Source organism: Mesorhizobium sp. ES1-6 (genome assembly GCF_020164775.1).
GTDB lineage: Bacteria > Pseudomonadota > Alphaproteobacteria > Rhizobiales > Rhizobiaceae > Mesorhizobium.
Genome location: NZ_JAIUGU010000001.1, coordinates 1 through 218,535, shown reverse-complemented (window position 1 = coordinate 218,535; position 218,535 = coordinate 1). Strand labels below are relative to the sequence as shown.

Sequence of the window (218,535 nt, the reverse complement as noted above, 5' to 3'; positions counted from 1 at the left end):
GGCCATATTAACCCTCCATTTACCATGAAATCGCACTGTCGTTTCAGGAAGGCTGCAAGAGCCGTGCCGTGCGAGGTGTGCCGCCGAGGGACAGCGGACGGTGGGACGAGGACCGAGATGAAGCAGGCAGCGACCGCCGACGGCCCGGAACTGACCGTGGTCGATTCCAAGTTGATGAAGCGGGTGTTCTACGCGTTCGCCGCACTTGCCTTGCTGTCGATAGCGATCAGCCTTGGCGGCAAATGGTTCGGCCGTTCCATTGCCATGGCCGGATATACCGACGACGCGACCACACGCGCGGTGGTGATCGGCAAAAACGTCGTCACCGTGCCGGCCAATTTCATTCGCTTCGAGCAGGCCCGGCGCGACGGCATCGCCTCGCGTCTCGACCTTTATCTGCGCTATCCCCAGATGGACGGCTACAGCGAGGCGTCGCGCGACGATTTCAATCACGCCGGGGCCAACAGGAACATCATCTTCCTGTCCTTCGAGCAGCAGATGATGTCGCGCGACATGAGCGGCCGGTTCGGGCCGATCTACAGCGCACTGATCGTCCAGCCCGGCAATCCCGGCCCCGGCGGCACGACGGTCTACGCGTTCAATGAGAAATCAGGCTACCTGAACGAGGTGCTGGTCGTCGGCAAACGCGCGGGCAAGGACCCTTTCGTGGCCCGCTGCCTCAGCGGGCCGAGCGCCGACGAATCGCTGGCTCCTTGCGAGCGGGACATCCATGTCGGGAATGATCTCAGCCTTACCTATCGCTTCCCAAGGGAATTCCTTGGCGACTGGCAGACGCTCGACGCCGCCATCACGGCCGAGGCGGGGCGTATCCTCAAGACAGGACATTGACAGGCCGCTCGACGCGGCCTGCCTTTGAGACCGTGGCTCAGGCCAGATCGATGTCGAGGATCGCCATCGAGAAGTTGTAGTCGCCGTCGTCCTCGTCCTTGAAGACGATGCCGAGGAACTCGTCGCCGACATAGACTTCGGCCGAATCTTCCTTGCGCGGCCGTGCCTTGACCTCAAGCTTCGGGTTCTGGAAGACGCGCTTGAAATAGGCGTCCAGCTTTCTGATTTCGTCCGGCTTCAACAGTCTTCTCCGATCATCGGGCTTGCTCGTTTGAACGGCGCTTCTGGCACGTTGACAATGGCGATGTAAAGGCAAGCCGGCCTTATTGCACCGGAAGCGGCGGTGCTGCCCGGCAAATCGCGATCATGCCGTGCGATTGCAAATCAGATATCGAAACTGATCACCTGGTCCATCGTCTGCGACGGCAGAAGCTGGTCCATCTGGCGCGAAGGCTGGTCGCAGCCGGTCTCGCCGACCACGCGGGCCGGCACGCCGGCAACCGTCTTGTTGTGCGGCACGGGCGACAGAACCACGGATCCCGCGGCAACCTTGGAGCAATGGCCGATCTCGATGTTGCCGAGAATCTTGGCGCCGGCGCCGATCAGCACGCCACGGCGGATCTTGGGGTGGCGGTCGCCGCCGGCCTTGCCGGTGCCGCCCAGCGTTACGCCGTGCAGGATCGACACGTCGTCCTCGATGACCGCCGTCTCGCCGACGACGAGGCCGGTGGCATGATCGATGAAGATTCCCTTGCCGATGCGCGCGGCCGGGTTGATGTCGGTCTGGAAGACCGAGGACGAGCGGCTCTGCAGGTACAGAGCGAAATCCTTGCGGCCGTGGTTCCACAGCCAATGCGCCAGCCTATGGGTCTGGATGGCGTGAAAGCCCTTGAAATAGAGCACCGGCATGATGAACCGGTCGCAGGCCGGGTCGCGGTCATAATAGGCCTGGATGTCGACGCGTACCGTGGTCGGCCAGTCCTTGTCGTCGGCCAACATCGACTTGAAGGTCTGGCGGATGAGATCGGAACCGATATCCTGGTGCGCCAGCCGCTCCGCGATCCGGTGGATGACCGCCTCTTCCAAGCTCTCCTGGTTGAGGATCGTCGAATAGAGGAAGGCGGCCAGCAGGGGATCGCGGTTGACCGCTTCCATCGCTTCGTCGCGGATCGAACGCCAGATCGGATCGACCGGCTGCAACGCGCTATGGCGGGAAATGCTGATGCTGTTCATCGACGTCTCGTCCTGCGTCCTGCTAGTCTGCCTGTTGTGCGGCCGCACATATAGGCCAGATCATAGCATGTTTGAACTCAATTTTCCTTAGTGCTGTGTCAAATGGACTTGGTTCGCGGGAATTCAAGCAGCCATGGAAAACGAACCCTTGATCGACGACGCCCTGAAAACCGAGCTTTCGGCACTCTATGCCGCCGGGGACCGCCACTATCACGGCCTTGCGCATATCGAGGCAATGCTGGCGCTTGCCAGCGACTATCGGGGGGAACTCGGCGACCCCGAGGCCGTCGAGGCGGCTATCTGGTTCCACGACGCCATCTATGACAGCCGCGCCAAGGACAATGAGGCGCGAAGTGCCGACCTTGCCGAAGAGAAGCTCGCGGGCCGCGTCGATGCCGAACGTCTCAAGCGCATCGGCGCGATGATCCTCGCCACCGCCGCGCACCAGGTGCCGCCGTTCGATGACGCAGCGGCGGCGCGCGACGCCAGTCTGTTCCTCGACATGGATCTTTCGATCCTGGGCGCCGCGCCGGACGCGTTCGACGCTTATGAACGCGCGGTTCGCCGCGAATATGACTGGGTGGAGGAACCGATGTGGCGAGCCGGCCGCGGCGCGGTGCTGAAGACCTTCCTTGCGCGACCGCATCTCTTCCACACACAGGAATTCCGCCAGCGCTTCGAGCCGCAGGCAAGGCTGAACATTGCACGGTCGCTGGAGGCGCTCACCGTGGATAGAGGATAATCAGGTAAAGGCGCCGATGGTCGACGCCATGGCCATCAGAATACCGAACCTATCCTTGCCGCCCGCTCAGAGCGGGTTTTCGGTATAAAACTCCAGAACCCGCTGCTTGAAGGTCTTGTCCCCGACGGCAAGCATATGATCGCGGCCTTCGATATGAAAGGCCCTGGCATTAGGCATCAAGGCCGCGAGCTCGTCGGGCGAGCCGCCGATGTCGTCGGTGGTGCCGACCGCGATCAGCGTCGGCTGGGCGATGCGCGCGACGTCGTCCTCGCTGAGCAATTCGCGCGACGTGGCGATGCAGGCGGCCAGCGCCTGGCGATCGCTGCGGGTCTGGTCGGCGAAGGCGCGGAAAGAGCGGCCGCGCGCATGGGTGGTCGCGGCCGGGTCGTCGGAAAGCAGAGCGGCGGCGATCGGATCCCAATCGCCGACGCCATCGATCATGCCGATGCCGAGGCCGCCGAAGACCAGCGTCGCCACCTTGTACGGGTCGGACAGCGCCAGGAACGCGGCGATGCGCGCGCCCATCGAATAGCCCATGACATGGGCCCGCTCGATGCCGAGGTGATCGAGCAGGGCTGCTGCGTCCGAAGCCATCTTCGCGGGCGTATAGTCGGCCTCGTCATAGCTCTTGGATGACGCGCCGTGGCCGCGATTGTCAAAGGCGATGGCCCGATAACCGGCATCGTTGAGCGTCTTGAACCAGCCAGGCGACACCCAGTTGACGTAGTGGCTCGAGGCGAAGCCGTGGATCATGAGCACCGGGTCGCCCTCGCCCGACGCCGGCTGGCGGTCGAGAAAGGCGAGATCGAACCCGTCATGGGGAAAAAACTGCATTGGAAGGCGATCCCCGCGCTTAATCGGAACCGACGTTCGGAGAATCGCCCTTGTCGGCCGGCGGCGTGCCAGGACCCGACGCCGTCCCGATCGCCGGATGACGCAGCAGATCGCCATCCGCTATGCCCTCCCTGGCGGCGGTGCCGGCCTTGAGTTCGAGCACGAAGCGGACCGGCTCGCCGGGCGAGACGATCGCCTCGGACTGCGGCTCGCCCTGTTTGATGGCGCGGATCCTGCCATCCTGGCCGACAAAGATCAGGTCGAGCGGCATCGGCGTGTTCTTCATCCAGAAACTGACATCGCGCGTCTCGTCGAAGACGAACAGCATGCCATGATCGGCGGCCATCTCCTCGCGAAACATCAGGCCTGCTTCACGCTCCGCCTCGGTATCGGCGACTTCGATGGAGAAGGAGCGCTCGCCGCCTTTCGTGACCGCGATGAGCGGCGCAGCGTCGACGGGAAGGATCATCGCCCGGCCATCGGCCACGCTGGGTACCTGGAAATAGAAGAATGCGGCCGCGGCGACCATGACGGCGGCCACAGCGCACATCACGCCCGCTGTCAGCACGTTCCTGTGTGTCATAAGAAATCCTCGGCCGGGCTCGCCCTAGTGCGAGACCGGCAAGGTGCCCATATCGGGGTGAATTTCGGCGGCCATAAGGCCTTTGTCACCGCGGCCGAAACGGACAAGCACGACCTGCCCCGGCCGAAGCTCGGTAATGCCGTAGCGGCGCAAGGTCTCCATATGGACGAAAATGTCCTCGGTGCCCTCGCCGCGCGTCAGGAAGCCAAACCCCTTGGTGCGGTTGAACCATTTGACCAAAGCGCGTTCGAGCCCGCTCTCCGGCGTCACCGAGACATGGGTGCGCTGTTCCTGCATTTCCGCGGGATGGACCGCTGTGGTGACATCCATGGAGAGAACGCGGAAAGCCTGCAGCCCGCGCTCGCCCTGCTTCACAAGGCAGACCACGCGCGCGCCTTCCAAGGCAGTCTGGAAGCCGTCCCGTCGAAGGCAAGTCACATGGAGGAGGATATCGCCCGAAACACCGTCGTCGGGAAGGATGAAGCCATAGCCCTTGGCCACATCGAACCACTTGATGGCGCCGGCAATCTCGGCCAGGTCGGCATCGCCGCCTTCGTCGCGCGTCAAGGCGTCGGCAAGGGTCCCGGCCCGTCCGGTCAAAGAGGCCTTTTCCCCCATAAGAATGCCCCCTTTTTTCAAGAAACACCGCAACTGATTCTTGACACCAGATTAACACCGCGGCTTCCGGTGTGTGCAAGACCTGACGTGCCTTTTTTCACGGTTCATTGCGGGAATACCGGATTTGTTCTTTGCCGGCACGGCTTGCCGCCTCACGATTGCCCTTTGACCGGGCCGACCCTATGTTGCGCCGCAACCCAACAGATCGAGGAAAACACATGCGCTATCTGCACACCATGGTCCGCGTCGCCGATGTCGATGCCTCGCTCGATTTCTACTGCAACAAGCTCGGGCTCAAGGAAGTTCGCCGCTATGAAAACGAACAAGGCCGCTTCACGCTGATCTTCCTGGCGGCGTCCGAAGACGAGCAGAGCGGCATCGCCGACAAGGCGCCGCTGGTCGAACTCACCTACAATTGGGATCCGGAAGACTACAAGGGCGGGCGCAATTTCGGTCACCTCGCCTATGAGGTCGACGACATCTACGCCACTTGCCAGCATCTGATGGACAACGGCGTCACCATCAACCGGCCGCCGCGCGACGGCAACATGGCCTTCATCCGGTCGCCGGACGGTATTTCCATCGAGCTCCTGCAGAAGGGCCCGGCCAAGGCCAAGGCCGAGCCCTGGGCATCGATGGCGAACACCGGAAGCTGGTAAGGTTCTGCCCCGGGACCGGGCGGAAGCGCCCGGTCCGCTTTGGCGTTCGGCCGGGCAATGCCTATCTGCCTGAAGTCGCGCCGGCGCCGTAGCACCGGCGCATTGTCATGCGAATGGGTTCGCGCCCATGGAGAATTCAATCATGCCTTCCAGCCACGCCGACGTCGCCACCGAACATGCCAGCCGCTACCTGCAGCAGTTGTGCAAGCATTGGGCGCACAAGTTCCCGGTCGAGTTCGACCCGAACCATGGCGCCATCGATCTCTCGCTTGGCCGCACGGTCATGGACGCAGATGCGGCGGCGCTGCACATCACGGTGTCGACAGACGAAGCAGGATCGCTCGAGCGCCTGGAAAGCGTCGTCGCCGACCACATCAAGCGCTTTGCCTTTCGCGAGGAGCTGTCCTTCGATTGGAAGCCCGCTCCGGCCTAGAGCGGTTCACCATTTGGATAGAATCGCCGACCCGCTCTAACTCTTTGTTTTTACGCAATTCCCAAGGGGAAGCGCTACGCGCTTCTCCCGGGAAAACCGTCACACACTTTTCTTGGAATTGCTCTAGCTCTTGCCGGCTTGACGAGCTATCTCCAGCAGCGCCAGCACCGAGCGCCAATTGCGCGCGGTGCCCGGCACCTTCAGAACACGCGGGATGAGGTTGGCGAACACCGATTTGCCGAGCCCGTCCGGTGCGCTGAGGTAAAGCACGTCGCCCTTGATCTCGAAACGCTCGGGACCTGTACACTTCTCGGCCAGCCGCGCCGCCTCGTCGGCGGTCGGCTCACGCTCCAGCGCGTAGGCGTGGAGCTTTGTGTGGTCGGCGGCGGCTTCCGGATAGGGATTTTCGCGCACCAGCCGTTCGAACCACGAGAGGTCGCGCACCAAGATGCGCGAATGAAAGCCCCATTTCGCCTCGAAGGCCGCCTCGATCTGTTTCGTCAGCGCGGCCGCGTCGCCCTTGTCGGCCCGGAACACGGCATTGCCGCTCTGCACGTAGGTGGCGACATCGCAAAAGCCGAGCCCCTCGAAGAAGGTCCGCAACTCCGCCATCTTGACGATACGGTTGCCGCCGACATTGATGCCGGAAAACAAGGCGATGAAGACCTTTCCGCTCATATGATGAACCCGGCCAATGTTTCGTTGTCGGTGATGTCCTGATACTGGACGCCCTCGGCCTCGAAATTCGCCCTCAGCAGGTCGAAATTGCGGCGATCCCTGGTTTCGATGCCGATCAGCACCGAGCCGAAATTGCGCGCCGACTTCTTCAGATATTCGAAGCGCGCGATGTCGTCGTCAGGACCCAGCATTTCGAGGAAGTCGCGCAACGCGCCCGGCCGCTGCGGAAAGCGGATGATGAAGTACTTCTTCAGGCCCTCGAAGCGCAGCGCCCGTTCCTTGACGTCCGGCAGGCGCTCGAAGTCGAAATTGCCGCCCGAGACCACGGCAACGATGGTCTTGCCCCTGATTTCCTTCCTGGAAAAATCCTTCAGCGCATCGATCGCCAACGCGCCGGCCGGCTCCAGCACCACGCCTTCGATGTTGAGCATTTCGATCATGGTCGCGCAGAGCCGGTTTTCCGGGACCAGCCGCACGCTGTCGGCGGCAAACTCCCTGAGATAGCGCAAGGGTTCGCGGCCGATCTCGGCAACCGCGGCGCCGTCGACGAAATTGTCGACCTTGGCGAGCTTCAGCCGCTTTCCCGCCGCGAGGCTGTCGCGCAGGCTCGGCGCGCCGGCCGGTTCGCAGAAGACGAACCGCGCCTCGCGGCCCTGGTCGGCGAAATAGTGCGTCACCCCCGCAGCCAGACCGCCGCCACCCACCGGCAGCATGACGATGTCGGGCATGCGCGCGCCCGGCATCTGTTCCGCGATCTCATAGGCGACCGTCGCCTGCCCCTCGATGATGTCCTTGTGGTCGAAGGGCGGCACCATGTGGGCGCCAGAGCTTTCGGTGAATTCGAAGGCGGCGCGATAGCAGTCGTCGAAGAAATCGCCGACCAGCTTGATCTCGACGAAGTCGCCGCCAAACAGCCTGGTCTTGTCGATCTTCTGCTGCGGCGTCGTCACCGGCATGAACACCACGCCTCGTTTGCCGAAATGGCGGCAGACGAAGGCGAAACCCTGCGCATGGTTGCCGGCGGAGGCACACACAAAGAGCTCGGCCTGGTTGCCTTCGCCAAGCGCCTTTCGGAAGAAGTTGAAGGCGCCGCGGATCTTGTAGGATCGCACCGGGCTCAAATCCTCGCGCTTCAACAGCACCCGCGCGCCGGTCTTTCTGGACAGATAGTCATTTTCCTGCAGCGGGGTTTCGGGAAAGATCTGACGGATCGCGGCGGCGGCGGTGGCGACGCGCGAGGAAAAGCTGGTCATGGCAAATTCATCCCGGATCGCCCGCGGGCGCGTTAGAAGACAACCCTATTACACATCCGCCTATTACACATCCGGCCCCGCAAAAACCATTGCCCGGCTGGGTCAGCGCTCGCGGCGACGCCTTCGCGAAATGTTTGCAGGCGCTTGGGGCCGTTTGTTCATGCTTCCTGCACCGGGCCGGCGGACACTTTCGTGAACGCTTTCCGCGATGTGGCGGCCTTGCCGCCAAGGCTTTGGCTTTCGCGCAACAGTGGATAGCCATCGGCGGAAGCCGCCCAGATTTTGCCCGGAGATGACTTACTTCCGCCGCACTTCGCCTGCTGGGGAGGTATCGCGGAGGGTGGACGAGCCCTTACTGGGCTTGAGTGGAATTTTTTGACGTGCATTTGAAGACGATTTGCATTCTAGCGCTTGCCTTGCTGGTGGCGGGTTGTGGCGGCCGTAAAACCGAGGAACTGCTCGGCAGCGCGGTCATGTCCGCGCCGGTTACGGAAATCGCGGGCAACCATTCGATCTTCATCGCCACGACGCGCAAGAAATCCGACGATCCCAACAAGGTTTTCGACGGCGAACGCTCGGCCACGCTGAACTACGCTCGCGTCAACGTCACCGTTCCGGGGATCCACACGACCGGCCAGATCGAACGGCGCTCGCGCGGCAAGTCGAATGATCCGGCCAAATACTTCATGGCTTCCGAGGTCGTCGGCTACGATACCCAACCAAAATTCTCCAGCGCTCTCAACGCCGACATAGCGGCGCGCGGCGGCCGCGTGATGGTCTTCGTCCATGGCTACAACACCGGCTTCGACGACGCTGTCTACCGCTTGACCCAGCTCGTGCATGATTCCGGCTATCCCGGGACGCCGGTGCTGTTCTCCTGGGCCTCGGGCGCGAAGACCACCGACTATGTCTATGACAAGGAAAGTGCCAGTGCCGCCCGTGACCAGCTCGAAGTGACCTTGCGAATGCTGCAGCAGTCCGGCGCGCGGCGCATCGACATTGTCGCCCATTCGATGGGAACCTGGGTGACAATGGAAACGCTGCGCCAGATGGCCATCAGCGGCGACCGCGATCTTGGCGGCAAGCTCGGCGATGTGGTGCTGGCCTCTCCCGACATCGACGTCGATGTGTTCAAGAGCCAGATGCGCCGTTATGGCAAGCCCGACAAGCCGTTCATCCTCTTGTTGTCGGATGACGATCGCGCATTGCGGTTATCAGGCCTGATCGCCGGCTCGCGGCCGCGTGTCGGCGATTACAAGGATGCCGCCGACCTTGCCTCCTACGGCGTGACGGTCGTCGATCTCTCCAAGGTCAAGGGAAGCGACAGCTTCAACCACACCAAATTCGCCGACAATCCGGCACTGGTGAAGATGATCGGCCAGCGGCTGCGCGAGGATGATGGTTTCGCCAGCGACCGGGACGTGACCGATCGCATCAGCCTGCTCGGGCAGTAGATGCCGCGCCACGGGTTTGGCCGTGCCTGTTCGCCCTTACCACGCTGTCGGCGCACTTTGAACTGGACCGCGCCCGTCTCTGGCCTTATCGGAGTATCGAGCGACGTCATGCGTTTGACGTCCCCCGTTACGGGAGCCGACGCGTGGCCTTGCGCTTGAAGAGTTTCGGTGTCGTCGCCTTCGCGTTGCTGGTCGCCGGCTGCGCTGGAAATACGCATGACCTGCTCAACAAGACGACGGTCAGCGTGCCGGCATCCGATATCGCTGCCACCCATGAAATATTTGTCGCCACCACCCGCCAGAAGGCGACAAAGGACCCAAGGCAGGTCTTCGACGGCGACCGTTCGCTCACCACCAGCTTCGCGCGGGTCGACGTCACGGTTCCCAAGAGCCATCAGGTCGGCAACATCGAGCGCGCCAAGGGTTCGGCCAACAGCAATCCAGCCAAGGATTTCACGGCCAAGGATGTCACCTATTACGAAAGCGCGCCGCAATTCGCCAAGGCGGTCGGCGCCGACATCGCCATGCGCGGCGACCGTGCGCTGGTTTTCGTGCATGGCTTCAACAATGGTTTCGATGACGGCATCTACCGGCTGACGCAGATCGCCCACGACACCAAATATCCGGGCACGCCCGTGCTGTTCTCCTGGGCATCGAGCGCCAAGACGACCGGCTATATCTACGACAAGGACAGTTCCACAGCCGCCCGCGACGATCTCGAGGCGGCGCTTCGGATGCTCGCCAAGACGCGGGTCAAGAGCATCGACATCATCGCCCATTCGATGGGGACCTGGCTGACGATGGAGGCGCTGCGCCAGCTCGCCATCACCGGCGACCGCGATCTCGGCGGCAAGCTCGGCTATGTCATCCTGGCTTCGCCGGACATCGATGTCGACGTGTTCAAGAAACAGATGATCCGTTATGGCAAACCCGACAAGCCGTTTGCCGTCCTGCTTTCGGGCGATGACCGGGCGCTCAAATTGTCCTCGTTCATCTCCGGCGACAAACCGCGTGTCGGCGACTATGGCAACGCCGCCGATCTCGCCTCCTATGGCGTGTCGGTGGTCGATCTGACCAAGACGAAAGGCGGCGACGGCGGCCTCAACCACGCAAAATTCGCCGACAACCCGTTCCTGGTGCAATTGCTGGGCGACCGGCTGCGCACGCCGGCGGGCCTCGCCGCGGACGAGAACCCGGCACAGCTCGCCAATATCGGTCAGGGCTTGGGAAAGGTCGTCGGCTCCGCCGCTGAAGTCATCATCACGACGCCGTTCAAGGTGCTGACCATCGCCACCGGCGGGTAGGCAGCCAAGAGCGGACGGCCGGCCTCAGACGAACAGGTCGACCTTCTGGAAGGTCGTCACGTCAACGAGGCCGACGTCGGAAATCCTGAGCTCCGGAATGACCACCAGCGCCAGCAGCGAGTGCTGCATGTAGGCGTTGTTGAGCGAACAGCCCATCTTGCGCATCGCCTCGGTCAGTTTCTCCGCCTTGGCGGCGACGATCTCGGCGCGTTCGTCCGACATCAGGCCGGCGATCGGCATTTCGACAAGCGCCAGTTCCTTGCCCCTGGAGAACAGCACCACCCCGCCACCGACTTCCCCCAGCCGGTTCACGGCCAGCGCCATGTCCTGCTTGTTGGTGCCGACGCAGATGATGTGATGGGCGTCATGGGCCACGCTGGACGCCATGGCGCAGTCGTCCATGTAACCGAAACCGGAGACGAAGGCGTTGGTGACGCCGCCGGTGCCCCTGTGCCGCTCGACCAGCGCGATCTGGCAGACATCGTTGCGGCGGTCCATGGCAACCAGCCCATCCTCGACTGGAAGATCCGCCTCCAGCGCCCGCGTCGGCGCCTGGTTCTCGATGACGCCGATCACCCGCACCCGCACCTCGTTGGCGCCCTTGGGGGCCACGATGTCGAAATCCGCCGCCTTGAGTTTCTTGCCCAGCTTGACGGTGTTCTTCGCCGTCTCCGGATAGTCATAGGCCGGAATGTCGATGTCGAGCTTGCCCCCCTTGGCCAGCCTGACGCCGCGCGCATAGACCTCGTCGATGGTCATTGCGGCGAGATCGGAGACGATCAGCAGGTCGCCCAGGCGCCCCGGTGCGATCGAACCGATCTCGCGTTCCAGCCTGAAATGCTGGGCGGTATTGATCGTCGCCATCTGGATCGCCGTCACCGGCTTCAGCCCCTGGCTGATGGCGTGGCGCACCACCCGGTCCATGTGGCCTTCATGGACAAGGGTGCCGGAATGGCTGTCGTCGGTGCACAGGATGAAGTTGCGCGGATCGATGCCGCCTTCGGTCACCGCCTTGATCTGCGAGGCAACGTCGTACCAGGCGGAGCCCAGCCGCAGCATGGCCTTCATGCCCTGGCGCACGCGGGCAATCGCATCCTCGGCGCGTGTGCCTTCATGGTCGTCCTCGGGTCCGCCGGCGACATAGCCGTGGAACGGCAGGCCGAGATCGCGCGAGGCATAGTGGCCGCCCACCGTCTTGCCTGCCTTCACAGTGGCGGCGATCTCGCCCGACATCACCGGATCGTTGGCCGCGACACCGGGGAAATTCATCACCTCGCCAAGTCCGATGATGTTTTCCCAGGTCATCGCCTCCGTGACATCGGCGACCGTCAGTTCGGCGCCGGCATGTTCGAGCCCGGGCGCCGAAGGCACGCAGGATGGCATCTGCACATGCACGTTGATGGGCATCGCCACCGCCTCGTCATGCATCAGGCGAACGCCCGGCAAGCCCAGCACATTGGCGATCTCGTGCGGGTCGATGAACATCGAGGTGGTGCCGTGCGGAATGACGGCGCGGCAGAATTCGGTCACCGTCACCATGCCGCTCTCGACATGCATGTGCGCGTCGCAGAGACCGGGCACGAGGTAGCGCCCGCCCGCGTCGACCACCTTGGTGCCCTGTCCGATTGTGTGGCCGGCATTCGGTCCGCAATAGGCGAAGCGGCCGCCTGATATGGCGATGTCGGTGCCGGCGATGATCTCGCCCGAATGGACGTTGACCCAGCGCCCGTTGCGGATGACGAGATCGGCGGGTTTGCGGCCCATGGCGACGTCGACCAGATCGGTCGCCATTTCGGTCCAGGGTTTGGGTTTCGTTGCGCTCGCGGGCGGCTTTCTGGCCATCGAAGACTCCTGTTTGCCCGACTGTGCCAAGCCGGCGGCGCTTTGGCCAGCGAGGAAGCGTGGATTTGCCTTGGGATGGCCTGGCTATTCGGGTTTCACGTCCACTTCGACCCTGGAACCGCCGGCTGAAATCCGCTCCGCGACGCGCTCGACTTCGCCCGGTTTGAACGCGCCACTGACCATGATTTCACCGCCCAGTATCGGTTCCACGATGCGCGGCGACGTCACTATGGCGCCGTCGATGCTGAAATCGACGATCTTGCCGACATTTGCCCCGGTGAACATGGCAAAGGCCTTGCCGCTGTCGGGAGTGAGTTTGAGGCTGAGCATGTCCTGGCCCGAAGCAGGATCGGGGCCACGGCCTTGACGATGATGAGCGTCAGCGGGTCGGCCACCGCTATCTGTGCGACCACCAGCACCGCCGTGACGGTCGTGATAAAGCGGAACGGGATGCGCAAGAAGGATCCTCCCATGGGCGGCGGCTGTTTCGCACAAGGCGCGCGCCGCCGCCATCGGAAGGACACCGAGAACCAAGAGGCGCCTGGCCCCTTCAACGACCGCGATCGGATCGAAACCGAACACGGTTGGCGTCAATCTCAGCCACGGTTTCCGAGCGTCGCCACCAACGCGGTTGCCGAGCTAGCAGCCGACCAGTCTCGCGGGATGCGGGGGCGGCCGACGCTCCCCAGTGGGCGGGGGGAATGGGTTGGGCCTGAGAGGCGCCGGCCATGGCGGATCGATCCGCCGCGCAGATATCTACCGATGCCAGCAGTGCGGATAAATTCCGCGATCGCGCCAGTATCATCCCGCCTCCTCCTCTGGGTTGAGCGCTCGGGCGCCTCAGAACACGACTTGACGGGCTGTGTCTGGCGTCTGAAAAGGGCTGGCCTCGCGGACGTGGCGGAATTGGTAGACGCAAGGGACTTAAAATCCCTCGATCTCTGATCGTACGGGTTCGATTCCCGTCGTCCGCACCATCCCTTCGCTCTTCGAGCTTCGGGTGGTGGACCACCAGGCTCAATCCTTCATCGGGTTAAGCTTCAAATGCTGGATCAGGATAATCGTCTTGGCGTCCACAATCCGACCATCGGCAATCCCCGCCAGCGCCTCATCCAGTGGCATTTCCAGGACCTCGATGTCCTCGCCCTCCCCTGGGGCGCCGCCGCCGGCCGAGATGCGGTCGGCGGGTGAGTAGCGGGCGATGAAGAACCAGAGCCGCTCGGTGACGCTGCCGGGGCTCATGTAAGGCGAGAACAACCGCTCGATCTCGTTCAGCCGGTAGCCCAGCTCTTCCTCGGCTTCCTTGCGGATGGCGGTTTCCGGGTCGTTTTCGTCGAGCAGTCCGGCGCAGGCCTCGATCAGCGGTTCGCGGTGGCCGGTGACATAGGCGGGATAGCGGAACTGGCGCACCAGGAGCACGGTCGAGCGCTGGGGGTCATAGGGTAGGATCACCGCGCCGTCGCCGCGGTCATATGTCTGGCGGATCTGCGTTTCCCATTGGCCATCGCGCCGGCGGTAGTCGAGCACGGTCTTCTTCAGGATCGCCCAGTCATCGGAGAGAACCTCTTCCGAGCGTATACGAATGCGGTCTTCCATGGACACCTCGATGCTTGCTGTCGGGCGCAGGCGTAGCCGCCAACCGGCCTCTCCGCAACCGGGGCAGCGATTGGTCCAGCACGCGTTTCACCGTCTCGTGTGTGGTACGGAAGAGGTCCGTTGCCTAAATAGCGGGTTTCCCTCCGGAGTTGGTTTCATGACGACATCGCTATTCCAGCCCATCACGCTCGATGGGCTCACCTTTCCCAACCGCATCGCGGTGGCGCCGATGTGCCAGTATTCCGCCGATGACGGCTCGGCCAGCGACTGGCATCTCTATCACTGGATGAATCTCGCCATGTCCGGCGCCGGCATGGTCACGGTCGAGATGACCGATGTCGAGCGGCGCGGGCGCATCAGCCATGGCTGCCTCGGCCTCTATTCCGAAGACAATGAGGCGGCCGCGCGCCGCGCGCTGGACGCTGCCCGGCGCGTGGCGGCGCCCGGCACGAAGTTCGGGACGCAGCTGGCGCATGCCGGCCGCAAGGCCTCGAACCGCAAGCCGTGGGAAGGCGGTGGCCCGCTGCAGCCGAATGAAGACCCCTGGCAGACCGTCTCGGCCTCGGCGATCGCCTACGATACGGGCTGGAACGTGCCGCACGCGCTGGAGGACGAAGAAATCCTGCAGCTCATCGAACGCTTCGCCGAGTCTGCCAGGCGGGCCGAACGCGCCGGCTTCGACTTCATCGAGCTGCACGCCGCGCACGGCTATCTGATCTTCCAGTTCCTGTCGCCTCTGTCCAACCAGCGCACGGACCGCTGGGGCGGCTCGCTGGAAAACCGGATGCGCCTTGTCGTCGAGATCGCCCGCGCGGTGAAGAAAGCGGTGCCGAAGCTGATGCTCGGCGCCAGGCTGTCGGTGACGGACTGGGTCGATGGCGGCTTCGACGTCGCCGACGCGGTCGAGGTGGCGAAAGCGCTGAAGGCCGAAGGCATCGCCTATCTCTGCTGTTCGAGCGGCGGCAATTCGCCGTTGCAGAAATTGCCCACCGGCCCCGGCTACCAGGTGCATCTGGCGGAAGCCGTGCGCAAGGGCGCCGGAATTCCGACCCGTGCGGTCGGCCTGATCGACGACCCGAAACAGGCCGAGGCCGTTATCGCCGAGGGCCGCGCCGACATGGTGGCGCTGGCACGTGCCTTCCTCGCCGATCCGCGCTGGGGATGGCGTGCGGCCGCCACATTCAGCGAAAAAATCCATCCCGCGCCGCAGCTCGCCCGCTCGGTGACAACGATGCAACATTGGATGAAGGCCGCCGGCTGACCTGCCCCAATCCGATGCGGCTGGACAGCTTGCGATGGCTCCGCTTTAATCGGTCCGTCACTTGTTCCGGCGGGTAAGGCCGCCTTCGGCGCGGCCGGATTTGGGAGGGGCATCATGTCGTTCAGGGCATTTTTGCCGGCCGCAGTCGTTATGGTTGTGGCGGGGTCATGGCTTGGCGCGTCCACGCCAAGTGTTGCGCAATACTGCGAGGGTACGGTGCACGGCCTGTCAGGCCGCTACAATGTGGCGACGGGCAGCGGTTTTCTGGCCGTGCGCACACGGCCCAACTCGTCGTCCCGGATGATCGGACAGCTGTTCAACGGCGACCATGTCGAGATCTTCGACCGGCGCGGCAACTGGTATCAGGTCGAAATCGGCGGCGGAACCGGCTGGGCGAATGCGCGCTGGCTGCGCAATGACTGCGGCTACTGAGACCGTCTATGCATGCCGCCCAAACCATGCTCACGGCTTGATCCGAGGGCGGATCCGGTTGGCCGACCCTATGCCCACCCAGCGCGGCGAGTAAACGCGACGCGACCTTTGGGCGCAGGCCGAGGGCCATTTTTGCAACCAAATTGGCTGCTTTGCGTTGCGGCCATGATGGACAACAAGCCTTTTGAAACGCCCGTCGTGGTCGAACTTGGCCATGTCGGCAAATATCGCCATATCCGCTCGACCCAGGAGGCGGCGGAGTGCCTGATGACGGTGTGGCCGCTCAATCGCGGGCCTCGTCATCGTGATGCCCTCGACACTTGCCTCAAAGTGCTGGAAGGTTATCGTTCGACAGCGGAAGCGCGCAGGGCACTGATCGAGGCCGCCAGGGAATCGGAAGTGCTGGTGCCCGACGACCGGCTGCCAGACGACCGACTGCATTGAGCAGACGGACCTTTAACCGGAGGTTTTGAATGGCGAAGCTGACTTACAAGATCGTCGAGCATGACGGTGGATGGGCCTACAAGGTCGGCGCGACCTTCTCGGAGACATTTCCCACCCATCAGGATGCGTTGCGCGCCGCCGAAATCGCTTCGGCGGAACAACAGGTGGCCGGCGCCACCGACGGCATCCAGTATGAGGACGCCGACGGAAAATGGCACGAGGAACTGGCTGACGGCCGTGATCGGCCCCAGACTGAAATTTCCGATTGATAGTCATGTGCCAGCCGGACGCCAGGAGAGATGGCGTCCGGGGCAAGCCCGCGGCTCGCTACTTGCCGCAGTACTGATCGTTGACGTTGCCTTGGGCATTCGCGTCGGGGCCTGCCGTGTTCGAGGCACAAGGCCCGGCCGGGCCAGGATTGCCAAGGGTGTTCAATCCGGACCCGTCCGCGTTGATGCTGCCGGTGGTGCTCTGGTCGACGGCGGAAGAATCCCCGTTGCCGAACAGCCACCAATTGTGATGGTTGGAATAGGTTGCGTCGGACGATTGGGCCATCGCCGATGTGGCGAGACCGATCGTCAGGACGGATGCAGCGAAAAGTTTCCTGTACATTGAATTACTCCGTATCTTGGCCGCCTTGGGATGCGACACGGGTAAACCCGGCAATCAGCCGGATGGTTCATTGAAATTGTCGTGAACCCTTGGTGATGCCGTATCTGAAAAAGCTCGCCCCGCGATGCGCTTGATGAAGGCAACGACCCGTTCCGGCTCGACGAATTGCGGCATATGGCCGAGACCATCGACGGGCTCGAAATCAAGTCCTTCGAGCTTTTCCCGCATCGGCTCGCCATGGACAGCCATGCCGATGACGCGATCGGCGCCGCCGAACAGGATGCCGGCCGGCATGGCGATCTCGCCATAGCGGCGCTCGATGTCGCCGAGATCCTTCTCGACCGCCACGACATCGCTCGACGTCGCGTGGTAGTGGGCGGGCCTCAAGCCGAGCCATCCGCCTCCTCCGGTCATGTAGTCCGCCGTGACGGCTTGCGGCGCGAAGATGAAGTCCATCGTCGGCCGGGCATACCTAAGGCTCGCCGGTATCGCCACCGTATGGGCCATGATCCATCGCAACAGGCGCGAGGGAATGTAGAGCAGGTCAAATCCTTGCCGCGTCCTTGTCTCCAGATGCGTCAAGGGCGCCAGCAAGGCGATGCCTGAAATCGCCTCGGGATGTTCGACGGCCAGGGTCAGTGTGATGGCACCGCCGAGAGAATGACCCACCACAAGCGGCCTTTCCAGTCCCAGTGTTTCCATGAAGCGTTTGATGATCTCGGCCTGCTCGGGCAAGCGGCCCGTCGCTCCGCTTGCCCGCGTCGAATAGCCGGAGCCCGGACGGTCGAGCGCGATCAGCCGGTAGCCGGGACCGAAACGGCCAAACACGGTGTGCCGGAAATGATGCAATTGGGCGCCAAGCCCATGCAGGAAGACGATCGGCCGCCCCTGCCCGACATCGACATAGTGGATGCGGTTGCCGTCGATCTCGATGAATTTTCCGACCGGCGGCACCAATCTCTCCGCTTTCGCCGCGATCCAAAGCGTCGCCAACAACAGACAAACGAGCAAGAGGACCGCCGCCAGAATGGCGGCGCCAAGCAGCCAGAGAAGAATCGATATCAGCATTCGTCACCCGGATCCGAGCCGCAGCTTACCCGGCTGCGATACCGCCGCAAGGACCGACAGGACGGGCCGACCTCGCGAGGCAGCCGTTGCCGCCCTGCGGGACCAAGGACAATCGGGAAGAGACCAGTCCCTGCAATCCAGCTGATATCCGTGTCTGTCGGACCGTTCGCCATCTGGGCGGCATTGCCGACGCCCGTGCGCCGCGCTATGCAGACGGCCCGTCCGCCGGAGCCCTTCCCATGCCTGAAATCGTCACTGCCGCCATGCTTGTCATCGGCGATGAGATTTTGTCCGGCCGTACCAAGGACAAGAACATCGGCCACCTCGCCGATATCATGACGGCGATCGGCATCGACCTGAAGGAGGTGCGCATCGTGCCCGACGAGGAAGACGAGATCGTGGCCGCGGTGAATGCGGTGCGCGCACGCTACACCTATGTGTTCACCACCGGCGGCATCGGCCCCACGCATGACGACATCACGGCCGATTCGATCGCCAAGGCGTTCGGCGTGCCTTGCGAATACGACGCCAAGGCCTATGCCCTGCTGGAGGCGAGCTATGCCGCGCGCGGCATCGAGTACACGGAAGCGCGCAAGCGCATGGCGCGCATGCCGCGCGGCGCGGACCATATCGACAATCCGGTGTCGGTGGCGCCGGGTTTTCGCATCGGCAACGTCCATGTCATGGCCGGCGTGCCCTCGATCTTCCAGGCCATGCTCGACAATGTCGTGCCGACCCTGAAAGCCGGCACAAAAATGCTGTCGGCCACGGTGCACTGCCCGTTCGGCGAGGGCCTTGTCGGCGGGCCGTTGGGCGAGATCCAGAAAGCCCATCCCGATACGATCATCGGCTCCTATCCCAAATATGGCGACGGCAAGTTCTGGACCGAACTGGTGGTTCGCGCCCGCAGCGAGGATGCGCTCGAAGCCGCGCGCGCCGACGTCGAGGCCATGGTGGCCGGCTTCGCCAGCGAGGCGCGCTGACCCGGTCGGGCCGGAACCAAGAACGACGCTGCAACGTTTCCCTGCCGCGAGGCCCATCACTCGCGAGATTGAGGGCACTCGCAAGATTGAGGGATCATCATGCGTTTCAAGACCATCGTCGCCATTCTGCAGAACGAGCAGGACGCCGAGCGCGTGCTCGACTGCGCCATCCCGCTTGCTGGCCGCTTCCAGAGCCATTTGATCGGCATCCATGCCGAGGCGCTGCCGGTGCCCTACACGTCGGCGACCGGCTTTCCCGATACGGAATTCCTGCAGGTCTCGGCCGACATGAACCGGGAACGGGCCGACAAGCTCCAGGCCGCGTTTCTCAGGCGCATCGAGGATTCCGGCCTTTCCTTCGAATGGCGCAGCCTGGAGAGCTTCTCCGGCGACAGCGCGCTGACCGGCATTTCGACCGTGCGCGCCGCCGATCTCATCATCGCCGCCCAGCGCGAGACCGGCGGCGATCCGAGCGCCGACGTCGATACGCTGGTCTATGATGCCGGCCGGCCGGTACTGGTGGTGCCAAGCGCGGGTCCGCTCGTCACCACATTCAAACGCGTGCTGCTTGCCTGGAACGGCAGCAAGGAGGCCGCGCGCGCCGCGTTCGACGCCCTGCCCTTCATCATCGAGGCCGAGAAAACCGACATTCTGGTCATCGACCCACCCGATACGCTCGACGAAAGCCCGGAGGCCGCCGGCGCCGAGATCGCGTCGGCGCTGTCGCGCCACGGCGCCACCGTCAGTGTTTCGGTGCAGAAATCGGACGGCACCTCGGTCGACGACATGATCCAGAACAGGGTCGCCGAGAGCGGTGCCGATCTCCTCGTTCTTGGCGCCTACAGCCATTCCTGGCTGCGCCAGCTCCTGTTCGGCGGCGTGACGCGCACGGTGCTGCGCACATCACAGGTAACGGCCTTCCTGTCGCGATAAGTCCACAGCGATCGCTGCCGCCCGCCCTTGCCAAACCCAAGGCTTTCCAGTTAATTCCGCGCGCATTCCCCTGTTTTTGTGCACGCGGTCGTCGCGTGCCGTGGAGTGCGCGAGAAATGTCCCTACCCGAAAAAGCCTTCCCGGTCTCCTGGGACCAGTTTCATCGTGACGCCCGCGCGCTTGCCTGGCGGCTTGCCGGCGCCAACAAGGGTCAGTGGAAGGCGATCGTCTGCATCACGCGCGGCGGGCTGGTGCCGGCGGCGATCATTTCGCGAGAACTAGGCATCCGCATCATCGAGACGGTTTGCGTCGCCTCCTATCACGACTACACCAGCCAGGGACAATTGCAGGTGCTGAAGGAGATCACGCCGAGCTTGCTGGCCGACGATGGCGCCGGCGTGCTGATCATCGACGACCTGACCGACACCGGCAAGACCGCCGGCATCGTGCGGGCCATGATGCCCAAGGCCCATTTCGCGACTGTCTACGCCAAGCCCAAGGGCAGGCCGCTGGTCGACACTTTCGTCACCGAGGTCAGCCAGGACACCTGGATCTATTTCCCGTGGGACATGGGTTTCACCTACCAGAAACCGATCGCCGACGACCACGCCGGCTGATTCGCTGCAAGGCGTTTTTCCAACTAAGCCCGCTACGGACGACAATATTTGCTTGTGCGGCGCGCGCCACGGGCAAGTTATCCTGTGAAATCGACCTTTGTTGACGGGATTCGGCCAGCCTGACCAAAGTTTTTACTTTTATTGGTCACAATTAGCCGTAAGATTCGTGAGGCGGCAAACGATTCTGGAGGCTGGGGCTAGCTTCTCCGATGTTGACACGGGCAACGACGCACAACCATCTGGCTGAAAGGGTCCGGCGACTCTTCGGCATCGCGCCGTGTCGTCTGCAGGTTGCCGCCTTGCCCTGGCGCGATGCCGGGAACGGGGTCGAGGTCATGCTGATCACCAGCCGTGATACGGGCCGCTGGGTGCTGCCAAAGGGCTGGCCGGAAGCCCGGGAGCCGCTGTGCGAGGCGGCCGCGCGCGAGGCCGCCGAGGAAGCCGGCTTGCGCGGAAACATCTCCCATCTCGAAGCCGGCCGCTATTTCTATGCCAAGGTGCTGGCCTCAGGCGAGGAAGTGCCTTGCGAGGTGCTGGTCTTTCCGCTTCATGTCGACAAGGTCGCCGACCGCTGGAAGGAAAAACACTCCCGCACCCGCAAATGGGTCAATTCGAGCGAAGCCGTGCGCATGGTCAACGAGCCCGACCTTTGCCAGATCATCGCCTATTTCTGCGCCGACCCGCGCAGGTTTTCCTGATCGGCACATATCGCGGCGGGCGCACAATCCTGCGCCGCAATGGTTTGCTAATTTTTCTTGGTTATGATCGATCAGTCCTGGCGTTTGATCGATGGCGAATCCCGCAGACCCACTGCAGCAAGATCCCGGCGAGCCACAGCGCGAGCATCGACCGCGCGTGCTCAAGGGCGGAACGATCATCACCGGCATCCAGAACTCCGAGGTGGCTTGCACGGTGCGCAACCAGCATGCGGGCGGCGCCGAACTGAAGATACCGCTTGAGTCCCGGGTTCCCGATCGCTTCCTTCTCTATATTCCGCTCGATGGCGTTGCCTATCGCTGCGAGGCCCGCTGGCGCCGCAACGATAGGATCGGCGTCCAGTTCACCGGCACCGAGCCCAAGCCGAAATTGCACTACGGCTGACCGCCGGGCGGCCATGCCTCGCGGTAGCGCATGTTCGCCACCGGAAAATGGCCGCCACGGCGGTCAATTCTATCCCCGTTATCCACATGTGTGACACACAAGATGTTGGGGTCACAAAAGCTACGCAAACGAATCCTTGACGGCTCGAAACGAGTCGCCTTTTATAGGCCATGCGCTCCTGTTGAGAGCGCGACCGGAAAGTTCTGAGCCCGGTCTTTTTCCCGGACTATGTGTGTTTTGCCCGCATTTCCGCCTGTTTACGAGGCCGGCGGAGGCGTTGGGATCGTGGGTGGTGGGGCGACGAAAGGGAGAATTGTCGGACTGGAATAAATTGTCTGTTAATACTATATTTAGTGTTTGCAGCTAAGTTCGACGCTAGATAGTGTGAATTTCCCTCAGGTGAGGGAATCGAAAAATTCAGTTTTGAGGGACCCGTAGGGTCGGTTGGCAGCCTCGGCAAACGCCCGGCAAGGCGTTTTGTCGTGTGCATGGCCGCGCCTGCGAAATGGAGATGCCGGCATTGTTCGCAATGCCGGCAAACGGCGGACCGCGCGTTTCGTCTTTTGGGGGCAGAAATCCCCTGATGAAAGCGCTATATATAGACAAAAGGGACCGGACCAATGCGCATCGAGCGTCGTTTCACCAAGCCAGGGCAATCTGCTTATGCGGAGATCGAATTCCGCAAGGCGCTTTCCGAGATCAAGAATCCGGATGGCTCGGTGGTGTTTCGCTTGGACAACATCGATGTGCCGGCGCAGTTCTCCCAGGTCGCCGCAGACATCCTGGCCCAGAAATATTTCCGCAAGGCCGGCGTCCCCGCGCGCCTGAAGAAGGTCGAGGAGAACGACGTCCCCTCCTTCCTGTGGCGCTCCGTCGCCGACGAGGCAGAGCTCGCCAAGCTGCCGGAAGCGGAGCGCTATGGTTCCGAGATCGACGCCCGCCAGGTCTTCGACCGGCTGGCCGGCACCTGGACCTATTGGGGCTGGAAGGGCGGCTACTTCAAGGCGTCGGAGGAAGACGCGCGCGCTTTCCGTGACGAGCTTGCCTATATGCTGGCCACGCAGCGCGTCGCGCCGAACTCGCCGCAATGGTTCAACACCGGCCTGCACTGGGCCTACGGCATTGACGGTCCGAGTCAGGGCCACTTCTATGTCGATCCCTTCACCGGCAAGCTGACCAAGTCGAAATCCTCCTACGAGCATCCGCAGCCGCATGCCTGCTTCATCCAGGGCGTGCAGGACGACCTCGTCAACGAGGGCGGCATCATGGATCTGTGGGTGCGTGAAGCACGCCTGTTCAAATACGGCTCGGGCACCGGTTCGAACTTCTCGCTGCTGCGCGGCGAAGGCGAAAAACTGTCAGGCGGCGGCCGCTCTTCCGGCCTGATGAGCTTCCTCAAGATCGGCGACCGCGCCGCTGGCGCCATCAAGTCGGGCGGCACGACGCGCCGTGCGGCGAAAATGGTCATCGTCGACGCCGACCATCCCGACATCGAGGAATTCATCGACTGGAAGGTCAATGAAGAGCAGAAGGTCGCCTCGCTGGTGACCGGCTCCAAGATCGTCAAGAAGCATCTCGAAGCGATCATGAAGGCCTGCGTCAACTGCGAAGGCCATGACGACGACTGCTTCGACCCGGCGATCAACACGGCGCTGAAGCGCGAGATCAAGGCGGCCAAGAAGTCGGCTGTGCCGGAAAACTACATCTACCGCGTCATCCAGTTTGCCAAGCAGGGCTACACCTCGATGTCGTTCAAGACCTACGACACCGACTGGGATTCGGATGCCTATCTCACGGTTTCGGGCCAGAACTCCAACAATTCGGTGTCGCTGAAGGACAATTTCCTGCGCGCCGTCGAGACCGACGCCGATTGGCACCTGACCGCCCGCAAGGACGGCAAGGTTTTGAAGACGCTGAAGGCGCGCGACCTCTGGGAAAAGATCGGCTACGCCGCCTGGGCGTCGGCCGATCCCGGCCTGCACTTCAACACGACGATGAACGACTGGCACACCTGCGCTTCGGCCGGTGCGATCCGGGCCTCCAATCCGTGCTCGGAATACATGTTCCTCGACGACACGGCCTGCAATCTCGCCTCGATCAATCTGCTCCCCTACCGCAATGCCGACGGCACGATCGATATCGCCGCCTACGAGCACACCGTTCGGCTGTGGACCATGGTTCTCGAAATCTCGGTGATGATGGCGCAGTTCCCGTCGAAGGAGATCGCCAAGCTCTCCTACGACTATCGCACCCTCGGCCTCGGCTATGCCAATATTGGCGGCCTGCTGATGACCTCGGGCATTCCCTACGATTCCGATGAGGGCCGCGCGATCTGCGCCGCGCTGACTGCCATCATGACCGGCGTCGCCTATTCGACCTCGGCGGAAATGGCATCCGAACTCGGCGCCTTCCCCGACTATGACCGCAATGCGCAGAACATGCTGCGCGTCATGCGCAACCATCGCCGCGCCGCCTATGGCGACAAGGACGGTTACGAGAAGCTGGCCGTCAATCCGGTGCCGCTCGTCGCCTCCGATCTCAAGCAGCAGGATCTGGCCACCCACGCCAAGGCCGCCTGGGACCGCGCCATCGAACTCGGCGAGGAGCATGGCTACCGCAACGCGCAGGCAACCGTGATCGCGCCGACCGGCACGATCGGCCTGGTCATGGATTGCGACACCACTGGTATCGAGCCCGATTTCGCCCTGGTGAAGTTCAAGAAGCTCGCCGGCGGCGGCTATTTCAAGATCATCAACCGCGCCGTGCCGGAAGCGCTGCGCACGCTCGGCTATTCCGAGAGCCAGATCGCCGAGATCGAGGCCTATGCCGTCGGCCACGGCAATCTCAACCAGGCGCCGGCCGTCAACCCCGGCTCGCTCAAGGCCAAGGGTTTCACCGACGACAAGATCGCAGCGCTCAACGCGGCGCTGAAGTCGGCCTTCGACATCAAGTTCGTCTTCAACCAGTGGACGCTCGGCGCCGACTGGGTGAAGGAGACTTTTGGCTTCACCGACGAGCAGCTCAACGACTTCTCATTCGAAATGCTGCCGGCGCTGGGCTTCTCGCGGAAGGACATCGAGGCCGCCAACATCCATGTCTGCGGTGCGATGACGCTTGAAGGCGCGCCTTTCCTCAAGCCCGAACATCTGGCGGTGTTCGACTGCGCCAGCCCGTGCGGCAAGATCGGCAAGCGCTCGCTGTCGATCAACAGCCACATCCAGATGATGGCGGCGGCCCAGCCCTTCATCTCCGGCGCCATCTCCAAGACCATCAACATGCCCAACGACGCGACGGTGGAGGACGCCAAGAGCGCCTACATGCTGTCGTGGAAGCTGGCGCTCAAGGCCAACGCGCTCTACCGCGACGGCTCGAAGCTGTCGCAGCCGCTCAATGCCTCGCTGCTCGCCGATGGCGAGGAGGACGAGGACGACGCGGTCGAGCAGCTGATCCAGGCTCCGGCGGCGGCGCGCGCGGCGCAGATCACCGAGCGCATCGTCGAGCGCATCATCGAACGCGTGTCGCGCGAGCAGGAGAAGCTGCCCGGCCGCCGCAAGGGTTATACGCAGAAGGCCAAGATCGGCGGCAACACCATCTTCCTGCGCACCGGCGAGTATGATGATGGCCGCCTCGGCGAGATCTTCATCGACATGAACAAGGAGGGTGCCACGCTGCGTGGCCTTCTCAACAATTTCGCCATCGCGATCTCGCTCGGCCTGCAATATGGCGTCCCGCTCGACGAATATGTGCACGCCTTTACCTTCACCAAGTTCGAGCCGGCCGGCATGGTCATCGGCAACGATGCCATCAAGAGCGCTACGTCGATCCTCGATTACGTGTTCCGTGAACTGGCCATCTCCTATCTCGGCCGCAACGACCTCGCCCATGTCGACCAGTCGGACTTCTCCAACACGGCGCTTGGCCGCGGCATCAGCGAAGGCAAGACCGACGCCGTCTCCAAGGGCCTGACCCGCGGCTCGCCGGTGAAGCTGGTGTCGAGGGCAATCGGCAACGAGCCGAAGGGCTTTGCCGCGTCCGGCACCCCTGCCCGCTCGGCGCCGACAGCCTTCTCCGGCTCCAACGTGCTGGCCCTGAAGCCGGCCAGCGACGAGGCGATCGCCTACAAGCGCGACTATGAGGAGCGGGCCAAGGAACTGGCCGAGGACATCGCGTTCGAGGAAGCGGCCTCCGATGCCGCGACCGACACCACCGCGGCGCTGTTCACCGACACGGCGGCCCAGGAAGCAGCCGAGGCGAAGAAACTCGCCGCCGACCGCCGCGCCAAGTCGCTGCTGCAGGGTTACACCGGCAATTCCTGCTCCGAGTGCCAGAATTTCACCATGGTGCGGAACGGGACTTGCGAGAAGTGCGACACCTGCGGCGCCACGAGCGGGTGCAGCTGAGCTAATTCAAGCTCACGTCGACGACAGATCAAATCGGCTCGGTCGCAAGATCGGGCCGATTTGATTTCGCATAATCGCCAGCTGCAAGTCGCATGACAGGAGGCATTCCGCTCTCACTCATCGATCTCCATCACGCGGACATATCCCTCCAACTCCAGCGCGCGATCCCGGATGACGTTGGTCGCATCGGCAGCCTGCATGGGTACGTACATCGTGCCTTGCCTTGTTTCGTAGAGCGCGTCTCGCGCCTTCGCCTCGGCATCGCGGAAGGCTAGCCAGGCGCGCTGCGACAGGCGGAGTTTTTGCGCGGCCTGGCGCGGCAGTTGGCGCAGGAGTGTCGCATAGGCGGCATTCATCCGGCGATCATAGTCGCTTGATGCCGTCGCCTCGCAGTCGGTCTGGCCTGAGGTGGAGGCATTGGCCGCGTCATTCAGGCAGCGGTCGAGCGCTTCAGCCGTGGGGTCTTTCAGGGCCGACTCCGCCAGCGCTGCCCTCGGCATGGCGGACAACAGGCATATCAGCGCCGTGGCAAGACACTTTCGCCTGCAATGCCAGATCCGCATGTCGCCTCCAAAGGACTAAAAAAGAACGGCCCGAACCGCGCCTGCAAAATCCTCTCGCGGCGTCATGAAGGCAAGTCCCTTGGCGCGCCGATCAAAAGCGAACGGGCCGTCTCTAGCCACCGCGTCCTCGACATCGGCTCCAGGCATCGTCATCCTGCTGTCCCAGGACTGGTCAGGCGCCACACAACAATGATCGATCACATCACCATCGAGATCAGCGACCTCGAAAAGAGCAAGCTCTTCTACGAGAAGGCTTTCGCGCCTCTGGGCTATCGCCTGTCCTTTGGCAAGGAGGGCGTGTTCTGGGCCTTCGACGTCGGCGGTGGCTGCCTCTTCGAAATCCAGCACACGGGCGAAAAGCCGCCGCTCACCCACCTGCATGTCGCTTTCCGCGTCGGCAGCCAGGCAGAGGTGGAGGCCTTCCATCGTGCGGCGATCGAGGCGGGCGCCGTGGACAATGGCGCGCCCGGCCCGCGTCCAGGTTACGGCGAGACCTATTATGCCTGCTTCGTGCTCGATCCCGACGGCTACAACATCGAGGCAATGCTCAACGCGGCTTGAGGCAGAAGCCGACACCGACATCGTGAACCAGTTCGCCTATGTCGGAGCCGATCCGACCCAGCACGACACGCTGACGCTTCCCACCGATGCGGCGATCGCCGAGATGATGGGCTGCGGCTGCGCGAGGAAAGAATGGCGGCAGCAATCAATTCCAACGGCTAGCAGGACGGACACCAACGCGAAAGCATCGGTCCTAATCCGCGTCGGCCATCAACGCCCGACCGCCGCCACCGGCCCAGGCCCGCCATTGCCGCTCGTCGCCATGGAAGACGTTGAGATCAATGCGGCCGGTCACGCCATGCGACAGGCCGGAGCCGGAATACTGCCAGAATAGCCACTTGCGGCCCGGATATACTTTCGACGGGTGCCGGGCCACGGCGCGCAGCCAGAAAGGGTAATCCGGGAAGGCGCCCTGCAAATTGTCGCGGTAGAAATCGGGCGCCGTGTAGATGATGGGCCGCTGGCCGTAATGGCGCTCCAGCTTGTCCATGAACACCTGCATCTTCTCCAGCACCTTTTCGCGCGACGGGCGCCGCTTGCAGGAGGAATCGCCGTTCCACTCGACGTCGATGACCGGCGGCAGCGCGCCGTCGACCTTCGGCACGTTGCGGATGAACCAGTCGGCCTGCTCGCTGGCGACACGGCACCAGTAGAAGAAATGGTAAGCGCCGCGCTTCAAGCCAGCCGCGTCGGCATTGCGCCAATTTTTCATGAACAGCGGATCGAGATGGTCACCGCCGTCGGTCGCCTTGATATAGGCGAAGTTGGCGCCCTGGGCGCGCAGCTTCTCCCAGTCGACGTTGCCTTGCCAGCGCGACACGTCGACACCGTGTACGGCAAGGTGACGGGGCGACGAGCGGCCGAAATTGATCGGTTTGGCATCGCGGAAGCCGTAGCGCGTGACCGGGCCAGCCAGCATGGGCGGTGCCGCCCGCGACAACAGCCTGGGCGGCGACACCAAAGCGGCCTCCTGAACCGGCGGTTCGACGGCGTCGGGCAATTCGGGCGCAGGAAACGCCACCGTCTCTTCCTCGGCCAAGCCGAAGGGCCGGACGGTGTCGTCCTCGGGAGCAATCTCGACCGGCTTGCGCGTATTGCTTGCCTTGGCCATGGCAACGGACGCGATCGGCGCGCTTGGCCGCACCACCGAGCTGGTCGTTTCGTTGGACGGCTTCTGCAGGTCGATCGCATCCATGCCCGATGTCGACGAACAGCCGGCGAGGCATAGCGATGCGATCAAACTGATGACGCCTGGTAACCGCATCTGGACCTGTACTCGAAACACAACAGACCGAAGGCGACGGCCGACGGACAACCAGATCAGTTATGAACGAGAAATTACCAATAAAGTTTGAATCAAGTTTTTTACCATAGCTGTTGCCCCCTTTCCGACAGCCGCCATCGTAGGTCCGGCCAAGCCTTGACAGCGCCATGATGTGGCTGTTGAGACGGGTTTGCGGCGCTTCGCGCCGGTGTTCCCGAAACTCCTAGAAAGGCGCCCGATGACCGCGTTGCAGCGACTTCTCCTGGTCCTCCTGCTCGTCGCTTCGGGCGGTGAAGCTTTTTCGATGCTGGCAGCGCATGCGAGCGGCCTGGTCGTCGTTCCGCCCGGAAACCGTTCCGCGACACAGCCGGCCATTCCGGAAGCATCGGCCACGCGAACGCGCGCCTTCAAGACCACCTATGACGAGAAATACGAAAAGGTCGTCGCGCTGCTGAAGCGCGAGAAGAAGCTCGTGGCGCACATCAAGCAGGTGGCGGCGGCCTACGACATCGATCCCATCCACATCGTCGGCGCGCTGGTCGGCGAGCATACTTACAACGTCACCGCCGTCGGCTCGGTACAGACCTATTATGTCAAGGCCCTGTCCTATTCCGGCCTCGACTTCGCTTTCCGCTACAAGGGCGTGCCGGTGCAGACCTTTGTCCAGCGTCCGGAATTCGCGGCTTGCGGCCAGGCTGGGGACAGTGCCACCCTGTGGAGTTGCCGCGACAGGGTCTGGGTCGAGCATTTCCGCGGCAAGACGGTCGACGGCGTCACCTATGACGCGATGACCTTCCAGCAAGCGTTCTTCCAGCCTTTCTTCGCCGGCCAGACATTCGGCCTCGGCCAGATCAGCCCCTTGACCGCGCTCGAGGTCACCGACCTCGTCAACAGAGTGAGCGGCTACGACAGGCTGACGCCGGATCATCCGCAAGCGATCTATCGCGACGTCATGGATCCGGACCGCAGCATCGTCTACATCGCGGCGATCGTGCGCGACGCCATCGACGCCTACAAGGAACAAGGCTTCGACATCTCGGGCAATCCCGGCATCACGGCGACGCTCTACAATGTCGGCCAGCCGCGTCAGCGGGCCGCCGCCCTTGCCAGCGCCAAGGGCCGCAAGCTGCCGGTCGAGAATTATTACGGTTGGCTCGTCAACGACAAGCTCGACGATCTCAAGAGCCTGCTCGACAGCGGCAGCTGAGGAACACTTTCAAAAGGGGCTTGCGTGCAGTCGTTCATCGACCAGAGCGTTTGTTTCATCGAGAACCATCAGGCCTGGGCTGGCCTTGTGGTCGGATTGCTCGCTTTCGGCGAGTCGCTGGTGCTGGTCGGCATCCTGTTGCCCGGCACCACGGTGCTGATCATCGTCGGCGGCCTGGTGGGCGCCGGCATCATCCAGCCCCTGCCCGTGCTTCTCGCCGCCATGGTCGGCGCGGCACTGGGCGACACCATCTCCTATTTTCTCGGCAGGTGGCTCGGGCGCGGTGTCGTGCACAAATGGCCGCTCAACCGCTACCGGCGCGAGGTGGCGCGAGCGCGCCTGTTCTTCCATCGCTATGGTTTCGCCGCGGTTTTCGTCGGCCGCTTCTTCGGTCCCGTGCGCGCCACCATCCCGCTGGTCGCCGGCATGATGGGCATGCACCGGCGGCGCTTCCAGATCGCCAACATCCTGTCGGCGATCATCTGGGCGCCGGTGGTGCTGTCGCCTGGATGGCTGGTGGCGAAAGGGGCCGACAGCCTGCCCGAACTCGACGCGACCAGCCTGTTCGGCCTGGCGGTGATCGCGGCCATAGTGGCGGCGATCATCGTCGCCGTGATTTTCGTCAGACTGCGCGGGACCAAGCGGAACGGCCTGGTCTAGCCGCGCTTCCTGAAGACGCCGATCATCGGTCCCAAATTCCAGTAATCGTCGTTGCGGCCGATGGCCGGAGCGAGCAGGCTAGATATGGTGCCGTCGAGAAAGAGTGCGTTGTCGCAGCCGAGCGCGTCGCGAAACAGGCGAGCGAAGGCGTGGAATGTCACCGTGCCGTTCGAGATGGCAAAGACCGCGACGCCATCCTTGCGCACCCCGACGCCGTCGCGGCTCTTGCGCGAGGTGCCGTCGGCCTGGAATTTCGGATGAAGCTGGCCGTCGATCACCAGCATCGGCCCTGATTGCGTGGCATAGTCGGTGGCTGGCCGCTGCCTGACGAAGTCCCTGGTCGCCCGGACCGCGGCCTTGCCGCCGCCAATATAGAAAATGCCGTTAGGCTGCAGCGAAAAATTGCCGCTGCCCGAACCCGTCTTGACACCAGCCATTTCCTGGCCGCGTTCGACATAGAGGCCGACCGGCCTGAGGTCGGGGTGGTACATGCCCGCATTGATGGCAAACAGCATGGTACGGCCGGCCGCGCGCTGAGCGTTGTCGAGATTGTGCAGCGATTGAAACGGCTTCCCCCCTTGGTCTTTCCAGAACAGTTCGATCGAATACAGTTTCGGATCGACCTCGCAGACGAGAAAGCTGGCGGCTTCGAAGGCGACATCACGGCACGGCGGGACCGAAGCGAACCACTGGCCGAATGCCAACGTCGTGGCGACCGCGTGCGGCAATGCGGCCTTGAGCAAAGTCAGCAACAAGGGCGCCGAATGCAGGAGTGTCAAGAAATCCATGCGCGTTCCGGATCGTGGTTCCAACGAATTGTCGTTGATAGCACCGCTTGCCGGCACCATGCAGGATTTGCTCGGGGGAAGCGCGGATTACCAGTCCGGACGTCCGGCCAGGGCTATTTGACGGCGCTGACCAGCTTCTCCTCGCCGGCAAGAATGGAAACCCAGTGCCCGGTGTTGTCGCTGGCCTGTCTTTTCAGGTAGCGATACGGCGTCTGGTTCCAGAGACGAACCTTGTCGACCAGATTGTCGAGGATGAAGTCGCCCTTGTCGGTGCGCACCGTCAGCACGGCATGGCCTTCGCCGTCCGGCTTGCGAACCACCGTCATCAGGAGATTGGCGATGGCAATACCCAGGCCATTCAGCTCACGCCGCTTTTCCAGCGCGTAATCCTCACAGTCGCCGAAGCCATTGTCCGGATAGGCCCACCATTCCTCCTTGCCGTAATTGTCCATGTCGCTCATCGGCTTGACGCGCGTGTTGACCGAGAGATTCACGGCGGAGATCTCGTGCAGCAGTTTGCTGGTCAGACGTTCAGGCAAGCTGTCGGGCGAACGGATCGAACATTCGGCAAGGTGGATCTTGCAAAAATCATAGTGGCCGATCGGCTGGGACGTCGAGCCGCCGACAACCATGGAAACGGGTGCCGCGTAGGCGGAATTGACCGCCGAACAGACAGCAATCAGGGCAATCGCCAGCCCCAGCCCCTTCGCCTTCCGGCGCAAACCCAACGAGGATGCCATGCGGCTCCGCCATCTGTTTTTGTTAACAGAACGTTAAGGGCGGACATTGGCGGAAGTCAATGAAGGCGTACGATCACATCTTCGGGCACGAGGTGATGCCCTTCCGCGGTGGCAGCCGCGCAACACCCGCCAGCGGGCGATCAGCTTAGGCAAGCCATCCCATTGCCACGCCGAGCAGCAGGACGACCCCGAGCACGCCACGATAGATGACGAAAGGCCAGGCGGAGAAACGTTCGAGCACGCGCATCAGGCCCCAGATGGCGAAGAAGGCCGATATGGAGGCCACGAGCAGCCCCAGGCCGAGAACCGACCAGCCATGGGCACCGAGATGCACCTTGTGCAGTTCCCACAATTCCTTGAGGCCGGCGAGCGCAATGGCCGGCAGCCCGAGCAGGAACGAGAAGCGTGCAGCCTCGGCCCGCTTGAAGCCGAGCCCCAGGGCCGCCGTCAAGGTCGAGCCCGAGCGTGAGACGCCAGGGATCAGTGCGCCGACCTGGGCAACACCGACAAGAAGCGCATCGGCGAGCGACGCTTCGCCTATCGTGCGCTTGTGGCGGGCGAAAATCTCGGCCAGCGCCAGCAGAACCGCCATGGCGATGCAGGCCCAGCCAATCACGCTCAGGCTGCGCAGCGGCGAATTGCAGGCGTTGAGGACGCCCGACAACGCCACGCCGGCAATGACGATCGGAATCGTCGCCAGCACGATCCAGTAAGCCAGACGGAAATGCCGGTCGGCAAAATCGCGTCGCGCGAGGGCGTCGAGCGATCCAAACAGGAGATCCCTGACATCGCCCCAGAAATAGCTGACCACCGCGGCAAGGGCCGCCAACTGCATGGCGGCGGAGAAGGCGGAGCCCGGATCCTGCCAGCCGAGCACGGCCGGCACGATGCGCATGTGGGCGGTCGAGGAGATCGGCAGCAGCTCGGTGATGCCTTGCACGAGGCCGAGGAATGCGACCTTGGCAAATCCAAGGCCGACAAAGCCCGTGTCGACGCCTTGCGTGCAGATATCAGCCATGTCGGGTTCCATGCGGGAGAGATCGGACTTGCGAAGGCATGATCGGAGGCGATCAGTGCCGGGCAAGCCATACCGCCATGCAGCCGAGAATCAATTTACGGATTTGTAAGCTGGTCGGCTGGAGGACGTCATTCCGTCCCAAGCGGCGGCAAATCCCAGTGCCTATGCGCGTGGCACCTGCTCGCACCCAAACCGGCCAAAGGGCCGGCCGGTGGTTTTCATGGAAGCTCGCAAGGCTATTTCAGGGGCACAGCCACAGTTTTTGGCAGGTTCTGGCGATGACATGCGCCGGCGGGACAACCGGCTCCCCGAGGGAAGGCCGGCGCGCGCGCTCGAGCAGCATGCGCACTTGTTCCGGGCGCACACGGTCGCGCTCCATTACAAGCAGGACCATCGGATCGCTCAAAAGCTCGTCCAGGGTGCTGATGCTGTCGTTCATCCGTCGTCTCCTCGAATGCCGGGCCCGCGACGCTTAGATAGGGAGACAAAGATGGCCCGCCAATGACGCTTTGCCGGCTATCGCGTGTCTATCTGGATTAATTTTTGGTCATCCTGCGGCACGTCCTCCCCATTGACGGGAAGGAGGAGAGCTAGGCTGGCGGAGCGCCTTCATATTGCGGCAGGCCGTCGTCAAGCAGTACCCAGGGCTGTTTCGAGGCGGTCCACATATGCATCTGTGGCCTGAAGAACGACGGGTCGTCCAGCGAACCGGTGGTCACGCCGATGATGCCGGCGGAATCGCGCCGCGAAAACATCGTCGTCCCGCAGCTCGGGCAAAAACCGCGCTTGAGGTCGGGCGAGGTGTTGACCGTGGCCAACGGGCCCTCGATCGTAACATCGTCGATGCGGAACAGAACGCGCGCATTGAAGGCCGCGCCGATTGCCTTCTGGCAGAGCCGGCAGTGACAGATGCGCTCGTTGATGGGATCGGCGTCGGTGCGGTAGCGCACCGCCTTGCACAGGCATCCGCCCTGATATTTTGCCATCGCCTGATCCGTTGGTGGAGTGAAGTGGAGGCAAGGGTAGCGGCGAGGCCGATTGGGTCAATTGAAAAGCTTTGATACAAGGTCATCGGTTATTGTGATGTGGGCAGGACCGTCATGACATCGGACATCGAAAGGATCGGCATTGCGGACCTGTTCGGGCCGCCCTCGCCCGCCCGCGACCGCGCCGACGCCAGGATCATGGCCGCCGCGTCCGGCATCGGCTTCATGGCTGTCCGGGATTTTCCCGGCGATGACTGGCTGACGCCGGACAAGCGCGCGCGATTGCTGCGCATCTTCGCGCTTCCCGATGCCGGCAAGCAGGAATTGCTGCGCTGGAATTTCGATCACACGAAGAAGAATTTCTACCGCGGCTGGTTTCCGCTGCAGCCGCAAGCCGTTTCCTACAAGGAAGGCATCGACATGGGGCCGGACATTGCCGATGCGGCGCGCCTCACGGCTTCCGACGATCCCTTGTGCGAGCCGACACCATTGCCCGCCGAAAATGCCTTGCCCGGCTGGCGCAACGCCGCGGCCGACTACTATCGCGCGATGGAGACGGTCGGCACCATGCTGATGCGGTCGATCGCACGCGGGCTTGGCCTGCCTGAAACAATCTTCGATGCCTATTTCGCTGGTGGCATCTCGACGCTGCGCCTGATCCGCTATCCCTTGCGCGACGCCAATGCCGGGGTCGACACAAGCGGGCCGGAGTTTTCGGTGATCCACAAGGGTGAGACGCGCACCATCATCGGCCGCGAACATGCCGATTCAGGCTTCGTCACCTTGCTGGCGCAAGACGGCGTCGAGGGCTTGCAGGCAAAGACCCTTGCCGGCCAATGGATCGACGTGCCGCCAGCCAATGGCACGCTGGCGGTCAATTTCGGTCAGCTGCTTGAGCGCTGGACCTGCGGCCGTGTACGGGCGACGCGGCACCGGGTGATTGCGCCGAAAACGGTGCGATTCTCGATACCGTTCTTCTACGAGCCGCGCGTCGACGCGGAGATCTCGCCCCTGCCATTGGGCGGCGCCGAACCCTTCGAGCCGTTTCTCTATGGCGATTATCTCTGGGAGTCGGCGACGAACTTCGTCGAGATGAGCGGCATCAAGCATTTGAGACAACCACGCCGCGCCATCGCTTCGTAAGGAAGAGCTTCCTCGACAAGACGCCGGCCGTCTCGGAGACGGCCGGCGGCGATGGCAGGGGTCATTCGGCTTCGCCGACCACCTCGTCCCAGCTTTTCACCCTGGTCTGGCCGTCGAGGAACGGCAGGGCGGCGGCCGTCAGTTCCGGAGCGAAGAAGACGTCGTAGTGGGTGCGGTTGGGCAGGATGGCCAGGCGGTTCTGAGACAAGTTCTCGCGCATCCAGCCGGCATCTTTCAGCCCGCCGCCGAGCATCTGGTAGAACTTGATCTCGTGCTCGGGCTTGTACATGTCGCTGTCGCCATAGGCGAGCATGACCGGCATCTTCAGCTTGGGAACATCGGCGGAGAAATCGTAATCCTGGCGCATGAAATTGCCGAGCGCGTCGAGCAATTTCGGGAAGTCCTCCGGATGCGGTGCGACCGCGACGTAGGATTTGTACATCGGCGTGTCTTTCATAAACGGAGCGGCGGCGGCGCTCACCTGAGTCTGCTGCGGGCGCATCTCGTCATAGAAGCCGTCGGCGGCATAGCCGGTCGAGACCAGGACCAGCCGGCGCACCGCCTCGGGATGCTGGACCGCCATGCGGAAAGCAACGCCGCCGCCCAGCGAATAGCCCATGACGTCGACCTTGTCGTAGCCGAGCGCCTTGACGATACCAGCCATGTCGTCGCCGATCGCCTCCAGGCTGAATGGCCGCTCACCCAGCGCGGTGCGGCCATGCCCCTGAAGGTCGATGCCGATGACGGTGCGGTTTTCGGCAAGCTTGGGCAGGATCGGCGCGAACATATCGATGGAGCCGAGGCCGCCATGCAGCAGAAGCAGCGGCTCACCCTTGCCATAGACGGCGTAATAGTAATTCACGCCGTTGATCGGCAGCAGGCCGGACTTTTGCGGCTTCGGCAGCGTTTTAGGTTCGGTCGTCATGGCTTGGTTTGTCTCCTCTGCATTGATGGTGCCCGGGCAAGCGAGAAACGCCGCGACCGAGGCAAGAATGGCGAAAAACAGGGTTTTGGACATGTCGATCTCCTCCTGGCCAGCCGATGTCAGAGCGTCTTGGCGAGATCTTCGAGCTGGTCGGTGCACTGCCCCCAACCCGCATCAAAGCCCATCGCTTCGTGCTGCTCCCGATCGGCGACGCTCCAGTGCCGGACACGCGCGACGTAACGGGTCCTGCCTTCGCCTTCGTCCTCGAAGGTCAGTACGACTGTCATGAACGGTTTTTCCGATGGCACCCACGCCTTTGTATAGGCATCGGTAAGGACAATCTTCTCGCCGGGAATGACTTCCAGGAAAACGCCGGGGTTGGGGTACTCGTTGCCGTCCGGATCGGCCATGACGGCAAGGGTCGATCCGCCGGTACGCACATCCATCTGGGCACGCGGTGTCGTCCACGGCTTTGGCGAGAACCATTGCGTGATCAGGTTCTGGTCGGTCCAGCAGCGATAGACGCTCTCGCGCGGCGCATCGATGATGCGTGCGAGAACCAGTTCGCGGTCGTCGGCGGGGGCGATGTCGAGCTTGGTGGCCACGGCGGTCTCCTTGGTTTGATCTGGCTTCCGCCCCAAGGACGAGCCCACGCAACGCAAACCGACACCGCCCGCGAAAAATTCTGGAAACGGAAGCTGGGAGAAACCGCGAACGGGGCCTGCGTCAGTGGCGCTTGGCTTGCACCAGATAGGCGTCGATCTCGGTCTCGCCGAGCCACTTTGCGGCTTCGAGCCGATGCAGGCCCTCGACGAGGATATGGCGCTTGCCATCGTGACGGACCTGGATCGGCGTCTTCAAGCCGTTCTCCAATATGTCCTCGGCCAGATGCCGGACGGTCTCGGGGTGCAGTGTCTTCTTGCGCGCGGTGGGCACGTAAATGTCGTCGACCTTGACCTTTTGCACCCTGAGCATGCCTGTCCCCTTGGCGGAACTGCCGCCGTCGTCCTGAGATAGTCGGTTTGGCGAAGGCGGCCAAGGGTGCGGCTAACGAATGCTGGCATGATCGTTTCCATTTGACGCCTGGCGGGCGGATCGCCGAAATGGCGCCTCCGATGGGCCAGGGCTTCATGATCAATCTTCCGAGCGAATTTCCCGATTTCGGACTGACGGCGGAGCAGCGCCGCCATGCCGTGCGCGGTCACTATTACGAATGGCCAGGCATGGATGGGGAGCGCGGCGAGATCTGGTGCTACAGCGACCGGTTTTCGTACCGCGCCGGCGAGACGGTGACGCTGCATGTCAGTTCGACCGCTCCGTCCTTCGGCATGACGATCGTCCGCGACGGCGGCACCTCGACGAAAGTGTTCGAGAAATCTGATATCGCATCGCGCTGGCAGGACAGTCCGGACCAGTGCTCGGCCGAAGGCTGCGGCTGGGGAGCCTCGTTCGAGTTCCGCGTGGGAAGCGACTGGCCGTCCGGCGCCTATCGGATAACGTTGACCGCCGACGGATGCGACGGCGAGCCGATCCAAAGTCACCATATATTCATCGTTTCGCCCGAGCCGGGCAGGAAGCCCGGCCGTTTGCTTCAGGTGGCGGCGACGGGCACCTGGCTTGCCTACAACACCTGGGGCGGCTCCAACCATTATCAGGGCATTACCGGGCCTGACCGCGACCAGTACTCGCCCATCGTATCGACGCAGCGCCCCTGGTGCCGTGGCTTCGTCGTGCTGCCCGACGATGCGCCGCGCGTGCCGTTGGAGGTCGCGGTGCCGCCGAAGACGGCGCCGCGCTATCCGCACATGGAATGGGCGCTCGCCACCGGCCATTCGAAGAAATACGCCTCGTCGGGCTGGGCCAGCTACGACAGCCACTTCTTCCGCTTTGCCGAACGGGCCGGCTACGAAGTCGACCTCGCCAGCCAGCACGACCTGCATTTCTCGCCCGAGATTCTCGACGGCTACGACTGCGCGGTCTTCGTCGGCCATGACGAATACTGGACCTGGGAAATGCGCGACGCCGTCGACGACTATGTCGAGCGCGGCGGCCACGCGGCGCGCTTCGCCGGCAATTTCATGTGGCAGACGCGGTTGGAGGACGAGGGCTGCCGGCAGGTCTGCTACAAATATCGTGCCCGCGCCGAAGACCCGGTCTATCGGGCGGGCGACGTGAGGCGCGCCACCAATTCCTGGGAAGCGCCGGAGATCGGCCGGCCGGGGTCGGCCACCTTCGGGCTCAACGCCACACGCGGCGTCTATGCAGGCTGGGGCGGCTGCGCGCCGCGCGGCGTGCGCGGCTTTCCGGTCTATCGGCCCGAGCACTGGGCTTTTGCCGGAACCGGCATCTACTATGGCGACCTGCTCGGCGCCGACAGCCATATCTACGGTTACGAGGTCGATGGGCTCGATTTCGAGATCCGTGGCGGCCTGCCCTACCCTACGTCTGGCAGCGGCGCGCCCGAAGGGCTGCAAGTTCTCGCCGTCGGCATGGCCTCCCAGGTCGAGGAAAGCGCCGACATCCCGATCGAGGACCAGTTCCTCACCGACGAGGATGGCCGCTTCACCGCCGAGACGCTGTTCGGCGACGCAAGCGACGCCAATCTCGAAAAGGTCAAGCGCGGCAATGGCATGATCGTCAATTTCCCGCGCGGCAAAGGCGAGGTGTTCCACGCCGGAAGCTGCGAATGGGTCGCCGGCCTGCTAAGACAAGACCCGATGGTCGAACGGGTTACCCAGAATGTCCTCGATCGCTATCTCGGAAAGTTCTGACATGCCGAAAGTCCAGACCGCCCCTCATGACGCCGACAGCCGGCGCCAATCGCATCTTTTCTACCTCTCAAGCCTGCGCCGGCCGCTGATCGATCGCGCCGAAGGCATCTACATGTGGACACAGGACGGCCGCCGTTTCATCGACGGGTCGAGCGGCCCGATGGTCGCCAATATCGGCCATTCCAACCGCAATGTGCTCGACGCCATGAAACGGCAGATGGACCGCGCCACCTTCGCCTACCGGCTGCATTTCGAGAACGAACCGGCGGAAGAACTGGCGCGAGAACTTGCCGGCAAGCTGCCGGAAGGCATGGACCGCATCTTCTTCGTCTCCGGCGGCTCGGAGGCGACGGAATCCTGCATCAAGCTGGCCCGGCAATGGGCCGTCGCCACCGGCCAGGCCAGCCGTTGGAAGGTCATCACCCGCTTTCCCTCCTATCATGGCGGCACGCTGGGTTCGCTTTCGATCACCGGCGACGATGCGCTCGCCGAGAGTTTTACGCCGATGATGCGGGTGATGCCGACCGTGCCGGCGCCAACCGCCTGGCGCGACCGCGACAATCTTTCGATGGAGCAGCGCGGCGTCCGTTACGCCGACATGCTGGAGGAAAAGATCCTCGCCGAAGGTCCCGAAAGCGTCGTCGCCTTCATCATGGAGCCGATCGGCGGCGCGGCAACCGCCGCGCTGGTGGCGCCCGACAGCTATTATGCCCGCATCCGCGAGATCTGCGACCGCTACGGCATCCTTTTGATCCATGACGAAGTGATGAGCGGCGCCGGCCGCACCGGAAAATTCCTCGGCGGCGACCACTGGGACTGCAAGCCGGACATCGTCGCGCTGTCGAAAGGCCTCGGTTCGGGCTACGCGCCGCTTGGCGCGCTGGCAGCACCGATGCGGCTGGTCGAGCCGCTTCTCGCCACCGGCGGCTTCCAGCATGGCCACACCTATGCCGGCAATCCGCTCGCCTGCGCCGCCGGCCTGGCGGTGCTCGGCGAAATGGACCGGCTCGACCTGATCGCCAATGCGGCCGCCATGGGCGACGTGCTGATGGACGGGCTGAAGGCACTTGCGAAACGGTTTCCGTTCATCGCCGACCTGCGCGGCAAGGGTTTGCTCACCGGCGCCGAGATGGTTGCCGATCCGGATACGCTAAAGCCCATTGACCAGCCCAAGAAAGCGACGCAACGCCTGCTCGACCTTGCCTACGAGCGCGGGCTCATCATCTATGGCCGCAGGGTCAAGGGCGGCGTCGACGGCGACAATTTCATGGTGGCGCCGCCGATGATCGTCACCAGCGAGCAGGTCGGCGAGATCATCTCCATCATCGGCGACTCGCTCGAAGTCCTGGCCGGCGAATTAGACCTGCCGATCGAAGGCCGGGGGTAAAAAATGGCGCCGCGAAAAGTCATCATCACCTGCGCCGTCACTGGTTCGGTGCATACGCCATCTATGTCGCCCTATCTGCCGGTGACGCCGGACCAGATCGCGGCCGACGCGATCGCGGCCGCCGAAGCCGGCGCCTCGATCCTGCATCTTCATGCACGTGACCCCAGGGATGGCCGCCCGACCGCCGATCCCGAAGTGTTCATGCAGTTCCTGCCGCGCATCAAGCAGGCAACCGACGCGGTGATCAACATCACCACCGGCGGCTCCTCGCTGATGACGCTCGACCAGCGGCTGGCGGCACCACTCAGGGCGGAGCCGGAAATGTGCTCGCTCAACATGGGCTCGATGAATTTCGCGCTGTTCCCGATGCTCGACAAGCCAAGGGAATGGCAACACGAATGGGAACCGAAGCTGCTCGAAGCCACGCGCGACACCATCTTCAAGAACACCTTCGCCGACATGGAGAGCGTTCTGGAGCGGCTGGGCAAGGGTTGCGGCACGCGCTTCGAATTCGAGTGCTACGATGTCGGCCACCTCTATTCGCTGGCGCATTTCCGCGACCGGGGGCTGGTGTCAGGCCCCCTGTTCATCCAGTTCGTGCTGGGTATCCTGGGCGGCATCGGCGCCGATCCGGACAATCTCATCCATATGAAGCGCATCGCCGACAAATTGTTCGGCGACAGCTATCAGTTCTCGGTGCTCGCCGCCGGGCGCAACCAGATGCCGCTGATCTCGATCGCCGCCGCGATGGGCGGCAATGTCCGTGTCGGGCTGGAGGACAGCCTCTACGATGGCCGCCAATTGGCGAAATCCAACGCCGATCAGGTACGCCGCATCCGTGGCATTCTCGATGGGCTGTCGCTGGAGGTTGCCACACCGGCGGAAGCGCGCGACATGCTGGCGCTCAAGGGCGGCGACCGGGTGGCTTTCTGAGGCAAGACCGTGACCAATCCAGCCTCCAATGATGTCCTCCTCCGCCCCGGCACCATCGATGACGTCGAAACCATCCACGCCGCGATCCTGAAGCTGGGCAGCCATATCGGCGCGCCCGAGGAGATCATCTCGACGGCGGACGATCTCCGCCGCTACGGCTTTGGCGAAAAGCCCGCCTTCTCGACCCTGGTCGCCGAAGTCGGTGGCGAATTCGCCGGACTTTGCCTGCATTTCCCGATCTTCTCGACCTGGATGGGGCGGCCCGGCGTCTATGTGCAGGATCTGTATGTCGAAGACCGGTTTCGCGGCCGCAAGATCGGCGAACGCCTGTTGCGGCGCGTGGCCGCGGAGTGCCGCAGGGATGGCGGCGTGTATCTGAGGCTGTCCGTCGACACCGACAATGAGGGCGCCAAGGCTTTTTACGAGAGGTTGGGCATTGCCTGGTCGAGCTACGAGCAGACGCAGAAAATCATCGGCGAGGCCTTTTTCGCCTTCGCCGATGCACCGGAAAATGGGGAGCCGCAATGAAAGCCTTTTATGCGCAGGAGCAGAAGCGCCACGATCCCAAGGCGTTTCTGTCCAGCGGCGCCGCGCAACCCAATCCTGAAAAACCGGAACGCGTCCAGCGATTGTTAGCCGGCGCAATATCTGCCGGTTGCGTCATCGAAAAGCCCCGAAATCATGGACTTGGCCCAGTTGCCGCCGTGCACACGCCCGAATATCTCGACTTCCTCGAACATATTTTCGAGCGCTGGCAGCGCATCGATGGCGCTTCCGCCGAGGTCATCCCCAACATCCACCCGATCGCGCGCGGCGGTTCCTATCCGGCCTCGGCTGTCGGTCAGGCCGGCTACCACATGGCCGATACGGCGTGCCCGATCTCCGGCGAAACATGGCAAAGCGCGCTGTGGAGCGCCTGGAGCGCCGTCGAGGCAGCGGAGACGGTGATGGCGGGCGCTTCCGCCGCCTATGCGCTGTGCCGCCCGCCCGGCCATCACGCCTTCGCCGACGTCGCCGGCGGCTTCTGCTTCATCAACAATTCGGCCGTCGCGACACAAGTGCTGCGTAAACAGGCGGCGCGCGTGGCGATCCTCGATGTCGACCTGCATCACGGCAACGGCACGCAAGGCATTTTCTACGCCCGATCCGATGTGCTGACCGTCTCGCTGCATGCCGATCCGGTGCGCTTCTATCCGTTCTTCTGGGGCCATGCCGACGAGCGCGGCGAAGGCCCCGGCCTTGGCTACAATTTCAACCTGCCACTGCCGCGCAAATCCGCCGACGCGGCGTTTCTGGAAGCGCTTGGCGTGGCGTTCCAGCGCATCCGCGCCTTCTCGCCCGACGCGCTGGTCGTGGCGCTCGGCCTCGACGCCTTCGAAGGCGATCCGTTCGGCGGGCTTTCGGTGACGACGCCAGGCTTTTCGCGCATCGGCGAAGCGATCGCCGGGCTCAGCCTGCCGACGGTCATCGTCCAGGAAGGCGGCTATCTCTGCGACGAACTCGGCGACAATCTCACCGCCTTCCTCACCGGTTTTGGCGGCAAGGCACGGTGAGCGTTCAAGCCCGCGTCAGGATCGTTGCTGCCTGAGCATGGCGATCACCCGGTGCACGCTTTCCAGCGTCTCGTCGATCTCGGCCGCCGTGTTGTAATGCGCGATACCGATGCGCACGACGCCTTGCTCGGCCGGAATGCCGAGCTGGTGGACGATCTCCCAGGCATAGTTGTGGCCCGACCACAGGAAGATGTTTTCGGCGTTCATCTGCCGCACGATCGTCTCCGGCACGATGCCGTCCACGGTGAAGGAGACCGTCGGCACACGATCGCCGAGCCGTTTCGGATCGGTAATGCCATGGATCGTCAGGCCTGAAATGTCGGAGAGGCCATCGATCAGCCTTTGCGCCAGCGGGTTTTCGTAGGCGATGGAGACTTCGAACGCCTTGGCGATCCTGCGCCGTCTCGGCCCGCCCTCTCCGGCCGAGGCACCGATCTCGGCAAAATAGTCGACCGCCGCCGTGAGCCCGGCCATCAACTCAATCTGCGGCGTACCGAGTTCGAACCGCTCCGGCAGGCCGTTCGAGGAACAGCGGCATTTATAGGCTTTCAGAACCTCAATGACATCGCCGCGCCCCCACAAAATGCCCATATGCGGACCGAAGAATTTGTAGGCCGAGCAGATCAGGAAATCGCAGCCGAGCTCCTGCACGTCGATCAGGCCATGCGGCGCGAATTGCACGGCATCGACATAGACCAGCGCGCCGGCCTTTTTTGCCAGGTGAGTCAATGACTTGACCCGATTGATCGAGCCAGTGAGATTGCTGGCGTAGTTCAGCGCCACCAGCCGTGTCTTGCTGGACAACAGACCCGCCAGGGTCACCTCCTCGACCTGCCAGCTCTTTTCGTCGAATGGCAGCCAGCGCACGACGAGGCCGAGATCCTCGGCCAGTTGCAGCCAGGGCGACACATTGCCCTCATGGTCCATGCGGGTGAGGATGATCTCGTCGCCCGGCTTCAGCGTGCGGCCGAGCGTGCGCGACATGTGATAGGTCAGTGTCGTCATGTTGGCGCCGATGATGATTTCCTGGGGGCTTGCCGCGCCGAGGAAATCGGCCATCGCCTGGTGCGCCTCGTCGACGACGGCTTGCGCTGCGATCGTCGTTTCAAAATAGCCGCCCAGATTGGCGTTGGTCGTCAGAAGGCAGCGCGACACGGCATCGGCCACGGCCTGCGGCACCTGCGTGCCGGCGGGGTTGTCGAGATAGATACGCCGGCGTCCTTTGTCGGTCAGCGAGAGAGCGGGGAATTTTCCACGCACGGCCTCGATCGAAAAATCCACCATTGTCTCCACCCCTTTGCTGCTGTTCGACAATTCCGCTTCCCGGCCCGGTCACGGGCAGGGATTGCCGACCCTCTGGTGAATGGCATCCACTGCCTTTTGCATCTCTTCGGTCCAGACGACATCCACCGAGGACAGCGCCATTTCCAGCTGCGACACGGTTGTCGCGCCGACGATGTTGGAGGTCACGAAGGGCCGGCTCGAGACATAGGCATTGGCAAACAGCGCCGGCTCCAGGCCGAAAGAGCGCGCCAGCTCATTGTATTCGCGCAGCACTTCGGCGGCATTGGGCGTCTCATAACGCTGACCGCGGTTGAACAACTGCGAGCGCGAGCCCTGCGGGCGGGCGCCGTTATCGTATTTGCCGGTCAGATAACCCTGCGCCAGCGGAGAATAGGCAAGCAGAGACACCCCCTCGCGCTCGCAGACTTCCGCAAGGTTCACCTCGAAGGTGCGGTTGACGAGATTATAGGCGTTCTGGATCGACGCAACGCGGGGACCGACGCCCTTGTCCGCTTCGGCGAGGTAACGCATCGTGCCCCAGGAACTCTCGTTGGAGAGACCGAAATGGCGGATCTTTCCCGCCTTCACCAATTCATCGAATACCGCGAGCGTCTCGGCGATCGGCGTCTCGGCGGCCGGAGCGCCGACAGAATCGGCACGACGCGCTACCGCCCCGACGCGCGTCGGGTTGGCGCCCCAGGGGATGTCCCGCTCCGGCCAATGAATCTGATAAAGGTCGAGATAATCCGTGCCGAGCTTGGCCAGCGACTTGTCGATGGCGTCAAGGATATCGGCCCGCACCAATTGCGAGGGGCGGTCGCCGCGAAACCAGCGGTTGGCGGTGCGGCCGACGACCTTGGATGCAAGGATGACCTTGTCGCGATTGCCATTGGCCTTCATCCAGCTGCCGATGATCTTTTCGGTTCGCCCCTGCGTCTCCTCCTTGGGCGGGATCGGATAGAGTTCGGCGGTGTCGATGAAATTGACGCCGCGCGAGAAGGCCAGGTCCATCTGGGCATGACCCTCGGCCTCGGTGTTCTGCTGGCCCCAGGTCATCGAACCAAGGCAAATCTGGGTGACAAGGAGATCGGTCCGACCGAGACGGCGTTTGTGCATGGAATTCTGCTCCGGAGGAAAGCATGCGCGGCTGCGCGGGGAGGAAATTGCATCTTATAGGAAAAGCGGAGACGCTCTCCAAGCCTCGCCTGGCCGACTTTTGCGTGAGCCGATGCGGTTAGCGGCGTGCGGCGGCCACGGCGCGGCGCTTGGCCTCGTCGATCAGCATGTTGGCAACCTGCATGCGGATCATCGCGCGCTGGCGCAGATGCGGGGCAACGCGGTCTGGATGGTTGGTGAAAGCAAAGCTGCGCCGCATGCGACCGAAATCGGCAACGCTCTTGGAGGGATCCAGCCCCAGTTCGACCGCGATCGATTCAGGATCGATCGGCGGCAACTTTTCTTCCGGCTTCGGCTCTTCGCCGGCCAGGGCCAGCTTTGCATGGTCGAGCAAGGCGGCGAACTCGGCCGCCAGATCGGCGCCTGCTTCGCGATAATCGGCGGCGGACACCTTGATGCGGCCCGAATGGAGTTCGTCGGCGACCGAGAGATAATCGAACGGAATGGATGGGCGCGCGCCGGTCTCTTCGCCCTCAATGCCGTCGCCCTTGTCGGAGGCGACGAAAAGGTCGTCGAGCAGCGAGGCGAAATCCCGCTTGGCGCCGGTAACGATATCAGCCTCCCCGTGCTCGGACTGTCCAAGGCCTGAACATAGAACCGGCTCGTTAAAAATAAATGCCACCGGTCTTGAGAATTTGCCCGTTGCAGAGTGTCGCTGGCCGAGCCGCGGGCAAAAGCCGGACTGCATTTTCATGCAGTCCGGAAGTTCGCCAGGAGTGGCGAGGAAAAACTGGCCATGAGCCAGCGTCGAAGCCTACGATTGGCGCGGCGCAAGAGTTTCACGGGGCCGCAAAAAATTTCATGAAAATTATACGAGCATGGCAGGCAATGCAAATGCCGCACTGCACAATTGTCACGACTCGCCTATATTGTCGGACGTGGAGGATCAACCAGGAGCCTGAATCATGGGTTTCTTCACGGAAATGTTCGCCCGGCCCCGCCCGCAGGAACATCAGAAATACCGCGCCGCCCTTGCGCTGCTTCATTCGATGAGCAATGCCGAGCGCGCCGACATCGGCATCAAGCCCGCCGATTTCCCGCGTATCGCCCGCGAAATGTCCATCCGCTAAGATGCATTACACGAGATGCCCCGGATCGATCCGGGACATCTCGAACTCTGCCTCAACGCGATCCCAGGAAGGTCGCCTTGCCCAGCGGCACGCCATTGTGGCGAAGGATGTCGTAGGCGGTGGTGAGGTGGAAATAGAAGTTGGGCATGGCCACATGCAGCAGGTACTGCATGCCGCCCAATGTGGTTTCCCGGCCTCCCAGCTTCAACTCGATCATCCTGTCGTCCGACCCATCCATATCGGCGGCCGAAAAAGTCGCCAGAAGGGCGACGGTCTTGGCGATCCTCGCTTCGAGGTCGGCAAAGCTTGCCTCATTGTCCTCGTATTTCGGCACTTCGCGGCCGGCCAGCCGAGAGGGCGCGCCCTTGGCATGGTCGGTCGCGATCTGCACTTGCCGGATCAAGGCGAACATGTCGGGCGCAAGCCGCGCGGTCAAAAACACCTGCGGGTCGATCTTGCGGTCAAGGGCATTCTGTTCTGCTGCCGCAAGCACACTGGAAAGTGCTTTCAACCTGGCTGAAAAAACGGGCACGGATGCCTCATACATCGATATCGTCACGTCAAATCTCCTGTCCGGCCGAACGCCGGCGGACAGGAGGTGCGCCTTCAAACACGATTCTTCAAGCGTCACCGACGCCGCGTCACCACGTCGCCGCAATCGCCGTGGTAGAATCTTCGTTATCGAGCGGAGATTCCCGATGAGACGCGCCCTTCTCGCAGCGACTGCCCTTCTCTCCCTTGCCAGCCAAGCGGCATTGGCCGCCGATACGCTCGAAGCGCCCTATGTCGATGATCGCTCCAGCGCCGAGGCGGTCGTGCGATCGCTCTACAGCGCCATCAATCGGCACGAATTCGCCCGCGCCTGGGGCTACTACGGAGATACAAAGCCGGCAAAGGATTTCGATGCGTTCGTCAAAGGCTATGACGGAACCGATAGGGTGGAGGTCAAGACCGGCGCTATCTCGGACGATGGCGCGGCGGGCAGCATCTATTACAACGTCCCGGTCGCCATCCAGGCAACCGACAAGCAAGGCGAGGCGAAGGTTTTCGCCGGCTGCTACACGCTGCGCCAGGTGAATGCGCAGAACCAGGCAGCGCCGCCTTTCGACCCGATCCACATCGAAAAAGGCGCGATGAAACCTTCCACCGCGGATTTCGACGAGGCGTTGCCGCCAAGCTGCGGCGACGGTCCGCCGCCGCCGAAGAAGGATACCGCGCTGGAGCAGGCCAAGAAGGTTTTTCTGGCGACCTATGGCGACCAGTGCGACAAGGACCGTCTGGCCAATGAGCCGGAGGTCTTTTCGATCAAATACAAGGATAAAAATGCCCAGCCAGGCGATCCGGACAGGGAAACCCGCCTGTTCCATTTCGCCTGCTCGGCCGCCGCCTACAATGAAAGCTCGGTCTACTATATGACCGACGAGGTGGACGGTGTCAGGCAACTGCAGTTCGCCGAGCCGGAGACAGACATACGATACGAGAACAACGACAGCGACGGCAAGCTGTTGAGCGTGACGGTGATCGGCTTCCAGACCACGGGTTGGGCCACCAATTCAGACTATGACCCCAACGCCCACACCATCACCACGTTTAACAAATGGCGCGGTATCGGCGATGCCTCGGATTCCGGGACATATCTCTTCCGCAACGGCGATTTTTCGCTGGTCCAGTACGATGTCGACGCGTCTTATGACGGCGAGGAAAATCCGCAGACGATTGTCGACTACAACACCGCGCCATAGAGCGTTCACATGTCGGCTTTTAAGGCGCTTTCGACAGCATCCAGTTGAGCGTGCCGCGCCAGTCGACCATGCGGATCGGCGTGCCGTGTGTGCCGGTTTCGAAGCGGACGAAGCGGGTCGGATAGGTCTTTGATTTGGCAAGGATGGAGCGGAAGAACGCTTCCTGGTTGGCCACGGGAAAGACCACGTCATGACTGCCTTGGCCGAAAAACACCGGCACGCGACGCTTGAACGCGGGACTGGCAAGAAAGCTCTCGTCCCATAGCGATCCAAGCAGCAGCAACCCGTTGATGCGCCGACCCGTGTCGTTGAGTGCGGCAAGCTTCCAGCACAGCGCCCCACCCATCGAGCCGCAGGCGACGAAGATTTTCGCGCCCGGGGACTGTTGCCCATAATGATCGATCAGTGCCGCGACCTGTGCGGCACCCTTGTCGCCGAAATCCGGAAAATCCGGAGAGATATAGAGCCCGCCATTGCCGGCCACCAGGTTCTTGAGCCGGTTGAAATTGCCACCGAAGGTGAAGTCGTCGACGCCTTGCTTGCGGCTGCCGCCCTGGCCGTGCAGATAGAGCACGATGACGGCGGCGCCTAGCGTCTTGCCGACCGCGACATGCCTGACATCGCCGGCATCCGTCTTCAGCATCAGATCCTGCTGCACCTTGCGCACGCCGGTGTCGGTGTACTGGGCGCGCACGCGCCTTTCCGGCACCTCGTCACGCTGGTTGATGTCGCGCATCTCCCGGTAGTCGAGGACGGTGTAGGCGCCGTTGCTGTCGGATGAGAGCGTCGCCGGATAGGCGAAAAGATCATCCTTGAAGGGTTTTAGTTCGAGCGAATTGGCATGGACGGCAACGCTAAGAGCAAACGTCGCGACCAGAAAGGCATGAGAAGCGGAAAGAGCACGAAAAGCCATTCCCGAGGCATGCGGAATTCAGGCCGGCTTTGTCAATCCTGCAGCACGCCGCCGGCGCCTTGGAGGGCCTCACGAGTGTCGACATCGAGGGAGGCGCCCTCGCCGATCTCGACATCGATGACATCGAGCCCCTCGGCCTCGACCAGATGGCGCGCGCCGGTATCGCCTTCGAGATGGGCGACGGCCGAAAACAACGAACGCGGCAGGAGCACCGGATTGCCGCGCCTGCCTTCATGCGAGGCGCGAACGACGCAATTGCCGCCGGCCGCGCGGAACGCATCGATCAGCCGGTCGAGGTCGCCGGGCGCCACGCCCGGCATGTCGCCAAGGACGATCATTGCACCGGCGACGTCTTGCGGCAGACAGGCAATACCGGCCTTGAGCGACGTGGACAGGCCGTCGGCAAAGTCGGGATTGTCGGCGAAGGTGACTTCGAGGCCAGACAATGCCGCGCGCACCCGCTCGCGCTGATGGCCGGTGACGACGATCGTGCCCGAGGCCTTCGAGGCGAGAGCGCGTTCGGCGGTGCGGCGCACCAGCGGCTGGCCGTCGAACAGCGCCATCAGCTTGTTCGGCCCGCCCATGCGGCTCGACCGGCCCGCGGCCAGAAGCACGATGGCAACCTTGAGCCGGTTTTTGACCGGCAGCGGCTCGCGCGGCTGCGGCCGTGTCGGAATTTCCATCAGCAGGCCGCCGACACCCATGCCGGCGATGTCGCCCGCCGTGACGTCGAGGCCGGCAACCAGCCGGTCGAGCACCCAGTCGAAGCCGTTCTCCTTGGGGCTGCGGGCGCAGCCAGGCGCGCCGATGACGCGCTTGCCGCCGAGCGTGCCCAGCACCAGCAGATTGCCGGGATCGACCGGCATGCCGGCGCGGACAACGATCCCTCCGGCCCGCTCGATCGCCGCCGGAACGACATCGGCGAAATCGCTCATGGCTGAAGCGCCGAAGATCACCACCATGTCGTTGTCGTGCGCGAGTGCGATGGCCGCCTCGGCGACAGGGGCGATCTCATGCGGCGTGCGGCGCTCCGCCGTCAGCCTGCCGCCCGAGCGCGCCAGCCGGGCTTCGGTGACGCGTAGCGTCTTGTCGAGTACGGTTGGTTTGGTGCCCGGCAGCACCGTCTGGATGACGCCGACACGCAGCGGCCGATAGGGGTTGACGGCAAAGACCTCGCCGCCGGCGCAGATCTTCATCACGGCGTCGACCAGCGACGAGGCGACCGCGAAAGGGATGATCTTCACCGTCGCCACCATCTGATCCTTTTCGACCGGCGCATGCTGGGCCAGAGTCGCAACGGTGATAGCGGGATCGACGGCATTGATGGCGTCGATGACAGCGGGATTGACCGTGAAGATGCCGGCCGCCTTGGCGTGGAGATTGACCCGACCGGTGGCGGCGGGCCTCGCTTCGATGCCGCCAAAAATCATGCTCTGCGCAATTCTTTGCGCCGCTGCGTCCTCGCCGAGATCGTTTGGGGCCAGCACGGCGGCGACAACCTGGGTGATCCCCGCCTTCTTGAGCATGGAAACGTCTTCGGCGCTCAACCTGTGCGCCTTACGGAACCGCTTTTCGCCGGCGATGGTGGCATGGGCAAGCACCGCCCCCTCGGCCGCCTCTATCGGGATCGGACCGAATTTCACGCCGCCGCGCCCTTCGCATCCAGACCGCGCGAGCGGAAGGCGAGGATGGTCTGCGCGAGAATGGCGACGGCGATCTCGGCCGGGCTTGCCGCCCCGATATCGAGCCCGATCGGCGCATGGATACGCGCGATCCGGTCGGCGCTCGCGCCCAGCGCCAGCAGGCGCTCGACGCGCTTGGCATGCGTCTTGCGGCTGCCAAGCGCCCCGACATAGAAGCAATTGGCGTCGAGTGCCGCCTTCAGCGCGAAGTCATCGATCTTCGGATCGTGGGTGACGGCGGCGAGCGCGGTGTAAGCGTCGAGCGGCTGGCGGTTCAATACGTCTTCCGGCCATTCGGCATGCAAGGCGACATCCGGGAAACGGTCCGATGTGGCAAAGGCGGTGCGCGGATCGATGACCTCCAGGGGATAGCCTGATATCCGGGCCATCGGCGCCAGAGCCTGGCTGATGTGGACGGCGCCGATCACCACCAGGCGTGGCCGCGGCAGATGCGCGTTGAGAAAGAAAGTCCGCCCTTCCGCCTCGACGGAACCGGAATTGCCGGAGCGAAACGCCTTGGCGATCGCCGCTCCAAGATCGCCGGCGACCTGATCACCCTCGCGCACGATGCGATCGCGACCATCACCGAGATCGGTGACGAGGATCGCCGCGCGGCGGGCGCGTCGTTCGGCGTTGAGGGTTTTCAGCGCATAGGGATCCATTGGGAAATCAGCCTAATCTTTCCACATACACCTTGATGCGGCCGCCACAGGACAGGCCGACCTGCCAGGCGGTCTCGTCGGCTACACCGAACTCCAGCATCCTCGCCTCGCCGGAGCCGATGACGTCGACCGCCTCGGTCACGACAGCGCCCTCGACGCAGCCACCTGAAACCGAACCGTGGAAATTGCCATCGGCATCGATCACGAGATGGCTGCCAACCGGGCGCGGCGCCGAACCCCAGGTCTCGACCACGGTCGCGATAGCGACATCCTTGCCCTCCTTCATCCAGGCTTCCGCGATGATCAGAGGATCGCGGGCCTCATCGAGATAAAGACTGTCGCTCATTGTTGCTTCTCTCAGGGTCTGTTTATCCAAGGCGCCGGGAAAACATATGGCTATGCGGCGCGCCTCGCGCCAGCATCATCCACCGGCGCGGATCGACCGAAAGCGCCGATTTCTTGTCCAGCGAGGCGCAGAGATCGGCGAGCGCGTCGAGATTGTGCACCGAACGGAATTCGTCGACATGCGGCAGCATCGCCTTGACGCCCCGGGCGCGCGCCTGAAAACCGTCGAAACGCAGCAATGGGTTCAGCCAGATCAGCCGTCGGCAGGATTTGTGCAGCCGCTCCATCTCCTCCGACAAGCCCACAACATCGTCGCGCTCAAGCCCGTCGGTGATCAGAAGCGCCACCGCGCCCTGCCCCAGCACGCGCCGCGACCAGACAAGGTTGAACTCGGCCAACGCATCGCCGATGCGCGTGCCGCCCGACCAATCCTTGACCGCCGCCGAGCAATCGGCAAGCGCTGCATCGGGATCACGGTGGCGCATCTGCCGGGTCAGGTTGGTCAGCCGCGTGCCGAAGACAAAGGTATGCACGCGCCGGCGCTTTTCCGTCAGCGCATGCAGGAAATGCAGGAAGATGCGCGTGTACTGGCTCATCGAACCGGAAATGTCGGCCAGCACCACCAATGGCGGGTGGACTTCGCGGACCGAGCGGAATTTCGGCAGGATCAATTCGCCGCCGGTACGTGCCGCTACGCGCATCATGGCGCGCGGATCGATGCGGCGGCCATGCGCATCGGCCTTGAAGCGACGGGTCCGCACCATGTCCACAGGCAGCCGCAACGCCGCGATCGCCTTCCTGGCATCGGCCATTTCGGCTGCGTTCATCTGCGCGAAATCCTTGCCCCGCAACAGTTCGTTGCCGGAGAAAGTGAAGCGGGCGTCGACCTCGATCTCCGGGATTTCCTGTGTCGGCCGGTTTTTCTGATGACCTTCGAACATCGCCTGGCTGACGCGGTTCTCAGCCGCGCGCGGCTTCTGTTTTTCCCTGGTGTCGGGCGCCACCGGCGAGAACATCGCCAGCAGTTTCTCGATCAGTTCGCGCGATTTCCAGAACAGCCTGAAAGCTTCGTCGAAGACGGCATGATCCTCCTGCCGCGAAACCAGCACGGCGTGCAGGGTCCAGTAGAAATCGTCGCGCGAGCCGATGCCGGCGACGAGCACCGCCTCGATCGCATCCTTGACCGACGCCGGCCCGACCCGCATACCGGCCTTGCGCAAGGTGCGGGCGAAATAGACGATGTTGTCGGCGATCCGGCCATCCGCCGTCGCCTCTCTGGGGTCGGGACGCGGCGCCGGCATCCCGCTACTCCGCCGCCGCGAGCTCGGCCTTGACCTCATCGAGGATGCGCCGGCCCTCGCCCGTGCCGATGCGAGCAATGTCGTCCTGGTATTTCAGCAATACGCCGATCGTGTCGGACACGGTCTCCGGATCGAGCGCCACCTTGTCGAGCTCGGTCAGCGCGCCGGCCCAGTCGATGGTCTCGGCGACGCCCGGTACCTTGAACAGCTCGATCTGGCGCAGCTTCTGGATGAAGGAGACCACCTCGGCCGAAAGCCGCTGGTTGGCCCGAGGCACCTTGCGGCGCACGATCTCCAGCTCGCGTTGCGCATTGGGATAGTCGACCCAGTGATAGAGGCAGCGCCGCTTCAGCGCGTCGTGGATCTCGCGCGTGCGGTTGGTGGTGATGATGACGATCGGCGGCTCTTCCGCCTTGATTGTGCCGAGTTCAGGCACCGTCACCTGGAAGTCGGAGAGGATTTCGAGCAGGAAGGCCTCGAAGGCTTCGTCGGTGCGGTCGAGCTCGTCGATCAGGAAAACCGGGGCCGCACCCGCCTTGCCGGTCAGCGCATCGAGCACCGGCCGGCGGATCAAGTACTTTTCGGAGAACACATTGCGCTCCATGGCGGACCGGTCGACCTTGCCGGCGGCCTCCTCCATGCGGATTTCGATCATCTGCGCGGCGTAATTCCACTCATAGACGGCCGAAGAGACATCGAGCCCTTCATAGCACTGCAGGCGGATCAGCCGGCGGCCAAGCGCATGCGCCAACACCTTGGCGATCTCGGTCTTGCCGACGCCGGCCTCACCCTCGAGGAAAAGCGGCCGTTGCATGCGCAGCGAGAGGAAAAGCACCGTTGCCAGAGACCGGTCCGCGACATAGTCCGCGCCGGTCAGGAGATCGAGGGTCTCGTCGATCGTCCGCGGCACGGCGCGCGGTTTCAAGTCGCTCATTCCTTCTCCGTGGGTGCGGCTGCCCCACTTTCCAGGACGTGGTAGCCGCGCGCGTGATAGATCAGCGGCCGCAAATTATCGCCCATGCGCAAGCCTGTCACCTTGCCAAAAAGCACACGATGGGTGGCCAGGTCCTTGGTGTCGATCAGTTCGCAGTCGAACACGGCGAGCGCGCCCTTCAGCGTCGGCGCGCCGGTGGAAATCACGTCCCATTCGCCGAGCGCGAAGCGCTCTTCGACCGGCAGGCCGGTCATGCCGGAGAATCCAATCGACAGCGGCTCCTGGTGCGAAGCCAGCGTGTTCAGGGCAAATCTGCCGTTCTTCACGAACAGCTCATTCTTGGCATTTTCACGATTGAGGCAGACTAGAATGGTCGGCGGCGTGTCCGATACCGAACAGGCCGCGATCACCGTCGTGCCACGTTTGCCGGCGGGGCCATCGGTGGTAACCACATGGACGTGACCGGCAAAATGGGCCATCGCGTCGCGATAGGCCTGCGGTCCGATATCGTTCTTCTTCAGCACTGGAAGTTTTCCATGGCCATTGTTCGCCTGACATATATGGCCAGACATGACAGGCCACAAGCGAAGTGCTTGGCTCATATCCGGAATTCGCGTGTTGCACCAAGGCCGGGCAGCCTTTAGGTCTTGGCGGGAATTGGCGCTCGCGCGACGTCGCCGGCTTGGAGGATTCTTCGGCAGCATGCGATCCGGGGCAACTATTACCGCAGCGCTGGCCTGGCTGTTCATGGCCGGCGCCGCCAGCGCACAGACGCTCACGATCGGTGTCGCAGCACCCCTGTCGGGACCATCGGCCATACTCGGCAAGCAGATCGAGGCTGGCGCCGGGCTGGCAGCGGAAGCAACCGGCGTCGAACTCAAGACCGTGGATGACGCCTGCACAGGCGACGGCGGCGCCGCGGCGGCCAATGCGTTCGCCGCAGCCAAGGTCGATGTCGTGATCGGCTTCCTCTGCACGGAAGCGATCGAAGCGGCCATGCCTGTCCTGAAGGACGCCAACATCCCGGTCATCACCGTCGGCGTGCGAACCGAAAGCCTGACCGACCGCCGCGCCAAGACCGGCTGGCCAGTCTTTCGCCTGGGGCCGCGCGGCGATGACGAGCGTAACGCCGTCGCCTCCTCTCTCACCCGGCTGTGGCAGAATGAGCTGTTCGCCATCATCGACGACGGCACAATCTATGGCCGAGAAATGGCGGAGACATTTCGCGCCGCTGCCGAGCAGTCAGCACTCAAACCTGTTTTCGTCGACACGTTCCGGCCGCAGCTCGACAACCAGATCGGCCTGGTCGGCCGGCTGAAAAAGGCCGGTGCCACGCATGTCTTTGCCGGCGGCGATGGCGACGACATCGCCATCATGGGGCGCGATGCCGCCCAACTCCAGGCGGGCATCGTCCTTGCCGGCGGCGAAAACCTGCGCACGCCGCCCGGCGATGTGCCTTATGCGACGGGCACGCTGATGATCGCGCCGCCGGAATGGGCCGACGTCGCGGACCCAAAAGTGCTGGGAAGCTTCTCCGCGCGAAAGGTCGTGCCGGACGGCTATACTTTGCCGGCCTATGCGGCGGTCGAGATCGCCAAGGCGGCGGCGGTGGACGCTACAGGCTCCGGCAAACCGCTGACCGACGCGCTCACCGGGCATGATTTCACCACGGCGATCGGGCCGGTCCGCTTCGACGCCAAGGGCGACCTCAGCCAGAGCCCCTACCGCGTTTTCCGCTTCAACGGCACAAGCTTCGTGCCCCTGGAAAGCAATTGATGTTCCGAACCGGCCCGCGCAATCTGATATCGGACGTTGCCGGCTTGCGCGTCGGCAATGCTTCCGATGCCAGGCTGAAGTCCGGTGTGACGACCGTGCTTTGCGACGAGCCGGCGGTGGCCGGGGTCCAGATTCTTGGCGGCGCGCCGGGCACCCGCGAGACGGATCTGCTGGAACCGCACAATTCGGTCGAGGCGGTCCATGCCGTGGTGTTGTCGGGTGGTTCGGCTTTCGGCCTCGACGCCGCATCCGGCGTGCAAGCCGCGCTGCGCGAACACGGCATTGGCTTGGAGGTGGGCGGCTTTCGCGTACCGATCGTGCCGGCGGCGATCCTGTTCGACCTGCGCAACGGCGGCGACAAGGGCTGGGGCCGCTATCCGCCCTATCGCGATCTCGGCTACGAATCGGTGCAGGCCGCCGCCGTCGATTTCCAGCTCGGCACTGCCGGCGCCGGTACTGGTGCACTAACTTCGGGCCTGAAGGGAGGCCTGGGGTCTGCCTCGACGCTGCTGGACAGTGGCGTCACCATCGGCGCACTGGCCGCCGTCAACCCCACCGGTTCGGTGACCGTCGGCCGCAGTCGCCATTTCTGGGCAGCGCCCTTCGAAATCGGCGATGAATTCGGCGGGCTCGGCTATCCCTCGCCCATGCCGGACGACGCGAAGTGCATCTTGCTGAAATACCGCGACAAGCAAATCGGACAACAGGTGGAAACCGGCGGCAACACGACCATCGCTATCATTGCCACGGATGCGGTCCTCACCAAGGCCGCGGCAAAACGACTGGCGATTTCGGCGCATGACGGCTTCGTGCGCGCCATCTGGCCGACGCACACGCCGGCCGACGGCGACCTTGTGTTCGCGCTGGCGACCGGAAAGAGCGGAATTGAACTCACGGCCGACGCTGCGGTCGATCTCTACGCCGCCGCCGGGGCCACCATGGCTCGCGCCATCAGCCGTGGCGTGTTCGCCGCGACGCCAGCCGATAATGATCTGTTCCCGGTCTGGTCGTCGCGCCGCTAGCCGGAGCCCTTCTCAGACAGGATCGGATTTTTCTTCCTCGAACGTCACCGCGACGTCCGAATTCGCGGACAACCACACCTTCTTGCCATCGACCTCGGCAACCAGGGCCAGGGAAATATAGTGGTGGTGGCCCTTGTGAGAGCCCTCGCCGCTGTCGGCCTTGGTCAGCTTGATGCGCTGGCCATCGACCTTGTCGACGGTGCCAATATGCACGCCGTCGGCGCCAACGACTTCCATATGCTCACGAATCTTGCTGGTGTCGGTCATGTCAGGTTCTCCATTGGGGTGGTTTTCCACTGGGAGTGCCGACAATAACAAATGACGAGCGGATTGGATGCATCGGCTTTGGTCCGCACGACGTTTTGACTTCGTCGTGCTAGGGATTGAAACGATCGCGGCTGCCGGGGTGAAAAACGATGCGAATGCTTTTCCTGTTTGCCGTATCCCTGGCAGCGCAGCTCGCGGCGTCGATCGCCGCCCAGGCCGGCGATGTCGCGGAGCTTGAAATCCTCGGCTTCACCCGGGATGGCAGCGTCTTCGCCTTCGAGGAATACGGCGTCCAGGACGGGTCGGGCTTTCCCTATGCCAACCGCTATTACATCGACACAGGCAGCGACAGCTTTCTCAAGGGGACGCCGATCAGGGTCCGGCTCGACGATGAGAACGCAACGCTAGACGCCGCCCGCCTCCAGGCCCGCCAGAAGGGCGAGGCTGTTGTCAGTCAGGCCGAGCTCAGCGCCAACCGGGGCATCACCGCCGGTTTCAACCCGGTGACCGAGCTTTCGGCCGATCCGCATCGCATCGCGGTCAACCCGCGCCCGATCTTCTCCCCGGTCGACCAGCCGCTCGAGTTCCGGCTCGACGAGATCGGCATGAACAACACGCAAGGCTGCGACAGCCAGGGCGAGATCAACGGCTTCCGGCTGCTGCGTATCGAGGCGCAGGATGGCGGCACCACCAAATTGCTGCATGAGGACAAAGCGATCCCCAAGAGCCGGGGCTGCCCGAACGGCTACCGCATCGGCGCGGTACAGACCTTCTCGATGGACAGCCTCAGCGCCTACGCGGTTCTGATAGCGGTGCGCCAATATGGCTTCGAGGGGCCGGACTTTCGCTGGATCGCCGTGACCGGCCGGCTGTGACAGAGCTTGTCCAACCCGTAAGGCGCAATCGCGCCCTGGGCCGCCTTCGCGACGCGATGCCGACACCGCGCACGGCACTTCTCGGCGCCCTGCTGTGGGCGGCCACGATGGCCTCCAGCGCACTCGTCAACCTGTTGCTGGACAATTGGGTGACGCCGGGCAAGATCCGCACCGTGTCGCTGCTGTTCGCGGCCGGCGGCGCCCTGGCGTTTCCGGCTGGCCTGTTCGCGGCGCGGCTGGTCTCGCTCGGAAGAGGCGCCGAGGTCGCCTTCGCCGCGGCGTTGGTGTGCCTTGCTGGCGCAACGATCGGCCTGACCGCCGGGCTGTATGCCCTGCAATACCGGTCCTATTATGCCGAATGGCATGCGCCCGCGTTCACCCTCACCTGGGGTTTTCAGCTCGCCTTCACGATGGCGGTGGCGTCCTACCAGTTCGTGGTACTGGGCATCCGGCTCTATTTTCCGCTTGGTTTTGTCGCCTTGTTCGCTGCCGGCCTCTGGTTTGCGCGGCATCAGCGTTGAGCATTCGGTCCGCCTCTGTTAGGACGCGGACAAATCCCTCCGACACATCAGGACTGACCGATGATCCCTCGTTATTCCCGGCCGGAAATGGTCGCCATCTGGTCGCCCGAAACGCGGTTTCGGATCTGGTTCGAAATCGAGGCCCACGCCTGTGACGCGCTGGCCGAACTGGGGGTCATCCCCAAGGAAGCGGCCAAAACCATCTGGGAAAAGGGACGCGCGGCGGAATTCGACGTCGAGAAGATCGATGCGATCGAGCGTGTCACCAAGCATGACGTCATCGCCTTCCTGACCCATCTTGCCGAATTCGTCGGACCCGACGCACGCTTCATCCACCAGGGCATGACGTCGTCTGACGTGCTCGACACCTGCTTTGCGGTGCAGCTTACCCGCGCCAGCGACATCCTGCTCGCCGACATCGATACCTTGCTTGCCGCGCTCAAGAGCCGCGCCGTCGAACACAAGGATACCGTCACCATCGGCCGCAGCCACGGCATCCATGCCGAGCCGACCACCTTCGGCATCAAGCTGGCGCAGGCCTATGCCGAATTCTCGCGCTGCCGCGAGCGGCTGGTGCACGCACGCGAAGACATTGCCACATGTGCGATTTCAGGGGCGGTCGGCACCTTCGCCAACATCGAACCCTATGTCGAGGAGCATGTGGCGGCGAAGCTTGGTCTGAAGCCTGAACCCGTATCGACGCAGGTCATTCCGCGCGACCGCCACGCCATGTTCTTCGCCACGCTCGGCGTCATCGCCTCGTCGATCGAGCGGCTGGCGATCGAGGTCCGGCATCTGCAGCGCACCGAAGTGCTGGAAGCGGAAGAGTTTTTCTCGCCAGGCCAGAAGGGCTCGTCGGCGATGCCGCACAAGCGCAACCCGGTGTTGACCGAGAACCTCACCGGCCTTGCCCGCATGGTGCGCTCCATGGCGCTGCCGGCGATGGAGAATGTGGCGCTCTGGCACGAGCGCGACATCTCGCACTCCTCGGTCGAGCGCATGATCGGCCCGGACGCCACCGTGACGCTCGATTTCGCGCTGTCACGCCTGACCAGCGTCGTCGACAAGCTGGTCGTCTATCCCGAGAACATGCTGAACAACATGAACAAGTTCCGCGGCCTGGTACATTCGCAGCGCGTGATGCTGGCGCTGACGCAGGCCGGCCTGTCGCGCGAGGACTCCTACCGGCTGGTGCAGCGCAACGCCATGAAAGTATGGGAACAAGGCGCTGATTTTCTTGAGGAACTTCTGGCCGACAAGGAAGTGACCGCAGCGCTACCCGAAGCCGAGATCCGCGAGAAATTCGACCTGGGCTATCACACCAAGCACGTCGACACGATCTTCAAGCGGGTGTTCGGAGAAATTTAGCCCTCTTCTCCCCGTCACTATACGGGGAGAAGGTGCCGGCAGGCGGATGAGGGGCAGCGCCAACTTCGGCGGCTAAAGTTACCCATGGCATTGTGTCAGACACGATAACCTTGCACGCTCGGCGCCGCCCCTCATTGCCCTGCCGGGCATTTCTCCCCGTATAGTGACGGGGAGAAAGAAGCTGTGGTGACGTACAATCACGCCTTGCCAGGCACGGTCCTGATCACCGTGCCCCAGGGGTCCTCGCGGATGATTTCGCTGGCCACATTGTCCGAACGCATCTCGACCCAGGCAAGACCGGACCGGCTCAGATCGCGACGGCCGGCGCCGGCGCTCTGCCAGGCATTCGCGCCGATGTGGTGGTGGTAATGGCCTGACGACAGGAACACCGCCTGGCCGCCATATTTGGCCACGGTATCGAAGCCGAATTCCTGGTTCCACCAGGCCTCCGCCTCTTCCGGCCTGCCGACGCGCAAATGGACATGGCCGACAATGCTGTTTTCCGGCGCACCCTGCCAACCCGCATCGACAGCCGGCACTTCGGCGACGACGGAAGGAATGTTCATCCGCTCGGTCGCCATGGCGATCTTGTCGCCGTTCCATTTCCAGTCCTGCGGGCGGCGGTCGGCATAGATCTCGATGCCGTTACCCTCGGGATCGGTCAGGTACAGCGCTTCGCTGACCAGATGGTCGGACGCCCCCTCGATGGCGATCTTGTCTGAAATGGCATGGTTGATCCAGCGGCCGAGATCGGCACGGCTGGGCAGCAGGAAGGCCGTGTGGAAAAGGCCGGCGCTGCGCGGATCGTCCGGCTTGGCCGAATTATCCGGTTCGAGAACCAGCAGCGGACGGTTGGCGGCGCCGAGCGTGATCGCGCTATCGGCGCGGCTCAGTTCCTGCAGGCCGACAACCCGGCGGTAATAGGCCGCGAGGCTCTCGGCATCACGCGCCTTCAGCCCGACCCTGGCAACGCTCACCGGCGTGGTGGCGGCAAATGGCAGTTCGCTCATCATTGTCTCCGTTGCGGCGACGTTTCGCGACGCTCCCAAAGCCAGGAGTCCCGTGGCGCCGATCATCGTACGTCGTGTCAGCGCCAAAATCCCGGTCCTCCACGGCTGTTTCTTCCCCGACAGAGATCGTCGATCTTCATCGTTCACACAAGACGGCGAACAGCGAACATGGTGTTCACCGTTACGAACGGGAGCTCGTCCATCAACGGTTGCATGAGGCAATCGCGCTCGCTATCTCAGCGCCATGAAAGTCAAAGACGCAGATATCCTGATCGTTCCCGGCTACACCAATTCCGGGCCTGAGCATTGGCAGACGCGCTGGCAATCGAAACTGTCGACGGCGCGGCGCGTCGAGCAGGCCGAATGGTCGAAGCCGGTGCGCGAGGACTGGACGGCGAGCGTCGCCAAGGCGGTCAACGAGGCCGAGAAGCCGGTTGTCATCGTTGCTCACTCACTGGGAGTGGCCGCGGCCGTACAGGCCATTCCGCGGTTCCGGAAGCCGGTCGCCGGCGCCTTCTTCGTGGCGCCGCCCGACGTCGCCAATCCCAAGATCAAGCCGAAGCATCTGATGACCTTCGGCCCCTATCCGCGCGAGCCGCTGCCGTTTCCATCGATCGTGATCGCCAGCCGCAACGACCCGTTCTGCCCTTTCGAAGTCGCCGAAGACATCGCCGGAGCCTGGGGGTCGCTGTTCATCGATGCCGGCGAGACCGGCCATCTCAGCGAGGATTCAGGCTTCGGGCCGTGGCCCGAGGGGTCAATGACCTTCGCCAAGTTCCTGACCGACCTGAAGGCTTAGGGAGGTGGTCGCGCCGCGTCAGGCGTCGATAGAATCCTTGATGCCCTTGAGCAGGGTCTTTGCCCCCAGTGAAATCAGCGCATGCTCGGAGCCCGTGGCGAGCAGGCGGTAGCCCATCGACACGACACGGCCTGATATAGCCGGTTCGACGACATAGATGGCCGCATGCTTGCCGGCTTTGCGGGTGCGCTCGGCAACCGAGGCCACCGTCTCCATCATGCTTTCGAGAGTCGAATTGACTGTCGCGCCGTTCGACCAGGCGATCGAGAAATCGGACGGCCCGAGGAAGATGCCGTCGATGCCAGGCGTGTCGAGGATGCCGTCGAGCGCATCGAGCGCGGCGCGTGTCTCGACCATCGCAAAAGCCATGGTGCGTTGATTGGTGTCGCGCAGCCATTCGGCATGGTCACCCTTGCCATGGCGGGGGAAGGCATAGGTCGGGCCCCAGGAGCGCTCGCCGAGCGGCGGATATTTCATGGCGGCGGCGAACAGCTTTGCATCGGCCACCGAGTTGACCATCGGCGCGATGACCGCTTCGGCGCCGAAATCGAGAGCCCGGCTGGCCATGTCGAAACGGCCGACGGGAATGCGCACCAGCGCCGGCTTGTTTGCGGCGAGCACGGGCATGAGACCGCGCAGCACGCTGTCCTCATGATGGCCGCCGTGCTGCATATCGAGGGTGACCGCGTCAAAGCCCTGTTTAGCGAGGATCTCGACGGTCAGCGCGTCTGGCACGCCCGACCAGGCGGTGACCAGCGTTTCATCCGCGGCAAGACGGGACTTCAGGGACATCTAATCTCTTTCCTTGTTGACGTCAGCAGTTTCAGCCGGAAACCGCCGCAAAGGCAAAGAAAAACCGCCCAGCTTGGCCGGGCGGTCGATTGGTCCAGGAGGAGGCCGGATCAGGTGTTCTTGATCTGCTCGATCGCCTGCGCCATCAGTTCGTCCATGGTGCGGCGGATCTGGTGATCGGACTGTTCGACACCGGCGGCATCGAAATCCCTACGGATCTTGCGGAACACGTCATGGTCGCCGGCTTCCTCGATGTCGGAAACAACGACTTCCTTGGCGTAGGCGTCGGCGTCGGCGCCGGACTTTCCGAGCTTTTCGGCTGCCCACAGGCCAAGCGCCTTGTTGCGCCGCGCCGAGGCCTTGAACCGAAGCTCCTCGTCGAATGCGAATTTGCGCTCGAAGCCCTCTTCGCGGTCTTTCATGCTGCTCATGGCGTCCCTCCGGGTCAAATCCGATTCGTTGGCAGGCGAATATGTGTGTTGCCGAAGCACAAACCAAAAGGTCGCGGGCCGGTCAATATGCTTCGTCATATGCTGCGCTGCGGCATTTCAGTCCCGAAAGCGGTTGATTGGAAGGATTTGCCGATTGAGCAAACGATGTGATTGGGATAGACCCGGCATTGAACGTCACCGTCGCCGCACTAATTCAGGCGGACGGACAGGAAGTGGTCGCTTACCGCCTGCCCGCAAATCCAGAGAAAAATTCAAATGAAAAATCGCCGCCGCATTTATGAAGGCAAGGCCAAGATCCTCTATGAGGGACCGGAACCCGGCACGCTGATCCAGTTCTTCAAGGACGACGCAACCGCGTTCAACAAGAAGAAACACGAGGTCATCGACGGCAAGGGCGTGCTCAACAACCGCATTTCCGAGTACATATTCAATCATTTGAACCGCATGGGCATTCCGACCCACTTCATCCGCCGGCTCAACATGCGCGAGCAGCTGATCAAGGAAGTCGAGATCATTCCGCTCGAGGTGGTGGTGCGCAATGTCGCCGCCGGTTCGCTGTCCAAGCGCCTCGGCATCGAGGAAGGCACCGTCCTGCCGCGCTCGATCATCGAATTCTACTACAAGGCCGACGCGCTCGACGACCCGATGGTGTCGGAAGAGCACATCACGGCGTTCGGCTGGGCGAGCCCGCAGGAGATCGACGACGTCATGGCGCTGGCCATCCGCGTCAACGATTTCCTCTCCGGCCTGTTCATGGGCGTCGGCATCCAACTCGTCGACTTCAAGATCGAGTGCGGCCGCCTGTTCGAGGGCGACATGATGCGCATCGTCGTGGCCGACGAGATTTCGCCGGACTCCTGCCGCCTGTGGGACGTGGCGACGCAGGACAAGCTCGACAAGGACCGTTTCCGCCGTGACATGGGCGGCCTCGTCGAGGCCTATCAGGAAGTCGCCCGCCGCCTCGGCATCATGAACGAGAACGAACCCCCGCGCCCTACCGGCCCGGTGCTTGTCGCCTCGACCGACGGCCTCAAAGGCAAGCCGCACTGATAGCGGCTTGCGCCCCCAATATCCGGAACAGGAGCATGTCCAGCGTGATCAAGGCCCGCATTACCGTCACCCTCAAGAATGGCGTGCTCGACCCGCAAGGCAAGGCAATCGAACACGCGCTGTCGGGACTGGGCTTCGATGGCGTCGGGCAGGTGCGGCAGGGCAAGGTATTCGACGTCGAGCTTTCGGAAAGCGACAAGACCAAGGCCGAGGCCGATCTCAAGGCCATGTGCGACAAGCTGCTGGCGAATACGGTGATCGAGAATTATAGTGTGACGCTTACCTGAGGTTGTGTCGGAGGCACTATGTCGGAAGTCACGAATGAGTTGATGTTCGAGTTGCTGAAGCGCGTGCATCACGAAATTGGTGAGCTTCGTCAGGATGTTTCCGAAACGAAACGGGAATTGAATGTAATGCGGGGTCACATGGTGGCAACGCAAAGCGACATCCACAACATTTATGGCATTCTCGCCCGCCAGGATGATCGACTTGAACGCATAGAACGCCGTCTCGACCTGCGCGAGCTTGCCGAAGCACAAAGGCCTTACGAACCAAAATGAAAACAGCCGTCGTCCTTCTCCCCGGCCTCAACCGCGACCGCGACATGATCGCGGCGCTGACCAAGATTTCCGGACAGGCGCCGGCAACCGTCTGGCAGACCGACACAGAAATCCCCGATGTCGACCTGATCGCCATCCCTGGCGGTTTCTCCTTCGGCGACTATCTGCGCTGCGGCGCGATCGCCGCGCGCATGCCGGTGATGCGGGCAGTGGCCGAGAAGGCGGCCAAGGGCGTCATGGTGATCGGTGTCTGCAACGGCTTCCAGATCCTGGTCGAGGCGGGACTGCTGCCGGGCGCCCTGATGCGCAACACCTCGCTCAAATTCGTCTGCCGGCAGGTCAAGCTCGAGATCGCCAACGCCAACACCATGTTCACCCGCCGCTACCAGCCTGGCCAGATCATCCGCTCGCCGGTGGCGCATCATGACGGTAATTATTTCGCCGACCCCGACACGCTTGCCCGCCTCGAAGGCGAAGGCCAGGTGGTGTTCCGCTATGCCGAAGACACCAACCCGAACGGCTCGATCAACGACATTGCAGGCATCATCAACGAACAGGGCAATGTGCTCGGCCTGATGCCGCATCCCGAGAACCTGATCGAAGCAGCCCATGGCGGCAGCGACGGCCGCGCGCTGTTCGAAGGTGCCTTGGGCATTGCCGCTTGAAGTTTGCAACCGCAACCTTAAGAATTGCGGCAATTCAAAATTATAACGTGAGGGAGACACGGTCATGAAACTCTATTCGCGGCCGCTGTCGCCCTACTCGTCGATCGTGCGGGCACTGGCCTATATCAAGGACGTGCCGCTCAAGATCATCGCGCCGCCGCCGGGTTTTCCGATCCCCGAGGAGTTTCGCGCCATCTCGCCGCTGAACCGGATTCCGGTTCTGATCACCGGCTCGGGCGAGACGATCGTCGAATCGGTGGTCATCGCCGAATATCTCGAGGAGCGGTTTCCCGAACCCGCGCTGCTGCCGCCCGACTCCAAGGACCGCGCGCTGGTGCGCATGTTTGCCCGCATCGTCGATCTCGATGTGCTGACACCGACGATGAAGCTTTTCGAGCTGCATTTCGTGCCGAAGCGCAACACTGCCGAGATCGACGCCCAATTCACCCGTCTCCACCATGGGCTGGCGGCCATCGAGGCACGCATGGCGCAAGGCCCCTTCGCACTCGGCAGCGACATCAGCTTCGCCGATGCCTGGCTGACGCCGACGCGGTTCATCTTCAACAATTTCCGCGCCATGACAGGTCGCCACGACCTCATCGACGCCTATCCCAAATTCGATGCCTATCAGCAGATCGCATCGCAGCATCCTGCCTTGTCGCGGGTATGGGGCGAGATGAACGACGGCCTGAAGATCTTTCTGTCCGAACTCGAAATGGGTGCCGCTTGATCAAGAACAGGACGATCGCCCTGATCGCCATGTCAGGCCTGGCCTTGGCATCGTGCCAGTCGAGCCCCAAGAGCACGCCCGTGCCGTCGGGCAAAAGTGCGGCGCTGCTGGCCATGGAACAGGTGGCGATCGCAGCCCACAAATGCTGGATCGCCAGCAAGGACCCGGCCTTCAAGCAGTATCAGATGGCCAATGAGCTGAATTCGTTCAGCGGCACGCCGCGTTTCCTCTTGGTGCCGGCCAAGCATTATGGCGGCAAGCCGTTGCTGGTCGTGCAGGCGCAGGGCAATTCAAGCCGCGTCGACGTCTTCGGACCGCTGATGAACGACCCGCTGGGCGCGCGCATCAGCTCTGATATCGCGCGCTGGCAGGCGGGTAATCCGGCCTGCGCGGCCACGGCCTGAGCCAGCCATGGGTTGGCTCCTGCGGATCGCGGGATTGGTTGTCGGCCTGATCGCGCTTGTCCTGCAGTTCTCGATCACCATTCCGGCGTCGATGGAAGCGGGACGCGGCCTGCTCGGCTCGATCGTCTTCTACTTCAGCTTCTTCACCATCCTGACCAACATCGCGGCCGTGCTGGTCTACACTTCGCTGCTGTCATCCAGCTTCTATGCCTGGTTGCCGGCCTTTGCCGGACCACGGATGCGCGCGGGAGTCGCGGTTTCGATCACCCTGGTCTTCATCGTCTATGCCACGGTGCTGGCGCGGCTTTGGCAGCCGCAGGGCCTGTTCCTGCTCTGCGACGTTCTGCTGCACTACGTGACGCCGGTGCTGTTCGTGCTGTGGTGGCTGATATCGGGCGCCGACGGCAAAACGCGATGGAGCGACATCTCCTGGTGGGTTGTCTATCCCATCGCCTATCTCGCCTATGCGCTGGCACGGGCGCCACTTGCGGGCGAGGTGCCCTACCCCTTCCTCGATATCGCCAAGAACGGCGTCGGCAGCGTCACTGTCGCGGCGCTCGCCATCACCGCGCTGTTCCTGGTGATCTGCGTCGTCGCCGTTTTCGTCGATCACGGTATCGGCCGCCTCAGGAGCAAAAGCGCCCGATAGACCGGTGCTATTCCCAGAGGGGCTTGATGCCCTCGCGGTGGGCGTCGCAGCGCGAAATGCCGATGTCCTTGAGCTGATCGTCGGTCATCTCCAGCAATGCCAGCCGGCCGCGCCGGCGCTCCAGCAGATGGTCGATCCATTTCGCCAGCGACCTGACCAGTTGCACAAGCCGGCCGGCGAAGCCGCGCTGTCCGGATGGGCGAGCCGGCTGGCCGCGCAATTCGGTCGCCGAGTGACGGAATGTTCCGATTGTATCCATTTTCTTTCTGCCAAATATCAATTGCACCCTTTTTAGTGCCATTGTGATATGTATTGACTCCCGGAACGGTGCAATATAGAAAATTGTTACCATGACAAATTGGATTCCCGATCTCACCGGTTCAGGACCGCTGTATCAGCGCCTCGCGGATTCCATCGAGGCGGATATCGACCGGGGGGTGATCGGCGCCGGAGCAAAGCTGCCGCCGCAGCGCGACCTCGCCTACGACATCGGCGCCACCGTCGGTACGGTCGGGCGCGCCTATCAATTGCTGCGCGAGCGTGGTCTGGTCAGCGGCGAAGTGGGACGCGGGACCTACGTGCTCGGCGAAAACACGGGCGTTACAAAGCCGGAAGCTCCCGACGTCAGCGTGGAAGGCACGCGTTATGTCGATGTTCCCAAGGGCAAGCTGCGTTTCGACAGCACGGCCGCCCCCGACATCGGCCAGGGCGCCATTGTCGCCGATGTGCTGTCACGCGCCGCACAGGATTATCCGCATGAGATTTCGAGCTATACGCGCGACTTTCCTGATCGCTGGTACGAAGCCGGCGCCCGATGGCTGTCACGCAACTCTTTCCGGCCGACGGCAGATACAATCGTCCCCACTCTCGGCACCCACGCCGCGGTGATGGCCGCGATCGCGGCCCTGACGACGCCCGGCGACTATGTCGCCTTCGAGCACCTCACCTACTCGCAGATTTCCCGCAGCGCCGGCTTGATCGGCCGGCGCACCGCGCTGGTGGCGTCGGATGATGAAGGCCTTGATCCGGCGGATTTCGAGCGGGTCTGCGCGCAAAAGCACCCCAAGATGATCTTCCTGATACCGACGGCGCAGAATCCGACCTTGGTGACCTTGTCGCCGGCGCGCCGCGAGGCGATCGCGCGTGTTGCCCGTGAATACAACGTCATCCTGATCGAGGATGACCTCTACGGCCATCTGACCGACGACCCGACACCGCTGCTTGCCGAATTCGCGCCCGAACGCACCATCATTGCCGGCGGCCTGTCGAAATCGGTCGCCGCCGGTCTGCGTGGCGGCTGGCTCTCCTGCCCGCCCGCCTATCGCCACCGCATTCGGGTCGCCCACAAGATGATGACGGGCGGCATGCCCTTCCTGTTGGCGGAGGTGAATTCTCGGCTGGTGCTTTCCGGCCAGGCCAGCGAAATCCGCAGGCGCAGCATCGCCGAGATCAGCGCCCGCATGTCCATTGTGCGCGAAAGTCTGGCGGGCTTCTCCTTCAAATCGCACGACAAAGTGCCGTTCGTCTGGCTCACCCTGCCCGATCCCTGGCTGTCCGGCACGTTCAAGAATGCCTGCCTTGAGCACGGCGTGCTGATCGACGATGAGGATGAGTTCAAGGCGGGGCGTTCGGAGCGGGTTTTCCACGGCGTGCGCTTCGGCGTCTCGCAACCGAGGCGGCGCGAGGATATCGCTGGCGGCGTCGCGGTGATCAGGCGGTTGCTGGACGAGGGCCGCGCGGGCTACGACAGTTTTTCCTGAACCCTTCGCGGCCCCCCGCCCCGATTGCCTTCGAGACGCCGCCCTACGGGACGCGTCGGAGCCGGACTGGGGATCACCCTTCAGCCTTGAAGTTCTTGGCTTCCTTCCGCGCCTTGTCCTTGCCGTGCTTCTCAGCCAATTCCTTGGCCTGCCGGGGCGAAACGTCGGTGGTTTCCGCGATATGGAGAGCCTCCTTGTCCGAGAGGCGATTGTCGTTCTTGCCTTGCTTGGTAGCCATCGTGCTGTCTCCTGAGTGATAGGACCCTAACGGCTGGGACATCATGGCGTTCCCCATTTGGCTGTGCGGGGTCGCAATAGATGGCCGGCGCCTTTCGTTGCCCGCGGAAGCGGCTGGCGCGGTCCATCGCGATCATCGCACTGTTGCTTTCTGCCTTTTTCCTCCGCCAACGGGTGTATCGGCCGCAAAGCTTGCGATAAGAGGAGACTCAAAATCCCTGTTCCATGGACATAAATCACCGCCCATGACCATTTCCAATTCCGTGCCGATCACATCGGAACTCATCGCCGCGCATGGGCTGAAGCCCGATGAATATCAGCGCATACTGGACCTGGTCGGTCGCGAACCGAGCTTCACCGAACTCGGCATCTTCTCGGCGATGTGGAACGAGCATTGTTCGTACAAGTCCTCGAAGAAGTGGCTGCGCACGCTGCCGACCACTGGTCCTCAGGTTATCCAGGGACCGGGCGAGAATGCCGGCGTGGTCGATATCGGTGACGGCGACTGCGTCGTCTTCAAGATGGAAAGCCACAACCACCCCTCCTTCATCGAACCCTACCAGGGAGCCGCGACCGGCGTCGGCGGCATCTTGCGCGATGTCTTCACCATGGGCGCACGGCCGATCGCGGCGATGAACGCGTTGCGCTTCGGCGCACCGGACCACCCCAAGACAAGGCACCTCGTCTCGGGCGTCGTTTCCGGCGTCGGCGGCTACGGCAATGCGTTCGGCGTGCCGACGGTCGGCGGCGAGGTCAATTTCGACGCCCGCTATAATGGCAACATCCTGGTCAACGCCTTCGCCGCCGGCCTTGCCAAGACCGATGCGATCTTCCTGTCGGAAGCCAAAGGCGTCGGCCTGCCGGTCGTCTATCTCGGCGCCAAGACCGGCCGCGACGGCGTCGGCGGCGCCACCATGGCCTCGGCCGAATTCGACGACAAGATCGACGAGAAGCGCCCGACCGTGCAGGTCGGCGATCCCTTCACCGAAAAATGCCTGCTGGAAGCCTGCCTCGAATTGATGGCCTCGGGCGCCGTCATCGCCATCCAGGATATGGGCGCGGCCGGCCTCACCTGTTCGGCGGTCGAGATGGGCGCAAAGGGCAACCTCGGCATCGAACTCGACCTCGACAAGGTGCCGGTGCGCGAAGAGCGCATGAGCGCCTATGAGATGATGCTGTCGGAAAGCCAGGAGCGCATGCTGATGGTGCTGCGCCCCGAAAAGGAGAAGGAAGCCGAGGCGATCTTCCACAAATGGGGTCTCGACTTCGCCATCGTCGGCAAGACCACCGACGATCTGCGCTTCCGGGTGCTGCATCAGGGCGATCAGGTCGCCGACCTGCCGATCAAGGATCTCGGCGACAAGGCGCCCGAATATGATCGCCCCTGGATCGAACCCAAGAAGCCGGCATCGCTTGCCGTCAACGACATCCCGCGAGCCGACCTTGCCGATGCGCTGTTGAAGCTGCTTGGCGGACCGGACCTGTCTTCGCGCCGCTGGGTGTGGGAACAGTACGACACGCTGATCCAGGGCAATTCGCTGCAGCTCCCGGGCGGGGATGCCGGCGTGGTGCGGGTCGAGGGCCATCCGACCAAAGCGTTGGCCTTCTCCTCCGACGTGACGCCGCGCTATTGCGAGGCCGACCCCTATGAGGGCGGCAAGCAGGCGGTGGCCGAATGCTGGCGCAACCTGACCGCGACCGGTGCGCTGCCGCTGGCGGCCACCGACAATCTCAATTTCGGCAATCCCGAACGGCCCGAGATCATGGGCCAGCTGGTCGGCGCGGTGAAAGGCATCGGCGATGCCTGCCGGGCGCTCGGCTTCCCGATCGTGTCGGGCAATGTCTCCCTCTACAACGAGACCAACGGCCAGGGCATCCTGCCGACGCCGACCATCGGCGGTGTCGGCCTGATATCGGACTGGTCGAAGATGGCGCGGATCGGTTTCGCGGCCGAAGGCCAGATGATCCTGCTGACCGGCGCTCCGGCTTCCTGGGGCACGCATCTCGGCCAATCCGTCTATCTCAGGGATATCCACGGCCGCAGCGATGGCCCGCCGCCACCGGTCGACCTCGATCACGAGAAGCGCGTCGGCGACCATGTACGCTCGCTGATCGCGTCCGGCATCGTCACGGCGGCGCATGACGTTTCAGACGGCGGCATCGCGGTGGCGCTGGCCGAAATGGCGATGGCGTCCGGTATCGGCGCGACCGTTCCCGGGCTTGTCGGCACCGATCCGATCCCGGTCTGGTTCGGCGAGGACCAGGGCCGCTATCTCCTGACGCTGTCGATCGATCCACATGGCGAGGAATGGGACGCCATCCGCAAGCAGCAGGGCGAACTCGGCATCTTCGCGCCGTGGATCGGCTCGACCGGCGGCGACACGCTGAAGCTCGGCGATGCCAGGGCTATCCTGGTCAGCGACCTGACCGCCGCCCATGAAGGCTGGTTCCCCCGCTTCATGGACCAGTCCAGTTGACCAGGGCATGATCCCGAAAAGTGGAGCCGGTTTTCGGAAAAGATCATGCCCAACAATAAGGAACTGACCGCTCGGGCGCTGCTTGCAGTCGTTTTCTGGCCGTCGCTGTTCTTCTTCTGGTGCCTCGGGCCATTCGTCTTCTTCCTGCTGGCGACGACCTCCAGCGAGGTTTGTCCGCTGTTGGAAAGGCGTGAGCAGTTCCTGACTTCGGCAAATGGCACGCTGCCGATGCTTGTCCTGCAGAACCTGATCTATGCGATTCCTATCGGCTGCCTGGTGCTCTGGAGCTGGCTCCTGCCGGATCCGACGCGGGCAAGGCACATCGTTACCTGCATCAAGCTTTTCGCCGTCTCGGCGGTCTTGGGAGCTTTGTGGGAGTATGGGTCTTCGCTCATCTGCGATGGCTACGGCCAACCGTTCTTCTCGCCTGCGTGGCGGATGACCAGTTATCTGCCGATCGCTGACATAGTGGTCAACCTTCCCCTCTATGTGCTGGTCTTCAGCCTCGGCCGCGCCTTTTCGACGCGTGAGGACGAGCCGGCGCAGGAGCCCGGCGAAACCATCTCCTGAACACCAACCGACCGGACACTGGACGGAACCGCTTCAATAAGGATTGGAAAGGCTCTAGGCTCGCCCGACTCTCATCGCACGGGCCGCCACGCCGCCGCCCTCCCGAAAACAGGAATTTCTGCAATGGCAATGGACGCCCGCGACATCGAAAAACTGATCAAGGACGGCATCCCCGACGCGAGAGTGACCATCCGCGACCTTGCCGGCGATGGCGACCACTACGCGGCCGAAGTCGTGGCCGAGAGCTTTCGGGGGAAAAGCCGCGTCCAGCAGCACCAGATGGTCTATGACGCGCTGAAGGGCAATATGGGCGGCGTGCTGCACGCGCTGGCACTGCAGACCAGCGTTCCCGACTGAGGCATTTCCAGCCGACACGCTTGGCCCAAAACAGCCCATTCTTTGCGCCATTCGAGTGATGGCATGGCTAAAGTCTTGTTTCGGGCACCCTATGGGTTTATTTGAAAGACATGCTTCGAGCCTGGCTCCCACGGGCGTGAAAGGATATTCCATGAGCGGTATCAACGACTACATCGACAATGAAGTGAAGGGCAACGACGTCGTCCTCTTCATGAAGGGCACGCCCGGCTTTCCGCAATGCGGGTTTTCCGGCCAGGTCGTCCAGATTCTCGACTACATCGGCGCCGACTACAAAGGCGTGAATGTGCTGGACTCCGCCGAATTGCGCCAGGGCATCAAGGACTATTCCAACTGGCCGACGATCCCGCAGCTCTATGTCAAGGGCGAATTCGTCGGCGGCTGCGACATCATCCGCGAGATGTTCCAGGCCGGCGAGTTGCAGACGTTCCTGGTCGAAAAGGGCGTGAGCGTCAAAGGCGCCGCCTGATTTCAAGTTAAGGCATGTCGTCGACATGCCTGGGCACCGGGGCTCACCCACCTCGGCAATATTTATGTCCCGGATCCCGGGATCAGCACGAGCCAATGCGCCGGCCCGCCGGCGCGTTTTCGTTTGAGAGATCGGACTTGCCGTGGACCAGCAGAAATCAGCGCCGCAAGGGGCAAGCACCTTGCCCTGGGCAAGCCAGTTGCCCATTCCGCGCTGGGAGTTCATCGCGCTCTGCGCGGCGCTGATGGCGCTCAATTCGCTGGCCATCGACATCATGCTGCCGGCGCTGCAACAGATCGGCGCCACGCTTGGCGTCGAGAATGAAAACCACCGGCAATATGTGGTCACCGCCTACATATTGGGTTTCGGCGGCGGCCAACTGTTCTTCGGGCCGATCTCGGACCGCTACGGACGGCGCGCGCCACTCGTGGCCGGCCTTATCATCTACGTGGCGGCGGCCGCCGCGGCAGCGATCGCGCCGAGCTTCGAGACACTTCTGATATGCCGCGCCGTGCAAGGCATCGGCGCGGCCGCCACGCGCGTGATCGCCGTCTCGATCGTGCGCGATACATTCGACGGCCGGCGCATGGCCGAGGTCATGTCGCTGATCTTCATGGTGTTCATGGCCATTCCGGTCGTGGCGCCAGGCATCGGCCAGTTCATCATGCTGTTCGCGACCTGGCACTGGATCTTCGTCACCATGGCCGTCGGCGCTCTGGTCGTGTCGGCATGGTCGCTGCTGCGCCTGCCAGAGACGCTGCATCCCGAATATCGGCGGCCGCTGACGGTGTCCTCCATTGTCGGCGGCTTTCGCATCGTGCTCACCAACCGCATCGCGCTCTGCTATGCCTTCGCCAGCACTTTCATCTTCGGCGCCATGTTCGGGTTCATCGCCTCGGCCCAGCAGATCTACGTCAACATCTTCAATGTCGGCGAGATGTTTCCCGTCATCTTCGCCGGTGTCGCCGGCGTGCTCGCTTTCTCCAACTATCTGAACTCGCGCCTTGTCGGCCGCATCGGCATGCGCCGCCTCTCGCAGGGCGCGCTGCTGCTGTTTCTGGTGATCAGCCTGGCCTGGCTGGTGATTTCCCTGGAAATGAAGATGCCGCTCTGGCTGTTCATCACCTTCTTTGCCAGCGCCATGCTGCCGTTCGGCTGCCTCGGCGCCAATTTCAACGCCTTGGCCATGGAGCCGCTTGGCCAACTGGCCGGAACGGCGTCATCCATCCTGGGTTTCATGCAGACGTTTCTCGGCGGCATTCTCGGCACGCTGATCGGCCAAGCCTTCAACGGCACGGTGACGCCGCTGGCCGCCGGTTTCTGCAGTGTCTCGGTCGCGGCACTGCTGATGATCCTGATTGCCGAGCGCGGCAAGATGTTCCAGCCGCAGAACGCTCCTGTTTCAGGGCACGTCACCGACCTGCACTGATCTGCTGCCGGCCGGGGCCTACCGGTACAACCTATTCCGCCCACAGTTCGCGGCGCAGGTTCTGCCAGCTGTCCTGGTCGGGCGCGACAAGCAGGCCGCCATCGACATGCGACGGCAGATAGGCGCTGCCGTCGATGCGCGCGGCATGACCGCCGGCTTCCTGATGGATCAGCACGCCGGGCAGATGATCCCAGGGCATCAGCTTGTTGTAGACGACAAAATGCGCATGTCCGCTCGCCAGCAAGCGATATTCGTGGGCGGCGCAGCGATAGGCGAATTGCGACAGCGCCTTGGTCTGGTTGCGCGCCAGTCGTGAGCGCTCCGGCTCCTCGAGATATTGCCAGGAGACCGCGCCGGTCATTTGCGAGATCGGCACGGGTGCAGCCACATGGACTTTCTCCAGGCTGCCATGAGCATGCCTGATATGGCTGCCGGCCCCCTTGGCGGCGATCAGCGAATCCTTGCCCACCGATCATGGATGATGCCCGCGACCGTCTCGCCCCTGACCACGACCGCCAGCATGACGCCGAACAGCGGCACGCCGGATGCGAAATTGAAGGTGCCGTCCACTGGGTCCACGGTGAACGCCAGTTCGGCATCGCCCAAGCCATCGAGCAGCGCCGGATTGTCGGAGCAAGCCCCTCCTCGCCCACCACCATGGCCGAGGGATAGCGCTCGCGCAGCCTGGCGGTGATCAGCCGCTCGGCGTTGACATCGGCCTCCGTCACGAGGTCGGCGGCGGAGGTCTTCCGCCTGACGTCGCCGTCGCTCAATCGGCGAAAGCGCGGCATGATTTCAGCCTGGGCTGCCTCGGCCAGAATCCCGGCCAGCCAGTCGATCGCGGTATCGTCAAATGTCATTGGAAATGTCTTGCCTGATCGCGAGGGTTTCATTGAGGGCGGCGAAATCGAACAGCTTTCGGTCGAGCAAATGCGACGGCCTGGTGTTGGACAGGGCACGAAGCATCGTGTCCTTGCGGCCGGGCATGCGCTTTTCCAGGTCATCGAGCATCGCCTTCATGGCGTTGCGTTGCAGGCCTTCCTGGCTGCCGCAGAGATCGCAGGGGATGATCGGGAACCGCATCGCGGCGGCGAATTTCTCCAGATCGACCTCGGCGCAGTAGCTCAGCGGCCACAACACCATGACGTCGCCTTCGTCGTTGAGCAGTTTTGGCGGCATGGCGGCGAGACGGCCGCCATGGAACAGGTTCATGAAGAAGGTTTCGAGTATGTCCTCGCGGTGGTGGCCTAGCACCAGGGCCGAACAGCCCTCCTCGCGCGCGATCCGGTAGAGATGGCCGCGCCGCAGCCGAGAGCAGAGCGAGCAATAGGTGCTGCCTTGCGGCAACTTGTCGGTGACCACCGAATAGGTGTCCTGGTACTCGATGCGGTGCGCGATGCCGTTCGCATCGAGATAGTCGGGCAGGATATTTTTTGGAAAATTCGGCTGGCCCTGGTCGAGATTGCAGGCCAGCAAGTCGACAGGCAGTAGCCCACGCCATTTCATGTCCAGCAGCAGGGCGAGCAGACCGTAGGAGTCCTTGCCACCCGACAGCGCGACCAGCCAGCGCTCGCCGGGCTTCGCCATCGCGAAGTCCTCGATCGCCTGGCGTGTCAACCGCAGCAGCCGCTTGCGCAGCTTGTTGAACTCGACCGAGGACGGGACATCGGCGAACAGCGGGTGGGAGCCGCCCTCGGCGGCCGGTTCAAGCGTTTCGATGTCTGGCAGCATGTTCATGGCGCGGCGGCCCCTGAATGTGACGTCCGCCCGGATTAGCGCATCGGCCGGAAAATCGATACGGCAAAGCGGATGCCGGAAAACAAAAGGCCGCCCCGAAGGCGGCCTTTCCGATATCGCAGAAAAGCGTTCGCTTAGCGCGAATAGAATTCGACGACCAGGTTAGGCTCCATCTGCACGGCGAACGGGACGTCCGCCAGGCCGGGGATGCGCGAGAAGGTCGCGACCATCTTGTTGTGATCGGCTTCGATGTAGTCCGGCACGTCGCGCTCGGCGAGGCCGACCGACTCCAGGACGATGACCAGCTGCTTCGACTTTTCGCGCACTTCGACGACATCGCCCGGCTTGCAGCGGTACGAGCCGATGTTGACGCGCTTGCCGTTGACGTTGACGTGGCCGTGGTTGACGAACTGGCGGGCGGCGAAGATGGTCGGCACGAACTTGGCGCGGTAGACGACCGCGTCCAGACGCGACTCGAGCAGGCCGATCAGGTTCTCCGAGGTGTCGCCCTTGCGGCGGTCGGCCTCTTCATAGACCTTGCGGAACTGCTTTTCCGAAACGTCGCCATAGTGACCCTTGAGCTTCTGCTTGGCGCGCAACTGCAGGCCAAAGTCGGAAAGCTTGCCCTTGCGGCGCTGGCCGTGCTGGCCGGGGCCGTATTCACGCTTGTTGACTGGGGACTTCGGGCGGCCCCAGATGTTTTCGCCGAGACGACGGTCGATCTTGTATTTCGCGGATTCGCGCTTGCTCATCGCATTCCCTTTTCAAAAACAACACACCCGGCACCTCATGGTCCGGGTGAAGGAAACGCGCCCTCCTCTGGCCTCCGTTTTCGAGACCTGACAGGGTTTTCCCACGCAACGCGGCGGAAAACCCACGGGACACGTCAGTTCAAACAAGATCGGAAAGACCAGGCCGACCAATCTTGCGTATACAAAAGAAACACCGGACATCGCTGCCCGGCGTTGGCGGGGTGGTTAAACCCAGATTTAACCGCTGTCAAGCTTGCGAGTGGCGCCGCGCAACGCAACCGTATAGCGTCCGGGGCGTTATGCGATGCCGGATGTGGCGGGAGGTTAGCGCCAGCGGCACCAGGAAGGGACTGGACCTTAGAGGAGCCAAACTACATGAAGAAGTTTTTCCTTACCCTGGCAGGCGCCGCAGTGCTTGCAGGATCGATGGCGGTGGCCCCGGAGCCGGCCATGGCGCGCCATTGGCACGGCCACAAGCAGGTCTGCCGCATCATCGTGAAGAAGCGAGTGGTGTGGCGGCATGGCCATCGCAGGGTGATTGTCGAGAGAGTACGGCGCTGCCGCTGGTAAGGCTGTTCGAAGCCACAATCCCCGGGCCAGCGAATGTCGCTGGCCCATTTTCATTCCAGGGTTTGTAAGCGATAGCCCTGGTTCGATGCGTTCGACGCTAGGATTTTTTCTCCGGCAATCCCTTCCGCTTGGTTTCGGCGAATTCCTCGAGCTGCTTTTCATTCATCGATTCATACATGCCCTTGGACGCGCCTTTGAGTTCGCTTTTCTTGGTCTCGCCGCGTTTGGCGGAGAGTGCGGCGCCGGCGGCTTTCTGCTGGGCTTTCGAGGTGGCTGGCATGACGGGTTCTCCTTCGCTGTTAGGAGAAACGCAGCGCCTGCGCGGCAGTTCCAGCGCCAACGGCCTTCCCGTGTCCGGGGCCCCAGTGTAGGACGGTTGAATGAAATCCCTGACCGATCCCTCACAGGCTCTCTCGACCGGCCTGGCGAAAATCCGCACCGAATTCCACGTGCCGGATGGGTTTCCGGCCGAGGTGATGGCCGCGGCGGAGGCGGCAGCCAAACGCGTACCCAACCAGCACGCCGATCGAACCGGTATGCCCTTCGTCACGCTCGATCCGGCTGCTTCCACCGATCTCGATCAGGCGTTCTCGATCGAGACGAGCGGCAGTGATCTTCTGCTGCACTATGCCATTGCCGACGTCGCCTGGTTCGTCGCGGACGGCGACGCGATAGACCGCGAAGCCTGGACGCGGGGCGAGACGTTCTACTTGCCGGACGGCAAGGCCGGGCTCTACCCGCCGGTGATTTCCGAGGGTGCGGCCAGCCTGTTGCCTGATGGACCCCGCCCGTCTGTCATCTTCACGGTTCGGGTTGCGCAGGATGGTGCGGTGAAGCTGGACGGCGCCGAGCGGGCAATCATTCAAAGCCGCGCGAAGCTCGCCTATGACAGCGTGAAAGCCTCGGACGTTCCGGCCGGCTTCGCTGAAATGGCGCGGCGCATGGCGGCAAACGAAGAACGCCGAGGCGCTTCCCGCGTCGACCCGCCCGAGCAGGAGGTGGAAAGGCTTGCCGATGGCACATACCGGCTTTCATTCAGGCCGCTGCTGCAATCCGAGCAGGACAACGCCGCACTCTCGCTGGCCGCCAACATGGCGATTGCCGATGCCATGTTGGCGCACCAGACCGGTTTGTTTCGGGTGATGTCGGGGCCGGATGCTTTCAAGGTTCAAAGACTGCGCAACGCGGCACAGGCTCTCGGACTGTCCTGGCCGGCCGCGACCAGCCTGAGAGACTACCAGCGAACCCTTGATCCGACCGATCCGCGACAAGCGGCGCTGATGCTGGAAATCCGCCACGCAAGTCCCGGAGCCTCCTATCAACCTTACCAGGACAACGTTGTCCCCTGGCATGAGGCGATGGCCGCGACCTATGCCCATTCAACCGCGCCACTCAGGCGACTGGCCGATCGCTACGTCGTGCGCTGCGCGCTGGCTATCGCCAACGGCCAGCCCATGACCCAGCCTGTCACCGACGCTTTCGCCAGGTTGCCGAAGGCGATGGGACGTGCCGATAGCCGGGCTTCGCAGATCAACCATGCCGCCATCGACCTTGCCGAAGCGGTGATGCTCAGAGGCCGCGAGGGTGAGACGTTCAAGGCAGTCGTCACCGACATCGTCGACCATGGCGTGCGCGTTCAGCTTGCCGACATGCCTGTCGTTGCCACCGTAAAGGCCTCGGGGCTCCGACAGGGCGATGCTCTGACGCTAAAGCTGGCCCTGGCCGATCCGGGCCGACGCAGCATCGTCTTCGAGCCTGCTTGAGTGGCGGGCGGTTTTGCCACCGTCCAAGTGTACGGTCAGCCCGAACCCCTGCATCAGCCGGCTGACGGCGAAATCCGCCTTGCCCGAAGTGAAAACGGCGATATCTGGTTCGCCTTGCGGCAGCGCGCCATCGATGGGTGGCAGCAGCGAAAGGGCTCGCCGTGCGATCGCCTCGGCCGGATCGATCCAGTCGACCGGCCAGGGCGCGGTCTTGCGCATGCGATTGACCAGGAAGGGATAATGCGTGCAAGCCAGCACGACGATGTCGGTACGCATGCCGTCGCGCTCGATGAAGCATGGCGCGATCTCGGCGCGCACGGCCTCCTCGTCGACGAAGCCCTCGCGCATATAGGCTTCGGACAGGCCCGCCAGCCTGTCGCTGCCGACCAGGCGGACATGGCATTTCCGCGCCCATTTGCTGATCAGGTCGCGCGTATACTGGCGCTTCACCGTGCCCGGCGTCGCCAGCACCGAAACCAGGCCGGAGCGGGTGCGCTCGGCCGCCGGCTTGACCGCTGGCACGGTGCCGACGAACGGATGGCCGGGAAATCTGTCGCGCAGCGCGTCGATCACCAGCGTCGAGGCGGTGTTGCAGGCGATGACTGAAATGACCGGGCTGAACCTGTCAAGCAGCCTGGCGAACAGTTCGAGTATGTGGGTCCGCAGCGCCGGCTCTTCCCAGGCGCCAAAGGGAAAAGCGGCATCGTCGGCGACATAGATGAAGCGACGGTCGGGCATCAGGACGCGCGCCTCGCGCAACACGGTGAGCCCGCCGACGCCGGAATCGAACATCAGGATCGGCTGCTCAGTCATTGTCGGTTCCCTTGCCGCCCAGCGGCGGCGGTTCCGTGTCGTCGCCGTTTGCGTCCGGTATCTGGCCAGCCGCCTCCGACTTGCGGGCGCGCGCGGCGGCCGCGGGCAAGCGCCGCGGATCATCTCCCGGTGACCCATCACCGCGCGGCATCGCCGGCGAAAACCGGTCGAGCGACGAGATGATGCCGCGCAACACCTTCAGCTCCGGTTCGGCAAAGCCGGCACGCGTCAGCACCGCGCGCAGATTGTCGACCATCTTCGGCTTCTTCGGCGCTGGACGGAAATAGCCGCGCGCTTCCAATGCGCCTTCCAGATAGGCGAACAGGCCGTGCAATTCTTCCTTGCTGGCCGGCTTCATGTCCGGGCCGGTAAAATTCGTCCTGGTCTCGTGCTCCAGGCCCGACTTCATCCACTCATAGGACATCAGCAAGGCCGCCTGGGCGATGTTGAGCGACGAGAAATCCGGATCGACCGGAAAAGTGACGATCTCGTCGGCGAGGCCAACCTCGTCATTGTAGAGACCGAAGCGCTCACGGCCAAACAGGATGCCGGTGCGTTGTCCCATTCCATGACGGGCGCGCAGCATCCTGCCCGCCTCCACCGGGCCGCGCACGGATTTGAAGCCGTCGCGCTGCCTGGCGGTGGTGGCGAAAACGAAATTCAAATCGGCAAGCGCCGAGGCCAGATCGTCGAACACCTTGACCGCGTCGATGACATGGTCGGCGCGGCTGGCCGCGGCGCGCGCTTTCTCGCTCGGCCAGCCGTCACGAGGATTGACCAGGCGCAGTTCGGCCAGGCCGAAATTGGCCATGGCGCGGGCGACCATGCCGATATTCTCGCCAAGCTGCGGCTCGACGAGGATGATCGCCGGGCCGGCGGCTGAGAGGATGGTGGTGTCTTCGGTGGCTGGCATGATTGTCAATGAACTGCTGTTTGCGGCATTTCAGCGTCCCCTGCCATATTCGGCCGCGAAAATGAAGCATTCGCAAATGACGCGGCCATGGCCTCACATTCGTGACCGATCGCCGTTTGCGTGGCCAAAAGCGCTTTGATATACGGGCGGCATCCCCCGGCCGAACGCCACACGGGCAAGGCCGTCCCAATCCCAGCAACGAGGCATTCTTTCCATGGCGAAGATCAAGGTGGCGAACCCGGTCGTCGAACTCGACGGCGACGAGATGACCCGCATCATCTGGCAGTTCATCAAGGACAAGCTGATCCACCCTTATCTCGACCTCAAGCTCGAATATTACGACCTCGGCATCGAGCATCGTGACGCCACCAACGACCAGGTGACGATCGATTCGGCCAACGCCATTAAGAAATACGGCGTCGGCGTGAAATGCGCGACGATCACCCCCGACGAGCAGCGCGTCGAGGAATTCAAGCTGAAGAAGATGTGGAAGTCGCCCAACGGCACCATCCGCAACATTTTGGGCGGCACCATCTTCCGCGAGCCGATCATCATGAAGAACGTGCCGCGTCTGGTGCCCGGCTGGACCAAGCCGATCATCGTCGGCCGTCACGCCTTCGGCGATCAGTACCGCGCCACCGATTTCCGCTTCCCCGGCAAGGGCAAGCTGACGATCAAGTTCGTCGGCGAGGACGGCCAGGTCATCGAACACGACGTGTTCGACGCGCCCGGCTCCGGCGTCGCCATGGCCATGTACAATCTCGACGAGTCGATCCGCGAATTCGCCCGCGCGTCGCTGAACTACGGCCTGCTGCGCAACTATCCCGTCTACCTGTCGACCAAGAACACCATCCTCAAGGCCTATGACGGCCGCTTCAAGGATATCTTCCAGGAAGTCTACGAGGCTGAATTCGAGGCCGAGTTCAAGTCGAAGAAGCTGTGGTACGAACACCGCCTGATCGACGACATGGTGGCGTCGAGCCTGAAATGGTCGGGTGGCTATGTCTGGGCCTGCAAGAACTATGACGGCGACGTCCAGTCCGACACGGTGGCGCAAGGCTTTGGCTCGCTCGGCCTGATGACCTCGGTGCTGATGACGCCGGACGGCAAGACGGTGGAAGCCGAAGCCGCGCACGGCACGGTCACCCGTCACTATCGCCAGCACCAGAAGGGCGAGGAAACCTCGACCAATTCGATCGCCTCGATCTTCGCCTGGACGCGCGGCCTCGCCCACCGCGCCAAGCTCGACGACAATGCCGAACTGAAGCGCTTCGCCGAGACGCTGGAAAAAGTCTGCATCCAGACCGTCGAGAGCGGCTTCATGACCAAGGACCTGTCGCTGTTGATCGGCCCTGACCAGCCTTGGCTGTCGACCACCGGCTTCCTCGACAAGATCGACGAGAATCTGCAGAAAGCGATGGCGTAAGCAGCCGAGACCCGGGAGGGGATCGCCGTGGCCAAGCCCATCCTTTACGGGGCGGACTACAGCGTCTATGTGCGCATCGTCCGCCTCGTGCTGGCGGAAAAGGGCATCGACTACGAACTTGTGCCGGTCGATGTCTTTGCCGCCGAGGGCATTCCCGGCTGGTATGTCGAGTATCACCCGTTCGGCCGCATCCCGGCCTTCGAGCATGATGGGTTTCGCCTGTTCGAGACCAGCGCGATTGCCCGCTATGTCGACGAGGCTTTTGACGGCCCGCCGTTGCAGCCCGAGAAGCCACGCAGTCGCGCAACGATGAACCAGATCGTCGGCATGCTCGACGCCTATGCCTATCGGGCCATGGTCTGGGATGTCGCCGTCGAGCGGCTGGAGAAGGTGACGCCCGATGATGCGCTGATTGCCAACGGACTTCGGCAAGCGGCCACAGTGCTGCGGGTGTTGACGTCATTGAAGGCTCCAGGGCCGTGGCTGATGGGAGACCGGCTGACGCTGGCCGACCTGCATGCAGTGACCATCATCGCCTATTTCCTCAAGGTCGCCGAGGGGCAAAACCTGCTCGCCGAATTCCCAGATATCCAGACTTGGTGGAACCACATCGCAAAGCGGCCGGGCTTTGCCGACCGGCTGACATAGGCGTGGGCGGCCATGGCTGACCTTACTCACCAGGACGCACTCACAGTGGCCAGAATAGTCAGGGTCAATCATGCCGGTGAGTTCGGCGCGATCCGGATCTATTCAGCGCAGATTCTTGTCGCTGAGTACTTCTGGCCGGATTGCGTGCCGTCTTTGTCGGAGATGCTTGGGCACGAGCGCACTCATTGCGCGGCCTTCCGTGCAGCAATGCCATCGCGACGTTCGCGGCCGTGCCGGGTGATGCAGTTCTGGAGCTGGGGCGGTTGGCTGCTGGGTTTCGTAACCGCCGTGCTCGGTCCGCAAGGCATCTGGGCCTGCACCGCAGCGGTCGAAGCGGCGGTGCATCGCCATCTCGACGATCAGCTGTTTTTCCTCGCCGGTCGCGATCGTGAGTTGCACGGCATCATCCTGGAAATCCGCGAGGAAGAGCTTGCGCATCTTCATCACGCCGAAGCGCAGCTGAAATCGCCCGGCCCATTGCTGAAGCTTCTACGGGCGATGATCTCAATCGCCACCGACATCCTGATCTGGCTGTCCACCTGGGGCGACTCCACCAGAATGACGCGCGCGCTAAAGGCTGCAAGGCGCTCTTGACGCGCATGCGCCATGTTTGGCCGCCGCCTGCATGACCTCGTCCGGCAGCCAGTCCTTCAGGGATGAGGACTGCTGCAGGGTTGCCCTGAAAGACACGGTCGGCAAAAGCATCGGCCTGATACATGGTCAGTGTCGGCATATCTTTCTCCGGACCGGCCTTCGAAACATCCAGGCGGCAGGCGTATTAGAAACTGATTTGCGGCCGGGTGACCATCAGCCAGAGGATCGCAAGCACCGCGCCAAAGGCTGGAAAACCGCAGGCAAACCAGATGCGAAACAGGCGCTTTTCCTCCGTGGGCAGCGCCGCGTTTTCGAGAACCGCCTGCCGCGCCAGATTTCGTATCCGGATTTGAATCCAGACCACCGGCAGCCAGAACAGGCCGGCCACGACATAGAGCAGCAAGGACAGCACGATCCAGCCTTCGGAGAGCGGCCAACCCACCGCCCGCGCCAACAGCACACCGGTGATCGGCTGGACGATGATCGCCGTTGCCGTGAAGATCGTGTCGGCGATCACGACGGTGCCAGCGACATGGGCAACGAGTTCGGCGCGACCGGTGCGTTGCGCCATCAGCATGAAGAAGGCGATGCCGGCACCGGTGCCGAAAAGAACCGTGGCGCCGATTACATGCAGCCAGCGCAGAATGTCGGCCCAGACGCTCATCGCTCGTCCAATATCGCCAGAGCCAGCAGAGCGAGACAAAGCGCGGGCACGGCCTTGACCAGCGGCCCAAGGGGATCGAGCCAGAGATCGGCAGAAAACACGGTCGCTGCCACGAGGTAGAAGCAGGTGATGGCCATCATCCCGATCAGCGCCCTCGCCGCGAGCGGCCGCACTAAAACCATGGCGCCAACCAGCGTGTCGGCGGCGCTTCCGGCGAGAACCGCCGCACGCGCCAGGGCTGGCGACAGGCCGTGCGAGACGAGAATGTCGGCCGCCGCGTCCCATCTGACAAAGCCGACAAGGCCGGATGCGAGCCAGAACACCGACAGAACGCCTAGCACAAGCGGTTTCAGCAGCCACAGGCGCGCAAACCACCGCTCCTGGACATGCGCCGGCATAGCCGTCAGTGTCGCTTCGAGCGACCGTGGCGGGCGACCGGCACTCGAGGTCCAGGCCGTCGCATCGCCCGTGACACCCCGCTCCAGCGCGGCAAGCGCGGCACTGCGCAAGGGAGAGCGCCAACCGAGCAGACCGAGCCCATCCGCCACCAGGCCGGCAGCCCTGCCGAAGATCGCCGGCATCGCCACGACAGGCCTTTCGGGCAGGCCGAGCCAGGCGCGAAACGCAAGCAGCACCGCGGAAAGCGGTCTGGGCTTTTCCTCGACCAGGTCGATGACCTGCCCGCGCTCCACCCGCCCTGCAACCGCGCGTGACACCGCCTCGGCGACATCCGCCACCGATACAGTCTGGATCGGCCGGTCCGCGAACACCACCGGAATGAATCCCGGCACCGCCGCAAGGGCGCGCAACAGTGCTGTTCCACCATAGGCGGCGGGCGCGATGACAAGGCCAGGCCGCAGGATTGTCCAGTCCAGGGACGAGGCCATAACCGCGGTGTCGCCTTCGGCTTTGGTGCGGAAGAAGGCACTCTCGGAAGCAAGGTCGGCGCCAATGGCCGAAATCTGCACCAGCCCACGCGCGCCCGCCTGCTCGCAGGCGGTAACGAGTGCCGTCACCGCCCCCCGGTGGATGGCATCCAATTGATCGCGCGGGCCGTCCTGCAGGGCGCCGGCGGCATTCACCACCACGTCCATGCCGGCAAGCAAGGGGATCCAGTCCGTCGCTGCCAGCAGGCGCGACATGTCCGCCGCGATCCATTGGACGCCGGACCAGCGCCGCCGCGCCGCGCGTACATCGCGGCCGAGCCCGAGAAGATCGTGGCCGTCCTCGACGAGGCGTTCAAGGACGGCTTCTCCGATCAGTCCGTAGCCGCCAAGAACAAGGACCTTCATCGGAGCTTCAAGCCGCCTCCAGCGCCGCCTTCACCGCCGCGATAGCTTCATTGGCCTTCGAGGCGTCCGGACCACCGGCCTGGGCCATGTCGGGGCGGCCGCCGCCGCCCTGCCCGCCCAAGGCGGCGGAGGCCACGCGAACCAGGTCGACGGCGCTGAAACGGCCGACGAGGTCGTCGGTGACGGCGACCACGACGCTGGCCTTGTTATCCTCACCAGCGCCGACGAACACGACGACGCCGGAGCCCAATGAAGTCTTGCCGGCATCGGCCAGCGGCTTCAAATCCTTCGGCGAGACACCCGAGACCGACTTGCCGAGGAAGCCGACGCCCGCGACCACTTCGTTTTCGACGGGCGCGCCAGCTCCCGCGCCGCCCCCCAGCGCCAGCTTCTTGCGTGCTTCGGTCAGATCCTTTTCGAGCTTCTTGCGCTCCTCGAGCAGCGCTTCGACACGCGCCGGCACGTCCGCCGGCGAGATCTTCAGCGTGGCGGCGGTCGCTTTCAGGCGCCGGTCCTGCTCGTCGAGATGCTTGCGCGCGGCTTCGCCGGTCAGTGCTTCGATGCGGCGTACGCCTGCCGCCACGGCGCCATCCGAAACGATGCGCACCAGGCCGATATCGCCGGTTGACCGGACATGCGTGCCGCCGCAAAGCTCGACCGAATAGGGCCGGTTGGCCTTGGCGCCATGCAGGCCGGTACCCATCGAGACGACGCGCACCTCATCGCCATACTTCTCGCCGAACAGCGCCATGGCGCCCTCGGCGATGGCGTCGTCGACCGACATCAGGCGGGTAGTCACCGGGCTGTTTTGCACGACGATCTCGTTGGCCATGCGCTCGACCTCCTCGAGTTCCTCCGGCGAGATCGGCTTGTTGTGCGAGATGTCGAAGCGCAGCCGCTCGGGCGCGACCAGCGAGCCTTTTTGCGCGACATGGGTGCCCAGCACCTCGCGCAGCGCCTCATGGATCAGATGCGTCGCGGAGTGGTTGGCGCGCAGCCTGGAACGCCTGGCGTGGTCGACCTTGAGTTCGACCGCGACGCCCGTCTTGACCGTACCGCTGGCCACCTTGCCCAGATGCACGAACAGGCCGTCGGCCTTCTTCTGCGTGTCGGAAATCTCGATCGAGAACCCCTCGCCCGATATCACGCCGGTGTCACCCATCTGGCCGCCGGATTCGCCATAGAACGGCGTCTGGTTGACGACCACGGCAACCGCATCACCCTTGCCGGCGCTGTCGACGGTCTTGCCGTCCTTGACCAGGGCCTGGATGAGGCCTTCGGCAGCTTCAGTCTCGTAGCCGAGGAATTCGGTGGCGCCGGTCTTTTCACGGACCGAGAACCACACCGTCTCGGTGGCCGCCTCGCCGGATCCCGCCCAGTGCTTGCGCGCCTCCGCCCTCTGCTGCTCCATCGCATTGGTGAAGCCGGCAAGATCGACCGAGATGTTGCGCTCGCGCAGTGCGTCCTGCGTCAGATCGAGCGGAAAACCGTAGGTGTCGTAGAGCTTGAACGCCGTTTCGCCATCAAGCATGTCGCCGGCACCAAGCGTTTCCGTCGCCTCCGAGAGCAGGCCGAGGCCGCGCACCAGCGTCTTGCGGAACCGTGTCTCCTCGAGCTTCAGGGTCTCGGTGATCAGCTGTTCGCCGCGCACCAGTTCGGGATAGGCCTGTCCCATCTCGCGCACCAGCGCCGGCACCAGCTTCCACATCAGCGGCGAGTTCGCACCGAGCAGCTGCGCGTGGCGCATGGCGCGGCGCATGATGCGGCGCAGCACGTAGCCGCGGCCTTCGCTCGACGGCAACACGCCGTCGGCGACCAGGAAGGAGGACGAGCGCAGGTGATCCGCGATGACGCGATAGGATGCCACCGTCTCGGCATCGGGCGCGCGGCCCAGCGCGGAGGACGCCGCATCGATCAGGTGACGGAAGAGGTCGGTCTCGAAGACGCTTTCCACCCCCTGCAGGATGGACGCCATGCGCTCCAGGCCCATGCCGGTGTCGATCGACGGGCGCGGCAGGTCGACGCGCTCCTCCTTCGTCACCTGCTCATACTGCATGAACACCAGGTTCCAGAATTCGAGGAAGCGGTCGCCATCCTCCTCCGGACTGCCGGGAGGGCCGCCCCAGATATGCTCGCCACGATCGATGAAGATTTCCGAGCACGGGCCGCAGGGCCCGGTGTCACCCATCGCCCAGAAATTGTCCGAGGTCGCGATGCGGATGATGCGATCGTCCGAGAAACCGGCGATTTTCTTCCAGAAGCCGGCCGCCTCGTCGTCCGTGTGGTAGACGGTGACCAGCAGCTTGTCCTTCTTCAGCCCGAATTCCTTGGTGATCAGGTTCCAGGCAAGCTCGATGGCGCGCTCCTTGAAATAATCGCCGAACGAGAAATTGCCGAGCATCTCGAAGAAGGTCAGGTGGCGCGCGGTGTAGCCGACATTGTCGAGATCATTGTGCTTGCCGCCGGCGCGAACGCTTTTCTGGGCGGTCGTGGCACGCGAATAGGACCGCTTCTCCAAACCGGTGAAGACGTTCTTGAACTGCACCATGCCGGCATTGGTGAACATCAAGGTCGGATCGTTGCGCGGCACGAGCGGGCTCGAGGCCACGACCTCATGGCCCTCCTTGCGGAAATAGTCGAGGAATGTCGACCGGATCTCGTTCACGCCACTCATGACTCTGCCTTTTCGCGAAAACCGCCGGCACGGCCGGCGGAAACTGGCTCTGCCTTTCAGAAGGCAGACATGGCCTTTTAGCGGGCACGCCCCACCCTGTCCAGAAACACGGAATTGGGCCAAATAAGCTCGCCAGGCCGGCTCCGCCCTGCCCCAAAAACGAAAACCGCCGGCGCGAAGGCCGGCGGTTTTGAACGCGGTACTAAAGAACTCTGTTACTTAAGCACCGGATAATAGGCTGGATTTATGGCCAAACTCTGGCGTTGCCCTACATCGCGCCGGCTTCGTCCTCAAAACCGTCGTCGCCATTGCCCTCGGAGCCGCCATTCTCGAGGAATTTTTCGGCGATCAATCCGGCATTCTGCCTGAGCGCCAGCTCGATCTCGCGCGCGGTGTCGGGATTGTCGCGCAGGAACAGTTTTGCATTCTCGCGGCCTTGGCCGAGACGCTGCGAATTGTAGGAGAACCAGGCGCCCGACTTCTCGACCACGCCGGCCTTGACGCCGAGATCGACAAGTTCGCCGGTCTTGGAGACGCCCTCGCCATACATGATGTCGAATTCGACCACCTTGAAGGGCGGCGCCAGCTTGTTCTTGACCACCTTGACGCGGGTCTGGTTGCCGACCACCTCGTCGCGGTCCTTGACCGAGCCGATGCGGCGGATATCGAGGCGCACCGAGGCATAGAATTTCAGCGCGTTGCCGCCGGTCGTGGTTTCGGGCGAACCGAACATGACGCCGATCTTCATGCGGATCTGGTTGATGAAGATGACCATGGTGTTGGAGCGCGAGATCGATGCGGTCAGCTTGCGCAGCGCCTGGCTCATCAAACGAGCTTGAAGACCGGGCAGCGAATCGCCCATCTCGCCCTCGATTTCGGCGCGTGGCGTCAGCGCCGCCACCGAATCGACCACCAGAACATCGATGGCGCCGGAGCGCACCAGCGTGTCGCAGATCTCCAGCGCCTGCTCGCCGGTGTCGGGCTGCGAGATCAGCAGGTTCTCGAGATCGACGCCGAGCTTGCGGGCGTAGACCGGATCGAGCGCATGTTCGGCATCGACGAAGGCGCAGATGCCGCCCTTCTTCTGGGCTTCCGCGACCGTATGCAGTGCCAGTGTCGTCTTGCCCGAGCTTTCCGGTCCGTAGATCTCGATGATGCGGCCGCGCGGCAGGCCACCGACGCCGAGCGCGATGTCGAGGCCGAGCGAACCGGTCGGCACCGTTTCGATCTCGACGACCTGCTCGTTGGCGCCGAGCCGCATGATCGAGCCCTTGCCGAAAGCCCGCTCGATTTGCGACAGCGCCGCATCCAGAGCCTTTGATTTGTCCACTGCCTTATCCTCTACCAGCCGCAAAGAATTCTGAGCCATGATACATCACCCCTTGGTCGTCAATGAAGGCCGGACAATCCGTAATCCCTGGCATTTTGTACCTTTTTTGTTCTCATTTGGCAAGAGGCAACAACCAATTGAAAAACAAGTAATATCCTGATTTGTTCTTTTTTTGTCTCGAAACGCCAGGCAGGAACAAGCCCGGCATTGGGCCAGCCGGCCCCCGCGTCCCGTTCAGCCGAATCGCGGTCTTGCATGCGAAGCTCTGTCGCGCACTCTAGCGCTTGTGCGGCCGCAACAACAAAGGTCATATCGCCGCCATGGTGAAATCCCCAGAGATACTGGCCGTGGGCGGCGCCCATATCGACCGGCGTGGCCAGGTGTCCGGCGCCTATGTCCCGGCAGCCTCCAATCCCGGCACGATGCGCGAGGATGTGGGCGGCGGCGTCTTCAACGCGCTGCGCGGCATGGTGCGGCGCGGCGTATCGGCGTCGCTGATGTCGATGCGCGGCGGCGATGCGGGGGCAGATACGGTTTCCCGCGCTATCGCCGAGGCTGGTATTGCCGACCTTTCGGCCGTGTTCCTCGACCGCACGACACCGAGCTATACGGCGCTGATCGATCGCGAAGGCGAGCTGATCGTCGGCTTTGCCGACATGGCGCTTTACGAGCTGGCATTTCCCAAGCAGATGCGACGCTCCAAGGTCCGGGAAGCGATCGCCGCCGCCGATGCCATTTTGTGCGACGCCAATCTGCCGACGTCGGCGCTGGAGCGGTTGGTTGCGCTTGCCGCCGGCAAGCCGGTTTTCGCCATAGCGATTTCGCCGGCCAAGGTGACGCGGCTGATACCGGTGCTTGGCGAACTGGCTCTGCTCTTCATGAACCGGCGGGAGGCCGTTGTCCTGGCTGGCGTCGATGCAGGTGCCGCCGAGCGGGAAGTGATCGACGGGCTGCGGTGCAGCGGCCTTGCCAGCGGCGTGGTCACGGCGGGCAGCGCGCCCGTGCTGGGTTTCGATGACACAGGCGCTTTTTCGATCCTGCCGCCTGCTCCGAGAAGAGTCGCCGATGTTACCGGCGCCGGCGACGCACTGGCGGGCGCGACGGTGGCGGCGCTGTTGCACGGCCTGCCGCTGCGCCAGGCCCTGCGCGAAGGCGTCGCGGCGGCGACGCTGGCCATCGAAAGCGCCAATGCGGTGCCCGAATTCTCCGCGGCGAGCTTCGCGGAAGCGCTGGCCCTTGTGCCGGATGCCAGGGAAGTGGCATGAGACCGGCGAATTCATAGTGCCGCCGTGACGTTTGCGCTTTCCTGATGGATGCGCCGCCCGTCGGATTGGAGATCAGAGATGACGCCAGAGACCGCCCGCCCTTTCATCGATATCCACGCACCCGTGGCACAGGCGCTGGCCGCCGGGCGCCCGGTGGTGGCGCTCGAAAGCACCATCATCACCCATGGCATGCCCTATCCCGACAATGGCGCCATGGCGGCCAATGTCGAAAAGATCATCGCTGACGGCGGCGCGGTGGCGGCAACCATCGCCGTGGTCAACGGCCGCATCAAGATCGGGCTCTCCGACGGCGAGCGCGAATCGCTGGCGATGACGGGTGACGCCATGAAGCTGTCGCGCGCCGATCTTGGCTTCGCCGTGGCGCAAGGGCGCACCGGTGGCACCACGGTCGCGGCGACCATGATCGCGGCTGACATGGTCGGCATAAAGGTGTTCGCCACCGGTGGCATTGGCGGCGTGCACAAGGGCGCCGAAAAGAGTTTCGATATCTCGGCCGACCTCGATGAACTAGCGCGCACGCCGGTCATCGTCGTCTCTGCCGGCGCCAAGGCCATTCTGGACATCGAAAAGACGCTGGAGGTGCTGGAGACGCGCGGCGTGCCCGTCGTCGGCCATGCCTGCGAGACGATGCCCGCCTTCTGGTCGCGGCAGTCGCCGTTCCGCGCCCCGCTGACCTTGTACAAGCCGGAAGACATCGCGCATTTCTACCAGACCCGCCTGGCCCTGGGACTTAGCGGCGGCTTGCTGGTCGCCAATCCGGTGCCCGAGAACCATGAAATCCCCGCCGAAGAGATGGCCGGCTACATCGAAGCGGCGCAGAGGGCCGCCGAAGCCCTCAACGTCACCGGCAAGGCGGTGACACCGTTCCTGCTGGGAAAAATCCTGGAACTCACGGGCGGGCGCAGCCTGAAAACCAACATCGCGCTGGTCGAGAACAATGCAAGGCTGGCGGCCGACATCGCCAAGGCTTTGTAGGCGCCGCTACTTCCCAGCCCTTCGACCTGCCTCATAAGCCCGTCGCGCCCACACCGTCATCTCGTCAGGGTCGTCAAAGGCACTGTCGGGAATGCTCCAGTAGGGCATGGCGACCAGCTTGCCGTGGCGCGTGCCGGTGTATGTCCATTGCCGGCAGCCGGCGGCTTCGAAGTCCGGCACGCTTTGCTCGTCCGCCTTCAGCAGCAATTCGCCGCGCAGCACGATGGCGACGATGACGCCGTCGAAATAGATGCCCTTGCCGCCGAAGAGTTTGCGGATCGAGACCGGGCCGAGGCCCTCGAACAGTTCTGCGATGCGTTCATTGTCCATGCCGCGATCATGTCACCGCTCTGCGGACTTGTCATCGCCGCAACCAAAGCGTTGCTGACAGGTTGAGAGAAAAACATCGGAGTTTCCCGCCATGCCTGTCCTGCTCAAAGGCTCCTGCCGCTGCAACGCCGTGCGCTTCGAGATGGAAAGCCACACACCGGTGCCGTTCATGCTGTGCTACTGCTCGATCTGCCGCAAGCAGCAAGGCGGCGGCGGTTTCGCCATCAATCTCGGTGCCGACTATGACACGCTGAACATCAGGGGCAAGAGAAGCCTTGGCGTCTACCGGGCCGAGATCGAGGACGACGAGCATCCCCATTGCGAGGTCTCGACCGGCGAGCGCAATTTCTGCAAGAAATGCGGATCGGCACTCTGGCTCTACGACCCGACCTGGCCGGACCTGGTGCACCCCTTCGCCTCGGCGATCGACAGCGACCTGCCGAAACCGCCCGAAAAGGTGCATCTGATGCTGAAATACAAGGCGAACTGGGTCGAGCCCGAGATCGGCAAGGGCGACAAGACGTTCGACGTCTATCCCGAGGAATCGATCGCCGACTGGCATAAACGGACTGGCATGTGGGTGGATTAGGATTCTTTTCCCCGTCCCTATACGGGGAGAAGATGCCGGCAGGCAGATGGGCGGCGCGAACTCTTGAGAGGCTGGCGCTGCCCCTCATCCGTCACTTCGTGACACCTTCTCCCCGTATAGTGACGGGGAGAAGGAAAGCTAGGCAGACGCCCGAGCCTCCGCCAGCGCCTTGAGATCTGCGGGCTTCAGCTCGACCGATTCGCCGCAGCCGCAGGCCGAACTCTGGTTCGGGTTGTGGAAGGTGAAGCCGGTGCGCAGCGTCGTCTGCTCGAAATCCATCTCGGTGCCGAACAGGAAAAGGGCGGCTTCCGGCGCCACATAGACATGGGCGCCATCGCGCTCGATATGGTCGTCCTTGGTGTTGGGCTCGGTCACCAGGTCGACCGTATATTCCATGCCGGCGCAGCCGCCCTTCTTGATGCCAAGGCGGATGCCATGCGCGTTGTCGCGCGTGGCGACGATCTCGCGCACCCGGTCGGCGGCCTTTTCGGTCATCGTGATGACGGCAAAGCGTCCCATGTTCTTCCATCTCCATTCCATGCGGGTTCAAGGCCCGCCGAATGATTCCTCACCTAAAATGGTGAAGTTTTACCCCTGGCGCAAGTGTGCCAGGCTTGGCGCTAGTACCAACCCACCGCGACCTGCGCCTCTTCCGACATGCGGTCGGGCGTCCAGGGCGGATCGAACGTCATGTTGACCTCGACGCCGGAAACACCTTCGACGGCGCCGACGGCGTTCTCGACCCAGCCGGGCATTTCGCCGGCCACCGGGCAGCCGGGCGCGGTCAGCGTCATGTCGATCTTGACCGAGCGGTCGTCCTCGATGTCGATCTTGTAGACAAGGCCGAGTTCATAGATGTCGGCCGGAATTTCCGGGTCGTAGACGGTCTTCAGCGCCGAGACGATGTCGTCGGTCAGCCGCGCCAGCTCGTCGGCGGGGATCGTCGAGGCGGAAACCACGCTGTTGGCGGCCGATACGGTCTCTGCGGTGGTGCTCACATCATCCATGGTCGTCACCCGAAAAACTTGCGCGCTTTTTCCAGCGCCTCGGCCAAAGCGTCGACTTCGGCCCTGGTATTATACATGCCGAACGATGCCCTGCATGTGGAGGTTACGCCAAAGCGTTTCAACAGCGGCTGGGCGCAATGGGTGCCGGCACGGACCGCGACACCCTGCCTGTCTATCACCATCGACACGTCATGGGCATGAATTCCCTGCAGTTCGAAGGAGATGATGGCGCCCTTGCCCGGCGCATCGCCGAAGATGCGCAGCGAGTTGATGGCGCGCAGGCGTTCGTGAGCATAGGTCTTGAGGTCTTCTTCGTGAGCCGCGATGCGCTCACGGCCGATGGAATCCATGTAGTCGAGCGCCGCACCCAGCCCGATTGCCTGGACGATCGGCGGCGTGCCGGCCTCGAAACGGTGCGGCGGGTCGTTGTAAGTGACGATGTCTTCCGTCACCTCCTCGATCATCTCGCCGCCGCCCATGAAGGGCCGCATGCCCGCCAGACTATCCTTCTTGCCGTAGAGCACGCCGATGCCCGAGGGTCCGTAGACCTTGTGGCCGGTGAAGACGAAGAAATCGCAATCGAGATCTTGCACGTCGATCGGCATATGCACGGCGCTCTGGCTGCCGTCGACGAGTACGGGGATGCCCCGCGCATGCGCGATCCGGACGATCTCCTTGATCGGCGTCACCGTGCCCAGCGCATTCGACATCTGCGTGATGGCGACCAGCTTGGTGCGGTCGGTCAGGCGCTTCTCGAACTCCTCGATGTGGAACACGCCGAGATCGTCGACCGGCACCCAGACCAGTTTTGCACCCTGCCGTTCGCGGATGAAATGCCACGGCACGATGTTGGAGTGGTGCTCCATGATCGACAGCACGATCTCGTCGCCCTCGCCGATATTGGGCATGCCATAACCGTAAGCAACGGTGTTGATCGCCGAGGTCGTGTTCGAGGTGAAGACGATGTTGTCGGTGCTTGGCGCGTTGAGGAAACGGCGCACCGTCTCACGCGCCTTTTCATAGGCGTCGGTGGCGGCATTGGAGAGGAAATGCAGGCCGCGATGGACGTTGGCGTATTCCTGGGAATAGGCATGCTGGATGGTGTCGAGCACCACCCGCGGCTTCTGTGCCGAGGCGCCGTTGTCGAGGTAGACCAGCGGCTTGCCATAGACTTCGCGCGACAGGATCGGGAAATCGCGGCGGATCGCTTCGACATCGTAAGTTTTCATTGAAACCATCCCATCCAAAGAGGGAAGGCGATGAATTTGTGTAGAACGTACCAAATCGCTACCAGCCCTATGAATGCGAGCATGCCAACAAATGCTCGAACGGCTTTCCCCTCATTCGCAGTTTGCCCCCAATTGTAGGCCGCAAATCCGGCAATGAAGGGTGTGGTAATTGTTAGCCAATTCAGGCTTTCAATAAGACCACCAATAATCGGCCAATCCAACGCACTACCCATGTGCCACAAACCAGTCATCAAGCCGCGCTTCCAGCGCCTCGACGATCGCTTCGTCGTCCAGTTCCTCGATCACTTCCGCCACGAACGCCTTCACGAGCAACCCGCGCGCGCTCTTTTCGTCGACGCCGCGCGCCATCAGGTAGAACAGATGGTCGTGGTCGATCTCGGTGACCGTGGCGCCGTGGCCGCAGACGACGTCGTCGGCGAAGATTTCGAGTTCCGGCTTGGTCGAGAACTCGCCGTCGTCCGACAAAAGCAGCGTGTTGCAGGCCATCTTGGCGTTGGTCTTCTGCGCGTATTGGTGAACGTTGATGCGCCCCTGGAACACGCCGCGCGCCTTGCCCGTCACCACATTGCGGATGACCTCGGTCGAAGTCGTGTGCGGCACGGCGTGGTCGAGCACCATGGTGACGTCGGTATGGGTGTCGCCGGCCAGGAGGTTGATGCCGCGCAGCTTGAAGTCGGCGCCCTCGCCCGTCGTCCTGACCATGATCTCCTGGCGCACGAGCTTGCCGCCGGCGTTCATGACGAACAGCGTCAGCTTCGCGTTCTTGCCGATATGGGCCTTGAACTGCGCCAGATGCGTTGCCGTCTCGGGCTGTTCCTGGACGATCAGCCAGGTCACCTCGGCGCCTTCGCCGAGCACGAGCTGGCTGACCGAGCTGGTCAGCGCCGCGCCGTCACCGGCCTGACGCTCGACGATGACCGCCTTGGCGCCGGCGCCGACGCGCACCGGCAGGCGCACATGGGTCTGGCCGCCGGCCTGCACGTTCTGCAGCTCGACCGGCTTTTCCAGCTCCGTCCCATCGGCGATGTCGATGAAGTAGCCATCGGCGACAAAGGCCGTGTTCAGCGCACCGATGGCGTCGTCGCTGCCATAGGGGTCGAGCCCCGGCGCGATGCTGCCGTCGGTCAGCTTTTCCGACAGACGCTGGACGCTGAAGCCTTCGACAGTTGGCGCCTTGGCGTTCGATACGCCGTTCAACAGGGACAAAACCGTCGAGCCGTCGACGATTGGCGCGATGGCTTTCGCTGCGGCGGCCGGATCGAAGTCCGGCACCGCATTCAAGAGACGGCGCAGGTCGGTGTAGTGCCAGGACTCGATGCGCCGCGTCGGCAGGCCGTGCTTGATCGCCTCGATGGCGTCGTCACGCTTCAGCATCACCGCGCCATCGCCCGGCAGCAGCGACAGCCGGTCGCCGAACGCGTCGATCAACGCTGTTTCGGCCGGTGTCCTCTGGGGCTGAGTGTGCATATTCATCAGTCTGACCTTGCCCTCTGGCATCTCACGCGGCTTCGCCGATCACGCCGGCATAGCCATTGGCTTCCAGATCGAGCGCCAGCGACTTGTCGCCCGACTTGATGACCTGGCCCTTGTAGAGCACGTGCACGCTGTCGGGCACGATGTGCTCGAGCAGGCGCTGGTAATGGGTGATGACCAGGAATGCCCGGTCCGGCGCGCGCAGTGCGTTGACGCCGTCCGAGACGATCTTCAGCGCATCGATGTCGAGGCCGGAATCGGTCTCGTCGAGCACGCAGAGTTTCGGCTCCAGGAGCTTCATCTGCAGGATCTCGGCGCGCTTCTTCTCGCCGCCGGAGAAGCCGACATTGAGCGGCCGCTTCAGCATCGCCATGTCCATGCTGAGCGAGGCGGCTGCTTCCTTCACGCGCTTCAAAAATTCGGGGATTTTCAGCGGCTCCTCGCCGCGCGCCTTGCGCTGCTCGTTCATGGCGACCTTCAGGAATTCCATGGTCGCCACGCCCGGTATCTCCATCGGATACTGGAAGGCGAGGAAGATGCCTGACGTGGCGCGTTCGGCTGGATCCATTTCGAGAATCGACTGGCCGTTGTAGAGGATGTCGCCTTCGGTCACCTCGTAATCCTCGCGGCCGGCGAGGATGTAGGACAGCGTCGACTTGCCCGACCCGTTCGGGCCCATGATGGCGGCGACCTCGCCGGCTTTCACCGTCAGGTTCAAGCCGCGGATGATTTCGGTGCCGTCATCGACGATGCGGGCATGCAGGTTCTTGATCTCAAGCATTCTTTTGTTTCCTGAAATATCTGTCGGGTCAGCCGACCGAGCCCTCGAGCGAAATCCCGATCAGCTTCTGCGCCTCGACCGCAAACTCCATCGGCAGTTGCTGGATGACGTCCTTGACGAAGCCGTTGACGATAAGCGCAATGGCCTCCTCCTCGGGGATGCCACGCTGCATGACGTAGAATTTCTGGTCCTCGGAAATCTTCGAGGTCGTCGCTTCGTGCTCGAACTGTGCCGTCGAATTCTTGGCTTCCATGTAGGGCACGGTGTGCGCGCCGCACTGGTCGCCGATCAGCAGACTATCGCAATTGGTGAAGTTGCGGGCGTTGGTCGCCTTGCGGTGCGCCGAGACCTGGCCGCGATAGGTGTTCTGCGAGAAGCCGGCGGCGATGCCCTTGGAGATGATGCGGCTCGAGGTGTTCTTGCCGAGATGGATCATCTTGGTGCCGCTGTCGACCTGCTGATAGCCGTTCGACACGGCAATCGAATAGAACTCGCCTTGGGAATCGTCGCCGCGCAGGATGCAGCTCGGATATTTCCAGGTGATGGCGGAGCCGGTCTCGACCTGCGTCCACGAAATCTTCGAACGGTCGCCACGGCAGTCGCCGCGCTTGGTGACGAAGTTGTAGATGCCGCCCTTGCCCTCGGCGTCGCCGGGGTACCAGTTCTGGACAGTCGAATATTTGATCTCGGCATCGTCGAGCGCCACCAGTTCGACCACCGCGGCATGGAGCTGGTTCTCGTCGCGCTGCGGCGCCGTGCAACCTTCGAGATAGGAGACGTACGCCCCTTCCTCGGCGATGATCAGCGTGCGCTCGAACTGGCCGGTGTTCTTCTCGTTCATGCGGAAATAGGTCGACAGCTCCATCGGGCAGCGCACGCCCTTGGGCACGAAGACGAAGGAACCATCGGTGAACACGGCCGAATTCAGCGTGGCGTAGAAATTGTCCGAGGTCGGCACGACCGAACCAAGATATTTCCGCACCAGTTCCGGATGCTCGCGGATCGCTTCCGAGATCGAGCAGAAGATCACGCCGGCCTGCGCCAGTTCCTTCTTGAAGGTCGTGACGACAGAGACGGAATCGAACACCGCGTCGACGGCGACGCGGCCTGATTTGTAGACGTTGTCGCTGGCTTCCTCGAACTCCGAGGCGTCGGTCTTCTGCACGCCGGCGAGGATCTCCTGCTCCTTCAACGGAATGCCGAGCTTCTCGTAGACCTTCAAGATCTCGGGATCGACGTCGCTGAGCGAAGTCGGTCCGGGCGTGCTCTTGGGCGCCGCGTAATAGTAAATGTCCTGGAAATCGATATTGGGATAGTTGACGCGCGCCCAGGTCGGTTCTTCCAGCGTCAGCCAGCGACGATAGGCTTCCAGGCGCCATTCCAGCATCCAGGACGGTTCGTCCTTCTTGGCCGAAATGAAACGGATGATGTCTTCGCTCAAGCCTTTGGGAGCCTTGTCGACGGCGATCTCGGTCTGGAATCCGTATTTGTATTGGTCGACGTCGATCTTTCGGACCCGATCGATCGTGTCCTGCACAGCAGGCATATGCGTTCTCCATCCACGCCGGGGTCAAGGCCCGACAGTTTTCAAACTATGGCACCGCCAAATGAAACGCCGAAGACGCTCGCGGCAGCGTAAGTTCCATATAGTGCGCCTCGACCGGAAATTCACCCGGCCAGCATGAAACGCACGGCTCTACCAGGCCGAGAGGCCCAAAATCGTCCAACCGCTAGGCGGCTCTCTCCTTGTCCGCCCGGCGAGCGGCTAGCCCAGCAAGCGCGGCGCGGAACAGTTCGATGTCCTCGACACCCGTCGCCGCACCGATCGAGACGCGCAAGGCGCCAAGACTGTCGCCATGGCCCATGGCCTTCAGCACATGGCTCGGACCGACTTTGCCCGACGAACAGGCCGAGCCAGCCGACAGCGCCACGCCGGCAAGATCGAAGGCGATCTGGGCTGTTTCGGCCTTGATGCCGGGAATAGCGAAGAATGTCGTGTTGGCAAGCCTCGGCGCGCCGGTTCCGAAGATTTCTATGTCCGGCGCCAGCGTTTTGAGAATGGTTTCGACCTCGTCGCGACGCCGACGCACGGCATCGACGGTCTGCAATCCGGCGAGAGCCAGCCTGGCCGCGGCGCCAAATCCGGCAATGCCGGGCAGGTTTTCGGTGCCGCCGCGATGGCCCTTTTCCTGGCCACCGCCATTGATCAGCGGCTTCGGCATCATCAGATCCGAGGCGGCGACGATGGCGCCGACACCCTTGGGGCCGCCGAGCTTGTGCGACGACAGAATCAAATAGTCGGCGTAACCCGCTGACATGTCGATGGAAAGTCGGCCTGCCGCCTGCACCGCGTCAACAACGAGGACGCCGCCCGCCGCCTTGACGGTTTCGGTAATGCGGCCGATGGGCTGGATCACGCCGGTTTCGTTGTTGGCGGCATGGATCGCCACAAGCGGCAAGCCGTCAGCCTTGTCGTGACCGGCAAGCGCCGCCGTCAAGGCATCGAGCCTAACAATGCCATCAGCGTCGACACCGATCCGCGTCACCTGGCTCGCCGGGAAGCGTCCGCCATTCAGCAGGCACGGATGGTCGGCCTCGCAGACGTAGAGCCGGCTCATGCGAATGGCGCCGCGCCCCATCCGCCAGTCCGGCGTCAGCAGCGTCGCGGCGGCTTCCGTTGCGCCCGAGGTGAAGACGACATGTTCCGGCTTGCCGTTGATCAGTGCGGCCACATCGCGCCTGGCGGTTTCGACCACGCGGCGAGCGGCGCGTCCCTCGGCATGGACCGACGACGGGTTGGCTGCCACATCGAGCGCCGCGACCATGGCCTCGCGCGCCGCTGGAAGCAGCGGCGCACTGGCGTTATAGTCGAGATAGGCGCGTGTCGCGGCCATTTTCGTCCAGTTCGTCCCGTCAGTAGCCATTCCGCCGACGTATGGCGTTATTTCCTTGAAATTCCAAGGCAAGCCGTCCTATTTACGCGGCTTGCGGCGAGGGCGACCGGGCGATTGCGTTTCGGCCACCCAGTTTTGAATAATTCTAAACTAGTTTCTATGAAGGCGCTCGCCCTGCGTCAAGGTCTGTGGAAGCGGGCGCCGTAGGAAGAGCGTTCCGGGCGCCGCGCGCTCGTTTTACCCAAGTGGAGTATTTCATGCCTGAGGTCATTTTCACCGGTCCGGCCGGTCGCCTGGAGGGACGCTACCAGCCCTCGAAGGAAAAGAGCGCGCCGATTGCCATCGTGTTGCATCCGCACCCGCAGTTCGGCGGCACGATGAACAACAAGATCGTCTACGACCTCTTCTACATGTTCCAGAAGCGCGATTTCACCACGCTGCGTTTCAATTTCCGCGGCATCGGCCGCAGCCAGGGCGAATTCGACCACGGCACGGGCGAATTGTCGGACGCGGCGGCCGCGCTCGACTGGGTGCAGTCGCTGCACCCGGATTCGAAGAGCTGCTGGGTCGCCGGCTATTCTTTCGGTTCGTGGATCGGCATGCAGCTCCTGATGCGCCGGCCCGAGATCGAAGGCTTCATCTCGATCGCGCCGCAGCCCAACACCTATGATTTCTCGTTCCTGGCGCCCTGCCCGTCCTCGGGCCTGATCATCCATGGCGATGCCGACAAGGTGGCCCCGCCGAAGGATGTGCAAGGCCTGGTCGACAAGCTGCACACGCAAAAGGGCATCACTATCACGCAGAAGACCTTGCCCGGCGCCAACCATTTCTTCGCCAACGACGCGGATCTGTTGATCGAGGAATGCGCCGACTATCTCGATCGCCGGCTGGCCGGTGAATTGTCCGATCCGCGGCCGAAGCGGTTGCGCTAAACCGCCAAGCAAAACGTACGGGCGGGCGGGCAACGTCCCCCGCTCGATATTTGACGATGATCCGGCCCGATCTATTTTTCGGGGGCAATCAAGCGGAACGATGGCTTGCGGACCGGCAATCCCGACGGTGCCGGCCGGAAGATGAAGCCCAGCCGGGCAAAGACCAATCCGCAGGCCAGCGCGAAGGCGCAGCCGAGGCCGAAGCCGGCAACGGTATCGCTGGGATAGTGCGCGCCGACGAATATCCTGGTCGAGGCGATGCAGGCCGTGAGCACCAGGGCGATGTACCAGCGGCGCGGAAACAGGAGCAGAAGCACGCCGAACACGGCGCCCATCGTCGTGGCATGGCCGGAGGGAAAGCCCGCAAAGCGCGCATCGAAGGCAAAGGGGTGCAGTGCAAGGACGCCGAAATCCTGGAAATAGAGCGGGCGGGCCCTGCCAATGGCATATTTCAGGACATTGACAGCGAGACCGGAGAGGCCAACGGCGCTCAGCACCAGAAAGGCCAGACAGGTCCAGCTGTAGACCAGCATCAGCGCGCGCCGCGAAAGGCTTCGCCAATCCGTCAGATTGGCCGCGACAAGCAGAAGCGCGGACGGGATGAGATACCAGCCGCCCAGTCCGAACTGCGTGAAGAACTCGGCGAGCCTGCCCACGGCAGGCGACCATCGTTCATGCGCCATGCCCGCCGGCGTATCCAGCCGAACAAAGGCCGCGGCCGTCAGAAAGACCCAGACCAGCCCCCACGCCCACCATGAGATGTTGGGATAGCGAGCGGGACGAACGGCGAGGCGCCGTCTCGCGATCTGCATCGTGTCGCGAAAATTATCGAGTGATCGGCGTCCTATTCCGAGGAGCGAGCTGGACACCGGAGGGCGCGATTTCACGAGCATTGGAAACTGGACTCTGTCATCGACCCAGCCGTCATTGGGCCACACGATAAAGGCCGAGCGACAGTTTGTCTCCCGACGAATAGTTGAGGCCATCGATTTCGGCGAGACGGTTCACCGATTTTCCTTTCACCGACAGCATGCCATTCAGCTTCTGCTCATCCCCGATCGGCGCCAGCCCCAGTGCACAGGCAGGATCGGCGAGCAGGTGCTCCGCCACGCCTCCGATATCGGTCAGCACCGTTTTCGTGCCGACCAGAAACACCAGGCTCGGCTCCTGATACCGCGCCGAGGCCAGCACCGTTGTGTCGCATGCCTGGTTGGCAAGCACGGCTTGCTTGATCGCCGGGCTCAACCACATGGGCTTCAGCGACGGTGCGATGATACCGAACAGCAAGGCATAGGTGATGCCCGCGCAGGCGGCGGTGGCTCCGATGCGAGGCAGCGGCACCTGCAACTGACGCGAGAAGGCCAGATAGCCGGCGCCCAGCGCCGACGCCGCCGCCGGGATGCTCCACCACGAGAAGCTGTGGGTAAGGTAGATCGGTGCCCCGATGCAGACCGCCGCCAGGCCGAGGCTGACCACCACCAGACCGAAAGCGGTCGACCACCACAACCATTGCTGCCAGCGCTTGAGCGGCGCATTGGCGTCCTGCGGCTGCAGGGTCAACAGCCAGCCGATCAGCAGCGCCATGCCGGGATAGGCCGGCAAGACGTAATGCGGCAGCTTGGTCGGGATAAGTTCGAACACGAGCCAGAAGGGAATGTACCATGCCAGGCAAAAGCGCAGCCTGAAATCGTCGCGCACCCGATTGAGGGCCTGCAGGCCGGCGCCGACCGCGATCAGGCCGAACGGCCACATGAACAGCGAATAGGTCAGCATGTAGAAACCCGGTGGCAGGCCGTGCGATTCCTCGCCCGACGCGACCTTGTTCAGCATATCCTTGCCGACGGCTTCCTGAAAAAAGGCGCCGCCGCTCTTCCAGCCGATAAAAGCGACCCAGGGCAGCACGATGAGCAAGACGAGCGCGATGCCGCGCACCAGCTTCAGCTTCAAAAGCCAGCGCCAGTCGCGTTCGAAAGCAAACAGCGCGGCCGCCGTCAGCAGCGACAGCAGCGGGGCCACGGGTCCCTTGATAAGGATCCCGACGCCTTGCGCCAACCAGAATATCCACGGCAGATGGCCCGCCACCGGCTCGTTGCGACGCGCCGCCAGATAGATTTGCGCCAGCGCGCCCTGCGCGGCCACGCAGCAAGCCAGAAGCATGGCGTCGGTCTTGGCGTCGCGCCCCTCGAAGGCGGTGGCGAAGATCGCCGCCATCATCAGGCCGGCGGCAAGGCCGGCATTGGCACCGAAAAGTTTCGTGCCCGTCCAGGCGATGCCCAGAACAGCGAGGGCGATTCCGAGCATCGAGACAAGGCGATACACCCAGATCGGCGCGGCAGCCCCCTCGCCGCTCAATGCGACAGCGGCCGATTGCAGCCAGTAGATGCCGATCGGCTTCTTGTAGCGCGAGACGTCCTGGAAGCGAATGTCGATATAATCGCCAGTTTCGACCATCTGCTTGGTCGCCTGGACAAAACGGGACTCGTCGCGATCGATCGGCGGAAGGCTCGCCAAGCCGCTGAAACTCATCAGCAAGCTGAACAGAAAGAGGAAGACGTAGTTTCTGTTCATCGCGGGAGCTTTCCGGATCTGATCTGCGGGACGGCCCCGTCGCGGCGTGCGGGCGCTGCCCTTGCGCGGCGCCTCATTACGCCAGCGGCATGAATGAGGCAAGAACTGGCCCGACGCTCGCGAGAGGCGCGCGATCCGACGCAAAACCGGAATCCACTTTTGCTGATCGCGAACTCCTGGTTGGCGCGCGATCCGGCGCAAAACCGGAATCCACTTTTGCTGATCGCGCTTGGGTGCTAAACGCGCGCGTTCACATATGCCCGCGCCGGACCGGGCGTACGCTTTCGGGAAACAAAAAATGCCTGCCTTCAAATCCGACTTCCTGCGCACGATGAGCGAGCGCGGCTTCATCCACCAGACCTCGGATGATGTCGGCCTCGATCAAATCTTCGCCAAGGAGACGGTGACGGCCTATATCGGCTTCGACGCAACCGCCAAGAGCCTGCATGCCGGATCGCTGATCCAGATCATGATGCTGCACTGGCTGCAGCAGACCGGCCACCGGCCAATCGCGCTGATGGGCGGCGGCACGTCGATGATCGGCGATCCCTCGTTCAAGGACGAGGCCCGCAAGCTGCTGACGCCCGCGGATATCGACGATAATCTCGCCGGTATCCGCCGCAACTTCATGCCCTACCTGAAATTCGGCAGCGGTCCGAACGACGCGGTCATGGTCAACAATGCCGACTGGCTGATGGAGATCAACTACGTCAATTTCCTGCGCGATGTCGGCCGGCACTTTTCCGTCAACCGCATGCTTGCGTTCGATTCCGTCAAGCTGCGGCTCGATCGCGAGCAATCGCTGTCGTTCCTCGAATTCAACTACATGATCCTGCAGGCCTATGATTTCGTCGAACTCTACAAGCGGCTCGGCTGCCGCCTGCAGATGGGCGGCTCCGACCAGTGGGGCAACATCATCAACGGCATCGATCTCGGCCGCCGCATGGAGGATGCGCAACTTTATGCGCTGACCACGCCGTTGCTCACCACCTCGTCCGGCGCCAAGATGGGCAAGTCGGCCTCGGGCGCGGTCTGGCTCGATGCGCAGATGCTGAGCCCTTACGAGTTCTGGCAATATTGGCGCAACACCGAGGATGCCGATGTCGGCCGGTTCCTGAAACTCTACACCACGCTGCCGCTAGACGAGGTGGCGCGGCTCGAGCGGCTGGGCGGCTCCGAGATCAACGAAGCCAAGAAGATCCTCGCCACCGAGATCACGGCCCATCTGCATGGCCGCGCGGCCGCCGAACAGGCCAGCGAGACGGCGCGCAAGACCTTCGAGGAAGGCGCGCTCGCCGACACGCTGCCGACCGTCGAGATAGAAGCGGCAAAGCTGGAAGCCGGCGTCGGCATCCTGTCGCTGCTGGTCACGGCTGAGCTGGCGTCGTCCAATGGCGAGGCACGGCGGCACATCCAGGGCGGCGCCGTACGCCTCAACGACCAGCCGGTAAGCGACGACCGTCGGCTGGTCACGGTTCAGGATTTGAGTCCGGAAAACGTCGTAAAGCTTTCATTGGGCAGGAAAAAGCACATCCTGGTGCGGCCGGCCTGAGGACCCTCACCGGTACTCGAAGATCGACCTGAATATCCCCGGCGCGATCACCGACAGCGGATTGACGTCCAGCACCGGCTTGTTGGCATTGCCCCTGAGCCGGTAGGTGACGCCGATCAGGCCGCGGTCGCGACCGTTGCCGAGAAGCGCGCCGACGATGGGCAATTCGCCAAAGATGCGGTTGAGGCCGTAGACCGGCATGAAGGTGCCGGTCATGTCCATATTGTTGTTCTGGTCGTAGAGAATGCCCTGGAAGGTCGTGCCGATGCGCGGACCGCGCAGCACGCCGTTGGTCAGCTTCAGGTAGCCGCTGCCCTTGTCGATTTCGGCGTAGCCGCGCTCGAACTTGACCCGCGACGTGTCGAGCTTGCCCTTCACCGCCTGATTGAGGCTGCGGCTGTCGCCGGCCGGCGTGGTCGAGACGATGGAGGCGAGCTTGGGTTCGTCGACGATGAAGAAATTGCTGGTATCGACCTTGCCCTTCATCGGCCCGTCGCTGGCCCCCGACAGGGCCAGGGTGATCGCGCCGCCTTCCATGTGCTCGTAGACGTTCAGGAACCTCAATATGGCGCCGGCGTCCGCCGACCGCACATTGAGCGAACGCCTGCCGTCGCCGGTGGTGTTGCTGATGGCGATGGCGGCGCCGGAACTCGCCGTCGCGCTGACCTTGAGCCCGTTCACGCGCGAACCGGCGGCACTGTAGTCGAGCTTCAGGTTGGACAGCTGCTCATCGTGGAAGCCGGTCAGCTGATCGACGTCGGCGCTGACCGAAATATTGTCCGTTCCCGTCGTCTTGGTCGCGGTGTCCACATCGGACGTGAACTGCTTGATGAGCGAACGAGCGTCGAGCGCTTTGCCATTGATGTCGACCGCGAAGCCCTTGCCCGATCGCTTGACCGACACCGACACATCGTCGCCCCGGTTCAAGGTGACCTTGCCGAATTTGGCCGAGGACAGGGCGCCGTTGACCAGCACGATGCCGCCGTCGATGGAGAATGTCTTGCCGTCGAGCTCGAAGTCGGACAGCGTCGTGGTATCGCCGGACTTCGTCATGACGAAGGTGGCGCTGGCGGGGACCCCCGCCCCCTTGCTCCAGCCGGCCCAGGGAATGTTCAGCCTGGCATTGGTCAGGTCGACCGAAACGTTCTGGTTGCCGCTGCCGCTCTTGTCGATCGCGACCTTCACCGTTCCGCCAAGCAGCGGCGTCAGGCCAGGCATGGCGGCGGCGCGGATCTTGTCGTCGAGCACCAGGGCCACCTTGCGGCTGCGCGCCGGCCCGTCATCCCTGAGCGGCTCGACGAGATCGAGTTCGGCCGGAATGCCGTTGAGCGATGCCTTGGCTGAAATGACCGCCTTTTCCGGGTCGACCGTTATCGAACCATCGGCACCGGTCACGGCCTGTCCCTCGAACGGCTTGGCCAGGGACAGGCCGGTATAGTCGAGCGACACAAGCCAATCGAGCTTCGCGGTGTCGACACCCGACTGCAGCGGAATGTCCGCCCTGACATGGCCGGTGACGCTGCCGGACAGGTCCTCCGGCAGGATGCCGACATGGCGCATGGCGTTGATCGGTTCGTAGGAGGCAAGTTCGGCGACAGCCGGCGCCTCCCCCTCGACATCGATGTCGAGCGCGCCGATGACCGGCGGACGGTTGGCGGCCTTGACCGTCAGCGTCCCGTTGCTGGCCGCCACCGTGCGGCCACTGGGCATGAAGACGGTGCCCGACGACAACGAAACGTCGACATCGTTGCCGTGGAACGCGACGACGCCCACCGCGTCGCGGATCGGCGGAATGCGGCCGGCCGTGTCGAAACGCGCCCCGTCTATCTGGAAGCGGCCGAAGACCTCCTCGGCCGAAAGCGGTACGCCATTGCCGAGGCGGTCCGGCACCACCTGGAACTGGAGACTGGCGTCGACCACGCGGCCCCCGAACAGATTGTTCAGCACCCAGAGCCGCGCATTGCGCGCCGAAAACCACGGCCACAGCTGTTTGACGTGCGAGACAGGCATGTCATGGACGTTGAGCGCCACATTGATCCCGGGGGCCTTGCCGTCGACGAATTCCACGGTTGCGGTGCCAAGCACCTCGCTGGAAGCGGAGGAGCGAACCGCGATCTGCTCGGCCACCAGTTTATGGCTCTTGGTCTGATAGACGCCGGCGACGCGCGAGAGGAAGGTCAGCGCGGGTTCCGGCGATTCCGACGGTGCCAGGGTCGAGCCGTCGCTGGTCAGGTCATAGCGGTAGGCAGGCTCCTCGCCAGCGGCGCCGGTCGAGGGCTTGGGCCCGACGGAGCCGGCAAAATCGAAAGTCGAGCGGCCGGTCTTGAGCAGCAACCTGTCCACCTGGATCTTGTTGGAGCCGTAGACAAGCGTCGCATTGACATCGGCATCCGCCGGCAGCAGGCCGCGCGTGCCAAGATCCAGCACCGATCCGGTCGACGAAAGGGCGGCCGCCAAGCGTGACGCGGTGGCACCTGAGCCTTCCGCTCCTGTCACCTTCAACGCGACGGCCCCAAGCTTGCCGGAGCCGGCAGCGGTAGCGCCGGCATCCGCCAGATTGATGCTGGCATCCAGGGCAGTCACCCGATGCGCGGCGATATCGCGGGTGGCCGAGGCTGCAACGGTAACCGTCCTGCCGTCGACATCGGCATCAGCGGTAAACGCCATGCCGCCCGGTCCCGACTGAACGAGGGTGGCGTCGGCGATCTTGACCAGTTTGATCGATCCGGCGTCGGGGAGCACGAACTCGACATTGCTGAGATCGATCCGGCGCATCGAATCCTCGCGCACGGCGTCGAGCACGTGATGGATGTTGCCGAACACCGCGTCCAACAGTTTTTCCGGATCGACAAGGCCGTCCTCATTGCGCAGCGCCGCGGTCCAGTCGCCGCCGGAAGGCATCGCCGCCATGACGATGCGGGCATCGGATATCCTGGCGCTGGTCAGCCGCACCTCACCCCACAGAAGCGGCACCAGGCGCACGCCGAAGCGCACACGCCCCGCATCGGCCATTGGTTTGCCGTCCGATGTCTTCAGGCTGACATCGCTGACCTGCAGGGCAACGAAGCTCGAACTGTCGAGCGTGATGCGGGCGGGCCCGACGGCCACTTTGACGTCGACGCCCGCAAGCCTCTCGATAGCGCTCTCGGCCTCGACGCGCAGCCTGTCCGAGCCTATGCCGGAAAGGCCGATGAGATAGACCGCCATCGCGGCCAGCAGCATGAAAGCGACCAGGCCGGCAAACACGCGCGAAAGCATTCGAAAGCCGCGGCCGATGGCAGCCTGACCGAGGGGCGGGACACGGCACGCGGACGGCAAGGTCCCCAGGTCGGTGATCTCGTCCCGCCTGAACCTGATCTTCTCGTGCTGCGGTTGCTCCTGATCCACGCAATCTTCCGTTGTCCGAATTCGCTCGTGGACGAATCCCCGCTCGACACTATATCGCTGTGGCTTCGCGCGTAACCTCAAACAAGGGCATCGATATGGCTGACCTCGACGTGGGCGATCTTGCGCCGCAATTCGACCTGCCGCGGGACGGCGGTGGATCGCTCAGCCTGGCCGCATCCGCCGGCAAGCCGGTGGTGCTCTATTTCTATCCGCAGGACGACACGACAAGCTGCACGCAAGAGGCGATCAGCTTCTCACGGCTGAGGCCGGAATTCGAGAAGGCCGGCGCCGTCGTCATCGGCCTGTCGCCCGACAGCGCCAAGAAGCACGACAAGTTCAAGTCGAAATACGATCTCACCATCGATCTCGCCGCCGACGAGGAGCGCAAGGTGATCGAAGCCTATCATCTATGGGTCGAGAAATCGATGTATGGCCGCAAATACATGGGCGTCGAGCGCGCGACGTTCCTGATCGGCCGTGACGGACGGATCGCCAGGATTTGGCGCAAGGTCCGGGTCAAGGGCCATGCCGAGGCCGTGCTGGAAGCTGTTCGCGCGCTGTGAGCGGCAGAGCCCACGAGGGCAAACGCGATCGTGGCGTTATTCGTCGTGCGGCGCGTCGGCTTTCGGCTGCCGCCGCGTCCTCCAGGACTTCGAAACATGGCTCGCTTGATCGGCCAGCGCGGCGAGATGACCGCGCAGGCCGCGCGCACCCATCATCGACGACAGCGCGACTGATTGCGTGGCGAAGCGGCGCTTGAAATCCTCGCCGCCGCAGAGAAAATCAATCGTGGCAAGGCCACGGTCGAGCGACCACTGGATATAATCCATCATCAGCACCATACCCGGCGAGCCGCGCTCATATTCGGGATCATAGGTGGTGACGAAGGCCATCATCGTGCCGTGCTGCTCGAAATTGATCGAGACGGCGATGATCGTGTCGTCAAGCTCCAGCACGAAGATGCGCAACAGCCCGAGGTCGGCCAGCACGGAAATAAGCGCGGCGAGAACCGGCGAGCCCTCATCGAACAGATCCGAGGCGCGACCATGCCGAACGAGCCAGAGCCGCTTCAGCGTCGCGACCCGCTCGAGCACCGGCTCGCGCGGCTCATCCGCATCCAGGAGGCGGAAACGCAACGCGCCGCTCTCTTCCATGAACTTGCGGCCGCGACGATAGTTCTGCCTGCCCTTTTTCGACAGCGTCTCGAACCATTCCGCCCCACTCTGCCAGGGACCCGTGACGCGATAGCTGATTTCACCACGGTGATTGGGCCGAAGCGCTTTGCCTTGGGCCGGGCGCAGCAGGGCATGGACACCGGCATCCGGCAGCAGGCGGTTGAGGTAGATCAGGTCGAAGCCGCCCTGATCAAAAACATACTGCCAAAGGCGGGAGATGGCCTGTGGGTCGCTGTCGGGTGCAACCAGCGCGTCGCCATAGTCGCTATGGTCCTTCGCAGCCCATTCGAGCATGCGGATGCCGGAGCGCCTGAAGGTGGCGAGCGCTATCACGCCGTCGAGCCGGTCGCCGTTCCAGGCGAGCCCAATCCTGAGCGCGCGCCGCTCCTGATGCGGGGTCGTGCGCCACCAGGCCGCGATCCAGTCCGGGTGCTGGAAGACAAGCCCACCAGCCCGCTGCCAGAGTTCGCTCCAGGCCGGTGCGATCTCGGCCAGGCGCTCGGCCGACGTCACGACCTCGAAGCTGCGTGTTCGCGGTACGGCAAGCACAAAGGGGGCATTCATGGCCGTGTCCCTTCCGACGATTGCGAGGTCCGTGGTTTTGCCGGGCGCAGTCGCCGGGCCCTGAAACGCTTGGCAATATGCCCCCACATCCGCTTCAGCGGCATGACATAGAGGCCTGCGAGCGACTGGTAGTCGCGCACATCGCGGTCGACCAGTCCGAACTTGAAGTCCTCGTCGGGCCTCGGCACGCACAATGTTCCAAAGAGCCGATCCCAGAAGGAAAAGAGCAGCCCGAAATTCTTGTCGTAGTGACGCGGATCGGTGCTGTGATGCAGTTGGTGCCAATGAGGACACAGGATCAAATTGTTGAGCGGGCCGAACGAGATCTTGAAATGCGTGTGCCTGACGAAATCCATCATCAGAATGTTGCGCATGACATAGACGTTGACGCCAAAGACGGTCAGCTCGACAAGGTTCAGCGAAACCAGCGACCAGATGCCGAAACAGAACCCCACGATGAGGCCGTCCCAGGCTCTATTCATCAACTCGTCGAGCGGATGGACGCGGTCCTTGGTGATCCCGACCATCACCTCGGCCGAATGATGCACCTTGTGCAGTTCCCAAAGCAGCGGATAGCGATGCTGGGCGACGTGATAGAGATAGTAGGAAATGTCGTAGGCGAGCAGCATGGTGATGGTAAAGATGAGCACCGTCACTGGCCCTGCCGGCCCCTCGATCAGCGGCGGCTGGAACTGGAATAGCGTCGAAAACAGACAGTTGGTCCCGTAGCCGACCGCGGTGACGAAGACAATTCCCGCCGGCAGCATCAGGAAGGGCATCAGGGCCTTCTTCGTCACCCAGAACAAAAGGTCGGCCTTCGCCGAGGGATGGGTGATGACCTCATGGGGAATGGCGAACTCGAAAAATTCCTTCCAGCTCTTCTCCTCGACCGTGCGCCAATAGGCCACGAGCGCGCTGACAAGAGCGGTCAGCAGCAAGAGCCCGGTCGCCAGCAGACTGGTGCCCGAAATCTTGTCGAGGATCTTGCCAACCAGGTCGTCCAGCATTCCTACCGCCACGGTGTATCCGAAGTACCAGCAGGCCTTTACTCGAAAAGAGTCAATTAAATGCAATCGAATACAGTTAAGAAACCTGACCTTGCTCAGCGCGTGACTGGCCGCCGTCGGCGGAACATGGGTGCTCCTCACCAACGATTTCGCGACGTGGTGGCCGGCCCCCGGTGATTTCATGCAACCCATTGCCCGCGACGCGTGCATTCGGCGCCGCGCCGGCGGCACGACAAGTCTTTGTTAACCCTAATAATGTGTAATCAGGCTGTCGTGGTGTCGTAAACGAAAGCTTGGTCCCGTGAACGCAACCGGTCAGTCCGCAGTCTTTGGCAGGCGCAAGGAACCGCACACCGTCATCATCGCGCGGGGCGACGAGATCAGGCATTTCACGATCCGGCCCTGGCTCGCGGCATTCATCGGCTCGGCCCTCGCCGCCATTGCCATCGGCTACCTCCTGGCCACATCCTATCTCGTGCTGCGCGACGATCTGATCGGCGCCACCACCGCGCGCCAGGCGCGCATGCAGCAGGCTTATGAGGACCGCATCTCGGCGCTTCGCGCGCAGGTCGACCGCATCACCAGCAGGCAGCTGCTCGACCAACAATTGATGGAAACCAAGGTCAGCGAACTGCTCGCGCGACAGACACAGCTCAGCCAGCGCCACGGCCGCCTCGGCCCGCTGCTCGAACGCGCTGAAAACGACGTCGGAACGGTGCCTGCCGAAGATCCGGCCGCCGCCAAGCCGGACAAGCGCGCCGAGGTGACAGGCAGCATCAACGTGCCAGCGCAGAGCTACGCCGTTGCCAGCCTGAGCGCCGACCTTGGCACGGCCGACACCCGGCCCTTCTCCTTGTGGTCGACCCGTACCGATCCACTGCCCAGCGATACCGCCGCCGATCGTGCCGACAGGCTGTTCGTCTCGATCAACCAGTCGCTTAAATCCATCGAGAATGACCAGCTCAGCCGCATCAGCACGCTCGCGGACAATGCCTATAAGAGCGCCGATGCCATTCAGCAGGCGCTGCAGGCGGCCGGACTGCCGGTCGACAGCGATTTCGGCAAGAACGAAAGCGATGTCGGCGGACCGCTGATCCCGCTCGACTCCTCGATGATCTTCGACAGCAAGGTCAAAGAGTTGGACGAGGCGCTGGATACGCTCGATCAGCTGAAGAAGGAAGCGCGCCGGCTGCCGCTTGCCAATCCCGCCCCCGGCCACTCCGTCACCAGCCCGTTCGGCGTGCGCACCGATCCCATCCTGGGCACGGCCGCGCTGCATTCGGGAATGGATTTCAGGGCACCGATCGGCATGGCGGCGCGGGTGACAGCGCCCGGCGTCGTCACCAAGGCCGGCTGGAACGGCGGCTATGGCCGCATGGTCGAGATCGACCATGGCAATGGTTTTGCCACGCGCTACGGACATCTCAGCGAGATCGACGTCACGGTGGGCGAAAAAGTCGACGCCGGCGCCATCATCGGCAAGACCGGCAGCAGCGGACGCTCGACCGGCCCGCATCTGCACTATGAAGTGCGGCACAATGGCGAGGCGATCGATCCGCTGCGCTTCCTGACCGTCGGCAGGAAAGTCGCGCAGTATCTCTAGCAGCCGCTTGCCGGCGGCTGAATCCGGCGCCACCGGCCGAGCGACGCCTTCTCCCTCGCCAGGCAGTCTCCCGCGCCCCATTAAACCGCTGGTGGTCATCCGCCATTGTAACGGCAGGGCGCAAACCGTCGCTGCTTAGTCTCATCCCTGATCCACCGAAGGTAAGACGCCCCGGGATCGGCGGCTCTGTCCAGGTTCCGGATTATTTTTGAATTCCATTTGACTGAATAAATATTTGATGCGAACCTTGCGTCAACCGGGGGCGCAAGGCATGGCATTGCGGGGGACCAATCAGGAATTCGGGCGGCCGTACAATCGGCGCATCGTGCTGGAGTCCATCCGCCTGCATGGCCCGATCGCCCGCGGCGAGATCGCCGACCGCGTCGGGCTGACCGTCCAGACCGTGTCGACCATCGTGCGCGAACTGGAGGAACAGGGCTACATCCTGTCCGTGCGCGAAGAGCCGAAGGGACGCGGCCTGCCACCGGCGACGCTGCGTATCAACCCGGAAGGCGGCTATGCCGTCGGCATCCACCTGACACCGCTTGGAGTAGACGCCGCGCTGATCAATCTCAGCGGCGACGTCGTCGAGAGTTCACACCGCGAAGCGCCCAACGCGACGCCCGACCATGCGTTCGAACAGATTGGCGCCATGGTCCGCGACCTGACGGGCAAGCGGCCAGGCGGCCGCGTCATCGGCGTCGGCATGGCGCTTCCCGGCCCGTTCGACGTCGATTCCATGAGCTTTGTCGGCCCGACCACGATGACCGGCTGGAAGCATGTGCCGCTGCGTGAGCGGCTGACGGCCGCGACGGGATTGCCGGCGTTTTTCGAGAGCGACATGGCCGCCGCCGCGATGGGCGAACGGCTCTATGGCATCGGTGCCCGCCATTCCGACTATTACTACCTCTATTTCGGCGTTGGGCTCGGCGGCGCCATGATGCATGACGGCAGCGTTATGCGCGGCGCCTGGGGCAATGCCGGCGAGATCGGCCACATTCCCATGGTCCCTGACGGCGAGCTTTGCCCCTGCGGCAATCGCGGCTGCCTCGAGCGCTATTTGTCGCTCGAAGCACGGGGCCGCCGGGCCGGTAGCGACGCCGATTGGGTGGCGCGGGTCGGCCCGATCTTCCGCAACGCGATCGCCATCATCGAAAACCTATTCGACCCGGAGACGGTCGTGCTCGGCGGCTTGGCGGCATCGGAATTGCTCGAACGCCTGGCGGACGCGGCCGAACCGCTGCACAATTCGGTTTCGGCCCGCGCCGACCGCAAGACGCCGCGCGTCATCGTCGCCAGCGGCGGCCAGCACGCCGTGCTGCGGGGTGCCGCCGCACTCGCCGTCTCAGGGGTGTTGTCGCCGCGCTTCGGCCAGATGTTCACCGCCGAGCGCGAGCGCGGCCGCGATCCCCTGGCGGCCAGGGAGATTGCCGCATGAGTGAACCGCTGCTGGTGCTCGACAACGTCACCAAGAACTATGGCGCGATCGAAGCGCTGAAGGGCATCAGCTTTTCCATCGGCAAGGGCGAAGTGGTGGCGCTGCTCGGCGACAATGGGGCCGGCAAGTCGACCCTTGTCAAGATCATTGCCGGCGGATTGGAACCGACCTCCGGCCGCATGCTGTTCGAAGGCAAGGAGTTTCTGGCGCGGTCGCCGGCGGAGGCCAAGGCCGCGGGGATCGAAACCGTCTACCAGGACCTGTCGCTCTGCACCAATGTCGACGTGGTCGCCAATTTCTTCATGGGCCGCGAGATCACCAGGAAGGTGCTTGGCATTCCGGTGCTCGACGAACGCGCGATGGAGGCCGTCGTCGGCAAGGCCCTGGCCAGCGCCGGCACCCGCATTCCGTCATTGCGCACCAATGTCGAGCATCTCTCGGGCGGCCAGCGGCAGGCCATCGAGCTCAACCGCTTCGTGCACTGGGGCGGCAAGCTGGTGCTGCTCGACGAACCGTTCGCCGCGCTTGGCGTCGAACAGACGCGGCGCGGCCTCGACATGATCCGCCAGGTGGCGAGCCAGGGCATCGGCGTCGTCATCATCACCCATATCATGCAGCAGGCTTTTCAGGTCGCCGACCGGATCGTGGTTATCCGGCAAGGTGTCGTGGCGGGCGACGTCGCCCGCAACAAGACAAGTCCCGATGCGGTGATCAACATGATTACCGGGGAGACGCTTGCCGGTGCCGGACCGGCGAGCTGAGGGACAAAGAGGGGTCCGGCTTAACAGGGAGCCAACGACATGAAGCGAATACTTCTTGCTGTCTTCGGTATCCTGGCACTGGCCTTTGCCACGCTCACGCCGGCATTCGCGCAGTCCAAGGGTGTCGTCTATTACATGGTGCCGACACTGCTCGACGAGTTCCAGACCGGCTCGGTGAGCGCGCTGGAGCTGTTCCTGAAACAGACCGGCTACGAGATGAAGACGCTGAACGCCGACAACAAGACCGACGCGCAGCAATCGCAGATGAACGACGTCATCGCGCTGAAGCCGGCGGCGATCATCCTGGCGGCGGTCGATTTCAATGCGCTGAAGCCGTCGATCGAGGCGGCCCGCGCGGCCGGCATCCCGGTGGTCGAGTTCGACCGCCAGATCACGTCGACGCCGTCCGACTTCACATCGGTCGCGGGTACCGTCGAAATCGGCTACGTCGCCGCCGACCAGGCCGAAAAGCTTCTCAAAGCCAAGAATGGCGCGGTGAAGGGCAAGGTGCTGCAGGTGCTTGGTGACCCCGGCGATCCCTATACGCTCGACATCCAGAAAGGCTTCGAGGAGAAGATGAAGGCGTTCCCGGACGTCAAGATCATCTCGCTTCCGGCCATGCAGTGGGAAGCCAGCAATGCCGGCACCATCGTCGCCGACCAGATGCTTGCCAACCCCGACATCGACCTGATCTTCAGCCATGCCGCGCACCTGTCGGTCGCCGCCGTCGCCTCGCTCGAGGCCGCCGGCAAGAAGCCGGGCGACGTCATGCTGATGAGTTCGAACGGCGCGCCGGTCGGCCTCGACCTGATCCGCAAGGGCTGGCTCAACGTCGAGGTCGAGCAGCCGCTTTACGCGCAGGCGGCGGCCGTCGCCATGTTCATGGACAAGGTCGTCAAGAAGGAAGAGATCAAGCCCGGCGAATATGACGTGCTCGGTCTGAAATCGACCGTCACCAAGGAAGCCTGGGGTCCCAACATCAAGATCCCGGGTGCTGCGATCACCAAGGAAAACGTCGACAATCCGGCCTTCTGGGGCAACCAGAAGCCACCGACCGATACGGTCAAATCAGTCGAATAGGCATGTCGCCTGAAACGCTCCGGGCCAGCTCGGTCCGGAGCCGCTTCCCCGTAATTCCAATCCGCGCATCACCCCGCGAGAATCGTTCTCCGGATCATGCGCCAGCCGGATCAGCTCATGAACCCCCGCACCCGCCATGCCCTGGAGTTCGTTCTCGACAACCTCGTCTGGTTCATGCTGCTGTTCGTGCTGGTGGTCTTTTCCATCTTCATCCCGAACTATTTCCAGCTCGGCATCTTCGCCAACATCATCGAGGCCTCCAGCGTGCTCGGCGTGATGTCGATCGGCCTGGCGCTGGTCATCATCGCCGGCCACATGGATTTGTCCGTCGAATCCGTCGCGGCGCTCAGCGCCATGGCGGTCGGCATCCTGTTTTGCTCCTCGGGTATCGGCATGGGCGTCCAGCTGCATCCGGAGTGGCTTATGGTTCCGGTGTCGCTGCTGCTGGCGCTTGCCGTCGGCGGCCTCATCGGCGCCTTCAACGGCTATCTCGTGGTCAAGGTCAAGATGAGCGCCTTCATCATCACGCTGGCGTCCTACATCTGGGTACGCGGCCTGGTGCTGGTCGTTTCGGGCGGCCGCTCCGCGCAGGACCTGGCGCCTGCCATCCGCTGGTTCGGCATCCAGCGGCTCGCCGGCCTACCGCTCACCGCCTGGATCGCCATCGCCTGCTTCGTCATTTTCTCGCTGATCATGGCCAGGACGCCGTTCGGCAGACATCTCGTGATGATCGGCGGCAACGAGACGGCGACCTTCCGCGCCGGCATCCGGGTGAACCGCAACCTGATCATCGCCTTCGTGCTTGCCGGCGCCATCGCCGGCCTCGCCGGCTGGTTGCTGGCGATCCGCACCTCGGGCGCTACCGCCAATCTCGGCGTCGGTCTTTTGTTCAACGCCTTCGCAGCCGTGGTTATCGGCGGTGTCAGTCTGAAGGGTGGCGTCGGCACCTTGCCCGGCGTCTATGCCGGCGTGCTCCTGCTCTCGGCCATCAACACGGCGATCAACCTGATGGGCCTGCCCGCCAATTTCACCCAGGTCATCCATGGCCTGCTGGTGCTGGCGGCCGTGCTGCTCGACGCATTCAAGCAAACCATTCGCCAAAGATTGGCGTAAGGCGAGGATTTGGCATGACAGGACGACTGGAAGGCAAGGTGGCGTTGGTCATCGGTGCCGCGCGCGGCATCGGCAAGGGCATCGCGCTGCGCTTCGCCGAGGAAGGCGCAAGGCTGGTCCTGGCGGACTCAGAAAGCGAGGCCGGGCAAGCAAGCGCGGATGAACTGGGCGTCCCCTTCATCCGCACCGACATCTCGCAAATGCGCGACGCCGAGGCCGCGGTGGCGCTTGCGCTGAAACACCATGGCAGGCTCGACATCATCGTCCAGAATGCCGGCATCTACCCCTGGCAACTGATCGAAAACACCAGCGCCGACGACTGGGACCGCGTCATGGCCGTCAACCTGGGCGGCACCTTCAATGCCAGCCGCGCGGCCCTGGTGCCAATGAAGGCGCAGCGCTCTGGCCGCATGCTCTACACCTCCTCGATCACCGGCCCGCATGTCACCAGCCCTGGGCACGGCCATTATTCGGCGACGAAAGCGGGCATCAACGGCTTCATCCGCGCTGCGGCGCTGGAATTCTGCGGCTATGGCATCACCGTCAACGGCGTCGAACCCGGCAATATCCTCACCGAAGCCATCCGCGAGCATCGCGGCGACGCCTACATCAAGAACATGGAGGATTCGATCCCGCTCGGTCGCCTCGGCAGCCCACGCGATGTCGCCAACGCCTTCCTGTTCCTGGCCTCGGACGACGCCAGCTACATCACGGGAACGACCATTGTCGTCGATGGCGGACAGTTGCTGCCGGAGGGCAAGGATTTCAAGATGGTGCCGCCGTGATGAACACAAGCAAGCCGGATACGGAAATATCCGGGCTATCTGCTGAAAACTTGTGATAATCGACGTCTACATTTCTCTGGAGACAAGGGCTTGAAACCCTTGAGAGAAATGGCGCGAGTGACGGGGCTCGAACCCGCGACCTCCGGCGTGACAGGCCGGCACTCTAACCAACTGAGCTACACCCGCGCATTTGACGAGCGCGTGTCCGCGTTCGTCGTTGGGGCGGTGGATAAGGGGTTCGGTACCGGGTGTCAAGCGCGGGAAGACAGCATAAACGCAAAGTCGAGAAGGTTTTTTGACAGCCGGCGATTTGGTCGCAGATGCGGCCGTCGAACAGGCCGCCGGCTGATCATTTGGCCTTGCGAAGCCGAGCCCGACCGCTTAAAGGTCCGGCCCGGAGAGGGCGATTAGCTCAGTTGGTAGAGCGCTTCGTTTACACCGAAGATGTCGGCGGTTCGAGCCCGTCATCGCCCACCATTCAAGCCTCTTCAACCCCTCGCCAGCAACGTCTCGACTTCTTCCAAGGTCGGCATCGACGGCGCGGTCCCCGGTCTTGTCACCGAAATGCCGGCCACGGCACAGGCAAAGCGCACCGCCTGCAGCGGCTCCACGCCTCGCGAAAGTGCCGCTGCCAGGCCGCCATTGAATGCATCGCCTGCCCCCGTGGTCTCGACCACGGGCCCGGCGCTGATCGCTGGGACATGCTCGGAGCGATGCTTCGTGTGCAGGAGCGCGCCCTTGTCGCCGAGCGTGACGATGACCGTACCTACACCCTTTTCGAGCAGTTTTCCGGCAGCGGTGCGCGCTTCGTCGACCGAGGAAACCCTTAGCCCGGTCAATTCCTCAGTCTCCGTCTCGTTGGGCGTGAGATAGTCGCAGAGCGTGTAGATGCGGTCGGGAAGCTTTGCCGCCGGCGCCGGGTTGAGGATGGTCGTCACCCCTGCCCCGCGCGCGATCTCCAGCGCCCGCAGCGCGGCCTCGATCGGCTGTTCGAGCTGCGTCACGAAGACGCCCGCACCACGGATCAGCCCGGCACTGGCCTCGATATCCCCAGGCGAGATCAGCATGGCCGCGCCGGGGCTGACGATGATGGCGTTGTTGCCGCTTCCCTCCTCGACGAAGATGTAGGCAGCACCGGTATAGCTGTCCGGCGTGTCGATGGCGGCGCTCTTCACGCCGGCATCCGTCCAGGTCCGCTTGGCCATGTCGGCGAAGGCATCGACGCCGAGCCGGGTCAGGAACGTGACGTCGGCTCCCAGCCTGCCGGCGGCCACCGCCTGGTTCGACCCCTTGCCGCCCGGCCCCAGCTTGAAGGAATTGCCGAGGATGGTTTCGCCCATGCGCGGCTGGCGCTGCGCCCTGTAGGCGGTATCGGCGACAAATACACCCAATATCACGACAGGCTTCATGACGATCGGCTTGCCCGAACCCATGTCTCTACTCCGCGTCCGGCGGCACGACGCCCTTGCGGAAGGCGAAGCAGCCATAGAAGCGCCGTTCGCCGGTCTGGATGACGCAATAGGCCTGCTTGGCGCGTTCGTAGAAGGCGTAACGCTCGACCGGCACCATCGGCCAGGACTTGCCCTCGGCGGCGTCGATCTCCTTCTGCACTTCCTTTTGCACGGCCGGGATCTCGTCCGGCTTGCCGACGATCTCCATGCGGGCGGCCGAATCGTCGACGAACGTGTCCAGCGGGTAAAGCGACAGCACCGCCTTCACCACTTGCGCCGCCGAGGCGTCGACGCGCAGCACCCGGCCGAGCGCGGTCCGGCGCGCCACCGAATCGGAGGGGAAGTTGGTGTCGGCGATGATCAGGTCGTCGCCATGTCCCATCGCCCGCAATGCCTGGAGCACGTCGGCATTGAGCAACGGATCGATCCCTTTGAGCATGATGGTCCTCGTGAAGTGCGTTGGAGATCAGAGACGTTGAGATCAGAGACGCTGGCCGGTCTCGGCGTCGAACAGATGGATATGGTCGAGCCTTGGCCGAAGCGTCAGCGTGTCGCCAGGCTTGAAGTCGTGTCGCTCGCGAAACAGCGCCACCATCTCGCCGTCGCCAAACCGCAGGAAGACCAGGGTTTCCGAGCCGGTCGGCTCGACCACCGAAATCTTCGCCGGCACGCCATCGGGATGGATTTCGAGATGTTCGGGGCGCACGCCATAGACCACCGCGCGGCCCTCCTCGACGGCGTTGCCAGGAGCAGCCGGGAACAGCGCTCCGGCAATGTCGACGCCGCCCTTGCGCGCGGTGCCCTTTAGCAGGTTCATCGACGGCGAGCCGATGAAGCCGGCAACGAAAAGGTTCGCCGGCCGGTCGAAAAGCTCCAGCGGCGCGCCGACCTGTTCGATGCGCCCGTCGCGCATGACGACGATCTTGTCGGCCATCGTCATGGCTTCGATCTGGTCGTGGGTGACATAGATGGTGGTGGTCTTCAGCCGCTGGTGCAGTTCCTTGATCTCGGTGCGCATCTGCACGCGTAGCTTGGCGTCGAGGTTCGAAAGCGGCTCGTCGAACAGGAAAACCTGCGGATTGCGCACGATGGCGCGCCCCATGGCGACGCGCTGACGCTGGCCGCCGGAAAGCTGGCGCGGATAGCGCTTCAGATAGGGGCTGAGGTCGAGGATGTCGGCGGCGCGCTTGACCCGCTCGGCGACCACGGCCGGATCCGTCTTGCGCAGCTTGAGGGCAAAAGCCATGTTCTGCTCGACCGTCTTGTGCGGATAGAGCGCATAGTTCTGGAACACCATGGCGATGTCGCGCTTTGCCGGCGGCAGATGATTGACGACGCGGTCGCCGATGGCGATCGTTCCGCCGGAGACGGTCTCCAGCCCAGCCACCATCCTGAGCAGCGTGGACTTGCCGCAACCGGACGGGCCGACAAGCACGACAAACTGGCCATCGGCAATGTCGACGCTGACTTCGTGCAGAACATTGACGGTTCCAAACGCCTTGGCCACATTGCTGATCGCGACTTGAGCCATCATTCCCCCATCGGCTCCACTGGCCGTAGGCGCAGAAGCTAACCAACGCGACCGGTCAGGGCAAGTCGGTCTCTTATAGATAAAAACCCGTCCTCGTTGACACGGCGTTTGGTTGTGAGAATAGTGACGAGCGCCAATCCGAACGCCGGTACTCTACCCGAAAAAACGGAACGCGAAGCGACGCAGGTTGGGGTCCTGGTTTCGCTTCTGAACAAGGCCAGCGCCCGGCACGATTGGCACTTCGATTCACGACTAACGTTCTGGGAGGAATAGTCCATGCGAGTAGGTCTTTACGACAAACTGGTCCGTGCCGGCGCTACAAGGCGCGACATATTGAAGGGCGCGGCCTCGATGGCCGCGATCGCGGCCGCTTCCGGTGCCGGACTTGGCGCCCTGACGCGCCCGGCTTCCGCCGCGAGCGAACTGCGCTCGAAAATCCTGCAGATCCCCGGCGTTGGCAAAGGCCAGCCGACCGACGCCGACTTCCAGAAGGTCGGCGAGCTTTGCCTCGAGGCGACAAAGGCCAACGTCAAGGAAGGCGAATTCGCCGGCGTCGAACTCACCTTCATGGGCCTGAACAACCAGAACCTGCACAATGTGCTGTTCCGTGGCTTCCTGAAGCCGTGGGAGACCTATACCGGCGCCAAGATCAGCTGGATCGACCTGGCGCAGGCCGACTACAACGCCCGCCTGCAGCAGTCGATCGCCACCGGCACCGTCGATTTCGACATCATCGAGATGGGCGCGCCGTTCGAGGGCGACGTCTGCGGCAAGGGCCTGACGTCGGAGATGCCCGACTGGGTCAAGAAGCAGATCGATTTCGACGATCTCGTCAACTACCTCAAGCCGCCCGTCGGCACTTGGGACGGCAAGCAGTACCGCGTTACCATCGACGGCGACACGCACAACTTCAACTACCGCACCGACGTGTTCGCCGATGCCGACCTCGCCAAGCAGTGGAAGGACGGCGGCGGTGAGGGTGAGTGGGGCGTGCCGAAGACCTGGCAGCAGGTGCAGGCCGTGACCAAGTTCCTGAAAGGCAAGAAGTTCAAGGGCCAGGACGTCTACGGCTATCTCGACGCGCCCAAGCCGTGGGGCGGTTTCGGCTTCTACTTCCTGGGCAGCCGCGCCACCGCCTATGCCAAGCATCCCGACGACAAGGCCTGGCTGTTCGACGCCGACACGATGAAGCCGCGCGTCAACAATCCGGCCTGGGTACGCGCCATCCAGGACGTCATCGACGCGCTGCCGTCGGAACCCGCCGACCAGATCAATGCCGACCCGAACACCACCGCCTTCCAGCAGTTCCTGGCCGGCACCGGCTCGATGATCCCCTGGTGGGGCGACGTCGGCTCGAACGTCAAGACCAACGATAGCTCGGTCATCGGCGACGTCACCGGCTTCTCGATCCTGCCGGGCTCCGACGATGTCTACAACTCCAAGACCGGCAAGTGGGACAAGCTCGCCAGCGGCCCGAACTATTCGCCGAACTGCGCCTATCTCGGCTGGGGCGTCTATGTCATGGCCCGCGTCGATAGCGACGAGAAGAAGAAGAAAGCGGCATGGTCGGCCGCCGCCCATCTCGGCGGCAAGGACCTGTCGATCTGGACGGCGATGTATCCGTCGGGCTTCCAGCCTTACCGCAATTCCCATTTCGACATTCCCGAGTGGGTGGCGGCCGGCTACGACGAGGCGTTCATCACCTCGTATCTGAAGTCGGAAGGCGACAGCTACAACCATCCCAACGCGGCGATCGAGCCGCGCATCCCCGGCATCTTCCAGTACTACAGCGCCGCCGAGGATATCCTGGCCAACACCTTCGCCGGCAAGATGAAGGCGCAGGAAGGCGCCGATGCCATCGCGGCCGCCTGGGAGAAGCTGACCGACCAGATCGGCCGCGACAAGCAGATCAAGCTCTACAAGGCCTCGCTGGGCTTGGCCTGATCCATCGACCATGGTCCGGCGGCTTGCCCGCCGGACCATATCCGACCGGTTCCGGTGATCCCGGACCTTTGCAAAACGGGCGAGATTTGTGGCTGACCAGACTTCGACCGCGACCCGGTGGCCTGCAGACGCCGCCCCCTATGATCTGATCCCGCCACGCCGCCGGCGTTTGGGCTGGGCGCTGATGGCGCTTGCCACGCTTGGCCTGTTGGCAACGATCGTGCTGCAGATCCTCTACAAGACCGAGGTCGACACGATCGGCTTCGAGACGTGGCGGCCCGTGGTCTATGCCTATGTGCTGTGGGGCGTGGCGATCGGCATCGGCCAGGTCCTGACCCGCGGCGAGGACGGCCAGCGCGCGCTGTTCCTGCTGCCCGCCCTCTTGTTCACCATCGCGATGGTGATCTTCCCGACGCTGTTCGGCTTCTACATCGCGCTCACCGACTGGAACCTCTCCTCCTTCAGCGGGCGCAGGTTCAACGGGCTCGACAATTTCTGGCAGATGCTCGCCGATCCCTACTACCGCAACGCGCTGTTCAACATGGTGCTCTACGTGCTGGCGGTGCTGGTCGAATATGTCATCGCCTTTGGCCTGGCGCTGCTGCTCAACGCGCAGATCCGCGCCCGCAAATTCTTCAGGGTGGTGTTCCTGATGCCGCTGATGCTGTCGCCGGTCGCGGTGTCGTGGATGATCGGCAAATCGCTGATGGAATACCGCTTTGGGCCGGCGGCGACGCTGGCGCGGCATATCGGCTGGGAAGACCCGGCCTTCTTCTCGAACCCGATCACCGCCCGTATCTCGATCATGCTGCTGGACGCATGGACCTTCATTCCGTTCATGATGATCATGCTGCTGGCCGGGCTGCAGGCGATGTCGCGCGAGGTGCTGGAGGCGGCGCGTGTCGATGGCGCGACGGCCTGGCAGACCTTCTGGCAGGTCACGTTCCCGCTGATGCTGCCGGTGTCGGTGACGGCGGTGATCCTGCGCATCATCTTCAAGCTGAAGCTTGCCGACATCATCATCACGGTCACCTCGGGCGGTCCGGGCGGCGCCACCGATTCGGTGTCGAGCTTCATCTACCGCGAATACCGCGACCGTTCGAATGTCGGCTACGGCACCATGCTGGCGATGGCCTATCTCGTCATCATCGTGGTGTTCGTGACCTGGCTGTTGAAGTTCGCCAGCCGTTTCGTGCGCAATGTGAATTAGGTTGAGATGAGCGTCCAGACCACCGACTACGTCGCATCCGAGATCCGCTCGCCGGCGAGCTTCGTCGCCAGCCGCGTCTTCATCTATGGCGCGCTTGCCTTCTGGGCCTTCATCTGCCTGTTTCCGATCTACTGGACCATCACCACGTCGTTCAAGACGGCGGTGGACGTCACCCAGGGCCACTTGATCCCGTTCGTCGACTTCCAGCCGGATTGGAAAGGCTGGCGATCGCTTGGCTTGTCGCCGGACTCGATCCTCCAGACCTCGACGGTGCGCGACGAGTTCCTCAAGCGCTTCATGAACTCGGTCATCACCTCGGTTGGGGCGTCGAGCCTGGCGATCGTCATCGGCAGCCTCGCCGCCTATGGCCTGACCCGCTATCGCTACCATTTCGCCTGGTTCAAGAACGAGGACATCTCGTTCTTCTTCCTGTCGCAGCTGATTCTGCCGCCGGTAGTGCTGGCCCTGCCCTTCCTGGTGCTCTACCGCGAAGTCGGCCTGCTCGATACGCGCGTCGGGCTGATCCTGCTCTACACGCTGATGGTGCTGCCGATCGTCATCTGGATCATGCGCGACCAGTTCAATTCCATCCCCGTCGAACTCGAGGAAGCAGCCCTTGTCGACGGCCTGTCGATCTGGGGCGCCTTTTTCCGCATCGTCATGCCGATCGCCCTGCCAGGCATGGTCGCGGCATTCATCCTGGCGATGGTGCTGTGCTGGAACGAGTATTTCTTCGCCGCCCTTTTGACCTCGACCGACGCCAAGACAATTCCCGTCATGGTGGCCAGCCAGACCGGCTCGCAAGGCATCAACTGGTGGTCGATGGCCGCCCTTGCCACCGCAGCGATCGCGCCGCTTGCCGTCATCGGGATTGCACTGGAGCGCTATCTCATCATGGGCATGACGGCGGGTGCGGTGAAGTAGCCATGGCTGGCTCAGATTGGTTCGCACGCGGCATCCGTGTCGGTTGTGTCGGCCGCGACCGCTACGGCAAGGGCGCCATGCAGATAGCGTAGCACGGGACGCGCCGTCATTGCCGGCTTTGTGCTGGCAATGCTTTGCGGCGGCCTGCTCATGGCCCTGGTGGGTTTTCCGCCAACCACCTTGCACTCGGAATAGCCCTCTATGTCATCTGGGAATAACCGGCACCGTTACCTTCATCTGGGCCGTGGCCATCCGCAAAGCCAGTTCGACGACATGCTGCCCTGCGTCTATTCGGAGGTGGCTTTGGTGTCACGCATCGGAGTGATCCGGGAATCCAAAGGTAAAGAGCGAGTATCGTCGACTTTGAAGCCATGATTGGGGATACTCAAACCCGTGCCATTCAGTATCGAGCTGTCACGCCTTACTTAGGGATCCTCCACATGGACAAAGCGACAACCATCATTGGAATAGATTGCAGCCCACGCGCGTCCAGTAATTCAGGGCGCATGCTCGGCGAGGTTCTTCGCTCACTCGAGAGAGATTGGCGGGTGAAGGTCGTGGAACAGGTGCGTCTGGCCGATGAGCGTATCGACTGCCTCGGGTGCGAGCAGTGTTATCAAACGCTCGGATACCACGGCGACGGGATCGATCGTGTTCTGTCACTCATGAAAGAGTCGGACGTGATCCTGATGGCCACTCCCACCTGCTTCGGAATGCCGCCGGCCCTGGGCGTCGTCTTGCTCGACAGATTGGATCCCCTGTGGCGCGACGGACAACAGCTCAAAGGAAAACTCGGAGCGGTCATCGTCAACGGCGCCACCGATCCCGCGGACGATCCGAGTGTGCACCAATGCGCGGACAACATGATCAAGTTTTTCGAACAGCACGAGATGCCCTGCGTCCAGCCGGTCCATCTGGGGGGAACGCTCGCGTATCCCGAGCAACGGTTTCCAGACCCGCTCCCTGCCGAGACGACAGGCGTTCTCGAGCAATTGGCTGACGAGATCCGGCAGTGGGTCGGGAGCAGGTGATCCACATCTCTTCCCACTTAAGGCCGTGGCTGAGAACAGCGGTTACCCAAAAGCGATCCTGACAAATCCATCGCCGACTACCGGGCGGAGCGGCCTAAAAGCCGGGGTTAGGCCTTTAGGATTTCCCGCAGGTGATCCATGATCATGGCGACACCCTTATTGCCCAAACTCGCCGATGCATCCTTGGCACCGGCCGTATACCAGCCAGTGTTGTCAGCGAAATGCGTTGGATCGACTGCTTCCGGGCATAGCGCCAGCATCAGCGATGTCTCGCCAATGCCGGCGTGGTCGAACGGGTACCTGCCGTTCATCGTCGCCGGCATCAGCGGATGCACCTGCACCCAGTTGAAGAAATTTTCGCCTGCCGCATGTCCGGCATAGTAGTCGGCCATGGTCTGGGAACCCCACCACCCCTCGCCGCGCTGCTCCTCGAGGAAACGGAAGATCGCCTGACGCCCGGCGGTCTTGAAGGCGAGATCGGTCGGCATGCCGGCGGCGAAATTCTCGGTCTGGTGATGGATGATGGCGTGGATGTTGCGAAAGCCGATGCGCAGCAGGCCGTAGAACAGCGCCTCACCGAACGGCGCCAGCTGATTGCCGCCGACCTGAACGGAGCCGCTGCCTTCGGGTGGGGCCACCGCATAGCTCGCCGCGCCATAGTAGAAGGGCGGCAGGATGACGATGTCGCTCTCCTTTTCGAACAGCTCCAGCGTCTTGATGACGGCCAGCGTGTCCATGCCGACGGCCATGTGCTCGCCGTGGTATTCCAGCACGCCGAGCGGCAGGACGACCGGCCAATACTCGGCGATCGCCTTGCGGATCTGGTGCGGCAGCATCAGTTCATAGCGCATCATCTATTCCATGTTGGTGTGGCGGGCGCGCATGGCTTCCGGCGACGCCGCGGTCATGTCCCTGAGTTTCAGCACCATGATCTCGAACAGCAGGAACAACGCTCCCTCGAACACCGAGCCCATCGGCAGTACCGACGTCTTTCGCGGCCCCTGGTCGTCGGCCATGGTCTGCGCCGGGATCAGCAACGTCAGATCAGCCAGGCTTGCGGCGCTGCCGCCTGGCTGGGCGGTCAGGAGCAGGACGGTTGCGCCCGCCTCACGCGCGATGCGCATCAAGGTGAGCACGGTCGAGGTTTCGCCGGGTCCGGAGCTGACAAGGAAGACATCGCCCTGCCCCACGGGCGGGGTGGTCATGTCGCCGACGACCGAAACCGGCAGGCCCAGATGGTAGAGCCGCATGGCGAAGCCCTTCATCTGCAAGGCCTCGCGGCCGCAGCCATAGGCGACGATCTGCCTGGCTCCCACCAGCATCCCGCAGGCGGCGTCGATCCGGTCGCCGTCGATACGCGCCAACACCGCGCCAAGCTCGTCGAGAGCGGTCGTGAACATCCGTGAGCTGGAGTCGCTCACCGCAGCCCCGCCCGCGAGCCGGCAATCGAAGATGATTGGCAATTCCCGATCACGCTTTCCCCCGGAACAGCTTGATTTCGTTCATGCTAACAACCGCGAAAAAGCGTGTCCAACGCTCGGCGGTGCTTTTGCCAAGCCACGAGCATGATAGTGTCATGTCAGACAAATCAGCAAGGCAGACGGGCACGACATGAAGACACGGCACTTCGACCGCATCGGCAATGGCGGCATCACTTTCACGGAGCTGGGTTTCGGCACGGCGCCGCTCGGCAATCTTTACCGCGCGGTCTCCGACGAGGACGCCAATGCGACGCTGGAGACCGCCTGGGCGACCGGCTGCCGCTACTACGACACGGCACCACTCTATGGGCTCGGCCTGTCGGAAACGCGCCTCAACCCGTTCCTGCGCGGCAAGAAGCGCGACGATTACGTGCTGTCGAGCAAGGTCGGCCGCATCATGCGCGCCTGCCCGCCGGAAGAGCGCACCGGCATCGGCAAGTTCTTCGACACGCCGTCGCGCAAGGAAGTCTACGACTACAGCTATGACGGCGTCATGCGCTCGTTCGAGGCCTCGCTCGAGCGGCTCGGCGTCGATCGCATCGACATCCTGTTCGTGCACGATGTCGACATCTTCACCCATGGCAGCAAGGAGGCGTCCGACCAGCGCATCGAGGAGTTCATGCGCTCGGGCTATTATGGCCTGCTCGCCTTGCGCGACCAGGGCGTCATCAAGGCGTTCGGCGGCGGCATCAATGAATGGCCGGTCGCCCAGACGCTGGCCGAGCGAGGCGATTTCGACCTGTTCCTGCTTGCGGGGCGCTACACGCTGCTGGAACAGGAGGCGCTGACATCCTTCCTGCCGCTCTGCCAGAGGCGCGGCATCGGCATCGTTCTGGGCGGGCCCTACAATTCCGGCATCCTGGCGACGGGACCGAAGCCTGGCGCCTACTACAATTATTCCGAAGCGCCCAAGGATATTCTCGACCGGGTCGCCGGCATCGAGAGCGTCTGCAAGCGCCATGGGGTCAGGCTGATCGAGGCGGCGTTGCAATTCCCGCTGCTGCATCCCTCGGTCGTTTCAGTGATCCCCGGCGGCCAGCGGCCTGAAGAAGTCGAAAGCAACCGGTCGCTGCTCGACGCGAAACTGCCGGCGGCACTTTGGGCCGATCTCAAAAAGGAAGGCCTAATGCGCGCCGAGGCGCCGACGGCATGACCGGCGACCGGGGGTTCGCCTGGACAAAAGAAAAGCCGGGCATGCCCGGCTTTCCTGGTCTTTTGAAAATGAAAAACGCGCTTAGTTGACGGCGTCCTTGAGGCCTTTGCCGGCCGAGAACTTCGGCACGGTGCGCGCCGGGATCTTCACTTCGGCGCCGGTCTGGGGGTTGCGGCCGGTGGATGCGGCGCGCTTTGACACGGTGAAATTGCCAAAGCCGACAAGCCGGACATCGCCGCCCTTCTTCAGTTCGCCGGAGATGACAGAAAACACTGCATCGACCGCGGACTGCGCGTCACCCTTCGAAATGCTCGCGGCGTCGGCGACAGCGGACACCAGTTCGTTCTTGTTCATAAAAATTCCCTTCCATGAGAACACCGGAACTCACGACTCATCCGGCAGGAAACGGACTTTAGAAAGAAGCGTTCCCGCAACCAAGTCGAAAAGGCAGGAAAAAAGCGGAAAAAGCCCGGAATTCCGGGGTTTTTCACATGAAAAAGCCGGGCGCGAGGCCCGGCTTTCTGTTTGTGCGCTGCAACTTTAGTAAAAACTAATGTGCGAGCGACTTTCCGGCGTCATCCGAGGTGTCCGTCGCGGCCGGCGGATTGACCGGTTCGACCCATTCGATCGGCTCCGGCATCCGCACCAGCGCGTGGCGCAACACCTCACCGACCCGCGAGACCGGAATGATCTCCATGCCGTTCTTCACATTGTCCGGTATCTCCGCCAGATCCTTGGCGTTGTCTTCCGGGATCAGCACCTTCTTGATGCCGCCGCGCAGGGCGGCGAGCAGCTTCTCCTTGAGGCCGCCGATCGGCAAGATGCGGCCGCGAAGCGTTATCTCGCCAGTCATCGCCACATCGGCCCGGACCGGAATGCCCGTCAGCACCGACACGATGGCCGTGGCCATGGCCGCACCAGCGGACGGACCGTCCTTCGGCGTGGCGCCTTCCGGCAAGTGGACGTGGATGTCGCGCTTGTCGAACAGCGGTGGCTCGATGCCGAAATCGATGGCACGCGAGCGGACATAGGAGGCGGCCGCCGAGATCGATTCCTTCATCACATCGCGCAGATTGCCGGTCACCGTCATGCGGCCCTTGCCGGGCATCATGACGCCTTCGACCGTCAGCAGCTCGCCGCCGACTTCCGTCCAGGCAAGACCGGTAACGACACCGACCTGATCGTCAGCCTCGACCTGGCCGAAGCGGTAGCGCTGGACACCAAGGTAATCGGCGAGGTTCGCCGCCGTGATGTTCACCGTCTTCTTCTTCGTCTTCAGGATCTCGGTCACCGCCTTGCGGCCGAGCTTCATCAGCTCGCGCTCCAGACTCCGGACGCCCGCTTCACGGGTGTAGGTCTGGATGATGGCGCGGATCGCATCCTCGCCGACGGAAAACTCCTTCGGCTGCAGCGCGTGATCGCGGATCACCTTCGGCATCAGGTGCCGCTTGGCGATTTCGATCTTCTCGTCCTCGGTGTAGCCGGCGATACGGATGATCTCCATGCGGTCCATCAGGGGCGCAGGGATGTTCAGCGTGTTCGCCGTCGTCACGAACATCACGCTCGACAGGTCGTATTCGACCTCGAGGTAATGGTCCATGAACGTCGAGTTCTGTTCGGGGTCGAGCACCTCGAGCAGCGCCGACGACGGATCGCCACGGAAGTCCTGGCCCATCTTATCGATCTCGTCGAGCAGGAAGAGCGGGTTGGACTTCTTGGCCTTCTTCATCGACTGGATGACCTTGCCGGGCATCGAGCCGATATAGGTGCGCCGGTGACCACGGATCTCGGCCTCGTCACGCACGCCGCCAAGCGCCATGCGGATGAATTCGCGGCCGGTTGCCTTGGCGATCGACTTGCCGAGCGAGGTCTTACCGACGCCGGGAGGGCCGACGAGGCACAGGATCGGCCCCTTCAGCTTCTTCTGGCGGCTTTGCACGGCAAGGTACTCGACGATGCGGTCCTTGACCTTGTCGAGGCCGAAATGATCGGTGTCGAGGACGTTCTGCGCGTAGGCGAGATCCTGCTTGACCTTGGAGTTCCTGCCCCACGGGATCGACAGCAGCCAATCGAGATAATTGCGCACGACGGTCGATTCCGCCGACATGGGCGACATCGTCCGGAGCTTCTTCAACTCGGCTTCCGCCTTTTCGCGGGCTTCCTTGGAGAGCTTTGTCTTCTTGATGCGCGCCTCGATCTCGGCGGCCTCGTCGCGGCCGTCCTCGCCCTCGCCGAGTTCCTTCTGGATCGCCTTCATCTGCTCGTTGAGGTAGTATTCGCGCTGCGTCTTCTCCATCTGGCGCTTGACGCGCGAGCGGATGCGCTTCTCCACCTGCAGGACGGAGATTTCGGCTTCCATGAAGCCCATCGCCTTTTCCAGCCGCTCCTTGACGGAAAGCGTGGCCAGCATCTCCTGCTTCTCGGGGATCTTGATGGCAAGGTGCGAGGCGACCGTGTCGGCGAGCTTGGAATAGTCGTCGATCTGGCTGGCGGCACCCACCACTTCGGGCGAGATCTTCTTGTTCAGCTTGACGTAGTTCTCGAAGTCGGTGACGACCGAGCGGGCCAGAGCCTCGACCTCGACCTCTTCCTCTTCCGGCTCGACCAGCGCCGTGGCCTTGGCCTCGTGGAAGTCGGCACGGTCGGTGAAGGAGACGATTTTCGCACGCGAGGCGCCCTCGACCAGAACCTTGACGGTGCCGTCGGGCAGCTTCAGCAATTGCAGCACATTGGCGAGCGTGCCGATGTCGAAGATCGCATCGGGCTCGGGATCGTCATCGGCGGCATTCATCTGGGTGGCAAGCAGGATCTGCTTTTCCTGCCCCATTACCTCTTCCAGCGCCTTGATCGACTTTTCACGCCCGACGAAGAGCGGAACGATCATATGCGGGAACACCACGATGTCGCGCAGTGGGAGGACCGCGAAGACGCCGTCGCTGGGAGCCTTGGATATTTTGGCCATTGTCCAACCTTTCATGTCGCGGCCACCATCAGGCCAACCGCGAATCTCATATTAACGACCGGGGATCGTTCCGCCTACCACCGTTTGTGACGGGAGTTTTACAGCACGAAATCGGGCACCTCGGCCTTCTCGTGTTAGGTGGATGCAGGCGGGCCAAAGATCAAGAGTTAACATGGTCCGCAATCCACTCCATCACGAGCTGTGCCGGTTCCTCACAGCAAAACGGCGCCGCGAGGGCGCCGTTCCACAAAAATATAGGGCCAAGTGTCATCTCAGGCGCTGACATTGCCCTTCTTTTCCTTCTGTTCGGAATAGATGTAGAGCGGCCGGGCGCTGCCGGTCACCACTTCTTCCGAAATCACCACCTCGCGCACGCCTTCGAGCGCGGGCAGTTCGAACATCGTGTCGAGCAGGATCGCTTCCATGATCGAACGCAGGCCGCGCGCGCCAGTCTTGCGCTCGATGGCGCGCTTGGCGATCGCCGACAGCGCGTTCTCGTGGAAGGTCAGATCGACATTCTCCATCTCGAACAGCCGCTGATACTGTTTGACCAGCGCGTTCTTCGGCTCGGTCAGGATCTGGATCAGTGCCGGCTCGTCGAGGTCCTCCAGTGTCGCCAGGACCGGCAGACGACCGACGAACTCCGGAATGAGACCGAACTTCAGCAAATCCTCCGGCTCGACCAGGCGGAAAACGTCACCCGTGCGGCGATCCTCCGGCGACGCGACGATGGCGCCAAACCCGATCGAGGTCTTCCTGCCGCGATCCGAGATGATCTTGTCCAGTCCGGCGAAAGCGCCGCCGCAGATGAACAGGATGTTGGCGGTGTCGACCTGCAGGAACTCCTGCTGCGGGTGCTTGCGGCCGCCCTGCGGCGGCACGGAGGCAACGGTGCCTTCCATGATCTTCAACAGCGCCTGCTGCACGCCCTCGCCCGACACGTCGCGGGTGATGGACGGATTGTCGGACTTGCGCGAAATCTTGTCGATCTCGTCGATGTAGACGATGCCGCGCTGGGCGCGCTCGACATTGTAGTCGGCCGACTGCAGGAGCTTCAGGATGATGTTCTCGACGTCCTCGCCGACATAACCGGCTTCGGTCAGGGTCGTGGCATCGGCCATGGTGAAGGGCACGTCGATGATGCGGGCCAGAGTCTGCGCCAGCAGCGTCTTGCCGCAGCCGGTCGGGCCGATCAGCAGGATGTTGGACTTGGCCAACTCGACATCGTTGTTCTTGCCGGCATGCGCCAGGCGCTTGTAGTGGTTGTGGACGGCCACCGACAGCACGCGCTTGGCGTAGGGCTGGCCGATGACATAGTCGTCGAGAACCTTGAGGATCTCCTGCGGTGTCGGCACGCCCTCGCGCGACTTCACCATCGAGGTCTTGTTCTCCTCGCGGATGATGTCCATGCAGAGTTCGACGCACTCGTCGCAGATGAAGACCGTCGGACCGGCGATCAGCTTGCGCACCTCGTGCTGGCTCTTGCCGCAAAACGAGCAATAAAGCGTGTTCTTGGAATCACCGCTGTTGTTGCCGACCTTGCTCATTTTCATGTCCTTTCATGGCCGCCCGCCGATGGTCTGGCTGAAAGGGCGCATACTCTATTTATCGCGGGAATCCGCCGCCGCCAGTATCCCGGCTCCCGCAACGTATTCCGTACGAAACACAAATCAGAAAACGTGGCAATGATTCGCAGCTTTCCCACGCAAAGCTAAGCCGTCGAAAATCAACATAGCCTTAACGTAGGCAATCCTGACCCCCGAGGGAACAGCCAATTGTGGCCGAAATGCCGCAAGAGGCGCCAAAAGCGTGTGATGGTGCCATCCAACTGCCAACAAGCCCTTATGCCACGGCCCCTTCGACCGGCTCGCGCGACGAAATGACCTTGTCGATCAGGCCGAAATCCTTGGCCTCGTCGGCGGTCATGAAATGGTCGCGGTCGAGCGTCTTTTCAATCTCCTCGTAGGTCTTGCCCGTGTGCTTGACGTAGACCTCGTTGAGACGGCGCTTCAGCTTGACGATATCCATGGCGTGGCGCTCGATGTCGGACGCCTGGCCCTGGAAGCCGCCGGACGGCTGGTGAACCATGATGCGGGCGTTCGGCGTGGCGAAGCGCATATCCTTGTGGCCGGCGGTCAGAAGCAGCGAACCCATCGAGGCCGCCTGACCGATGCACAGCGTCGACACGGCCGGCTTGATGAACTGCATGGTGTCGTAGATGGCCATGCCCGAGGTGACGACGCCACCCGGCGAATTGATGTAGAGGTTGATTTCCTTCTTCGGATTCTCGGCTTCGAGGAACAGAAGCTGCGCGCAGACCAGCGTCGCCATGCCGTCCTCGACCGGACCGGTGATGAAAATGATGCGCTCCTTGAGGAGGCGCGAGAAAATGTCGTAGGCCCGCTCGCCGCGATTGGTCTGTTCGACCACCATCGGAACGAGGTTCATGTAGGTTTCGACGGGGTTCTTCATCAGATATCTCTTGTCTCGCGGTGGGAGTCCGGCGCCGGACAGGCTGGCAGCTCGGGCAGAATCGGTTCTGGATCGTCAAGATGTAAATAGGATGCCGGCTCATCCTTGTGCAAGGCCGACCCGTCCTAGCCATCTGGGTAAGTCGAATCAAGCTTTACGGCCAGGGATTCGCGTCGGCCGATGCCTTCGCCTCCCGAAGCGGCATGTCCGGGGACCATTGCGTAGCAATTTCTTAACCGCGTCACTTACGAAATACGCGGAAACCGCTTTCCCCCGGGGCAGCTTCTCCTACAATCCAACGTTGAACCGTCATCGCACAGTTCAACACGGGGAGTGCCATGTCAGGGAAAACCGCACGCTTCACCATTGCCGGGCTGGCCGTGCTCGGCTCGATTTCGCAGACGGCGGCCGGTGGCCGCGCCGTCGAATGCTACGAGCCCGTCCGCACACCCGATGTCTACGACACGGTCTACGAGGACGTCATGGTCAGCCCACCCGGCCAGCAGGTCGTCGACTATGACCCGCCGATCTACGGTACGCGCGAGCGCGTGGTGATGACCGCGCCGGCACAGGTTCGATATGAAGTGGTGCCGGCAATCACGCGAACCGTCTACCACACCGTCAGGGTCGACGGCGGCGGCTATTCCTGGGAATGGCGCGTCATCCATGGCCGCCGCGTGCTGTGCAAGGTCTGGCACAAGGCGCGCTACGAACGCGTCGCCGAGACGGTGGTGATCCAGCCGGAACGCACGCGACGCGTCGTCATTCCGGCGCAATATGACAGCATCGCCGAGGAGGTGCTGGTGCGGCCCGAGCAAAGGCGGATCATCGATGTTCCCGCCTCATACCAGACCGTCCAACGGCGCGTGCTGGTGCGCGAAGGCACATCCAACTGGCGGCGGGTGCATATTCCAAGGCATTGCCAGGATTAGGCTCAGGCCATTTCGGCGCGTAGCCAGGCTTTGAGGCCGGTGACATCGCCGTCACCGACAGCTTTCGCAACACGACGCCCGACCGCCGCGCCGAACTTGTAGCCATGGCCCGAACAGGCCGAGACGACCAGGCACTTGCCAGTCTCATGCGCCAGGAATTTCTCGTCATCGGTAAAAGTGTAGGCGCAGGTGACCACTTCGGTGACCTTGTACTCCTCGATGCGGGCGATCGGAGGCGAAAACAGGTTGCGGATCGCCTCGCCCTCGCCGGGCACCGGCTCGCGGTTCCAGTCGGCATCGCTGGTCGGCACCTTGTGCAGGCCCGAGCCGAACTTCATGCCGGCGCCACGGCTGATCGGGATCATGTAGCCGTCGGTCTTGCCGCCGACATCCAGGATGATGGGCGCGGTCTCCCAGGCCGCCTTGAGGTCGGCCGGCGGTTCGACATAAGCGAGGGCCGTACGATAGGTCTTCAGGTCGCCGCCCAATTCCGGAAACAGCTTCAGCACCCAGGCGCCGGCGGCGACGACGATGCGGTCGGCCTGCATCGTCTCGCCACTTTCCAGCACGATATGGCCGGCCTCGGCGTCGATTTCCGTCGCCTTGCTGTGCTCGTAGACATTGGCGCCGTTGGCGCGCAGCCAGTTGGCCAGGCCCGCCGCTATTCTGCGGCAATGCAGTGCGCCGCCTTCCGGCGAAAAATAGGCGTAGCGGAACGAGCCGGCCTCAAGGAACGGCCAGCGTTCGACGGCCGCGTCCGGTTCCAGCAATTCGAAAGGGAAATTTCCCTCTTCCAGACCCTCGCGGTATTCCTCGGCTTCGTCGCCGGGTTCGCGCGAAACGCAGAGGAATCCCCTGGGATCGAGATGGTTCTCACCGAGATCGGCCCACATCTCATCCCAGGCCTGATAGGCTTCGGTGATCAGCCGCCCATACCCGGTTCCCGCACGGTAGGCGCGGCGGATGATGCGGTGATGGTCGCCCGAGGCCGCTAGCGGATTGGGGATCGGCCCCTGCTCGACGATCGACACGGCGTGGCCCCCCTTGACCAGCGACCACGCCGTGGAGAGACCGGCGATCCCCGCGCCAACAACGATCACATTCATCCGTTCAGACCTTTTGCAGCCGCATCGGCTGGCTCAACCAATCAGGCAGCCGGGCGCCAACATACGGTCTGGAATGAGGCTGGCAAGCCGCGCTATGGGTCTGGCATGACCAAATCGACGCTCTCCTACCTGGCCTTTGATCCAGCCACTCTCCGCCTCAGGCTCGATCCGCGTGAACCGGCTTTCTTCCTGAACCCTTACGAGGCCTACGGCGCCCTGCATGAGGCGTCGAATGCGTTTTTCTGGGAAGAGTTCGGCTTCTGGTGCTTTGGCGGCTTCGACGATGTCAACCGGCTGCTGCGCGACCGCCGCTTCGGCCGCCAGAACCCGGCCGGTGTTCCCGACAGCCGCGGCATCGGGCAGGACCGAAGCCATCTCAAGGCATTCGACGGCATCGAGGCCAATTCGATGCTGGAACTGGAGCCGCCTGTGCACACGCGCCTGAGAACGCTGGTCAACCGCGCCTTCGTGTCGCGTCAGGTTGAACGGTTGCGGCCGCGCGTCGAAGCACTCGCCAACGAACTGATCGACCGTTTCGAACCAGGCAAGGCCGTCGATCTCCTGCCGGCCTTCGCCTCTCCCTTGCCGATCACCATAATCGCCGAAATGCTCGGCGTGCCGGTCGAGATGGGGCCCCAGCTGATCGACTGGTCGCATCGCATGGTTGCCATGTACATCCATGGCCGCACGCGCGAAACCGAGGACACGGCCAACCGCGCGGCGGGGGAATTTTCCGACTTTCTGCGCGGCTACGTCGCGGAGCGCCGCAAGAACCCGGGCGACGACCTGCTGTCGCTGCTGATCTCGGCCCAGGAAAACGGCCAGAAACTGTCCGAGGACGAACTGGTCTCCTCGGCCATCCTGCTGCTCAATGCCGGCCATGAAGCGACCGTGCACCAGACCGGCAATGCGGTGCGCTCGATCCTGGCGCAAGGCGGCGACCCACGCCGCTTCTTCACCTCGGCGGAAGCGACAGCGGCAACGGTCGAGGAATGCCTGCGCTTCGACGCGCCGCTGCACATGTTCATGCGCTACGCCTATCAGGAGACCGAAATCGCGCCCGGCATCGTCGTCCAGCCCGGCCAGACGATCGGACTTCTGCTTGGCATGGCCAATCATGACCCGCGCGTCTTTGCCGAGCCGCGGGCCTTCCGGCCGGAGCGGGCCGACCAGAAGAATGTGTCGTTCGGCGCCGGCATCCATTTCTGCATTGGCGCGCCGCTCGCGCGGCTTGAACTGCAGGTTTCGCTGAAAACCCTGTTCGAGCGGCACCCGAAGCTGCATCTTGCCGAACAGCCGCGCTTCCGCGACACTTACCACTTCCATGGGCTGGAAACGCTCGCCGTCGATTTCTGAACGATAGCGGGCCTGGGGCAGCGTGGCGAAATGATCAGAGCTTGATCACGTACTCCTTGCGAGTCGTTTCAAGCACTTCCCAGCTTCCCTTGAAGCCCGGCCGCAGCACGAAACTGTCGCCGGCCCGCACGGTGCGGGCTTCGCCGCCATCTTCGGCAATCACCGAGACGCCCGAGAGAATGTGGCAGAATTCCCATTCGTCATAGACGATGCGCCATTTGCCGGGGGTCGCTTCCCAGATGCCGGCATAAAGGCCGCCGTCGCGCTCCTCGACGTTCCAGGTGCGGAATTTCGGATCGCCCGAGATCAGGCGATCCGGCGCGGGCGCGCCATGTTCGGCGTCGACAGTGTCGACGCCGACGGCAAGGAATTTGGGCTCAGCCATGGCAATCAGACCTTGGCGAGTGCCTGTTCGAGATCGGCGACGATGTCGGTGACATCCTCGATGCCAATGGACAGCCGAACCGTGTCCGGGCCGGCGCCGGCCTTGACCTTCTGCTCGTCGGACAGTTGGCGGTGCGTGGTCGAGGCTGGATGGATGACCAGCGACTTGGTGTCGCCGACATTGGCCAGATGCGAGAAGAGTTCGAGCGCCTCGACGAATTTGACGCCGGCCTCGTAGCCGCCCTTGAGGCCGAAGGTGAACACGGCGCCGGCGCCCAGCGGCGAGTATTTCTTCTGCAAGGCATTGTTCTTGTCGCCGGGCAGACCGGGATAATTCACCCAAGCGACCTTGGGGTGATTGGACAGCCAGCCGGCGACCGTGATCGCATTGTCGCAATGGCGCTGCATGCGCAGCGGCAAAGTCTCGAGGCCGGTCAGGATGAGGAAGGCGTTGAACGGCGAGATCGCCGGGCCGAGATCGCGCAGGCCGAGCACGCGCGCGGCAATGGCGAAAGCGAAATTGCCGAAGGTTTCGTGCAGGACGAGGCCGCCATATTCGGGCCGCGGTTCCGACAGCATCGGGTATTTGCCCGACTTCGACCAGTCGAAGGTGCCGCCGTCGACAATGACGCCGCCGATCGAATTGCCGTGGCCGCCGATGAACTTGGTCAGCGAATGGACGACGATGTCGGCGCCGTGCTCGATCGGCCGGATCAGATAGGGCGAGGCCAGGGTATTGTCGACGATCAACGGCAGGCCGTGCTTGCGCGCGATGTCGCCGATCTTCTCGATATCGACGAAGGTGCCGCCCGGATTGGCCAGGCTCTCGATGAAGATCGCCTTGGTCCTGTCGTCGATCTGGCTCTCGAAGGTCGAGATGTCATTGGTGTCGGCCCAGCGCACCTCCCACCCATAATTCTTGAAGGCATGGCCGAACTGGTTGATCGACCCGCCATAGAGCCTGGTCGCGGCAACGAAATTGTCGCCGGGCTGCATCAGATTGTGGAAGACGATGACCTGCGCGGCATGGCCGGAGGCAACCGCCAACGCAGCCGTGCCGCCCTCGAGTGCGGCGACGCGCTCTTCGAGCACAGCCTGGGTCGGGTTCATGATGCGGGTGTAGATGTTGCCGAAAGCCTTCAGCCCGAACAGCGAAGCGGCATGATCGGCATCGTCGAAGACGAAGGAGGTCGTCTGGTAGATCGGCGTGGCGCGCGCGCCGGTGGCCGGATCGGGCTTGGCGCCGGCATGGACGGCGAGCGTGTTGAAACCGGGCGTATGGGTCACTGAAACCTCCCTCGATAACCTTCAAAATTCGCTGAGCATTCTTGGCGAAGCGCGGCGTCGAATGCAAAGAAGAAAATACCTTTCGGCGCCGATCCTTCGATCGCACCGCAGGATAATACGGCATTGTGCGGAATAATTTTGCGCCGCTGCGTAATGCCTATTTCTGACGCACGCCAAAACTCTGAAAACCCTGACGCATCAGCGGCTTCTTCGACGACAGCACGCCGGAGTTGACGCCGGTCCAGCCGATCTCGCCGGAGAGCTTGCCATATTCGATCTTGGGGCAGCGATTCATCACCACCTTGATGCCGGCCGCCTCGGCGCGCGCGGCCGCCTCGTCATGACGCACGCCAAGCTGCATCCAGATGACTTTCGGCAAGGGATCGAGTTGCAAGGCCTCGTCGACAATGCCGGGAACCGCCGCGGCATTGCGGAAAATGTCGATCATGTCGATGGGTTCGGGAATGTCTGCCAGACGAGCATAGGTCATCCGGCCGAGTATTTCCTTGCCGGCCTGGCCGGGATTGATCGGGAAAACCGAAAACCCCTTGGCCAGCAGGTATTTCAGCACAAAATAGCTCGGCCTGACATCATTGGCCGACGCCCCGACCATGGCGATGGTCTTCACCGAATTGAGGATGCCGCCGATATAGGCGTTGTCGTAGCTATCGTGGTTCATGGCTCGTCCTCATACAACGCCTCAGCGAGAAAACCATCCGGGTCATTGCTGAAATCACGCAGCATGCGGAAGTGGTCCGTGTCACGAAAGTCGGAGGGCTCGAGCCCGAAGCGGCTGATGCGAAACAGCCGCGCGCCCGGACAGGCCATCAGTAACGGCGAATGGGTGGCCATGATCACTTGCGCCGTGCCCGACTGGTTCATGCGCCGCAGCATCTTGAGCAGTTCGATCTGACGCGAAGGCGACAGCGCGCTCTCTGGCTCATCGAGAATATAGATGCCTTGCCGGCGGCAGCGCTCCTCGAAAAAGCGGATGAAGCCTTCACCATGCGACCAGGACAGGAAATCCGGCGGCGCACCGCCAGAATCCAACGCCGCCTGGTCGAGATAGCGGGCCACCGAGTAGAAGGATTCGGCGCGGAAGAACCAGCCCGCGGTGACTTTTGGCAGCCAGTGGGCTCGGAATGTATCGGCCAGGGCCGCACCACTCTTGTCGATGGCGCCGGAATGGTCGACCGGGCGATAGCCTTTGCCGCCACCGGCCTCATCGTAGCCGGCAAGTGCGCCGATCGCCTCGAGAAGCGTGGATTTGCCGGTGCCGTTCTCGCCGACGATGATGGTGATCGGGGTGGTGAATTCGAGCTCGAACTCGCGGCCGCGAAACAGCGGCAGGTTCCAGGGGTATTTTTCCCGATCGGCCACACGCTCGGGATCGAGAAGGATGCGCTTGAGATATGGCGCCTTGAGCCGCGTCAGCTGCTTGCGATAGGCCATCACGCGATCTTTATGCTTCGGGCAGCGAGATCGTGCCGTCTTCGGCGATCGGAAAGGCTGGATTGTGCGCCACTTCCCAGACATGCCCGTCGGCATCGGCGAAATAGCCGTACCAGCCGCCCCAGAAGGCGCGGCCCGCCGGCTTGACGATCCTGCCGCCGGCCTGCTCCGCCATCGCAAGCACCTCATCCACCTCGGCGTCGGAACGGGTGTTGTAGGCGAGATAGACGGCGGAAGGCGCCTTGGCGAAAGCGAGCCCCGCATCCTCCTCGGCGCTTTCGCGCGGAAACAGACCGAGGATAGCGCCGCCCATCTGGAAGAAGGCGACACCGTCGGTGATGCCGGCATGGCGGGTAAGGCCCATCGCCTCGTAGAAACCTACGGCGCGATCCAGATCGTCAGTGGCGATGGTGATGATGGAAATGCGCGGTTCCACGCTCGCTGTCCTATTCGTCGGTCCATTCCGGCTTGCGCTTGCCGATGAAGGCACCGATGCCTTCTTCCGCGTCCCGCGCCAGCATGTTCTCGACCATGACGCGGCCGGTATAGGCATAGGCGTCCGCCAGGCCCATCTCGGCCTGAGCATAGAAGGCTTCCTTACCGGTCTTGACCACCAAGGACGATTTGGAAGCAATGGTTTGCGCATATTTGGTGACGATCTGATTCAGGTATTCGCGTGGCACGACGCGGTTGATCAGGCCGAACTCCTTGGCGGTGGCGGCATCGATTGTCTCGCCGGTCAGAAGCATCTCCATCGCCTGTTTGCGCGAGACGTTGCGCGACAGCGCCACCATCGGTGTCGAGCAGAACAGGCCGATGTTGACGCCCGGCGTGCAGAAGGTCGCTTCATGCGAGGCGATCGCCAGGTCGCAGCTGGCGACCAGCTGCAGGCCGGCGGCTGTCGCCAGGCCGTCGACCTCGGCGATGACAGGCAAGGGATGGCGCACGATCGCCTGCATCAGCGCGGCGCAGGCGGCAAACGTCTCCTCGAAGAAGGCCTTGCCGCGATCGGCGTCGGCGCGGCGTGCCGTCATCTCCTTGAGATCGTGGCCGGCGCAGAACACCTTGCCGGCCGCCGACAGCACGATGACGCGGACGGCCCTGTCGGCCTTGGCGCGGTCGAGTTCCGCCGTCAGCGCCGCCATCACGGCGAGCGACAGCGCGTTGGCGGGGGGATTGGTAAGCGTCAGTCGCAGCACACCCTTGTCCAGCCTTGTCGTGACCGGGCCCTCGTCGGCGGCGGCAGGCTTGACGGCAAGGATTTCGGCCATGGCTAAAGGTCTCCGCGATTCCGGTCGGGCTGGCACAGTATCTAATGACGGATCGGGTTTCGTCCAACACCATCGCTTGCGCCAGGACGATGTACATGTTGCCAGAAACGCCCGGCCGCGCCCATACAGGCATGACACAGAACGAGAGACCGACATGCCCGCCCAGACCAACCTCGAGCCGGTGCTGACCGCAGCGCAGATCAACGTGTTGATGGAAAGCGTCTTTCCTCAACTCAATGAGAATTCCGCCGCCTACGAAGCGATCGAGGTCTTTCCCGGTGGCTGCATTGTCCGGCTCAACGCCGGGGAACGACATCTGCGCCCCGGCGGCACGGTGTCCGGCCCTGCCTTGTTCACGCTGGCCGACATTGGCGGCTATGTCTGCGTGCTCAGCCATGCCGGGCCGGACGCGCTCTCGGTCACCACCAATCTCAACATCAACTTCGTGCGCAAGGCCGAGGCCGGGCCGATCGACGGCCACTGCCGCATCCTAAAGCTCGGAAAGAGCCTGATGGTATTCGATATCGACATCGTCGCCGGCCCGGATGGACACACGATCGCGCATGCCACGGGCACCTATTCGATCCCGCCGAAGCGGTCGTAATGGTTGAATCTGCCACATGATGTGTATATATATGCGCATAGGTGACTTTTGCTTGAGCGTGACAGCCGTAAGATATTGAAGCGCCTCAAGGAGGATGGATTTGAGCTGATTTCGATACGGGGCTCACACCACAAACTCCGGAAGGGCGAGATCGTGCTGATTGTCCCACATCCCGAAAAGGACCTGCCAACCGGCACTGCCCGCGCAATCGCCAAGCAGGCTGGCTGGATCAGATAACCCGATTTGCACTGGAAACCCACGATGAAGAGCTATTTCGCTTTGGTCGAAAAGGAACCCGACAGCGCCTTCGGCATTCGCTTTCCGGACATTCCCGGCTGTTTTTCAGCCGCGGACGCTGCCGAAGATATCGTGCCCAAAGCGGTTGAGGCTTTGCAATTGTGGGCCGAGGATATGCCAGTCCCGGAACCATCACACCACGAAGAGATTGTCGCCCTCCCCGATATACGTGATGCTCTAGCCGAGGGCGGCTACCTGATTTCCGTTCCCCTTATCGACAATGACAGTGCGGTCGTTAGAGCCAACGTGACCTTCGAGCGCGGCGTTTTGCGGGCCATTGACGCCGCCGCGCGACAGCGCGGGATCACGCGATCGGCATTCCTCTGCAGCGCGGCTCGCAAGGAGATCGAGGCAAAACACTGAATTTGCCCGCGACGCGGCAACTAGGCACGTGTGGTAAAATAATACCTTTTACCTAGGTCGTTGTTTTTGCTATTATTTCTTCGCGGTAGAGCTTTTTGATCTGCTTGACGTGCAGTTCCCCCTCGCCTATAAGCCCTCACGAAGCAGCGGCCCGCAAAGGCCGCCGTTTTGTTATTGGCGGCGGGGCACGTGCCTTGTCACCAATCCAAGCAACAAGAAACGCCTTCCTTACCATTTGTGGATTGGGGAAGGTCCAAACCGAGAGCAGAAAACATGACAACCTTTTCGCAGAAGCCTGCGGATGTGGTGAAGAAGTGGATCCTGATCGACGCCGAAGGTCTCGTCGTCGGTCGTCTGGCCACTGTCATCGCCAACCATCTTCGCGGCAAGCACAAGCCGACCTTCACCCCGCATGTCGACGACGGCGACAACGTCATCGTCATCAATGCCGACAAGGTGGTGTTCACCGGCAAGAAGTTCACCGACAAGGTCTATTACTGGCATACCGGCCACCCCGGCGGCATCAAGGAGCGCACCGCGCGCCAGCTGCTCGAGGGCCGTTTCCCCGAGCGTGTCGTCGAAAAGGCCGTTGAGCGCATGGTCCCGCGTGGCCCGCTCGGCCGTCGCCAGATGAAGAACCTGCGCGTCTATGCAGGCGCAGAGCATCCGCATGTCGCCCAGCAGCCCGAGACTCTCGACGTGGCCAAGCTGAATTCCAAGAACAAGAAGGTCGCATAAGATGGCTGAGCTTTCCTCGCTCGCAGAACTGGGCGCCGCTACCGGCAACACCAACACGCAGGCCGCGGCCCCCGTCCACGTCCAGAAGCTCGACAAGTCGGGCCGCGCCTATGCCACCGGCAAGCGCAAGAACGCCATTGCGCGCGTCTGGGTGAAGCCGGGTTCCGGCAAGATCGTCGTCAACGACAAGGAATTCGCGACCTATTTCGCGCGTCCGGTCCTGCAGATGATCCTCAACCAGCCGATCATCGCCTCGAACCGTTCGGGCCAGTACGACATCGTCGCCACCGTCGTCGGCGGCGGCCTCTCCGGCCAGGCCGGCGCGGTGCGTCACGGCATCTCCAAGGCGCTGACCTACTACGAGCCGGCGCTGCGCGCCGTGCTGAAGAAGGGTGGCTTCCTGACCCGCGACAGCCGCGTCGTCGAGCGCAAGAAGTACGGCAAGGCCAAGGCCCGTCGCTCCTTCCAGTTCTCGAAGCGCTAAGCGTTTCGATCTGTCCATATCGAAAAGGCCGCCTCCGGGCGGCCTTTTTGCTTTACAGCCTGTCGCGGCGAACCGGATGCGCCCGACCTACCGCAAGCTTCTGACAATATGCATGCCGTTGTCCCGAAACCGAGGTCACTTCCGGATGACAAGCATCAGATGCAGGAGATCAATTGATGCTGGCGGTGTTCGCGGGTTCGATGCGCTCACCCGATCCCGCGTAAGGCACGCGATAGCCATTCGCGGCCAGCCAGGTGATCGCCGCCTTCGGCTCGTCGGTCTGGATGATGGTGGCGCCGCGATCGGCCCAAAAGCCCCAGGCTTCGCGCGGCAGGCTTGCCTGGACCGCCAGTTCGTCGCCACGGCCGCCGGCAAGGAAGCCGCCCGGCTTGTTGACGATGGCATAGGTGTCGGCCCAGATATGCCAGTCGCCCCTCACCGCCTCGGCGCGCATGCGGGTGCTGAACAGCGGCCCGCCGGTCTGGGTCAGCGTCTCGGCGCCAGTCCGCCAGTTGATCAGCTCGATCGCGCGCGGCGCGAAAGCATGGTCCACCGTCTCGGCGAAGCCGGCATCATGCACCGCGTCATCGGCGAGGATGGGCATGAACTGGACACCGCCATCGATGGCAGCCATGGCGGCCTTCACCGTGGTGATCCTGTTCTGGTTCCACAGGTTTTCCTTGACGATGACCTGATGGGCCATGCCGAGATCCCGTGCCACCGCGATCATGCCCGGGAGATCGCCCACTTCGAGCTTGTTGTCGAGATTGATGAGAATCCTGTCCCTGGTCGCCATCAGCATTTCGCGCAACGTCGAGACGGTCTCGTTGGTGACGGCATGGGTGCCCTCGATCACCAGCCGGCATCTCTTCAATTCGGCGAGAGTGTAGTTGATGACTTCGCCCTTGCAGGTCGTCGTCCGATCAAGCCAGCTGTCATGCATGACGATCAGCTCGCCGTCCTTCGAGCGCCTGATGTCGACTTCGACAATTTCAGCGCCGATCGCGATCGAGCCTTCGACGGCGGCAAGTGAATTTTCCGCGTAGAGCGTCTTGCCGGCCTGCATGCTGCCGGCCCTATGCGCCGCAACCATGACATGGTCGCGCCACTGGTTGGCATGTTCGAAGCGGTCGAGGATCTGCCTGGCGCGGGTTTCGCCAGCCAGGGACTGGCCGGAGGCGGCCGCCAGGGCGGTGGAAAGCAGAAGGCTCAGCCAGGTCGTCCGCATTGAGAATCGCTCCTTGCCGGATCGAGCCGGGGATAGGCGACCTCAGTGACATCCAGGTGAACGAAGCCGGCTAGCGGTTGGCCGCCATGCCGGGTCAGATGCGCTTCGACAGCCGACGGAACCAGGCCATTGCGGGCATTTCGACCAGGCGCCAGGTGATCCACGACGCGGCGACGGTGGCGGCCAGCATGAAGACGATCGCCACAGTTCCCGTCCAGCCGGCGCCAAAGCCTGTCGCGGGCTCGCCACGCAGCACGATGTCACCAATCAAGCCGAGGCCGAGCTTGCGCTCGACGAGCCCGGCGACATTGATGAGGCGCGCCTGGACAAAGATGTGGACCATGTAGATCGAATAGGACAGCGCGCCGAGGGTCAGCATGAAGGGCGTCCTGAGCAACGCGCTGATCCAGCCGCCCTCATGGGCGAAGAGAAACAGCGCCAGCGCGAACACCAGTGGCGCGGCAATGCCGGCGTTGTTGTCGCCCGCCAGCGAGACGAAGAGAACGATGACGGCCACCATGACGATTTCGGCAAGGGTCCAGTTCATCCGTGGGCCGCTTCTGGCCAGGATCTGTCGCGCCCCTGCAATGGAATCATGCTGAAACCAGGCGAGCAGGGCGCCAAGCGAGAAGCCGTAGAGGCAGCGGATGAAGCCGAAATCGTAGGATACGTCCATATGATGCGTGGAGAAGGCGAGCAGGAACAGCGGAGCCGTGACGGCGGCGGCGACGAACCATATCCAGGCGCGCGCGCCGGCGACGAAGACCACGCCGGCAAACAGGAGATAGGCAAAGAACTCGGCCGAGATGCTCCAGCTTGGCGCGTTCCACGTCAAACGATCCTCGAAGCCGATGCCTTGCAGCAAGAAGAGATTCGCAGCCAGGCTCTTGATGTCGAAGCCGCCGGTGAAGGGGGCAGCCCCCGTTCCATGCAGTTGCGGCAGCACCAGCCGCAACAGTTCGAAGCCGGCAAAGGCGGCAAGCATGACCAGATGCAGCGGATAGATGCGGCCGAAACGGACCAGCGCGAAGCGGGCGACCTCTCCCGGCCGGCTCAGCCGATTGGCATAGCTGGAGGCGATGACGAAGCCGGAAAGGACGAAGAAGAAGTCGACGAAAAGATAGGACGAACCGATAAAGCTGCTCTGCGAGATCGCCGAGGCGGTCGGGAAATGAAACAGCGCCACCAGCAGCGCGCAGATGCCGCGCCACGAATCGAGCACCTGGAAGCGATCGCCGGCGATCGTGCCGGTGTGGGTCGACACCACGGCGTCCGACGGATTAAGAAACGCGGTCTGCGTCATGATGATACAAATCCTGTCTTGCCGTGGCACCCGGGCGGCGCGGTTTCGTCTCGCCAAGCTGTGACTGGCATCTTCCATGCCGGTTCTGTAGTTGTTGCACCCCGATGAAAACCGAGGACCAGTAATGGCGACCAAGAACATCGACCACGCCTTCACCGCCCGTTCCAAAACGGGCGCCGCGTACGAGCCGACCTATTCCGGCGCGCTGTCTTTCATGCGGCGCAAATACACCAAGGACGTGAAGGGCGCGGATGCGGTGGTGTGGGGCATTCCCTTCGACGCCGCCGTCACCAACCGGCCAGGCGCCCGCTTCGGGCCGCAGGCGATCCGCCGCGCCTCGGCGATCCTCGACAACGACCCGCAATACCCGTTTTCGCGCGACCTGTTCGAGCACCTCGCCGTGGTCGACTACGGCGATTGCCTGCTCGATTCGGGCAATCATCAGAAAACGCCAGGCACGATCGAACGCGAAGCGGCCAAGATCCTGAAGTCGGGCGCCTTCCTGCTGACGCTCGGCGGCGACCATTTCGTCACCTGGCCGCTGCTCAAGGCGCACGCCGCCATCCACGGGCCGCTCGCCTTGGTGCAGTTCGACGCCCACCAGGATACGTGGCCCGATGACGGCAAGCGCATCGATCATGGGTCCTTCGTCGGCCGCGCGGTCACTGAAGGCATCATCGACCCCGACCGTTCGATCCAGATCGGCATCCGCACCCATGCGCCCGACACGTTCGGCATCAAGATCCTGCACGGCCATGAAATCGAGGAGATGCGGGCTTCCGACATCGCCTACGCCATCGTCGACCGCACCGGCGGCAAGAAGACCTATCTGACCTTCGACATCGACTGCCTGGATCCGGCCTATGCGCCGGGAACCGGCACGCCGGTTGCCGGCGGGCCGTCCTCGGCGAAGATCCTGTCGACGCTGCGTCAGCTCAACCAGGTCGATATTGTCGGCGCCGACGTCGTGGAGGTTGCGCCGGCCTATGATCACGCCGATATAACGGCGATCGCCGGCTCGATGGTCGCCATGCAGTATCTCGGCCTGTTGGCGGAGCGGAAGGCGCGACAGGAAGAGTTGAACAACGGCAACCACAATGGTGCCGCGGTCAATCACGGCAACGGCATATAATTCTGAGATATCAGGGAATTTGATCAGGCAATGAAACCGAAAATCTTCATCGACGGCGAGCATGGCACCACCGGTCTTCAGATCCGGGCGCTGCTTGCCGAGCGCGGCGATCTGGAGATCATTTCCATTCCGGTCGAGCGCCGCAAGGAAACGGCCGCGCGCGCCGAATTCCTCAACGCCGCCGATATCGCGATCCTGTGCCTGCCCGACGACGCCGCCAAGGAAAGCGTCTCGCTGATCGCCAACGACACCACCAAGGTGATCGATGCGTCGACCGCGCATCGCGTCGCCGAAGGTTGGGAATATGGCTTCGCCGAGCTGGACAAGGAGCAGGCAAGGAAGATCGCCACGGCCAAGCGCGTCGCCAATCCCGGCTGCTGGCCGCAGGGGCCGATCGCGACGCTCAGGCCCTTGGTCACCGCGGGCCTGCTGCCGGCCAATTTTCCGATCGCGGTCAATGGCATTACGGGTTATTCGGGCGGCGGACGGCCGATGATCGAGGACTATGTCGCCAAGGGCGAGGACGCCTCGGAATTCCTGCCCTATGGCCTGACCCTGCAGCACAAGCACGTGCCGGAATTGAAGGCCTATGCGAAGCTGTCGCATGATCCGATCATGCAGCCGGCGGTGGGCAATTTCGCGCAAGGCATGATCACGGTGGTGCCGTTGCAGCTCGGCGGCCTCGACCGCGTACCGACAGGCGCCGAACTTCACGCCGCCATTTCGGACCACTTCGCCGCGATCAAGGGCGGTGTGGTCGAGGTGGCGCCCTATGCGCATCTGGAGCGCGTGCCGGACATCGATCCAGAAGTTTACAACGGCACAAACCGCATGAAGGTTTATGTCTTTGCCAACGACAGCAGAGCCCAGGCATTGCTGCTGGCAGTCTACGACAATCTCGGCAAGGGCGCCTCGGGCGCGGCCGTCCAGAACATGGACCTGATGCTCGGCCTGTGATGGACGCGTCGGCGTTTCCAGCGCGCTGGCGAGTCTGCGAACCCGAACTCATTGCCGAAACCTTTTCGAGCCGCATCTGGAAGGTGCGGCGCGAGGACGGCTCACCGGCTATCGTCAAGGCGCTGAAGCCGTTCGACGACGTTGCCGACGAGTTGCGCGGCGAACATTATCTCGCCTGGCGGCGCGGCGAAGGCGCGGTGCGCCTGCTTGGCCGCGACGGCCACAGCATGCTGCTCGAATATGCCGGCGAAACGCTGCTTACGCGGGTTCTCGATGAACAGGGCGACAATGCAGCGACCGCGATCGCGGCCGAGGTTATGGAGAAGCTGCTTTCGCCATCCGATCACCCCTACCCGCCCGAGCTTCAGCCGCTCAGGGAGCGGTACGCCAGCCTGTTCAAGAAAGCCGCAACCGATCGCGCTATCGGTGATGAAAGCCTCTATGTCGAGGCCGCGACGATCACCGAGCGGCTGCTGTCAAACCCGCACGGTATCAGGCCGCTGCATGGCGACCTCCACCACGACAACATTCTGCATGGCCCGCGCGGCTGGCTGGTGATCGATCCCAAGGGCGTGCTCGGCGATCCCGGCTTCGACGCTGCCAACATGTTCTATAACCCGCTCGACCGCGATGCCCTTTGCCTCGATCCCCCACGGATCGCGGATATGGCCGAGATCTTTGCCCGGACGTTGGGGCAATCACCGGCGGTGATACTCGACCATGCCATCGCCTATGGCTGCCTGTCCGCGGCCTGGCACCATGAGGACGACAATGCGGTAGAGGAGAACCGCGAACTGTCGATCGCCAAGGCGATCAAGGCGGTGCGGGTGCATTTCTAACCGCGGAGAGCTGAAGTAACCGCTTGTTCACCATGATCGGCTACAGACCTCAGTCCTGGCTCCTATCCAAGGATTTGTCATGGTCAGCGCGATCTCGGGTTCCTCCTCCGCGGCCCAGTACTCCTCGTCCAGCTCCTCGAGCAATGCAGCCGAGGAGGCCGCGCTCGAAAAGCAAATTCAGGATCTGGAAGACCAGGCCAAGGCGATCAAGGATCAGGTTCAGGCAGCCCAGGTGCAGCAGGATATCGCTACGGCCCAGGCAAGGCTCGATGCGCTCAAGGCTGCCGACAAGGTCGCCAAGGCAAATCAGGATCAAGCGGCCAAGGCGGATCAGACTCAGTCCGCATCTTCGGCGGCAGCGTTGCGTCAGGCCGAATTCGACGGCGACAGGACGACGACGCAAGCGAACGAATTCTGGATGTGAACGGCCGGACTCAGCGTCCGACGGCAACCCCGTTGGACAAGGGATAGGCGCCCTTGGTGCCGCGCCAGTGCGCCGCTGCAAAGCCCAGCACGACAAGCGCAAAACCCTGATGGGTCAGCGCCATATGCAGGGGCACCTGCATCAGCAGCGTACCGATGCCGATCGAGGCCTGCACCAGCACCAGACCGAACAATAGTGTGGCGCGGCGCGCATGCGTCGAACCGGGCACCCGCCTGCGCGTCGCGATCATATGCCAGAGCGCGACGGCGAAGACCGTATAGGCACCAAGCCGGTGGATGAACTGCACCGTCTTCGGGCTCTCGAAGAAATTGCGCCATGCCGGCTCGAGGATCAGCAGATCGCCGGGGATAATCTTGCCGTCCATCAGCGGCCAGGTGTTGTAGCTCATGCCGGCGTCGAGACCGGCGACCAGACCGCCAAGATAGATCTGGATCAGCGCCAGAAGCACGATGAAACCGGCGAGGCGTTGCGTCGAGCGATCGGCGGCGGGTTCGGAGTGAGGAGCGAGACCTCGCGCGACCACCATGGTCGCGGTGAAGATCAGCGCCGCCAGCGTCAGATGCGTCGCCAGCCTGTACTGGCTTACCGACACGCGATCGACCAGGCCGGAGGCCACCATCCACCAGCCGATGGCCCCCTGCAGCCCGCCGAGAAGCAGAATGCCGACCAGTTTCGGCCCAAGCCCGCGCTCGATGCGGCGCGTGGCCCAGAAGACCAGCAGCGGCAAGGCAAAGACCAGGCCGACGCTGCGCGCCAGCAGACGATGCGCCCATTCCCACCAGAAGATCGACTTGAACGCCTCGACGCTCATGCCCTTGTTGAGTTCGGTGTATTGCGGGATCTGCTGGTAGCGCTGGAATTCTTCCTGCCACTCGGCGTCGTTGAGCGGCGGGATGACACCATGGATCGGCTGCCATTCGGTGATCGACAGGCCGGATTCGGTCAAACGCGTGGCGCCGCCGACCAGCACCAGCGCGAACAGCACCAGGATCACGACGTAGAGCCAGCCACGCACCAGTGCCCGGTTATGCAGGTCGCGGTCGCGGGCCTGGTAAGGCGCAGCAGCGGATATGGCGGCCATGGGTTTATTTCCGGCGGTTTGAATGTCGCGGATTGGTGAACCATCGCACCCCTGCTGGCAAGACCGGGCAGCGCGGCACGCCGTCGCGCCCGATGTCGTGGGTTGCACGCGTCCGGCGTTCGGCCTAAGCGGTAGCCATCAACGAGACCTTACCATGCCCATTCGCCTGAAAAAGCTGATCGGAATGTTCCTGCTGGTGGCGCTGGTCATCGTCTACGCGCTGGTCGCCTCGATCTTCGCGGTGGCGCGGCTGTCGGAATCGGGAGCGCTGGTGCAATTCCTGTTCTTCCTGCTTAGCGGTCTGCTCTGGGTGCTGCCGGCGATGGGCATCATCAAGTGGCTGATGCTGGAGCCGCGCGCCAAGCGCTGAGCCCTGATCGAACCGGGCAATCCGTCAGATCGTGACAACCATCTTGCCGGCGTTGGCGAGCGGCGTCGTCACGCCCGACAGCATGGTGCGGATATGGTGCAGGCTCTGGTAGCGGCCATTGACCGAAATGCGCGGCAAGGCATGCAGGAAACCGGCATGTTCGGCGCGTAGGACGCCGTGGCGGGTGGTTACCGCGGAGGCATAGCCGGCGTCGCGCGCAAAGCCCACTTCACGGCAGCCGACGGCGCTGGCGTAGCCGTAGGGATAGGCGAAATGGCGTGGCTCCGCGCCAAGCTCGGTCAGCAGCTTGTCCTTGACGGCGCCGATCTCGCGCCGCGCATCGGCCTCGGAAAGTCGCTTCAGATTGCTGTGGTTGATCGTATGGGCGCCTATCGTCACCAGCGGATGCGCGGCGACGGTGCCGATCTCATCCCAGTTCATCAGCGTGCGCAGGCGCGGGGCGTCCGCGTCGACGCCGTTCGAAGCGGCCAGATCATGCAGCACGGTCCGCAGGTCCTCCTCGCGGATCTCGGTGGTGAAATAGGCATGCAGGCGGGCTATGGCCTGATGTTTCCTGGCGGGTGTCGCGCAATCGATCACCAGCGGGCCATTCGATGTCGCCAGGGTCAGGCGGTCGCAGGCACTGACGATGTCCTCCACCACATCCCACCAAAGGTGGGCGGAGCCATCGATCAGCCCGGGCGCGACATAGATGGTGAGCGGCGCGCGATGCTTGTCCAGCACCGGCAGGGCCTCGGTCATGTTGTCGCGATAGGCATCGTCGGCGGTAATGGTGGCGAACCGGCCGCCCTTGCCGCCCGCCTTGATGCGCTCGACGGCTTCGTCCATCGAAACGAAGGCATAGCCGTCCGCTTTCATGTCGGCGATCACGGCGTCGAGGAAACTGGGCGCGATGTTGAGGTGCCGGTTGACGCTGTCGGGCTTTTCGGGTGTCGCCGTCACGCGGTGCAGCATCAGGATGGCGCCGATGCCGCCGACGAATGGCCTGGCCAGCGGTGCGAGGCCGGTATAGCGGGCGACGTTGAGCGCCAGTTTCCGGATTGCCTCCCCACCGTCGATCATTCATTCACCTTTTGCGCCTAGGCTATCCAAGCACGGAATACGCCCGAGCGCCCCCCCAAATCGGGATCAATACGCCTTAAGGATTGAGGTATGGTTGACGCAACCGCGTCATTTGATGGCAAGCGGCTCGCGGCGGTCCAGGCCTCGTCACGCGCACTGCGCGGGGATGCCGCGGGGCTGTCGGTTTCCGTTACCGCCGCCGAAGGGCTGGCCGCGTATGCTGCGTTCTGTCGTTCGGCGCTCTGTGCGCCGGCGCAAAGTGCGGCATGGGTCTTGAACTGGGCCGCCGAGGTCAAGCCCGATCTGCTCATCGCCACGCTCGAGCTGGAGGGCAAGCCGGCCTTCGCACTGGCGCTGGAAGTGGTCAAGCGAGGCCCGCTACGGGTCGCCCAGTTCATGGGCGGCCGCCACGCCAATGGCAATTTCTGCGCCGCCGAACCGCAATGGCTGATCAACCCCGACATCACGGCCGTCCGCTCGATGCTAGCGGCGATCGCCAGGTCCCGGCCCGATATCGACCTCATCGCGCTGGAAAGATTGCTGCCCGATCTCGACGGCATCGCCAATCCGCTGGCATCGCTCGATCATTTCGCCAGCCCGAACCTGTCACTGGCCGTCGACCTCAGCGGTGGGTTCGATGCGCTGCTGCTGCGTGCCAGCGGCAAGCGCAAACGCAAGAAGCATCGTTCGCAGACGCGCAAATTCGAGGCCGTCGGCAGCCACCGGCGCATCGAGGCGAGCAGCGCCGACGAGGTGGAGAGGCTGCTCGATGCGTTTTTCGAGATGAAGGAACAGCGCTTCCGCAAGATGGGCATTGCCAACGTCTTCGGTGACGACCGGACACGCGCCTTCTTCCGGGGGCTGTTCACGCAAGCACTTGCCGAGGACAAACTTTGCTTCGTGCTGCATGGGCTGGAGGTCGCCGGCAAACTGCGCGCCGTCACTGGGTCGAGCCGCTCGGGCAGGCGCCTGATCTGCGAGTTCGGCGCAATCGCCGAGGACGACCTTGCCAACACCAGCCCGGGCGATTTCCTGTTCTTCGACAACATCCAGGATGCGTGCCGGAGTGGGTTTGCGGTTTATGATTTCTCCGTCGGAGACGAGCCCTACAAGCGGCTATGGTGCGATATCGAAACCCGGCATTTCGAGGTTCTGGTGCCGCTGACGCTCAAGGGCCGGGCGCTGGGACTGGCGCTTCGCCAGGGCGCGCGGCTGAAGGCTTTCGTCAAGAACAGCCCGATGATCTGGAGGCTGACCAAGATGCTGCGCCGCAAGGCGGCCGGACAGGCACAGCCGACGACCGGCGAGGACGACGCTTAGCTAAAATGAGTCAACGCGGCCTCGAAATAGCCGCGTCAGCGCAAGCCACTGGTCAGGATCTCTCATCCCTGCTGAAATCCCCGTCGACCAACACCGCCGCGACGTGATCACCATGAAGCTTATTATTCGTACGCCTGCGAAGGAGGCGACCTGAACATCGACGTTCCGGCCACCAGGGCCGACTTCATCGCAACGCTCGAAGCGGCAGGCTTCTCAGCGACCTTCACCACCACGCGCATGTACAAGGGCCCGCCGCCGCAGCTCGACGCCGACAGGATATTCGGCGTGACGACCCTGGAACTGGGATAGCCAGGCACTTCTCGGAAATGGCCCTTTCAAGCCGCGGAGCGACGACCCGGCACCGGGTTGCCCGGCGGCTCGTGGCCAAGCGGGGTTACCAGCGTCAAATCGGGGTAGCCGCTCTCGATGAGCTTGACCGCGGCCTGCGTCACCTCGTCGTCGGCCTCCAGCATGGACAGGAACACCTCGGTGGCCTCGTCGCCCAGACGACTGATGCCTTGGGCATCGGCCGGTCCGCATTCGACCACCACCAGGTCATAGGCTGTTGTCAGCGACTGCATGATGATCGGCAGCCGGTCGGCGGCGCGCATGGCACGAACCGGATCGGCGGTGCCTACCGGGATGACATGGCAGTCGGAATAGAGGTCGGCATGGATCACATCGCTGAACTGCGCCTGCGATGCCAAGAGATTGGTGATGCCGGGGAAAAGTCCGCTGTCCAGCATCGGCCGCGAGGCGGCCCCCGAGGCGGTGAGGTCGAGCAGCAGGACGCGCAGGCCGGCGTCGGAAACCTCGCGCGCCACCAGGATCGCCGATGCCGCCGCCTCGTCGCCCTCGGGGGAAACGAATATGGCGCGCGCGGCGCCGCTGGCGATCAGCTTTTCGGCAGCCTTGTCGACGTCGATCTCGCCCAGCACGGAAGGCGGCCGCCGAACCTCCACGACGGGTTCTGGCTCGGCCATGTGTTCAGGCACTATGCGTTCAGGCTCGGCCACGGGATCAGGCTTGACCTCGGGATCAGGCTTGGCCAGGGGTTCAGATTTGGCGAGGGGTTCAGACTTGGCCAAGGGTTCAGGTTCGGCGGCAGGCTCGACATCGGCCTCGGGCCACGCCCTCGGCCGTGTTTCCGTATCCGCGACCGTTTCGGGCCATGATGTCCCCGCGCTACGATTGGCGAACTCGTTGGCGACTGCTGGTTCCAGGCGGGTGGACGGCTCCTGATAAGCGGCCGGCGGCATCGCCACCTCGTCGATCGGTTCGAACCGTGCTCCCCTGGCCGGGCGCATGGCGCGGCCCGAGAAGAGTTCACGCAGCAGCGTGAACACCGCCGCCAGCAGCAGGGAAGCCGCGGCGGCGGCGCCGACGATCGGCCCGATCTTGGGGAAGTATGGCTCGGAAGGGACCGAAGCCGGCGAGGCGATGCGCGCGTCGACCGGAACATAGTTGCGATCCTGACGCGAGGCTGCCTCGCGATAGTTGGTCAGGTAAAGTTCGAGCTGCTGGCGCTTGGCGGCGGCATCGCGCTGCAGCGCGTCGAGACCGACCTGCTGCTCGCCGGCCTGCGCCGAGGCGGCCTTGAGCGTGTTAACGTCGGCGACGAGCTGGCTTTCGCGCGCCTTGGCGGCATCGGCCTGCATCGCCAGGCCCTTCATGATCTTCTGGGCTTCGCTGCGGATCTGCGCGTCGAGGTCAGCCAGCTGCGATTTGGCGGCGCGAATACGCGGATGATTGTCGAGCAGCGTCGTCGACAGGTCGGCGATGTTGGCGCGCAATTCGACCTGCCGCTCGCGCAAGCGCTGGATCAGGTCGGAAGACAGAACTTCCGGCAGCGAATCCAGCGACCCGCCATTCTGCAGCGCCTTGCGCACGCTTTCGGCCGTGCCTTCGGCCGCGGCGCGGTTGGCGCGCACCCGCGACAACTCGGTCGACAGCTCGGCCAATTGCTGGGTGGCCAGGGTGGAATTGTTACCGCCCATCAGGAGGTCCGACTGGGCACGGTAAGCCGCGACCTTGGCCTCGGCGTCCCTGACCTGCTTGGACAGGTCGGCGATCTCGGGGGCCAGGAAGTCCGCGGCGGCGGTGTTCGATTCGCTCTTGGCCGCGCCTTGGCCTGCAATATAAGCGGCCGCAATGGCATCGGGGATGGCGGCGGCGAGCTTGGGATCCTCTGAAGAGAACTCAATGGCAATGATGCGGGTCTTTTCAACGCCGAAGACGTTGAGCTTCTCGCGCATCTTCTTAAGCACGCGTTCCTCGACCGGAACGTCCATCGGATCATTCTTCAACCCGACCAGGACCAACAGCCGGTTCAGTGCCGACATGTCGACTGTCTCGTCGAATTCGTGCAACCGCGACAGGTCGAGCTTCTGCGCCACCTGCTTGAGGATCTCGTTGGACGAAATTATCTGGACCTGGGTGGCTACGCCCTGCTCGTCGAGGATCGGCTTGTCGCTGTCCGGGTTGGTGCTGGCGGGCCGCGTGTAGACCGATTCCCGCGGGGCGATCTCCACCTGCGTTTCGGCCTTGTAGTGGCGGGTCGCGAACGACGCCGCAGCGAAGGCAAGCCCCGTCACCACGAGAACGAAGACCAGAATTCGCAGCCAGTTCCGGCCAAGGCTGGCGAAGAGCTGCCTGAGATCGACGTCGACGTCTGCGGCCGCGGATTGAACGGACATGCATCCCTACTCCGGAACTGGGTCAGGATGCACCGTAAACAACTATGGTAACTCAGCCGTTAAGATCACGGTAAGCTTTCATTAGGGTTTACTGGCGGGCAGCAGCAAAAAATCGATAAAATCGTAAAACCTTGCCTGCGCGGGCGCTATTGCCGGGGTCCTTTACCGGCCATTAACCCTAACAGGATGATAACGGATCCAATCCCAGATGCCTGCTGCGACGCCGCGGCGGCCAGTCGAAGGTACGTATCCGGTCATGAAAAGCACTGCTTCCCTGTTTCGCGCACTGCTTGCCGTTTCGATGCTCGCCGGCTGCTCCAGCTACCGGCCGACGCCGGCCGCCTTCCACGAGGTGCTCGACCAGCCCTATCGCCTCGGCGCCGGCGACCGTGTCCGCGTCACCGTGTTCGAGCAGGACGGCCTGACCAATACCTACAGCGTCGACCAGTCCGGTTATATCTCCTTCCCGCTCGTCGGCGCCCTACCGGCACGCGGCCACACCGCGCAGCAGATGGAAAAGGAGATCGCCGACAAATTGCGGCAGGGCTATCTGCGCGACCCCGACGTCTCGGTCGAGATCGATCGTTACCGGCCGATCTTCGTCATGGGCGAAGTGGGCGCCGCCGGCCAGTATTCCTATGTCCCCGGCCTAACCGTGCAGAAAGCCATCGCCATCGCCGGCGGCTTCTCGCCGCGCGCCAACCAGGAAAGCGTCGACATCACCCGCGACATCAACGGCAAGGTGATGACCGGCCGTGTGGTCACCTCGGACCCGCTGCTGCCCGGAGATACCGTCTACGTCCGCGAACGCCTGTTCTGACAGACACCTCGTGGCGGACAAGCTCAGGATCGTCCACTGCTTTCGCTCACCCGTGGGAGGAATTTTTCGGCACGTGCGCGACCTGACGGAAGCGCAGGTCGCCGCCGGCCACATGGTCGGGATCGTCTGCGACTCGACCACCGGCGGCGAATTCGAGGAGCGTCTGTTCGAGCAGATGAAGGGCATGCTGGCGCTTGGCATCCATCGCACGCCAATGCAGCGCCATGTCGGCCCGGGCGACCTCACCTCGGCCCGGCGCACCTATGGAATCATCAAGGAATTGCGGCCGGACGTGCTGCACGGGCACGGCGCCAAGGGTGGCGCCTATGCCCGTCTGTTCGGCTCATTGTTGCGGGTATCAAGGTCTCGCGTAGCCCGCCTCTATTCGCCGCATGGTGGCTCTCTCCACTATGACGAGAGCACCGCCACCGGAAAGCTGTTCTTCGCGCTCGAGCACCTCATGGCGCGCTTCACCGACTACCTGCTGTTCGTCTCCGACTACGAGCGGCGGACTTATCGCAGGAAGGTGGGCGAGCCGCCGATCCCGAACACGCTGGCCTATAATGGACTTCGCGCCGCCGAATTCGAGCCGGTCACGGCCAGGGCCGACGCGGCCGATGTGCTCTATATCGGCATGATGCGGGACCTCAAGGGACCCGACATCTTCATCGATGCCCTGGCCGCCGCGGCGCCCCGGCTTGGCCGCGCGCCGAATGCGGTGATGGTCGGCGACGGCGACGACCTGCCACGCTACCACGCGCAGGTGAAGCGCCTCGGGCTTGAAGGCAATGTCCGCTTCCTGCCGCCGATGCCGGCCCGGGAAGCCTTCCTGCTGGCGGCGCTCGTCGTCGTTCCCTCGCGCGCCGAAGCCATGCCCTATATCGTGCTGGAGGCACTTGCCGCGGCAAGACCTGTCATCGCGACCTCCGTCGGCGGCATACCGGAGATTTTCGGTCCGGACTCCCCTGCCCTGATCCGGCCCGATCCGGTCGAGCTCGCCGAGAAAATGAGCCGGGCGCTGGGCGACCTTGCCGCCTATCGCGAATTGATGCCCGAAGAATCCACTCTCAGGGCGCGCTTCGGCGCCGACGTCATGGCCGCCGAAATCGAGAAGGCCTACTTCGCCGCGCTCGAAAGGTAGGCCCAAGCCCGTCCAAAGCCGCACGTTGTTTCAAGGGTTTCTTAGCTCTCTTTTGCTAATCACCCAGGGGAAGCTGCGGACGGTTGCATGAACGAGATCGACCCCGCGCATCGCTTTTCATCAGAAGCGGTGCGTAAATTCGACAGCGCTGCCGATGGCGACACGCCCGGCGGCATGAATGACGTTGCCCGACAGGTCGCATCGCAATACCGGCGCGATACGATGTCGCCGATCATGGTCAGCGGCGTACTGCGCATGGTCGAATTCGCGGTGCTGCTGGTCTCGGGACTCTGCGTCTATTTCTATTATGTCGGATTCTTCAATTACCTCGCCTGGCAATATCCGCTGACGATCGCCGCCGCGTCGTTCCTCGCCGTGGTGCTGCTCGATGTCACGGATTGCTACCAGGTCGTGTCCCTGATGCGGCCGATCGCCAATTTCGGGCGCATCCTGCTGGTCTGGGCCGGGACCTTCGCGCTGATGGCGTTGACCGCGTTCGCCATGAAGATGTCGCAAGACTATTCGCGCCTGCTGTTCGGCACCTGGTTCGTCGTTGCATTCGTGTGTCTCTTCGGTCTCAGGCTGGTGATGTCGAAGCTGATCCGGCGCTGGGCACGCGATGGCAGCATGGAACGGCGCGCCGTCATCGTCGGCGGCGGCAAGGCGGCGGAAGTGCTCATCCGCTCGGTGGAAAAGCAGCCTTACAACGACATCCGCATCTGCGGCATCTTCGATGACCGCAACGACAAGCGTTCGCCAGCCCTTGTCGCCGGCTATCCCAAGCTCGGCACCATTTCGGAACTGATCGAATTCGCCCGCATCGCCCGCATCGACATGTTGATCGTGTCGTTGCCGCTGACCGCTGAATCGCGCGTGCTGCAATTGCTGAAGAAACTGTGGGTGCTGCCGGTCGACATCCGGCTGTCGGCGCATTCCAATGCTCTGCAGTTCCGTCCGCGCGCCTATTCCTACATCGGTTCGGTGCCGATGCTCGACATCTTCGACAAGCCGATCAACGACTGGGATTCGGTCGCCAAACGCGCTTTCGACATCATCTTCAGCTTGTTCGGCATCGTCGTGTTCTCGCCGGTGATGCTGGCCACCGCCATCGCCATCAAGCTCGACAGCAAGGGCCCGGTGCTGTTCAAGCAGAAGCGGCACGGCTTCAACAATGAGATCATCGAAGTCTACAAATTCCGCTCCATGTACACCGACAGGTCGGACCCGACCGCCAAGCAAACCGTGACCAAGAACGATCCGCGCGTCACGCGTGTCGGCCGCATCATCCGCAAGACCTCCATCGACGAACTGCCGCAGTTCTTCAACTCGCTGCTCGGCTCGCTGTCGCTGATCGGGCCGCGTCCGCACGCCATAGCCGCGCAATCGCACAATCTGCTCTACAACGAAGTGGTCGATGGCTATTTCGCGCGCCACAAGGTCAAGCCCGGCGTCACCGGCTGGGCGCAGATCAATGGCTGGCGCGGCGAGATGGACACCAATGAAAAGATCCGCATGCGGACCGAGTACGATCTCTATTACATCGAAAACTGGTCGCTGCTGTTCGACCTGCGGATCCTGTTCCTGACACCGATCCGGCTGCTCAACACGGAAAACGCCTATTGAGCGCCATCAGCCATGATCTGCCGCGCGCGGCGGTCAACGCCAAGCTGATCACGTTGATCTCCTCGGGCGCGGTCGTGCTCGGCATTCTATCGTCGGGCTTCGTCATCAGCGAGCCTGCGCCTTATGAAATCTACATGGCCGGGCTGATCGCCATCTGGGCTCTCTTCGGCCTGAGGATATCGCGCGCGGCCCTACCGCTCCTTGTGCTGCTGGTGACGATGAACATCGGCGGCATGATTTCCATGACGCAGATGGCGGACCTCGCCAACACGCCGCTCTATCTTGCCGTATCGCTTTTTCTCGCCTTCAGCGCGATGTTCTTCGCATCGGTCACCGCCACGCGGCCGAACCTCTACCGGCTGATCTTCAATGCCTATGTCGTCTCGGCCGTGGCCACGTCGCTGCTTGGCATAGCGGGCTATTTCCATGCCTTCCCCGGCGCCGAAATTTTCACCAAATACGACCGCGCCGCCGGCGCCTTCCAGGATCCGAACGTGTTCGGTCCATTCCTGGTGCTGCCCGGCATCTATCTGCTCTATCTCATGCTGACCGGTTCGGTCGCGCGCATGCCGCTGCTGGCCGTGCCGCTGCTGATCATCAGCGCCGGCATCTTCTTCTCGTTCTCGCGCGGCGCCTGGGGCATGTTCGCGGTCTCGGCCGTCCTGCTTACCGGATTGCTGTTCCTGCAGAGCACGAGCGGCATGTTCCGGCTGCGCGTGGTGATCATGACGATCGCCGCCCTGTCGCTGCTGGCGATAGCCGTCATCGTCATACTGCAGTTGCCGGGCGTGGCGGAGATGTTCTCCAGCCGCGCCCATCTCGAACAGAGCTACGACACCGCCCGCCTTGGCCGCTTCGCGCGTTATGCGATCGGCTTCCAGATGGCCATGGAGCATCCGTTCGGCATCGGGCCGCTGGTCTTCGGCACGATCTATGGCGAGGACACCCACGATATCTGGCTGAAGATGCTGATGGATTATGGCTGGCTCGGCTTCGTCTCGTTCCTGACGCTGGTGGTGTGGACGATTTCAGCCGGGTTCCGGATCCTACTGCGCGACCGGCCGTGGCAGCCCTACCTGTTGTGCGCCTACGTCGCCTTCATCGGCAATATCGGGCTCGGCACCTTCATCGACATCGACCACTGGCGCCACATGTATCTGCTGCTCGGCCTTATCTGGGGCGCCATCGCCCTGGAATACCGCCACCAGCGGCTGCTGCGTCCGGCATTGCCGGCCTCATTCAGACCCGCGATCGCGGCAAGATAATTATCGCGGAAATCGGTTGACCCGAGCGGGGTTATCACGATACATCGCGACCGGTCCGGAGTGTAGCGCAGCCCGGTAGCGCACTTGACTGGGGGTCAAGGGGTCGTCGGTTCGAATCCGGCCACTCCGACCATTTTATGCAGGACTTGCCCCCAAAAGTCCTAATTCCAAAAAGATGATGAAGTTTGGAGCCCAGCAAATAAATTGCGTATGGTTACGCAATATCGCTTCGATGTCGTAAAACGCGACTATGACAGTTGCGCCGAACCAACCACCTCCTTGGACCGACCGGCGCCCTCCAGTTCGCCACGTGTTGGGTAATAATTCTGTTCGCAGCCGACAGAGAGTATTGCGTGGTTTCGGCGACATATTACCTTTGCTTGCATGAACGTTTTCGACTTTGTTAAGCAAGACGAAATGGACGGGCTCCCCGAGGACACTCGGCTGGCGTTCTCAATCTTCGTGAGAACTGCGCAAAGACGCCTCACCGAGTTCACGCGGACGCTGAGCGGTTCCACAGAGGAGTCTGACTGGCGGGAAATTCAGGAAGCTCGGCACAGTTTCACAAATGTTGTTCTAGGCGCTGCTCGACGTTTGAAAGTCGAACCATTCGTCTCAATGGACGTGCCCCGCATCAATAAATTTGAATACGACGCTTATCGGCAATTTACCGCTGACCTAGACCATTACATGACACAGCTTGCGTTGGACAACACTCTTAGATCGCGCGCCGAATCAACGACCTTGCCAACAGCTTCGAAGGATCGGATTAGAAGCCATCTTCATCATCTGCGCGACGCTATACGTACCGCAGACTTGACCGAGGCCAAGAAGGCGAAGCTTTTTACCAAGGTGGAGGAGTTTGAGACAGCCCTTGATAAGACAAGGCTCAACCTAATGGCTGTGACCCTCCTAACTGTTGAGATACTTGGTATTCCTGGAACCTTGTGGGGCTCCTATGAAGTCGTTTCCAAATTAATCGGCAACATCAATCAAGCGGTAGCGGAAGCTAAGGCCGTGGACGATGAACAGCGGCGATTACCCCCCGCCCCGGAACCGTATGCGATATCGCCGCCCCGCGCACCAAAGCCAGAACCTAGTTTTGGTCGGGAACTGGACGACGAGATTCCGTTTTGATCTAGCATCGGCTGAAGTTCGGGACTGGTCCAACGACTAACCTTGGCACACATCGACCCATTCGGCGCCCGTGAGATCCACCATGCGCTGTGGGCTAATCCGCACGGCCGCATTGGAGGCACCAGCGGCCGGCACCACTTCGGCGAACTGGCGCAGCGAGACGTCGCAATAGACTGGCAGTGGGGTCGGCAGGCCGAACGGACAGACGCCCCCGACCGGATGGCTCGTGGCGGCGACCACTTCTTCCGAGTCCAGCATGCGCGGCTTGCCGCCGAACTGGTCCTTGAACTTGCGGTTGTCCAGTCTGGCGATGCCGCTGGTCACGACCAGCATGGTGCGCTCGCCGACGCGCAGGCAGATCGTCTTGGCGATCTGCGCCGGCAACACCCCGTGTGCCTCGGCCGCCAGCGCTACCGTCGCCGAACTCGCATCCGTGACGATGACGTCGATATCAGGCGCGTGAGCGGCGAAGAAGGCGCGAACAGAGTCCAGGCTCATGTTGAAAAAACCACGGTTCAACCTCGATGTGGCAGGCGCGACTGATTTGGCCCTGGCTGCCGCACGTATAAACACGTGCGATCCGCGGATCGGCAAGCCCGGCCTGCCAGAGAACGCCATGGCATCAACAAGAAACCCGCCAAGGGGCCTTGGCGGGTTTCCTGGGCGTGCCTGTCGCCGATTCTATGCCTGGGGTCGGCCGCCATGCGCGGCCAGGGTCGGCGCCGCGGAAGCTATGGGGGCGTCCTGGGGCAGACGAAGCGCGGACGCAATACGACGCAGCTTCGCCGGGTCGGCCGCCCGGCCGTTCTCGATGTCCTCGATCTCGTCGACCGAGAGGCCGCAGGTCAGGGAAAGCGCTTCGAGGCTGTATCCCCGCGTTTCCCGCATTGCCCTTAGCGTGCTGTAATCTGGCCCGATCTCATTGGCTAATGGTTCGGAGAGGGCGTGGCTTTTCGCATTGTTGGGCATTGGCAACTCCGTTGGCTGAAAGCGTTTGATCAAAAATGGGGTGTTGCCTGAGACGAGCAGGAAGATGCCCTCTCGCCGGCGGTTTGCCAAGCGCCAAACTGGCCGTCACGGCATCGTGAACCCCTGCCGATGCGGCCGCCCCGCCGTTTGCCGATCAAGTTGTTTTGAACGCCCCGGCACCTTTTGCCCGGCAGTTTCGCCCTGCCCGTTCGTTATCTCGACGTCGCTGGCGTGAAACCATCCCGTTCCAGCCAGCCTTTGCCAAAAGGATACCCCCAATGAACCTCAAGACATCCCTCCTCGTGCTCGGCACGATTTCCCTGCTTTCCGGCGTCGGCATGGCCAGCGCGCAGGCGGCCGACACATTGCGCGTGCGCGGCACGGTGGTCAGTTTCGAGCCATCGCTGCTGACCGTGAAAACCCGTCAGGGCGATACTTCCACGGTCAGACTGAAAGACGGCTGGAAGGTTTCAGGCGTCGCGAACGCATCGGTGAAAGATATCAAGCAGGGCGATTTCCTCGGCATCGCTTCCGTCTCCAAGGCGGACGGCGGCAGCGGCGCGCTGGAAGTGGTGATCTTTCCGGCGACCTTGAAAGGCACTGGCGAGGGGGACCGTCCCTGGGACCTGGAGCCGAACAGCCGCATGACCAACGGCACCGTCGCCGACGTCACCGACATAAGCGGGCGAGCCGTGACGCTGACCTATGACAATGGGCAGACCAAGAAGATCTCGATACCCGACGGCACGCCTGTCGTGACCTTCGCGCCGGCCACGCCGGCCGACCTCAAGCCAAGCGCGACGGTGTTCGTGACCGCTCAGCGCGAGGCCGACGGCACGCTGAGCTCGAGCCGCGTCGTGGTGGGTAACAATGGTGTGATCCCGCCAATGTAGGCCAAACAGGCGGCAGGCGACACGGCTTCGGCCTGCGCCCTGGCAAAGGCGCAGGCCCCAGGTTCGCCGGAAACAGTTCAGAAACAAAATTCTACAATCGGGAAATACTGACGAAAAAATTCAGGAGCGTAATTCCATTCGCGGCGGTCGGGATATCGGCCCGATTTAGATCTGCCTGCGAAAAAAGGAAACGATCCCATGAAGAAGTCACTCCTCTCGGCACTCGGGCTTGCAGCTGCAATCGCTTTCACGGTGCCGGTGGTCGGCGCGACGAGCGCGGACGCGGCCCCGATGGCAAAGCATCATCACCATCGTCATCACCATCATCATCGCCACCATCACTGGCACAAGCACCACCATCATCATCACCACCACCACATGAAGAAGATGGGCAACAAGGCCTGAGCATTTCAGACTGCCAACGAGAAGACCGGCCTGGGCTTCTCGTCCCGGCTGGTCTTCTCCGGCGGTGCGATGCCGGGCCCGGGTGACCCCAGGCTGATCGACTGCCGCCGGATAGCAGCGCTATCCAGCCATGACGATATCAAGCGAAAGCTTTAACGCGAGGCCAAATCGCGATACGGCAAGGGATATTTCCGACCGGCACGGCTGGCCGGATCAGGCTTCGATGACAAGGCCAGGTATCCCCGATGACGGCCAAGGCCGATCTTTCCTGGACGGACCGCATCCTCCTGTCGGCCGCGCGGATGTGGCTGACGCTGCGCCACCCGGCCCTTGTCATGCGCTTCGTCAAGAAACTGGGCTATCTGCCCAATCCGGCCGCGCCCGCGCGCTACAATGAGCTTTTGCTCTGGCGAAAAATCCTCGATCGCAATCCGCTGTTCGTGGTGCTGACCGACAAACTCGCGGCCAAGGCCTATATAAGGGGTGCCTGCCCCGAGATCGCCATGCCGGAAACGCTGTGGTCCGGGCGCGACCCTGCCGATATTCCACCCGGCCTGCTGACCGGCAACGTCGTGGTCAAGACAAACCATGGCTGTGCGATGAACATCTTCGTTTCCAACGGCGAACCGGATAGGGCCGCCATCATGCGCAAGGCCAGCCGCTGGCTTGGGAAACGCTACGGCCGGCGCCATGGCGAGTGGGCCTATTGGCCTGTCGTGCCGACCGTTTTCGTGGAGGAGCGGCTGGTGCTCAGCGGCGGGACGATCGCCACCGACATCAAGGTCCATGTCTGCGGCGGCGTGGTCTCGCATATCTGGGCCGAGGATAAGCACGCCAGGCGTTCACTGCTCTTCGACCGCAATGCCACTCCGCTGCCCGGGCGCGACCCCGACTATCCCGGTGAGGACCAGGCCTTGCCGGCCACCGCGGAGCTCATCGCCCATGTCCGCAAGGCGATCTCGATGGCGCCAGGCATAGCCGGCGACCTCGATTATATCCGCATCGATTTTCTGGTCACAGACGACCGGCTCTATGCCGGCGAGATCACCGTCTATTCGGCCGCCGGTTATGGCACATGGACGAATCCGGCGATCGCAATGGAAATCGAACGGCTGTGGCGGCTCGATCAGTCGGCATTCTTGCGTCGGAAGCACAAAGGGGCCGTACGCCTCTATGCCGACGCGCTTCGTGCCAGGTGCCGGAGCGGCACGACAAACCGCTGATATGGAAAATGGCGGCAGGCCTGGAAAGGCGAGCCGCCATTTCTCTGCGTTCCTTGGGGCCGTCAGCGCCGGCTGAACAGCAGGCTGGCGACCAGGCCGAGCACCACAAGGCCGACCGCGGCGGCGGCCGTCGGATGGTCGCGTGCCGATTTCTCGATCACCCTGCCCTGCTTGCGGATCGCCGGCATCGCATCACGCAGACGCCCGGCAAGATCCGAATATGTATCGAGCGCGGCATCACGGCCGTCTTCATAATAAGCGCCACCCCGCTTTGACACTGCCTTGCGCAACGCCGCGAGTTCCCTCGAGAGAACCGCGACCTGCTTTTCGAGGTCGATGTCCGAAAGGGTCGAAAATGATGCCATCATGCGTTTCCTTGTCTTGCAGAAGGAAACGTAACGCCTCACCCGACCGCCGGTTCCGGTTTAGGGGCGAAGTTACCCCGGAGGTTTAGCGCACCTGGTCAAGCAGGCGCTTGCATTCCAGCAGGTCGAACAGCGCCTCCTGCAGCAGCGCGCGATTGTCACGGGAGAGTTTCGACGCGTCCGGCGCGACCGGGCCTTCCTCGTCGCTCTTGCCAAGGCCGAAAAAGCGGCGGCTGGGCTTGACCCTCGGCTGGCCAACCAGCTCGTCATCGCCGCCGCGCGGCTGCGCGGCCGGCGTCAGCGGCACCTGGTCGGCCTGTTTGCGTTGCGAAATCGCCTCGACGGCGGCCATGTCGCCATTGCCTATGGCGACCAGGAAATGATTGCCGTTTTCGCGCAGCAGCTTTTGTACGCCCTTGATGGTGTAGCCCTGGTCATAGAGCATGTGTCGAATGCCCTTGATCAGTTCGACATCCTGCGGCCGGTAGTAGCGGCGGCCGCCGCCACGTTTCATCGGCTTGATCTGGTTGAAGCGCGTTTCCCAGAAACGCAGCACGTGTTGTGGCAGGTCGAGATCTTCGGCGACCTCGCTGATGGTGCGGAAGGCGTCAGGGCTCTTGTCCATGGGCGAAATCCTCACGCTGGAGCGCGGCCCGGAACGGTCCTCGGACGAGATCACGCTCAACCAGGAGAAGAGCTTGTTCCGCTAGCGCGGAATGGATCATACGCCAGAACACCAATCCGGCCATGCTGCCGAATCGGACCTTATTTCAGCGGTTTGTGAAGCAATATTCAAGCCCGGCGTCATCGCGAGGCCGGTTTTCAACCGTACAATGGAGGCTATTTGCCGCCCTTGGCCTTGCTGTTCTGGTGAGAACGCAGGATGCGGTTCTTCAAAACGTTGGATGATTTGAAGGTCATCACCCGGCGCGGCAGGATCGGCACTTCCTCCCCGGTCTTGGGATTGCGCCCGATACGCTCGTTCTTGGAGCGGACATGAAATGTCGCGAAGGACGACAGCTTCACCGTTTCGCCACGCACGATGGCTTCACAGATTTCGTCCAGCACGGCCTCGACGAGTTCGGCGGATTCAGTGCGCGACAGACCGACCTTTCGGTAGACGGCCTCGGCAAGGTCGGCGCGCGTAAGTGTCTTTCCCCCCATGCGACCGTCCCATCAGCTCAAACATAAAATCGGCACAACAACGGCTGAGCCTAAGTAATTGATCCGGCAAGGTCAAGGACCGAAACCGGACCGTTCTGCACTTACCAACGAACCAGGACCGCGCCCCAGGTGAAGCCGCCGCCCATCGCCTCCAGGAGCACTAGGTCACCCTTCTTGATGCGGCCATCGGCAACGGCCACCGACAGCGCCAGCGGCACGGAAGCAGCCGAGGTGTTACCGTGCAAATCGACGGTCACCACCACCTTTTGCTCCGCTATCCCGAGCTTTTTGGCCGAAGCGTCAATAATGCGTTTATTGGCCTGGTGCGGCACGAACCAGTCGAGGTCGTCGGCGGTTATGCCAGCGGCCGAGAAGGTTGCCTCGATAACGTCGGTGATCATGCCGACCGCGTGCTTGAAGACCTCGCGGCCCTCCATGCGAAGATGGCCGACCGTTCCCGTCGTCGAAGGCCCGCCGTCGACGAAAAGCTTCTCCTTGTGCGTGCCGTCGGATCGCAGGCTGGCCGCCAGGACACCCCGGTCGGCGATCGTGCCGTCCCCCTCGCCTGCTTCCAGAACGATCGCGCCGGCGCCGTCGCCAAACAGCACGCAGGTCGAGCGATCGCTCCAGTCGAGGATGCGCGAGAAGGTTTCCGAGCCGATCACCAGCACGCGCTTTGCCAGACCGCCGCGGATATAGAGATCGGCTGTCGTCACCGCATAGACGAAGCCCGAGCACACCGCCTGCATGTCGAAGGCAAAGCCGTGCCGCATGCCGAGCCGGTTCTGGATCTCGACCGCGGTCGCCGGGAATGTGTTGTTGGGCGTCGAGGTCGCCAGCACGATCAGATCGATATCGTCCGGGGTCAGTCCGGCGTTGGCAAGGGCCGCGCGCGCCGCTGCCTCGCCGAGCGAGGCCGTCGTCTCGTCATCAGCCGCGATATGGCGCTGGCGGATGCCGGTGCGCTGGGCGATCCATTCATCCGACGTCTCGACCATGCCTTCAAAATCGGCATTCTTCATGATGCGGCGGGGCAGCGCGGCGCCCGTGCCGCGCACAACTGATCTGATCAAAATTCTTTCCTATTCCTTTGCGTCGGCAGCGACGTCGGATTTCCGGGATGTCAGGGCATGCGGGTTGCGCGCATGAAACAGATCGAGGTCGGCCTCGATGCGGTCAAGCAGATTGTTGCGCACCATGTCGTAGCCGAGTTCGATCGCGGCGGCGAAACCGTCCGAATCGGCGCCGCCATGGCTTTTGACGACAATGCCGTTCAGTCCCAGGAACACACCGCCATTGGAGCGGCCGACATCCATCTTCTCGCGCAGGCGATCGAAGGCGCCCTTGGCGAAGACATAGCCGATCTTGGCCATCAGCGTGCGACTCATGGCGGCGCGCAGATAACCACCTATCTGGCGCGCGGTGCCTTCCGCTGTCTTCAGCGCGATGTTGCCGGCGAAGCCTTCCGTCACCACGACGTCGACGGTCCCCTTGCCGATATCGTCGCCTTCGACAAAGCCATGGTAGTTCATCGATGCCATGTTGGCCTCGCGCAACATGCGTCCGGCTTCCTTGACCTCTTCCTGGCCCTTGATCTCTTCGACGCCGACATTGAGCAGACCGACCGTGGGCCGGGCGATGCCGAATACCGAACGCGCCATGCCGGTGCCGAGGATGGCAAAATCAATGAGCTGGTGCGCGTCGGCGCCGATGGTGGCGCCAACGTCCAGAACCACGCTTTCGCCGCGCAATGTCGGCCATAAGGCCGCGATCGCCGGGCGGTCGATGGTGGCCATGGTGCGCAGGCAGAATTTCGACATCGCCATCAGCGCGCCGGTGTTGCCGGCGGAGATGCATGCGTCCGCGGCGCCCGACTTGACCGCCTCGACCGCCTTCCACATCGACGACTTCCAGCGGCCATGGCGCAACGCCTGGCTCGGCTTGTCGTCCATCCTGACCGCGATCTCGCAGTGAAAGAACTCGCTTACCTCGGCCAATTTGGGAAACTTGGCGAGTTCCGGGCGCACCAGTTCCTCACGCCCGTAGATGACGAAGCGGATGTCGGGACGGCGGGTCGCGACCGTCATGAGCGCCGGAATGACCACGGCTGGTCCGTGATCGCCGCCCATGGCATCGATGGAAATCCTGATCACGCGGTATTCATCTCACGGTTAGGCGGCAAGTCGCTTTGGTGATCGCGAAGGTTCGGCGAAAATAGCGGTTTTGGGCTGTCGCACAACCGACTTTTCCGTCGCGGGCGAGGTTTTCAGGATTTTCCCAGCAAGGATCGCAGTTTTTCCTGAAATTCATTCTCGGCCGATCCGGGGTCGTCACCGGTACCGAGCGACGCGCCGGCCTTGCGCGGATAGGGATCGATCGCCAATCCGAAGAACTGTTCGGCAAGCGCCCCGACATCGATGGTGTCGCCGGAAAATGTCTCGGGGCTATCTGGCCCATCCGCGTCGAGCAGGATCTCGCCGCCGCCGTCGAATCCCTGCCGTCCGAGCTTGGAGTCCTCGGGCAAGAGCAACGCCTCGACCGGCTCGTCGATATGTGCCTGGACGGGGTCGAGCGTGACGATGCAGGCCTGGGTGATGTCGGCTTCGACACGACCGGTGACCTTCACGCCGTTGCGCTTCCACGACGCGACCAGCAGTTCGGCGCGATAGGCCTCTACCGAGAGCAGCCCGTGCGCCTCGGCGATTGCCGCGCGCTGTGCGGCGTCGGCCTCGATCACGACCGGCAGCCCCTTATGCGGCAGACGCGCCACGTTGGCGAAAAAGGACACCGGGCTTTGCATATCCGCGTGTTTCATCGATCAGCCTCCGTTGACCACTGGAAACGCCACAGTGCCGGCGACAATCGATTCGATCGGCTGGGCACTCAATTGCCGGCAAACATCGGCGACATAGAAGGCCAAGCGCGACGCTTCCGGCCAGGCGCCGGCGTCGGGTCGCACATTGCGGGCAAGAGCCGCGGTCAGACCGTCATGATCGCTTCTTTCCAGCGCATCATCATAGGCGGCGGTGCGGCCATAAAACATCTTCGCCAGTTTCTTCATGCGTTTTGGCACGCCGACGTCGCCAATACCCAGTTCCCGCAGCGAATGATCGACATCGAGGAAGAACTCGTCGATCAGCACCTGCGCAACTTCCTGCGCCGCGCCTTCCTCACCGCGCAGGCGGTGCTGGACTAGGAACATGTGCAGCGAAAGCATCTCGAAACGGCCGAGCGGCGTGTCCGGCACATTCCAGTGGGAATAAAAAACAGTCTGCCGCGCCGCCGCCACGATTTGTGCGTAAAGCGCCTCGGTGATGGCGCGGTTGGCGTGGCGTTCGCGGCCAAAAAGGCGCTGGAACATGGGGATGGTCTCCGGGGACCGTTTGTTGAATTGGCCTTGTTGCATCGGCAAGCAAGCTGGTTTACCGGTTTTGCGGCCCAGCGCAAGTTGCGGCGATCGAATGGAGAATTGTTGTTGCGCGCGCTGAATTTCAAGTCGAGTTTCACTTCCAGACCTGCAGGCGCGATCTCGTTGCTGGCTGTCATAGCCGCGCTGTCGGGATGCCACACCAACAAGATGATCGGCGACCTCAGCCCGAGCGAGACCTTCACGCAAGGTTATGTCCTCGACCAGCAGGCGATCGATTCGGTGCCGGTTGGCTCCAGCCGCGAACAGGTGCTCCTGGCGCTCGGCACACCGTCGACCACCGCGACTTTCGACAATGAGGCGTTTTACTACATCTCACAGACGCGCAAGCGCTACGTCGCCTTCGACAAGCCGAGGCTGATCGACCAGAAGGTGCTGGCGGTCTATTTTGGTCCGGACAGCCGTGTCACCCAGATTGCCAATTACGGCTTGAAGGACGGCAAGATCTTCGACTTCATTTCGCGCACCACGCCGACGGGCGGCAAGGACCAGAACTTCCTCAGCCAGATCATCAACGGCGCCAGCAAGCTGGCGCCCGGCATCCCCGGCGGCGGCACCCCCTGATCTCTGGATACCTGCTTACCTAGAATCCTGCTTCCCCGACCTGGGGAACAGAAATGTCTCAGGCGACCGAAAACCCGTGGGAGCGATCTCACGGGTTTTTGTTTGATCAATGAGGAGCCGGCTTGTCAGCGAATAGGGCAAATCCATATCAACCGGCCAAGCTTGGGGGTCTGGACGTGAGCCGTCACGACCGTGTGGTGGTGGCGGACGGCTGGATGACCACGGGGATACCGACCGAAATGTTGGCCCGTTACCGCAAGCATGCGCAGAGCGATGGAGCCAAGCCGGACGGCGGCTGAAGCACGGGGCCTGATCCGAGCCAACAAGAACCCGCGAGGATCGCTCCTCGCGGGTTCTTGATTTTCAGGCCTTGGGTCTTGCCTCAGCCGTGCGCGAGCACGGCCAGCAGCAGCAACGCGACGATGTTGGTGATCTTGATCGCCGGGTTGACGGCCGGGCCGGCGGTGTCCTTGTAGGGATCGCCGACCGTATCGCCGGTCACCGATGCCTTGTGCGCCTCGGAGCCCTTCAGATGCTTGACACCGTCCTTGTCGACGAAACCGTCCTCGAACGATTTCTTGGCATTGTCCCAGGCGCCACCGCCCGAGGTCATCGAGATGGCGACGAACAGGCCATTGACGATGACGCCGAGCAGTGAGGCGCCAAGGGCCGCGAAGGCGGACGCCTTCGAGCCCGAGATCAGCAGCACGCCGAAATAGACGACCAGCGGCGCCAGCACCGGCAGCAGCGACGGGATGATCATCTCGCGGATCGCCGCCTTGGTCAGAAGATCGACGGCGCGCGCATAGTTCGGCTTCGAGGTGCCGGCCATGATGCCCGGATCCTCGCGGAACTGCTTGCGCACTTCCTCGACGATGGCGCCCGCCGCGCGGCCGACCGCCGTCATGGCGATGCCGCCGAACAGGTAGGGGATCAGGCCGCCGAAGATCAGGCCGGCGACGACGTAAGGGTTGGAGAGATCGAAGGAGATTTCGCCCATGCCCTGGAAGTAAGGGTATTTGTCGCCATTGGCGGCAAAGAACTTCAGGTCGTTGGAATAGGCCGCGAACAGCACCAGCGCGCCGAGGCCGGCCGAACCGATGGCATAGCCCTTGGTCACCGCCTTGGTGGTGTTGCCGACAGCGTCGAGCGCGTCGGTGGAGTGGCGCACTTCCTTGGGCAGGCCGGCCATTTCGGCAATGCCGCCGGCATTGTCGGTGACCGGACCGAAGGCATCGAGCGCCACGATCATGCCGGCGAGGCCGAGCATGGTGGTGACGGCGATCGCCGTGCCGTAGAGGCCGCCGAGCTGGTAGGTGGCGATGATGCCGCCGACGATGACGATGGCCGGCAGCGCCGTCGATTCCAACGAAACCGCGAGGCCCTGGATGACGTTCGTACCATGGCCGGTCACCGACGCCTGGGCGATCGAGTTGACCGGACGTTTGTTGGTGCCGGTATAGTATTCGGTGATCACCACGATAAGGCCGGTCACCACCAGGCCGATCAGGCCGCAGATGAACAGGTTCTTGCCGGTGATGGTCATGCCGGCGACTGTGCCGACCTCGCCCCAGCCGAGCGTGGCGGAGGTGGCGACGCCGAGGCCCACGATGGACAGCAGGCCGGTCACGATCAGGCCCTTGTAGAGCGCGCCCATGATCGAGCCGTTCGAGCCGAGCTTGACGAAGAAGGTGCCGACGATCGAGGTCAGGATGCAGGCGCCGCAAATGGCAAGCGGATAGAGCATCGCGGCACCAAGGATAGCGGTGCCGCCGAAGAAGATGGCGCCCAGCACCATGGTGGCGACCACGGTCACGGCATAGGTTTCGAACAGGTCGGCGGCCATGCCGGCGCAATCGCCGACATTGTCGCCGACATTGTCGGCGATGGTGGCCGGGTTGCGCGGATCATCCTCGGGAATACCGGCTTCGACCTTGCCCACCAGATCGCCGCCGACATCGGCGCCCTTGGTGAAGATGCCGCCGCCGAGACGGGCGAAGATCGAGATCAGCGAGGCGCCGAAGCCGAGCGAGACCAGCGAGTCGATGACGACGCGGTCATTGGGCTGCAGGCCGAGGAAATGCGTCAGGATGAGGTAGTAGATGGACACGCCAAGCAAGGCCAGGCCAGCCACCAGCATGCCGGTGATGGCGCCCGATTTGAAGGCTATGTCGAGGCCGGCGGCAAGGCTGTTGGAGGCCGCTTGCGCGGTGCGCACATTGGCCCGCACCGAAACATGCATGCCGATGAAACCGGCAGCGCCCGACAGAACGGCGCCGATCAGGAAGCCGACGGCGGCGGTGATCGACAGCAGCCACCAGGCGAGCAGGAGCACGACCACGCCGACGATGGCGATGGTGGTGTACTGGCGCGCCAGATAGGCCTGCGCGCCTTCGCGAATGGCGGCGGAAATTTCCTGCATGCGTGCGTTGCCCTGATCGGCCGCAAGGACCGAACGTGTCGCCCATATGGCGTAAAGGACAGAAAGCAAGCCGCAGGCGATGACAGCGGAAATAATGGTCATTGCCGGATTTTCCTCGATTGTTGGCCCAAAAGAACCCCTCCCTGGGCCGTTGAGACAAAGACGGAATCCCGCGCATGGAATCCCCCTCTTCGCATCGGTGTATGCGAAACAGGGCTGCGAACGTCAAGATATTGTTCGGTTTTTGCCCGCCTTTCAGCCAAAAGGTCCGAACTGGTGAGTGTGCGCCGCGATCACCGGCGGTTTAGATCGATTGAAATCGATCCCAACCGTTGGCACGGGTCAGTTCGCCTCACGCCCCATCCGGCGCGCCGCGTAGCGCTCGATTGCCGAGAGACCGTCATAGATCAGGACTGCCAGCGCCGCGACAATCAGGCCGCCCTGCAGGATGAAGGCCAGATTGTTTGACAGCAGCCCGGCGATGATCACCTCGCCCAGCGTCCTGGCGGCCACGGTCGAGCCGATGGTGGCGGTGGCCAGACTGATCACCACCGACAGTCTGATGCCGCCAAGGATGATCGGCGCGCTGAGCGGCAGTTCGACCTTGGTGAGCCTTTGCCAGCCGGTCATGCCGGCGCCGCGCGCCGCCTCGACGACATTGGCCGGCAGCGTCGTCAGCCCCGTGAGCGCGTTCTCGAAGATCGGCAGCAGGCCATAGAGAAACAGTGCGATCAGTGTCGGCTTCTCGCCGAAGCCGACCGCCGGCACGGCGAGCGCCAGCACCGCCACCGGCGGAAAGGTCTGGCCGATATTGACCAGGCTACGCGACAGCGGCAGGAATTCGGCGCCTGCAGGCCGGGTGACGAGGATGGCGAGCGCCACCGCGACGATAGTGGCGGCGACAGTCGCGATCAACACGGTGCGCAGATGCAGCAGCGTCAGCGTCAGCAGGCTGCCCTGGTTGTAGATCGCGGGCGCGTTGTTTTCGGTCAGCGGCTTCAGCAACGGCTCGAACAAACCCGGACTGGTGATGAAGGCAACGAGCAACACCACCAGCGCAAGCCTGAGCAGCAAAGGCAGCCAGGCCTTCATGCCGGCCTCGCCGCGCGCTTGACCAGGCCATCCACCGTGACGCGGCCGATCGGCTTGCCGTCGGCGCCCTTCACCGGCAGCGCCGGCCTGCCGGACCAGAGAAGTTCCGCAAGCGCGTCACGCTGGCTGGCGTCGCCTGATATCGCCTCGCCCTCGGCCCCGCCCTGCTCCACCGCATCGCGCACCTGCCCCAGCGACAGCAGCCTGAATGGCCTTTCGCTGGCGCCGACCAGCGTCTCGACGAAGGCGTTGGCCGGCTTCGCCAGGATCTCGGCGGGCCTTGCATATTGCACGAGCTTGCCGGCATCCATGACGGCGATCTTGTCGCCCATATGCACGGCCTCCTCCATGTCATGGGTGACGAGGATGATGGTGGTGCCGAAGCGCTTCTGGATCGCCAGCAGGTCTTCCTGCGCCTTGGTGCGGATGATCGGGTCGAGCGCGCCGAACGGCTCGTCCATCAAAAGCACGTTGGGCTCGGCGGCGAGCGCGCGGGCAACGCCGACGCGCTGCTGCTGGCCGCCGGACAGTTCGTGCGGATAGCGCGGCCCGAATTCCCGGGGGTCTAGCTGGTAGAGCGTCATCAGTTCATCGACGCGGGCGTTGATGCGCGCCTTGTCCCAGCCAAGCAGGACCGGCACGGTGGCGATGTTCTGCGCCACGGTGCGATGTGGAAACAGGCCGTGGCCCTGGATGGCATAGCCGATGCTGCGGCGCAGTTCGTAACCGGGCACCGACCTGTTGTCGGCGCCGTCGAGCTTGATAATGCCTGACGTCGGCTCGACCAGCCGGTTGATCATGCGCAACAGCGTCGTCTTGCCGGAACCCGAAGTGCCGACAATGACGGCGATGGTGCGCGGCTCGATGAGCATCGAGACGTTGTCGACGACCGTCGTCGCGTCATAGCGCTTGGTGATGCCTTCGATCTCGATCATGCCGTTTCTACCCTGCGCTTGGTGGCGGTCATTTCGATCACCGCGTCGAGGATGATGGCAGCGGCGAAGGCCAGCGCCACGGTTGGCACCGCGCCAAGCAGGACCAGGTCCATCGCCGTCTGGCCGACGCCCTGGAACACGAACACGCCAAAACCGCCGCCGCCGATCAGCGCGGCGATGGTGGCAAGGCCGATGTTCTGCACCAGGACAATGCGGATGCCGGTCAGGATCACCGGAAAAGCCAGCGGAAACTCGACACCGAACAGGCGCTGGCGGTCGGTCATGCCCATGCCGCGCGCCGCGTCATTGGCGGCACGCGGCACGCCGGCAAGGCCGACCACGGTGTTGGCCACCACCGGCAGCAGCGAATAGAGAAACAGCGCGACGAAGGCGGGTGCCGTGCCGATGCCCCTGATACCGAGCGCGGCGGCCCCAGGCACATGGATGGCGACCCAGCCAAGCGGCGCGATCAGCAGGCCGAACAGCGCGATCGAAGGAATAGTCTGGATGATGTTCAAGACGTTGAGGACGCCGGCCCGCAGGCTTTCGACGCGGTGGCACAGGATGCCGAGCGGCAGGCCGACGATCACCGCGGCAAGCAGCGAGCCGAGCGCCAGGGTCACATGCTTGGAGCCTTCGGCCCAGAAGCTGTCGGCACGGTTGGAATATTCCTTGAGAATGGAGAGGCTGTCCCAGCGCCCTGAAACCAGCAGCAAGCCGATGGCCAGCGCTGCGACGACAAGCACGCCGACGCGCGCCGAGGGCGACAGGTTGAGCCGGGTCAGCACGTCGGCGAGCAAAAGCGTGAAAGCGAAGATGAGAATCCAGAAGCCGGAGGCCGGCGAGACCCTGGCAAAGGTGTTGCCGGCCGGAGTGAGGAATGTGCCGGCGACGCCGATGAGCAGCGCCAGCGCGACAAGCGCCACGACGCTGGCTGCAAGGCGCAAGATGAGCGGCGTCCTGAACAGGGCGACAAGGGCGGCCAGAACGAGGATCGCCAAAAGCAGCGGACCAGTCGTCGCCGGCAGAGCTTCAAGAATCGAGCGCGCCTGGCCGGGAACGATGCGGTTGGCGCGGAAGGTGGCGAAGGGGGCCGCGAAAGCCGCATAGGCAGCAATCACGGCGATGACCACGCCGAGCTTGTCGAATCGAGGGCTCATAAGGCGCGTTTGCGCGAGGCGCCCCCCTCTGTCCTGCCGGACATCTCCCCCTCAAGGGGGGAGATCGCATGCCGTGACGGCCTTCGCCAATCTTCGGCGCTGCAAAAAGAAGCGAGGCGCACAAACTGCCAATCTCCCCCCTCGTGGGGGAGATGTCCGGCAGGACAGAGGGGGGCGCCTCGCACAGATGTCACGTATCGACGCGCAGCTACTTCAAAAACCCGTTCTTCTTCAAAAAGTCCTCGGCGACGCCCTTGACCGGCTCGCCGCCGACCTGGACGCGGCCGTTGAGTTCCTGCAGCGTGACGAGGTCGAGCTTGGCGAAGACCGGCTTCAGCAGCGTTTCGATCTCCGGATGCTCCTTCAGCACGGATTCGCGGATGATCGGCGCCGGCTGATAGACCGGCTGCACGCCCTTGTCGTCGGTCAGCACGACGAGGCCTGACGGGGCGATGCCGCCATCGGTGCCGTAGACCATGGCGGCATTGGCACCGCTGGTCTGGTTGGCGGCGGCCGCGATGGTCGCGGCGGTGTCGCCACCCGAGAGCGTGATCAGCTGGTCGGGCTTCAATGTGAAGCCATAGGTGGTCTGGAAGGCCGGCAGGGCCGCCGCCGAATTGACGAACTCGGCGGAAGCCGCGAGCACCACCTTGCCGCCGCCGGCGACATATTTGCCGAAGTCCGACAGCGTGACCAGCTTGTTCTCGTCCGTCACTTCCTTGCGCAGGGCGATCGCCCAGGTGTTGTTGGCCGGCGCAGGCGACAGCCAGATGATCTTGTTGGCGTCGTAGTCGAGCTTCTTGGCCGTCTCATAGGCCTTGGCCGCATCCTTCCACACGGGATCGTCGGCCTTCTCGAAGAAGAAGGCGGCATTGCCGGTGTATTCGGGATAGATGTCGATCTCGCCGGCGGTGATCGCCTTGCGCACTACCGGCGTGCCGCCGAGTTGGATGCGATCCGTGGTCTTGATGTTGTTGGCGTTGAGAACGAGCTGGATAATGTTGCCGAGCACGCCACCCTCGGTGTCGATCTTCGAGGAGACAACCACCTGGGCGCTCGCGGACGCCGCCGTGATGGCGAGCGCCATTGCCGCGCTGGCCAGAACCTTGACTGAAAACATTGTGAAAACCCCTTGCTGTGAACCGGAATGCGGTGGCCGCATATGAGCATGGCTTCAACGGCCAGTCGGGGCACACGGTTTCATAAGAAGGGGGATCAGCGCAATATTTTTGTTCCGGACGCGCGGATTTCGGCCCGACAGCGACAGTAGGCTGGCGATCCGCCGACATTCGGCGGATAGTGCAGCCGGGGATGCGGGCGGCAAACACGGAGAGCGTGTCATGGCCATACACAAAGTCGGTTATCTCATCGGCAGCCTTGCCCGGGAATCCATCAACCGCAAGCTGGCGAAGGCGCTGGTTCAACTTGCCCCGCCGGAACTCGAAATGACGGAAATCCCGTTCAAGGATCTGCCGCTCTACAGTTACGACTATGATGCCAATTTCCCACCGGCCGCCCAGGCTTTCAAAAAGGCGATCGCCTCCGTCCAGGCCGTGCTGTTCGTCACCCCGGAGTATAACCGCTCGATCCCTGGCGGACTGAAGAATGCAATCGACTGGGCCAGTCGCCCCTATGGCAAGAATTCATTCGCGCGCAAACCGTCGGCGGTCATCGGAACATCGCCCGGCGCCATCGCGACCGCTGTCGCCCAGCAAAGCCTGCGCAGCGTGCTGAGTTTCTGCAACTCACCGCAGATGAATGCGCCCGAAGCCTATATCCAGTTCACGCCGGGGCTGATCACCGACAATGGCGAGGTGACGGTTGAGTCCACCGAGGATTTCCTGCGCAACTACATGGCTGAGTTCCACATGTTCATAGCGCGGGTGCTTCAGGTTCTGCCGCCGGACGCATAACTTTCGAACTGGCGTCAGGCCGGCCGCAAGCTCGTCATCTTCAGCGCGCCGAGTGCCACGAAGCAAAGCGCGGCGACCGGAAAGATCATCCAGTTGAGCATCGTCCAGCCCCAGGCGTTATAGACCATCCCCGACAGCAGTGATGCGCAGGCGACGGAGCCGAACAGCACGAAGTCGTGGAAGCCCTGGACCTTGCCCTTTTCGGAAGGGTGGTAGCTGGCGGCCACCATGGCGGTGGCGCCGATGAAGGCGAAATTCCATCCAAGGCCGAGCAGGATCAGCGCCGTCCAGAATTGCCACAGCGCCAGGCCCGACAAGGCAACGATGGCACAGCCGATCAGCAGCAGGAGACCGATGGCGACAATGCGCTCGGCGCCGAAGCGATGGATCAGCGAGCCGGTGAAGAAGCTTGGCCCGAACATGGCCATGACGTGCCAGGAGATGCCCAGCGTCGCATCGTCCTCGGACAGGCCGCAGCCGACCATGGCAAGCGGCGCCCCGGTCATGACGAAACTCATCAGGGCATAGCTGCCGACGGCGCAGAACAGCGCGGCCACGAAGCGCGGCCTGGTGACGATTTCGGCCAAGGGCCTGGTATCGCCGCCGACACTGTCGACCTTGCCAATGGCCTTGGCCGGCAAACGCAGGAACGACAGGATGATGGCGCCCGCCGCGGCCAACACCAGGATCGACGCGAACGACCCGGCGAACATCACCGGCGCGAACAGCTCGCGGGTGAAAATGACGATCTGCGGCCCCAAAATGGCGGTGATGATGCCTCCGGCCAGCACGAAGGATATGGCGCGCGCCTTGAATTCAGGCGGTGCGTTGTCGGCGGCGGCAAAACGGAACTGCTGCACGAATGCGCCACCGACGCCAAGCACGAGCAGGGCGAACGCGAACAGCCAGAAACTTGCATGGAAAAGCGCAAGGGTGGCGACCAAACCGCCGATAGCGGTGACCACGGTGCCGGTCATGAAGCCGCCGCGCTGACCCAGCTTGCGGATTATGGCCGCCGCAGGCAGGGCGCCCAGCGCCACGCCAAGGTTGTAGCCGGTGACCGGCGCGGTTGCCAACGACTTGTCCGCGGCCAGCAGATATTGCCCGGCCAGCGCGCCCATGGAGATGGCGATGGGCGCCGCCGAGCCGATAATCGCCTGCGAGGCGGCGAGGATCAGCGCGGTGCGCCGCGCCTCCCTGCCCGCCTCGACGGCGATGGCCGTCACGAAGCGTCCTTGCCCCGGCCCTCGCCACGCACCCGGCGTGACACACGGTCGAGCACGGCGTTGACCAGCTTCGGCTCGTCTTCCCCGTAGAAGGCCTTGGCGATATCGACATATTCGGTGACGATCACCGCGACGGGCACATCCTCGCGCTTCATCAGCTCATAGACGCCGGCGCGCAGAATGGCACGCAGCGTGGAATCGAGGCGCGACAGCGGCCAGTCGTCGGTCAGCGCCTGGCGGATGATCGGATCAATGGTCTTCTGGTTCTCGACGACGCCCGCCAGGATGGCGCGAAACCACTGCGCGTCCGCTTCGCGATAGAGCGCACCGTCGACTTCCTTGCCGAGACGGAACGCCTCGTATTCGGCGGTGATCTCGAACACGCCGCTGCCGGCGACATCCATCTGGTAGAGCGCCTGCACGGCGGCCAGACGGGCGGCGCCGCGCTTGTTGGCGTGGCGTACCGCGGGCTGCCCTGGCGAAGCGGGTTCGCTCACGATTGCGCTCCCAGTTTCTCCTTCAGCGCGATCATGGTCAGCGCCGCACGCGCGGCAAAGCCGCCCTTGTCGCCTTCCGAGCGCTTGGCCCGCGTCCATGCCTGCGCATCGTTCTCGGTGGTCAGGATGCCGTTGCCGATGCAAAGCGAGTCCTGCACGGAGAGGTCCATAAGCGCGCGGCTGGATTCATTGGCGACGATGTCGAAATGATAGGTGTCGCCGCGCACGACGGTGCCGAGCGCGACGAAACCGTCATACTCCGTCCCGCCTTCAGCCATGCCGTCGAGCGCGAAGGTGATCACCGCGGGAATTTCGAGCGACCCGGGAACGGTGACGACGTCATAAGTCGCGCCAGCTTCGTCGAGCGCGGTTGTCGCGCCGTCGAGCAGTGCGTCGGCAAGGTCGTCATGAAAGCGCGCCTCGATGATAAGCAAATGCGCTTTCGCCTTCGGGCGAATGAAGGCTTTGCCGTGTTGGGATGTGCCAGCCATAGAAGTCTCCGGGGGTTGCCGGTGACTTAGGCCGAAGCCGGATTGATCGCAAGCGGAAGATTGCCGGAGGCGAGTCGGGCCTATTCCCTCTTTGGGCAAGGCGCCGAGACCGGGCAGTCCTTACCAAGGCTTTCAGCCCAGGCAAGAACGGCTTCGTGATCCACCACATGGCCGGCATCTACATCGGCCAATGCATCCCGCGTGAGCCGCTCTTCCTCGTCGGAATTCCTGCTTTCCATCACGGTCGCTTCCTCATTTGAACAGCTCAGCGATATCGGTCATCGGCCTGAAGAGCTTCATCGGCTGGTCCGGGAACGGCAGAAAGCTCTCGCGTTGATAGAAGCCCTGCGCATCTTCATCCTTGGCATCAACCAGAACGGCGAACGAAGCAATCTCGCTCCTGACGCAACGGGACAGAGCATCAGCCAGTAGGTAACGGCCGTAGCCCTGCCCCCGATACCGTCGATCAACGGCGAGACGCCCCAGCAACGTGGCCGGAATGAGTGGATAGCGGGGAAGCTTGCGAACGGTTTGGGCCGGCCAATCGCCGATAGCCACGGCGGTTGCGGACAGCGTGTAATATCCGGCCACAGTTCCGTCCGGCAAAACAAGAACAAATGGTGCCGCGACGTTCTTGCGCGCATCTTGTCCGGCCTGCATTCTGAAATATCGATCAAGCGCCTCCACGCCGCTCTCGAAAGGCGCCCTGTCGTGCCGCGGACCAAGCACCTCGACCCGAAGAGCACCCTCGACCGAACCGATCACCTTCAGGTACCGATGGCTTGACGATAGCGGCGTACTGTCTCTCGCAGACGATCATTCACGGGTTGAGGATTGATCAAAGCATCCACGAAGGCGCGACTATCGCGGACGGAAAGATCGAGGCGCTGATGCTCCTCGATGGCTCGGCGGGCTGCTTCCTGGACGCTGCTCAGCACAAAATCGGTCACCGTCCGGCCCTGCAGGGCAGCGGCATGTTCAATAAGGCTCTTCTGATCGGCGGTGATGCGTGCCTCCAGACGTTCGCCACGGATACGGCTGCGACTAGGGCGAGCATGTGCTGTCATTGTCTTTACTCCTGAAGACAATGTACGGCCATTAGCCGGCAACTTCAAGGGCTCACAGCCCCTCTTTCGCCGCCTCAGCCAACCGCGCCGCGTACCGCGCCATGGTGTCGATCTCCAGGTTGACGCGGTCGCCGGCCTTGCGTTCGCCCCAGGTGGTTACGGTCAGCGAATGATGGATCAACAGCACGTCGAAGCGGGTGCCCGCGACCCTGTTGACGGTGAGCGAGGTGCCGTCGAGCGCGACGGAGCCTTTCGGCGCGATAAATTTCGCCAGATCGCGCGGCGCTTCCAGCGTGAAGCGCACCGCGTCGCCCTCATCCCTGCGCTCGACGATCTCGGCGGTTCCGTCGACATGGCCCGAAACGATGTGGCCGCCGAGTTCGTCGCCGATCTTCAGCGCCCGCTCCAGATTGATCCTGGTGCCCGATTTCCAGCCCGCCGCCGTCGTCAGCCTGAGCGCCTCCTCCCAGGCCTCGACCTCGAACCAGCGCGCGTTCGAGCCGCTGTCGGGCAAGGCAGTGACCGTCAGGCAGACGCCGCCGCAGGAGATCGAGGCGCCGATGGCGATGCTCTCGGGGTCATAAGCGGTGTCGATGCGCAGTCCCACCCCTTCCCGCAGTGGCTTGAGGGCGGCCACGGTGCCGATATCGGTGACAATCCCGGTAAACATCGATCGCTATCCCTGAAAATCCCTGATCCATTCGGCGTAACCGTCTTCGCCAAACCGCATCTCGCGCAGCTTGCGAAACCCTGCCGGGATATGGTCGGCGTCGAGAGGCGATGCAATGCCGTCGCCGCCGATCGCTTCCGGTCCCTGGAACAGCACGATGCGGTCGACCAGCCCATCGGCCAGGAAGGCGCTCGCCACCTTGGCCCCGCCCTCGACCAGCACGCTTGCCATGCCGAGCGCCGCCAGATCCTCGAGCAGTTCCGGCAATGCCACGCCGCCCTCGTGCGTTTCGGTACCGATGAAGCGCACGCCGGCGCGTTCAAGTGCCGCCCGGCGCTGCGGATCGGCCTCCAGGCAAGCCGCGACATAAAGCGGCACGCGATCGACGCCCGACACCAGCTTCGAGCCCTCCGGCAGCCTGATCTGGCGGTCGAGCACGATGCGGGCAGGCGAACGGTTCTCCAGCCCGGGCAAACGCACCGTCAGCGCCGGGTCATCTTCAAGAGCCGTGCCGATACCGACCAGAATGGCGTCGGCCTCGGCCCGCATCAGGTAGACTTCGCGGCGCGCCATGTCGCCCGTTATCGCGACCTGGCCGGCGCCTTCCCGGCCGATCTTACCGTCGCTGGAAAGCGCAAGCTTCAGAATCACTTCCGGGCGCTTTTTCAGAGAGCGAATCAAATAGCCCGCCATCTGCTCGGCGGCTTCGGCGGCCATGACCTTTTCAACCACCTCGACACCGGCGTCGCGCAGGATGGCATAGCCCTGCCCGGAGACCCGCGGATCGGGATCGCTGGCCGCACCCACGACACGGGCGATGCCGGCGTTGACCAGCGCATTGGCGCAAGGCGGCGTGCGGCCGTGATGCGCGCAGGGTTCCAGCGTGACGTAAGCGGTGGCGCCGCGCGCGCGTTGCCCGGCCTCGGCAAGCGCCTCGGTCTCGGCATGCGGACGGCCACCAATCGCGGTCACGCCCGTACCGACGATCATCGGTCCCGAGCCGTCGTCACGCACGATGACCGTGCCGACGGAAGGATTGGTCGAGGTTCGGCCGGCATTCCTGCGCGAAAGCCGCAGGGCCGCGGCCATGAAACGGCGATCAAGGGCCGCTTGTTCGGCCTCGCTGCGTTGCGGTGCTGCCATGCTTAGCCGGCGTCCTCTTCACTCTTGTCTTCGTCGCCCTTCAACTCGCCGAGCAGCTCGTGGAAATCCTTGGCCTCACGGAAATTGCGATAGACCGAGGCGAATCGCACATAGGCGACATCGTCGAGCGATTTCAGTGCATCCATGACCAGCCGGCCGACCTCGCCCGAGGCCACTTCCGTTTCGCCGGAGCTTTCCAGCTGACGCACGATGCCGGTCACGGCGCGGTCGATGCGCTCGGGATCGACATTGCGCTTGCGCACGGCGATCTCGACTGAGCGCAACAGCTTGTCGCGGTCGAACGGCACTTTTCGTCCCGATTTCTTGACCACGACGAGGTCGCGCAACTGCACCCGCTCGAAGGTCGTGAAACGGCCACCGCAATCGGGGCAGACACGCCGCCGCCGGATGGCCGCACCGTCCTCGGCGGGGCGCGAATCCTTCACCTGCGTATCTTCGGACTGGCAATAGGGACAGCGCATGGAAAGCCTTGGGTTCGCGAATCTGGTGAGGCGAAAAGGCTTAGAGCCTTTCCGGTGCGGTTTGAAGCAGTTCCGTATTGTCCGGGGCCTGCCGCGCCTCAGAGATAGCGAGGCGCGAGCAAGATTGCCAGCGCGGCAAGCAGTTGCTCCGGCCAGGCCGTTAAGGCGCAACGTCCTTGGTCGGGAAGCCGCAAGATGCGCCGAGGTTGCGATAGGCCTTCGTGAAACCGTCCATCGGTATGCTGGCGACGGCCTGCTTGCCGAAAGCCACATCGAGCGAGGTAACCTGGCGCATGGCGCGCAGCAGCGCGAGACTTGTCTTGGCCTGGTTGTCGATCGTCCAGCTCGGACGGCCGTTGACGGCGTCGTTGGAATAGACCGTCGTCGAAACCTTGACGCCGGGATCACCAAAGGTCGCTGCGATCTTTTTGCCGGTTACCAGGCTCTTGTTGTCGATGGTGATCAGGATCGCCGGATAAGCATCGGGCGGCAGCGCATCGCCGGTCGAAATCGACAATGTCAGCGTGCCCGAATTGCCGCCCGCATCGAAGAACGCCGTGGAAGCCGCGCAGGTCTTGTGCGCGTCCTGGCCGGTGTCGAGCGTATCGACCATGGTTGTCCATCGGCCGAAAGTGCTGGTGGCAGGCATGTCTGGAGCGGGCTCGGTCTGCGCCAAGGCGCACCCGCAAACGGCAAGCCAACCGATAGCGCCAAGTGAAGCAAGACAAAAACCGCGCATCATCAAGTCTCCAGTTCCATGCGTCGCCCGATCAGGGGTGACGCACTGCCGTGGATAAAAGATGACGCTTCGCGCCTGGTCAACCGAGATGAGGATGGTCAACCGAGATAGGGATAGAGCGGGAAGCGGTCGGTCAATGCAACGACCTTGGCCTTGACCGCGGCCTCGACAGCGGCATTGCCTTCGTCGGAATTGGCGACCTTGAGACCATCCAGCACTTCGGCGATCAGCTTGCCGATCTCACGGAATTCGGCCTGGCCAAAGCCGCGCGTGGTGCCAGCGGGCGTGCCCAGCCGTACGCCCGACGTGACGAAGGGCTTTTCCGGGTCGAAGGGGATGCCGTTCTTGTTGCAGGTGATGTTGGCGCGGCCAAGGGCCGCTTCGGCGCGCTTGCCGGTGGCGTTCTTGGGCCTGAGATCGACCAGCATCAAATGGTTGTCGGTGCCGCCCGAGACGATGTCGAGGCCCGTCTCCTTGAGGCTGGAGGCAAGCGCCTTGGCATTGGCGGCGACGCTTTCGGCATAGATCTTGAAGCTCGGCTTCAACGCTTCGCCGAAGGCCACTGCCTTGGCCGCGATGACATGCATCAGCGGGCCGCCCTGCAGACCGGGGAACACCGCCGAATTCATCTTCTTGGCGATGTCCTCGTCATTGCACAGGATCATGCCGCCGCGCGGGCCGCGCAGCGACTTGTGCGTGGTGGTCGTCACCACATGGGCGTGCGGCAGCGGCGAGGGATGCACGCCGCCGGCGACGAGGCCGGCAATGTGGGCCATGTCGACCATCAGGTAGGCGCCGACCGCGTCGGCGATCTCGCGAAAACGCTTCCAGTCCCAGATGCGCGAATAGGCGGTGCCGCCAGCCAGGATCAGCTTCGGCTTGGTCTCGTGCGCGGTCTTTTCAATGGCGTCCATGTCGAGCAGATGGTCGTCCTTGCGCACACCATAGGAAACGACCTTGAACCATTTGCCGCTCATGTTGACGGGCGAGCCGTGGGTGAGATGGCCGCCGGAATTGAGGTCGAGGCCCATGAAGGTGTCGCCGGGCTGCAGCAGCGCCAGAAACACCGCCTGGTTCATCTGGCTGCCCGAATTCGGCTGGACGTTGGCGAAATTGCAGCCGAACAACTTCTTGGCGCGCTCGATGGCCAGTTCCTCGGCCACGTCGACGAACTGGCAGCCGCCATAATAGCGCTTGCCCGGATAGCCCTCGGCATATTTGTTGGTCATGATCGAGCCCTGCGCCTCGAGCACGGCGCGTGAGACGATGTTTTCCGAGGCGATCAGTTCGATCTCGTGCCGCTGGCGACCGAGCTCGTTGCGGATGGCGCCGAAAATCTCCGGATCGGCATCTTCCAGCGTTGTTTCGAAGAAGGATTCGAATTTGTTCGACGCCGCCGCTGCAGTTGCCATGGCCTGAAAATCCTCCGGTTTTGGGATCACTATGCACACATATCGCTGCCCCAAAAAGCGCTGCTCACTTTTGGGGCGACATGCACTGGCGCGCCATTAACACAGTTGTTTTGGCCTCGCCACGTTTACGGCGCGAAATTTGCTGGCCGGTTTGCGCCAACGGATCGCGGCGGATCGCTATTTCCTGTCCCGGCGCTGCTTCAGCAAGGCCTCGGTCAAGGTGATTTCGGAAAACAGCGCACGCATCGTGTGATCGTTGATCTCCTGGCTGCGGAACATCGCGCGCAACGCGGAGCGTTCGGCTTCGATACCCGCCGCCCTGAGTTCCAGCTCCAGCCTCCCGGCTTCGCGGGCCTCGGCGCGGGCCTCGTCGGCTTCGTCCGAGGCCGCGATGCGCCGCCGGTAGCCGGCCACGATGCTGTCGGCGACGGCCAGCCGGGCCTCGACCGCCTCGCCCTCGCCTGCCTCGTTGGCGATGCTTTCGATCCTGGCAATCGCCGCATTGGCGGCGCCGACGCGCGCGCGACGCTCCTCCGCGGCGGCCGGATCCTCGCCCGGCTGAACGAGGCCTCGCGCGATCCTGGGCAAGGCAAAGCTGGCGATGACGAGCGAGCAGATGATGACGCCGGCGGCGAGGAAGATCACCACGTCGCGTGCCGGAAAGGGTGAGCCGTCCTGCAAAGCCAGCGGCAAGGACAGGATGCCCGCCAACGTGATGGCGCCGCGCACGCCGGCCACGGAGCCGGCGAGCCGTACGCGAAATCCGAAAGGCTCGACCTCGCGCTTGCCCAGGCGCGCCGCGATCGCCTGGGCGATGTCGCCGATCCATATCCAGAAGAAGCGCAGTCCGATCAGGCAGAGCGTCAGGATCAGCACCGTCGCCACCGGCTCGATCAGCCAATGCCGGCTGGACAGTTCCGGCGGGACCTTGCGGATGATGTCGGGGAGTTGGAGGCCGAGCAGAATGAACAGGGCGCCGTTGAAGACGAAAGTGAGTGTCGCCCACAATGACAGGGTCTGCATGCGCGCCGACACGCCGAGGTAGCGGTACATGCCGGAAGCCCCGGTCAGCAGGCCGGCGGTGACCGCCGCCAGGATGCCGGAGGCACCGACATGCTCGGCGCCGAGATAGGCGACGAAAGGCAGCAGGATCATGACCAGGACCTGCGCCTCGGCCGGCACGCCGCCGATGCGGTTGAGCAGCTGCAACGCCTTGGCGGCAATGAACAAGGCCACGACACCGGCCAGGATACCGGCGGCGACGGCGTAGAGGAAACCGAGCGAGGCTCCGGCGAGCGAGAAGCTGCCGGTCAATGCCGCCGCCACCGCGAAGCGGAACATGACCAGGCCCGACGCGTCGTTGAGCAGCGACTCGCCCTCCAATATGTGCATCAGCCGGGACGGAACCACATTCCTGTCGACAATCGAGGACACCGCCACGGCGTCGGTCGGCGACAGCACGGCGGCCAGCGCGAAAGCGACGACCAGCGGAATGCTCGGCACCAGCCAGTGCAAGGCATAGCCGAAGCCGACAATGGTGAAGAAGACGAGCCCGATCGCGAGATCGAGGATCGGTCCGCGCAAACCGATGAGCTCACGTTTGGGCGCCGCGAAGGCGTCACCGAACAGAAGCGGCGGGATGAACACCAGCAGGAAAAGTTCCGGATCGATCTCGACATGCAGGCCCTTAGCGGGCCAGGCAAGGGCCGCGCCAATGGCGATCTGCAGCACCGGCAGAGGTATCCGAACCAGCCGGGCGAGCGCGCCCGACAGCGCCACGAAGACAAGCACGACGAGAATGAAGATGGCGACGTCCATGGCGCGATTCCGGCTGTTTGACCGACCATGCGCAATCGCCGGAGCTACCAGTCGGGTCGGACGGCTGGAAATGGCGGCAGGCCCGCAACAAAAAAGCCGCCCTGAGAGCGGCTTTTTTTCAAAAATATCAGAGCGTTAGAGCGAAGACGTGATCTGCAGCTCGCTGGCGCCATCGAGCGCGTAGACGTCGTCGCGGAACTGGACCACGCCCGGTCCGGTCGACCAGGCCGACAGATAGAGGAAATGCACCGGCACCGGGTTGGTGACCTGGATCGGCGTGTTCTGGCCGGTCTTGATGGCGGCCTCGAAATGCTGGCGATCCCAGCCGGGCGTGTCGCGCAGGATCCAGGTGACGAGATCGCGCACGTTCTGGACGCGCACGCAGCCCGAGGAATCGAAGCGCATCATCTTGCCGAACAGGCTCTGCTGCGGCGTGTCGTGCATGTAGACGCCGTCCGGGCTCGGGAAATTGATCTTGACCGATGCCATGGCGTTTTCCGAACCGGGATCCTGACGGAAACGGTACTTGGCGGCATCGTCGGTCGACCAGTCGACGTTCATCGGATCGACTTCGCTGCCATCGGGCGCGAACAGGCGGATATGGCTGTTCTTCAGATAATCGGGATCCTTCCGCATCAGCGGAATGATGTCCTTGCGCACGATCGAGACCGGTGCGTTCCAGTACGGGTTGACGATGATCTCGTTGATCTTGGAATTGACGATCGGCGTCTGGCGGTCGATCTTGCCGACGATCGCGGTGTGGCGAAGCACGACACGGTCGTTCTCGACCGCTTCGACCTGCGCTGCCGGAATGTCGACCAGCACATAGCGGCTGCCCAGCGTGCCGGCCTTCTCCTTCAGCCGCTGCAGATTGGTCTGCAACTGGCCAAGCCTGATCTGCGCCGACACGTTCATCGCGGCGTAGGTGTATTTGCCCATCGAGCCGTCGGCCGGCAGGCCATGGCGCAACTGGAAACGCTTGACCGCCGAGTCGACATAGGAATCGAAGGCCGTCGAAATGCCGGCGCTCTGCGACAGGTCGCCCGCAACCATCAGGCGCTTGCGCAACGGCACCACGTCCGGGTCGTCGACGCCGAGCTGAAGCTTCTTGGTCGCGGGAACATCCGTCCAGCCGCCCTGCGAGACAATGTTCTGATACTGCGCCACCGCCTGTTCGGTGAAGGCAACCGTCTGCGGGCTGAAGATCGGCAGCGTCGAGGCCACCTTGCCGCCTTCGCTGGCACGGGCGTCGAACTGGTCATCCCAATTGCCGCGGGCGGAGGATTTCAGGATATCTCCGATCACATCCTGCGCATTCGCGCGTCCGGCCACCACGGCGGCGGCGAGCGCGGAAGCCCCGGAAAGAAAAAAGCGGCGGCTGGTTCTCATGGACGTTCCAGACATTCTTGTAGCGGTTCGATCAATTGCTGCGTCGATCATCGTACGATCTCGCCCGCACTCTAAAATTGGCAATCTTAACAATTAGCCAACCATGGTCCGTGTCACATTGGCGAGAGAACGCACGAAAGCGAGACGAGTTGCGGGCGGACGCATGGTCTTCACCACAGCATCACTACCACTCTCGGTTCCATTGGAATATGGCGGCAACGTGGCCTTGGCCCGTAATTTGCTTTGGCCGGAGACACGAAAAGAAAAGACCGATGCTTTTCGGCACCGGCCCTGACTGGAGGTCGTGTTTGGCCACGCTTCTGCGGCGCGGCTCTGATTTCGGCCGTGACTTACATCCGGTAGGCGATGGTATCGTTCCAGAAGCGGTCGAGGCGCTGCAAAGCGCGGTTCATCTGCTTGAACTCGTCGGTGTTGATGCCACCGACCTGTTCGATCGAGCCGACATGGCGCTCATAGAGACCGGCGACAACATCAGCCACCTCGTTGCCCTTAGGCGTCAGCGAGACGCGGACCGAACGGCGGTCGATGCGCGAGCGCTGGTGGTTGATGAAGCCGAGATCGACCAGCTTCTTCAGGTTGTAAGAGACATTCGAGCCGAGATAGTAGCCACGCGAGCGCAACTCGCCGGCGGTCAGCTCCGAATTGCCGATGTTGAAGAGCAGCAGCGCCTGGATGGCGTTGATGTCGGAACGGCCATTGCGGTCGAATTCGTCCTTGATGACGTCAAGCAGACGGCGGTGCAGGCGCTCGACCAGCTGCAGCGATTCCATGTACAGGGAACGGATAGCCTCGCGGCGATCGTCGGAAACGTTGGCGGTCTTTGCCGCCGGACGCGAATTGATCATTGTCTTTGCCTCTCGTTTGTCGCCCTGGTGATTTTTTGTTTTTCACCTTGATCGCGACACTATCGAATACTCATAAAATTCGACTTAAACGCTAGGGCTAACAAGAGCTTACCGGTAAGAGGTTTCGCAAGACGCTTAACGAACGGTCACCCGAGCAAGGATGATTAACCTAAAGATTTAGGCAATGATCGCGGGACCGGGCAGCGGCGATCGCCGAGGGTCAACGTCCGCAAGGGCTTAGTGCCGTACCGGTCGTTTCTGCAGGTAGATGACGACGCGAAAGACGATGTAAAGCAGCGCCACGCAGGCATGCGAGACGATGATCAGCAGACGATGGCCGAAAAGCTCGGGAAAACCGGCATACATGACCGTCTCGGTGACCGCGCAGATGAACCAGATCACCGGCCCCCAGGACGCCAGCATCCACAACCCTGCCGCGGCGAAGGGAAAGAACACGGCGAGCATCACCGCCGCCACCTGCCAATGCACCGGCATGAGGTCGAAGCGCCACAGCGAGCCCGGATAAAAGCCGATCAGCTTGATCCAGTACAGGATACCGAACAGCAGGCAGTAGCCCGCGATGACACGCTGGAACCAGGCGAAGATCACCTCGACCGTCGAGGGTTGCAGAACGACACGTCTCGACGTCACCTCGCTCACAGCGCAAGCTCCCGATCGCCGAGCGGGGCGAAATAAGCCTCGATATCCGACTCGCTGACCGCATCGAGACTTGCCGGCCGCCATTGCGGCGTCGAGCCCTTGCCAATGATGGCGGCGCGGATGCCTTCGTAGAAATCGTGGCCGGCCAGCATGCGGTTGAGGATGCGGAACTCCATCCTCATGCAGTCGTCCATCGACAAGGTCAGCCCGGCGCCGATCTCGCGCCAGGCAACGTGAAGGCTGGTCGGCGAGCGGCTTCTCATCATGGCCAGCGTCTTCTCGGCAAAGGCATCGCCGCCGGCGGCGCCTTCAAGACTGGCAATGACGGCGGCAAGCGTGCCTTGCGAAAAGTGGCGGGCGATCGAATCGAGGTCCTGCCGTTCCGTCTCGCGTTTGGCCGGGACGAAGAAATCGCGCAACTCGGCGTTCGGGTCATTGCTGCTTGCCAATTCGTCGAGCAGTCCTGCCTGGTCGGCGGCCTTGATCGTGTGCGTGGCAAGGCCGGACCACAGCGCATCGCCATAACGGATACGCGCTCCCGTCAGCCCGAGATACATGCCGAAGCTGCCGCCGAGATCCGGAAGCAGGTGGCTGGCGCCGACATCGGGAAAGAAGCCGATGCCGACTTCCGGCATGGCGAACTGCGCATTCTCGGTCATTATGCGGTGCGAGCCATGGAAGGAGATGCCGACGCCGCCGCCCATGACGATGCCGTCGATGAGCGCGACATAGGGTTTCCTGAAGCGGGCGATGCGGGCGTTGAGCCTGTATTCATCGGCGAAGAAATCGACCGGCGGCTTGCCGGCACGGCCGGCCTCGTAGACCTGCAGGATATCGCCGCCAGCGGAAAACGCCCTGCCCTCGGCCTTGACGATGACGACGTTGATGCTCGCATCCTGCTCCCAGGCATCGAGCGCCTTGCCGAGCGCCTTGACCATGTTGTGCGTGATGGCATTGAGCGCCTTCGGCCGCGTCAGCGTGACGACGCCGGCCCGGCCCAGCCGCTCGAAGCGGATCTCATCGCCGCCGCCAAAATCCATCGCCAGAGAATCCCTCCCCCGCGCCTGCGGGACTGAAGTGCTAAAGGCGGCGCAAGGGTGCGTCAATGGCAGCAGCCTGTCGGCCGCGGTCTTGGCGGCAAGCGGCAGCCGATGCTACGTTGGCGGCCATTACGACAGGCAAGAGCCGGATAGTGAGCCCATGCCGCAGTTTTTGCGCCTTGTCCTTGTTCTGAGTTGCCTGTCTGCGTTGTGGGCAACCAGTGCCCCCGCAGGGGCGACCGACCTTGGCGACCTTTACCAGTCGCAGACCATCGTCACCGGCCAGGGTGAAGAAAACCGCCAGCTCGGCTTCAGGACTTGCCTCGACAAGGTCCTCGTTCGCGTTTCGGGCGATCAGCGGCTGCTTGCCAGACGCGAAATGGACGCGCTGCGCGACAAGGCCGGCAGCTTCGTCGACTCGTTCCGCTACCATGATCGGCTGGAGGGCATTCCAATCCATGACGAGCAAGGCACGCATGACCGGCCGCACGATCTCACCTGTTTCTACAAGCCTGATGTGATCGACAAGGTGCTGGCGTCGCTCGGCAGCAAGCCGTGGCTTGGCGAGCGGCCGACGCTCACCGTCTTTCTCACCGCCGAACAAGGAACCCGGCATTTCGTATTGAGCGCCGAGGAGAACCGTGGCGAAACGATGCGCGAATCCTTCGACAATGCCGCCGGTCCAACGCTGATGCGCCTCGTGTTTCCCGGGATCGCGCAGCTTGCCGGCTTGAACGAAGAAGCGCTGCGCGCCGCCGACATGGCAAAACTCGATCAGCTGGCCAGCCAGGCTGGCGGAGACCGAGCGATTGCCGGCAGCATCATATGGAGCGACAAAGAGCTTGGCTGGATCGCCGATTGGCGGTTGGCCGACCGTGGAACGACCTATCGCTGGCAGGTCCGCGGTGTCAGCTTCGACGAGGCATTCCGTGTGGCCATCGCAGGCGCGGCGCGGATTCTTTCGGGTAATGGCCAACCCTGATCGAGATTTTGCGGTTGGGATCGGGCAGCTTCGAACGCTGGCACAAACGTGTCGCATTGGTCCGCGACGCGTCCGCGTGGTAAAAGCCACCGACCCGGAGTTTTGGCCATGAACAAATTCACCCCGACAAAGCCAGCCGGCGCGCGCAGCGTCGACGACGTCACCGGCAGCCGGCGGCTCAGGCGCATGCGCAAGGCCGACTGGTCGCGCCGGCTCGTGCAGGAGAACAGGCTTTCGGTCGACGACCTGATCTGGCCGATCTTCGTCGTCGAGGGCAAGGATGTCCGCGAGCCGATCGCCGCAATGCCCGGCGTCTTTCGCCTGTCGGTCGACCTGGCCGTCAAGGAGGCCGAACGCGCGGCCAAGCTCGGCATTCCGGCCCTTGCCACCTTTCCCAATGTGGAACTCGGCTTGCGCGACCAGACCGGCTCGCACATCCTCGACCCGCAAAACATCATCAACCGCGCCACCCGCGCCATCAAGGACGCGGTGCCCGAGATCGGCATCATCACCGATGCCGCGCTCGATCCGTTCACCAGCCATGGCCATGACGGCATCCTGCGTGACGGCATCATCGTCAATGACGAAACCGTGGAACAGGTGGCGGCGGCGGCGGTCATCCAGGCCGCGGCCGGCGCCGACATCATCGCGCCGTCGGACATGATGGACGGCCGCATCGGCGCCATTCGCGACGCGCTCGACGCCAACGGTTTTCAGGACGTGGCGATCATGTCCTACGCGACGAAGTTCGCTTCGGCCTTCTACGGCCCCTACCGCGAGGCGGTCGGCACGGCCGGTCTGCTCAAGGGCGACAAGAAGACCTATTATATCGACCACGCCAATTCGGACGAGGCGGTGCGCGAGGCCGAGCAGGACATCGCCGAGGGCGCCGACATGCTCATGGTCAAGCCCGGCCTGCCCTATCTCGACATCATCCGCCGGCTTAAGGACGAATTCCAGATGCCCACCTTCGCCTACCAGGTGTCGGGCGAATATTCGATGATCAAGGCGGCCGGCGCCAATGGCTGGATCGATGGCGAGAAGGCGATGCTGGAGTCGTTGCTCGCCTTCAAGCGCGCCGGCTGCGACGGCATCCTGACCTATTTCGCGCCCGAAGTGGCTGTGATGCTGAAAGGCTAGCCCCGACTTCCCGGGGCACTGCCTTTCAGGAGATGTCACCAATCTTTCGAGCGGCCGCCGGCTCCTTCGAATTCCCGCTGACAAAAACCGGCTGTTGCGGCAGGATTGAAGCGCAGTCAAAGGCGGCCAGCAGCCAACGCCTCGCCCAAAAGGGTTGGCCAATGCCTCCAGTGGGATAATTACCCGATCCGTTTCACCGTCGGGCGAAGCCTCCGCTGATGCAGGACGCGGACTTCGCCGTGACCTGAGGAACGGACATGCGATGCCCTGACCGGACGGCGAGGTTCGGACACCCTTTCGGCAAAAAACCGCTTGCAATTCAAAATCAGTTTGCCTAGAGGAAACCACTTGCAAAATACAACTGGTTCTAGGAGGAGGTCTCATGTCCAAACTTCGCGTCAACGCTTTCAGCCTGTCTCTCGACGGCTATGGCGCCGGTCCCGATCAGGACCTGGAGAATCCGCTCGGCGTCGGTGGAAAAGCCCTGCACAAATGGGCTTTCGGCACCCGCACCTTCCGCAAGATGTTCGGCGAGGATGGCGGCGACACAGGCGTCGACGAAGACTTCGCGGCGCGCAGCTTCGAGAATATCGGCGCCTGGATTCTCGGCCGCAACATGTTCGGGCCGATCAGGGGCGAATGGCCTGACGACAAGTGGAAGGGCTGGTGGGGCGACAACCCGCCCTACCATGTGCCGGTTTTCGTGCTGACGCACTACAAGCGGGAGCCGATCACCATGGAAGGCGGCACCACCTTTCATTTCGTCACCGACGGCATCCATTCGGCGCTCGAGCAGGCAAAGTCGGCGGCCGGCGACAAGGACGTGCGGGTGGGTGGCGGTGTCGACACCATCCGGCAATATCTCCAGGAGAGATTGATCGACGAGATGCACCTGGCGATTTCGCCGGTGCTGCTGGGCAAAGGTGAGAACCTTTTTGCCGGGCTCGACATGTTGAAGCTTGGCTACGCGTGCACCGAGCAAGTGGCGACGGCGCTGGCCACGCACGTGGTTATCAAGCGGGCATAATTACAGCTCTTTCTCCCCGTCACTATACGGGGAGAAATGTCCGGTGTCCGACCCGGATAGATAGGTAACAGAATGGACCGATTAGATGGGTGACAGTTTTCTCGTTTGCCGGGAGGACCGGCGATGGTTTGGCGAGAGACTGTGCTCATGGATGAGCGGCTTCGTTTTGTTGTGGAATGCCTTTCTGGCGAGGAGACGATGACGCAGCTTTGCGCTGGCTTCGAGATTTCGCGCAAGACGGGCTACAAACGGCTGGCACGCTACCGAGAATTCGGCCCGGAGGCTTGCAAGATCGGCCACGTGCACCGCTTGAGCACGGCCGTGCGACGGCAGCGGCGCTGGTTGAGCGGATCGTGTTTGAGAAGGAAGTGCATCCGCTGTGGGGTCCCAAGAAGATCATGGCCCGACTGAGGCGCAGCGAGCCTGGCTGCGTCTGGCCATCGGTGTCGACGGCGGGTGAGATCCTGAAGCGGCATGGTCTTGTGGGAGGCCGGCGCAAGCGCTGGCGGGCTGTTGGCAATGGGCCGTGGCCGCAGCCAGCGGAGCCGAATGCGGTGTGGACGGCAGATCACAAAGGCTGGTTCCGGACGCGCGACGGGTGGCGCTGCGAGCCGTTGACGGTGATGGATGCGTGGAGCCGCTACCTGCTGGGGCTCGAGGCGACGGGCTCGACGGCCGACGAGGAGGCGTGGCCGGTGTTTGAGCGGCTGTTTGCCCAGCACGGTCTGCCGGATCGCATCCGAAGTGACAACGGCTCACCATTTGCGTCGAGCGGCGTCACAGGGCTGACGCCGCTTAGCGTGCGCTTCATCAAGCTCGGCATTGCGCTGGAACGCATTCGGCCAGGCAAGCCGCAGCAGAACGGGCGCCATGAGCGTTTCCATCTGACCATGCTGCCAATGGCCAACGCACCGCAGGCTGACAGGGCGGCTCAAGCCAGGGCCTTCGAGGCCTTCCGGCGCAGCTACAATGAGGAGCGTCCCCATGAGGCGCTTGGCATGGACACCCCGTCACAGCATTACCGTTCCTCGAACCGGCCCATGCCCAAGAGCGTTCCCGAACCCGACTATCCGGCCGAGGCGGCGGTGCGCGGCGTGCGCCAGAACGGCGCCGTCAAATGGCAAGGAACCGAGATCTATATCTCGGCCACCTTGGTCGGCGAACCGATCGCCATCGAGGAGACCGAGAATGGCGAATGGGCCATACGCTTCTACGCCCATCCGCTCGGCTTCATCGACAAGAAGCACATGAAACTGGTTCGCCGCAGCGCCGCGCCAACCGCACCGCTTGGCGCTGCGGCGAACGCTACATAGGGGGAGAAAACTGTTACCTATGTATCCGGTTCAATCTGTTACCCATCTATCCGCTGGACACCGGCAGGACAATGAGGGGCGGCGCTACCGGTCGAAGATTGTCTTTCCCGACCACCCCACCGATAACAAAAATGGCCCAGAATACGTTCACGCAGCGATCTGGCCGAGTTCAAATGTAGAAGGTCAGCGCTGCCCCTCATCCGCCTGCCGGCACCTTCTCCTCGTATAGTGACGGGGAGAAGGGAACGTCTCAATATTTCTCCGGCACGTAGAGTTCGCGCGGCAGGACCTGGCGCTCATATTCCGGGTTGAAGACGCGCTCGGGCAGCGTGATCTCCTCATGCGGCACCTCTTCATACGGCATCTGCTTGAGCAGATGATCGATGCAGTTCAGCCGCGCGCGCTTCTTGTCGTTGCCCTCGACAATGTACCAGGGCGCCTCCGGGATGTTGGTGCGGGCGAAGGTCTCTTCCTTGGCCTTGGTGTACTGTTCCCAACGCACGCGCGACTGCAGGTCCATGGGCGACAGTTTCCATTGCTTCATCGGGTCGTGGATGCGCATCAGGAAGCGCATCTGCTGTTCCTCGTCGGTGATCGAGAACCAGTATTTGACCACGGTGACGCCGGACCGCACCAGCATGCGCTCGAACTCCGGCACGTCGTGGAAGAACTCCTCGACCTGATCGGGGCTGGCAAAGCCCATCACCCGCTCGACGCCGGAACGATTGTACCAGGAGCGGTCGAACAGCACGATCTCGCCGCCCGCCGGCAGATGCGGAACGTAGCGCTGGAAATACCATTGCGACTTCTCACGTTCTGTCGGTGCCGGCAACGCGACGACGCGGCAGATACGCGGATTGAGCCGCTGGGTGATGCGCTTGATGACACCGCCCTTGCCGGCGGAATCGCGGCCCTCGAAAATCACCACCAGTTTTTTCTTGTGATAGGCGACCCAGGATTGCAGCTTGATCAATTCGGACTGCAAGGAGATCAGATCGCGAAAATATTGCATGCGATCGATCGAAGGCGGGTGCGAGTTCTTGTAGATCTTGGCGATCTCCAGCGACAGCGCCGGTTCCGACATTTCGAGTTCATAATCTTCGTCGAGCGTGTCGGCGAGTTCGGCTTCAAGCCAGTCCTTGGCAGGGGAATTCTGTCTTAGCTCGGTCATATCAACTGCTCCGCTTGCAAGCCTGTCGGTTCCCTGTGGCGTCCCCAAATTGCCCGCCGGCGGCTGGAATGGAACACCTGAGCCGACTTCAATATAGACCGGCGGTGACGGTTTTATTGCAGCCCACGCGCTATTGCCGCCGTTGCTGATTCCGCGATGTATGATCGATCCACCGTCGATGCCTGGCGACAAGCCGACTGAATTGTCCTACAAATGCACGGTCACATTCCGGGCCGCCCTTTCGCGGCGCCCCAACTCAACACAATCGCGAGGACTGACATGGAATACCGCACCCTTGGCCGTTCCGGCCTGAAGGTTTCGACACTGACGCTTGGTACCATGACCTTCGGCGGCACCGGGCCGTTCGCCGCGGTCGGCAACAGCGATCTGGTCGAAGCGAAGCGGATGATCGACATGTGCATCGACGCCGGCATCAACCTCATCGACACCGCGAATGTCTATTCGAACGGCCTGTCCGAGGAGATCATCGGGGAGGCGCTCGGCGGCAAGCGCAAGAACGATGTGCTGATCGCGTCCAAGGCGCGGATGCGCATCGGCAAGGGTCCGAACGACGAGGGCCTGTCGCGTTACCATATCATCCGCGAGTGCGAGAGAAGCCTGAAGCGGCTGAAGACCGATGTCATCGACATCTATTTCGTCCACCAGTGGGACGGCCTCACCCCGATCGAGGAAACCGTTGCCGCGCTCGACACTTTGGTCAGCCAGGGCAAGGTGCGCTACATCGGCTGCTCCAACTATTCCGGCTGGCAGGTGATGAAGGCGCTTTCCATCAGCGACAGCCGCCACCAGCAACGCTTCGTCACCCAGCAGATCCACTATACGCTGGAAGCGCGCGAGGCCGAGTACGAACTGCTGCCGATCTCGGTTGACCAGGGGCTGGGCGTGCTGGTCTGGAGTCCACTCGCCGGCGGCCTGCTGTCCGGCAAATACCGCAGCGACAGTCCAACCGCCCGCCAGCTTGCCGGCTGGTCCGAGCCGCCGATCCGCGACGAGGACCGACTGTGGCGGATTGTCGATGTGCTGGTCGAGATCGGCAGGGACCGAGGCGTATCGGCGGCGCAAGTGGCGCTTGCCTGGCTGCTCGGCCGGCCCGCCGTCTCCTCGCTGGTGATTGGCGCTCGCAACGACGTCCAGCTCAAGGACAATCTCGCGGCGGCCGCCCTGGAGCTCGGCACCGAGGAACGCCAGCGTCTCGACGCCGTCAGCCGGCCACCCCTGCTCTACCCCTACTGGCACCAGCAACTGACGGCAAAGGATCGCTTCGGCCTCGCCGACCTTGTTCTCGACCGCAGCGATATCTGACCAGCGATATCTGACCAGCATCAGGCCGAAAGCGAGAGCTAGTTCTCGATGAACCGCCAGACCTCGGGATCGGGTTCGATCTGGCCGCCGAGCACGAAATATTTGTAGAGGACGAGCAGGGAGATCGCCTGCTCGTCCCGTTCGTTGAAGAATTTGCGGCAATAAGCATTGGCCGCCGCGATGATGCGCTCGGCCGCCGCCGGGTGCGCTTCGAAATATCGCACTTTTTCGCCGAGATCGGCAAAACCGGGGTCGAGCGCCACATAGTGGACACCGGCCTCGAGCTGGCTCTCGCCAAACCATGTCTCGTAGGTCGGCGGCGGCATCAGACAGAGCGAGTTGGAATTCATGATCCATTTGAGGTTGGTCGCCACGTCATTGCCCTCCAACGAGACGATGTAGCGATAGCGCAGGTGCTGGCTGATGCTGAGGAAGGGCTTGCTGTACTTGGCCGGCGCACTTCGCTTGTGCGAGCCAACGTCGCAGAACGGCAAGTCACGCGTGGCATCCAGGAACCGTGTCCTGATGGGATTGTTGAGGTCGCCGCGCCAGACCACCACCGGGCGTTTGTCGGCGAAGGCGACAGCGTCGACCGGCATGTGGTAGTGGCGGAACTTGTTGAACTTCATGATGACGGCGTTGCGGTTGTCGGCGTGGATCGGCCGATCCTTGACGAGCGTCGGCAGCTTGGGCACGCCTTTGACGTCGCCGAACTTCAGGTCGACGAGCAATGATGGATCGAAGTAGCGGGCAAATTCCCTCAGGTCGTAATAGTACATGGTCGGTTCAAACGGTATCTTGTCGATGCGCACCGCATCCGGGCCCGGCGTAAAAGCGTCCCGCAGCTTGTTGTAGTCATTCAGGCGACGGCGCACGGCCTCATCCGAGAGCCTGGCCTGTTCGAGGCGACCCGCCAACCGCCGTCGGAAGATCGCCTGGGGTGCCATGTCGCGCATGACGTTGCGCGCATAGTAGAAAACCCTTGCCGTCGTTCGTTGTATGGTGGCCATCGTTCCCCTGCCCAAAACAAGCGCCGCTGAACAGACAACAGCGGGATGGTTCCCGCGGCATGGTTGCGCGCCATTGGGCCACGCATTCCGGCAGTGTCCGAACGGCGCGCCCCGCACCTAGCCCGTTATATAGCGCCACACCTCGGGATCAGGTTTGATCTGGCCCGAGAGCACGAAGTATTTATACAGCACCAGCAGGGAGATCGCCTGTTCCGTCCGCTCGTCGTCGAACGTCCGGCAATAGGCGTTCGCGGCCGCGATGATGCGCTCCGCGCTCCCTGGATTCCGCTCGAAATAGGCCACATGGTCCGCGATGTCCGAGAAATTCGCTTCGAGCGGCACATAGTGGACATTGGCTTCGAGCTGCCGTTCCGCGAACCAGGTCTCGTAAGTCGGCGGCGGCATCATGCAAAGCGACTTCGAATTCATGATCCATTTGAGATTGGTCGCCACGTCATTGCCCTCGAGCGAGACGACGTAACGGTAGCGCTGGTGCTGGCGGATGCTGAGAAAAGGCTTGGCGTATTCCGCCGGGGCGTTCGGCTTGTGCGAGCCTGCGTCACAGAACGGCAGGTCGCGCACGGCCTCGAGGAATCTTGTCCTGATCGGATTGTTGAGATCGCCGCGCCAGACCACGGTCGGCAGCTTGTCGGCGAACGAGAGGGCATCAGCCGGCATCTGGAAGTGACGAAACTTGTCGAGCTTCATGATGACCGCGTTCTGGTCGCCCTCGCGGATTGGCCTGTCCTTGACGATCGTGGGCACCTTCGGCACGTTCGCGACGTCGCCGAATTCCAGGTCGATGAGCAATCCGGGATCGAAGTAGCGGGCGAATTCCTTCAGGTCGTAATAGTACATGGTCGGCGTGAAAGGCAGCTTGCTGATGCGCTTGGCATTGGCGCTAGGCGCGAAGCCGTCTTGCAGCTTGTTGTAGTAATTCAGCCTGCGGCGCGCCGCCTCGCCGGAAAGCCTGGCGCTTTCGAGACGGCCAGCCAGCCTGGCGCGAAACAGAACTTGCGGGGCGATATCGCGCGCGACGTTTCTCGCATAGTAGAAAACTCTTGCTGCGGTCCGCGAAATGGTGGCCATCGGTCACTTGAACAAAAACAAAAAGCAGATCTCAATTCATTGCCGCCCCGCCTGTCCTACATCATTGTGGCGCCCATCTGGCAAGCCCCGCATCTCTTCGACGGCCGGCACCCACGCATTGTCGCTTCGGCTGTTGTGTTTGACGGCTAATGCTCCTAGGCAGGTCTCAGGGCCGCAAGGCAGTGACAAAAGGAGCCGATATGGCGCGAGCACCAAACTACGATCAGGAACGCAAGGAGCGCGACCGCCAGAAAGCGGCCAAGAAGGCTGAAAAGCTGGCCGCCAAGGTTGCCGCGCGCGAACGTACGAAGCCCGAGGCCGAAACCGAGACCGAAACCGAGGAGTAACGGCATGCGGCCCGCGAATGCGGGCCGTACCGCGAATCCAAATTGGCCAGCCCCAAATTGCCCGGCTTATGTCAGGCTGGCGCCTTGTCGCTGATGAAAACATCCACCTCCCTCGCCGCGGCGATGAAAGCGCGTCGGGCATTCATCGCCGGCTTGTCGCCGGCAAGCGCGTCGTGGCAAGCCTGCAGCGCCGCGCGATGCTTGGCGCTGCGCTTGCCGGGCCAGTTGTTGAGGAGGTAGTCGGAAGCCTCCCTTGCCGTACGCAAGAGCTGAGTGCTTCCCGCCGTGACGGATTTGACGGTCACGGGTGTTTCAAACCGGTTGTTTTCCATCGCCGCTCTTACGCCATCGGCTTGCTTGAAGCGAGGCCCAAAGTGCGCCTCGCCTCAGACGCCGCCTTTTTTTCCAACCAGCGCCCCGCCACGCTAGGCGGAGACGACGGCAAATCCCCTGGCGCGAAGGCCACGTCGGTCGTTGGCGAGCGACGTCACCAATCGGTCGCGGCTGCCGACGATATGGGCCGACAGCAGCCGCGCGGCTTCATCACCCTCACCAAGGCGCGTGGCGGCAAGGATGGCGCGATGTTCCAGCCAGGCACGGCCAAGGGCCGTTTCGTCACGCACCTCCAGCCAGCGCGCGCGCGACAGGCGCGTCATGGCATCACGAACCGCCCGGAACAGGAATTCATTGCCGGAGAGGCGCGCCAACTCGATGTGGAAATCCATGCCGACACGATGCCATTCCTCCCGCGCGGTGTTTTCGTCGCAGGAATCGAGCATCGCCTCGATGATATCGATGGCACCCTTCTCGGCTTGCTTGCATGTCAGCCGCAGCGCCGCGACCTCGACCGCTTCGCGATAGACGGCGATCTGCTCGAGTTCGGCGAGGTTGATGGGCGACACCGTCCAGCCGCGCCCGTCCCTGCCGACAAGCCCCTCGGTCTCCAGCCGCAGCAGTGCCGCCCTGACCGGCGTGCGTGAGGCGCCGAACTGGCCTTCGATCCAGCGTTCGGTCAGTTTTTCGCCGGGACCGATCTCGAGCCCCAGGATCATTTCGCGAAGCTGCCGTTCGACATTCTGCATCTGCGACATCGCACATCCTTTTCGAAGCCGCATTGACAGCGGCCGGCTTGAAGTTCATGACGGATACCAATTTGGTATCCCAAAATGGTATCCGCAACAAGCGCCGATACCGGGCAGGCAGGACATGGCACAGGAAGACACAGGGCAAGGCGGCTACAACATCCATTGGCGTCGCAATCTCGCCGTCTGTTTCGCGGGTTCGTTCAGCACGCTCATCGCCATGACCCTGCTCCTGCCCTTCCTGCCGCTCTATGTCGAACAGCTCGGCGCACAGGGTCATGCCGCCATCGTGCAGTGGTCGGGTATCGCTTATGGCGCCACCTTCTTCGCCGCCGCAATGGTCGCGCCGCTGTGGGGACGCCTGGGCGACCGCTACGGGCGCAAGGTGATGCTGGTGCGCGCTTCCTTCGGCATGGCGATCTGCATGTCGCTGACGGGCATGGTCGAGACCGTCTGGCAGTTGGTGCTGCTGCGGCTGCTGATCGGCTTTGCCGGCGGCTATTCCTCCGGCTCGACCATACTGGTGGCCATGCAGACGCCGAAGGAGCGCTCCGGCTGGGCGCTCGGGGTCCTGTCGGCGGGCATTACGGCGGGCTCGCTGGTCGGCCCCCTGCTCGGCGGCGCGCTGCCCCCGGTGATCGGCATTCGCGCCACCTTTCTGTTGTCGGGCGGGGTGATCTTCCTCGCCTTCCTGGCGACGACCTTCCTCATCAAGGAGAACCCGCGCCCGCAAGCAGCCAGGACGGCCTCAACAGCGAAGCCGAAGAGCGGCTGGTCGCAGATTCCCGACAAGCGCCCTGTCGTGGCCATGCTGGTGACGGGGATGCTGCTCGCCTTCGCCACAATGTCGATCGAGCCGATCATCACCGTCTATGTGCAGCAGCTGATCGAGGACCAGAGCCGGGTGACGCTCGTCGCCGGCGTGGTGATGTCGGCGGCCGCGCTGGGCACCATCCTGTCGGCGTCCTGGCTCGGCAAGCTCGCGGACCGGGTCGGGCACTGGAACGTTGTCGTGGGAGCCTTGGCCGCCTCGGCACTGCTGCTCATCCCCCAGGCTTTTGTGACCAATAGCTGGCAGCTTATCGGCCTGCGTTTCCTGATGGGCCTGGCCTTGGGCGGCCTGCTGCCTTGCATCACCAGCGTCATCAGGCACAACATCCCCGACGGCGTCGGCGGCAACGTGCTTGGCCTGGCGATCTCGGCGCAATATGTCGGGCAGGTCGCGGGGCCGTTGTCCGGCGGTTTTGTCGGCGGCCATTTCGGCATGCCGGCGGTGTTTCTCGGCACGTCGGTGCTGATGGCGGGCGGCGCGGTCTACAACTGGATTGTCCAGTCGCGGCGGACACGGCATATGGCGCTGGAAGCGGGCAAGCCTTGAGGCTTGACTGACCTACCAAGGAAGGAACATGCCTATCATGAACCTCGCTGATACAAACGGCAGCCGCCTCCTCGTGCTTGCCGGCGGTCTCGTCGGCGCGGCGGGCGTGGCGCTTTCGGCGGCGGCCGCGCATCGCGGCGGCGCTTTCACCGGCACGGCCGCGTCGTTCCTCCTGATGCATGCACCGGTGTTTCTCGCCATTGGCCTTGCCGGTGCAAACCGCTGGCTGCGCATCGCAAGCCTGATTCTGCTCGCCGGGCTGCTGCTCTTCGCGGGCGATCTCCTCGCCCGCGATTTCTGGGGATCACGACTGTTTCCGATGTCGGCGCCAATCGGCGGCACCCTGCTCATCGCAGGCTGGCTGGCGATAGCAATCTCCGCCATTGCACGTTCACGCGCCTAAACGCCCGGAAGGCTCAATCCTGGCGGCGTTCCGAACGGGCCCAAAGGACGCGGCTGCGTGCGGCGGGTTTTGTCCGGCGCCGCGCGTCCGGCCGCTCGGTGGCCGGCGCGATGCCCCAGTAGTTGCGATAGATGTCCTCGAACAAATGGTTGATGGGATGCATGACTCATGCTCCTTCTCTTGAATCGATTCAATAAATGGGCGCGGAAAGAGCCGGCTGATCAGCTCCGCTTGCGCTCCACCAGGAAGCGGAGGTCGCGAATCCATGGACCCGACTCACCACGCCGTCTCGCTTTGTTGGCGAACGGGCCGATGTTCCAGACGTTGCGATAGATGTCATCGAACAGATAGTTGACGGGATGCATGGCGGCTCCTCCCTCTGGATCATTCAGCGGCAAAGCATACGAGTTGGATCGATTCAAACATAAGACCGGGATTGCCGCCGGTCAAGCAAAATTTGAATCGATCCAACGAAAGTGCTAGATGCGACCCGGGAACGTGCTACATGCATGTCAGGAGGCACGCGCAAATGGCGTCACTCACCGCAGGCAATCGACGACCCGTCCGGCTGGCCGACATCGCCAAGGCCGCCGGTGTTTCGCACGGCACCGCCTCTAATGTCTTCAGCCGCCCCGAGATCGTGCGCGAGGAAGTCCGCGAACGGGTTCGCGCGGCCGCCGAGGCCATGGGTTATGGCGGGCCCGATCCAAAGGGCCGGCTGCTGCGGGCCGGCAAGGTCAACGCCATCGGCGTTGCCACCGCCGAGCCCCTCTCCTATTTCTTCGAGGATCCGTTCGCGCGCGTCATGATGGCGGGCATCTCGCGGGCCTGCGATGCGACGGGAGCCGGGATCTCCTTGGTCTCGGCCGCCAACAACGAGCAGCTTGCCTGGAACATCCAAAGCGCGCTGGTCGACGGCTTCATCGTCTTCTGCATCGAAGGCGGCTCGCGCCTGGTGGAGTTGGCACGGGAGCGCAGACTGCCCTTTGTCGCGCTCGACCTCGACTCCGAGGACGGCTCTGTCGCGGCGATCGGCGTCGACAACATCGCCGGCGCCGGCAGGGCGGCGCGCCATCTCACCGATCTAGGACATCGTCGATTCGCTGTTCTGGCCCTGCCTTTCGCAGACGGCAGAACAGGTCTCGTGTCAGCCGAGCAGATTCGGGTCGCGGCCTATGCGGGAACCCGCGACCGCCTCACCGGCTATCTCCAGGAGCTTTCCAGGGTAGGCGTGGAGGCATCCAAAGTGCCCGTCTATGAAACCGCCAACGACGTCGCCAGCACGAAGGCTGGGCTCGAAACCATCTTCGCCGCCGACGCGCCGCCGACCGCCATCCTGGCCATGTCGGACAGGATGGCCCTGGTGGCGCTCGAATGGCTGAACGCACGCGGGCTCAACGTGCCCAACGATGTTTCGGTGGTCGGGTTCGACGGTGTTCCCGAAGCAGCGGTGTCCGAGCCGCCTTTGACCACGATCGCCCAGCCGATCGCCGAGATGGGCCGCCTCGCGGTCAAGGCGATCCTGGAGAGCGACGGGCCGGTCAGCCGGCACCAACTGCCGGTCGAACTGATCGTGCGGGCCTCGTCGGCCCCTCCCCGAGGTTGAACCGCACGGCCCCGAACCGCTATCGATTGGCTCTTGCCACCGCGGAGAGGCCGAAAGGCGCACGAACCGGTGCGGGATCCTTTTGCGTCGTGCGGGCCTTGCCCGAGCCGCCGATGGTCGACAGCCATTCGAGATAAAAGGCGAGCGCGAACTGCATGGCGATGCCGGCCGCTATCAGCAGGCTGTCATAGACGAACCCGCCCGGATTGATCAGCCTCATCACCTGCGCGACCATGGCGATCACCGTGCCGGCGATGAACACCGGCAGCGATCGTTTGCCCAGTATCGCCAGCGGATGGTCGGGGCTGGTGCGGAACAGGCCGGAGAGCGCCGGCAGGGCGACGACGAGATAGCTGACCGCCAGGATGTGCAACAGCCGCGGCAGCGACAGGAAAGTCTTGTCGAAGCCGCCGATCACCACCGGCAGGTTGAACCAGGTTATCTGGCCCCAGAGCGGGCTATGCACCCATACCAGCGCCGCCAGCACATAGGCCACGGCCGCGCCGACCAGCCAGCGGTTGACCGGAATGACACCGCCGCGCCTGACATGCAGCATGGCGGCAAGGCCGATGTTGAACAGGAACTGCCAGGACAGCGGGTTGAGGAACCAGAAGCCGGGCTCGGGATAATTGGGCGGCGCGATCTGCCAGATGCCGGCGACGAGCCACAACGCACCGGACGCGACAAGCGCCGCGATAGGCCTGTAGCTGACGAACAGGACGAAGGCCGGCGCCATCAAAAGCAGCGCCGCATAGACCGGCAGGATGTTGTTGTAGCCAAGCTGGTGGCCGAGCGTGACGATGCCGACCAGCACTTGCGGCGTGTTCTTCATCAGCGGTTCGATGTTGATGAGCGTCAGCATTTCCGGCCGCCTGGCAAACACCGCCACGGCGCAGAACAGCGCCATCACCACCATCGTCGTGACGATATGGGCAACGTAGAGCACACCGGCCCGCCGCCACATCTTCAGGGTCGCCAGAAGCCGGCCACCCGGTCTGAACTTGGCGCCGTAGGCGAGCGCGACCGAGATGCCGGATATCAGCACGAAGGCCTCGGCCGCGTCCGAGAAGCCGAAATTCTTGTAGGTCAGCGTCTCGAAAGCCGTGCCCGGCACATGGTCGATGAAGATGGTGAGCAGCGCCAAGGCGCGCAGTACATCGATACGCGTGTCGCGTTCGGGGATACGCAAATTGCGATCCGGCAAAACAGGGGTGGTCATCGACAAAAGGCCTCAAAGCTGGTTGTTCATGTCCAGCAATGCGACCCCGACGCACCGCTTCGATTCCTCCCACGGGGAGTATATCGGCGCAGAAACGGGCTGGAATGCGCCTGGTTCAATCAACTTTCGCGGAGCAAGAAAATATTGCGTTTTGAAGCCGGCAAATTCAGCGAAACCTCATATAATCAAAGGGATCCGAGATGATTGGCGACAATGCCGAAAACGGCGCGCTGACGCTGGATCTGGCCTTTCCCTATCGTGTTCTCGGCACCGGCGAAAAAAGCCGGGATTGCCTGTTCGTGCTACATGGATCGGGCGTCGACGAGACAAGCATGATGGAGCTGGCAAGGCGCATGGCACGCGATGCATTGCTGGTCGCGGTGCGTGGTCGTGTTCCCCAGGAGGAAGGTTTTCGCTGGTTCGAGCGAATCACGCCGACGCGTTTCGATCAAGACAGCATCCGTACCGAAACCGCCGCCTTCGCGGCATTCGCAAGGGATGCCGCCGCGCGCCATGGGCTTGATCTCGATCGCGCGACATTCCTTGGTTATTCTAACGGCGCCAATCTGGTTTCGAGCCTGATGCTGCTCCATCCCGGCATTGTCCGCGGGGCGGTGCTGCTGAGGCCCATGCCGGTGCTCGACCAAGTGCCTTCGACGGACCTTGCGGGAACACGGACGCTCATCATTGCTGGAGCCGCCGACGAGACCTATGGGCCCTTCGCGCCGGCGCTGGTGACGCTGCTCAGCCGGCACGGTAGCGAGATCGACGCCCGCATCGTTCCATCGGGCCATGAAATCGGAGAGCCGGACGCGGCGATCGTCGGGCAATGGCTGGGCGGATCCGGGGCCGAGAAAGGGCCCGTGGAACCCATGGCCTGAAAAATAGCGTTTATTTACCGCCTTGGCGGCCCCATCTTCCATTGTCCACAGCGGCGACATACCTCTGTTACATACTGGCTATCGAGATACTGTTCACTGAGGGGAGGTCCGCATGACCGACAAGAACAGCGTCACTCTGCTCGACGATACGTCGCAATTGCCTGCAATCGTGGCCAGTCCCGCCGAAATCGCCCGAATTGAAGACACGATCGACGTGCGCGACCGCGCCGCCATCTCGGTCTTCGGCGACCGGGCCCAGCAGGCGGTCAGCGACTATGCCGACAAGATATTGTCCCAGTTGCGCAACCGCGACCTCGGCGACACCGGCGATCTCCTGACCGACATCATCATGAAGGCCAAGAATCTCGATCCGGCCTCGCTGAAGGACCAGGGTTTCCTCAGCGGCCTGTTTTCCTCCTTCAAGGCACGGCTCGAGCGCTTCAAGGAGAAGTACGAGGACGTGGCGGGACAGATTGACCGCATCGGCCTCGAACTCGACCGTCACAAGGACACGCTGCGGCGCGACATAGCCGTGCTCGACGACCTGCATGAGCAGACCAAGGGGTCCATCCTCAAGCTCGACGCCTATGTGCAGGCCGGCAAGAAATTCGTCGACGACTACCGCGCCAACGAGTTGCCGAAGCTGAAGGCCGCGGCGGATTCGGCGAGCGGCGACACCGGAGGCACGCTGGAGGCACAAACCTATCAGGACGCCGTGCAGGCGCTGGACCGGCTGGAAAAACGCATCTTCTACCTGGTGCAGGCGCGTCAGCTCGGTATCCAGCAATTGCCGCAGATCCGCATCGTGCAGTCCGGCGACGAGACGCTGATCGAGAACCTGCAGGCGACCTCGGCACTGACCGTGCCGGCCTGGAAGCAGAAGATGGTCATCCTGCTTGGCCTGACCAACCAGAAGTCGGCGCTCGAACTGCAAAAGACGGTGACCGACGCCACCAACGAGATGATCCGCCAGACGTCGAAAATGATGAAGGATCAGGCCATCTCGGTCGAGGAACAGGCGCAGCGCGGCATCGTCGATGTCGAAACGCTGGCGCAGGCCAATCGCGACCTCATCGACACGGTGCAAGGCGTGCTCAAGGTCCAGCAGGAGGGCCGCCAGAAGCGGGCCGACGCCGAAAAGCAGATGGACCAGATGACGCTCGACTTGAAGAAAGCGCTGACCCAGGCCTGATCGGAACCGCCATGCCGAAGACGCTGACGTCCGTTCTCCTGCTCGCCTTCGCGGTGCTGCTGGCGGCCTGCAATTCGAGCCATGTCAAATTCTCGATCGTCTCCGGTTCGGAAAACACGGTGCTGGAACCGATCGTGCAGGAATTCTGCGCCAAGCAAGGGGCGACCTGCACCATTTCCTATCAAGGCTCGCTCGATATCGGGCTTGGCCTGCAGAAACCTGGCGGCCTCGACCAGGACGCGGTTTGGCCCGCCTCCAGCGTCTGGGTCGATCTGTTCGACAGTGGCCGCAAGGTGCGCAACCTGACCTCGATCGCGCAGATGCCGGTCATCCTGGGCGTACGCAAATCCAGGGCCGCGGAACTGGGCTGGGTCGGCAAGCCGGTGTTCATGAAGGACATCCTGGCCGCCGTGAAGGACGGCAAGCTCAAATTCCTGATGACGTCGGCGACGCAGTCCAATTCCGGCGCCAGCGCCTACCTCGCCATGCTGTCGAGCGCGCTTGGCGGCAAGGAAGTGATCGAGCCGGGCGATCTCGACAATCCCGCCGTGCACGATACCGTCAGTGCCCTGCTGCAAGGCGTCGAACGCTCGTCCGGCTCGTCGGGCTGGCTCGCCGACCTCTATGTCGACAGCGCCGGCAAGGGCACCGTCTACGATGCGATGTGGAACTACGAGGCGACGCTGAAGGAGACCAACGACAAACTGAAGCAGATGGGCAAGGAGCCGCTCTATGCCATCTATCCGGCCGACGGCGTCGCTGTCGGCGACTCGCCGCTCGGTTTCATCGACCACGGTCGCGGAGCCGATGTCGAAAAATTCTTCACCGATCTGCTCGCCTACCTGCAGTCGGACGCGGTGCGCAAACGCATCGCCGACACCGGCCGGCGGCTGCCGCTCGGCGGCGCGGCCATCCAGGCCGCCGCCGAGGCGGATTGGAACTTCGATCCCGGCAAGCTGGTGACGTCGATCCGCATGCCGGAGCCGGCCGTGATCCGCAAGGCGCTCGATCTTTACCAGGAGGCCTTGCGCAAGCCTTCGCTGACGGCGCTGTGCTTCGATTTTTCCGGCTCGATGGAGGAACAGGGCGAGAAACAGTTGCAGGCGGCCGCGCAATTCCTGTTCACGCCGGAGAAGGCGAGCGAGGTTCTGGTGCAGTGGACGCCGTCCGACCGCATCTTCGTGTTGCCTTTCGACGCCGTGGTGCGCGACACGTTCGAGGCGAGCGGCGACGCGGCGGGCCAGAGCGAACTGCTGGCGGACGTTGCCCAGCAGCGCGCCGGCGGCGGCACCGACATGTACGCCTGCGCCGACCAGGCGCTGCGGAAGATCGTGGCCACCGCGGATCTTTCGAAATACCTGCCGGCCATTGTCATCATGACCGATGGCCGCACGGACGGAGGTGCGGACCTGTTTCTCACTCACTGGCGCAGCGCCCCAGTGCGCGTGCCGGTCTTCGGCGTCACCTTCGGCGACGCCGACAAGAGCCAGCTCGACAGCCTCGCCAAGGCGACCTCGGCGCGCGTCTTCGACGGCAGCGGCGATCTGGCCGGCGCCTTCCGCGCCGCGCGCGGCTACAATTAGAGACTGCCGGGATGCGCGGCTTCGGCAATGACTGGAACTGGATCGTGGCAGGCGCCGTCTCGGCCGCACTCCTCCTGGGGCTGAGCTTCTACACCCATTTCCCGTTTCTGGTGTCGGCCGTCATCGCAGCGCTCGTCTTTGCCGGGCTGGTGTTCGTGCTGGCGCCGCGCCAGCTTTTCGAGGGGCTCGACCTCACCACGCTCAGCGGCAGCAAGGTGGCCTTCGCCCGCGAACTGCTGGCGCAGGCGCAGCCAGCCGCGGACCGGCTGTCGGCAGCGGCCGGGTCGATCGGCGACAAGGACATGAAGGCCAAGGTGAAGAACCTGTCCGACATCGCCGCCGATGTGATTGCCAAGGTCGAGACGAAGCCGGAAACCGCGCCCTCGGTGCGGCGTTTCCTCACCTACTACGTGCCCCAGGCGGCGGAAGTGGCGGAAGGATACGCGACGCTGGCCAACCGGCGCGCACCGAGCCAGGCCAGGCTTGCCAATGTCGGCGCGGTGATCACCAAACTGCAGGATGCTTTCGTGCATTACGCCGACAGCCTGGCCGATAGCGAACTCGGCACGCTCGACGTCGACCTGCGACTCATTCAGGAGTCGCTGAAAGAGGATATCGGACGCTGATGGCCATTTCGCGCCGCGCTTTCGGACTGGGTCTGCTGGGTGCCGCCGCTGCCGGCACCGGCGGCTATCTGACGCTGAAGGATCGTCCCGAGTTCCGCGGCTATCTCGGCAACAAGGCGCATCTGTTCGGTTTCATCGGTGGCGAGAAGCAGGCATTTCTGGCCGATCCCGATGTCGTTCATGCGCTTGGAGGCTACGGGCTGGAGCTTGACGCACGTGTCGCCGGTTCGGTGGAGATGGTGCGCGAGCCGGCCCTGCTTGGTCAAAAGCCGCAATTCCTGTGGCCCTCCTCATCGATCATGGTCGACCTTGCGCGCAAGAACGGCGTCTCCATCCGCAACGACCAGGTGGTGCTCAACTCGCCGATCGTCGTCTACACCTGGGGGCCGGTGGTAGAAGGGTTGAAGAAGAGCGGCCTGGTCACGGTCGCCGCCAAGGGCGGCTACAACCAGCTCGATCTCAAGGCTCTGCTCGACGCCATCCTGGCCGGCAAGAACTGGTCCGATCTCGGCATCGACGAGCTTTATGGCCGTGCCCGCATCGTCTCGACCGATCCCAATCGCTCCAACTCCGGCTTCATGTTCGCAGGACTGGTGCTGAGCCTGATGAGCGGCGACGTGGCGACCCAGGAACTGCTTGCCCAGCATGGCGACCAGGCCAAGGCGATCTTCCGCGGCATGGGCCTGAAGTCGTCATCCTCGGGAAAGCTGTTCGACCAGTATATCGCCGGCGGTCTTGGCGCCGAGCCGATGGTGGTGGGCTACGAAAACCAGCTGGTCGAGTGGGCGCTCGCCGACCCGGCGCGCTGGCAAAGGGTGCAGGCCGGCGCCGGCGCCAAGCCCGAAATCCTCTACCCCAGGCCGACGGTCTACTCGGCGCATCCGCTGATCGTCATCGATCCGGCGGTCGACAGGTTGCTGGAGGCGCTGACAAGCCCGAAGCTGCAGGAGCTTGCGTGGTCGAAGCATGGTTTTCGCGGACCGCTCGGCACCGTGGCAGGTGATGCCGACGCCATCGCCGGCGTGCGGCCGGCGGAAATCGAGGCGGTGCTGCCGATGCCGTCGGCCGATGTCATGCTGGCGTTGCTCGCCCAGATGGAGGGGTAACCTTACCCCCGCCCCATCCGGTTCCAGGCGTCCAGCCCGGCGATCTTGTAGGCCTCCGCCAGGGTCGGATAGTTGAAGGTGTTGTTGACGAAGAAGTCGACAGTGCCGCCGAGATTGATGACCGCCTGGCCGATGTGAATGAGTTCGGTGGCGCCCTCGCCGACGATGTGCGCGCCGAGCAGGCGCCGCGTGTCGATCGAGAACAACAGCTTCAGGAAGCCGGTGTCGACGCCCATGATGTGGCCGCGCGATGTCTCGCGGAAACGCGCCACGCCGACCTCGTAGGCGCCGCCGCTTTGGCGCACCTGCTCCTCGGACTGGCCGACCGTCGAGATCTCCGGCACGGCATAGATGCCATAGGGGAATGTTTCCGGCGGCGGTGGCAAGGTCACGCCAAAGGCATGGCAGGCGGCCACCCTGCCCTGCTCCATCGAGGTGGAGGCGAGGCTCGGAAAGCCGATGACGTCGCCGGCGGCATAAATGTTGGGCACGCTGGTCTGAAAGGTCTGCGGATCTACCTTGATGCGGCCCCTGGAGTCGGCCTCGATGCCGACCACGTCTAAGCCGAGGCTGCCGACATTGCCGGTGCGGCCGGCGGCGTAGAGCACGACTTCGGAGCGGATGGTGCGGCCATCGGCCAGTTCCACCTCGGCGGCCTCCGGCTTGGAGCGGATTTCCTTGACCGCGCTGCCCAGCCTGATCGTCATGCCGCGATCCCGCATCTGGTGGATGAAATCGTCGACGATCTCGCGGTCGACGAAATCGAGGATCGAGTTGCGCGGCTCGACCAGCGTCACCGGTACGTCGAGCGCGGAAAAGATCGTGGCGTATTCGACGCCGATGACGCCAGCGCCGATCACCGTCAGCGTGCGCGGCAGGCGGTCGAGTTCAAGCATCTCGTCGCTGTCGAAGACACGGGCCTTGTCGAAGGGCACGTCGCGCGGCCGATGCGGCCGGGTGCCGACGGCGATCAGCGCATTGGCGAAGCCGACTTCGCTGTAGTCGCCATTATCCGATGTCAGGCTGACCTTGTTGGGGCCGAGAAATTTAACCGCCGCGCGTGCGCTCTTGACCGTGTTGCGCATGAACTGGTGCTGCAGCACCTCGACCTCGTGATCGAGCGTCTTGTGCAGGCGCTCGATCAGGTCGCCGACGGAAATATCCTGCTTGACCCGATAGCCGCGTCCATAGAAGCCGCGCTCGCGCCAGCCCGAAAGGTTGAGCACCGTTTCGCGCAGCGTTTTCGAGGGAATGGTGCCGGTGTGTACCGAGACGCCGCCAAGACGCCGGCCCCGGTCGACCACCAGCACCGATTTGCCGAGTTTGGCCGATTGCACCGCCGCGCGGCGGCCCGAAGGGCCGCTGCCTATGACCAGCATGTCGTAATCCATATGTCCCCGTCCCTGCCCCTCGGCGCCCATTTTGTTGCGCCGCAACAAGCTAACGCCATCCGCGCCGCGAATTCAACAGGCTCGGGCTGTCGGCCGTCTGGCCCCGCCGTGCGAGCCGGCGAAGGCCCGATCTTGATTCCGCCGCGAGCCTTCACCATTTCATCATCGAGCGGTCCGCACCCTATGTCGGACCCTGTTACGAGGAAATGACATGAACGCTCGCGTTCTCGACGGCGAAATCATCAACACCCGGCTCGACGATGTCAGGGCTTTCGAAGGCGTGCGCACGAGGCGCATCCTGGCCTTCCTGCTGGACTACCTCATCGTAGGCCTGTTGAGCATTCCGGTTGCCATCCTGGTGTTCTTCCTCGGGCTTTTGACGCTCGGCCTCGGCTGGATGCTGTTCGGCGTCCTGGTGCCGGCAGTCGCCATCCTCTACATCTGGAACACGCTGGGCAGCACCGACCAGGCCACTACTGGCATGAAGATGATGGGCATCCGCCTCGACCGTCTCGACGGCCGACCGATCGACGGCCTCACCGCTGTGGTCCATTCCGTGCTGTTCTGGGCGGGCAACGTCATCTTGTCGCCGCTGGTCCTGCTGGTCACCCTGTTTTCCGACCGCAAGCGCACACTGCACGATCTTTTGCTTGGCACGGTCGTCAGCCGTACTGACCGCTAAAACCGGCCCTCAAGAGAAGTCGCAGCCCCTTGAGCGCAAATGTGAAGGTGTTGAGTCGACCTCACCCTCACAATCCTGTTGAATTTTTCGCCGCCCGAGCCAAAGGTAGAGCGATTCGAAGGAGTGTTTCCAAGGCTCGATGACGCAGCATCCGACCCAGTCGCCGCAGTTCTTCCTGACCGCGCCGTCGCCGTGCCCCTACCTCGACGGCCAGTTCGAGCGCAAGGTGTTCACGCATCTGGTCGGCGAAAAGGCCTCGGAGATGAACGACCTGCTCACGCAAGGCGGCTTCCGGCGCTCGCAGAACATCGCCTACAGGCCCGCCTGCGAGACCTGCCGCGCCTGTGTATCGGTGCGCATCCTGGCCCAGGAGTTCACCGCCAGCCGCAACATGAAGCGCGTGCTGCAGCACAATTCCGACCTGGTCGGCGCCATGCACAATGCCGAGCCGTCGACCGAGCAATATTCGCTGTTTCGCGGCTATCTCGACGCCCGCCACCGCCGTGGCGGCATGTCCGACATGACGGTGCTCGACTACGCCATGATGGTCGAGGATACCCATGTCGACACCAAGGTGATCGAATACCGGCGGCGGGGGCCCGACACCTTCATCACCGGCAAGGGCCAGGGTGAACTTATCGCGGTGGCGCTCACCGACAAGATGGCCGACGGCCTGTCGATGGTCTATTCCTATTTCAATCCCGATTTCGAAAGCCGCTCGCTCGGCACGTTCATGATTCTCGACCATATCGCGCGCGCCAGGGCGATGGGGCTGCCCCATGTCTACCTCGGCTACTGGGTCAATGGTTCGCGCAAGATGAATTATAAGATGCGCTTCATGCCGCAGGAGCATCTCGGGCCAAAAGGCTGGGAGCGCTACACGAACGAAGCGGTCTGACGCCGAGTTTTCCCTCGATCCACGCTTAAACTGTTTCAAGACAGGGGATGCTGGTCTTTCAGCCGCTCGGCTGGAGAGAGTGCGCGCTTGCGCCGATCGGCCGCCGCCTGCAATTCAATTGCGAAAGTTCCTGCATGTCCTCTCACCACGATCACCAAAAGGGCCTTTTGATAACCGCCCTCGGCGGACTGATACTGACTGTCGACATACCGTTGATCCGCCTTGCGGATGGCGGCGCGTGGACGATCCTTTTGCTGCGCACCGGAACCACTTTCATCGCCGCGATGATCATCTGGTCGGTCTGGCGCACGCTGAGCCGCAATGCCCCGCCGCTCATCCCCGGCTGGGACGGGCTGATCGTGGCGATATGCTATGGGCTGACCTCGATCACCTTCGTCACCGCGGTCTTTCACACCTCGACCGCCGACCTGGTGTTCATCCTGGCCTTCAACACCGTGTTCGCGGCGCTGCTGTCGTGGATATTCCTGAAGGAGAGGCCGCAGTTGGTGACCATGGTGGCGATGCTGGTGATGATCCTCGGCGTGCTGGTCATCGTCGGCGGCTCGTTCGGCACCGGCAAGCTGTTCGGCGACTTCATGGCGCTGTGCTCGGCTTTCTTCATCGCGGTCGCCATCACCCTTTCGCGCGCCAGCGGCAAGGATATGGGCTTCACCTCGCTCATTGGCGTCCTTCTGCCGCTTGGGCTGGCCGCCTTCATGGTGACCGGCGAAGGCTTTCACGTGAACGCGCCATGGTGGATCGTCTTCAACGGCGCCGTCATCATGCCGATCTCGTTCTTCTGCCTCGCCGCCGGGCCGAAATACATTTCAGGACCGGAAGTGGCGATGTTCTACCTGCTCGAAACGGTGCTGGCGCCGATCTGGGTGTGGATGATCTTCGCCGAGACGCCGACCCGCAACAGCCTGGTCGGCGGCGGCATCCTGATCGTCACGCTGGTCGGCCATTCGCTCTGGCAGCTGCATGATGGACGCAAGCGCCGCAGCGACCTCGCGGTACACCATCCGGCGTAGAGGTCGGTATCAGGCGCTAGCCTTCTTCGCGGCACCAGGTTCCGGCAAGACATCGATCTGCCGGCCGGTTTCGATCTCGGCCGCCGACGTGGCGGCCGTCTCGTCGGCCAGTTCCACCTCGCGCAGCCATTCGCGCCAGATCGCGACCAGCAGCGCCATCAGCACCGGGCCGATGAACAGGCCGAGAAAACCCATCGTCTTGACGCCGCCGATCAGGCCGAAAAAGGTCGGCAGGAAGGGCAGTTTTATCGGCCCGCCGACAAGCTTCGGCCGCAGCGTCTTGTCGACGATGAACAGCTCGACCGTGCCCCATATGAACAGCGCCAGCCCCGGTATCGGCGAGCCGCTGGCGGCGAGGTAGATCGAGACCAGCGTGAAGGACAATGGCGCGCCGCCGGGGATGAGCGCCATCACGCCGGTCAGCGCGCCCAGCGTTACCGGTGACGGCACTCCGGCCAGCCAGTAAGCGATGCCCAGCACCAGGCCCTCGCCGATGGCGATCACGGTCATGCCGGTCACCGTCGAGGAAATGGTCGCCGGCACGACGCGCGAGATCCGCTCCCATCGGGTGGGCAGGATGCGTTCGCCGAGACGGTCGATCTGGCCGGCGAAATTCTCGCCGTCGCGATAGGCGAAAAACAGGGCGATCATCATGAACAGCAGGGTCAGGAAAAGGCTGAAGGCACTGCCGCCGGCGGCAAGCGCGCCGCGATAGATGCTGCCGATATTGGCGCCGCTGATCAGCTGGATCAACTCGCCGATGCCGCCAGGATGGCCGAGATTGGTCGTCCACTGCTCGTTCAGCCAATCGCCCACGATAGGCAGGGTCGCGATCCAGTGCGGTGTCGTGGCGCCGTGCCGGTTGGTCTCGATCGCCCAGCCGACCCATTCGCGCACCTCGTTGATGGCATAGGTGCCCGCAAGCGCGATCGGAATCACCAGGAAGGCGAGGATGAACAGGATGGCCAAGGTGGCGGCGATGGTGCGGTTGCCGCCAACGCCTGCAAGCATCCTCTGGTAGAGCGGCCAGCTGGCGAAGGCGATGACGAGGGCGGCCAGCACCGGGAACAGGAAACCGTGGAAGAAATAGACGCCGGCGGCAACGATCAGCACCAGCAGCCAGCGCGCCGCCGACAGCGGCGGAATGACGGCCGACCGAAGCGGCGTCGACAGCCCGAACAGGCGCTGCTGCCGTTCCGGTTTCTGGATTCGTGGTTCCTTCAAACGCCCTGTTCTCCCCGGCCCATCCGGTCAGTTATGCATTGATATAGTGCAGCAATCGTGACGATAGTCCAAATGGGATGGCAACGCCTCTTCCTTCTCCCCTTGTGGGCCCCGAAGGGCGGGCGAGGCCCGTGGCTCGCCCAGGCCGGTGGATCGGCGCGCAACGCCGAAACGGATGAGGGGTGTTCCAGCGGAGGGAGACGTTGGCGTTCCCTGGAACACCCCTCATCCGACCTCGCTTCGCGAGGCCACCTTCTCCCACAAGGGGCAGGGCTGTCCGGGGAAAATTATACATATTGGAAGCCCATCTGATTTGGGGAGGTCCACTGGGTTCGGCGGCTTGGATTGACTGGTGGCGGCTTGTTGATGGCCTGTACCGTCCGGCGCTCGAACAGGTATTGGGTGA

At 63.1% G+C, this 218,535-nt stretch carries 231 protein-coding genes, 4 tRNA genes and 6 pseudogenes (1 of these 241 only partly in view); 114 read left to right on the top strand and 127 right to left on the bottom strand.

Annotated elements, in window-relative coordinates; genetic code table 11:
- Positions 1-6 carry the 5' portion of a DUF6949 family protein gene (locus LB564_RS01200; RefSeq protein WP_224534467.1) on the bottom strand. Its footprint begins 330 nt before the window's first position, so 6 of the gene's 336 nt are visible here — the first part of the coding sequence; the start codon lies at positions 4-6; its stop codon lies beyond the left edge, outside the window.
- A 111-nt stretch (positions 7-117) separates the two neighbouring features.
- On the opposite strand from LB564_RS01200, the gene LB564_RS01195 reads away from it, so the two are divergent.
- On the top strand, positions 118-849 hold the full coding sequence (locus LB564_RS01195) for a hypothetical protein (RefSeq protein WP_224534466.1): 732 nt from the start codon (positions 118-120) through the stop codon (positions 847-849).
- 37 nt (positions 850-886) lie between these two features.
- Here the strand turns inward: LB564_RS01195 and LB564_RS01190 are convergent, their stop codons facing one another.
- Complete coding sequence (locus LB564_RS01190) at positions 887-1,090, bottom strand: DUF3126 family protein (RefSeq protein WP_006200852.1); 204 nt, start codon at positions 1,088-1,090, stop codon at positions 887-889.
- A gap of 143 nt (positions 1,091-1,233) precedes the next feature.
- Complete coding sequence (gene cysE / locus LB564_RS01185) at positions 1,234-2,082, bottom strand: serine O-acetyltransferase (protein ID WP_140710918.1); 849 nt, start codon at positions 2,080-2,082, stop codon at positions 1,234-1,236.
- A gap of 133 nt (positions 2,083-2,215) precedes the next feature.
- Here cysE and LB564_RS01180 point away from each other — a divergent pair, with 133 nt between their 5' ends.
- Entirely contained in the window at positions 2,216-2,824 is a 609-nt protein-coding gene (locus LB564_RS01180; protein ID WP_224534465.1) for a hypothetical protein, read from the top strand.
- 66 nt (positions 2,825-2,890) lie between these two features.
- Here LB564_RS01180 and LB564_RS01175 read toward each other — a convergent pair whose 3' ends face one another.
- The 3 genes from LB564_RS01175 to LB564_RS01165 are packed head-to-tail and all read right to left on the bottom strand — an operon-like array spanning position 2,891 to position 4,859.
- Positions 2,891-3,658, bottom strand: a complete 768-nt coding sequence (locus LB564_RS01175) for an alpha/beta fold hydrolase (RefSeq protein ID WP_224534464.1) — start codon at positions 3,656-3,658, stop codon at positions 2,891-2,893.
- A gap of 19 nt (positions 3,659-3,677) precedes the next feature.
- Positions 3,678-4,241 (bottom strand): DUF192 domain-containing protein, encoded by a 564-nt coding sequence (locus LB564_RS01170; RefSeq protein WP_224534463.1) that lies wholly within the window; start codon positions 4,239-4,241, stop codon positions 3,678-3,680.
- A gap of 24 nt (positions 4,242-4,265) precedes the next feature.
- Positions 4,266-4,859, bottom strand: coding sequence for a cold-shock protein (locus LB564_RS01165; protein WP_140710911.1), 594 nt, complete (start codon positions 4,857-4,859; stop codon positions 4,266-4,268).
- A gap of 218 nt (positions 4,860-5,077) precedes the next feature.
- On the opposite strand from LB564_RS01165, the gene LB564_RS01160 reads away from it, so the two are divergent.
- Entirely contained in the window at positions 5,078-5,518 is a 441-nt protein-coding gene (locus LB564_RS01160) for a VOC family protein (protein WP_140710909.1), read from the top strand.
- Between the two features lie 142 nt (positions 5,519-5,660).
- Positions 5,661-5,951 carry a DUF2218 domain-containing protein gene (locus tag LB564_RS01155; protein WP_224534462.1) on the top strand — a complete coding sequence of 97 codons (291 nt, stop codon included), beginning with the start codon at positions 5,661-5,663 and terminating at the stop codon, positions 5,949-5,951.
- 123 nt (positions 5,952-6,074) lie between these two features.
- Here the strand turns inward: LB564_RS01155 and LB564_RS01150 are convergent, their stop codons facing one another.
- Both LB564_RS01150 and ilvA read right to left on the bottom strand, forming a co-directional pair.
- Positions 6,075-6,629: a DUF1697 domain-containing protein gene (locus LB564_RS01150; protein ID WP_224534460.1), complete on the bottom strand. Its 555-nt coding sequence runs from the start codon at positions 6,627-6,629 to the stop codon at positions 6,075-6,077.
- Entirely contained in the window at positions 6,626-7,882 is a 1,257-nt protein-coding gene (gene ilvA, locus LB564_RS01145; RefSeq protein WP_224534459.1) for a threonine ammonia-lyase IlvA, read from the bottom strand. Before ilvA ends, LB564_RS01150 begins: the two co-directional genes overlap by 4 nt.
- 380 nt (positions 7,883-8,262) lie before the next feature.
- Here ilvA and LB564_RS01140 point away from each other — a divergent pair, with 380 nt between their 5' ends.
- Together LB564_RS01140 and LB564_RS01135 are read left to right on the top strand one after the other, a co-directional pair.
- A complete protein-coding gene (locus LB564_RS01140; RefSeq protein WP_140710901.1) occupies positions 8,263-9,336 on the top strand; it encodes an alpha/beta hydrolase in 1,074 nt (357 codons plus the stop codon).
- 143 nt (positions 9,337-9,479) lie between these two features.
- Positions 9,480-10,640 carry an alpha/beta hydrolase gene (locus LB564_RS01135; protein ID WP_224534457.1) on the top strand — a complete coding sequence of 387 codons (1,161 nt, stop codon included), beginning with the start codon at positions 9,480-9,482 and terminating at the stop codon, positions 10,638-10,640.
- A gap of 24 nt (positions 10,641-10,664) precedes the next feature.
- Here LB564_RS01135 and ade read toward each other — a convergent pair whose 3' ends face one another.
- Both ade and LB564_RS01125 read right to left on the bottom strand, forming a co-directional pair.
- Entirely contained in the window at positions 10,665-12,482 is a 1,818-nt protein-coding gene (ade, locus tag LB564_RS01130) for an adenine deaminase (protein ID WP_224534455.1), read from the bottom strand.
- Positions 12,483-12,566: 84 nt separating this feature from the next.
- Positions 12,567-13,076, bottom strand: a complete 510-nt coding sequence (locus tag LB564_RS01125; RefSeq protein ID WP_224534453.1) for a SecDF P1 head subdomain-containing protein — start codon at positions 13,074-13,076, stop codon at positions 12,567-12,569.
- Positions 13,077-13,373: 297 nt separating this feature from the next.
- Between LB564_RS01125 and LB564_RS01120 the strand changes: the two genes are divergently transcribed.
- Positions 13,374-13,459, top strand: a tRNA-Leu gene (locus LB564_RS01120).
- A 40-nt stretch (positions 13,460-13,499) separates the two neighbouring features.
- Here LB564_RS01120 and LB564_RS01115 read toward each other — a convergent pair.
- Positions 13,500-14,078 carry an NUDIX domain-containing protein gene (locus LB564_RS01115; protein WP_224534451.1) on the bottom strand — a complete coding sequence of 193 codons (579 nt, stop codon included), beginning with the start codon at positions 14,076-14,078 and terminating at the stop codon, positions 13,500-13,502.
- A 157-nt stretch (positions 14,079-14,235) separates the two neighbouring features.
- Here LB564_RS01115 and LB564_RS01110 point away from each other — a divergent pair, with 157 nt between their 5' ends.
- The 4 genes from LB564_RS01110 to LB564_RS01095 all read left to right on the top strand — a co-directional run bounded on the left by LB564_RS01110 (position 14,236) and on the right by LB564_RS01095 (position 16,484).
- Positions 14,236-15,339: an NADH:flavin oxidoreductase/NADH oxidase gene (locus tag LB564_RS01110; protein WP_224534450.1), complete on the top strand. Its 1,104-nt coding sequence runs from the start codon at positions 14,236-14,238 to the stop codon at positions 15,337-15,339.
- A gap of 114 nt (positions 15,340-15,453) precedes the next feature.
- Positions 15,454-15,771, top strand: a complete 318-nt coding sequence (locus tag LB564_RS01105; RefSeq protein ID WP_224534449.1) for an SH3 domain-containing protein — start codon at positions 15,454-15,456, stop codon at positions 15,769-15,771.
- Positions 15,772-15,936: 165 nt separating this feature from the next.
- The gene (locus LB564_RS01100; RefSeq protein ID WP_032916788.1) at positions 15,937-16,215 is read left to right on the top strand and encodes a DUF982 domain-containing protein; all 279 of its coding nucleotides are present in this window, start codon (positions 15,937-15,939) and stop codon (positions 16,213-16,215) included.
- A 29-nt stretch (positions 16,216-16,244) separates the two neighbouring features.
- A complete protein-coding gene (locus LB564_RS01095) occupies positions 16,245-16,484 on the top strand; it encodes a DUF2188 domain-containing protein (RefSeq protein WP_136617408.1) in 240 nt (79 codons plus the stop codon).
- Positions 16,485-16,542: 58 nt separating this feature from the next.
- Here the strand turns inward: LB564_RS01095 and LB564_RS01090 are convergent, their stop codons facing one another.
- Positions 16,543-16,827 (bottom strand): hypothetical protein, encoded by a 285-nt coding sequence (locus LB564_RS01090; RefSeq protein ID WP_140706633.1) that lies wholly within the window; start codon positions 16,825-16,827, stop codon positions 16,543-16,545.
- A gap of 54 nt (positions 16,828-16,881) precedes the next feature.
- The gene (locus LB564_RS01085; protein WP_224534448.1) at positions 16,882-17,895 is read right to left on the bottom strand and encodes an alpha/beta fold hydrolase; all 1,014 of its coding nucleotides are present in this window, start codon (positions 17,893-17,895) and stop codon (positions 16,882-16,884) included.
- A gap of 239 nt (positions 17,896-18,134) precedes the next feature.
- On the opposite strand from LB564_RS01085, the gene LB564_RS01080 reads away from it, so the two are divergent.
- The 6 genes from LB564_RS01080 (at position 18,135) to LB564_RS01055 (ending at position 25,929) form a co-directional block, all read left to right on the top strand.
- Positions 18,135-18,878, top strand: coding sequence for a competence/damage-inducible protein A (locus LB564_RS01080; RefSeq protein ID WP_224534447.1), 744 nt, complete (start codon positions 18,135-18,137; stop codon positions 18,876-18,878).
- A gap of 99 nt (positions 18,879-18,977) precedes the next feature.
- The gene (locus LB564_RS01075) at positions 18,978-19,811 is read left to right on the top strand and encodes a universal stress protein (RefSeq protein WP_224534446.1); all 834 of its coding nucleotides are present in this window, start codon (positions 18,978-18,980) and stop codon (positions 19,809-19,811) included.
- A 116-nt stretch (positions 19,812-19,927) separates the two neighbouring features.
- The gene (gene gpt / locus LB564_RS01070; protein WP_140706641.1) at positions 19,928-20,428 is read left to right on the top strand and encodes a xanthine phosphoribosyltransferase; all 501 of its coding nucleotides are present in this window, start codon (positions 19,928-19,930) and stop codon (positions 20,426-20,428) included.
- A gap of 209 nt (positions 20,429-20,637) precedes the next feature.
- Positions 20,638-21,126: an NUDIX hydrolase gene (locus tag LB564_RS01065; RefSeq protein ID WP_224534445.1), complete on the top strand. Its 489-nt coding sequence runs from the start codon at positions 20,638-20,640 to the stop codon at positions 21,124-21,126.
- Positions 21,127-21,217: 91 nt separating this feature from the next.
- Positions 21,218-21,529 (top strand): PilZ domain-containing protein, encoded by a 312-nt coding sequence (locus tag LB564_RS01060; protein ID WP_224534444.1) that lies wholly within the window; start codon positions 21,218-21,220, stop codon positions 21,527-21,529.
- A 620-nt stretch (positions 21,530-22,149) separates the two neighbouring features.
- Positions 22,150-25,929 carry a vitamin B12-dependent ribonucleotide reductase gene (locus LB564_RS01055; RefSeq protein ID WP_224534443.1) on the top strand — a complete coding sequence of 1,260 codons (3,780 nt, stop codon included), beginning with the start codon at positions 22,150-22,152 and terminating at the stop codon, positions 25,927-25,929.
- A gap of 113 nt (positions 25,930-26,042) precedes the next feature.
- On the opposite strand, the gene LB564_RS01050 is transcribed toward LB564_RS01055, so the two are convergent.
- A complete protein-coding gene (locus LB564_RS01050) occupies positions 26,043-26,492 on the bottom strand; it encodes a lysozyme inhibitor LprI family protein (protein ID WP_224534441.1) in 450 nt (149 codons plus the stop codon).
- Between the two features lie 189 nt (positions 26,493-26,681).
- On the opposite strand from LB564_RS01050, the gene LB564_RS01045 reads away from it, so the two are divergent.
- Positions 26,682-27,053: a VOC family protein gene (locus LB564_RS01045; protein ID WP_224534440.1), complete on the top strand. Its 372-nt coding sequence runs from the start codon at positions 26,682-26,684 to the stop codon at positions 27,051-27,053.
- 193 nt (positions 27,054-27,246) lie between these two features.
- On the opposite strand, the pseudogene LB564_RS01040 reads toward LB564_RS01045, so the two are convergent.
- Together LB564_RS01040 and LB564_RS31700 are read right to left on the bottom strand one after the other, a co-directional pair.
- Positions 27,247-28,107 (bottom strand): annotated as a pseudogene (locus LB564_RS01040) (GH25 family lysozyme); the annotation flags it as partial.
- Positions 28,108-28,170: 63 nt separating this feature from the next.
- A pseudogene (locus tag LB564_RS31700) lies at positions 28,171-28,317 on the bottom strand (muramidase); the annotation flags it as partial.
- 247 nt (positions 28,318-28,564) lie between these two features.
- Here LB564_RS31700 and LB564_RS01035 point away from each other — a divergent pair.
- Positions 28,565-29,524: a DUF1402 family protein gene (locus LB564_RS01035; protein ID WP_411910232.1), complete on the top strand. Its 960-nt coding sequence runs from the start codon at positions 28,565-28,567 to the stop codon at positions 29,522-29,524.
- 24 nt (positions 29,525-29,548) lie between these two features.
- Positions 29,549-30,184 (top strand): DedA family protein, encoded by a 636-nt coding sequence (locus tag LB564_RS01030; protein ID WP_224534438.1) that lies wholly within the window; start codon positions 29,549-29,551, stop codon positions 30,182-30,184.
- Here the strand turns inward: LB564_RS01030 and LB564_RS01025 are convergent.
- The 5 genes from LB564_RS01025 to LB564_RS01005 form a co-directional block, all read right to left on the bottom strand.
- Positions 30,181-30,972 (bottom strand): phosphodiester glycosidase family protein, encoded by a 792-nt coding sequence (locus LB564_RS01025; RefSeq protein ID WP_140706659.1) that lies wholly within the window; start codon positions 30,970-30,972, stop codon positions 30,181-30,183. The genes LB564_RS01030 and LB564_RS01025 overlap by 4 nt on opposite strands.
- Positions 30,973-31,085: 113 nt before the next feature.
- Positions 31,086-31,712: a transglutaminase-like cysteine peptidase gene (locus LB564_RS01020; protein ID WP_140706661.1), complete on the bottom strand. Its 627-nt coding sequence runs from the start codon at positions 31,710-31,712 to the stop codon at positions 31,086-31,088.
- A 145-nt stretch (positions 31,713-31,857) separates the two neighbouring features.
- Positions 31,858-32,730 (bottom strand): undecaprenyl-diphosphate phosphatase, encoded by an 873-nt coding sequence (locus LB564_RS01015; protein ID WP_224534437.1) that lies wholly within the window; start codon positions 32,728-32,730, stop codon positions 31,858-31,860.
- Positions 32,731-32,971: 241 nt separating this feature from the next.
- Complete coding sequence (locus LB564_RS01010) at positions 32,972-33,169, bottom strand: hypothetical protein (RefSeq protein WP_224534436.1); 198 nt, start codon at positions 33,167-33,169, stop codon at positions 32,972-32,974.
- A 151-nt stretch (positions 33,170-33,320) separates the two neighbouring features.
- Positions 33,321-33,716 carry a GFA family protein gene (locus LB564_RS01005; protein ID WP_224534435.1) on the bottom strand — a complete coding sequence of 132 codons (396 nt, stop codon included), beginning with the start codon at positions 33,714-33,716 and terminating at the stop codon, positions 33,321-33,323.
- A 114-nt stretch (positions 33,717-33,830) separates the two neighbouring features.
- Here LB564_RS01005 and LB564_RS01000 point away from each other — a divergent pair, with 114 nt between their 5' ends.
- On the top strand, positions 33,831-34,859 hold the full coding sequence (locus tag LB564_RS01000) for an isopenicillin N synthase family dioxygenase (protein ID WP_224534434.1): 1,029 nt from the start codon (positions 33,831-33,833) through the stop codon (positions 34,857-34,859).
- A gap of 61 nt (positions 34,860-34,920) precedes the next feature.
- Here the strand turns inward: LB564_RS01000 and LB564_RS00995 are convergent, their stop codons facing one another.
- The 3 genes from LB564_RS00995 to LB564_RS00985 all read right to left on the bottom strand — a co-directional run bounded on the left by LB564_RS00995 (position 34,921) and on the right by LB564_RS00985 (position 36,759).
- Entirely contained in the window at positions 34,921-35,877 is a 957-nt protein-coding gene (locus LB564_RS00995; protein WP_224534431.1) for an alpha/beta fold hydrolase, read from the bottom strand.
- 26 nt (positions 35,878-35,903) lie between these two features.
- A complete protein-coding gene (locus LB564_RS00990) occupies positions 35,904-36,389 on the bottom strand; it encodes an SRPBCC family protein (protein WP_224534429.1) in 486 nt (161 codons plus the stop codon).
- A gap of 121 nt (positions 36,390-36,510) precedes the next feature.
- On the bottom strand, positions 36,511-36,759 hold the full coding sequence (locus LB564_RS00985) for a ParB N-terminal domain-containing protein (protein WP_140706673.1): 249 nt from the start codon (positions 36,757-36,759) through the stop codon (positions 36,511-36,513).
- A gap of 155 nt (positions 36,760-36,914) precedes the next feature.
- On the opposite strand from LB564_RS00985, the gene LB564_RS00980 reads away from it, so the two are divergent.
- From LB564_RS00980 to LB564_RS00960, 5 genes are read left to right on the top strand one after another with little or no spacing between them, the layout of a single operon-like run.
- Positions 36,915-38,555, top strand: coding sequence for a N,N-dimethylformamidase beta subunit family domain-containing protein (locus tag LB564_RS00980; protein WP_224535380.1), 1,641 nt, complete (start codon positions 36,915-36,917; stop codon positions 38,553-38,555).
- A 1-nt stretch (position 38,556) separates the two neighbouring features.
- Entirely contained in the window at positions 38,557-39,942 is a 1,386-nt protein-coding gene (locus LB564_RS00975) for an aspartate aminotransferase family protein (RefSeq protein WP_224534428.1), read from the top strand.
- 3 nt (positions 39,943-39,945) lie between these two features.
- Entirely contained in the window at positions 39,946-40,875 is a 930-nt protein-coding gene (locus LB564_RS00970; RefSeq protein WP_224534427.1) for a 3-keto-5-aminohexanoate cleavage protein, read from the top strand.
- 9 nt (positions 40,876-40,884) lie between these two features.
- Positions 40,885-41,403, top strand: a complete 519-nt coding sequence (locus LB564_RS00965) for a GNAT family N-acetyltransferase (protein ID WP_224534426.1) — start codon at positions 40,885-40,887, stop codon at positions 41,401-41,403.
- Positions 41,400-42,428 (top strand): histone deacetylase family protein, encoded by a 1,029-nt coding sequence (locus tag LB564_RS00960; RefSeq protein ID WP_224534425.1) that lies wholly within the window; start codon positions 41,400-41,402, stop codon positions 42,426-42,428. The genes LB564_RS00965 and LB564_RS00960 overlap by 4 nt, the downstream gene beginning before the upstream one ends.
- Positions 42,429-42,443: 15 nt before the next feature.
- Here the strand turns inward: LB564_RS00960 and LB564_RS00955 are convergent, their stop codons facing one another.
- The 3 genes from LB564_RS00955 to LB564_RS00945 all read right to left on the bottom strand — a co-directional run bounded on the left by LB564_RS00955 (position 42,444) and on the right by LB564_RS00945 (position 45,408).
- Complete coding sequence (locus LB564_RS00955; protein WP_224534424.1) at positions 42,444-43,712, bottom strand: cysteine desulfurase-like protein; 1,269 nt, start codon at positions 43,710-43,712, stop codon at positions 42,444-42,446.
- A 48-nt stretch (positions 43,713-43,760) separates the two neighbouring features.
- Positions 43,761-44,828, bottom strand: a complete 1,068-nt coding sequence (locus LB564_RS00950; protein ID WP_224534423.1) for an aldo/keto reductase — start codon at positions 44,826-44,828, stop codon at positions 43,761-43,763.
- Between the two features lie 118 nt (positions 44,829-44,946).
- Positions 44,947-45,408, bottom strand: coding sequence for a hypothetical protein (locus LB564_RS00945; RefSeq protein ID WP_140707287.1), 462 nt, complete (start codon positions 45,406-45,408; stop codon positions 44,947-44,949).
- A gap of 385 nt (positions 45,409-45,793) precedes the next feature.
- Between LB564_RS00945 and LB564_RS00940 the strand changes: the two genes are divergently transcribed.
- The gene (locus LB564_RS00940; protein WP_140706685.1) at positions 45,794-45,958 is read left to right on the top strand and encodes a hypothetical protein; all 165 of its coding nucleotides are present in this window, start codon (positions 45,794-45,796) and stop codon (positions 45,956-45,958) included.
- A gap of 52 nt (positions 45,959-46,010) precedes the next feature.
- On the opposite strand, the gene LB564_RS00935 is transcribed toward LB564_RS00940, so the two are convergent.
- Entirely contained in the window at positions 46,011-46,517 is a 507-nt protein-coding gene (locus LB564_RS00935; protein WP_224534422.1) for a DUF1993 family protein, read from the bottom strand.
- Between the two features lie 139 nt (positions 46,518-46,656).
- Here LB564_RS00935 and LB564_RS00930 point away from each other — a divergent pair, with 139 nt between their 5' ends.
- The gene (locus LB564_RS00930) at positions 46,657-47,700 is read left to right on the top strand and encodes a DUF1176 domain-containing protein (RefSeq protein WP_224534421.1); all 1,044 of its coding nucleotides are present in this window, start codon (positions 46,657-46,659) and stop codon (positions 47,698-47,700) included.
- A 19-nt stretch (positions 47,701-47,719) separates the two neighbouring features.
- Here the strand turns inward: LB564_RS00930 and LB564_RS00925 are convergent, their stop codons facing one another.
- The 7 genes and pseudogenes from LB564_RS00925 to LB564_RS00895 all read right to left on the bottom strand — a co-directional run bounded on the left by LB564_RS00925 (position 47,720) and on the right by LB564_RS00895 (position 54,061).
- Positions 47,720-48,613 carry an alpha/beta hydrolase family protein gene (locus LB564_RS00925; RefSeq protein WP_224534420.1) on the bottom strand — a complete coding sequence of 298 codons (894 nt, stop codon included), beginning with the start codon at positions 48,611-48,613 and terminating at the stop codon, positions 47,720-47,722.
- Between the two features lie 32 nt (positions 48,614-48,645).
- Positions 48,646-50,256 (bottom strand): NTP transferase domain-containing protein, encoded by a 1,611-nt coding sequence (locus LB564_RS00920; protein ID WP_224534418.1) that lies wholly within the window; start codon positions 50,254-50,256, stop codon positions 48,646-48,648.
- Positions 50,253-50,957 (bottom strand): XdhC family protein, encoded by a 705-nt coding sequence (locus LB564_RS00915; RefSeq protein ID WP_224534415.1) that lies wholly within the window; start codon positions 50,955-50,957, stop codon positions 50,253-50,255. Before LB564_RS00915 ends, LB564_RS00920 begins: the two co-directional genes overlap by 4 nt.
- 7 nt (positions 50,958-50,964) lie before the next feature.
- Positions 50,965-51,303, bottom strand: coding sequence for an XdhC family protein (locus tag LB564_RS00910; RefSeq protein WP_140706695.1), 339 nt, complete (start codon positions 51,301-51,303; stop codon positions 50,965-50,967).
- Between the two features lie 50 nt (positions 51,304-51,353).
- Positions 51,354-52,603: pseudogene (locus tag LB564_RS00905) on the bottom strand (vWA domain-containing protein).
- 4 nt (positions 52,604-52,607) lie between these two features.
- On the bottom strand, positions 52,608-53,537 hold the full coding sequence (locus tag LB564_RS00900) for an AAA family ATPase (protein ID WP_140706699.1): 930 nt from the start codon (positions 53,535-53,537) through the stop codon (positions 52,608-52,610).
- The gene (locus LB564_RS00895; protein ID WP_140706701.1) at positions 53,534-54,061 is read right to left on the bottom strand and encodes a flavin reductase; all 528 of its coding nucleotides are present in this window, start codon (positions 54,059-54,061) and stop codon (positions 53,534-53,536) included. The genes LB564_RS00900 and LB564_RS00895 overlap by 4 nt, the downstream gene beginning before the upstream one ends.
- A gap of 178 nt (positions 54,062-54,239) precedes the next feature.
- Here LB564_RS00895 and LB564_RS00890 point away from each other — a divergent pair, with 178 nt between their 5' ends.
- Positions 54,240-55,313 (top strand): branched-chain amino acid ABC transporter substrate-binding protein, encoded by a 1,074-nt coding sequence (locus LB564_RS00890; RefSeq protein WP_224534411.1) that lies wholly within the window; start codon positions 54,240-54,242, stop codon positions 55,311-55,313.
- On the top strand, positions 55,313-56,335 hold the full coding sequence (locus LB564_RS00885; RefSeq protein WP_224534409.1) for a P1 family peptidase: 1,023 nt from the start codon (positions 55,313-55,315) through the stop codon (positions 56,333-56,335). The genes LB564_RS00890 and LB564_RS00885 overlap by 1 nt, the downstream gene beginning before the upstream one ends.
- Before the next feature lie 12 nt (positions 56,336-56,347).
- Here LB564_RS00885 and LB564_RS00880 read toward each other — a convergent pair whose 3' ends face one another.
- A complete protein-coding gene (locus LB564_RS00880) occupies positions 56,348-56,602 on the bottom strand; it encodes a DUF2171 domain-containing protein (protein ID WP_140706707.1) in 255 nt (84 codons plus the stop codon).
- A 149-nt stretch (positions 56,603-56,751) separates the two neighbouring features.
- On the opposite strand from LB564_RS00880, the gene LB564_RS00875 reads away from it, so the two are divergent.
- From LB564_RS00875 to purB, 3 genes are read left to right on the top strand one after another with little or no spacing between them, the layout of a single operon-like run.
- The gene (locus tag LB564_RS00875) at positions 56,752-57,477 is read left to right on the top strand and encodes a DUF2259 domain-containing protein (RefSeq protein WP_224534407.1); all 726 of its coding nucleotides are present in this window, start codon (positions 56,752-56,754) and stop codon (positions 57,475-57,477) included.
- Between the two features lie 56 nt (positions 57,478-57,533).
- The gene (locus LB564_RS00870; RefSeq protein WP_224534404.1) at positions 57,534-57,998 is read left to right on the top strand and encodes a hypothetical protein; all 465 of its coding nucleotides are present in this window, start codon (positions 57,534-57,536) and stop codon (positions 57,996-57,998) included.
- A gap of 60 nt (positions 57,999-58,058) precedes the next feature.
- Positions 58,059-59,366 carry an adenylosuccinate lyase gene (gene purB, locus LB564_RS00865; RefSeq protein ID WP_224534402.1) on the top strand — a complete coding sequence of 436 codons (1,308 nt, stop codon included), beginning with the start codon at positions 58,059-58,061 and terminating at the stop codon, positions 59,364-59,366.
- Between the two features lie 197 nt (positions 59,367-59,563).
- On the opposite strand, the gene LB564_RS00860 is transcribed toward purB, so the two are convergent.
- Positions 59,564-60,376, bottom strand: coding sequence for a VOC family protein (locus LB564_RS00860; RefSeq protein WP_224534400.1), 813 nt, complete (start codon positions 60,374-60,376; stop codon positions 59,564-59,566).
- Between the two features lie 244 nt (positions 60,377-60,620).
- Between LB564_RS00860 and LB564_RS00855 the strand changes: the two genes are divergently transcribed.
- Complete coding sequence (locus LB564_RS00855) at positions 60,621-61,175, top strand: RBBP9/YdeN family alpha/beta hydrolase (protein WP_224534398.1); 555 nt, start codon at positions 60,621-60,623, stop codon at positions 61,173-61,175.
- Positions 61,176-61,193: 18 nt separating this feature from the next.
- Here LB564_RS00855 and LB564_RS00850 read toward each other — a convergent pair whose 3' ends face one another.
- The gene (locus LB564_RS00850; RefSeq protein WP_224534397.1) at positions 61,194-61,967 is read right to left on the bottom strand and encodes an HpcH/HpaI aldolase family protein; all 774 of its coding nucleotides are present in this window, start codon (positions 61,965-61,967) and stop codon (positions 61,194-61,196) included.
- Between the two features lie 110 nt (positions 61,968-62,077).
- Positions 62,078-62,398 carry a DUF1476 domain-containing protein gene (locus tag LB564_RS00845; RefSeq protein WP_027028674.1) on the bottom strand — a complete coding sequence of 107 codons (321 nt, stop codon included), beginning with the start codon at positions 62,396-62,398 and terminating at the stop codon, positions 62,078-62,080.
- A gap of 276 nt (positions 62,399-62,674) precedes the next feature.
- Here LB564_RS00845 and purC point away from each other — a divergent pair, with 276 nt between their 5' ends.
- The 7 genes from purC (at position 62,675) to LB564_RS00810 (ending at position 66,477) form a co-directional block, all read left to right on the top strand.
- Positions 62,675-63,469, top strand: a complete 795-nt coding sequence (purC, locus tag LB564_RS00840; protein WP_013532127.1) for a phosphoribosylaminoimidazolesuccinocarboxamide synthase — start codon at positions 62,675-62,677, stop codon at positions 63,467-63,469.
- 44 nt (positions 63,470-63,513) lie between these two features.
- Positions 63,514-63,756 (top strand): phosphoribosylformylglycinamidine synthase subunit PurS, encoded by a 243-nt coding sequence (gene purS, locus LB564_RS00835; protein WP_224535378.1) that lies wholly within the window; start codon positions 63,514-63,516, stop codon positions 63,754-63,756.
- Positions 63,757-63,774: 18 nt separating this feature from the next.
- Complete coding sequence (locus tag LB564_RS00830; protein ID WP_224534395.1) at positions 63,775-64,029, top strand: hypothetical protein; 255 nt, start codon at positions 63,775-63,777, stop codon at positions 64,027-64,029.
- On the top strand, positions 64,026-64,694 hold the full coding sequence (gene purQ, locus LB564_RS00825; protein WP_224534394.1) for a phosphoribosylformylglycinamidine synthase subunit PurQ: 669 nt from the start codon (positions 64,026-64,028) through the stop codon (positions 64,692-64,694). Before LB564_RS00830 ends, purQ begins: the two co-directional genes overlap by 4 nt.
- A gap of 64 nt (positions 64,695-64,758) precedes the next feature.
- The gene (locus LB564_RS00820) at positions 64,759-65,424 is read left to right on the top strand and encodes a glutathione S-transferase family protein (protein ID WP_224534393.1); all 666 of its coding nucleotides are present in this window, start codon (positions 64,759-64,761) and stop codon (positions 65,422-65,424) included.
- Positions 65,421-65,828 (top strand): hypothetical protein, encoded by a 408-nt coding sequence (locus LB564_RS00815; protein ID WP_140706727.1) that lies wholly within the window; start codon positions 65,421-65,423, stop codon positions 65,826-65,828. Before LB564_RS00820 ends, LB564_RS00815 begins: the two co-directional genes overlap by 4 nt.
- Positions 65,829-65,835: 7 nt before the next feature.
- Positions 65,836-66,477, top strand: coding sequence for a Pr6Pr family membrane protein (locus tag LB564_RS00810; protein ID WP_224534392.1), 642 nt, complete (start codon positions 65,836-65,838; stop codon positions 66,475-66,477).
- Between the two features lie 7 nt (positions 66,478-66,484).
- Here LB564_RS00810 and LB564_RS00805 read toward each other — a convergent pair whose 3' ends face one another.
- A complete protein-coding gene (locus LB564_RS00805; RefSeq protein ID WP_224534391.1) occupies positions 66,485-66,736 on the bottom strand; it encodes a DUF1127 domain-containing protein in 252 nt (83 codons plus the stop codon).
- A gap of 91 nt (positions 66,737-66,827) precedes the next feature.
- Between LB564_RS00805 and LB564_RS00800 the strand changes: the two genes are divergently transcribed.
- The gene (locus tag LB564_RS00800) at positions 66,828-68,237 is read left to right on the top strand and encodes a PLP-dependent aminotransferase family protein (RefSeq protein WP_224534390.1); all 1,410 of its coding nucleotides are present in this window, start codon (positions 66,828-66,830) and stop codon (positions 68,235-68,237) included.
- 73 nt (positions 68,238-68,310) lie between these two features.
- Here the strand turns inward: LB564_RS00800 and LB564_RS00795 are convergent, their stop codons facing one another.
- On the bottom strand, positions 68,311-68,475 hold the full coding sequence (locus LB564_RS00795; RefSeq protein WP_181173710.1) for a hypothetical protein: 165 nt from the start codon (positions 68,473-68,475) through the stop codon (positions 68,311-68,313).
- Between the two features lie 244 nt (positions 68,476-68,719).
- On the opposite strand from LB564_RS00795, the gene purL reads away from it, so the two are divergent.
- The 5 genes from purL (at position 68,720) to LB564_RS00770 (ending at position 73,794) form a co-directional block, all read left to right on the top strand.
- Positions 68,720-70,951: a phosphoribosylformylglycinamidine synthase subunit PurL gene (purL, locus tag LB564_RS00790; protein ID WP_224534389.1), complete on the top strand. Its 2,232-nt coding sequence runs from the start codon at positions 68,720-68,722 to the stop codon at positions 70,949-70,951.
- Positions 70,952-70,996: 45 nt separating this feature from the next.
- On the top strand, positions 70,997-71,521 hold the full coding sequence (locus LB564_RS00785) for a hypothetical protein (protein WP_224534388.1): 525 nt from the start codon (positions 70,997-70,999) through the stop codon (positions 71,519-71,521).
- 123 nt (positions 71,522-71,644) lie between these two features.
- Positions 71,645-71,878, top strand: coding sequence for a BolA/IbaG family iron-sulfur metabolism protein (locus tag LB564_RS00780; protein ID WP_056562227.1), 234 nt, complete (start codon positions 71,645-71,647; stop codon positions 71,876-71,878).
- A 151-nt stretch (positions 71,879-72,029) separates the two neighbouring features.
- On the top strand, positions 72,030-72,365 hold the full coding sequence (gene grxD / locus LB564_RS00775; RefSeq protein WP_013895877.1) for a Grx4 family monothiol glutaredoxin: 336 nt from the start codon (positions 72,030-72,032) through the stop codon (positions 72,363-72,365).
- A gap of 142 nt (positions 72,366-72,507) precedes the next feature.
- Complete coding sequence (locus LB564_RS00770; protein ID WP_411910199.1) at positions 72,508-73,794, top strand: multidrug effflux MFS transporter; 1,287 nt, start codon at positions 72,508-72,510, stop codon at positions 73,792-73,794.
- A gap of 31 nt (positions 73,795-73,825) precedes the next feature.
- On the opposite strand, the pseudogene LB564_RS00765 reads toward LB564_RS00770, so the two are convergent.
- From LB564_RS00765 to rpsD, 3 genes and pseudogenes are all read right to left on the bottom strand, one after another.
- Positions 73,826-74,654: pseudogene (locus LB564_RS00765) on the bottom strand (inositol monophosphatase family protein).
- Positions 74,644-75,531: a tRNA 2-thiocytidine(32) synthetase TtcA gene (ttcA, locus tag LB564_RS00760; protein WP_224534387.1), complete on the bottom strand. Its 888-nt coding sequence runs from the start codon at positions 75,529-75,531 to the stop codon at positions 74,644-74,646. The pseudogene LB564_RS00765 and the gene ttcA overlap by 11 nt, the downstream one beginning before the upstream one ends.
- Before the next feature lie 134 nt (positions 75,532-75,665).
- The gene (gene rpsD, locus LB564_RS00755; protein ID WP_013895883.1) at positions 75,666-76,283 is read right to left on the bottom strand and encodes a 30S ribosomal protein S4; all 618 of its coding nucleotides are present in this window, start codon (positions 76,281-76,283) and stop codon (positions 75,666-75,668) included.
- A gap of 375 nt (positions 76,284-76,658) precedes the next feature.
- Here rpsD and LB564_RS00750 point away from each other — a divergent pair, with 375 nt between their 5' ends.
- The gene (locus LB564_RS00750; protein ID WP_140706743.1) at positions 76,659-76,853 is read left to right on the top strand and encodes a hypothetical protein; all 195 of its coding nucleotides are present in this window, start codon (positions 76,659-76,661) and stop codon (positions 76,851-76,853) included.
- A 97-nt stretch (positions 76,854-76,950) separates the two neighbouring features.
- Here the strand turns inward: LB564_RS00750 and LB564_RS00745 are convergent, their stop codons facing one another.
- Positions 76,951-77,133, bottom strand: coding sequence for a DUF3008 family protein (locus LB564_RS00745; RefSeq protein WP_015318153.1), 183 nt, complete (start codon positions 77,131-77,133; stop codon positions 76,951-76,953).
- A gap of 100 nt (positions 77,134-77,233) precedes the next feature.
- Between LB564_RS00745 and LB564_RS00740 the strand changes: the two genes are divergently transcribed.
- Complete coding sequence (locus LB564_RS00740; RefSeq protein ID WP_224534385.1) at positions 77,234-78,616, top strand: RNB domain-containing ribonuclease; 1,383 nt, start codon at positions 77,234-77,236, stop codon at positions 78,614-78,616.
- On the opposite strand, the gene murI is transcribed toward LB564_RS00740, so the two are convergent.
- Both murI and LB564_RS00730 read right to left on the bottom strand, forming a co-directional pair.
- On the bottom strand, positions 78,560-79,429 hold the full coding sequence (gene murI, locus LB564_RS00735; protein WP_224534382.1) for a glutamate racemase: 870 nt from the start codon (positions 79,427-79,429) through the stop codon (positions 78,560-78,562). The genes LB564_RS00740 and murI overlap by 57 nt on opposite strands.
- Positions 79,422-80,342, bottom strand: a complete 921-nt coding sequence (locus LB564_RS00730) for an RNA methyltransferase (RefSeq protein WP_224534380.1) — start codon at positions 80,340-80,342, stop codon at positions 79,422-79,424. The genes murI and LB564_RS00730 overlap by 8 nt, the downstream gene beginning before the upstream one ends.
- A 214-nt stretch (positions 80,343-80,556) precedes the next feature.
- On the opposite strand from LB564_RS00730, the gene LB564_RS00725 reads away from it, so the two are divergent.
- From LB564_RS00725 to LB564_RS00715, 3 genes are read left to right on the top strand one after another with little or no spacing between them, the layout of a single operon-like run.
- The gene (locus LB564_RS00725) at positions 80,557-81,768 is read left to right on the top strand and encodes an NADP-dependent isocitrate dehydrogenase (RefSeq protein WP_064991552.1); all 1,212 of its coding nucleotides are present in this window, start codon (positions 80,557-80,559) and stop codon (positions 81,766-81,768) included.
- Positions 81,769-81,795: 27 nt separating this feature from the next.
- On the top strand, positions 81,796-82,416 hold the full coding sequence (locus LB564_RS00720) for a glutathione S-transferase family protein (RefSeq protein WP_224534378.1): 621 nt from the start codon (positions 81,796-81,798) through the stop codon (positions 82,414-82,416).
- 12 nt (positions 82,417-82,428) lie between these two features.
- Entirely contained in the window at positions 82,429-83,010 is a 582-nt protein-coding gene (locus tag LB564_RS00715) for a demethoxyubiquinone hydroxylase family protein (protein ID WP_224534375.1), read from the top strand.
- A gap of 184 nt (positions 83,011-83,194) precedes the next feature.
- Here LB564_RS00715 and LB564_RS00710 read toward each other — a convergent pair whose 3' ends face one another.
- From LB564_RS00710 to LB564_RS00690, 5 genes are all read right to left on the bottom strand, one after another.
- Entirely contained in the window at positions 83,195-83,674 is a 480-nt protein-coding gene (locus LB564_RS00710; RefSeq protein ID WP_224534372.1) for a DUF2269 family protein, read from the bottom strand.
- On the bottom strand, positions 83,671-84,966 hold the full coding sequence (locus LB564_RS00705; protein ID WP_224534370.1) for an SDR family oxidoreductase: 1,296 nt from the start codon (positions 84,964-84,966) through the stop codon (positions 83,671-83,673). Before LB564_RS00705 ends, LB564_RS00710 begins: the two co-directional genes overlap by 4 nt.
- Positions 84,967-84,973: 7 nt before the next feature.
- Positions 84,974-87,640: an alanine--tRNA ligase gene (gene alaS / locus LB564_RS00700; RefSeq protein WP_224534369.1), complete on the bottom strand. Its 2,667-nt coding sequence runs from the start codon at positions 87,638-87,640 to the stop codon at positions 84,974-84,976.
- A 268-nt stretch (positions 87,641-87,908) separates the two neighbouring features.
- Entirely contained in the window at positions 87,909-89,009 is a 1,101-nt protein-coding gene (gene recA, locus LB564_RS00695) for a recombinase RecA (protein WP_013895892.1), read from the bottom strand.
- 20 nt (positions 89,010-89,029) lie between these two features.
- Positions 89,030-89,281, bottom strand: a complete 252-nt coding sequence (locus LB564_RS00690) for a hypothetical protein (protein WP_224534367.1) — start codon at positions 89,279-89,281, stop codon at positions 89,030-89,032.
- Positions 89,282-89,290: 9 nt separating this feature from the next.
- Here LB564_RS00690 and LB564_RS00685 point away from each other — a divergent pair, with 9 nt between their 5' ends.
- Positions 89,291-90,235, top strand: a complete 945-nt coding sequence (locus tag LB564_RS00685; protein ID WP_224534365.1) for a carbohydrate kinase family protein — start codon at positions 89,291-89,293, stop codon at positions 90,233-90,235.
- A gap of 78 nt (positions 90,236-90,313) precedes the next feature.
- On the top strand, positions 90,314-91,231 hold the full coding sequence (locus tag LB564_RS00680) for a pseudouridine-5'-phosphate glycosidase (protein WP_224534363.1): 918 nt from the start codon (positions 90,314-90,316) through the stop codon (positions 91,229-91,231).
- A 6-nt stretch (positions 91,232-91,237) separates the two neighbouring features.
- Here LB564_RS00680 and LB564_RS00675 read toward each other — a convergent pair whose 3' ends face one another.
- A complete protein-coding gene (locus tag LB564_RS00675; protein WP_140706761.1) occupies positions 91,238-91,561 on the bottom strand; it encodes a TfoX/Sxy family protein in 324 nt (107 codons plus the stop codon).
- Between the two features lie 91 nt (positions 91,562-91,652).
- Here LB564_RS00675 and LB564_RS00670 point away from each other — a divergent pair, with 91 nt between their 5' ends.
- On the top strand, positions 91,653-92,150 hold the full coding sequence (locus LB564_RS00670; protein ID WP_224534361.1) for a GFA family protein: 498 nt from the start codon (positions 91,653-91,655) through the stop codon (positions 92,148-92,150).
- A 138-nt stretch (positions 92,151-92,288) separates the two neighbouring features.
- Here the strand turns inward: LB564_RS00670 and sufA are convergent, their stop codons facing one another.
- The 5 genes from sufA to sufD all read right to left on the bottom strand — a co-directional run bounded on the left by sufA (position 92,289) and on the right by sufD (position 95,604).
- Positions 92,289-92,669 carry a Fe-S cluster assembly scaffold SufA gene (gene sufA, locus LB564_RS00665; RefSeq protein WP_013532156.1) on the bottom strand — a complete coding sequence of 127 codons (381 nt, stop codon included), beginning with the start codon at positions 92,667-92,669 and terminating at the stop codon, positions 92,289-92,291.
- 101 nt (positions 92,670-92,770) lie between these two features.
- Positions 92,771-93,157 (bottom strand): SUF system Fe-S cluster assembly protein, encoded by a 387-nt coding sequence (locus tag LB564_RS00660; RefSeq protein WP_224534360.1) that lies wholly within the window; start codon positions 93,155-93,157, stop codon positions 92,771-92,773.
- A gap of 5 nt (positions 93,158-93,162) precedes the next feature.
- Entirely contained in the window at positions 93,163-94,395 is a 1,233-nt protein-coding gene (locus LB564_RS00655; protein ID WP_224534358.1) for a cysteine desulfurase, read from the bottom strand.
- On the bottom strand, positions 94,383-94,637 hold the full coding sequence (locus LB564_RS00650; protein ID WP_224534356.1) for a hypothetical protein: 255 nt from the start codon (positions 94,635-94,637) through the stop codon (positions 94,383-94,385). Before LB564_RS00650 ends, LB564_RS00655 begins: the two co-directional genes overlap by 13 nt.
- Positions 94,612-95,604 (bottom strand): Fe-S cluster assembly protein SufD, encoded by a 993-nt coding sequence (gene sufD / locus LB564_RS00645; protein WP_224534355.1) that lies wholly within the window; start codon positions 95,602-95,604, stop codon positions 94,612-94,614. The genes LB564_RS00650 and sufD overlap by 26 nt, the downstream gene beginning before the upstream one ends.
- Between sufD and LB564_RS31695 the strand changes: the two genes are divergently transcribed.
- A complete protein-coding gene (locus tag LB564_RS31695; RefSeq protein WP_224534353.1) occupies positions 95,519-95,710 on the top strand; it encodes a PEP-CTERM sorting domain-containing protein in 192 nt (63 codons plus the stop codon). The two genes, sufD and LB564_RS31695, sit on opposite strands and share 86 nt — an antisense overlap.
- Positions 95,711-95,905: 195 nt before the next feature.
- On the opposite strand, the gene sufC is transcribed toward LB564_RS31695, so the two are convergent.
- The 3 genes from sufC to LB564_RS00625 all read right to left on the bottom strand — a co-directional run bounded on the left by sufC (position 95,906) and on the right by LB564_RS00625 (position 99,555).
- Positions 95,906-96,661, bottom strand: a complete 756-nt coding sequence (gene sufC, locus LB564_RS00635; protein ID WP_015318168.1) for a Fe-S cluster assembly ATPase SufC — start codon at positions 96,659-96,661, stop codon at positions 95,906-95,908.
- Positions 96,662-96,689: 28 nt separating this feature from the next.
- Positions 96,690-98,207, bottom strand: coding sequence for a Fe-S cluster assembly protein SufB (sufB, locus tag LB564_RS00630; RefSeq protein WP_224534351.1), 1,518 nt, complete (start codon positions 98,205-98,207; stop codon positions 96,690-96,692).
- Between the two features lie 184 nt (positions 98,208-98,391).
- Positions 98,392-99,555: a cysteine desulfurase family protein gene (locus LB564_RS00625; protein WP_224534349.1), complete on the bottom strand. Its 1,164-nt coding sequence runs from the start codon at positions 99,553-99,555 to the stop codon at positions 98,392-98,394.
- Positions 99,556-99,812: 257 nt separating this feature from the next.
- Between LB564_RS00625 and LB564_RS00620 the strand changes: the two genes are divergently transcribed.
- The gene (locus tag LB564_RS00620; protein WP_027042409.1) at positions 99,813-100,487 is read left to right on the top strand and encodes an alpha/beta hydrolase; all 675 of its coding nucleotides are present in this window, start codon (positions 99,813-99,815) and stop codon (positions 100,485-100,487) included.
- Positions 100,488-100,558: 71 nt separating this feature from the next.
- Here LB564_RS00620 and LB564_RS00615 read toward each other — a convergent pair whose 3' ends face one another.
- Positions 100,559-101,299: a phosphatase PAP2 family protein gene (locus LB564_RS00615; RefSeq protein WP_224534347.1), complete on the bottom strand. Its 741-nt coding sequence runs from the start codon at positions 101,297-101,299 to the stop codon at positions 100,559-100,561.
- Between the two features lie 112 nt (positions 101,300-101,411).
- Positions 101,412-103,055 (bottom strand): ArnT family glycosyltransferase, encoded by a 1,644-nt coding sequence (locus LB564_RS00610; RefSeq protein ID WP_224535376.1) that lies wholly within the window; start codon positions 103,053-103,055, stop codon positions 101,412-101,414.
- 298 nt (positions 103,056-103,353) lie between these two features.
- Here LB564_RS00610 and tyrS point away from each other — a divergent pair, with 298 nt between their 5' ends.
- The gene (gene tyrS / locus LB564_RS00605; protein WP_224534345.1) at positions 103,354-104,607 is read left to right on the top strand and encodes a tyrosine--tRNA ligase; all 1,254 of its coding nucleotides are present in this window, start codon (positions 103,354-103,356) and stop codon (positions 104,605-104,607) included.
- Positions 104,608-104,613: 6 nt separating this feature from the next.
- Here the strand turns inward: tyrS and LB564_RS00600 are convergent, their stop codons facing one another.
- Entirely contained in the window at positions 104,614-107,994 is a 3,381-nt protein-coding gene (locus LB564_RS00600) for a DUF3971 domain-containing protein (RefSeq protein WP_224534343.1), read from the bottom strand.
- 95 nt (positions 107,995-108,089) lie between these two features.
- On the opposite strand from LB564_RS00600, the gene LB564_RS00595 reads away from it, so the two are divergent.
- The gene (locus tag LB564_RS00595) at positions 108,090-108,557 is read left to right on the top strand and encodes a peroxiredoxin (protein ID WP_224534342.1); all 468 of its coding nucleotides are present in this window, start codon (positions 108,090-108,092) and stop codon (positions 108,555-108,557) included.
- A gap of 36 nt (positions 108,558-108,593) precedes the next feature.
- Here LB564_RS00595 and LB564_RS00590 read toward each other — a convergent pair whose 3' ends face one another.
- Both LB564_RS00590 and LB564_RS00585 read right to left on the bottom strand, forming a co-directional pair.
- Positions 108,594-109,733 (bottom strand): GNAT family N-acetyltransferase, encoded by a 1,140-nt coding sequence (locus tag LB564_RS00590; RefSeq protein WP_224534341.1) that lies wholly within the window; start codon positions 109,731-109,733, stop codon positions 108,594-108,596.
- The gene (locus tag LB564_RS00585; RefSeq protein WP_224534340.1) at positions 109,730-110,740 is read right to left on the bottom strand and encodes a sterol desaturase family protein; all 1,011 of its coding nucleotides are present in this window, start codon (positions 110,738-110,740) and stop codon (positions 109,730-109,732) included. The genes LB564_RS00590 and LB564_RS00585 overlap by 4 nt, the downstream gene beginning before the upstream one ends.
- Positions 110,741-111,041: 301 nt before the next feature.
- Between LB564_RS00585 and LB564_RS00580 the strand changes: the two genes are divergently transcribed.
- The 6 genes from LB564_RS00580 to LB564_RS00555 all read left to right on the top strand — a co-directional run bounded on the left by LB564_RS00580 (position 111,042) and on the right by LB564_RS00555 (position 117,520).
- The gene (locus LB564_RS00580) at positions 111,042-112,343 is read left to right on the top strand and encodes a M23 family metallopeptidase (RefSeq protein WP_224534339.1); all 1,302 of its coding nucleotides are present in this window, start codon (positions 111,042-111,044) and stop codon (positions 112,341-112,343) included.
- A gap of 271 nt (positions 112,344-112,614) precedes the next feature.
- Complete coding sequence (locus tag LB564_RS00575; protein WP_224534338.1) at positions 112,615-113,781, top strand: ROK family transcriptional regulator; 1,167 nt, start codon at positions 112,615-112,617, stop codon at positions 113,779-113,781.
- Complete coding sequence (locus tag LB564_RS00570; protein WP_224534337.1) at positions 113,778-114,542, top strand: ATP-binding cassette domain-containing protein; 765 nt, start codon at positions 113,778-113,780, stop codon at positions 114,540-114,542. Before LB564_RS00575 ends, LB564_RS00570 begins: the two co-directional genes overlap by 4 nt.
- Positions 114,543-114,581: 39 nt before the next feature.
- Positions 114,582-115,622: a sugar ABC transporter substrate-binding protein gene (locus LB564_RS00565; RefSeq protein ID WP_224534336.1), complete on the top strand. Its 1,041-nt coding sequence runs from the start codon at positions 114,582-114,584 to the stop codon at positions 115,620-115,622.
- A gap of 117 nt (positions 115,623-115,739) precedes the next feature.
- Positions 115,740-116,735 carry an ABC transporter permease gene (locus LB564_RS00560; protein WP_224534335.1) on the top strand — a complete coding sequence of 332 codons (996 nt, stop codon included), beginning with the start codon at positions 115,740-115,742 and terminating at the stop codon, positions 116,733-116,735.
- Positions 116,736-116,749: 14 nt separating this feature from the next.
- The gene (locus LB564_RS00555; RefSeq protein WP_224534332.1) at positions 116,750-117,520 is read left to right on the top strand and encodes an SDR family oxidoreductase; all 771 of its coding nucleotides are present in this window, start codon (positions 116,750-116,752) and stop codon (positions 117,518-117,520) included.
- 109 nt (positions 117,521-117,629) lie between these two features.
- On the opposite strand, the gene LB564_RS00550 is transcribed toward LB564_RS00555, so the two are convergent.
- Positions 117,630-117,706, bottom strand: a tRNA-Asp gene (locus tag LB564_RS00550).
- Positions 117,707-117,921: 215 nt separating this feature from the next.
- Between LB564_RS00550 and LB564_RS00545 the strand changes: the two genes are divergently transcribed.
- Positions 117,922-117,997: transfer RNA gene (locus LB564_RS00545), tRNA-Val, on the top strand.
- An 11-nt stretch (positions 117,998-118,008) separates the two neighbouring features.
- Here the strand turns inward: LB564_RS00545 and rbsK are convergent.
- From rbsK to LB564_RS00530, 3 genes are read right to left on the bottom strand one after another with little or no spacing between them, the layout of a single operon-like run.
- On the bottom strand, positions 118,009-118,953 hold the full coding sequence (rbsK, locus tag LB564_RS00540; RefSeq protein ID WP_224534331.1) for a ribokinase: 945 nt from the start codon (positions 118,951-118,953) through the stop codon (positions 118,009-118,011).
- Positions 118,954-118,957: 4 nt separating this feature from the next.
- A complete protein-coding gene (locus LB564_RS00535; protein WP_224534329.1) occupies positions 118,958-119,410 on the bottom strand; it encodes an RbsD/FucU family protein in 453 nt (150 codons plus the stop codon).
- Positions 119,411-119,452: 42 nt separating this feature from the next.
- A complete protein-coding gene (locus tag LB564_RS00530; RefSeq protein ID WP_224535374.1) occupies positions 119,453-120,502 on the bottom strand; it encodes an ABC transporter ATP-binding protein in 1,050 nt (349 codons plus the stop codon).
- A gap of 276 nt (positions 120,503-120,778) precedes the next feature.
- On the opposite strand from LB564_RS00530, the gene LB564_RS00525 reads away from it, so the two are divergent.
- The 4 genes from LB564_RS00525 to LB564_RS00510 all read left to right on the top strand — a co-directional run bounded on the left by LB564_RS00525 (position 120,779) and on the right by LB564_RS00510 (position 125,611).
- Positions 120,779-122,446, top strand: coding sequence for an ABC transporter substrate-binding protein (locus tag LB564_RS00525; RefSeq protein WP_140706803.1), 1,668 nt, complete (start codon positions 120,779-120,781; stop codon positions 122,444-122,446).
- A gap of 88 nt (positions 122,447-122,534) precedes the next feature.
- Positions 122,535-123,656: a carbohydrate ABC transporter permease gene (locus tag LB564_RS00520; protein WP_224534328.1), complete on the top strand. Its 1,122-nt coding sequence runs from the start codon at positions 122,535-122,537 to the stop codon at positions 123,654-123,656.
- A gap of 6 nt (positions 123,657-123,662) precedes the next feature.
- A complete protein-coding gene (locus LB564_RS00515) occupies positions 123,663-124,580 on the top strand; it encodes a carbohydrate ABC transporter permease (RefSeq protein WP_224534327.1) in 918 nt (305 codons plus the stop codon).
- Positions 124,581-125,020: 440 nt separating this feature from the next.
- Positions 125,021-125,611, top strand: coding sequence for a flavodoxin family protein (locus LB564_RS00510; RefSeq protein WP_224534326.1), 591 nt, complete (start codon positions 125,021-125,023; stop codon positions 125,609-125,611).
- Positions 125,612-125,718: 107 nt separating this feature from the next.
- Here the strand turns inward: LB564_RS00510 and LB564_RS00505 are convergent, their stop codons facing one another.
- The gene (locus tag LB564_RS00505; RefSeq protein WP_224535371.1) at positions 125,719-126,462 is read right to left on the bottom strand and encodes a creatininase family protein; all 744 of its coding nucleotides are present in this window, start codon (positions 126,460-126,462) and stop codon (positions 125,719-125,721) included.
- A 3-nt stretch (positions 126,463-126,465) separates the two neighbouring features.
- A complete protein-coding gene (locus tag LB564_RS00500) occupies positions 126,466-127,011 on the bottom strand; it encodes an SIS domain-containing protein (protein ID WP_263491571.1) in 546 nt (181 codons plus the stop codon).
- Positions 127,012-127,222: 211 nt separating this feature from the next.
- Here LB564_RS00500 and LB564_RS00495 point away from each other — a divergent pair, with 211 nt between their 5' ends.
- On the top strand, positions 127,223-128,245 hold the full coding sequence (locus LB564_RS00495; RefSeq protein WP_224534324.1) for an aldo/keto reductase: 1,023 nt from the start codon (positions 127,223-127,225) through the stop codon (positions 128,243-128,245).
- Between the two features lie 81 nt (positions 128,246-128,326).
- Here LB564_RS00495 and LB564_RS00490 read toward each other — a convergent pair whose 3' ends face one another.
- From LB564_RS00490 to LB564_RS00475, 4 genes are all read right to left on the bottom strand, one after another.
- The gene (locus LB564_RS00490) at positions 128,327-128,599 is read right to left on the bottom strand and encodes an HU family DNA-binding protein (protein WP_015318196.1); all 273 of its coding nucleotides are present in this window, start codon (positions 128,597-128,599) and stop codon (positions 128,327-128,329) included.
- 196 nt (positions 128,600-128,795) lie between these two features.
- A complete protein-coding gene (gene lon, locus LB564_RS00485; RefSeq protein ID WP_224534323.1) occupies positions 128,796-131,207 on the bottom strand; it encodes an endopeptidase La in 2,412 nt (803 codons plus the stop codon).
- Between the two features lie 272 nt (positions 131,208-131,479).
- Positions 131,480-132,754: an ATP-dependent Clp protease ATP-binding subunit ClpX gene (gene clpX / locus LB564_RS00480; protein ID WP_023759839.1), complete on the bottom strand. Its 1,275-nt coding sequence runs from the start codon at positions 132,752-132,754 to the stop codon at positions 131,480-131,482.
- A gap of 295 nt (positions 132,755-133,049) precedes the next feature.
- Positions 133,050-133,679, bottom strand: a complete 630-nt coding sequence (locus LB564_RS00475) for an ATP-dependent Clp protease proteolytic subunit (RefSeq protein ID WP_140706817.1) — start codon at positions 133,677-133,679, stop codon at positions 133,050-133,052.
- 338 nt (positions 133,680-134,017) lie between these two features.
- On the opposite strand from LB564_RS00475, the gene LB564_RS00470 reads away from it, so the two are divergent.
- Complete coding sequence (locus LB564_RS00470; RefSeq protein WP_224534321.1) at positions 134,018-134,611, top strand: hypothetical protein; 594 nt, start codon at positions 134,018-134,020, stop codon at positions 134,609-134,611.
- Positions 134,612-134,613: 2 nt separating this feature from the next.
- Here LB564_RS00470 and LB564_RS00465 read toward each other — a convergent pair whose 3' ends face one another.
- Complete coding sequence (locus LB564_RS00465) at positions 134,614-135,717, bottom strand: NAD(P)/FAD-dependent oxidoreductase (protein ID WP_224534319.1); 1,104 nt, start codon at positions 135,715-135,717, stop codon at positions 134,614-134,616.
- 105 nt (positions 135,718-135,822) lie between these two features.
- Between LB564_RS00465 and LB564_RS00460 the strand changes: the two genes are divergently transcribed.
- The gene (locus tag LB564_RS00460) at positions 135,823-137,073 is read left to right on the top strand and encodes a cytochrome P450 (protein WP_224534317.1); all 1,251 of its coding nucleotides are present in this window, start codon (positions 135,823-135,825) and stop codon (positions 137,071-137,073) included.
- Between the two features lie 34 nt (positions 137,074-137,107).
- Here LB564_RS00460 and LB564_RS00455 read toward each other — a convergent pair whose 3' ends face one another.
- From LB564_RS00455 to LB564_RS00430, 6 genes are all read right to left on the bottom strand, one after another.
- The gene (locus LB564_RS00455; RefSeq protein ID WP_224534315.1) at positions 137,108-137,458 is read right to left on the bottom strand and encodes a cupin domain-containing protein; all 351 of its coding nucleotides are present in this window, start codon (positions 137,456-137,458) and stop codon (positions 137,108-137,110) included.
- A gap of 5 nt (positions 137,459-137,463) precedes the next feature.
- Entirely contained in the window at positions 137,464-138,744 is a 1,281-nt protein-coding gene (locus LB564_RS00450) for an O-acetylhomoserine aminocarboxypropyltransferase (RefSeq protein ID WP_224534313.1), read from the bottom strand.
- A gap of 157 nt (positions 138,745-138,901) precedes the next feature.
- Positions 138,902-139,423 carry a CoA-binding protein gene (locus LB564_RS00445; RefSeq protein ID WP_224534311.1) on the bottom strand — a complete coding sequence of 174 codons (522 nt, stop codon included), beginning with the start codon at positions 139,421-139,423 and terminating at the stop codon, positions 138,902-138,904.
- On the bottom strand, positions 139,420-140,196 hold the full coding sequence (locus tag LB564_RS00440; protein WP_224534309.1) for an AAA family ATPase: 777 nt from the start codon (positions 140,194-140,196) through the stop codon (positions 139,420-139,422). Before LB564_RS00440 ends, LB564_RS00445 begins: the two co-directional genes overlap by 4 nt.
- Before the next feature lie 10 nt (positions 140,197-140,206).
- Positions 140,207-140,632 (bottom strand): VOC family protein, encoded by a 426-nt coding sequence (locus tag LB564_RS00435; RefSeq protein ID WP_224534307.1) that lies wholly within the window; start codon positions 140,630-140,632, stop codon positions 140,207-140,209.
- Positions 140,633-140,642: 10 nt separating this feature from the next.
- Positions 140,643-141,467 (bottom strand): enoyl-CoA hydratase, encoded by an 825-nt coding sequence (locus tag LB564_RS00430; protein WP_224534305.1) that lies wholly within the window; start codon positions 141,465-141,467, stop codon positions 140,643-140,645.
- 154 nt (positions 141,468-141,621) lie between these two features.
- Between LB564_RS00430 and LB564_RS00425 the strand changes: the two genes are divergently transcribed.
- The 5 genes from LB564_RS00425 (at position 141,622) to rpsI (ending at position 143,953) form a co-directional block, all read left to right on the top strand.
- The gene (locus LB564_RS00425) at positions 141,622-142,071 is read left to right on the top strand and encodes a PaaI family thioesterase (protein WP_224534303.1); all 450 of its coding nucleotides are present in this window, start codon (positions 141,622-141,624) and stop codon (positions 142,069-142,071) included.
- A gap of 48 nt (positions 142,072-142,119) precedes the next feature.
- Entirely contained in the window at positions 142,120-142,308 is a 189-nt protein-coding gene (locus LB564_RS00420) for a type II toxin-antitoxin system HicA family toxin (protein ID WP_224534301.1), read from the top strand.
- Positions 142,309-142,332: 24 nt separating this feature from the next.
- Entirely contained in the window at positions 142,333-142,731 is a 399-nt protein-coding gene (locus LB564_RS00415) for a type II toxin-antitoxin system HicB family antitoxin (RefSeq protein WP_224534299.1), read from the top strand.
- 273 nt (positions 142,732-143,004) lie between these two features.
- Positions 143,005-143,469: a 50S ribosomal protein L13 gene (rplM, locus tag LB564_RS00410; protein ID WP_140706841.1), complete on the top strand. Its 465-nt coding sequence runs from the start codon at positions 143,005-143,007 to the stop codon at positions 143,467-143,469.
- 1 nt (position 143,470) lies between these two features.
- Positions 143,471-143,953 (top strand): 30S ribosomal protein S9, encoded by a 483-nt coding sequence (rpsI, locus tag LB564_RS00405; protein WP_010915637.1) that lies wholly within the window; start codon positions 143,471-143,473, stop codon positions 143,951-143,953.
- Between the two features lie 169 nt (positions 143,954-144,122).
- On the opposite strand, the gene LB564_RS00400 is transcribed toward rpsI, so the two are convergent.
- Positions 144,123-145,181, bottom strand: coding sequence for a glycerophosphodiester phosphodiesterase family protein (locus tag LB564_RS00400; protein WP_224534298.1), 1,059 nt, complete (start codon positions 145,179-145,181; stop codon positions 144,123-144,125).
- A gap of 94 nt (positions 145,182-145,275) precedes the next feature.
- Positions 145,276-146,484, bottom strand: coding sequence for an acyltransferase family protein (locus tag LB564_RS00395; protein WP_224534297.1), 1,209 nt, complete (start codon positions 146,482-146,484; stop codon positions 145,276-145,278).
- A 124-nt stretch (positions 146,485-146,608) separates the two neighbouring features.
- Between LB564_RS00395 and speB the strand changes: the two genes are divergently transcribed.
- The 4 genes from speB (at position 146,609) to LB564_RS00375 (ending at position 149,836) form a co-directional block, all read left to right on the top strand.
- Entirely contained in the window at positions 146,609-147,616 is a 1,008-nt protein-coding gene (gene speB, locus LB564_RS00390; protein WP_224534296.1) for an agmatinase, read from the top strand.
- A gap of 30 nt (positions 147,617-147,646) precedes the next feature.
- Positions 147,647-148,573 carry an N-acetyl-gamma-glutamyl-phosphate reductase gene (gene argC / locus LB564_RS00385; RefSeq protein WP_140706849.1) on the top strand — a complete coding sequence of 309 codons (927 nt, stop codon included), beginning with the start codon at positions 147,647-147,649 and terminating at the stop codon, positions 148,571-148,573.
- Positions 148,573-149,412, top strand: coding sequence for an aminoglycoside phosphotransferase family protein (locus LB564_RS00380; RefSeq protein ID WP_224534295.1), 840 nt, complete (start codon positions 148,573-148,575; stop codon positions 149,410-149,412). Before argC ends, LB564_RS00380 begins: the two co-directional genes overlap by 1 nt.
- Positions 149,413-149,491: 79 nt before the next feature.
- The gene (locus tag LB564_RS00375; protein ID WP_224534294.1) at positions 149,492-149,836 is read left to right on the top strand and encodes a hypothetical protein; all 345 of its coding nucleotides are present in this window, start codon (positions 149,492-149,494) and stop codon (positions 149,834-149,836) included.
- A gap of 10 nt (positions 149,837-149,846) precedes the next feature.
- On the opposite strand, the gene LB564_RS00370 is transcribed toward LB564_RS00375, so the two are convergent.
- On the bottom strand, positions 149,847-150,938 hold the full coding sequence (locus tag LB564_RS00370) for a COX15/CtaA family protein (RefSeq protein ID WP_224534293.1): 1,092 nt from the start codon (positions 150,936-150,938) through the stop codon (positions 149,847-149,849).
- Between the two features lie 154 nt (positions 150,939-151,092).
- Between LB564_RS00370 and LB564_RS00365 the strand changes: the two genes are divergently transcribed.
- Positions 151,093-151,308, top strand: a complete 216-nt coding sequence (locus tag LB564_RS00365) for a DUF2842 domain-containing protein (RefSeq protein WP_224534291.1) — start codon at positions 151,093-151,095, stop codon at positions 151,306-151,308.
- A gap of 24 nt (positions 151,309-151,332) precedes the next feature.
- On the opposite strand, the gene LB564_RS00360 is transcribed toward LB564_RS00365, so the two are convergent.
- A complete protein-coding gene (locus LB564_RS00360) occupies positions 151,333-152,391 on the bottom strand; it encodes a polysaccharide deacetylase family protein (RefSeq protein ID WP_224534289.1) in 1,059 nt (352 codons plus the stop codon).
- A 90-nt stretch (positions 152,392-152,481) separates the two neighbouring features.
- On the opposite strand from LB564_RS00360, the gene LB564_RS00355 reads away from it, so the two are divergent.
- Together LB564_RS00355 and LB564_RS00350 are read left to right on the top strand one after the other, a co-directional pair.
- Positions 152,482-153,711: a GNAT family N-acetyltransferase gene (locus LB564_RS00355; protein ID WP_224534287.1), complete on the top strand. Its 1,230-nt coding sequence runs from the start codon at positions 152,482-152,484 to the stop codon at positions 153,709-153,711.
- Positions 153,712-153,858: 147 nt separating this feature from the next.
- Positions 153,859-154,020: pseudogene (locus LB564_RS00350) on the top strand (GNAT family N-acetyltransferase); the annotation flags it as partial.
- 26 nt (positions 154,021-154,046) lie between these two features.
- Here the strand turns inward: LB564_RS00350 and LB564_RS00345 are convergent.
- Positions 154,047-156,407: an exopolysaccharide transport family protein gene (locus LB564_RS00345; protein ID WP_224534286.1), complete on the bottom strand. Its 2,361-nt coding sequence runs from the start codon at positions 156,405-156,407 to the stop codon at positions 154,047-154,049.
- Positions 156,408-156,663: 256 nt separating this feature from the next.
- Between LB564_RS00345 and LB564_RS00340 the strand changes: the two genes are divergently transcribed.
- The 6 genes from LB564_RS00340 (at position 156,664) to LB564_RS00315 (ending at position 162,393) form a co-directional block, all read left to right on the top strand.
- A complete protein-coding gene (locus LB564_RS00340; RefSeq protein ID WP_224534284.1) occupies positions 156,664-157,227 on the top strand; it encodes a polysaccharide biosynthesis/export family protein in 564 nt (187 codons plus the stop codon).
- 10 nt (positions 157,228-157,237) lie between these two features.
- A complete protein-coding gene (locus LB564_RS00335) occupies positions 157,238-158,368 on the top strand; it encodes a glycosyltransferase family 4 protein (RefSeq protein WP_224534282.1) in 1,131 nt (376 codons plus the stop codon).
- Between the two features lie 87 nt (positions 158,369-158,455).
- Positions 158,456-159,991 carry an undecaprenyl-phosphate glucose phosphotransferase gene (locus LB564_RS00330; protein WP_224534280.1) on the top strand — a complete coding sequence of 512 codons (1,536 nt, stop codon included), beginning with the start codon at positions 158,456-158,458 and terminating at the stop codon, positions 159,989-159,991.
- Positions 159,988-161,256 carry an O-antigen ligase family protein gene (locus LB564_RS00325; protein ID WP_224534277.1) on the top strand — a complete coding sequence of 423 codons (1,269 nt, stop codon included), beginning with the start codon at positions 159,988-159,990 and terminating at the stop codon, positions 161,254-161,256. The genes LB564_RS00330 and LB564_RS00325 overlap by 4 nt, the downstream gene beginning before the upstream one ends.
- A gap of 56 nt (positions 161,257-161,312) precedes the next feature.
- A tRNA-Pro gene (locus tag LB564_RS00320) sits at positions 161,313-161,389 on the top strand.
- 251 nt (positions 161,390-161,640) lie between these two features.
- Positions 161,641-162,393, top strand: coding sequence for a hypothetical protein (locus LB564_RS00315; RefSeq protein ID WP_224534275.1), 753 nt, complete (start codon positions 161,641-161,643; stop codon positions 162,391-162,393).
- Between the two features lie 36 nt (positions 162,394-162,429).
- Here the strand turns inward: LB564_RS00315 and LB564_RS00310 are convergent, their stop codons facing one another.
- On the bottom strand, positions 162,430-162,891 hold the full coding sequence (locus LB564_RS00310) for a YbaK/EbsC family protein (protein WP_224534273.1): 462 nt from the start codon (positions 162,889-162,891) through the stop codon (positions 162,430-162,432).
- A gap of 183 nt (positions 162,892-163,074) precedes the next feature.
- Entirely contained in the window at positions 163,075-163,362 is a 288-nt protein-coding gene (locus LB564_RS00305) for a helix-turn-helix domain-containing protein (RefSeq protein ID WP_140706875.1), read from the bottom strand.
- 278 nt (positions 163,363-163,640) lie between these two features.
- Between LB564_RS00305 and LB564_RS00300 the strand changes: the two genes are divergently transcribed.
- The 3 genes from LB564_RS00300 (at position 163,641) to LB564_RS00290 (ending at position 165,883) form a co-directional block, all read left to right on the top strand.
- A complete protein-coding gene (locus LB564_RS00300; RefSeq protein ID WP_224534271.1) occupies positions 163,641-164,255 on the top strand; it encodes a hypothetical protein in 615 nt (204 codons plus the stop codon).
- A 198-nt stretch (positions 164,256-164,453) separates the two neighbouring features.
- Complete coding sequence (locus LB564_RS00295; protein WP_224534269.1) at positions 164,454-164,660, top strand: hypothetical protein; 207 nt, start codon at positions 164,454-164,456, stop codon at positions 164,658-164,660.
- A gap of 245 nt (positions 164,661-164,905) precedes the next feature.
- Complete coding sequence (locus LB564_RS00290) at positions 164,906-165,883, top strand: ATP-grasp fold amidoligase family protein (RefSeq protein ID WP_224534267.1); 978 nt, start codon at positions 164,906-164,908, stop codon at positions 165,881-165,883.
- Positions 165,884-165,945: 62 nt separating this feature from the next.
- Here the strand turns inward: LB564_RS00290 and LB564_RS00285 are convergent, their stop codons facing one another.
- From LB564_RS00285 to LB564_RS00255, 7 genes are all read right to left on the bottom strand, one after another.
- Positions 165,946-166,248 (bottom strand): hypothetical protein, encoded by a 303-nt coding sequence (locus LB564_RS00285; protein WP_140707302.1) that lies wholly within the window; start codon positions 166,246-166,248, stop codon positions 165,946-165,948.
- A gap of 85 nt (positions 166,249-166,333) precedes the next feature.
- On the bottom strand, positions 166,334-166,873 hold the full coding sequence (locus LB564_RS00280; RefSeq protein WP_127280880.1) for a MerR family transcriptional regulator: 540 nt from the start codon (positions 166,871-166,873) through the stop codon (positions 166,334-166,336).
- 215 nt (positions 166,874-167,088) lie between these two features.
- Positions 167,089-167,412, bottom strand: coding sequence for an integration host factor subunit alpha (locus LB564_RS00275; RefSeq protein WP_010915609.1), 324 nt, complete (start codon positions 167,410-167,412; stop codon positions 167,089-167,091).
- A gap of 101 nt (positions 167,413-167,513) precedes the next feature.
- On the bottom strand, positions 167,514-168,485 hold the full coding sequence (locus LB564_RS00270; protein ID WP_224534265.1) for a beta-ketoacyl-ACP synthase III: 972 nt from the start codon (positions 168,483-168,485) through the stop codon (positions 167,514-167,516).
- A 9-nt stretch (positions 168,486-168,494) separates the two neighbouring features.
- Positions 168,495-169,565, bottom strand: coding sequence for a phosphate acyltransferase PlsX (plsX, locus tag LB564_RS00265; protein ID WP_140706886.1), 1,071 nt, complete (start codon positions 169,563-169,565; stop codon positions 168,495-168,497).
- Positions 169,566-169,678: 113 nt separating this feature from the next.
- A complete protein-coding gene (locus LB564_RS00260) occupies positions 169,679-170,227 on the bottom strand; it encodes a YceD family protein (RefSeq protein WP_224534263.1) in 549 nt (182 codons plus the stop codon).
- A 3-nt stretch (positions 170,228-170,230) separates the two neighbouring features.
- Positions 170,231-170,773, bottom strand: coding sequence for a ubiquinol-cytochrome C chaperone family protein (locus LB564_RS00255; protein WP_224534261.1), 543 nt, complete (start codon positions 170,771-170,773; stop codon positions 170,231-170,233).
- Positions 170,774-170,887: 114 nt separating this feature from the next.
- Here LB564_RS00255 and LB564_RS00250 point away from each other — a divergent pair, with 114 nt between their 5' ends.
- Together LB564_RS00250 and LB564_RS31445 are read left to right on the top strand one after the other, a co-directional pair.
- Entirely contained in the window at positions 170,888-171,403 is a 516-nt protein-coding gene (locus LB564_RS00250; protein ID WP_140706892.1) for an outer membrane protein assembly factor BamE, read from the top strand.
- 176 nt (positions 171,404-171,579) lie between these two features.
- Positions 171,580-171,702 carry a hypothetical protein gene (locus tag LB564_RS31445; protein ID WP_263491562.1) on the top strand — a complete coding sequence of 41 codons (123 nt, stop codon included), beginning with the start codon at positions 171,580-171,582 and terminating at the stop codon, positions 171,700-171,702.
- Between the two features lie 83 nt (positions 171,703-171,785).
- On the opposite strand, the gene LB564_RS00245 is transcribed toward LB564_RS31445, so the two are convergent.
- The 5 genes from LB564_RS00245 to LB564_RS00225 all read right to left on the bottom strand — a co-directional run bounded on the left by LB564_RS00245 (position 171,786) and on the right by LB564_RS00225 (position 178,132).
- Positions 171,786-173,927, bottom strand: coding sequence for a sodium-translocating pyrophosphatase (locus tag LB564_RS00245; protein ID WP_224534259.1), 2,142 nt, complete (start codon positions 173,925-173,927; stop codon positions 171,786-171,788).
- Positions 173,928-174,167: 240 nt separating this feature from the next.
- Positions 174,168-174,917: an ABC transporter permease gene (locus LB564_RS00240; protein ID WP_140706896.1), complete on the bottom strand. Its 750-nt coding sequence runs from the start codon at positions 174,915-174,917 to the stop codon at positions 174,168-174,170.
- Positions 174,914-175,852 (bottom strand): ABC transporter ATP-binding protein, encoded by a 939-nt coding sequence (locus LB564_RS00235; protein ID WP_224534257.1) that lies wholly within the window; start codon positions 175,850-175,852, stop codon positions 174,914-174,916. The genes LB564_RS00240 and LB564_RS00235 overlap by 4 nt, the downstream gene beginning before the upstream one ends.
- On the bottom strand, positions 175,849-177,012 hold the full coding sequence (locus LB564_RS00230; protein WP_224534254.1) for an ABC transporter permease: 1,164 nt from the start codon (positions 177,010-177,012) through the stop codon (positions 175,849-175,851). The genes LB564_RS00235 and LB564_RS00230 overlap by 4 nt, the downstream gene beginning before the upstream one ends.
- A 208-nt stretch (positions 177,013-177,220) precedes the next feature.
- Positions 177,221-178,132 (bottom strand): ABC transporter substrate-binding protein, encoded by a 912-nt coding sequence (locus tag LB564_RS00225; protein ID WP_411910201.1) that lies wholly within the window; start codon positions 178,130-178,132, stop codon positions 177,221-177,223.
- Positions 178,133-178,352: 220 nt separating this feature from the next.
- Here LB564_RS00225 and LB564_RS00220 point away from each other — a divergent pair, with 220 nt between their 5' ends.
- Positions 178,353-178,925, top strand: a complete 573-nt coding sequence (locus LB564_RS00220; RefSeq protein ID WP_140706903.1) for an NADPH-dependent FMN reductase — start codon at positions 178,353-178,355, stop codon at positions 178,923-178,925.
- Positions 178,926-178,939: 14 nt separating this feature from the next.
- On the opposite strand, the gene LB564_RS00215 is transcribed toward LB564_RS00220, so the two are convergent.
- The 15 genes from LB564_RS00215 to LB564_RS00145 form a co-directional block, all read right to left on the bottom strand.
- On the bottom strand, positions 178,940-180,151 hold the full coding sequence (locus LB564_RS00215; protein WP_140706905.1) for an MFS transporter: 1,212 nt from the start codon (positions 180,149-180,151) through the stop codon (positions 178,940-178,942).
- Positions 180,148-180,648: a transcription antitermination factor NusB gene (nusB, locus tag LB564_RS00210; RefSeq protein ID WP_140706907.1), complete on the bottom strand. Its 501-nt coding sequence runs from the start codon at positions 180,646-180,648 to the stop codon at positions 180,148-180,150. The genes LB564_RS00215 and nusB overlap by 4 nt, the downstream gene beginning before the upstream one ends.
- Entirely contained in the window at positions 180,645-181,139 is a 495-nt protein-coding gene (gene ribH / locus LB564_RS00205) for a 6,7-dimethyl-8-ribityllumazine synthase (protein ID WP_224534253.1), read from the bottom strand. Before ribH ends, nusB begins: the two co-directional genes overlap by 4 nt.
- 252 nt (positions 181,140-181,391) lie before the next feature.
- Positions 181,392-181,904: a GNAT family N-acetyltransferase gene (locus tag LB564_RS00200; RefSeq protein ID WP_411910202.1), complete on the bottom strand. Its 513-nt coding sequence runs from the start codon at positions 181,902-181,904 to the stop codon at positions 181,392-181,394.
- Between the two features lie 2 nt (positions 181,905-181,906).
- On the bottom strand, positions 181,907-182,206 hold the full coding sequence (locus LB564_RS00195) for a DUF1778 domain-containing protein (protein ID WP_224534251.1): 300 nt from the start codon (positions 182,204-182,206) through the stop codon (positions 181,907-181,909).
- Between the two features lie 52 nt (positions 182,207-182,258).
- Positions 182,259-182,876, bottom strand: a complete 618-nt coding sequence (locus LB564_RS00190; RefSeq protein ID WP_224534249.1) for a riboflavin synthase — start codon at positions 182,874-182,876, stop codon at positions 182,259-182,261.
- 6 nt (positions 182,877-182,882) lie between these two features.
- Complete coding sequence (gene ribD, locus LB564_RS00185) at positions 182,883-184,019, bottom strand: bifunctional diaminohydroxyphosphoribosylaminopyrimidine deaminase/5-amino-6-(5-phosphoribosylamino)uracil reductase RibD (RefSeq protein WP_224534247.1); 1,137 nt, start codon at positions 184,017-184,019, stop codon at positions 182,883-182,885.
- Between the two features lie 2 nt (positions 184,020-184,021).
- Positions 184,022-184,501: a transcriptional regulator NrdR gene (nrdR, locus tag LB564_RS00180; RefSeq protein WP_127281280.1), complete on the bottom strand. Its 480-nt coding sequence runs from the start codon at positions 184,499-184,501 to the stop codon at positions 184,022-184,024.
- 160 nt (positions 184,502-184,661) lie between these two features.
- Positions 184,662-185,240, bottom strand: a complete 579-nt coding sequence (locus tag LB564_RS00175; RefSeq protein ID WP_140707304.1) for a hypothetical protein — start codon at positions 185,238-185,240, stop codon at positions 184,662-184,664.
- Between the two features lie 98 nt (positions 185,241-185,338).
- On the bottom strand, positions 185,339-186,652 hold the full coding sequence (gene glyA / locus LB564_RS00170) for a serine hydroxymethyltransferase (protein WP_224534245.1): 1,314 nt from the start codon (positions 186,650-186,652) through the stop codon (positions 185,339-185,341).
- A gap of 177 nt (positions 186,653-186,829) precedes the next feature.
- Complete coding sequence (locus LB564_RS00165) at positions 186,830-188,470, bottom strand: Na+/H+ antiporter (RefSeq protein ID WP_224534244.1); 1,641 nt, start codon at positions 188,468-188,470, stop codon at positions 186,830-186,832.
- 135 nt (positions 188,471-188,605) lie between these two features.
- Positions 188,606-189,859, bottom strand: a complete 1,254-nt coding sequence (locus LB564_RS00160) for a murein L,D-transpeptidase (protein ID WP_140706923.1) — start codon at positions 189,857-189,859, stop codon at positions 188,606-188,608.
- A 350-nt stretch (positions 189,860-190,209) separates the two neighbouring features.
- Entirely contained in the window at positions 190,210-190,725 is a 516-nt protein-coding gene (ldtR, locus tag LB564_RS00155; protein ID WP_013896002.1) for a transcriptional regulator LdtR, read from the bottom strand.
- 237 nt (positions 190,726-190,962) lie between these two features.
- Positions 190,963-191,385 carry a DUF6163 family protein gene (locus tag LB564_RS00150; protein WP_140706925.1) on the bottom strand — a complete coding sequence of 141 codons (423 nt, stop codon included), beginning with the start codon at positions 191,383-191,385 and terminating at the stop codon, positions 190,963-190,965.
- Entirely contained in the window at positions 191,382-192,425 is a 1,044-nt protein-coding gene (locus LB564_RS00145) for an enoyl-CoA hydratase/isomerase family protein (RefSeq protein ID WP_224534243.1), read from the bottom strand. Before LB564_RS00145 ends, LB564_RS00150 begins: the two co-directional genes overlap by 4 nt.
- Positions 192,426-192,585: 160 nt before the next feature.
- Between LB564_RS00145 and LB564_RS00140 the strand changes: the two genes are divergently transcribed.
- The 4 genes and pseudogenes from LB564_RS00140 (at position 192,586) to LB564_RS00120 (ending at position 196,887) form a co-directional block, all read left to right on the top strand.
- Positions 192,586-193,407, top strand: a complete 822-nt coding sequence (locus tag LB564_RS00140) for a DUF2066 domain-containing protein (RefSeq protein WP_224534242.1) — start codon at positions 192,586-192,588, stop codon at positions 193,405-193,407.
- A 108-nt stretch (positions 193,408-193,515) separates the two neighbouring features.
- Complete coding sequence (gene hemB, locus LB564_RS00135) at positions 193,516-194,547, top strand: porphobilinogen synthase (RefSeq protein WP_140706931.1); 1,032 nt, start codon at positions 193,516-193,518, stop codon at positions 194,545-194,547.
- 382 nt (positions 194,548-194,929) lie between these two features.
- Positions 194,930-195,574, top strand: a complete 645-nt coding sequence (locus LB564_RS00130; protein ID WP_224534241.1) for a dihydrofolate reductase family protein — start codon at positions 194,930-194,932, stop codon at positions 195,572-195,574.
- A 123-nt stretch (positions 195,575-195,697) separates the two neighbouring features.
- Positions 195,698-196,887 (top strand): annotated as a pseudogene (locus LB564_RS00120) (integrase core domain-containing protein).
- 250 nt (positions 196,888-197,137) lie between these two features.
- Here LB564_RS00120 and ppk2 read toward each other — a convergent pair.
- Positions 197,138-198,058, bottom strand: coding sequence for a polyphosphate kinase 2 (gene ppk2 / locus LB564_RS00115; RefSeq protein WP_140706935.1), 921 nt, complete (start codon positions 198,056-198,058; stop codon positions 197,138-197,140).
- 279 nt (positions 198,059-198,337) lie between these two features.
- Between ppk2 and LB564_RS00110 the strand changes: the two genes are divergently transcribed.
- On the top strand, positions 198,338-199,381 hold the full coding sequence (locus LB564_RS00110; RefSeq protein ID WP_224534237.1) for an aldo/keto reductase: 1,044 nt from the start codon (positions 198,338-198,340) through the stop codon (positions 199,379-199,381).
- Positions 199,382-199,419: 38 nt separating this feature from the next.
- Here LB564_RS00110 and LB564_RS00105 read toward each other — a convergent pair whose 3' ends face one another.
- On the bottom strand, positions 199,420-200,391 hold the full coding sequence (locus LB564_RS00105; protein WP_224534236.1) for a glycosyl transferase family 90: 972 nt from the start codon (positions 200,389-200,391) through the stop codon (positions 199,420-199,422).
- Positions 200,392-200,508: 117 nt separating this feature from the next.
- Complete coding sequence (locus tag LB564_RS00100) at positions 200,509-201,480, bottom strand: glycosyl transferase family 90 (protein WP_224534235.1); 972 nt, start codon at positions 201,478-201,480, stop codon at positions 200,509-200,511.
- A gap of 200 nt (positions 201,481-201,680) precedes the next feature.
- Between LB564_RS00100 and LB564_RS00095 the strand changes: the two genes are divergently transcribed.
- The gene (locus LB564_RS00095; protein ID WP_140706943.1) at positions 201,681-201,827 is read left to right on the top strand and encodes a hypothetical protein; all 147 of its coding nucleotides are present in this window, start codon (positions 201,681-201,683) and stop codon (positions 201,825-201,827) included.
- A gap of 71 nt (positions 201,828-201,898) precedes the next feature.
- On the opposite strand, the gene LB564_RS00090 is transcribed toward LB564_RS00095, so the two are convergent.
- Positions 201,899-202,132, bottom strand: a complete 234-nt coding sequence (locus LB564_RS00090; RefSeq protein WP_246677546.1) for a DUF982 domain-containing protein — start codon at positions 202,130-202,132, stop codon at positions 201,899-201,901.
- Positions 202,133-202,252: 120 nt separating this feature from the next.
- Positions 202,253-202,918 (bottom strand): GntR family transcriptional regulator, encoded by a 666-nt coding sequence (locus LB564_RS00085; protein ID WP_224534234.1) that lies wholly within the window; start codon positions 202,916-202,918, stop codon positions 202,253-202,255.
- Between the two features lie 115 nt (positions 202,919-203,033).
- Between LB564_RS00085 and LB564_RS00080 the strand changes: the two genes are divergently transcribed.
- Positions 203,034-204,287, top strand: coding sequence for a multidrug efflux MFS transporter (locus LB564_RS00080; RefSeq protein WP_224534233.1), 1,254 nt, complete (start codon positions 203,034-203,036; stop codon positions 204,285-204,287).
- 37 nt (positions 204,288-204,324) lie between these two features.
- The gene (locus tag LB564_RS00075; RefSeq protein WP_224534232.1) at positions 204,325-204,690 is read left to right on the top strand and encodes a DUF423 domain-containing protein; all 366 of its coding nucleotides are present in this window, start codon (positions 204,325-204,327) and stop codon (positions 204,688-204,690) included.
- Between the two features lie 13 nt (positions 204,691-204,703).
- Here the strand turns inward: LB564_RS00075 and LB564_RS00070 are convergent, their stop codons facing one another.
- Together LB564_RS00070 and LB564_RS00065 are read right to left on the bottom strand one after the other, a co-directional pair.
- Positions 204,704-204,853, bottom strand: a complete 150-nt coding sequence (locus LB564_RS00070; protein WP_224534231.1) for a hypothetical protein — start codon at positions 204,851-204,853, stop codon at positions 204,704-204,706.
- Between the two features lie 58 nt (positions 204,854-204,911).
- On the bottom strand, positions 204,912-205,055 hold the full coding sequence (locus tag LB564_RS00065) for a hypothetical protein (protein WP_224534230.1): 144 nt from the start codon (positions 205,053-205,055) through the stop codon (positions 204,912-204,914).
- A gap of 164 nt (positions 205,056-205,219) precedes the next feature.
- On the opposite strand from LB564_RS00065, the gene LB564_RS00060 reads away from it, so the two are divergent.
- Positions 205,220-206,296: a substrate-binding domain-containing protein gene (locus LB564_RS00060; protein WP_224534228.1), complete on the top strand. Its 1,077-nt coding sequence runs from the start codon at positions 205,220-205,222 to the stop codon at positions 206,294-206,296.
- A 19-nt stretch (positions 206,297-206,315) separates the two neighbouring features.
- Here the strand turns inward: LB564_RS00060 and LB564_RS00055 are convergent, their stop codons facing one another.
- Complete coding sequence (locus tag LB564_RS00055; protein WP_224534227.1) at positions 206,316-207,515, bottom strand: OpgC family protein; 1,200 nt, start codon at positions 207,513-207,515, stop codon at positions 206,316-206,318.
- 200 nt (positions 207,516-207,715) lie between these two features.
- On the opposite strand from LB564_RS00055, the gene LB564_RS00050 reads away from it, so the two are divergent.
- The 5 genes from LB564_RS00050 (at position 207,716) to LB564_RS00030 (ending at position 212,903) form a co-directional block, all read left to right on the top strand.
- Positions 207,716-208,396 (top strand): alpha/beta hydrolase, encoded by a 681-nt coding sequence (locus LB564_RS00050; RefSeq protein ID WP_224534224.1) that lies wholly within the window; start codon positions 207,716-207,718, stop codon positions 208,394-208,396.
- A gap of 112 nt (positions 208,397-208,508) precedes the next feature.
- The gene (locus LB564_RS00045) at positions 208,509-209,588 is read left to right on the top strand and encodes a toxic anion resistance protein (RefSeq protein ID WP_224534222.1); all 1,080 of its coding nucleotides are present in this window, start codon (positions 208,509-208,511) and stop codon (positions 209,586-209,588) included.
- 11 nt (positions 209,589-209,599) lie between these two features.
- Complete coding sequence (locus tag LB564_RS00040; protein WP_224534220.1) at positions 209,600-211,171, top strand: substrate-binding domain-containing protein; 1,572 nt, start codon at positions 209,600-209,602, stop codon at positions 211,169-211,171.
- Between the two features lie 11 nt (positions 211,172-211,182).
- Positions 211,183-211,797 (top strand): 5-bromo-4-chloroindolyl phosphate hydrolysis family protein, encoded by a 615-nt coding sequence (locus tag LB564_RS00035; protein ID WP_224534218.1) that lies wholly within the window; start codon positions 211,183-211,185, stop codon positions 211,795-211,797.
- Positions 211,797-212,903 (top strand): substrate-binding domain-containing protein, encoded by a 1,107-nt coding sequence (locus tag LB564_RS00030; protein ID WP_224534215.1) that lies wholly within the window; start codon positions 211,797-211,799, stop codon positions 212,901-212,903. Before LB564_RS00035 ends, LB564_RS00030 begins: the two co-directional genes overlap by 1 nt.
- Before the next feature lie 2 nt (positions 212,904-212,905).
- On the opposite strand, the gene sthA is transcribed toward LB564_RS00030, so the two are convergent.
- Entirely contained in the window at positions 212,906-214,294 is a 1,389-nt protein-coding gene (sthA, locus tag LB564_RS00025) for a Si-specific NAD(P)(+) transhydrogenase (protein ID WP_224534213.1), read from the bottom strand.
- A gap of 211 nt (positions 214,295-214,505) precedes the next feature.
- Between sthA and LB564_RS00020 the strand changes: the two genes are divergently transcribed.
- From LB564_RS00020 to LB564_RS00010, 3 genes are all read left to right on the top strand, one after another.
- Complete coding sequence (locus tag LB564_RS00020; protein ID WP_224534211.1) at positions 214,506-214,976, top strand: RDD family protein; 471 nt, start codon at positions 214,506-214,508, stop codon at positions 214,974-214,976.
- A gap of 139 nt (positions 214,977-215,115) precedes the next feature.
- Positions 215,116-215,874, top strand: coding sequence for an arginyltransferase (locus tag LB564_RS00015; RefSeq protein ID WP_140706970.1), 759 nt, complete (start codon positions 215,116-215,118; stop codon positions 215,872-215,874).
- Positions 215,875-216,008: 134 nt separating this feature from the next.
- On the top strand, positions 216,009-216,905 hold the full coding sequence (locus LB564_RS00010; RefSeq protein WP_140706972.1) for a DMT family transporter: 897 nt from the start codon (positions 216,009-216,011) through the stop codon (positions 216,903-216,905).
- A gap of 9 nt (positions 216,906-216,914) precedes the next feature.
- Here LB564_RS00010 and LB564_RS00005 read toward each other — a convergent pair whose 3' ends face one another.
- Complete coding sequence (locus tag LB564_RS00005) at positions 216,915-218,129, bottom strand: AI-2E family transporter (protein WP_224534210.1); 1,215 nt, start codon at positions 218,127-218,129, stop codon at positions 216,915-216,917.
- Positions 218,130-218,535 lie beyond the last annotated feature (406 nt).

Excerpts from the sequence above, each read along its gene's own strand:
- LB564_RS00940 (WP_140706685.1), top strand. The coding sequence starts at position 45,794 with ATGGGTTTCTTCACGGAAATGTTCGCCCGGCCCCGCCCGCAGGAACAT.
- LB564_RS00460 (WP_224534317.1), top strand. The coding sequence starts at position 135,823 with ATGACCAAATCGACGCTCTCCTACCTGGCCTTTGATCCAGCCACTCTC.
- LB564_RS01100 (WP_032916788.1), top strand. The coding sequence starts at position 15,937 with ATGATGGACAACAAGCCTTTTGAAACGCCCGTCGTGGTCGAACTTGGC.
- LB564_RS00915 (WP_224534415.1), bottom strand. The coding sequence starts at position 50,957 with ATGGATCCCTATGCGCTGAAAACCCTCAACGCCGAACGACGCGCCCGC.
- sthA (WP_224534213.1), bottom strand. The coding sequence starts at position 214,294 with ATGGATTACGACATGCTGGTCATAGGCAGCGGCCCTTCGGGCCGCCGC.
- LB564_RS00745 (WP_015318153.1), bottom strand. The coding sequence starts at position 77,133 with ATGCCAGCCACCTCGAAAGCCCAGCAGAAAGCCGCCGGCGCCGCACTC.
- LB564_RS00040 (WP_224534220.1), top strand. The coding sequence starts at position 209,600 with ATGCCGAAGACGCTGACGTCCGTTCTCCTGCTCGCCTTCGCGGTGCTG.
- LB564_RS00650 (WP_224534356.1), bottom strand. The coding sequence starts at position 94,637 with ATGACTGGTTTGTGGCACATGGGTAGTGCGTTGGATTGGCCGATTATT.
- LB564_RS00515 (WP_224534327.1), top strand. The coding sequence starts at position 123,663 with ATGAGCGTCCAGACCACCGACTACGTCGCATCCGAGATCCGCTCGCCG.
- LB564_RS01055 (WP_224534443.1), top strand. The coding sequence starts at position 22,150 with ATGCGCATCGAGCGTCGTTTCACCAAGCCAGGGCAATCTGCTTATGCG.
- LB564_RS01010 (WP_224534436.1), bottom strand. The coding sequence starts at position 33,169 with ATGAACGACAGCATCAGCACCCTGGACGAGCTTTTGAGCGATCCGATG.
- LB564_RS00275 (WP_010915609.1), bottom strand. The coding sequence starts at position 167,412 with ATGGGGGGAAAGACACTTACGCGCGCCGACCTTGCCGAGGCCGTCTAC.
- LB564_RS00055 (WP_224534227.1), bottom strand. The coding sequence starts at position 207,515 with ATGACCACCCCTGTTTTGCCGGATCGCAATTTGCGTATCCCCGAACGC.
- argC (WP_140706849.1), top strand. The coding sequence starts at position 147,647 with ATGAAACCGAAAATCTTCATCGACGGCGAGCATGGCACCACCGGTCTT.
- LB564_RS00455 (WP_224534315.1), bottom strand. The coding sequence starts at position 137,458 with ATGGCTGAGCCCAAATTCCTTGCCGTCGGCGTCGACACTGTCGACGCC.
- LB564_RS00015 (WP_140706970.1), top strand. The coding sequence starts at position 215,116 with ATGACGCAGCATCCGACCCAGTCGCCGCAGTTCTTCCTGACCGCGCCG.
- LB564_RS00245 (WP_224534259.1), bottom strand. The coding sequence starts at position 173,927 with ATGACCATTATTTCCGCTGTCATCGCCTGCGGCTTGCTTTCTGTCCTT.
- LB564_RS00740 (WP_224534385.1), top strand. The coding sequence starts at position 77,234 with ATGAAATCCCTGACCGATCCCTCACAGGCTCTCTCGACCGGCCTGGCG.
- LB564_RS00330 (WP_224534280.1), top strand. The coding sequence starts at position 158,456 with ATGAACGAGATCGACCCCGCGCATCGCTTTTCATCAGAAGCGGTGCGT.
- LB564_RS01170 (WP_224534463.1), bottom strand. The coding sequence starts at position 4,241 with ATGACACACAGGAACGTGCTGACAGCGGGCGTGATGTGCGCTGTGGCC.
- LB564_RS00950 (WP_224534423.1), bottom strand. The coding sequence starts at position 44,828 with ATGCACAAACGCCGTCTCGGTCGGACCGATCTCCTTGTCACCCAGATT.
- sufC (WP_015318168.1), bottom strand. The coding sequence starts at position 96,661 with ATGCTTGAGATCAAGAACCTGCATGCCCGCATCGTCGATGACGGCACC.
- LB564_RS00075 (WP_224534232.1), top strand. The coding sequence starts at position 204,325 with ATGAACCTCGCTGATACAAACGGCAGCCGCCTCCTCGTGCTTGCCGGC.
- LB564_RS00785 (WP_224534388.1), top strand. The coding sequence starts at position 70,997 with ATGCCCAACAATAAGGAACTGACCGCTCGGGCGCTGCTTGCAGTCGTT.
- LB564_RS00415 (WP_224534299.1), top strand. The coding sequence starts at position 142,333 with ATGAAGAGCTATTTCGCTTTGGTCGAAAAGGAACCCGACAGCGCCTTC.
- LB564_RS00300 (WP_224534271.1), top strand. The coding sequence starts at position 163,641 with ATGAACCTCAAGACATCCCTCCTCGTGCTCGGCACGATTTCCCTGCTT.
- LB564_RS00525 (WP_140706803.1), top strand. The coding sequence starts at position 120,779 with ATGCGAGTAGGTCTTTACGACAAACTGGTCCGTGCCGGCGCTACAAGG.
- LB564_RS00510 (WP_224534326.1), top strand. The coding sequence starts at position 125,021 with ATGGACAAAGCGACAACCATCATTGGAATAGATTGCAGCCCACGCGCG.
- LB564_RS00560 (WP_224534335.1), top strand. The coding sequence starts at position 115,740 with ATGAACCCCCGCACCCGCCATGCCCTGGAGTTCGTTCTCGACAACCTC.
- LB564_RS00110 (WP_224534237.1), top strand. The coding sequence starts at position 198,338 with ATGGAATACCGCACCCTTGGCCGTTCCGGCCTGAAGGTTTCGACACTG.
- LB564_RS00070 (WP_224534231.1), bottom strand. The coding sequence starts at position 204,853 with ATGCATCCCATCAACCATTTGTTCGAGGACATCTATCGCAACTACTGG.
- purC (WP_013532127.1), top strand. The coding sequence starts at position 62,675 with ATGAAAAATCGCCGCCGCATTTATGAAGGCAAGGCCAAGATCCTCTAT.
- LB564_RS01175 (WP_224534464.1), bottom strand. The coding sequence starts at position 3,658 with ATGCAGTTTTTTCCCCATGACGGGTTCGATCTCGCCTTTCTCGACCGC.
- LB564_RS00045 (WP_224534222.1), top strand. The coding sequence starts at position 208,509 with ATGACCGACAAGAACAGCGTCACTCTGCTCGACGATACGTCGCAATTG.
- LB564_RS00505 (WP_224535371.1), bottom strand. The coding sequence starts at position 126,462 with ATGCGCTATGAACTGATGCTGCCGCACCAGATCCGCAAGGCGATCGCC.
- LB564_RS00355 (WP_224534287.1), top strand. The coding sequence starts at position 152,482 with ATGGTTGACGCAACCGCGTCATTTGATGGCAAGCGGCTCGCGGCGGTC.
- LB564_RS00615 (WP_224534347.1), bottom strand. The coding sequence starts at position 101,299 with ATGCAGATCGCGAGACGGCGCCTCGCCGTTCGTCCCGCTCGCTATCCC.
- LB564_RS00445 (WP_224534311.1), bottom strand. The coding sequence starts at position 139,423 with ATGAACCACGATAGCTACGACAACGCCTATATCGGCGGCATCCTCAAT.
- lon (WP_224534323.1), bottom strand. The coding sequence starts at position 131,207 with ATGGCCAAAATATCCAAGGCTCCCAGCGACGGCGTCTTCGCGGTCCTC.
- LB564_RS00365 (WP_224534291.1), top strand. The coding sequence starts at position 151,093 with ATGCCCATTCGCCTGAAAAAGCTGATCGGAATGTTCCTGCTGGTGGCG.
- LB564_RS00060 (WP_224534228.1), top strand. The coding sequence starts at position 205,220 with ATGGCGTCACTCACCGCAGGCAATCGACGACCCGTCCGGCTGGCCGAC.
- LB564_RS00565 (WP_224534336.1), top strand. The coding sequence starts at position 114,582 with ATGAAGCGAATACTTCTTGCTGTCTTCGGTATCCTGGCACTGGCCTTT.
- LB564_RS00780 (WP_056562227.1), top strand. The coding sequence starts at position 71,645 with ATGGCAATGGACGCCCGCGACATCGAAAAACTGATCAAGGACGGCATC.
- LB564_RS01060 (WP_224534444.1), top strand. The coding sequence starts at position 21,218 with ATGGCGAATCCCGCAGACCCACTGCAGCAAGATCCCGGCGAGCCACAG.
- LB564_RS00290 (WP_224534267.1), top strand. The coding sequence starts at position 164,906 with ATGACGGCCAAGGCCGATCTTTCCTGGACGGACCGCATCCTCCTGTCG.
- LB564_RS00235 (WP_224534257.1), bottom strand. The coding sequence starts at position 175,852 with ATGATCGAGATCGAAGGCATCACCAAGCGCTATGACGCGACGACGGTC.
- LB564_RS00575 (WP_224534338.1), top strand. The coding sequence starts at position 112,615 with ATGGCATTGCGGGGGACCAATCAGGAATTCGGGCGGCCGTACAATCGG.
- LB564_RS00685 (WP_224534365.1), top strand. The coding sequence starts at position 89,291 with ATGGTGAAATCCCCAGAGATACTGGCCGTGGGCGGCGCCCATATCGAC.
- LB564_RS00295 (WP_224534269.1), top strand. The coding sequence starts at position 164,454 with ATGAAGAAGTCACTCCTCTCGGCACTCGGGCTTGCAGCTGCAATCGCT.
- LB564_RS00980 (WP_224535380.1), top strand. The coding sequence starts at position 36,915 with ATGATCAATCTTCCGAGCGAATTTCCCGATTTCGGACTGACGGCGGAG.
- LB564_RS00080 (WP_224534233.1), top strand. The coding sequence starts at position 203,034 with ATGGCACAGGAAGACACAGGGCAAGGCGGCTACAACATCCATTGGCGT.
- LB564_RS00925 (WP_224534420.1), bottom strand. The coding sequence starts at position 48,613 with ATGGCTTTTCGTGCTCTTTCCGCTTCTCATGCCTTTCTGGTCGCGACG.
- LB564_RS00795 (WP_181173710.1), bottom strand. The coding sequence starts at position 68,475 with ATGGCTACCAAGCAAGGCAAGAACGACAATCGCCTCTCGGACAAGGAG.
- LB564_RS00970 (WP_224534427.1), top strand. The coding sequence starts at position 39,946 with ATGGCGCCGCGAAAAGTCATCATCACCTGCGCCGTCACTGGTTCGGTG.
- LB564_RS00140 (WP_224534242.1), top strand. The coding sequence starts at position 192,586 with ATGCCGCAGTTTTTGCGCCTTGTCCTTGTTCTGAGTTGCCTGTCTGCG.
- LB564_RS00220 (WP_140706903.1), top strand. The coding sequence starts at position 178,353 with ATGGCCATACACAAAGTCGGTTATCTCATCGGCAGCCTTGCCCGGGAA.
- recA (WP_013895892.1), bottom strand. The coding sequence starts at position 89,009 with ATGGCTCAGAATTCTTTGCGGCTGGTAGAGGATAAGGCAGTGGACAAA.
- ribH (WP_224534253.1), bottom strand. The coding sequence starts at position 181,139 with ATGGCTGGCACATCCCAACACGGCAAAGCCTTCATTCGCCCGAAGGCG.
- LB564_RS00675 (WP_140706761.1), bottom strand. The coding sequence starts at position 91,561 with ATGGACAATGAACGCATCGCAGAACTGTTCGAGGGCCTCGGCCCGGTC.
- LB564_RS00620 (WP_027042409.1), top strand. The coding sequence starts at position 99,813 with ATGCCTGAGGTCATTTTCACCGGTCCGGCCGGTCGCCTGGAGGGACGC.
- ppk2 (WP_140706935.1), bottom strand. The coding sequence starts at position 198,058 with ATGACCGAGCTAAGACAGAATTCCCCTGCCAAGGACTGGCTTGAAGCC.
- LB564_RS01115 (WP_224534451.1), bottom strand. The coding sequence starts at position 14,078 with ATGGAAGACCGCATTCGTATACGCTCGGAAGAGGTTCTCTCCGATGAC.
- LB564_RS01020 (WP_140706661.1), bottom strand. The coding sequence starts at position 31,712 with ATGGCATCCTCGTTGGGTTTGCGCCGGAAGGCGAAGGGGCTGGGGCTG.
- LB564_RS00610 (WP_224535376.1), bottom strand. The coding sequence starts at position 103,055 with ATGAACAGAAACTACGTCTTCCTCTTTCTGTTCAGCTTGCTGATGAGT.
- LB564_RS00705 (WP_224534370.1), bottom strand. The coding sequence starts at position 84,966 with ATGAAGGTCCTTGTTCTTGGCGGCTACGGACTGATCGGAGAAGCCGTC.
- LB564_RS01155 (WP_224534462.1), top strand. The coding sequence starts at position 5,661 with ATGCCTTCCAGCCACGCCGACGTCGCCACCGAACATGCCAGCCGCTAC.
- LB564_RS00555 (WP_224534332.1), top strand. The coding sequence starts at position 116,750 with ATGACAGGACGACTGGAAGGCAAGGTGGCGTTGGTCATCGGTGCCGCG.
- LB564_RS00890 (WP_224534411.1), top strand. The coding sequence starts at position 54,240 with ATGCGATCCGGGGCAACTATTACCGCAGCGCTGGCCTGGCTGTTCATG.
- LB564_RS00805 (WP_224534391.1), bottom strand. The coding sequence starts at position 66,736 with ATGGATACAATCGGAACATTCCGTCACTCGGCGACCGAATTGCGCGGC.
- LB564_RS00095 (WP_140706943.1), top strand. The coding sequence starts at position 201,681 with ATGGCGCGAGCACCAAACTACGATCAGGAACGCAAGGAGCGCGACCGC.
- ribD (WP_224534247.1), bottom strand. The coding sequence starts at position 184,019 with ATGGCAGCACCGCAACGCAGCGAGGCCGAACAAGCGGCCCTTGATCGC.
- LB564_RS00750 (WP_140706743.1), top strand. The coding sequence starts at position 76,659 with ATGAAGAAGTTTTTCCTTACCCTGGCAGGCGCCGCAGTGCTTGCAGGA.
- murI (WP_224534382.1), bottom strand. The coding sequence starts at position 79,429 with ATGACTGAGCAGCCGATCCTGATGTTCGATTCCGGCGTCGGCGGGCTC.
- LB564_RS00535 (WP_224534329.1), bottom strand. The coding sequence starts at position 119,410 with ATGCTCAAAGGGATCGATCCGTTGCTCAATGCCGACGTGCTCCAGGCA.
- LB564_RS00655 (WP_224534358.1), bottom strand. The coding sequence starts at position 94,395 with ATGGTTTCAATGAAAACTTACGATGTCGAAGCGATCCGCCGCGATTTC.
- LB564_RS00715 (WP_224534375.1), top strand. The coding sequence starts at position 82,429 with ATGGCTGACCTTACTCACCAGGACGCACTCACAGTGGCCAGAATAGTC.
- LB564_RS00370 (WP_224534293.1), bottom strand. The coding sequence starts at position 150,938 with ATGGCCGCCATATCCGCTGCTGCGCCTTACCAGGCCCGCGACCGCGAC.
- LB564_RS00660 (WP_224534360.1), bottom strand. The coding sequence starts at position 93,157 with ATGGATGATGTGAGCACCACCGCAGAGACCGTATCGGCCGCCAACAGC.
- LB564_RS01150 (WP_224534460.1), bottom strand. The coding sequence starts at position 6,629 with ATGAGCGGAAAGGTCTTCATCGCCTTGTTTTCCGGCATCAATGTCGGC.
- rplM (WP_140706841.1), top strand. The coding sequence starts at position 143,005 with ATGACAACCTTTTCGCAGAAGCCTGCGGATGTGGTGAAGAAGTGGATC.
- LB564_RS00590 (WP_224534341.1), bottom strand. The coding sequence starts at position 109,733 with ATGAATGCCCCCTTTGTGCTTGCCGTACCGCGAACACGCAGCTTCGAG.
- LB564_RS00310 (WP_224534273.1), bottom strand. The coding sequence starts at position 162,891 with ATGAGCCTGGACTCTGTTCGCGCCTTCTTCGCCGCTCACGCGCCTGAT.
- LB564_RS00240 (WP_140706896.1), bottom strand. The coding sequence starts at position 174,917 with ATGAAGGCCTGGCTGCCTTTGCTGCTCAGGCTTGCGCTGGTGGTGTTG.
- LB564_RS00315 (WP_224534275.1), top strand. The coding sequence starts at position 161,641 with ATGAACGTTTTCGACTTTGTTAAGCAAGACGAAATGGACGGGCTCCCC.
- LB564_RS00710 (WP_224534372.1), bottom strand. The coding sequence starts at position 83,674 with ATGAGCGTCTGGGCCGACATTCTGCGCTGGCTGCATGTAATCGGCGCC.
- LB564_RS01165 (WP_140710911.1), bottom strand. The coding sequence starts at position 4,859 with ATGGGGGAAAAGGCCTCTTTGACCGGACGGGCCGGGACCCTTGCCGAC.
- LB564_RS00820 (WP_224534393.1), top strand. The coding sequence starts at position 64,759 with ATGAAACTCTATTCGCGGCCGCTGTCGCCCTACTCGTCGATCGTGCGG.
- grxD (WP_013895877.1), top strand. The coding sequence starts at position 72,030 with ATGAGCGGTATCAACGACTACATCGACAATGAAGTGAAGGGCAACGAC.
- LB564_RS01105 (WP_224534449.1), top strand. The coding sequence starts at position 15,454 with ATGTCGTTCAGGGCATTTTTGCCGGCCGCAGTCGTTATGGTTGTGGCG.
- rpsI (WP_010915637.1), top strand. The coding sequence starts at position 143,471 with ATGGCTGAGCTTTCCTCGCTCGCAGAACTGGGCGCCGCTACCGGCAAC.
- LB564_RS00855 (WP_224534398.1), top strand. The coding sequence starts at position 60,621 with ATGAAAGTCAAAGACGCAGATATCCTGATCGTTCCCGGCTACACCAAT.
- LB564_RS00475 (WP_140706817.1), bottom strand. The coding sequence starts at position 133,679 with ATGAAGAACCCCGTCGAAACCTACATGAACCTCGTTCCGATGGTGGTC.
- LB564_RS00985 (WP_140706673.1), bottom strand. The coding sequence starts at position 36,759 with ATGCTCAGGGTGCAAAAGGTCAAGGTCGACGACATTTACGTGCCCACC.
- LB564_RS00035 (WP_224534218.1), top strand. The coding sequence starts at position 211,183 with ATGCGCGGCTTCGGCAATGACTGGAACTGGATCGTGGCAGGCGCCGTC.
- LB564_RS01000 (WP_224534434.1), top strand. The coding sequence starts at position 33,831 with ATGACATCGGACATCGAAAGGATCGGCATTGCGGACCTGTTCGGGCCG.
- LB564_RS00930 (WP_224534421.1), top strand. The coding sequence starts at position 46,657 with ATGAGACGCGCCCTTCTCGCAGCGACTGCCCTTCTCTCCCTTGCCAGC.
- LB564_RS00380 (WP_224534295.1), top strand. The coding sequence starts at position 148,573 with ATGGACGCGTCGGCGTTTCCAGCGCGCTGGCGAGTCTGCGAACCCGAA.
- cysE (WP_140710918.1), bottom strand. The coding sequence starts at position 2,082 with ATGAACAGCATCAGCATTTCCCGCCATAGCGCGTTGCAGCCGGTCGAT.
- LB564_RS00225 (WP_411910201.1), bottom strand. The coding sequence starts at position 178,132 with ATGTTTTCAGTCAAGGTTCTGGCCAGCGCGGCAATGGCGCTCGCCATC.
- LB564_RS00190 (WP_224534249.1), bottom strand. The coding sequence starts at position 182,876 with ATGTTTACCGGGATTGTCACCGATATCGGCACCGTGGCCGCCCTCAAG.
- LB564_RS00395 (WP_224534297.1), bottom strand. The coding sequence starts at position 146,484 with ATGACGCAGACCGCGTTTCTTAATCCGTCGGACGCCGTGGTGTCGACC.
- LB564_RS00470 (WP_224534321.1), top strand. The coding sequence starts at position 134,018 with ATGTCAGGGAAAACCGCACGCTTCACCATTGCCGGGCTGGCCGTGCTC.
- LB564_RS00105 (WP_224534236.1), bottom strand. The coding sequence starts at position 200,391 with ATGGCCACCATACAACGAACGACGGCAAGGGTTTTCTACTATGCGCGC.
- LB564_RS00285 (WP_140707302.1), bottom strand. The coding sequence starts at position 166,248 with ATGGCATCATTTTCGACCCTTTCGGACATCGACCTCGAAAAGCAGGTC.
- LB564_RS00065 (WP_224534230.1), bottom strand. The coding sequence starts at position 205,055 with ATGCATCCCGTCAACTATCTGTTCGATGACATCTATCGCAACGTCTGG.
- LB564_RS00625 (WP_224534349.1), bottom strand. The coding sequence starts at position 99,555 with ATGGCCGCGACACGCGCCTATCTCGACTATAACGCCAGTGCGCCGCTG.
- LB564_RS00995 (WP_224534431.1), bottom strand. The coding sequence starts at position 35,877 with ATGTCCAAAACCCTGTTTTTCGCCATTCTTGCCTCGGTCGCGGCGTTT.
- glyA (WP_224534245.1), bottom strand. The coding sequence starts at position 186,652 with ATGGCAACTGCAGCGGCGGCGTCGAACAAATTCGAATCCTTCTTCGAA.
- LB564_RS01180 (WP_224534465.1), top strand. The coding sequence starts at position 2,216 with ATGGAAAACGAACCCTTGATCGACGACGCCCTGAAAACCGAGCTTTCG.
- LB564_RS00810 (WP_224534392.1), top strand. The coding sequence starts at position 65,836 with ATGGGTTGGCTCCTGCGGATCGCGGGATTGGTTGTCGGCCTGATCGCG.
- LB564_RS01195 (WP_224534466.1), top strand. The coding sequence starts at position 118 with ATGAAGCAGGCAGCGACCGCCGACGGCCCGGAACTGACCGTGGTCGAT.
- LB564_RS00345 (WP_224534286.1), bottom strand. The coding sequence starts at position 156,407 with ATGTCCGTTCAATCCGCGGCCGCAGACGTCGACGTCGATCTCAGGCAG.
- LB564_RS00680 (WP_224534363.1), top strand. The coding sequence starts at position 90,314 with ATGACGCCAGAGACCGCCCGCCCTTTCATCGATATCCACGCACCCGTG.
- sufB (WP_224534351.1), bottom strand. The coding sequence starts at position 98,207 with ATGCCTGCTGTGCAGGACACGATCGATCGGGTCCGAAAGATCGACGTC.
- LB564_RS00730 (WP_224534380.1), bottom strand. The coding sequence starts at position 80,342 with ATGCCAGCCACCGAAGACACCACCATCCTCTCAGCCGCCGGCCCGGCG.
- LB564_RS00145 (WP_224534243.1), bottom strand. The coding sequence starts at position 192,425 with ATGGATTTTGGCGGCGGCGATGAGATCCGCTTCGAGCGGCTGGGCCGG.
- LB564_RS00910 (WP_140706695.1), bottom strand. The coding sequence starts at position 51,303 with ATGAGCGACAGTCTTTATCTCGATGAGGCCCGCGATCCTCTGATCATC.
- LB564_RS01015 (WP_224534437.1), bottom strand. The coding sequence starts at position 32,730 with ATGGCTGATATCTGCACGCAAGGCGTCGACACGGGCTTTGTCGGCCTT.
- LB564_RS00955 (WP_224534424.1), bottom strand. The coding sequence starts at position 43,712 with ATGGTGGATTTTTCGATCGAGGCCGTGCGTGGAAAATTCCCCGCTCTC.
- LB564_RS00010 (WP_140706972.1), top strand. The coding sequence starts at position 216,009 with ATGTCCTCTCACCACGATCACCAAAAGGGCCTTTTGATAACCGCCCTC.
- clpX (WP_023759839.1), bottom strand. The coding sequence starts at position 132,754 with ATGAGCAAGGTCGGCAACAACAGCGGTGATTCCAAGAACACGCTTTAT.
- LB564_RS00875 (WP_224534407.1), top strand. The coding sequence starts at position 56,752 with ATGCGAATGCTTTTCCTGTTTGCCGTATCCCTGGCAGCGCAGCTCGCG.
- LB564_RS01095 (WP_136617408.1), top strand. The coding sequence starts at position 16,245 with ATGGCGAAGCTGACTTACAAGATCGTCGAGCATGACGGTGGATGGGCC.
- LB564_RS00165 (WP_224534244.1), bottom strand. The coding sequence starts at position 188,470 with ATGGACGTCGCCATCTTCATTCTCGTCGTGCTTGTCTTCGTGGCGCTG.
- LB564_RS00860 (WP_224534400.1), bottom strand. The coding sequence starts at position 60,376 with ATGAGCGAACTGCCATTTGCCGCCACCACGCCGGTGAGCGTTGCCAGG.
- LB564_RS00960 (WP_224534425.1), top strand. The coding sequence starts at position 41,400 with ATGAAAGCCTTTTATGCGCAGGAGCAGAAGCGCCACGATCCCAAGGCG.
- LB564_RS00495 (WP_224534324.1), top strand. The coding sequence starts at position 127,223 with ATGAAGACACGGCACTTCGACCGCATCGGCAATGGCGGCATCACTTTC.
- LB564_RS00900 (WP_140706699.1), bottom strand. The coding sequence starts at position 53,537 with ATGAGCGACTTGAAACCGCGCGCCGTGCCGCGGACGATCGACGAGACC.
- LB564_RS01090 (WP_140706633.1), bottom strand. The coding sequence starts at position 16,827 with ATGTACAGGAAACTTTTCGCTGCATCCGTCCTGACGATCGGTCTCGCC.
- hemB (WP_140706931.1), top strand. The coding sequence starts at position 193,516 with ATGAACAAATTCACCCCGACAAAGCCAGCCGGCGCGCGCAGCGTCGAC.
- nrdR (WP_127281280.1), bottom strand. The coding sequence starts at position 184,501 with ATGCGCTGTCCCTATTGCCAGTCCGAAGATACGCAGGTGAAGGATTCG.
- LB564_RS00375 (WP_224534294.1), top strand. The coding sequence starts at position 149,492 with ATGGTCAGCGCGATCTCGGGTTCCTCCTCCGCGGCCCAGTACTCCTCG.
- LB564_RS00255 (WP_224534261.1), bottom strand. The coding sequence starts at position 170,773 with ATGTTCCAGCGCCTTTTTGGCCGCGAACGCCACGCCAACCGCGCCATC.
- LB564_RS00870 (WP_224534404.1), top strand. The coding sequence starts at position 57,534 with ATGCCGACACCGCGCACGGCACTTCTCGGCGCCCTGCTGTGGGCGGCC.
- LB564_RS01065 (WP_224534445.1), top strand. The coding sequence starts at position 20,638 with ATGTTGACACGGGCAACGACGCACAACCATCTGGCTGAAAGGGTCCGG.
- ilvA (WP_224534459.1), bottom strand. The coding sequence starts at position 7,882 with ATGACCAGCTTTTCCTCGCGCGTCGCCACCGCCGCCGCCGCGATCCGT.
- LB564_RS00100 (WP_224534235.1), bottom strand. The coding sequence starts at position 201,480 with ATGGCCACCATTTCGCGGACCGCAGCAAGAGTTTTCTACTATGCGAGA.
- LB564_RS00360 (WP_224534289.1), bottom strand. The coding sequence starts at position 152,391 with ATGATCGACGGTGGGGAGGCAATCCGGAAACTGGCGCTCAACGTCGCC.
- ttcA (WP_224534387.1), bottom strand. The coding sequence starts at position 75,531 with ATGAACATGCTGCCAGACATCGAAACGCTTGAACCGGCCGCCGAGGGC.
- LB564_RS00130 (WP_224534241.1), top strand. The coding sequence starts at position 194,930 with ATGTCCAAACTTCGCGTCAACGCTTTCAGCCTGTCTCTCGACGGCTAT.
- LB564_RS00595 (WP_224534342.1), top strand. The coding sequence starts at position 108,090 with ATGGCTGACCTCGACGTGGGCGATCTTGCGCCGCAATTCGACCTGCCG.
- gpt (WP_140706641.1), top strand. The coding sequence starts at position 19,928 with ATGTCCCTACCCGAAAAAGCCTTCCCGGTCTCCTGGGACCAGTTTCAT.
- LB564_RS00230 (WP_224534254.1), bottom strand. The coding sequence starts at position 177,012 with ATGAGCCCTCGATTCGACAAGCTCGGCGTGGTCATCGCCGTGATTGCT.
- LB564_RS00440 (WP_224534309.1), bottom strand. The coding sequence starts at position 140,196 with ATGGCCTATCGCAAGCAGCTGACGCGGCTCAAGGCGCCATATCTCAAG.
- rbsK (WP_224534331.1), bottom strand. The coding sequence starts at position 118,953 with ATGGGTTCGGGCAAGCCGATCGTCATGAAGCCTGTCGTGATATTGGGT.
- LB564_RS00085 (WP_224534234.1), bottom strand. The coding sequence starts at position 202,918 with ATGTCGCAGATGCAGAATGTCGAACGGCAGCTTCGCGAAATGATCCTG.
- LB564_RS00500 (WP_263491571.1), bottom strand. The coding sequence starts at position 127,011 with ATGTTCACGACCGCTCTCGACGAGCTTGGCGCGGTGTTGGCGCGTATC.
- sufA (WP_013532156.1), bottom strand. The coding sequence starts at position 92,669 with ATGGGACGCTTTGCCGTCATCACGATGACCGAAAAGGCCGCCGACCGG.
- LB564_RS00030 (WP_224534215.1), top strand. The coding sequence starts at position 211,797 with ATGGCCATTTCGCGCCGCGCTTTCGGACTGGGTCTGCTGGGTGCCGCC.
- LB564_RS00425 (WP_224534303.1), top strand. The coding sequence starts at position 141,622 with ATGCCCGCCCAGACCAACCTCGAGCCGGTGCTGACCGCAGCGCAGATC.
- LB564_RS00670 (WP_224534361.1), top strand. The coding sequence starts at position 91,653 with ATGCCTGTCCTGCTCAAAGGCTCCTGCCGCTGCAACGCCGTGCGCTTC.
- rpsD (WP_013895883.1), bottom strand. The coding sequence starts at position 76,283 with ATGAGCAAGCGCGAATCCGCGAAATACAAGATCGACCGTCGTCTCGGC.
- LB564_RS01050 (WP_224534441.1), bottom strand. The coding sequence starts at position 26,492 with ATGCGGATCTGGCATTGCAGGCGAAAGTGTCTTGCCACGGCGCTGATA.
- LB564_RS00690 (WP_224534367.1), bottom strand. The coding sequence starts at position 89,281 with ATGACCTTTGTTGTTGCGGCCGCACAAGCGCTAGAGTGCGCGACAGAG.
- LB564_RS01075 (WP_224534446.1), top strand. The coding sequence starts at position 18,978 with ATGCGTTTCAAGACCATCGTCGCCATTCTGCAGAACGAGCAGGACGCC.
- LB564_RS01045 (WP_224534440.1), top strand. The coding sequence starts at position 26,682 with ATGATCGATCACATCACCATCGAGATCAGCGACCTCGAAAAGAGCAAG.
- LB564_RS00305 (WP_140706875.1), bottom strand. The coding sequence starts at position 163,362 with ATGCCCAACAATGCGAAAAGCCACGCCCTCTCCGAACCATTAGCCAAT.
- LB564_RS00400 (WP_224534298.1), bottom strand. The coding sequence starts at position 145,181 with ATGCGGACGACCTGGCTGAGCCTTCTGCTTTCCACCGCCCTGGCGGCC.
- purQ (WP_224534394.1), top strand. The coding sequence starts at position 64,026 with ATGAAAACAGCCGTCGTCCTTCTCCCCGGCCTCAACCGCGACCGCGAC.
- LB564_RS01160 (WP_140710909.1), top strand. The coding sequence starts at position 5,078 with ATGCGCTATCTGCACACCATGGTCCGCGTCGCCGATGTCGATGCCTCG.
- LB564_RS00280 (WP_127280880.1), bottom strand. The coding sequence starts at position 166,873 with ATGGACAAGAGCCCTGACGCCTTCCGCACCATCAGCGAGGTCGCCGAA.
- LB564_RS01025 (WP_140706659.1), bottom strand. The coding sequence starts at position 30,972 with ATGGATTTCTTGACACTCCTGCATTCGGCGCCCTTGTTGCTGACTTTG.
- LB564_RS00160 (WP_140706923.1), bottom strand. The coding sequence starts at position 189,859 with ATGAGAACCAGCCGCCGCTTTTTTCTTTCCGGGGCTTCCGCGCTCGCC.
- LB564_RS00260 (WP_224534263.1), bottom strand. The coding sequence starts at position 170,227 with ATGAAACACGCGGATATGCAAAGCCCGGTGTCCTTTTTCGCCAACGTG.
- LB564_RS00830 (WP_224534395.1), top strand. The coding sequence starts at position 63,775 with ATGTCGGAAGTCACGAATGAGTTGATGTTCGAGTTGCTGAAGCGCGTG.
- ade (WP_224534455.1), bottom strand. The coding sequence starts at position 12,482 with ATGGCCAGAAAGCCGCCCGCGAGCGCAACGAAACCCAAACCCTGGACC.
- LB564_RS00725 (WP_064991552.1), top strand. The coding sequence starts at position 80,557 with ATGGCGAAGATCAAGGTGGCGAACCCGGTCGTCGAACTCGACGGCGAC.
- speB (WP_224534296.1), top strand. The coding sequence starts at position 146,609 with ATGGCGACCAAGAACATCGACCACGCCTTCACCGCCCGTTCCAAAACG.
- LB564_RS00850 (WP_224534397.1), bottom strand. The coding sequence starts at position 61,967 with ATGTCCCTGAAGTCCCGTCTTGCCGCGGATGAAACGCTGGTCACCGCC.
- LB564_RS00050 (WP_224534224.1), top strand. The coding sequence starts at position 207,716 with ATGATTGGCGACAATGCCGAAAACGGCGCGCTGACGCTGGATCTGGCC.
- tyrS (WP_224534345.1), top strand. The coding sequence starts at position 103,354 with ATGCCTGCCTTCAAATCCGACTTCCTGCGCACGATGAGCGAGCGCGGC.
- ldtR (WP_013896002.1), bottom strand. The coding sequence starts at position 190,725 with ATGATCAATTCGCGTCCGGCGGCAAAGACCGCCAACGTTTCCGACGAT.
- LB564_RS00195 (WP_224534251.1), bottom strand. The coding sequence starts at position 182,206 with ATGACAGCACATGCTCGCCCTAGTCGCAGCCGTATCCGTGGCGAACGT.
- LB564_RS00800 (WP_224534390.1), top strand. The coding sequence starts at position 66,828 with ATGACAAATTGGATTCCCGATCTCACCGGTTCAGGACCGCTGTATCAG.
- LB564_RS01005 (WP_224534435.1), bottom strand. The coding sequence starts at position 33,716 with ATGGCAAAATATCAGGGCGGATGCCTGTGCAAGGCGGTGCGCTACCGC.
- LB564_RS00465 (WP_224534319.1), bottom strand. The coding sequence starts at position 135,717 with ATGAATGTGATCGTTGTTGGCGCGGGGATCGCCGGTCTCTCCACGGCG.
- LB564_RS00175 (WP_140707304.1), bottom strand. The coding sequence starts at position 185,240 with ATGCGCGGTTTTTGTCTTGCTTCACTTGGCGCTATCGGTTGGCTTGCC.
- LB564_RS01085 (WP_224534448.1), bottom strand. The coding sequence starts at position 17,895 with ATGCTGATATCGATTCTTCTCTGGCTGCTTGGCGCCGCCATTCTGGCG.
- LB564_RS00585 (WP_224534340.1), bottom strand. The coding sequence starts at position 110,740 with ATGCTGGACGACCTGGTTGGCAAGATCCTCGACAAGATTTCGGGCACC.
- LB564_RS00530 (WP_224535374.1), bottom strand. The coding sequence starts at position 120,502 with ATGGCTCAAGTCGCGATCAGCAATGTGGCCAAGGCGTTTGGAACCGTC.
- LB564_RS00490 (WP_015318196.1), bottom strand. The coding sequence starts at position 128,599 with ATGAACAAGAACGAACTGGTGTCCGCTGTCGCCGACGCCGCGAGCATT.
- LB564_RS01110 (WP_224534450.1), top strand. The coding sequence starts at position 14,236 with ATGACGACATCGCTATTCCAGCCCATCACGCTCGATGGGCTCACCTTT.
- LB564_RS00020 (WP_224534211.1), top strand. The coding sequence starts at position 214,506 with ATGAACGCTCGCGTTCTCGACGGCGAAATCATCAACACCCGGCTCGAC.
- LB564_RS00570 (WP_224534337.1), top strand. The coding sequence starts at position 113,778 with ATGAGTGAACCGCTGCTGGTGCTCGACAACGTCACCAAGAACTATGGC.
- purB (WP_224534402.1), top strand. The coding sequence starts at position 58,059 with ATGATCCCTCGTTATTCCCGGCCGGAAATGGTCGCCATCTGGTCGCCC.
- LB564_RS31695 (WP_224534353.1), top strand. The coding sequence starts at position 95,519 with ATGCTGCCGTCGGTCAGCTTTTCCGACAGACGCTGGACGCTGAAGCCT.
- alaS (WP_224534369.1), bottom strand. The coding sequence starts at position 87,640 with ATGAGTGGCGTGAACGAGATCCGGTCGACATTCCTCGACTATTTCCGC.
- LB564_RS00880 (WP_140706707.1), bottom strand. The coding sequence starts at position 56,602 with ATGACCGACACCAGCAAGATTCGTGAGCATATGGAAGTCGTTGGCGCC.
- LB564_RS00885 (WP_224534409.1), top strand. The coding sequence starts at position 55,313 with ATGTTCCGAACCGGCCCGCGCAATCTGATATCGGACGTTGCCGGCTTG.
- purL (WP_224534389.1), top strand. The coding sequence starts at position 68,720 with ATGACCATTTCCAATTCCGTGCCGATCACATCGGAACTCATCGCCGCG.
- LB564_RS01080 (WP_224534447.1), top strand. The coding sequence starts at position 18,135 with ATGCCTGAAATCGTCACTGCCGCCATGCTTGTCATCGGCGATGAGATT.
- LB564_RS00340 (WP_224534284.1), top strand. The coding sequence starts at position 156,664 with ATGAAAAGCACTGCTTCCCTGTTTCGCGCACTGCTTGCCGTTTCGATG.
- LB564_RS00430 (WP_224534305.1), bottom strand. The coding sequence starts at position 141,467 with ATGGCCGAAATCCTTGCCGTCAAGCCTGCCGCCGCCGACGAGGGCCCG.
- LB564_RS00845 (WP_027028674.1), bottom strand. The coding sequence starts at position 62,398 with ATGAGCAGCATGAAAGACCGCGAAGAGGGCTTCGAGCGCAAATTCGCA.
- LB564_RS00975 (WP_224534428.1), top strand. The coding sequence starts at position 38,557 with ATGCCGAAAGTCCAGACCGCCCCTCATGACGCCGACAGCCGGCGCCAA.